Origin of the sequence: Cellulomonas sp. APG4 (assembly GCF_009996735.1) — a bacterium.
Taxonomy (GTDB): domain Bacteria; phylum Actinomycetota; class Actinomycetes; order Actinomycetales; family Cellulomonadaceae; genus Actinotalea.
Map to the genome: position 1 here is coordinate 236,774 of NZ_JAACYI010000001.1, position 215,590 is coordinate 452,363.

At 73.6% G+C, this 215,590-nt stretch carries 198 protein-coding genes, 4 tRNA genes, 1 pseudogene and 2 riboswitches (1 of these 205 only partly in view); of the genes and pseudogenes, 60 read left to right on the top strand and 143 right to left on the bottom strand.

The features are described 5' to 3' along the window. Positions 1 to 381 carry the 3' portion of a hypothetical protein gene (locus GXB85_RS01075; protein WP_161915771.1) on the top strand. Its footprint begins 237 nt before the window's first position, so 381 of the gene's 618 nt are visible here — the last part of the coding sequence; its start codon lies off the left edge, out of view; it ends in the stop codon at positions 379 to 381. Between the two features lie 73 nt (positions 382 to 454). Here GXB85_RS01075 and GXB85_RS01080 read toward each other — a convergent pair whose 3' ends face one another. Beyond that, positions 455 to 1,051, bottom strand: coding sequence for a MarC family protein (locus GXB85_RS01080; RefSeq protein ID WP_202627442.1), 597 nt, complete (start codon positions 1,049 to 1,051; stop codon positions 455 to 457). An 11-nt stretch (positions 1,052 to 1,062) separates the two neighbouring features. Beyond that, a complete protein-coding gene (locus tag GXB85_RS01085) occupies positions 1,063 to 1,914 on the bottom strand; it encodes a PHP domain-containing protein (RefSeq protein WP_161915773.1) in 852 nt (283 codons plus the stop codon). Positions 1,915 to 1,979: 65 nt separating this feature from the next. Here GXB85_RS01085 and GXB85_RS01090 point away from each other — a divergent pair, with 65 nt between their 5' ends. Next, on the top strand, positions 1,980 to 3,545 hold the full coding sequence (locus GXB85_RS01090; RefSeq protein ID WP_202627405.1) for an aminopeptidase P family protein: 1,566 nt from the start codon (positions 1,980 to 1,982) through the stop codon (positions 3,543 to 3,545). 9 nt (positions 3,546 to 3,554) lie between these two features. Here the strand turns inward: GXB85_RS01090 and GXB85_RS01095 are convergent, their stop codons facing one another. Beyond that, entirely contained in the window at positions 3,555 to 4,202 is a 648-nt protein-coding gene (locus GXB85_RS01095; protein WP_161915775.1) for a general stress protein, read from the bottom strand. Between the two features lie 142 nt (positions 4,203 to 4,344). Here GXB85_RS01095 and GXB85_RS01100 point away from each other — a divergent pair, with 142 nt between their 5' ends. Continuing rightward, positions 4,345 to 5,634, top strand: coding sequence for a magnesium transporter MgtE N-terminal domain-containing protein (locus GXB85_RS01100; RefSeq protein ID WP_161915776.1), 1,290 nt, complete (start codon positions 4,345 to 4,347; stop codon positions 5,632 to 5,634). Continuing rightward, positions 5,627 to 6,130, top strand: coding sequence for a DUF1003 domain-containing protein (locus GXB85_RS01105; RefSeq protein ID WP_161915777.1), 504 nt, complete (start codon positions 5,627 to 5,629; stop codon positions 6,128 to 6,130). Before GXB85_RS01100 ends, GXB85_RS01105 begins: the two co-directional genes overlap by 8 nt. A 36-nt stretch (positions 6,131 to 6,166) precedes the next feature. On the opposite strand, the gene GXB85_RS01110 is transcribed toward GXB85_RS01105, so the two are convergent. After that, positions 6,167 to 6,961, bottom strand: coding sequence for a maleylpyruvate isomerase family mycothiol-dependent enzyme (locus GXB85_RS01110; RefSeq protein WP_161915778.1), 795 nt, complete (start codon positions 6,959 to 6,961; stop codon positions 6,167 to 6,169). Positions 6,962 to 7,027: 66 nt separating this feature from the next. Between GXB85_RS01110 and GXB85_RS01115 the strand changes: the two genes are divergently transcribed. From GXB85_RS01115 to galK, 4 genes are all read left to right on the top strand, one after another. Further along, positions 7,028 to 8,170 (top strand): Mrp/NBP35 family ATP-binding protein, encoded by a 1,143-nt coding sequence (locus tag GXB85_RS01115; protein ID WP_161915779.1) that lies wholly within the window; start codon positions 7,028 to 7,030, stop codon positions 8,168 to 8,170. A 93-nt stretch (positions 8,171 to 8,263) separates the two neighbouring features. Then, positions 8,264 to 9,106 (top strand): DeoR/GlpR family DNA-binding transcription regulator, encoded by an 843-nt coding sequence (locus tag GXB85_RS01120; RefSeq protein ID WP_202627407.1) that lies wholly within the window; start codon positions 8,264 to 8,266, stop codon positions 9,104 to 9,106. Then, positions 9,103 to 10,323: a galactose-1-phosphate uridylyltransferase gene (galT, locus tag GXB85_RS01125; RefSeq protein WP_161915780.1), complete on the top strand. Its 1,221-nt coding sequence runs from the start codon at positions 9,103 to 9,105 to the stop codon at positions 10,321 to 10,323. The genes GXB85_RS01120 and galT overlap by 4 nt, the downstream gene beginning before the upstream one ends. Beyond that, positions 10,320 to 11,549 carry a galactokinase gene (galK, locus tag GXB85_RS01130; RefSeq protein ID WP_161915781.1) on the top strand — a complete coding sequence of 410 codons (1,230 nt, stop codon included), beginning with the start codon at positions 10,320 to 10,322 and terminating at the stop codon, positions 11,547 to 11,549. Before galT ends, galK begins: the two co-directional genes overlap by 4 nt. 138 nt (positions 11,550 to 11,687) lie before the next feature. Here galK and GXB85_RS01135 read toward each other — a convergent pair whose 3' ends face one another. Together GXB85_RS01135 and GXB85_RS01140 are read right to left on the bottom strand one after the other, a co-directional pair. Continuing rightward, complete coding sequence (locus GXB85_RS01135; protein ID WP_161915782.1) at positions 11,688 to 13,418, bottom strand: sodium:solute symporter family protein; 1,731 nt, start codon at positions 13,416 to 13,418, stop codon at positions 11,688 to 11,690. After that, positions 13,415 to 13,756, bottom strand: a complete 342-nt coding sequence (locus tag GXB85_RS01140) for a DUF4212 domain-containing protein (protein WP_161915783.1) — start codon at positions 13,754 to 13,756, stop codon at positions 13,415 to 13,417. Before GXB85_RS01140 ends, GXB85_RS01135 begins: the two co-directional genes overlap by 4 nt. Positions 13,757 to 13,882: 126 nt before the next feature. Here GXB85_RS01140 and GXB85_RS01145 point away from each other — a divergent pair, with 126 nt between their 5' ends. After that, positions 13,883 to 14,311: a hypothetical protein gene (locus tag GXB85_RS01145; protein ID WP_202627408.1), complete on the top strand. Its 429-nt coding sequence runs from the start codon at positions 13,883 to 13,885 to the stop codon at positions 14,309 to 14,311. Positions 14,312 to 14,344: 33 nt separating this feature from the next. Here the strand turns inward: GXB85_RS01145 and GXB85_RS01150 are convergent, their stop codons facing one another. The 4 genes from GXB85_RS01150 to glyA all read right to left on the bottom strand — a co-directional run bounded on the left by GXB85_RS01150 (position 14,345) and on the right by glyA (position 19,321). After that, the gene (locus GXB85_RS01150; RefSeq protein ID WP_161915979.1) at positions 14,345 to 16,054 is read right to left on the bottom strand and encodes a bifunctional 3'-5' exonuclease/DNA polymerase; all 1,710 of its coding nucleotides are present in this window, start codon (positions 16,052 to 16,054) and stop codon (positions 14,345 to 14,347) included. Between the two features lie 79 nt (positions 16,055 to 16,133). Beyond that, positions 16,134 to 16,937 (bottom strand): exodeoxyribonuclease III, encoded by an 804-nt coding sequence (locus GXB85_RS01155; protein ID WP_161915784.1) that lies wholly within the window; start codon positions 16,935 to 16,937, stop codon positions 16,134 to 16,136. 111 nt (positions 16,938 to 17,048) lie between these two features. Further along, a complete protein-coding gene (locus GXB85_RS01160) occupies positions 17,049 to 17,918 on the bottom strand; it encodes a bifunctional methylenetetrahydrofolate dehydrogenase/methenyltetrahydrofolate cyclohydrolase (RefSeq protein WP_237727898.1) in 870 nt (289 codons plus the stop codon). Between the two features lie 125 nt (positions 17,919 to 18,043). Continuing rightward, the gene (gene glyA, locus GXB85_RS01165) at positions 18,044 to 19,321 is read right to left on the bottom strand and encodes a serine hydroxymethyltransferase (protein WP_161915785.1); all 1,278 of its coding nucleotides are present in this window, start codon (positions 19,319 to 19,321) and stop codon (positions 18,044 to 18,046) included. A gap of 71 nt (positions 19,322 to 19,392) precedes the next feature. Next, positions 19,393 to 19,479, bottom strand: a riboswitch (ZMP/ZTP riboswitch). Between the two features lie 80 nt (positions 19,480 to 19,559). Between glyA and aztD the strand changes: the two genes are divergently transcribed. After that, positions 19,560 to 20,840 carry a zinc metallochaperone AztD gene (aztD, locus tag GXB85_RS01170; protein WP_161915786.1) on the top strand — a complete coding sequence of 427 codons (1,281 nt, stop codon included), beginning with the start codon at positions 19,560 to 19,562 and terminating at the stop codon, positions 20,838 to 20,840. 157 nt (positions 20,841 to 20,997) lie between these two features. Further along, on the top strand, positions 20,998 to 21,396 hold the full coding sequence (locus tag GXB85_RS01175; RefSeq protein ID WP_161915787.1) for a hypothetical protein: 399 nt from the start codon (positions 20,998 to 21,000) through the stop codon (positions 21,394 to 21,396). 64 nt (positions 21,397 to 21,460) lie between these two features. Here the strand turns inward: GXB85_RS01175 and GXB85_RS01180 are convergent, their stop codons facing one another. Next, a complete protein-coding gene (locus GXB85_RS01180) occupies positions 21,461 to 21,991 on the bottom strand; it encodes a GNAT family N-acetyltransferase (protein WP_161915788.1) in 531 nt (176 codons plus the stop codon). 175 nt (positions 21,992 to 22,166) lie between these two features. Between GXB85_RS01180 and purU the strand changes: the two genes are divergently transcribed. Further along, positions 22,167 to 23,042 (top strand): formyltetrahydrofolate deformylase, encoded by an 876-nt coding sequence (purU, locus tag GXB85_RS01185; protein WP_161915789.1) that lies wholly within the window; start codon positions 22,167 to 22,169, stop codon positions 23,040 to 23,042. A gap of 48 nt (positions 23,043 to 23,090) precedes the next feature. On the opposite strand, the gene GXB85_RS01190 is transcribed toward purU, so the two are convergent. From GXB85_RS01190 to pulA, 5 genes are all read right to left on the bottom strand, one after another. Next, the gene (locus GXB85_RS01190; RefSeq protein ID WP_161915790.1) at positions 23,091 to 24,293 is read right to left on the bottom strand and encodes a sugar ABC transporter permease; all 1,203 of its coding nucleotides are present in this window, start codon (positions 24,291 to 24,293) and stop codon (positions 23,091 to 23,093) included. Next, a complete protein-coding gene (locus GXB85_RS01195; protein WP_161915791.1) occupies positions 24,290 to 25,051 on the bottom strand; it encodes an ATP-binding cassette domain-containing protein in 762 nt (253 codons plus the stop codon). Before GXB85_RS01195 ends, GXB85_RS01190 begins: the two co-directional genes overlap by 4 nt. After that, the gene (locus GXB85_RS01200; RefSeq protein ID WP_161915792.1) at positions 25,048 to 26,109 is read right to left on the bottom strand and encodes a substrate-binding domain-containing protein; all 1,062 of its coding nucleotides are present in this window, start codon (positions 26,107 to 26,109) and stop codon (positions 25,048 to 25,050) included. The genes GXB85_RS01195 and GXB85_RS01200 overlap by 4 nt, the downstream gene beginning before the upstream one ends. Then, positions 26,106 to 27,308 (bottom strand): ROK family transcriptional regulator, encoded by a 1,203-nt coding sequence (locus GXB85_RS01205; RefSeq protein ID WP_161915793.1) that lies wholly within the window; start codon positions 27,306 to 27,308, stop codon positions 26,106 to 26,108. Before GXB85_RS01205 ends, GXB85_RS01200 begins: the two co-directional genes overlap by 4 nt. A gap of 81 nt (positions 27,309 to 27,389) precedes the next feature. Further along, positions 27,390 to 33,293 carry a pullulanase-type alpha-1,6-glucosidase gene (gene pulA, locus GXB85_RS01210; protein ID WP_161915794.1) on the bottom strand — a complete coding sequence of 1,968 codons (5,904 nt, stop codon included), beginning with the start codon at positions 33,291 to 33,293 and terminating at the stop codon, positions 27,390 to 27,392. 209 nt (positions 33,294 to 33,502) lie between these two features. On the opposite strand from pulA, the gene GXB85_RS01215 reads away from it, so the two are divergent. Both GXB85_RS01215 and GXB85_RS01220 read left to right on the top strand, forming a co-directional pair. After that, complete coding sequence (locus GXB85_RS01215; RefSeq protein WP_161915795.1) at positions 33,503 to 34,567, top strand: GGDEF domain-containing protein; 1,065 nt, start codon at positions 33,503 to 33,505, stop codon at positions 34,565 to 34,567. 142 nt (positions 34,568 to 34,709) lie between these two features. Then, positions 34,710 to 35,936, top strand: a pseudogene (locus GXB85_RS01220) (endo-1,4-beta-xylanase); the annotation flags it as partial. A 125-nt stretch (positions 35,937 to 36,061) separates the two neighbouring features. On the opposite strand, the gene GXB85_RS01225 reads toward GXB85_RS01220, so the two are convergent. Next, the gene (locus tag GXB85_RS01225) at positions 36,062 to 36,328 is read right to left on the bottom strand and encodes a DUF167 domain-containing protein (RefSeq protein ID WP_161915797.1); all 267 of its coding nucleotides are present in this window, start codon (positions 36,326 to 36,328) and stop codon (positions 36,062 to 36,064) included. Positions 36,329 to 36,604: 276 nt separating this feature from the next. Between GXB85_RS01225 and GXB85_RS01230 the strand changes: the two genes are divergently transcribed. Further along, a complete protein-coding gene (locus GXB85_RS01230) occupies positions 36,605 to 36,958 on the top strand; it encodes a nuclear transport factor 2 family protein (RefSeq protein WP_161915798.1) in 354 nt (117 codons plus the stop codon). Positions 36,959 to 37,021: 63 nt separating this feature from the next. Here GXB85_RS01230 and GXB85_RS01235 read toward each other — a convergent pair whose 3' ends face one another. Further along, complete coding sequence (locus GXB85_RS01235) at positions 37,022 to 38,005, bottom strand: malate dehydrogenase (RefSeq protein WP_161915799.1); 984 nt, start codon at positions 38,003 to 38,005, stop codon at positions 37,022 to 37,024. Between the two features lie 23 nt (positions 38,006 to 38,028). Next, a complete protein-coding gene (locus tag GXB85_RS01240) occupies positions 38,029 to 39,246 on the bottom strand; it encodes an NADP-dependent isocitrate dehydrogenase (protein WP_161915982.1) in 1,218 nt (405 codons plus the stop codon). Positions 39,247 to 39,585: 339 nt separating this feature from the next. Between GXB85_RS01240 and GXB85_RS01245 the strand changes: the two genes are divergently transcribed. After that, on the top strand, positions 39,586 to 40,503 hold the full coding sequence (locus GXB85_RS01245) for an MIP/aquaporin family protein (RefSeq protein ID WP_161915800.1): 918 nt from the start codon (positions 39,586 to 39,588) through the stop codon (positions 40,501 to 40,503). A gap of 22 nt (positions 40,504 to 40,525) precedes the next feature. Here the strand turns inward: GXB85_RS01245 and GXB85_RS01250 are convergent, their stop codons facing one another. Continuing rightward, on the bottom strand, positions 40,526 to 40,834 hold the full coding sequence (locus tag GXB85_RS01250) for a hypothetical protein (protein ID WP_161915801.1): 309 nt from the start codon (positions 40,832 to 40,834) through the stop codon (positions 40,526 to 40,528). Between the two features lie 23 nt (positions 40,835 to 40,857). Here GXB85_RS01250 and GXB85_RS01255 point away from each other — a divergent pair, with 23 nt between their 5' ends. Continuing rightward, positions 40,858 to 42,171 (top strand): NAD(P)/FAD-dependent oxidoreductase, encoded by a 1,314-nt coding sequence (locus GXB85_RS01255; protein WP_161915802.1) that lies wholly within the window; start codon positions 40,858 to 40,860, stop codon positions 42,169 to 42,171. A gap of 58 nt (positions 42,172 to 42,229) precedes the next feature. Here the strand turns inward: GXB85_RS01255 and purH are convergent, their stop codons facing one another. Continuing rightward, the gene (gene purH, locus GXB85_RS01260; RefSeq protein ID WP_161915803.1) at positions 42,230 to 43,873 is read right to left on the bottom strand and encodes a bifunctional phosphoribosylaminoimidazolecarboxamide formyltransferase/IMP cyclohydrolase; all 1,644 of its coding nucleotides are present in this window, start codon (positions 43,871 to 43,873) and stop codon (positions 42,230 to 42,232) included. A gap of 34 nt (positions 43,874 to 43,907) precedes the next feature. Beyond that, positions 43,908 to 43,993, bottom strand: a riboswitch (ZMP/ZTP riboswitch). Positions 43,994 to 43,997: 4 nt separating this feature from the next. Continuing rightward, the gene (purN, locus tag GXB85_RS01265; RefSeq protein WP_161915804.1) at positions 43,998 to 44,603 is read right to left on the bottom strand and encodes a phosphoribosylglycinamide formyltransferase; all 606 of its coding nucleotides are present in this window, start codon (positions 44,601 to 44,603) and stop codon (positions 43,998 to 44,000) included. A 255-nt stretch (positions 44,604 to 44,858) separates the two neighbouring features. On the opposite strand from purN, the gene GXB85_RS01270 reads away from it, so the two are divergent. Then, complete coding sequence (locus GXB85_RS01270) at positions 44,859 to 45,497, top strand: hypothetical protein (protein ID WP_161915805.1); 639 nt, start codon at positions 44,859 to 44,861, stop codon at positions 45,495 to 45,497. Positions 45,498 to 45,521: 24 nt separating this feature from the next. Here the strand turns inward: GXB85_RS01270 and GXB85_RS01275 are convergent, their stop codons facing one another. From GXB85_RS01275 to GXB85_RS01290, 4 genes are all read right to left on the bottom strand, one after another. Beyond that, entirely contained in the window at positions 45,522 to 46,952 is a 1,431-nt protein-coding gene (locus GXB85_RS01275) for a DUF6350 family protein (protein ID WP_161915806.1), read from the bottom strand. A 76-nt stretch (positions 46,953 to 47,028) separates the two neighbouring features. Beyond that, positions 47,029 to 47,919: a succinate--CoA ligase subunit alpha gene (gene sucD / locus GXB85_RS01280; protein ID WP_161915807.1), complete on the bottom strand. Its 891-nt coding sequence runs from the start codon at positions 47,917 to 47,919 to the stop codon at positions 47,029 to 47,031. A gap of 33 nt (positions 47,920 to 47,952) precedes the next feature. Continuing rightward, on the bottom strand, positions 47,953 to 49,125 hold the full coding sequence (gene sucC, locus GXB85_RS01285) for an ADP-forming succinate--CoA ligase subunit beta (RefSeq protein ID WP_161915808.1): 1,173 nt from the start codon (positions 49,123 to 49,125) through the stop codon (positions 47,953 to 47,955). 155 nt (positions 49,126 to 49,280) lie between these two features. Beyond that, positions 49,281 to 49,874 (bottom strand): TetR family transcriptional regulator, encoded by a 594-nt coding sequence (locus GXB85_RS01290; protein WP_237727853.1) that lies wholly within the window; start codon positions 49,872 to 49,874, stop codon positions 49,281 to 49,283. A 77-nt stretch (positions 49,875 to 49,951) separates the two neighbouring features. On the opposite strand from GXB85_RS01290, the gene GXB85_RS01295 reads away from it, so the two are divergent. Then, on the top strand, positions 49,952 to 50,860 hold the full coding sequence (locus GXB85_RS01295) for an oxidoreductase (protein ID WP_161915810.1): 909 nt from the start codon (positions 49,952 to 49,954) through the stop codon (positions 50,858 to 50,860). A gap of 34 nt (positions 50,861 to 50,894) precedes the next feature. Here the strand turns inward: GXB85_RS01295 and GXB85_RS01300 are convergent, their stop codons facing one another. The 5 genes from GXB85_RS01300 to GXB85_RS01320 form a co-directional block, all read right to left on the bottom strand. Continuing rightward, positions 50,895 to 52,508, bottom strand: a complete 1,614-nt coding sequence (locus tag GXB85_RS01300) for an OmpA family protein (RefSeq protein WP_161915811.1) — start codon at positions 52,506 to 52,508, stop codon at positions 50,895 to 50,897. A 316-nt stretch (positions 52,509 to 52,824) separates the two neighbouring features. Next, positions 52,825 to 55,353, bottom strand: a complete 2,529-nt coding sequence (gene pcrA, locus GXB85_RS01305; protein ID WP_161915812.1) for a DNA helicase PcrA — start codon at positions 55,351 to 55,353, stop codon at positions 52,825 to 52,827. Positions 55,354 to 55,439: 86 nt separating this feature from the next. Next, complete coding sequence (locus GXB85_RS01310; RefSeq protein WP_161915813.1) at positions 55,440 to 57,017, bottom strand: methyl-accepting chemotaxis protein; 1,578 nt, start codon at positions 57,015 to 57,017, stop codon at positions 55,440 to 55,442. A 125-nt stretch (positions 57,018 to 57,142) separates the two neighbouring features. Further along, positions 57,143 to 57,757, bottom strand: a complete 615-nt coding sequence (locus GXB85_RS01315) for a response regulator transcription factor (protein WP_161915983.1) — start codon at positions 57,755 to 57,757, stop codon at positions 57,143 to 57,145. Positions 57,758 to 57,798: 41 nt separating this feature from the next. Continuing rightward, on the bottom strand, positions 57,799 to 59,112 hold the full coding sequence (locus GXB85_RS01320) for an ATP-binding protein (protein WP_161915814.1): 1,314 nt from the start codon (positions 59,110 to 59,112) through the stop codon (positions 57,799 to 57,801). Between the two features lie 170 nt (positions 59,113 to 59,282). Between GXB85_RS01320 and GXB85_RS01325 the strand changes: the two genes are divergently transcribed. After that, on the top strand, positions 59,283 to 60,770 hold the full coding sequence (locus GXB85_RS01325) for a PspC domain-containing protein (RefSeq protein WP_161915815.1): 1,488 nt from the start codon (positions 59,283 to 59,285) through the stop codon (positions 60,768 to 60,770). After that, positions 60,767 to 61,219, top strand: a complete 453-nt coding sequence (locus GXB85_RS01330) for a hypothetical protein (RefSeq protein ID WP_161915816.1) — start codon at positions 60,767 to 60,769, stop codon at positions 61,217 to 61,219. Before GXB85_RS01325 ends, GXB85_RS01330 begins: the two co-directional genes overlap by 4 nt. Positions 61,220 to 61,335: 116 nt before the next feature. Here the strand turns inward: GXB85_RS01330 and GXB85_RS01335 are convergent, their stop codons facing one another. Beyond that, positions 61,336 to 61,794, bottom strand: a complete 459-nt coding sequence (locus GXB85_RS01335; RefSeq protein WP_161915817.1) for an aromatic ring-opening dioxygenase LigA — start codon at positions 61,792 to 61,794, stop codon at positions 61,336 to 61,338. Between the two features lie 186 nt (positions 61,795 to 61,980). Continuing rightward, positions 61,981 to 63,123 carry a glycosyltransferase gene (locus tag GXB85_RS18715; protein WP_161915818.1) on the bottom strand — a complete coding sequence of 381 codons (1,143 nt, stop codon included), beginning with the start codon at positions 63,121 to 63,123 and terminating at the stop codon, positions 61,981 to 61,983. Between the two features lie 105 nt (positions 63,124 to 63,228). Here GXB85_RS18715 and GXB85_RS01345 point away from each other — a divergent pair, with 105 nt between their 5' ends. Next, positions 63,229 to 64,728 carry a GGDEF domain-containing protein gene (locus GXB85_RS01345; protein ID WP_161915819.1) on the top strand — a complete coding sequence of 500 codons (1,500 nt, stop codon included), beginning with the start codon at positions 63,229 to 63,231 and terminating at the stop codon, positions 64,726 to 64,728. 15 nt (positions 64,729 to 64,743) lie between these two features. Here the strand turns inward: GXB85_RS01345 and guaA are convergent, their stop codons facing one another. From guaA to GXB85_RS01360, 3 genes are read right to left on the bottom strand one after another with little or no spacing between them, the layout of a single operon-like run. After that, positions 64,744 to 66,351 (bottom strand): glutamine-hydrolyzing GMP synthase, encoded by a 1,608-nt coding sequence (gene guaA, locus GXB85_RS01350; protein ID WP_161915820.1) that lies wholly within the window; start codon positions 66,349 to 66,351, stop codon positions 64,744 to 64,746. Between the two features lie 10 nt (positions 66,352 to 66,361). Continuing rightward, positions 66,362 to 66,865, bottom strand: a complete 504-nt coding sequence (locus tag GXB85_RS01355) for a hypothetical protein (RefSeq protein WP_161915821.1) — start codon at positions 66,863 to 66,865, stop codon at positions 66,362 to 66,364. Further along, entirely contained in the window at positions 66,862 to 67,233 is a 372-nt protein-coding gene (locus GXB85_RS01360; RefSeq protein ID WP_161915822.1) for a DUF3817 domain-containing protein, read from the bottom strand. Before GXB85_RS01360 ends, GXB85_RS01355 begins: the two co-directional genes overlap by 4 nt. Positions 67,234 to 67,347: 114 nt before the next feature. On the opposite strand from GXB85_RS01360, the gene GXB85_RS01365 reads away from it, so the two are divergent. Continuing rightward, positions 67,348 to 69,219 carry an ABC transporter ATP-binding protein gene (locus GXB85_RS01365; protein ID WP_161915823.1) on the top strand — a complete coding sequence of 624 codons (1,872 nt, stop codon included), beginning with the start codon at positions 67,348 to 67,350 and terminating at the stop codon, positions 69,217 to 69,219. Next, positions 69,200 to 70,933, top strand: a complete 1,734-nt coding sequence (locus GXB85_RS01370) for an ABC transporter ATP-binding protein (RefSeq protein WP_161915824.1) — start codon at positions 69,200 to 69,202, stop codon at positions 70,931 to 70,933. The genes GXB85_RS01365 and GXB85_RS01370 overlap by 20 nt, the downstream gene beginning before the upstream one ends. Positions 70,934 to 70,956: 23 nt before the next feature. Here GXB85_RS01370 and GXB85_RS01375 read toward each other — a convergent pair whose 3' ends face one another. Further along, positions 70,957 to 71,574, bottom strand: a complete 618-nt coding sequence (locus GXB85_RS01375) for a GNAT family N-acetyltransferase (RefSeq protein ID WP_161915825.1) — start codon at positions 71,572 to 71,574, stop codon at positions 70,957 to 70,959. Positions 71,575 to 71,645: 71 nt separating this feature from the next. On the opposite strand from GXB85_RS01375, the gene arfB reads away from it, so the two are divergent. Then, a complete protein-coding gene (arfB, locus tag GXB85_RS01380; protein ID WP_161915826.1) occupies positions 71,646 to 72,080 on the top strand; it encodes an alternative ribosome rescue aminoacyl-tRNA hydrolase ArfB in 435 nt (144 codons plus the stop codon). Here the strand turns inward: arfB and GXB85_RS01385 are convergent. Continuing rightward, complete coding sequence (locus GXB85_RS01385; protein ID WP_370523931.1) at positions 72,037 to 72,861, bottom strand: SURF1 family protein; 825 nt, start codon at positions 72,859 to 72,861, stop codon at positions 72,037 to 72,039. The two genes, arfB and GXB85_RS01385, sit on opposite strands and share 44 nt — an antisense overlap. 203 nt (positions 72,862 to 73,064) lie before the next feature. On the opposite strand from GXB85_RS01385, the gene GXB85_RS01390 reads away from it, so the two are divergent. The 5 genes from GXB85_RS01390 (at position 73,065) to GXB85_RS01410 (ending at position 82,524) form a co-directional block, all read left to right on the top strand. Further along, positions 73,065 to 75,557, top strand: a complete 2,493-nt coding sequence (locus GXB85_RS01390) for a phosphoketolase (protein WP_161915827.1) — start codon at positions 73,065 to 73,067, stop codon at positions 75,555 to 75,557. A 63-nt stretch (positions 75,558 to 75,620) separates the two neighbouring features. Then, on the top strand, positions 75,621 to 77,708 hold the full coding sequence (gene pta / locus GXB85_RS01395) for a phosphate acetyltransferase (protein WP_161915828.1): 2,088 nt from the start codon (positions 75,621 to 75,623) through the stop codon (positions 77,706 to 77,708). Further along, a complete protein-coding gene (locus tag GXB85_RS01400) occupies positions 77,705 to 78,952 on the top strand; it encodes an acetate/propionate family kinase (protein WP_161915829.1) in 1,248 nt (415 codons plus the stop codon). The genes pta and GXB85_RS01400 overlap by 4 nt, the downstream gene beginning before the upstream one ends. 80 nt (positions 78,953 to 79,032) lie before the next feature. Continuing rightward, positions 79,033 to 80,760, top strand: a complete 1,728-nt coding sequence (locus GXB85_RS18720; RefSeq protein ID WP_161915830.1) for a tetratricopeptide repeat-containing diguanylate cyclase — start codon at positions 79,033 to 79,035, stop codon at positions 80,758 to 80,760. Positions 80,761 to 80,874: 114 nt separating this feature from the next. Next, positions 80,875 to 82,524: a tetratricopeptide repeat-containing diguanylate cyclase gene (locus GXB85_RS01410; protein ID WP_161915831.1), complete on the top strand. Its 1,650-nt coding sequence runs from the start codon at positions 80,875 to 80,877 to the stop codon at positions 82,522 to 82,524. A 19-nt stretch (positions 82,525 to 82,543) separates the two neighbouring features. Here GXB85_RS01410 and GXB85_RS01415 read toward each other — a convergent pair whose 3' ends face one another. From GXB85_RS01415 to GXB85_RS01465, 11 genes are all read right to left on the bottom strand, one after another. Continuing rightward, positions 82,544 to 84,163: a succinic semialdehyde dehydrogenase gene (locus GXB85_RS01415; RefSeq protein WP_161915832.1), complete on the bottom strand. Its 1,620-nt coding sequence runs from the start codon at positions 84,161 to 84,163 to the stop codon at positions 82,544 to 82,546. A gap of 32 nt (positions 84,164 to 84,195) precedes the next feature. Next, complete coding sequence (ptsP, locus tag GXB85_RS01420; RefSeq protein ID WP_161915833.1) at positions 84,196 to 85,887, bottom strand: phosphoenolpyruvate--protein phosphotransferase; 1,692 nt, start codon at positions 85,885 to 85,887, stop codon at positions 84,196 to 84,198. Beyond that, positions 85,887 to 86,159 (bottom strand): HPr family phosphocarrier protein, encoded by a 273-nt coding sequence (locus GXB85_RS01425; protein ID WP_161915834.1) that lies wholly within the window; start codon positions 86,157 to 86,159, stop codon positions 85,887 to 85,889. Before GXB85_RS01425 ends, ptsP begins: the two co-directional genes overlap by 1 nt. Positions 86,160 to 86,279: 120 nt before the next feature. Further along, the gene (locus GXB85_RS01430) at positions 86,280 to 87,320 is read right to left on the bottom strand and encodes a zinc-dependent dehydrogenase (RefSeq protein ID WP_161915835.1); all 1,041 of its coding nucleotides are present in this window, start codon (positions 87,318 to 87,320) and stop codon (positions 86,280 to 86,282) included. Next, on the bottom strand, positions 87,317 to 87,796 hold the full coding sequence (locus tag GXB85_RS01435; RefSeq protein ID WP_161915836.1) for a PTS sugar transporter subunit IIA: 480 nt from the start codon (positions 87,794 to 87,796) through the stop codon (positions 87,317 to 87,319). The genes GXB85_RS01430 and GXB85_RS01435 overlap by 4 nt, the downstream gene beginning before the upstream one ends. Beyond that, positions 87,789 to 88,097, bottom strand: coding sequence for a PTS lactose transporter subunit IIB (locus tag GXB85_RS01440; RefSeq protein ID WP_161915837.1), 309 nt, complete (start codon positions 88,095 to 88,097; stop codon positions 87,789 to 87,791). Before GXB85_RS01440 ends, GXB85_RS01435 begins: the two co-directional genes overlap by 8 nt. 128 nt (positions 88,098 to 88,225) lie before the next feature. After that, positions 88,226 to 89,467: a PTS mannitol transporter subunit IICB gene (gene mtlA / locus GXB85_RS01445; RefSeq protein ID WP_161915838.1), complete on the bottom strand. Its 1,242-nt coding sequence runs from the start codon at positions 89,465 to 89,467 to the stop codon at positions 88,226 to 88,228. Between the two features lie 85 nt (positions 89,468 to 89,552). Next, positions 89,553 to 90,557 carry a 1-phosphofructokinase family hexose kinase gene (locus tag GXB85_RS01450; protein WP_161915839.1) on the bottom strand — a complete coding sequence of 335 codons (1,005 nt, stop codon included), beginning with the start codon at positions 90,555 to 90,557 and terminating at the stop codon, positions 89,553 to 89,555. Then, entirely contained in the window at positions 90,554 to 91,315 is a 762-nt protein-coding gene (locus GXB85_RS01455) for a DeoR/GlpR family DNA-binding transcription regulator (protein WP_161915840.1), read from the bottom strand. Before GXB85_RS01455 ends, GXB85_RS01450 begins: the two co-directional genes overlap by 4 nt. A gap of 226 nt (positions 91,316 to 91,541) precedes the next feature. Next, the gene (locus tag GXB85_RS01460; protein ID WP_161915841.1) at positions 91,542 to 92,666 is read right to left on the bottom strand and encodes a GuaB3 family IMP dehydrogenase-related protein; all 1,125 of its coding nucleotides are present in this window, start codon (positions 92,664 to 92,666) and stop codon (positions 91,542 to 91,544) included. A gap of 98 nt (positions 92,667 to 92,764) precedes the next feature. After that, the gene (locus GXB85_RS01465; protein ID WP_161915842.1) at positions 92,765 to 93,313 is read right to left on the bottom strand and encodes a type 1 glutamine amidotransferase domain-containing protein; all 549 of its coding nucleotides are present in this window, start codon (positions 93,311 to 93,313) and stop codon (positions 92,765 to 92,767) included. A 178-nt stretch (positions 93,314 to 93,491) separates the two neighbouring features. Between GXB85_RS01465 and GXB85_RS01470 the strand changes: the two genes are divergently transcribed. Continuing rightward, positions 93,492 to 94,292 carry an exonuclease domain-containing protein gene (locus GXB85_RS01470; RefSeq protein WP_370523932.1) on the top strand — a complete coding sequence of 267 codons (801 nt, stop codon included), beginning with the start codon at positions 93,492 to 93,494 and terminating at the stop codon, positions 94,290 to 94,292. Positions 94,293 to 94,296: 4 nt separating this feature from the next. On the opposite strand, the gene GXB85_RS01475 is transcribed toward GXB85_RS01470, so the two are convergent. The 4 genes from GXB85_RS01475 to GXB85_RS01490 form a co-directional block, all read right to left on the bottom strand. Next, a complete protein-coding gene (locus tag GXB85_RS01475; protein ID WP_370523933.1) occupies positions 94,297 to 95,160 on the bottom strand; it encodes an inositol monophosphatase in 864 nt (287 codons plus the stop codon). Continuing rightward, positions 95,157 to 96,680: an IMP dehydrogenase gene (gene guaB, locus GXB85_RS01480; RefSeq protein WP_161915844.1), complete on the bottom strand. Its 1,524-nt coding sequence runs from the start codon at positions 96,678 to 96,680 to the stop codon at positions 95,157 to 95,159. Before guaB ends, GXB85_RS01475 begins: the two co-directional genes overlap by 4 nt. Before the next feature lie 55 nt (positions 96,681 to 96,735). Next, the gene (locus tag GXB85_RS01485) at positions 96,736 to 97,380 is read right to left on the bottom strand and encodes a LuxR C-terminal-related transcriptional regulator (protein ID WP_161915845.1); all 645 of its coding nucleotides are present in this window, start codon (positions 97,378 to 97,380) and stop codon (positions 96,736 to 96,738) included. A gap of 173 nt (positions 97,381 to 97,553) precedes the next feature. Further along, positions 97,554 to 98,651, bottom strand: a complete 1,098-nt coding sequence (locus GXB85_RS01490) for a MerR family transcriptional regulator (RefSeq protein WP_237727854.1) — start codon at positions 98,649 to 98,651, stop codon at positions 97,554 to 97,556. A gap of 249 nt (positions 98,652 to 98,900) precedes the next feature. Here GXB85_RS01490 and GXB85_RS01495 point away from each other — a divergent pair, with 249 nt between their 5' ends. Together GXB85_RS01495 and GXB85_RS01500 are read left to right on the top strand one after the other, a co-directional pair. Beyond that, positions 98,901 to 99,191, top strand: a complete 291-nt coding sequence (locus tag GXB85_RS01495) for a WhiB family transcriptional regulator (protein WP_161915846.1) — start codon at positions 98,901 to 98,903, stop codon at positions 99,189 to 99,191. 84 nt (positions 99,192 to 99,275) lie between these two features. Next, a complete protein-coding gene (locus GXB85_RS01500) occupies positions 99,276 to 100,049 on the top strand; it encodes a potassium channel family protein (RefSeq protein WP_161915847.1) in 774 nt (257 codons plus the stop codon). Positions 100,050 to 100,052: 3 nt separating this feature from the next. Here GXB85_RS01500 and groES read toward each other — a convergent pair whose 3' ends face one another. Beyond that, positions 100,053 to 100,349 (bottom strand): co-chaperone GroES, encoded by a 297-nt coding sequence (gene groES / locus GXB85_RS01505; RefSeq protein WP_161915848.1) that lies wholly within the window; start codon positions 100,347 to 100,349, stop codon positions 100,053 to 100,055. A gap of 277 nt (positions 100,350 to 100,626) precedes the next feature. Between groES and GXB85_RS01510 the strand changes: the two genes are divergently transcribed. From GXB85_RS01510 to GXB85_RS01525, 4 genes are all read left to right on the top strand, one after another. Further along, positions 100,627 to 101,814, top strand: a complete 1,188-nt coding sequence (locus GXB85_RS01510; protein ID WP_161915849.1) for an SAM-dependent methyltransferase — start codon at positions 100,627 to 100,629, stop codon at positions 101,812 to 101,814. After that, positions 101,814 to 102,950: a glutamate--cysteine ligase gene (locus GXB85_RS01515; RefSeq protein ID WP_161915850.1), complete on the top strand. Its 1,137-nt coding sequence runs from the start codon at positions 101,814 to 101,816 to the stop codon at positions 102,948 to 102,950. The genes GXB85_RS01510 and GXB85_RS01515 overlap by 1 nt, the downstream gene beginning before the upstream one ends. 296 nt (positions 102,951 to 103,246) lie before the next feature. Then, on the top strand, positions 103,247 to 103,636 hold the full coding sequence (locus GXB85_RS01520) for a PadR family transcriptional regulator (protein WP_370523934.1): 390 nt from the start codon (positions 103,247 to 103,249) through the stop codon (positions 103,634 to 103,636). Continuing rightward, on the top strand, positions 103,633 to 104,163 hold the full coding sequence (locus GXB85_RS01525; protein WP_161915851.1) for a hypothetical protein: 531 nt from the start codon (positions 103,633 to 103,635) through the stop codon (positions 104,161 to 104,163). The genes GXB85_RS01520 and GXB85_RS01525 overlap by 4 nt, the downstream gene beginning before the upstream one ends. 4 nt (positions 104,164 to 104,167) lie before the next feature. Here GXB85_RS01525 and tsaD read toward each other — a convergent pair whose 3' ends face one another. From tsaD to GXB85_RS01560, 7 genes are all read right to left on the bottom strand, one after another. Next, positions 104,168 to 105,226, bottom strand: coding sequence for a tRNA (adenosine(37)-N6)-threonylcarbamoyltransferase complex transferase subunit TsaD (gene tsaD / locus GXB85_RS01530; protein ID WP_161915852.1), 1,059 nt, complete (start codon positions 105,224 to 105,226; stop codon positions 104,168 to 104,170). A gap of 9 nt (positions 105,227 to 105,235) precedes the next feature. Continuing rightward, positions 105,236 to 105,742, bottom strand: coding sequence for a ribosomal protein S18-alanine N-acetyltransferase (rimI, locus tag GXB85_RS01535; RefSeq protein WP_370523935.1), 507 nt, complete (start codon positions 105,740 to 105,742; stop codon positions 105,236 to 105,238). Continuing rightward, positions 105,739 to 106,428, bottom strand: a complete 690-nt coding sequence (gene tsaB, locus GXB85_RS01540; RefSeq protein WP_161915853.1) for a tRNA (adenosine(37)-N6)-threonylcarbamoyltransferase complex dimerization subunit type 1 TsaB — start codon at positions 106,426 to 106,428, stop codon at positions 105,739 to 105,741. Before tsaB ends, rimI begins: the two co-directional genes overlap by 4 nt. A 4-nt stretch (positions 106,429 to 106,432) precedes the next feature. Further along, on the bottom strand, positions 106,433 to 106,957 hold the full coding sequence (gene tsaE / locus GXB85_RS01545) for a tRNA (adenosine(37)-N6)-threonylcarbamoyltransferase complex ATPase subunit type 1 TsaE (RefSeq protein ID WP_161915854.1): 525 nt from the start codon (positions 106,955 to 106,957) through the stop codon (positions 106,433 to 106,435). Then, a complete protein-coding gene (alr, locus tag GXB85_RS01550; protein WP_161915855.1) occupies positions 106,954 to 108,108 on the bottom strand; it encodes an alanine racemase in 1,155 nt (384 codons plus the stop codon). Before alr ends, tsaE begins: the two co-directional genes overlap by 4 nt. 61 nt (positions 108,109 to 108,169) lie before the next feature. Next, the gene (locus tag GXB85_RS01555) at positions 108,170 to 108,841 is read right to left on the bottom strand and encodes a nucleoside/nucleotide kinase family protein (RefSeq protein ID WP_161915856.1); all 672 of its coding nucleotides are present in this window, start codon (positions 108,839 to 108,841) and stop codon (positions 108,170 to 108,172) included. Then, positions 108,838 to 110,442 carry a bifunctional ADP-dependent NAD(P)H-hydrate dehydratase/NAD(P)H-hydrate epimerase gene (locus GXB85_RS01560; protein ID WP_161915857.1) on the bottom strand — a complete coding sequence of 535 codons (1,605 nt, stop codon included), beginning with the start codon at positions 110,440 to 110,442 and terminating at the stop codon, positions 108,838 to 108,840. Before GXB85_RS01560 ends, GXB85_RS01555 begins: the two co-directional genes overlap by 4 nt. 105 nt (positions 110,443 to 110,547) lie before the next feature. On the opposite strand from GXB85_RS01560, the gene GXB85_RS01565 reads away from it, so the two are divergent. Then, the gene (locus GXB85_RS01565) at positions 110,548 to 111,540 is read left to right on the top strand and encodes an LLM class F420-dependent oxidoreductase (protein WP_161915858.1); all 993 of its coding nucleotides are present in this window, start codon (positions 110,548 to 110,550) and stop codon (positions 111,538 to 111,540) included. Positions 111,541 to 111,568: 28 nt separating this feature from the next. Here the strand turns inward: GXB85_RS01565 and GXB85_RS01570 are convergent, their stop codons facing one another. The 3 genes from GXB85_RS01570 to glmS are packed head-to-tail and all read right to left on the bottom strand — an operon-like array spanning position 111,569 to position 114,940. Continuing rightward, a complete protein-coding gene (locus GXB85_RS01570) occupies positions 111,569 to 112,618 on the bottom strand; it encodes a YeiH family protein (protein WP_161915859.1) in 1,050 nt (349 codons plus the stop codon). A 57-nt stretch (positions 112,619 to 112,675) separates the two neighbouring features. Then, positions 112,676 to 113,035: a holo-ACP synthase gene (locus GXB85_RS01575; RefSeq protein WP_161915860.1), complete on the bottom strand. Its 360-nt coding sequence runs from the start codon at positions 113,033 to 113,035 to the stop codon at positions 112,676 to 112,678. 39 nt (positions 113,036 to 113,074) lie between these two features. Next, on the bottom strand, positions 113,075 to 114,940 hold the full coding sequence (gene glmS / locus GXB85_RS01580) for a glutamine--fructose-6-phosphate transaminase (isomerizing) (protein ID WP_161915861.1): 1,866 nt from the start codon (positions 114,938 to 114,940) through the stop codon (positions 113,075 to 113,077). 65 nt (positions 114,941 to 115,005) lie between these two features. Between glmS and coaA the strand changes: the two genes are divergently transcribed. After that, positions 115,006 to 115,959, top strand: coding sequence for a type I pantothenate kinase (gene coaA / locus GXB85_RS01585; protein WP_161915862.1), 954 nt, complete (start codon positions 115,006 to 115,008; stop codon positions 115,957 to 115,959). Positions 115,960 to 115,968: 9 nt separating this feature from the next. Here coaA and GXB85_RS01590 read toward each other — a convergent pair whose 3' ends face one another. The 6 genes from GXB85_RS01590 to GXB85_RS01615 all read right to left on the bottom strand — a co-directional run bounded on the left by GXB85_RS01590 (position 115,969) and on the right by GXB85_RS01615 (position 121,918). Further along, positions 115,969 to 116,715: a DedA family protein gene (locus GXB85_RS01590; RefSeq protein ID WP_370523936.1), complete on the bottom strand. Its 747-nt coding sequence runs from the start codon at positions 116,713 to 116,715 to the stop codon at positions 115,969 to 115,971. A 230-nt stretch (positions 116,716 to 116,945) separates the two neighbouring features. Then, positions 116,946 to 117,578, bottom strand: a complete 633-nt coding sequence (locus GXB85_RS01595) for a peptide deformylase (RefSeq protein WP_161915863.1) — start codon at positions 117,576 to 117,578, stop codon at positions 116,946 to 116,948. Next, positions 117,575 to 118,924 (bottom strand): phosphoglucosamine mutase, encoded by a 1,350-nt coding sequence (gene glmM / locus GXB85_RS01600; RefSeq protein ID WP_161915864.1) that lies wholly within the window; start codon positions 118,922 to 118,924, stop codon positions 117,575 to 117,577. The genes GXB85_RS01595 and glmM overlap by 4 nt, the downstream gene beginning before the upstream one ends. Before the next feature lie 135 nt (positions 118,925 to 119,059). Next, positions 119,060 to 119,542, bottom strand: a complete 483-nt coding sequence (gene rpsI, locus GXB85_RS01605; protein ID WP_161915865.1) for a 30S ribosomal protein S9 — start codon at positions 119,540 to 119,542, stop codon at positions 119,060 to 119,062. A 34-nt stretch (positions 119,543 to 119,576) separates the two neighbouring features. Next, positions 119,577 to 120,029, bottom strand: a complete 453-nt coding sequence (gene rplM, locus GXB85_RS01610) for a 50S ribosomal protein L13 (protein ID WP_161915866.1) — start codon at positions 120,027 to 120,029, stop codon at positions 119,577 to 119,579. A gap of 200 nt (positions 120,030 to 120,229) precedes the next feature. Then, positions 120,230 to 121,918, bottom strand: coding sequence for an ABC-F family ATP-binding cassette domain-containing protein (locus tag GXB85_RS01615; RefSeq protein ID WP_161915867.1), 1,689 nt, complete (start codon positions 121,916 to 121,918; stop codon positions 120,230 to 120,232). Between the two features lie 93 nt (positions 121,919 to 122,011). Between GXB85_RS01615 and GXB85_RS01620 the strand changes: the two genes are divergently transcribed. Beyond that, on the top strand, positions 122,012 to 122,434 hold the full coding sequence (locus tag GXB85_RS01620) for a DUF5709 domain-containing protein (RefSeq protein WP_161915868.1): 423 nt from the start codon (positions 122,012 to 122,014) through the stop codon (positions 122,432 to 122,434). 3 nt (positions 122,435 to 122,437) lie between these two features. Here GXB85_RS01620 and truA read toward each other — a convergent pair whose 3' ends face one another. Next, entirely contained in the window at positions 122,438 to 123,346 is a 909-nt protein-coding gene (truA, locus tag GXB85_RS01625) for a tRNA pseudouridine(38-40) synthase TruA (protein ID WP_370523937.1), read from the bottom strand. A gap of 70 nt (positions 123,347 to 123,416) precedes the next feature. Here truA and GXB85_RS01630 point away from each other — a divergent pair, with 70 nt between their 5' ends. Next, on the top strand, positions 123,417 to 124,196 hold the full coding sequence (locus GXB85_RS01630) for an ROK family protein (RefSeq protein ID WP_370523938.1): 780 nt from the start codon (positions 123,417 to 123,419) through the stop codon (positions 124,194 to 124,196). Here GXB85_RS01630 and GXB85_RS01635 read toward each other — a convergent pair. The 39 genes from GXB85_RS01635 to rplJ all read right to left on the bottom strand — a co-directional run bounded on the left by GXB85_RS01635 (position 124,137) and on the right by rplJ (position 155,193). Further along, positions 124,137 to 124,913 (bottom strand): alpha/beta fold hydrolase, encoded by a 777-nt coding sequence (locus GXB85_RS01635; RefSeq protein WP_370523939.1) that lies wholly within the window; start codon positions 124,911 to 124,913, stop codon positions 124,137 to 124,139. The genes GXB85_RS01630 and GXB85_RS01635 overlap by 60 nt on opposite strands. 74 nt (positions 124,914 to 124,987) lie before the next feature. After that, positions 124,988 to 125,527, bottom strand: a complete 540-nt coding sequence (gene rplQ / locus GXB85_RS01640; protein ID WP_161915871.1) for a 50S ribosomal protein L17 — start codon at positions 125,525 to 125,527, stop codon at positions 124,988 to 124,990. Positions 125,528 to 125,595: 68 nt separating this feature from the next. After that, complete coding sequence (locus GXB85_RS01645) at positions 125,596 to 126,600, bottom strand: DNA-directed RNA polymerase subunit alpha (RefSeq protein WP_161915872.1); 1,005 nt, start codon at positions 126,598 to 126,600, stop codon at positions 125,596 to 125,598. A gap of 140 nt (positions 126,601 to 126,740) precedes the next feature. Beyond that, on the bottom strand, positions 126,741 to 127,145 hold the full coding sequence (rpsK, locus tag GXB85_RS01650; RefSeq protein WP_161915873.1) for a 30S ribosomal protein S11: 405 nt from the start codon (positions 127,143 to 127,145) through the stop codon (positions 126,741 to 126,743). A gap of 78 nt (positions 127,146 to 127,223) precedes the next feature. Beyond that, the gene (gene rpsM, locus GXB85_RS01655; RefSeq protein WP_161915874.1) at positions 127,224 to 127,604 is read right to left on the bottom strand and encodes a 30S ribosomal protein S13; all 381 of its coding nucleotides are present in this window, start codon (positions 127,602 to 127,604) and stop codon (positions 127,224 to 127,226) included. 179 nt (positions 127,605 to 127,783) lie between these two features. Next, positions 127,784 to 127,897 carry a 50S ribosomal protein L36 gene (gene rpmJ, locus GXB85_RS01660; protein WP_003956441.1) on the bottom strand — a complete coding sequence of 38 codons (114 nt, stop codon included), beginning with the start codon at positions 127,895 to 127,897 and terminating at the stop codon, positions 127,784 to 127,786. Between the two features lie 84 nt (positions 127,898 to 127,981). Next, entirely contained in the window at positions 127,982 to 128,203 is a 222-nt protein-coding gene (gene infA / locus GXB85_RS01665; RefSeq protein ID WP_012867920.1) for a translation initiation factor IF-1, read from the bottom strand. A gap of 201 nt (positions 128,204 to 128,404) precedes the next feature. After that, positions 128,405 to 129,232, bottom strand: a complete 828-nt coding sequence (gene map / locus GXB85_RS01670) for a type I methionyl aminopeptidase (protein WP_161915875.1) — start codon at positions 129,230 to 129,232, stop codon at positions 128,405 to 128,407. 13 nt (positions 129,233 to 129,245) lie between these two features. Next, positions 129,246 to 129,830: an adenylate kinase gene (locus tag GXB85_RS01675; protein WP_161915876.1), complete on the bottom strand. Its 585-nt coding sequence runs from the start codon at positions 129,828 to 129,830 to the stop codon at positions 129,246 to 129,248. After that, positions 129,827 to 131,122, bottom strand: a complete 1,296-nt coding sequence (gene secY / locus GXB85_RS01680) for a preprotein translocase subunit SecY (protein WP_161915877.1) — start codon at positions 131,120 to 131,122, stop codon at positions 129,827 to 129,829. The genes GXB85_RS01675 and secY overlap by 4 nt, the downstream gene beginning before the upstream one ends. Positions 131,123 to 131,283: 161 nt before the next feature. After that, positions 131,284 to 132,012, bottom strand: a complete 729-nt coding sequence (gene rplO, locus GXB85_RS01685; RefSeq protein WP_161915878.1) for a 50S ribosomal protein L15 — start codon at positions 132,010 to 132,012, stop codon at positions 131,284 to 131,286. A gap of 2 nt (positions 132,013 to 132,014) precedes the next feature. After that, positions 132,015 to 132,197: a 50S ribosomal protein L30 gene (gene rpmD, locus GXB85_RS01690; protein ID WP_161915879.1), complete on the bottom strand. Its 183-nt coding sequence runs from the start codon at positions 132,195 to 132,197 to the stop codon at positions 132,015 to 132,017. Next, a complete protein-coding gene (rpsE, locus tag GXB85_RS01695) occupies positions 132,197 to 132,832 on the bottom strand; it encodes a 30S ribosomal protein S5 (RefSeq protein WP_161915880.1) in 636 nt (211 codons plus the stop codon). The genes rpmD and rpsE overlap by 1 nt, the downstream gene beginning before the upstream one ends. 43 nt (positions 132,833 to 132,875) lie before the next feature. Then, positions 132,876 to 133,247, bottom strand: a complete 372-nt coding sequence (rplR, locus tag GXB85_RS01700; protein ID WP_161915881.1) for a 50S ribosomal protein L18 — start codon at positions 133,245 to 133,247, stop codon at positions 132,876 to 132,878. Continuing rightward, positions 133,247 to 133,783, bottom strand: a complete 537-nt coding sequence (gene rplF / locus GXB85_RS01705) for a 50S ribosomal protein L6 (protein ID WP_161915882.1) — start codon at positions 133,781 to 133,783, stop codon at positions 133,247 to 133,249. Before rplF ends, rplR begins: the two co-directional genes overlap by 1 nt. A gap of 24 nt (positions 133,784 to 133,807) precedes the next feature. Further along, positions 133,808 to 134,206, bottom strand: coding sequence for a 30S ribosomal protein S8 (gene rpsH / locus GXB85_RS01710; RefSeq protein ID WP_161915883.1), 399 nt, complete (start codon positions 134,204 to 134,206; stop codon positions 133,808 to 133,810). 67 nt (positions 134,207 to 134,273) lie between these two features. Continuing rightward, positions 134,274 to 134,459 (bottom strand): type Z 30S ribosomal protein S14, encoded by a 186-nt coding sequence (locus GXB85_RS01715; protein WP_161915884.1) that lies wholly within the window; start codon positions 134,457 to 134,459, stop codon positions 134,274 to 134,276. A 1-nt stretch (position 134,460) separates the two neighbouring features. Further along, positions 134,461 to 135,024, bottom strand: coding sequence for a 50S ribosomal protein L5 (gene rplE, locus GXB85_RS01720; RefSeq protein ID WP_161915885.1), 564 nt, complete (start codon positions 135,022 to 135,024; stop codon positions 134,461 to 134,463). Next, entirely contained in the window at positions 135,024 to 135,365 is a 342-nt protein-coding gene (gene rplX / locus GXB85_RS01725) for a 50S ribosomal protein L24 (protein ID WP_161915886.1), read from the bottom strand. Before rplX ends, rplE begins: the two co-directional genes overlap by 1 nt. 1 nt (position 135,366) lies before the next feature. Continuing rightward, positions 135,367 to 135,735, bottom strand: coding sequence for a 50S ribosomal protein L14 (gene rplN, locus GXB85_RS01730; protein ID WP_149204214.1), 369 nt, complete (start codon positions 135,733 to 135,735; stop codon positions 135,367 to 135,369). 111 nt (positions 135,736 to 135,846) lie between these two features. Continuing rightward, positions 135,847 to 136,146, bottom strand: coding sequence for a 30S ribosomal protein S17 (gene rpsQ / locus GXB85_RS01735; RefSeq protein WP_161915887.1), 300 nt, complete (start codon positions 136,144 to 136,146; stop codon positions 135,847 to 135,849). Positions 136,147 to 136,160: 14 nt separating this feature from the next. Then, positions 136,161 to 136,403 (bottom strand): 50S ribosomal protein L29, encoded by a 243-nt coding sequence (gene rpmC, locus GXB85_RS01740; protein WP_043605515.1) that lies wholly within the window; start codon positions 136,401 to 136,403, stop codon positions 136,161 to 136,163. Further along, a complete protein-coding gene (gene rplP / locus GXB85_RS01745) occupies positions 136,403 to 136,822 on the bottom strand; it encodes a 50S ribosomal protein L16 (protein ID WP_161915888.1) in 420 nt (139 codons plus the stop codon). Before rplP ends, rpmC begins: the two co-directional genes overlap by 1 nt. Positions 136,823 to 136,824: 2 nt before the next feature. Further along, on the bottom strand, positions 136,825 to 137,637 hold the full coding sequence (gene rpsC, locus GXB85_RS01750) for a 30S ribosomal protein S3 (RefSeq protein ID WP_161915889.1): 813 nt from the start codon (positions 137,635 to 137,637) through the stop codon (positions 136,825 to 136,827). Then, the gene (rplV, locus tag GXB85_RS01755) at positions 137,637 to 138,035 is read right to left on the bottom strand and encodes a 50S ribosomal protein L22 (protein WP_161915890.1); all 399 of its coding nucleotides are present in this window, start codon (positions 138,033 to 138,035) and stop codon (positions 137,637 to 137,639) included. The genes rpsC and rplV overlap by 1 nt, the downstream gene beginning before the upstream one ends. A gap of 66 nt (positions 138,036 to 138,101) precedes the next feature. Next, positions 138,102 to 138,383, bottom strand: coding sequence for a 30S ribosomal protein S19 (rpsS, locus tag GXB85_RS01760; RefSeq protein ID WP_161915891.1), 282 nt, complete (start codon positions 138,381 to 138,383; stop codon positions 138,102 to 138,104). Positions 138,384 to 138,398: 15 nt separating this feature from the next. After that, complete coding sequence (gene rplB / locus GXB85_RS01765; protein WP_161915892.1) at positions 138,399 to 139,235, bottom strand: 50S ribosomal protein L2; 837 nt, start codon at positions 139,233 to 139,235, stop codon at positions 138,399 to 138,401. 34 nt (positions 139,236 to 139,269) lie between these two features. Then, positions 139,270 to 139,572, bottom strand: coding sequence for a 50S ribosomal protein L23 (gene rplW / locus GXB85_RS01770; RefSeq protein ID WP_161915893.1), 303 nt, complete (start codon positions 139,570 to 139,572; stop codon positions 139,270 to 139,272). Beyond that, positions 139,569 to 140,267, bottom strand: a complete 699-nt coding sequence (gene rplD, locus GXB85_RS01775; RefSeq protein ID WP_161915894.1) for a 50S ribosomal protein L4 — start codon at positions 140,265 to 140,267, stop codon at positions 139,569 to 139,571. Before rplD ends, rplW begins: the two co-directional genes overlap by 4 nt. Positions 140,268 to 140,269: 2 nt before the next feature. Then, positions 140,270 to 140,932 (bottom strand): 50S ribosomal protein L3, encoded by a 663-nt coding sequence (gene rplC, locus GXB85_RS01780; RefSeq protein ID WP_161915895.1) that lies wholly within the window; start codon positions 140,930 to 140,932, stop codon positions 140,270 to 140,272. A 19-nt stretch (positions 140,933 to 140,951) separates the two neighbouring features. Further along, entirely contained in the window at positions 140,952 to 141,260 is a 309-nt protein-coding gene (rpsJ, locus tag GXB85_RS01785; protein ID WP_035056184.1) for a 30S ribosomal protein S10, read from the bottom strand. Positions 141,261 to 141,653: 393 nt separating this feature from the next. Continuing rightward, positions 141,654 to 142,844 carry an elongation factor Tu gene (gene tuf, locus GXB85_RS01790; protein ID WP_161915896.1) on the bottom strand — a complete coding sequence of 397 codons (1,191 nt, stop codon included), beginning with the start codon at positions 142,842 to 142,844 and terminating at the stop codon, positions 141,654 to 141,656. A 119-nt stretch (positions 142,845 to 142,963) separates the two neighbouring features. After that, positions 142,964 to 145,066, bottom strand: a complete 2,103-nt coding sequence (fusA, locus tag GXB85_RS01795) for an elongation factor G (RefSeq protein ID WP_161915897.1) — start codon at positions 145,064 to 145,066, stop codon at positions 142,964 to 142,966. A 53-nt stretch (positions 145,067 to 145,119) separates the two neighbouring features. Then, positions 145,120 to 145,590 (bottom strand): 30S ribosomal protein S7, encoded by a 471-nt coding sequence (gene rpsG / locus GXB85_RS01800; protein WP_161915898.1) that lies wholly within the window; start codon positions 145,588 to 145,590, stop codon positions 145,120 to 145,122. Continuing rightward, positions 145,590 to 145,964: a 30S ribosomal protein S12 gene (gene rpsL / locus GXB85_RS01805; protein ID WP_161915899.1), complete on the bottom strand. Its 375-nt coding sequence runs from the start codon at positions 145,962 to 145,964 to the stop codon at positions 145,590 to 145,592. Before rpsL ends, rpsG begins: the two co-directional genes overlap by 1 nt. Positions 145,965 to 146,390: 426 nt before the next feature. Further along, on the bottom strand, positions 146,391 to 150,266 hold the full coding sequence (locus GXB85_RS01810) for a DNA-directed RNA polymerase subunit beta' (RefSeq protein ID WP_161915900.1): 3,876 nt from the start codon (positions 150,264 to 150,266) through the stop codon (positions 146,391 to 146,393). Positions 150,267 to 150,361: 95 nt separating this feature from the next. Further along, positions 150,362 to 153,868, bottom strand: coding sequence for a DNA-directed RNA polymerase subunit beta (gene rpoB, locus GXB85_RS01815; RefSeq protein WP_161915901.1), 3,507 nt, complete (start codon positions 153,866 to 153,868; stop codon positions 150,362 to 150,364). A gap of 318 nt (positions 153,869 to 154,186) precedes the next feature. Then, positions 154,187 to 154,579 carry a 50S ribosomal protein L7/L12 gene (rplL, locus tag GXB85_RS01820; protein ID WP_161915902.1) on the bottom strand — a complete coding sequence of 131 codons (393 nt, stop codon included), beginning with the start codon at positions 154,577 to 154,579 and terminating at the stop codon, positions 154,187 to 154,189. An 83-nt stretch (positions 154,580 to 154,662) separates the two neighbouring features. Further along, complete coding sequence (gene rplJ, locus GXB85_RS01825) at positions 154,663 to 155,193, bottom strand: 50S ribosomal protein L10 (RefSeq protein ID WP_161915903.1); 531 nt, start codon at positions 155,191 to 155,193, stop codon at positions 154,663 to 154,665. Positions 155,194 to 155,533: 340 nt separating this feature from the next. Here rplJ and GXB85_RS01830 point away from each other — a divergent pair, with 340 nt between their 5' ends. Further along, positions 155,534 to 156,367: a S8 family serine peptidase gene (locus tag GXB85_RS01830; RefSeq protein WP_161915904.1), complete on the top strand. Its 834-nt coding sequence runs from the start codon at positions 155,534 to 155,536 to the stop codon at positions 156,365 to 156,367. A 21-nt stretch (positions 156,368 to 156,388) separates the two neighbouring features. Here GXB85_RS01830 and GXB85_RS01835 read toward each other — a convergent pair whose 3' ends face one another. The 9 genes from GXB85_RS01835 to GXB85_RS01875 all read right to left on the bottom strand — a co-directional run bounded on the left by GXB85_RS01835 (position 156,389) and on the right by GXB85_RS01875 (position 165,060). Next, positions 156,389 to 159,022: a CHAT domain-containing protein gene (locus GXB85_RS01835; protein ID WP_161915905.1), complete on the bottom strand. Its 2,634-nt coding sequence runs from the start codon at positions 159,020 to 159,022 to the stop codon at positions 156,389 to 156,391. 41 nt (positions 159,023 to 159,063) lie between these two features. Then, positions 159,064 to 160,812, bottom strand: a complete 1,749-nt coding sequence (locus GXB85_RS01840; protein WP_161915906.1) for a S8/S53 family peptidase — start codon at positions 160,810 to 160,812, stop codon at positions 159,064 to 159,066. 39 nt (positions 160,813 to 160,851) lie between these two features. Further along, positions 160,852 to 161,400, bottom strand: coding sequence for a hypothetical protein (locus GXB85_RS01845; RefSeq protein WP_161915907.1), 549 nt, complete (start codon positions 161,398 to 161,400; stop codon positions 160,852 to 160,854). Beyond that, complete coding sequence (locus tag GXB85_RS01850; RefSeq protein ID WP_370523940.1) at positions 161,397 to 162,026, bottom strand: RNA polymerase sigma factor; 630 nt, start codon at positions 162,024 to 162,026, stop codon at positions 161,397 to 161,399. The genes GXB85_RS01845 and GXB85_RS01850 overlap by 4 nt, the downstream gene beginning before the upstream one ends. 260 nt (positions 162,027 to 162,286) lie before the next feature. Continuing rightward, positions 162,287 to 163,009: a 50S ribosomal protein L1 gene (rplA, locus tag GXB85_RS01855; RefSeq protein ID WP_161915908.1), complete on the bottom strand. Its 723-nt coding sequence runs from the start codon at positions 163,007 to 163,009 to the stop codon at positions 162,287 to 162,289. A 211-nt stretch (positions 163,010 to 163,220) separates the two neighbouring features. Then, positions 163,221 to 163,652, bottom strand: a complete 432-nt coding sequence (gene rplK, locus GXB85_RS01860; protein WP_161915909.1) for a 50S ribosomal protein L11 — start codon at positions 163,650 to 163,652, stop codon at positions 163,221 to 163,223. Positions 163,653 to 163,746: 94 nt separating this feature from the next. Beyond that, complete coding sequence (gene nusG / locus GXB85_RS01865) at positions 163,747 to 164,535, bottom strand: transcription termination/antitermination protein NusG (RefSeq protein ID WP_161915910.1); 789 nt, start codon at positions 164,533 to 164,535, stop codon at positions 163,747 to 163,749. 64 nt (positions 164,536 to 164,599) lie between these two features. Beyond that, positions 164,600 to 164,875 (bottom strand): preprotein translocase subunit SecE, encoded by a 276-nt coding sequence (gene secE, locus GXB85_RS01870; RefSeq protein WP_161915911.1) that lies wholly within the window; start codon positions 164,873 to 164,875, stop codon positions 164,600 to 164,602. A gap of 112 nt (positions 164,876 to 164,987) precedes the next feature. Then, positions 164,988 to 165,060: transfer RNA gene (locus GXB85_RS01875), tRNA-Trp, on the bottom strand. Between the two features lie 194 nt (positions 165,061 to 165,254). Between GXB85_RS01875 and GXB85_RS01880 the strand changes: the two genes are divergently transcribed. The 5 genes from GXB85_RS01880 to GXB85_RS01900 all read left to right on the top strand — a co-directional run bounded on the left by GXB85_RS01880 (position 165,255) and on the right by GXB85_RS01900 (position 170,243). After that, a complete protein-coding gene (locus GXB85_RS01880; protein WP_161915912.1) occupies positions 165,255 to 166,493 on the top strand; it encodes a pyridoxal phosphate-dependent aminotransferase in 1,239 nt (412 codons plus the stop codon). Positions 166,494 to 166,578: 85 nt separating this feature from the next. Then, positions 166,579 to 167,463 (top strand): ABC transporter ATP-binding protein, encoded by an 885-nt coding sequence (locus GXB85_RS01885; RefSeq protein ID WP_161915913.1) that lies wholly within the window; start codon positions 166,579 to 166,581, stop codon positions 167,461 to 167,463. Continuing rightward, positions 167,460 to 168,326: an ABC transporter permease gene (locus GXB85_RS01890; RefSeq protein WP_161915914.1), complete on the top strand. Its 867-nt coding sequence runs from the start codon at positions 167,460 to 167,462 to the stop codon at positions 168,324 to 168,326. The genes GXB85_RS01885 and GXB85_RS01890 overlap by 4 nt, the downstream gene beginning before the upstream one ends. Continuing rightward, positions 168,313 to 169,614, top strand: coding sequence for a sensor histidine kinase (locus GXB85_RS01895; protein WP_161915915.1), 1,302 nt, complete (start codon positions 168,313 to 168,315; stop codon positions 169,612 to 169,614). The genes GXB85_RS01890 and GXB85_RS01895 overlap by 14 nt, the downstream gene beginning before the upstream one ends. Further along, positions 169,611 to 170,243, top strand: a complete 633-nt coding sequence (locus GXB85_RS01900) for a response regulator transcription factor (protein ID WP_161915916.1) — start codon at positions 169,611 to 169,613, stop codon at positions 170,241 to 170,243. Before GXB85_RS01895 ends, GXB85_RS01900 begins: the two co-directional genes overlap by 4 nt. A 12-nt stretch (positions 170,244 to 170,255) precedes the next feature. Here GXB85_RS01900 and GXB85_RS01905 read toward each other — a convergent pair whose 3' ends face one another. Beyond that, positions 170,256 to 171,482 (bottom strand): phosphotransferase, encoded by a 1,227-nt coding sequence (locus GXB85_RS01905; protein ID WP_161915917.1) that lies wholly within the window; start codon positions 171,480 to 171,482, stop codon positions 170,256 to 170,258. Between the two features lie 72 nt (positions 171,483 to 171,554). Between GXB85_RS01905 and GXB85_RS01910 the strand changes: the two genes are divergently transcribed. The 3 genes from GXB85_RS01910 to GXB85_RS01920 are packed head-to-tail and all read left to right on the top strand — an operon-like array spanning position 171,555 to position 174,004. Then, positions 171,555 to 172,580: an adenosine deaminase gene (locus GXB85_RS01910; protein WP_161915918.1), complete on the top strand. Its 1,026-nt coding sequence runs from the start codon at positions 171,555 to 171,557 to the stop codon at positions 172,578 to 172,580. A gap of 57 nt (positions 172,581 to 172,637) precedes the next feature. Then, entirely contained in the window at positions 172,638 to 173,636 is a 999-nt protein-coding gene (locus tag GXB85_RS01915) for a hypothetical protein (RefSeq protein ID WP_161915919.1), read from the top strand. Then, positions 173,633 to 174,004 (top strand): GntR family transcriptional regulator, encoded by a 372-nt coding sequence (locus tag GXB85_RS01920; protein ID WP_161915920.1) that lies wholly within the window; start codon positions 173,633 to 173,635, stop codon positions 174,002 to 174,004. Before GXB85_RS01915 ends, GXB85_RS01920 begins: the two co-directional genes overlap by 4 nt. A gap of 22 nt (positions 174,005 to 174,026) precedes the next feature. Here GXB85_RS01920 and GXB85_RS01925 read toward each other — a convergent pair whose 3' ends face one another. Genes GXB85_RS01925 through GXB85_RS01935 form a run of 3 tightly spaced genes read right to left on the bottom strand, consistent with a single transcriptional unit; the run spans position 174,027 to position 177,856 of the window. Further along, complete coding sequence (locus GXB85_RS01925) at positions 174,027 to 175,166, bottom strand: UDP-N-acetylmuramate dehydrogenase (protein ID WP_161915921.1); 1,140 nt, start codon at positions 175,164 to 175,166, stop codon at positions 174,027 to 174,029. Between the two features lie 9 nt (positions 175,167 to 175,175). Then, on the bottom strand, positions 175,176 to 176,402 hold the full coding sequence (locus GXB85_RS01930; protein ID WP_161915922.1) for an MFS transporter: 1,227 nt from the start codon (positions 176,400 to 176,402) through the stop codon (positions 175,176 to 175,178). Further along, a complete protein-coding gene (locus GXB85_RS01935) occupies positions 176,399 to 177,856 on the bottom strand; it encodes an MFS transporter (protein WP_202627414.1) in 1,458 nt (485 codons plus the stop codon). The genes GXB85_RS01930 and GXB85_RS01935 overlap by 4 nt, the downstream gene beginning before the upstream one ends. A gap of 233 nt (positions 177,857 to 178,089) precedes the next feature. Between GXB85_RS01935 and GXB85_RS01940 the strand changes: the two genes are divergently transcribed. Beyond that, a complete protein-coding gene (locus tag GXB85_RS01940) occupies positions 178,090 to 179,163 on the top strand; it encodes a LacI family DNA-binding transcriptional regulator (RefSeq protein ID WP_161915923.1) in 1,074 nt (357 codons plus the stop codon). A 28-nt stretch (positions 179,164 to 179,191) separates the two neighbouring features. Here GXB85_RS01940 and GXB85_RS01945 read toward each other — a convergent pair whose 3' ends face one another. From GXB85_RS01945 to GXB85_RS01970, 6 genes are all read right to left on the bottom strand, one after another. Continuing rightward, a complete protein-coding gene (locus GXB85_RS01945) occupies positions 179,192 to 179,614 on the bottom strand; it encodes a MaoC family dehydratase (RefSeq protein ID WP_161915924.1) in 423 nt (140 codons plus the stop codon). Next, positions 179,611 to 180,063 carry a MaoC family dehydratase N-terminal domain-containing protein gene (locus GXB85_RS01950; protein WP_161915925.1) on the bottom strand — a complete coding sequence of 151 codons (453 nt, stop codon included), beginning with the start codon at positions 180,061 to 180,063 and terminating at the stop codon, positions 179,611 to 179,613. Before GXB85_RS01950 ends, GXB85_RS01945 begins: the two co-directional genes overlap by 4 nt. A 38-nt stretch (positions 180,064 to 180,101) precedes the next feature. Continuing rightward, the gene (gene rpmG / locus GXB85_RS01955; RefSeq protein ID WP_161915926.1) at positions 180,102 to 180,272 is read right to left on the bottom strand and encodes a 50S ribosomal protein L33; all 171 of its coding nucleotides are present in this window, start codon (positions 180,270 to 180,272) and stop codon (positions 180,102 to 180,104) included. Positions 180,273 to 180,355: 83 nt separating this feature from the next. Beyond that, positions 180,356 to 180,432, bottom strand: a tRNA-Met gene (locus GXB85_RS01960). 59 nt (positions 180,433 to 180,491) lie between these two features. Further along, a tRNA-Thr gene (locus tag GXB85_RS01965) sits at positions 180,492 to 180,564 on the bottom strand. A gap of 129 nt (positions 180,565 to 180,693) precedes the next feature. Beyond that, positions 180,694 to 180,778, bottom strand: a tRNA-Tyr gene (locus GXB85_RS01970). 122 nt (positions 180,779 to 180,900) lie between these two features. Between GXB85_RS01970 and GXB85_RS01975 the strand changes: the two genes are divergently transcribed. Further along, positions 180,901 to 181,392, top strand: a complete 492-nt coding sequence (locus GXB85_RS01975) for a YajQ family cyclic di-GMP-binding protein (RefSeq protein ID WP_161915927.1) — start codon at positions 180,901 to 180,903, stop codon at positions 181,390 to 181,392. A gap of 16 nt (positions 181,393 to 181,408) precedes the next feature. Here the strand turns inward: GXB85_RS01975 and htpX are convergent, their stop codons facing one another. Together htpX and GXB85_RS01985 are read right to left on the bottom strand one after the other, a co-directional pair. Beyond that, on the bottom strand, positions 181,409 to 182,323 hold the full coding sequence (gene htpX / locus GXB85_RS01980) for a zinc metalloprotease HtpX (RefSeq protein ID WP_161915928.1): 915 nt from the start codon (positions 182,321 to 182,323) through the stop codon (positions 181,409 to 181,411). A gap of 58 nt (positions 182,324 to 182,381) precedes the next feature. After that, positions 182,382 to 183,740 (bottom strand): FAD-dependent oxidoreductase, encoded by a 1,359-nt coding sequence (locus GXB85_RS01985; protein WP_161915929.1) that lies wholly within the window; start codon positions 183,738 to 183,740, stop codon positions 182,382 to 182,384. A gap of 111 nt (positions 183,741 to 183,851) precedes the next feature. Here GXB85_RS01985 and rarD point away from each other — a divergent pair, with 111 nt between their 5' ends. Continuing rightward, positions 183,852 to 184,895 carry an EamA family transporter RarD gene (rarD, locus tag GXB85_RS01990; RefSeq protein WP_370523941.1) on the top strand — a complete coding sequence of 348 codons (1,044 nt, stop codon included), beginning with the start codon at positions 183,852 to 183,854 and terminating at the stop codon, positions 184,893 to 184,895. Here rarD and GXB85_RS01995 read toward each other — a convergent pair. From GXB85_RS01995 to GXB85_RS02010, 4 genes are all read right to left on the bottom strand, one after another. Continuing rightward, complete coding sequence (locus GXB85_RS01995) at positions 184,847 to 186,355, bottom strand: RDD family protein (protein WP_161915930.1); 1,509 nt, start codon at positions 186,353 to 186,355, stop codon at positions 184,847 to 184,849. The genes rarD and GXB85_RS01995 overlap by 49 nt on opposite strands. Positions 186,356 to 186,480: 125 nt before the next feature. Continuing rightward, positions 186,481 to 187,749 carry a type VII secretion-associated serine protease mycosin gene (mycP, locus tag GXB85_RS02000; protein ID WP_161915931.1) on the bottom strand — a complete coding sequence of 423 codons (1,269 nt, stop codon included), beginning with the start codon at positions 187,747 to 187,749 and terminating at the stop codon, positions 186,481 to 186,483. Beyond that, entirely contained in the window at positions 187,746 to 189,113 is a 1,368-nt protein-coding gene (gene eccB, locus GXB85_RS02005) for a type VII secretion protein EccB (protein ID WP_161915932.1), read from the bottom strand. The genes mycP and eccB overlap by 4 nt, the downstream gene beginning before the upstream one ends. A 4-nt stretch (positions 189,114 to 189,117) precedes the next feature. Further along, positions 189,118 to 190,461, bottom strand: a complete 1,344-nt coding sequence (locus GXB85_RS02010) for an EsaB/YukD family protein (protein WP_161915933.1) — start codon at positions 190,459 to 190,461, stop codon at positions 189,118 to 189,120. Positions 190,462 to 190,738: 277 nt separating this feature from the next. On the opposite strand from GXB85_RS02010, the gene GXB85_RS02015 reads away from it, so the two are divergent. The 6 genes from GXB85_RS02015 (at position 190,739) to GXB85_RS02040 (ending at position 196,005) form a co-directional block, all read left to right on the top strand. Beyond that, complete coding sequence (locus GXB85_RS02015; RefSeq protein ID WP_161915934.1) at positions 190,739 to 191,050, top strand: WXG100 family type VII secretion target; 312 nt, start codon at positions 190,739 to 190,741, stop codon at positions 191,048 to 191,050. Between the two features lie 23 nt (positions 191,051 to 191,073). Then, on the top strand, positions 191,074 to 191,358 hold the full coding sequence (locus GXB85_RS02020; RefSeq protein ID WP_161915935.1) for a WXG100 family type VII secretion target: 285 nt from the start codon (positions 191,074 to 191,076) through the stop codon (positions 191,356 to 191,358). 64 nt (positions 191,359 to 191,422) lie between these two features. Next, complete coding sequence (locus GXB85_RS02025) at positions 191,423 to 191,902, top strand: hypothetical protein (RefSeq protein WP_161915936.1); 480 nt, start codon at positions 191,423 to 191,425, stop codon at positions 191,900 to 191,902. 74 nt (positions 191,903 to 191,976) lie between these two features. Further along, positions 191,977 to 193,218, top strand: coding sequence for a S8/S53 family peptidase (locus GXB85_RS02030; protein ID WP_161915937.1), 1,242 nt, complete (start codon positions 191,977 to 191,979; stop codon positions 193,216 to 193,218). A 1-nt stretch (position 193,219) separates the two neighbouring features. Continuing rightward, positions 193,220 to 194,704 (top strand): hypothetical protein, encoded by a 1,485-nt coding sequence (locus GXB85_RS02035; RefSeq protein WP_161915938.1) that lies wholly within the window; start codon positions 193,220 to 193,222, stop codon positions 194,702 to 194,704. 71 nt (positions 194,705 to 194,775) lie between these two features. Then, complete coding sequence (locus tag GXB85_RS02040) at positions 194,776 to 196,005, top strand: S8/S53 family peptidase (protein WP_161915939.1); 1,230 nt, start codon at positions 194,776 to 194,778, stop codon at positions 196,003 to 196,005. A gap of 59 nt (positions 196,006 to 196,064) precedes the next feature. On the opposite strand, the gene GXB85_RS02045 is transcribed toward GXB85_RS02040, so the two are convergent. Continuing rightward, on the bottom strand, positions 196,065 to 197,366 hold the full coding sequence (locus tag GXB85_RS02045; protein ID WP_161915940.1) for an RDD family protein: 1,302 nt from the start codon (positions 197,364 to 197,366) through the stop codon (positions 196,065 to 196,067). 68 nt (positions 197,367 to 197,434) lie between these two features. Further along, positions 197,435 to 198,841, bottom strand: coding sequence for a hypothetical protein (locus GXB85_RS02050; RefSeq protein WP_161915941.1), 1,407 nt, complete (start codon positions 198,839 to 198,841; stop codon positions 197,435 to 197,437). 80 nt (positions 198,842 to 198,921) lie between these two features. Between GXB85_RS02050 and eccCa the strand changes: the two genes are divergently transcribed. After that, positions 198,922 to 202,899 (top strand): type VII secretion protein EccCa, encoded by a 3,978-nt coding sequence (gene eccCa, locus GXB85_RS02055; protein WP_161915942.1) that lies wholly within the window; start codon positions 198,922 to 198,924, stop codon positions 202,897 to 202,899. Between the two features lie 14 nt (positions 202,900 to 202,913). On the opposite strand, the gene GXB85_RS02060 is transcribed toward eccCa, so the two are convergent. The 6 genes from GXB85_RS02060 to GXB85_RS02085 form a co-directional block, all read right to left on the bottom strand. Beyond that, positions 202,914 to 205,247, bottom strand: a complete 2,334-nt coding sequence (locus tag GXB85_RS02060; protein ID WP_161915943.1) for a transglutaminase domain-containing protein — start codon at positions 205,245 to 205,247, stop codon at positions 202,914 to 202,916. Next, positions 205,244 to 206,434 carry a DUF58 domain-containing protein gene (locus GXB85_RS02065; RefSeq protein ID WP_370523942.1) on the bottom strand — a complete coding sequence of 397 codons (1,191 nt, stop codon included), beginning with the start codon at positions 206,432 to 206,434 and terminating at the stop codon, positions 205,244 to 205,246. Before GXB85_RS02065 ends, GXB85_RS02060 begins: the two co-directional genes overlap by 4 nt. A gap of 8 nt (positions 206,435 to 206,442) precedes the next feature. Then, positions 206,443 to 207,402, bottom strand: a complete 960-nt coding sequence (locus GXB85_RS02070) for an AAA family ATPase (protein WP_370523944.1) — start codon at positions 207,400 to 207,402, stop codon at positions 206,443 to 206,445. 64 nt (positions 207,403 to 207,466) lie between these two features. Beyond that, positions 207,467 to 213,340, bottom strand: coding sequence for a tandem-95 repeat protein (locus tag GXB85_RS02075; RefSeq protein ID WP_161915945.1), 5,874 nt, complete (start codon positions 213,338 to 213,340; stop codon positions 207,467 to 207,469). Further along, on the bottom strand, positions 213,337 to 214,947 hold the full coding sequence (locus GXB85_RS02080; protein WP_161915946.1) for a serine/threonine-protein kinase: 1,611 nt from the start codon (positions 214,945 to 214,947) through the stop codon (positions 213,337 to 213,339). Before GXB85_RS02080 ends, GXB85_RS02075 begins: the two co-directional genes overlap by 4 nt. Beyond that, positions 214,944 to 215,590, bottom strand: a 647-nt coding sequence (locus GXB85_RS02085; RefSeq protein WP_237727855.1) for an FHA domain-containing protein, incomplete at its 5' end; no start/stop codon positions are given. The genes GXB85_RS02085 and GXB85_RS02080, both read right to left, overlap by 4 nt.

The window sequence follows — 215,590 nt, forward strand, 5'->3', positions numbered from 1 at the left end:
CCGCTCGATGCCGCAGGCGGCGCCGCCGGCACGATCACCCGCGCCGGTCAGGGCCTGCAGGACGGCGTCGCGCAGCTGGCCGACGTGGTCGCGCTGACGGTCGCGGCGTGGCCCGTGCTCGCGGTGCTCGCGGTGTGGCTCGTGGTCCGCGTGCGCTTCGCGCGTCGCGCGGGCGTCGCGAGCGCGCTCGTCGCCGCGGGCACGGCCGAGGAGCTCTTCGCGCTGCGCGCCCTCGCCCGCGCACCGCTGCCGGTGCTGCTGCGGGTGACCGACGACCCCGCGGGCGCATGGCGACGCCGTGATCCCGACGTGGTGCCCGCGCTCGCCGCCCTCGAGCTCCGGCGGGTCGGGGTCGACGCGCGTCCGGCACGGACCGTCTGACGAGCGTCGCCGACCCATGGTGCGGTGCGCATCTCGCGGCGCGTCCGTCGCTCGGTGCGCGCGTCGCGGCGCCTCAGCCGCCCTCGACGAACGCGCGTACGGCATCCGCCACGAGCTGCACCGCGATCGCGGCGAGCAGCAGACCCGCGATCCGCGACACCAGGATGGTCCCGGACTCCTTGAGCACGCGGTGGATGACGTTGGCGAAGCGCATCGACAGGAACAGGCACACGTGCACCGCGAGCACGCCGACGGCGATCGACACCCAGTGCGCGGGCTCCTCGGCGCGCTGCACGAAGACCATCGTCGCGACGATCGCGCCGGGCCCCGCGAGCAGCGGCGTGCCGAGCGGCACGAGCGCGACGTTGACGCCACGCGAGCCGCCCATGTCAGGCTCCTCCATCTTGCCCGTGAGCAGCTCCATCGCGACGAGCAGCAGGAGCAGACCACCCGAGGCCTGGAGCGCGGGCAGCGAGACGTGCATGTAGGCGAGCAGCTGCTGACCGAACAGCGCGAACGTCACGATCACGCCGAACGCCACCAGGATCGCCTGCCGCGCCGCTCGCGCGCGCTGACGCCCGGTCATCGCGCCCGTGAGGCCGAGGAAGATCGGGACCGTCCCCGGCGGGTCCATGATCACGAAGAGGGTCACGAAGACCTCCGCGAGCATCCGCCCGTCGATCACGCCCTCCACGGCCGCACCACCTCGATCGCTCCCGCGTCCTCGATGGCCGCGAGCGCCTCGCGGCTGGTCGTGCCCTCACCCAGCAGGTTGGGCTTGCCCTCGCCGTGGTAGTCGCTCGCGCCCGTCACGAGGAGCCCCAGCTCGGCGGCGAGCGCACCGAGCCGCGCGCGCTGCTCGGCGTCGTGGTCGCGGTGGTCCACCTCGATCCCCGCGAGGCCCGCGGCCGCGAGCTCGCGCACCACGTCGTCGGGCAGGATCCGACCGCGCGTGAGCGCGCCCGGGTGCGCGAGCACGGGCACGCCGCCAGCCGCGCGGACCAGCCCGACGGCGCGCAGGACGTCGGGTGCGTGGTGGGGCACGTAGTAGGGGGACCGCGCCGACAGGATGCTGGTGAACGCCGCGGAGCGATCGGCCACCACGCCCTTCGCGACGAGCGCATCGGCCACGTGCGGTCGCCCCACGGTGGTGCCCGGCTCGGTCTGCGCGAGCACGTCGTCCCAGGTGAGCGGGTGGTCGGCAGCGATCAGATCCACCATGTGGCGCGCGCGGGAGAGGCGCGCCTCCCGGATCGCGTCGGTCTCGGCGCGCAGCGCGGGCTCGTGCGGGTCGTGCAGGTAGGAGAGCAGGTGGACGCTCATCGGCCCCCAGCGGCACGACAGCTCGAGGCCCCGCACCAGCGCGACGCCCGTCGTGGGGACGGCCGCCGTCGCCTCGTCCCAGCCACGGGTCGTGTCGTGGTCGGTGAGCGCGACGACGTCGAGCCCCGCCCGTGCCGCCGCGGCCATGAGCTCCGCGGGTGCGTCGGTCCCGTCCGACGCGTGGCTGTGGGTGTGGAGGTCGATGCGCACGTGCACAGGGTAGGGCTGCACGACCTGGGACCTCGCACGCCGGCAGGGGTGCGACGATGGACGCCATGAGCGAGCAGAGCACCGGGGCGAACGCGCCCACGCCGCCCACCGCGACCGCCCCCGACGCACCCGGCACGACGCCGTCCGCGCAGGCCCTGACCGAGCGCGGCTCGAACCGCTCGCAACGACCGTCGTCGGCCGCGTTCCGGCGGTTCATCTCGGAGGGCTGGGCCGAGCGCACGAGTACCGCCCCCGGTGCCGGTCCGGCGGCGCCCTACACCGCCGTGCGGCGCGCGCGCCTGTCGGCACTGTTCCCGGGCGAGCGCCTCGTGGTGCCCGCGGGCCCGCTCGTGACCCGGTCCAACGACACCGACTACCGGTTCCGCCCGCACTCGGCGTTCGCGCACCTCACGGGCCTCGGCACGGACCAGGAGCCCGACGCCGTGCTGGTGCTGCACCCCGCAGACGACGGCCATGACGCCGTGCTCTACTTCCGGCCCCTCGCCGGCCGCGACAGCGAGGAGTTCTTCGCCGACGCGCGCTACGGCGAGTTCTGGGTGGGTGCGCGGCCGTCGCTCGACGACCTCGCCGCCGTCACCGGCATCCCGACGGCGCCCCTCGACGGCCTCGCGGACGCGCTCGCGAAGGACGTGGGCCCGGACGGCGTGCGTGTGCGCGTGGTGCCCGCGGCCGACGACGACGTCGCGGACCTCGTGGACCGGGCGCGCGCCGCCTCAGGACGCTCCGAGGACGAGCTCGCCGACGACGACGCCGAGCTCGCCGAGGCGCTGAGCGAGCTGCGGCTCGTCAAGGACGAGCACGAGGTCGCCCAGATGCGTGCCGCCGTCGCCGCCACGATCACCGGCTTCGAGCGGGTCGTGACGAACCTGGGCCGGGCCGTGGCCCACCCGCGCGGCGAGCGCGTGATCGAGGCGAGCTTCGACGGCGTCGCGCGCGAGGAGGGCAACACGGTGGGCTACGAGACCATCGCGGCCTCGGGCGACCACGCGACGACGCTCCACTGGATCCGCAACGACGGCGTGGTGCGGCGCGGCGACCTCGTGCTGATCGACGCCGGGGTCGAGGTCGAGACCCTGTACACGGCTGACATCACCCGCACGCTCCCGGTCGACGGGACCTTCACCGAGGTCCAGCGCCGTGTCTACACCGCGGTGCTCGAGGCCGCCGACGCCGCGTTCGCCGTGGTGCGCCCCGGGACCCGCTTCCGCGACGTGCACGCGGCCGCGATGGAGGTGGTCGCGGCACGTCTCGAGGAGTGGGGCCTGCTGCCGTGCAGCGCGGCCGAGTCGCTCGCCCCGGAGGGGCAGTTCCACCGGCGCTGGATGGTGCACGGCACGAGCCACCACCTGGGCCTCGACGTGCACGACTGCGCCCAGGCGCGCCGCGAGCTGTACCTCGACGCCGAGCTCGAGCCCGGCATGGTCTTCACGATCGAGCCCGGCCTGTACTTCAAGGCCGACGACCTGACGGTCCCCGAGGAGTACCGGGGCATCGGCGTGCGCATCGAGGACGACGTGCTCGTCACGGCCGACGGCTACGAGAACCTCTCGGCCGCGCTCCCGCGCCGTCCGGACGACGTCGAGGCGTGGATGCGCGGCCTGCGCGGCTGACCTCGCGCGTCAGGGCGCGGGAGGGGTGGGACCGTCGGGCCCGCCCGCGTCCGGGCGCGTGCCGGAGGACGGGTCCGTGCCCGACGACGGCCCCTGGGTGGGCTGGGTGGGAGCGGCGGGCTGGGTGGGAGCGGCGGGCTGGGCGGGCGTCTGCGCCCCGCGCCCGAGTCCCGGCGCGCCCGGCTCGAGCAGGAGGTTGCGCGCGGCGTGGGCGTGCTCGCTCGCGCACAGCACCGCGTAGGACGACGCGACGATCTGGCTCGACGAGGTGAAGTCGCGCTTGCCGCCCGTGAGCGCGTACGAGATCACCGAGAAGAGGATCCCGAACGCCGCACCGATCGCGATCGCCGGGAAGATCGGCAGCAGCGCGCCGTCGGCGTCCGCGAACAGCGAGAGCAGCAGCCCCACGAACAGACCGAACCACGCACCGGTCGCGAGGCCCGCAAGGGCGACGCGCGAGTAGGTGAGTCGCCCCGTGACGCGCTCGACCATGCGCAGGTCGGCACCCACGATCGTGACGTGCTGCACCGGGAACGCCTTGTCCGAGAGGTGGTCGACCGCCTTCTGCGCCTCGAGGTACGTCTCGTAGGCCGCGATCTGCTCACCCCGCGGCAGGGTGGGCACGGCGGGGACGCGGGTCGAGCGGTTCATCGTCATGTGTCCGATTCTTGCCCACACGGGCCGTGAGGGCCACGGGGGTGCCGGCGCGGATGCCCGCGTGGGCCGGCGGGCACCACCTTCTCGTCGCGACCGGGCCCGCCACCCCGCCGCCGACGCGTCCCGCCACTACGCTGACGGCGTGAGCAGCCCCGGGACCCGCGTCTTCGCCGCGCGCCTGGCCGGGACCGCGGTCTTCGACCCGATCGGGGACCAGGTCGGCCGTGTGCGCGACGTCGTCGTGCTGCTGCGCGTCAAGGCCGCGCCGCGCGCCGTCGGGCTCGTGGTCGAGGTGCCCGGGCGGCGGCGCGTGTTCCTGCCGCTCACGCGCGTCACGAGCATCGACGCGGGCCAGGTCATCTCGACGGGCCTGGTCAACATGCGGCGCTTCGAGCAGCGGGCCTCCGAGACCCTCGTGGTGGGCGAGCTGCTGGACCGTCGCGTCGACCTGGTGGACGGCTCGGGCGGTGCCACGATCGTCGACGTCGCGATCGAGCAGCAGCGCACGCGCGACTGGCTGCTCACCCAGCTCTACGTACGCCGTCAAGCGGGCAAGGGGCTCGGCCTGCGCCGGCGCGGCGAGACGCTGCTCGTCGAGGTGGACCAGGTGCGCAGCCTCGCGGCGGGGGCGGACCTGCAGGGCGCCGAGCTGCTGCTGGCGTCCTACGACGACCTCAAGCCGGCCGACCTGGCCGACGTGCTGCACGACCTGGGCACCATCCGCCGCCTCGAGGTCGCGGCCGCCCTCAACAACGACCGCTTGGCCGACGTGCTCGAGGAGCTGCCCGAGGACGACCAGGTGGCGATCCTCTCGGGCCTGAGCGTCAACCGGGCGGCCGACGTGCTCGAGGCCATGCAGCCCGACGACGCCGCAGATCTGCTGAGCGAGCTGCCCGTCGAGCAGGCGAGCGAGCTCCTCGAGCTCATGGAGCCCGAGGAGGCGCGCGACGTGCGCCGCCTGCTCGCGTACGAGGACGACACCGCCGGCGGTCTCATGACCACCGAGCCGGTGGTGCTCGGGCCCGAGACGCCGATCGCCGCCGCGCTCGCGCACGTGCGCCGCCAGGACCTGACGCCCGCGCTCGCGTCGATGGTGTTCGTCTGCCGGCCACCGCTCGAGACCCCGACGGGGCGGTTCCTCGGCGTGGTCCACCTCCAGCGCCTGCTGCGCGAGCCCCCGCACGAGCCGATCGGCGGGCTCATCGACGCCGAGATCGAGCGCGTCACCCCTGACGCCCCGCTCGGGATGGTCACGCGGCTGCTCGCGACGTACAACCTGCTGGCTCTGCCGGTGGTCGACGAGGAGCGCCGTCTGCTCGGCGCGGTGAGCGTCGACGACGTGCTCGACCACCTGCTCCCGGACGACTGGCGCGAGGCCGACACCGAGGAGACCGACCGGGCGATGACCGAGCAGGAGGTGCCGCGTGGCTGACCGCCTCGACCAGCCGCGCGAGTCCCGCCGGTCGCTGCCGCGCCCGCACTTCGGGCCGGACACGTTCGGCAAGCTGTCGGAGTCGATCGCGCGGTTCCTGGGCACCCCACGGTTCCTCGTGTACCTCACGGTGTTCTGCGCCGCCTGGCTCGCGTGGAACAGCTGGGGGCCCGAGCACCTGAGGTTCGACAGCGCCGAGTACTACTTCACCGCGCTCACGCTCATGCTGTCGCTCCAGGCCAGCTACTCCGCGCCGCTGATCCTGCTCGCCCAGAACAGGCAGACGGACCGGGACCGCGTGGCCGCCGAGCAGGACAGGCAGCGGGCCGAGCGCTCGCTCGCGGACACCGAGTTCCTCGCGCGCGAGATCGCGGCGCTGCGCATCGCGCTGAGCGAGGTCGCGACGCGCGACTTCGTGCGCTCCGAGCTGCGCAACCTGCTCGAGGAGATGCAGGCGGCCGACGACGACACCCCGACGCGCGACGACCGCGCCTGACGCCTCTCTCCGCTGCCGACCCACGTCGGCGACGTGCTACTGAGTCGCCTCGGCCAGCAGGCTCCGGAGACGCTCGAGCACGGCGCCGTCCCCCTCGACGGTGAGGGCCGTCGAGCCCCCGCGACCCCACAGCCACAGGTCGAGGTCCCACGCGTGACCGGTGACCACGAGGTCGTCGGTCCCGCCGTCGTCCTCGACGAGCACGGCCGCCGCATCGAGGTCGTACGCGGTGCCCGAGGCAGGGCTCGTGCCGGTGAAGCGGCCCAGGCCCAGCACCCAGGACGCGCCCGCGTTCTCCGCGACGAGGCGCACGGTCACGCCGTCGGGGGTGAACGCACCCCAGGCCGGGACCCCGTCGACCATGACCCGCAGCACCTCGTCGACGCCGTCGGCCGCGAGGTCGACCGCAGGCGGGGTCACCTCGTGGCCCGCCGTCAGCTGGGCGTCCACGCGGTGCACCAGGGCCTCGTGCGCCTGCCTGCGCGCGACCCAGCCCACCGAGCCGCCGTCCTCGTGCCACGACCAGCAGGGCTCGCCCGGCTCGCGGCGGCTCAGCGCCGCGAGCAGCGCGGTGCCCGCGGTCGCGGCGAACGTCGCGAGGTCGGCCTCGTCGGGACGCGCGACCGCGGGCGGCTCGCCACCCTCGGGTCCGCGCGCGGCCACCTCGGCCCAGGACTGCTGCACCTCGCCCAGGTGCCAGAGCAGGTCGGCAGCGGTCCACCCGTCGCACGTGGGCACCGGCGTGGTGGGATCGACACCCGCGAGGGCCTCGAGGAAGCGCTCGGACTCCTCGCGCAGGGCTGCCAGGTAGACCTCGTGCCGGAGCGTCATGGGCCGAGCCTACGCATCGGAGGGGGTGGGTCGAGAGGCCCGCGCGGGGCGACCTACGATGGCTGCATGTCCTCCCCCACCGTCGAGTCCGTGACCGCCGCCCTCGCGGGCGTGATCGACCCGGAGATCCGCCGCCCCATCACCGAGCTCAAGATGGTGCGCTCGGTCGACGTGACGCCCGGGGCCGACGGCGCGCAGGTGGTCGTGGGCGTCGACCTGACGACGGCGGGCTGCCCGCTCAAGGACACGATCACCAAGGACGTCACGTCCACCGTGCAGGCACTCGACGGCGTGGCCTCGGTGCGCGTCGAGCTGGGCGTCATGAGCGACGAGCAGCGCACCGAGCTGCGCACCCAGCTGCGCGGCGGTGCGGCCGAGCCGGTGATCCCGTTCGCCCAGCCCGACAACCTCACGCGCGTGTACGCGATCGCCTCGGGCAAGGGCGGCGTCGGCAAGTCGTCGGTCACGGCGAACCTCGCGGTGGCCATGGCGGCCGAGGGCCTCAAGGTGGGGGTGGTCGACGCCGACGTCTACGGCTTCTCGATCCCGCGCATGCTGGGCGTGACTCACCAGCCCACCAAGGTCGACGACATGATCCTGCCGCCCGTCGCGCACGGCGTGAAGGTGATCTCGATCGGCATGTTCGTGCCCGCCGGGCGCCCGGTCGTGTGGCGCGGACCGATGCTCCACCGCGCGCTCCAGCAGTTCCTCGCCGACGTCTTCTGGGGCGACCTCGACGTGCTGCTGCTCGACCTTCCGCCCGGGACGGGCGACATCGCGATCTCGGTCGCGCAGCTGCTGCCCTCGAGCGAGCTCGTGGTGGTGACGACCCCGCAGGTCGCGGCGGCCGAGGTGGCCGAGCGCGCGGGTTCGATCGCGCTCCAGACGCGTCAGCAGCTGGTCGGCGTGGTCGAGAACATGTCGTGGCTCGAGCAGCCCGACGGCAGCCGGCTCGAGATCTTCGGCAGCGGCGGCGGCCAGCAGGTCGCCGACAACCTCGCGACCGCCTCGGGCGCACCGGTGCCCCTGCTGGGTCAGGTCCCGCTCGACGTCGCGCTGCGCGAGGCGGGCGACGGCGGGACCCCCGTGACGCTCGCACGCCCGGACTCCCCCGCCGCTGTCGCCCTGCTCGAGGTCGCGCGCTCGCTCGCGCACCGGTCGCGCGGGCTCGCCGGCAGGCGCCTCAACCTCTCGCCCGTCTCGGGCTGACGGCGGGGCGCCCGCGGCGCCCCATTCGATCCATCTCCCGCACCGCACACCCATGTGCGCTCGTGTTCGATCGTGGTGGATCACGGTCGGTTCATGGGGGATACTGTGCGAGTGCTCGCACAGCAACGCCAGGAGCTGATCCTGGCCCAGGTCCGGAGCCGTGGCGCCGTGCGCGTCGCGGACCTCGTCACGAGCCTCGACGTCTCCGACATGACGGTGCGCCGCGACATCGCCGAGCTCGCACGTCGCGGCCTGGTGGAGCGCGTGCACGGGGGCGCCGTCGACGCACGCCACGCCGCGCACGAGCCGGGCTTCGCCGCCAAGTCGTCCCTCGCGGAGGCCGAGAAGCGCGCGATCGCGCGCACCGCGCTCGATCTCGTCGAACCCGGCAGTGCGATCGCGCTCTCGGCCGGCACCACGACCCACCTGCTCGCGGCCCTCGTCGCCGCCGACCCGGCGCTGCGACCCCTCACCGTGGTGACCAACTCGCTGCCGGCCGCCGCCGCGCTGCACGACCCGGGCGACCACGCCCTGTCCGTCGTGCTCACGGGCGGCACGCGCACCCCGTCGGACGCCCTCGTGGGACCGGTCGCGACCCGCGGCCTCGAGGCCCTCCGGGTCGACGTCGCGTTCCTCGGCGTCCACGGGTTCGACGTCGACGCCGGGCTCACCACGCCGAACCTGCTCGAGGCCGAGACCGACCGGGCCCTGGTCGCGTGCGCGAGCCGCACCGTCGTCGTCGCCGACCACACCAAGTGGGGCCGGGTGGGACTCAGCCGCATCGTCCCGCTCGCCGAGGTCGACGTGCTGGTCACCGACGGCGCGTTGCCGGCCGAGGCGGTCGAGCGCCTCGGCGCGGTCGACACCCTGGACCTCGTGCTGACCCGCCCCGGCACCGCCGACCGCACCCCGCAGCCCACCCGAGGAGACCTGTGAACGCCCTCCCGCAGGCGCATGCGCGCCGCACCGCGACCCGGCTCGCCGACGGTCGCGAGCTCATCTACTTCGACGACTCCGAGCCGTACGTCTCGGGCGGCGCGACCCGCAGGCTCGAGGACCCCCGGCCCCTCGCCGACCGCTTCGCACCCCTGCCCGGGCCCGACGGCACGACGACCCCCGTCACGGGCCCCGAGATGCGTCGCGACCCGCTGACCGGCGAGTGGATCCCGATGGCCTCGCACCGCATGCACCGGACCCACCTCCCGGCCGCGGACGCGTGCCCGCTGTGCCCGGCCCGTCCCGAGACCACCGGCACCCGCTACTCCGACGGCGAGGTCCCCGCGACCGACTACGACGTCGTGGTGTTCGAGAACCGGTTCCCCGCCCTGATGGCGGTGCCCGGGGTCACCGACGAGCCGTGGCAGGTGGACGACGAGCCGTTGCACGTCGCTCGTCCCGCGGCAGGCCGGTGCGAGGTGGTGTGCTTCAGCTCCGACCACACGAGCTCGTTCGCCGACCTGACACCCCACCGGGTCCGCACGATCGTCGAGGCGTGGGCCGACCGCACCACGCGGCTCTCGGCCCTGCCGGGTGTCGAGCAGGTGTTCTGCTTCGAGAACCGCGGACGCGAGATCGGCGTGACCCTCCCCCACCCGCACGGCCAGATCTACGCCTTCCCGTTCGTGACGCCGCGCACGCAGGCGATGCTGCGCGAGGCGCGCGACTACGGCGAGCGCACCGGTCGGCACCTGCTGAGCGACGTCGTCGCCGCCGAGCGACGGGCCGGCACCCGCGTGGTGCTCGACTCCGAGCACTGGGTCGCCTACGTCCCGGCCGCCGCGCGCTGGCCGGTCGAGGTGCACCTCGCACCCAAGCGGGACGTGCTCGACCTGCCCGCGCTCACGGGACCCGAGCGCGACGACCTGGCGCGGACCTACCTCGAGCTGCTGCGCCGCCTGGACCGGTTCTTCGTCGAGCCCGAGGGCACCGAGGACGCGGGCACACCCATCCCGCTGCCCTACATCGCGGGCTGGCACCAGGCCGTGGTGGGCGAGGGGCGCGAGCTGGGCCGCCTGCACCTGCAGGTGTTCTCGGTGCTGCGGGCCCCCGGGCGGCTCAAGTACCTCGCGGGCGTCGAGTCCGGCATGGCCGCCTGGATCAGCGACACCACGCCCGAGCGCATCGCCGCACGCCTCCAGGAGGTGGCGCCGTGACGGACCCGCAGGCCGCGCTCGCCGCGCACGACGGCCTGGACGTGCTGACGGCGTGGGCGCCCGAGGAGGGGGCCGCGCGCGTCGTCGCGGCGTTCCGCTCGACGTTCGACGGCGAGCCCGACGGCGTGTGGTCGGCTCCGGGGCGCGTCAACGTCATCGGGGAGCACACGGACTACAACGGCGGGCTCTGCCTGCCGATGGCGCTCCCGCACCGCACCTACGTGGCCGTGCGCGCCCGGGCCGACGACGAGGTGCGGCTCACGTCGGCGCAGGAGCCGGCCGGCGGGACGTGGCACGGACAGCTCGCGGACGTGGGCCCGGGACGCGTCGAGGGCTGGGCCGGGTACGCCGTCGGCGTCGCGTGGGCGCTGCGCGAGGCCGGCCACGACGTGCGGGGTTTCGACGCCGTGGTCGACGCGTGCGTGCCCTACGGGGCGGGCCTGTCGTCGTCGGCGTCGCTCGAGTGCGCCTTCGCCGTGGCCCTCGACGAGCTGTTCGCCCTCGGCCTCGGCGGCGACGACCCGGGTCGCGCGAGGCTCGCGGCCGCGTGCGAGCGGGCCGAGAACGACATCGCCGGGGCCCCGACGGGTGGGATGGACCAGGCCGCGTCGTTGCGCTGCACCGCGGGGCACGCCCTGCTGCTCGACGCGCGCGACGGCAGCGTGCGCCAGATCCCGTTCGACCTCGCGGCCCACGGGCTGGCCCTGCTCGTGGTCGACACGCGCGCCGAGCACCAGCTCGTGGACGGGCAGTACGGCGCGCGCCGCGCGACGTGCGAGGCCGCGTGCCGCACGCTGGGCCTCACGACGCTGCGCGAGGTACGTGACCTGGGCGCAGCCCTCGACGCCCTGCCCGACGACGTGTCGCGGCGCCGCGTGCGTCACGTCGTGACCGAGATCGCGAGGGTCGAGGAGGTCGTGGCGCTGCTCGACGCGGGTCACGTGGCACAGGTGGGACCCGTGCTCTCGGCCGCGCACGCGTCGCTGCGCGACGACTACGAGGTGAGCTGCGCCGAGCTCGACGTCGCCGTCGAGGCCGCGCTCGAGGCCGGCGCGCTGGGCGCGCGGATGGTCGGCGGCGGCTTCGGCGGCTCCGCGGTCGCGCTCGTGCGCGTCGACGACGTCGGCGACGTCGCCCGCGCCGTCACCTCGGCGTTCGACGCGAAGGGCTGGCGCCGCCCGGGCGTGCTCGTCGCGACACCCGCCGCCCCCGCCGCACGCACCTGACGTCCGTCGCGGCGGTCACACCGTCGCGCGGCTGCCCGCACGCGCCACCGGCGGGGTGGGGAGCTCGAACCTCCACCACCCCGCCGGGGTCGTCGTGCGTCGTGCCGGGCGCCCGGGGTCACCTGGCACGAGGTCGTGCTACCGGGCCTCGTGCTCCCCGTGGTGCGTCTCGCCGTGGAGCTCCTCCTCGGCGAGCTCGCCCGACGCGTGCGCCGCGACCAGCTCGGTCTTGCCGGGGTAGCGCACGTCCTCGACCAGCTGCTGCATCACCGGCGTCGGCTTCTCCGTGAACTGCGAGACGACGATCGTGACGGCGAAGTTGATCAGCATGCCGATCGTGCCGAACCCGGTCTCCTGGATGCCGAAGATCCCGTCGCTGTTGCCGTAGATGTCGATCGTCCACAGCTGGTAGGCGAGGGTCGTGGCGAGGCCGGCCGCCATGCCCGCGGTCGCGCCCTTGGCCGTGCACTTCTTCCAGAAGATCCCGAGGACGAGGATCGGGAAGAAGCTCGCGGCCGCGAGCCCGAAGGCCAGCGCGACCACCTGCGCCACGAACCCTGGCGGGTTGATGCCGAGGTAGCCGGCGACGACGATCGCACCCGCCATCGCGATACGACCGACGAGCAGCTGACGCTTCTCGTCCGCCCGCGGGTTGATCTTCTTGTAGTAGACGTCGTTGGCCACCGACGAGCTGATGACCAGCAGCAGACCCGACGCCGTCGAGAGGGCGGCTGCAAGACCGCCCGCCGCGACCAGGCCGACGATCGGCGCCGGGAGGCCCGCGATCTCCGGCGTGGCGAGCACCACGATGTCGTTGTTGATCGCGAGCTCGGTCACGTCGGCCGCGCCCATGTTGATCACGCCGTCGCCGTTGGTGTCGGTGTGCGTGATCAGGCCGACGCTGCTCCACGACTCGAACCAGCTCGGTGCGTCAGCGACGGGGGTGCCGTTGAGCTGCTCGATCACGTTGAACTTGCTGAACGCACCGATCGCCGGGGCCGTGGTGTAGAGCAGCGAGATGAAGAACAGCGCCCACAGCGCCGAGTAGCGCGCGGCACGCACCGACCTGGCGGTGTAGAACCGCACGATCACGTGGGGAAGACCGGCGGTGCCGAACATGAGCGCCCCGGTGATGAGGATCATGTTGAGCATGTTCGTCTGGGTGAACGCCTCGGTGTACGCGGCGATGCCCAGGTCCTCCTGCAGCCCGTTGAGCTCCTCGAGGATCTGGCCGAACCCGATCTGCGGCACCGGGATCCCCGTGAGCTGCACCGAGATCGCGACCGCCGGGATCAGGTAGGCGATGATCAGCACGGTGTACTGGGCCACCTGGGTCCAGGTGATGCCCTTCATGCCGCCGAGCACGGCGTAGAAGAAGACGATCACCATGCCGATGATCACGCCGACCGTCGTGTCGACGCCCAAAAAGCGCTGGAAGACGACGCCGACGCCGGACATCTGGCCCGCGACGTACACGAACGACACGACGATCGCGCAGACGACGGCGACCATGCGTGCCGACTCCGAGTACCGGTCACCCACGAAGTCCGGGACCGTGTACTTGCCGAACTTGCGCAGGTACGGCGCGAGGAGCAGGGCGAGCAGCACGTAGCCGCCGGTCCATCCCATCAGGTAGACCGACCCCGCGTAGCCGTTCTGCGAGAACGCCACGATGCCGGCCATCGAGATGAACGACGCAGCGCTCATCCAGTCGGCCGCGACGGCCGCGCCGTTGGCCGGCGCTGGGATGCCACCACCCGCCACGTAGAAGCCCGACGTCGTGCTCACGCGGCTGCGGTAGGCGATGTAGATGTAGAGCGAGAAGGTGATCGCGACGAAGACGAGGGTCCACAGCTGGAGGTCACTCATGAGTGGTGCACCTCCTGCTCGTACTCGGTGATCCCGAACTCCTTGTCGAGCCTGTCCATCCGCCACACGTAGACCGCGATGAGGAGGACGAAGACGACGATCGAGCCCTGCTGGGCGAACCAGAAGCCCAGGGGCACGCTGAAGATGCTGAAGTTGTTCAGTGCGTCGACGAAGATGATCCCTGCACCGAAGGACACGAGGGCCCAGATGGTCAGGAGGACGGCCATCAGCCGGAGGTTGCGTCGCCAGTACGCACGCCGTTGAGTCGGATCCACAAGCCCACCTCTGGATCGTTTTCGGCCGATCGCCCCGTTGCGCCCGGCCCGTTGGTGGCTCATGCAAGCAGCCAGCCAGGATGTGGTCAAGGTCTCATCTCGCGGACATACCGGCCCACCACGCGGCCGGACGGCGATCGTTTGCACCCCTGGCGGACCCGCCCGGACCGGGGTCTACAGTGGCCCACCATGACCCCTCCTCCCGCACGCGGTGGGCGCGTCCGGCGGCGGCGGATGCCCGGTCAGGGCCGCCTCCTGGGTGCCGCCGCCCTGGTCGTCGTCGGCGCTCTCCTGCCCTGGGTGTACTCCCCGGCGGGCCCCGTCACGGGCATGCGGGGGCCCGGGCTGTGGACGTTCTACGCGGCGATGCTCGCGCTGGCCGGAGGGCTGACCCCGCCGCGGTGGCGCGTGCTCGCAGCGGTGCAGGGCGCCGTCGTCGGGCTCGTCGCGATCGGCCTGCCGGTGTGGCAGGTCGTCCACCTGCTCCAGCTCGTCGGGACCCAGGGCTGGGCGCCCGGTCCCGGCCTGGTCATGACGTTCGCGGGCGGGGTGCTCAGCCTCGTGGCGGGCTGGCAGCTGTGGAACTTGCGTGGCGGTGAGGCACCCGCCACGACCTGACGCCCGGAGGTCCACCCGATCGAGTGACGCGGCTCAGGCGGCCTCGTCGTACGACTCGACCACCGCGACGTCCAGGGGGAACTCGACCGGCGAGCTGCCGAACAGGAGCCGACCGGCCTCGGTGGCCGCCTCGACCACGGCCTCGGCCACCCGCGACGCGATCCCGGTGGGCGTGTGCACGAGCACCTCGTCGTGGAGGAAGAAGACGAGGCGTGGCTCGCCGGGCAGGGCGCGCAGCCGTCGCCGCAGCGCGGCCATCCAGCACAACGCCCACTCCGCGGCCGTGCCCTGGACCACGAAGTTGCGGGTGAATCGCCCGTGGTCCTGCGCGCGGCGCCGCGCGAGCCGCACCTGCTCGGCGTCCGCCCCCTCGGCCCGCGCGGCGTGGCGCAGCGCCGCGGTCACCTCGTCCGCGGGCGAGGTGCGCCCCAGCCACGTCGCCACGACCTCGCCACGCTCGCCGGCACGCGCGGCCCGCTCGACGACGTCCATGGCGGCCGGGAACGCCTGGCGCAGACGCGGGAGGAGGGCCCCACCCGCACCCGTGGTGGCGCCATAGATGGCACCGAGCATCGCGTACTTGGCCTCCGTGCGGGTCGCGACGACGCCCGCGTCGACCAGCCCCTGGTAGAGGTCTGCGCTGCGGCCCGCCGCGGCCATCGCGGCGTCACCCGACATGGCGGCGAGCACCCGCGGCTCGAGCTGGGCCGCGTCGGCCACCACGAGCCTGTGACCGGGCTCCGCGCGCACCGCGGCCCGCACCGCCGCGGGAAGCTGGAGCGCGCCTCCCCCGCTGCTCGCCCACCGGCCCGTGACCACTCTGCCGGGCACGTACTCGGGCCGGAAGCGACCCTCGCGCACCCAGGCCTGCGCCCAGTGCCAGCCGTTGGCCGAGTACAGGCGGGCGAGCTTCTTGTACGCGAGCAGGGGTGCGCTCACGGGGTGGCCGGCCGCGCGGATCTCGGCCGTGCGGGTGCTCGTGACGGGGACGCCCGCGGCGCGCAGCGCGCGCAGCAGCTCGGGCTGGGAGTCCGGGTTGAGGTCCGGCCGGTCGAGGACGGTACGCACCTGCGCCGCGAGCTCCTCGAGGCGGGCCGGGCGGCGACCACCCGAGGGTCGTGGCCCCAGCGCCTCGGTCAGCAGGCGGTCGTGCTCCTCGACGTCCCACGGCAAGCCGTCGTGGTGCATCTCCGCGGCGATCAGGGCGCCGGCGGACTCGGCCGCGAGCAGCAGCCTGAGGCGCCCGGGCTCCGCGGACCCGTCGACAGCGGCGAGCTGGCGGCGCAGCTCGCTGAGCGCGTCGCCGGCCGCCCCCGGGGCGTCCCCCGCCCACGCGCCACCGTGCGGATCCGGGTCGATCCCGAGGTCGAGCGGCACGACGCCCTGCGTGACCGCGGGCGTGCCGGGCGACTCGTCCCACGGTCCGCGTGGGGCGCGCGCCAGCTCCGACGTCGCGCTGAGCACGCTCGCACGCAGGATCCGGTGGCACAGCCGCAGGTCGTGGCAGCGCTCGACCCGGACACCGGCGGCGATCAGGTCCGGCGCCCAGCGGGACGTGTCCGCCCAGACCCAGCGCGGAGGACGACCTTCCTCCGCGCCCGTCCGCTCACGGCGACCGACCTCGGCTGCGAGCTCCGCGCGCGTCACCACCCGTCGCATCCGTTGCGCTCCGTCCGGACCCGTCTCCACGAGCACGACGGCGCGCTCGTCGTCGTGCTCCGGTGCGCCGATGCCGGCCTCCATGACGAGCACGAGCGCCTCGCCGTCGTCCCGCGCGGGGAGCCCCTCCGTCACGGGCGTGCTCGACACCGGGCCCGGACGCTCAGGCGCCGGGGAGCTCGTAGTCCACGACGAGCGGAGCGTGGTCGCTCCAGCGGGTGTCGTAGCTCGGCGCCCGGTCGACCTCGGCCTTCACCGCGCGCTCGGCGAGGGCCTCGGTCGCGATCTGGTAGTCGATGCGCCAGCCGGCGTCGTTGTCGAAGGACTTCCCGCGCCACGACCACCAGGTGTAGGGACCCGGGCCGTCGCCACCGAGCCGGCGGCCCAGGTCCACCCAGCCCGCCTCGAACCACCGGTCGAGGTAGGCACGCTCCTCCGGGAGGAACCCCGCGGCCTTGAGGTTGCCCTTCCAGTTCTTGAGGTCCACGTTCCGGTGGGCGATGTTCACGTCACCCGCGACCACCGCGAGCCGCCCGTCGGCACGCAGCTCGGCGAGGCGTGCCGTCACGAGGTCGAGGAAGGCGTACTTCTCGTCCATCGACGGGGTGCCGACCGTTCCCGAGTGGATGTACGTGGAGACCACGGTGAGCTCGCCGCCGCCGGGCAGCTCGAGGTCCGCCTCGACCCAGCGGCCGCTGTTCGTGACCACGTCGTGGTCCAGGCCGATGCGGACCGCGCGCATGGGCAGCCGCGATGCGATCGCGACGCCCGCGCGCCCCTTCGTCATGCACTCGTGGTGCGCGAGGTCCCACTCGCCGACCGGCAGGAACTCCCCGAGCATCTCGTCGGGTGCGCGCACCTCCTGGAGCAGCAGCACGTCCGGGCGGCGCGCCGTGAGCCACTCCCCCATGCCGCGGCGGAAGGCCGCCCTGATCCCGTTGACGTTGGCGGTCGCGATGGTGAGCACCGGACGATTCAACAGCACCCCTCCGACACGCCGGGGCACCGCCCGCGAGGCGCGAGACCTACGTCACGGCCGGGCCCACCTCGTGCGGTGCGCCCGGCCGGTCGTCGGCACTCAGGCGAGGGCGCGCTCGGCGGCCTCGACCACGTTCGCCAGCAGCATCGCCCGGGTCATGGGGCCCACGCCGCCGGGGTTGGGCGAGACCCACCCCGCCACGGCGCGCACGCCCGGGTCCACGTCCCCCACGAGCCGCGAGCGGCCCGTGGCCTCGTCGACCGCACGCGAGACGCCCACGTCGAGCACGACGGCACCGGGCTTGACGTCCTCGGCGCGCACGATCCCGGGCACACCGGCCGCCGCGACCACGACGTCGGCCGTGCGCAGGTGCGCGACGAGGTCACGGGTCCCGGTGTGCGTCAGGGTCACGGTCGCGTTGTGCTCGCGCCGCGTGAGCAGCAGCCCGATCGAGCGACCGACCGTCGTGCCACGGCCCAGGACGACGACGTGCGCCCCGTTGACGCCGATGCCGTACCGGGCGAGCAGCTCGAGGATCCCGCGCGGCGTGCACGGCAGCGGCGAGGTCACGGGCTCGTTCACGCGAAGCACGAGCCGACCGAGGTTGGTCGGGTGCAGGCCGTCGGCGTCCTTCGCGGGGTCGATGCGCTCGAGCACGGCGTTGACGTCGACCCCCCGCGGCAGGGGGAGCTGGACGATGTAGCCCGTGCAGGCCGGGTCGGCGTTGAGCCGGTCGATCGCGGCCACGACGTCGGCCTCGCTCGCGTCGGCCGGCAGGTCCTCGCGGATCGAGGCGATCCCCACCTCGGCGCAGTCGCGGTGCTTGCCCGCGACGTACGCGTGCGACCCGGGGTCGTCACCCACGAGCACCGTCCCGAGGCCGGGTGCCACACCCCGTGCCTTGAGCGCGGCGACGCGCTCGGCGAGCTCGGCCTTGATCGCGGCGGCCGTGGCCTTGCCGTCGAGCAGGCGCGCCTCGCCCGACGGGCTCGCGGTCTCGGCCGCGCCGACGGCACCCTCGGGGAGCGCCTCGTCCGTCGCGACCCGCACGTCGCCGTCGGCCAGGCCCGCGCCCTCGTTGCCCGTGGCGCCGCTCACGCGTCCAGGCCCGGGTAGAGCGGGAACGCGTCGGTGAGGACCTTGACGCGCGCGCGCAGCGCGGCGACGTCGGCACCCCGACCGTCGACCAGGGCGGTCGCGATGACGTCGGCGACCTCGCGGAACTCGGTCTCGCCGAAACCGCGGGTCGCGAGCGCGGGGGTGCCGATGCGCAGGCCCGAGGTGACACGCGGCGGGCGCGGGTCGAAGGGCACGGCGTTGCGGTTCACGGTGATGCCGGCCTCGTGCAGCAGGTCCTCGGCCTGCTGGCCGTCGAGCTCGGACCGGCGCAGGTCGACCAGTGCCAGGTGCACGTCGGTGCCGCCCGTGAGCACCGAGGCCCCGGCGGCCGCGACGTCGGGGGCGGAGAGCCGCTCGGCCAGGATGCGCGCACCGTCGAGCGTGCGCTGCTGACGCTCGCGGAAGCCTTCGCTCGCGGCGATGCGGAACGCGACCGCCTTGGCGGCGACCACGTGCATGAGGGGCCCACCCTGCTGGCCCGGGAAGACGGCCGAGTCGATCTTCTTCGCGTGCTCCTCGCGGGTCAGGATGAAGCCCGAGCGAGGGCCGCCGATCGTCTTGTGCACGGTGGACGAGACGACGTCGGCGTGGGGCACGGGGCTGGGGTGCAGGCCCGCGGCGACCAGACCGGCGAAGTGCGCCATGTCGACCCAGAGGGCGGCGCCCACCTCGTCGGCGATCGCGCGGAACGCGGCGAAGTCCAGCTGCCGCGGGTAGGCCGACCACCCCGCGATGATCACGCGCGGCCGGGCCTCGAGGGCCTTCGCGCGCACCACGTCCATGTCGACCAGGTAGGTCTCGGGGTCCACCCCGTAGGCCGCGACGTCGTAGAGCTTGCCCGAGAAGTTGAGCTTCATGCCGTGCGTCAGGTGACCGCCGTGCGCGAGCTCGAGGCCGAGGATCGTGTCCCCGGGGCTCGCGAGCGCGTGCAGGACGGCGGCGTTGGCCTGGGCACCCGAGTGCGGCTGGACGTTGGCGTGCTCGGCGCCGAACAGCTCGCGGGCCCGCCCGCGGGCGAGCTCCTCGGCGATGTCGACCTGCTCGCAGCCGCCGTAGTACCGCTTGCCCGGGTAGCCCTCGGCGTACTTGTTGGTCAGCACGGAGCCCTGGGCCTCGAGGACCGAGCGCGGCACGAAGTTCTCGCTCGCGATCATCTCGAGCGTCTCGCGCTGGCGCGTCAGCTCGCCGTCGAGGACGGCCGCGATCTCGGGGTCGACCTCGGCCAGGGACTGGTTCATGACGTCGGAGCTCATGGCTTCTCCTCGCATCAGCAGTGCGTGCGCTCACCCCGGGGTCTGTCCGGGCACACACACGTGTGTGGTGACCGAAGGGCCCAGGCGTACGACCCGAAGTCTGCTGCTGCGTCGCTCCCTGGTGGTGCCCCACCTGTTCGCCAGTCGCGACCGGGCCAGCGTAGCAACCCGCCGCCGACCACCGCGCGCCGCTCCTTCGAGGTAGATAACGGGAATGATTATCGTTTATGGTCCTGCCATGACCCAAAGACTCCGCACCCGACCACCCCTGCCCCTGCTCGCCGCGCTCGCCGTGCCGGTGCTCGCCCTCGCCGCGTGCTCAACACCCGCCGAGACCGAGGAGGCCGGCGGCGCCGCGACCGTCGACGAGCACGAGGACGACGGCGGCCACGGCGAGGAGGCCGCCGAGCGCACACCGCGTCTCGCGGCCGCCTACGACGGCGGCCTGCTGGTGCTCGACGGCCTGACCCTCGAGCTCGTGGCCGACCTCGAGCTGCCCGGCTTCAACCGGCTCAACCCCGCGGGCGACGGCCGGCACGTGCTCGTCTCGACGACCGCGGGCGACGAGCCCGGCTTCCAGGTGCTCGACCTGGGCACGTGGGCCGAGGCGCACGGCGACCACTCGCACTACTTCACCGCCGAGCCCGAGCTCACCGACGTCGTGTTCCCCGCGGCCACCCCGGGCCACGCGATCCCGCACGGCGGCGTCACGACGCTCTTCGACGACGCGACGGGTGAGATCACGTTCGTCGACCCGACCGAGCTGGGTGACGGGATGCCCGAGGTCGAGACCGCGAGCACGCCCGAGGCGCACCACGGCTTCGCGTTCCGGCTCGACGACGGCGGCCTCGTCACCACCGTGGGCGACGACGATTCGCGCACCGGCATCGTCGTGACGGACGCCGCGGGCACCGAGGTCGCCCGCAGCGAGGACTGCCCGGGCGTGCACGGCGAGGCCGTCGCCGCCGACGAGGTGGTCATCGCGGGCTGCGAGGACGGCGTGCTGATCTACGCCGAGGGCGAGATCACCAAGGTCGCGAGCCCCGACGCCTACGGACGCATCGGCAACCAGTTCACGACGCACGACTCCCCGGTCGCGCTCGGCGACTACAAGCACGACCCCGACGGCGGCCTCGGCCTGCACGAGATCTCGCTGATCGACACCGCCGCCACGACCCTCGAGGTCGTCCACCTGCCCGAGGGCGTCGAGTACACCTACCGCGACCTCGGACGCGGGCCGGAGGGTGAGGCCCTCGTCCTCGGGACCGACGGCGCGCTGCACGTGCTCGACGAGGTGACCGGTGAGGTCGTCGCGAGCCACCCGGTGATCGACGCGTGGGAGGTGCCCGCGGAGTGGCAGACCGCGCACCCGACCCTCAAGGTGCTCGGCGAGACGGCGTACGTGACCGACCCGGCCAACCAGCGCATCCACGCCGTCGACATCCCGACCGGCGAGGTCTACCTGACGGGCGAGCTCCCGGCCGTGCCGAACGAGATCGCCGTCGTCAGCGGCGGATGAGACGCCGGTGGGCGCGCCACTCGGCCGGCGCGCCCACCGGACCAGCCCGCTGCGGCGACCGGGTGACGTCCTCTCGAAGACCCCCCGGAGCCCTGGCGCGAGCGCTAGCGTGCCGTCGAGCGCGGCATCGGGGTCGCGCCGGACACAGGGGGATCTCATGCTGCACGCACGACGACGGCTCACGGCCGCGACGCTCGGCGCCGTCCTTGCTCTCGGGCTCACCACGCTCGCCACGCCGGCGTCGGCGGCCTCGGCCGCAGCGACCGCCTTCAGCAACTGCATGGCGCCCTACACGGCCGGGATGCAGAAGGCCTACAAGGCACCCGGGATCAAGAGCCGGGACAACATCGCCCAGGCCATCCACGAGACCGGCTTCACCCGGTGCTACTACGCGCTGTCACAGCGGACCGACATCACCGCGAACCAGGAGATCAGCGCGCTGCAGAACTACCGCACGCACCACGCGCTCGCGAGCAAGTACATCATCAGGGCCGGGGTCGACTACTACAACGAGATCATGCGGAAGTTCGCCCTCAAGGGGCTCACCCTCCGGTGAACGGTCGCTGAGCGCGACGAGGGGCTCCGCACCCGACGGTGCGGAGCCCCTCGTCGCGTCAGCTTCAGCCGGCGGCGGGTTCGCCGTCGCCGAGGATCTTGCGCAGGTAGGCATACGTGAGGTCGCCCACCGTCTCGTCGTGCTCGTGCTCGTACCCGTGCTTGGAGTACATCGCGATGTTCTGCACCGAGTCGCGGCCCGTGAACACCCAGACCTCGGAGGTGTCCTGGCGCAGGTGGGGCGGCACGGCGAGCAGCAGCTGGGTGCCGACGCCCCGGCCCTGCAGGTCGGGGGCGACCGCGAGCCGCCCGAGGGTCGCCTTGCCGGGCTCGAGCGCGACCCGGATCGAGCCCACCAGACGGTGGCCGAGCCACGCGCCGAGCGTCACGACGTCCGGGTCGGCGAGGTCGGCACGCAGCTCGTCGAGCGTCTGCGTGAGCGGAGGGATGTTCGGGTCGCCGTACGCCTGGGCCTCGCTCACGAAGGCCGCGCGGCGCACGGTCAGCAGCTCGCCCGCGGCCTCGTCGCCGACGAGGTCGATCCGCACCTGCGGCGCGTCGTCGGGCACCTGGACGTCCTGGGGGGCCTCGCTCATAGCGGCATCGTCCTCATGACGGCATCGTCGCATCACCCGCACGGGTGAGGCGACCGACGCCCACGGTCTTCACCCGTGCCGCGCACCACGCCGGACGGGTCGTCCCACACCTCGGACGCCCCACCGGGCGGACCGGCACCACGCCGCACGGGCCTCGCGAGTACCCTCGGACCCCGTGACCACGCCGTTCGCGACCGCCGAGACCGCCCCGACCCACTGGGTGCTGAGCCTGTCCTGCCCCGACCGTCCGGGGATCGTCGCGGCCGTGGCCGGCCTGCTGGCGGCCCACGGCGGCAACATCACCGAGTCCCAGCAGTTCGGGGACCCGCAGAGCGGCCTGTTCTTCATGCGCGTGCAGGTCGAGGCCTCGGTGCCGGCCGACGAGCTCCGCGCCGCGCTCGCGGGGCTCGCCGACGACTTCTCGATGACCTGGGACCTCGACGTCGCGGGACGCCCGGTGCGCACGCTCGTCATGGTCTCGAAGGCTGCGCACTGCCTGCACGACCTGCTCTTCCGCCGGCAGTCCGAGGGCCTGCCGCTCGACATCGTCGGTGTCGTCTCCAACCACACGGACCTGGCCGGGGTCGCCGAGTTCTACGGCATCCCGTTCCACCACGTGCCCGTCACGGCCGCGACCAAGCCCGAGGCCGAGGCCCGCCTGCTCGCCCTCGTGGACGAGCTGGACGTCGAGCTCGTGGTGCTCGCGCGCTACATGCAGATCCTCTCGGACGACCTGTGCCGTGCGCTGCCCGGTCGCATCATCAACATCCACCACTCGTTCCTCCCGAGCTTCAAGGGCGCACGCCCCTACGCGCAGGCCCACGACCGCGGGGTCAAGCTCATCGGCGCGACCGCGCACTACGTCACGGGCGACCTGGACGAGGGGCCGATCATCGAGCAGGACGTCGAGCGCGTGGACCACTCCAAGACGGTCGAGGACCTGGTGGCGCTGGGTCAGGACGTCGAGCGGCGGGCCCTGGCGCGCGCCGTCCGCTGGCACGCCGAGCACCGCGTGCTCCTGGACGGGCACCGCACCATCGTCTTCCGCTGACGGCCCACCGCCCCGCGGTCCCGCCGGCGGGTCGCTCGCTCGGCAGCCTCAGCGCACGGGCGTCGCGGACCGGCGTCCGACGGCGTCGACGGCGATCGCGAGCACCAGGACGACGCCGGTGACCACGTACCGGGCCGAGGTGCCGACGTCGAGCAGGATCAGCCCGCTCGAGATCGACTGGATGACGAGCGCGCCGAGCACGGCCGACCACGCCGTGCCGCGCCCGCCGAAGAGGCTGGTCCCACCGATCACCGCGGCGGCGATCGCCGTGAGCATGAGCTCCGACCCGCCGCTGCCCTGGTTGGCCGCGGCCAGGCGCGCCGTCGCGAGCACGCCGCCGAGCGCCGCGAGGCCCGACCCCGCGACGAAGCAGGACAGCCGGAGGATCCCGACGGGCAGGCCCGCGCGCCGCGCCGAGTACGCGCTGCTCCCGACGGCGTGCACCCCGCGGCCCCAGCGCGTGCGGCGCAGCAGCAGGTGCGCGACGGTCACGAGCACCAGCAGGAGGACGAACGTCGCCGCCACGCCGCGGTCGAGGCTGAGGTACCAGACGGGCGCGGCGAGCAGCACGCCCAGGCCGAGCGAGCGCAGCAGCACGGTCGAGAGGGCGGCCGCGGGGAGCTCGGCGGCGAGCCGCCGCCTGCGCTCGACGAGCCGGCCCCCCACGTGCACCGCGACCACCACGACGACGACCAGGTAGGCCACGAGCGGGTCGAGGAAGGTCTGCTGCGCGAACCGCACGAGCCAGGACTCGTAGGCGAGGTTGACCGTGCCCGTCGAGCCGAGCACCTGGATCTGCAGCCCCAACGCCACGAGGAGTCCCGCGAGCGTCACGACGAAGCTCGGGAGTCCGAGCCGCGCGCTGAGCGCGCCGTGCACCAGGCCGATCGCGCAGCCGACGAGCACCGCGACCAGCACCGCGACCCACAGCGGCCAGCCCTGCTGGACGAACGTGACCGCGAGCACCGCCGAGGCCAGGCCGTTGACCGCGCCGACCGACAGGTCGATCTCGCCCGCGACCAGCACGAGCACCACACCGAGGGTCGTCACGCCGAGCGCGACCAGCTGCATCGACAGGTTCACGAGGTTGTCGGGCGACAGGAAGGTCGGGTTGATCGCCTGGAACACGAGCCACAGCACGAGCAGGCCACCGATCACGGGCCGCGAGCCCAGCTCGCCGCGGCGCCACGAGCCGAGGGCCGGCCCGCCGTGCCGCCACGAGCCCACCGGGGCCTCGGTCGCCGCGCTCATCGGCCGCTCCGACGCGTGGGCGTGGGCCCGGCCGAGGCGCCCGTGATGGCCGCGATGATCTCCTCGTAGCTGACCCTGTCGGCGTCGAACTGGCCCGCGAGGCGGCCTCGGCGCAGCACCACCACCCGGTCCGCGACCGCCTGGACGTCGGCCATGTTGTGGCTCACGAGCACCACGCCGTGCCCCCGGTCGCGGATGCGCTCGATCAGGGAGAGCACCTCAGCGGTCTGCGTGATCCCCAGCGACGCGGTCGGCTCGTCGAGCACGAGCGCGCGCGGCTCGCCGAGCAGGGCGCGCGCGATCGCGACCGCCTGCCGCTGCCCGCCCGAGAGCTGCGTGAGCGGGACCCGCACCGACGGCACGCGTGCCGCGAGCTGGGCGAGCAGGCGCTGCGCCTCGGCCTCCATCGCGACCTCGTCGAGCACGAGCCCGCGCTGGGGCTCACGGCCCAGGAAGATGTTCTCGACGACGTCGAGGTCCTGGCACAGCGCGAGGTCCTGGTAGACCGTCGCGATGCCGAGCTGGCGCGCCACCCCCGGCGAGGTGAGCGCGACCTCGACGCCGTCGACGACGACCTCACCCGCGTCGGGCACGAGGTCCCCCGCCATGACGCGCACGAGCGTCGTCTTGCCCGCGCCGTTCTCGCCGACGACGGCGACCACCTCGCGCGGGTGGACGTCGAGGTCGACGTCCACGAGCGCGCGCACCGCGCCGAAGGCCTGGGTGATGCCGCGCAGCGACAGCACGGGCTCGCTCATGCGCCCACCTCCAGGCCGAGCGTCGCGCAGGCGTCCCGGTACACGGGCGGGCAGACGTCCTCGACCGAGAACACGCCACGCTCGACGAGGCCGACGACGTCCTCCCGTGTGACGGCCTCGGGCTCGAGCAGCACGGTGCGCACGCCGTCGCGCATCCCGGGGGCCGGCGCCTCGCGCCCCTCGGCGAGGTCCACGGCGACGCCCGCGGCCGTGCGCGCCTGCTCGGCGATCTGCTTGTGCACGGTCATGGTCTGGTCGCCGGTCACGATGCGCTGGATCGCCGCGAGCTCGGCGTCGTGCCCGGTCACGGGCGGCACGGGCAGCCGGCCCGCCGCCCGCAGCGCCGAGATCGCGCCGCCCGCGGTGCCGTCGTTCGCGGCGTACACGCCGACCACCCGGTCGCCGTACTCGGTGAGCTGGGCCTCGACCCACTCCTGCGCCTTGTCGGGCGACCAGTCGGGCGTGTCGTACTGGGCGAGCACGGTGAGGCCCGCGTCCTGCAGAACCTCGAGCACCCCTGCCTTGAGGCCCGCGGCGTTCGGGTCCGCCGCGGCGCCGTGGACCGCGAGCACGCCGCTGCCCTCGGGCACGTCGCCGAGCGCGGCGACGAGCGCCTCGCCCTGGAGCCGCCCCACCTCGGTACCGTCGTAGGCGACGTAGTAGTCGACGGGTGCGTCCTCGACGAACCTGTCGTAGGCCACCACCTGGACCCCGCGCTCGTCGGCCGAGACCACGATCGAGCGCGCCGCGGCCGCATCGACCGCATCGAGGACCAGCACGTCGACCCCTTGGACCAGCACCGCCTCGGCCTGCTCCTGCTGACGGGCCGCGACACCGCCCGCGTTGGCGTAGAGCACCTGACACGCCGGGCACGCCTGTGCGACGGCGTCGACGAACACCGGACGGTCGACGCCCTCGTAGCGGCTCGTCTTCGACTCGGGCAGCAGGAACGCGATCACGGGGCCCTCACCCGTGGGTCGCGGGAGCTCGCCCGCGCACGCCGCGAGCGCCAGCACGGCGAGACCCGCCGCGCACCCCAGGGCCGCGCGTCGGATCACCGAGTGACCTCGAGCCCCGCTCCCAGCCCCGCCGGGCTCCCCACCCGGTACGCGTCCAGGGCGAGCGCGACCGCTCCCCTGACCTCGGCCTGGCTGCCGAGCACAGCGGGGACCACCTCGACCGGCCCGGCGGCGGTGGGCAGCACGTGCTCGGGCAGGGTCGCGCGCACGGGACCGAGCAGCGCGTCGCCCGCGGCCGCGAGCTCGCCGCCCACCACGATCACGTCCGGGGCCGCGACGGCGACCACCGCGGCGAGCCCGCGGGCGAGCGCCTCACCGGCCTCCGCGACGGCCGCTCGGCACTCGACGTCACCCTGCTGGGCACGGAAGAGCACGTCGCGCACCGCGAGGTGACCGTGCGTGCGCCGCAGGCGGTCGACGACGGCGCCCGTGCCCGCGACGGTCTCGAGGCAGCCACGGTTGCCGCACCGGCACAGCGGGCCACCCTCGACCACACGGATGTGACCGATCTCGCCTGCCGCGCCGCCCCGGCCGTGCACGACCCCACCGTCGACGACGAGCCCGAGGCCGATGCCGCGGGCCACGGTCACGTACGCGACGTGGCGGTGCCCCTGTCCCGCACCCAGGCGCGCCTCGGCGAGCGCCCCGAGGTTCGCGTCGTTGTCGACGTGGACCTCGACGCCCAGCCGGTCGGCGAGCACGGCAGGCACGTCGACGCCGTCCCAGCCGCGCAGCAGGCCGAAGCCCGAGACCCCACCGGTGCGCTGGTCCACCGGGGCCGGCAGGCCGACGCCCACCCCGAGCAGCTCCGAGCGCGACGTGTCGAGCGCGTCGAGCATCTCCTCGAGGAGCAAGGCGGTGCGGTCGAGGCCGACGTCGGGCCGGTGGTCGGGCGCGAGCGGCAGTCGCTGGTCGGCGACCACGCGGTGCGTGACGTCGGCGAGCGCGACCCGGAGCGTGCGGTCGCCGAAGTGCACGCCCGCGACCAGACCGAGGTTGCGCGCGAGGCTCACCTGCTGCGCACGGCGCCCGCTGCGCGACGTCGGCGTGGTCGTCACGACGCCCGCGGCGCTGAGCTCCTTGACGATGTTCGAGACCGAGGCGGCCGAGAGCCCGGTGACCGCGGCGAGCTCGACCTGGGTGAGCGAGCCGCGCTGCTGGACCGCGCGCACGATGCGCTCGCGGTTCGCCTCCCGCAGGGACGTCTGCGACCCCGGGGTCAGCCGTTCTCTGGCCATCCCCCGAGGGTAGCGGCCCGACGGCGCCGGGACACGCGTCCCGGCGCCGTCGTCACCGCTCACGTGCACGGACCCCTCGGCTCAACGGCCCAGCCAGCCCCACAGGTGGTGCCACCACCCGAGCCACCAGCCCCACCAGCCGCCCCACCAGCCACCGCCGCCGCCGTGGCCGCCACCCGCCTGGTCGTCGACGAGCACCGCGGCCGTGCGCGCCGGCACCGTCACCGTGCCCGTCCCCTCGTCCCAGGTCGTGGACCGCACCACGTCGTCGGCGCCCTCACGCTGCACCTCGGACAGCTCGAACGCCCGGCCCGCGAGCTCGTCGAGCGTCAGCACGACCTCCTCGTCCGAGGCGTTGACCACGGCGAGCAGCCCGTCGAGCTCGCGGTCCACGTCGGGGCCCACGGTGTCGTCGACGTGCATCGCGACCACGCCCGGCACGGCGTCGGGCCCGCTGCCCGGGAACGTGACCTTCTCGCGGATCAGCTCGGCGTCTCCGAGCCGGAAGAGCTCGGTGGACGAGCGCAGCTCGAGCAGCTCGCGCGCCGCCGTCTGCGCGGTCGCGATGTGCTCGGGCGCCGGCACCAGGGCAGGGTCCGCGAGCAGCGGCTGGTGGAACGGCCACTTGGCCTCGTTGTCCCCGGCCGGCGGCAGCCCGCGCGCGAACCCGTTCTGCTGCCCCGACCAGTCGAGCAGGTTGAACCAGTCGCCCGAGTTGTAGCTGTTCCGGTCGAGGGACTTGCTGCGCAGCATGTCCGAGCCCGCGTGCCAGAACACCGGCGTCTGCGCGAACGCCGTCGTGGCGAGCGAGACCGTGTTCATCCGCACGCGCTCGTCCATCGGGGTGTCCTGCGGCAGCTTGAGCGTCAGCACGTCGAAGAGCGTCTCGTTGTCGTGCTTGTCGACGTACGTGACGATCTCCTCCGGGGAGTCGGCGTAGCCCGCGGGCTGGCCGTTGTAGTCGATCTCGTCACCCCGGCGCACCTCGCCGTCGGCGGTCAGGAGCTCGTAGTCGCGCAGGTTGCCGGCCATGCCCAAGCGCACCAGGTCGGTCTGGTGCCGCAGCCGCGCGAGCTGCTCGGCCTCGTCGCCGTTGACCGGGGCCCCGTTCGGGTCCGTGAAGGCACCCGAGCCGAAGCCCTGCAGGCGCGGGTCCTCGTCGAACGGCCCCCCGCCACGCACGGCGTCGCGGAGGCGGTCGCTGAAGGTGCCGATCCCGGTGCCGCCCAGGTTCCCCTGACGCGCCTGGGTGAACAGCCTGTCGTCGGCGACCTCGCCGAAGTTCCAGCCCTCGCCGTAGAGGTAGACCTTCGAGCCGTCGACGCCGTCCTTCCTCGGCGTCAGGGCGTCGAGCGCGTCGCGCACCGCCTGCATGTTCTCGACGCTGTGGTGGCCCATGAGGTCGAACCGGAAGCCGTCGATCTTGTAGTCGCGCGCCCAGGTGACCACGGAGTCGACCATGAGCTTGCCGGCCATGGCGTGCTCGGTCGCGACGTTCTGGCAGCACGTCGAGGTCTCGACCTGCCCGACGGCGTTCAGGCGGTGGTAGTAGCCGGGCACCACACGGTCGAGCACGCTCCTCGGGTCCTGCCCGCTCGCCGCGGTGTGGTTGAACACCTGGTCGAGCACCACCTGGAGCCCGTCGTCGTGCAGCGCACCCACCATGGTCCGGAACTCGGCGACGCGTGCGCCGCCGTGCGCGTCGACCGCGTACGAGCCCTCGGGTGCGGTCCAGTGCAGCGGGTCGTAGCCCCAGTTGAAGCCGTCCTGGTCGCGGATCGGGTCGAGGCACGCCTGCTGCTCGGGCGAGTCCGGCGCGAACGAGCCGAGGTCGCACGGCGGCTCGGCCTGGGCGGACCTGTCCTCCTCGATCGTGGCGATGTCGAACGTCGGCAGCAGGTGCACCGTCGTCAGGCCGGCCTCGGCCAGCCCGCGCAGGTGCTCGCGTCCCGCCGTGCCGTCCTGGGCGAACGCGAGGTACGTCCCGCGCAGCTCGACCGGCACGGTCTCGTCGGAGATCGAGAAGTCGCGCACGTGCAGCTCGTAGATCGTCTGGTCGACGGGCTCGACCACGGGCTGCTTCGACCGCTCCCAGACGCGCGGCCGGAAGGCCTTGTCGTCGAGGTCCACGAGAACCGAGTGCGTCGAGTTGAGCGTCAGTGCGACCGACGACGGGTCCGTCACCCGGTTGACCTCGACGGCGTCCGTGGTCGGCGCGTAGACCGTGACCTCGTAGAGGTACGCGGCACCGCGCCAGTCCGTCGTGCGCGGCTTGCCCTTGCCCTTGCCGTGCTTCGTCGTGCCCGACGGCGGCGTGGCGGTCCAGGTCCCGTCGTCGTGGCGCGTCGCCTCGACGCGCACCGGCTCGGCGTCCGTCGAGGTGCCCGCGGGCCACAGGAGCAGGTCCACGTCCTGGGCCGTCGGTGCCCACAGCGCGAGGGAGACCCCCGGGACCCCGCCGTGCCCTCGCCTGCCGGTCCACGTCGCCCCGAGCGCGCGGTCCGTGGCCTCCTCGGCGAAGAGGTCGTCGATCACGCCCGGCACCTGGACGCCCGTGATCGCCGAGGCCCCGCCCGCCGCGTCGTACTGACCCACCATGAGCTCACCCGTGAGCCACGCCTCGACGTCGGCGCGCTCGGCGTCGAGCTCGAGCGCCAGGTACCCCTCGAGCGCCGGGAACCGCGCGAGCTGTGCGTCGCTCAGCCCGTCGCCCAGGGTGAGGGGCACCTCCTCGCCGCCGACGACGGCGTTCTCGCTCACCTCGAGCGAGGCGTCCGGCGCGTGGTGCAGGCGCCACGTGAGGTCCGCCGGGTCCACGCCGTCGGGCACGAGGGACGGCGGCCACGCGAGGGTCGACGCGTCGACCCAGTGCGCCTGCCACTGACCGACACCCGCGAGCGGCGGGTCGGCGACCTCGATGGTGAGCACGTGGGTCGCGAGGTCGTAGGCGAAGGTCACGGGCTTGCCGCCCGGCACGCTGAACGGGATGTTCGCGCCGTCGCGCACGCCGTCGACCCCGTAGTTCTCGGCCCAGCTCAGCCCGTGGGCGACCTTGACCTCGTAGGAGCCGGCCGGGACGGCCGAGGTGGTCCAGGTCGCGACGCCGTCGCCGTCGCCGTCGAGCAGCACGGCCGCGAGGCAGGCCGGGTCCCAGTCGCCCGCGCAACCCACCTCGCTCTGGAAGCTGCCCGGCAGGGTCAGCAGCGGACCCTGCGCGCTCGAGGTGAACGCGTGGCTCGCGCGGTCGTAGACGAACGTGACGTCGGTCGGCGCCGTGAGCGAGAACGCCACGTTCGCCCCGCCGGGCACGCCGCCCGCGCCGTAGTTCTCGTCCCACGTGCCGCCGATCGCGACCTTGTACTCCCACTCCCCCGCCGGGACGTCGGCGACGGTGCCCGCGTAGAGGCCTCCGCCCTGGTGGGCCAGCACGATCTCGGTGCAGTCGGGCGCCCAGTCCCCCGCGCAGCCCACCTCGGAGTTGAACGAGCCGGGCACGCTGACCAGCACCTCCTCGGGCTCGGGGCCCGGGTCCACGGGCTCGGCGCCGTCGACCGCGAGGCCGACCGAGGCGTAGGTCGACGCGGCCGCGCGCGCGCCGTCGGCGGTGGTCGTGACGGCGCGGTACTCGACGAGCGTGCCCGGCGCGAGGTCGCTCGTGTCGTGGAAGACGCGCGGCGAGGTGTCCTCGGCCGTGCCGAGGGCGGTCCACGCGTCGTCCCCGATGACGCGCCACGCGAACGAGGTCTCCGCCCACAGGTCGTCGACCACGTCGGCGGTCACCGGCTGGAGCGCCTGCGCCTTCGCGCCGGGCGCCGGTGCCGTGAGCGTGAGCTCGGGGGCACCCGCGGCGACCTGGGCGTCGGCCACGAGGACGACGGCCGAGAGCGGCGGCACGGTGAGCTCGACGACGCCGTCGGCCCCGGCCGTGACGGCCGCGTGGTCGCCGTGCAGCGAGGTGAAGGACGCGCCAGGGGTGAGCGTGTCGACCGTCACGGTTGCGGCCGACGTCGCGTTGTTGAGCGCGACCAGGTGCTCGACCTTCTCGTCGCGGTGCACGCGCGAGAACGCGTAGACCGAGTCGGCACCGTCGACGGGACGCTCGACCTGGGCGCCCGTGTCGAGCGCCGGGTGGGCGTCGCGCAGCCCCGCGAGCGCCGCGATGTGCGCGTACAGGGGTGCGTCCGTCGCGTACCTGTCGGTGCTGCCCGCGGTCTCGCCCGTGAGCAGCGGCTGGTCGACGTACTCGGCGACCTCGGACGCGAAGAGCGACTGCCGGGCGTCCTTGTCGCCGCCCGTGCCCGCGAAGCCCTGCTCGTCGCCGTAGTAGACGACCGGCTGGCCGCGCGTGAGGTACATGAGCGAGTGCGCGAGCTGCGAGCGCTCGAGCCCGTCGCCGCGCGGGGCGACGAAGTGACCGATGCGGCCCATGTCGTGGTTGCCGAGGAACGTCGGCAGGGCGGACGCGCTCGTCGTCGGGGTCGTGTAGTGGTCGTCGGCCGCGAACAGGTCGCGCAGCGCGTCGGGCGAGAAGCCCTGCGCGAACGACGACGCCTTGGCCTGGAAGAGGAAGTCGAGCACCGAGCTCATGTCGGTGTCGCGGACGTAGGGCGCGAGCTTGGTCGCGTCGGCGTCGAACACCTCGCCGAACATGAAGAACTCGTCCTTGCCCTGTGCGTGGGCGTAGTCGAGCACCTCGGTGGCCCACTGCTCCCAGAACTCGATGTTGACGTGCTTGGCCGTGTCGATGCGGAAGCCGTCGATGCCGAGGTCCACCCAGTCCTGGTAGACGTCGACGAACCCGTCGACGACGGTCGGGTGCTCGGTCATCAGGTCGTCGAGACCGACGAAGTCGCCGTAGGTGACGGACTCCCCCGTCCACGTGCTGTCGCCGCGGTTGTGGTAGAGCGTCACGTCGTTGAGCCAGGCGGGCACCTTGACGTCGGCGTCCTCGGGCGCGACCACGGGCGTGTAGGGGAACGAGGTCGCGGGGTCGAGCTCGGGGAAGTCGCCGGTCCCGGCGTACTCGGCCGGGTCGAACGGGTCACCCGCGGCCGTCCGGTACGGCTCGTCCGACTGCTCGACGTAGGAGTACTCACCCTCGGCGTAGTCGATCACGTCGGCCGTGTGGTTGGTGATGATGTCGAAGTAGACCTTGATGCCGCGCGCGTGCGCCTGGTCGATCAGCTCCTCGAGCTCGGCGTTGGTGCCCAGGTGCGGGTCGATCTGCGTGAAGTCGGTGATCCAGTAGCCGTGGTAGCCGGCCGAGGCGTCCGCACCCGTGCCCTGGACGGGCCGGTTCTTGAACGACGGCGTGAGCCAGATCGCCGTGGTCCCGAGCCCCTCGACGTAGTCGAGCCGCTCGATCAGGCCCGCGAGGTCGCCGCCGTGGTAGAAGCCCTTGTCCGCCGGGTCGAAGCCGTGGGCCAGCCGGTCGCCCGGGATCCCGGCGGTGTCGTTGTCCGGGTCGCCGTTGGCGAACCGGTCGGTCATCACGAAGTAGAAGCTCTCGTCCGAGCCCGGCTGCCGCGCGGGCGCGGCCACCAGGGCGGCGTCGTCGTCGCTGTACGCCCCGCCCAGGTGCACCGGCACGACCGCGGTGCGGTGGGTCGCGTCGTCGTAGGTGAACCGCAGCGTCGTGGGGCCGGCCAGGTGCAGGGGCGCGTTGTCCACGCCGCCCTCGGCCCCGTAGGACTCGTCCCACGCGTCGTCGAGCGCGACCTTGTACTCCCACGTCCCGGCGGGAACCTCGAGCTCGGCGCTGAAGAGGCCCTCCCCGAGCGGGGTGAGCTCGGTCGTGGCGCAGTCGGGCTGCCAGTCACCGGGGCAACCGAGCTCGGACTGCAGGTCCCCGACCAGCGCGACGCTCGTCGCGGCCGCCTGGGCAGGTGCCGCGGCCGGCGGCAGGACGGTCAGCGCGCCGCCCAGGGCGACGGCCAGTCCGGTCAGCAGGGCGGTGGCCGCACGCGGCCGGGTCGACGACGGCATCGGGACTCCCTTGTCCACAGACTTCACCCGGGTGAAAGCGGGTTCGGCGCCGACTGTAACGAGGTGCAGCAACTTTCAGCAAGCCCCGACGTGATGCAGGTCACGCACGGGACGGACGGTGCCGCACCCGTGGGCGCGCTTGCGCGACGCGCCGGGTGCTTCCCGTCACGTCCGCTCACCGGCACCCCGCACCGGCCGATGAGAGGACCATGGAGCCCTGGGTGCACGCCGACGGCGAGGCGCGCGTCGCCGCGCGCACCGCAGCGGGTCTGGTGCTCGCGGGCGCGCTCGCCCTGGCGAGCGGCCAGGCCGCGCTCGCGATGGGCTCCGGCGCCCAGGCCGCGACGCTGGGCATCGCCCTCGGGCTCGCGACCCTGGCCGGGGTGCTCTGGTTCACCCACGACAGGCTCCCCCACGGCGTGCTCGTCGCCACCGCTCTCGCCATGGTCGCGACCGTGCTCGGCACGGACCTGCTGACGCAGGACGCCGGCGGAGGCGCACAGGTCGCCCTGCTGCTCCCGACAGTCTACGCCGCGGCGTTCCTGCGCCCGTGGGCCGCGTGGCTCACGACCGGCGCGGCCGTGGTGGCCGAGCTCGCGCTCACCCTCACGCTGCTCCCCACGGACCAGGCCGTCACGGACTCGAGCCTCGTCGTGGTCGCCCTCGTCGCGGTCACGGCCGTGCTGTCCACCGCCGGACGGCGGCAGCGTGCGCTCGTCGGCCGGCTGCGGACGCTCGCCTCCCTCGACAGCGTGACCGGGGTCGCGACGCGGCGCGTCTTCGAGGAGCGGCTGGCGGCCGCGCTCATGCCCGGGGCGCCCCGCGTCGGCGACGCGCACCCCGCCGTTCGCGGGCGTCCGGGCGTCGGCATCCTGGTCATGGACGTCGACAGGTTCAAGGCGGTCAACGACGCGCACGGGCACCCCGGCGGGGACGCCGCGCTCGTCCACGTGGCCCGCCTGCTGCGCTCCGGCGTCCGCTCGAGCGACACGGTCGCGCGCCTGGGCGGTGACGAGCTCGCCGTGCTGATGCCGGTCGCGCGGATCGAGGACCTCGAGGCCCGCGCGGAGGCCCTGCGCAGCGCCGTCGCGGCCACCCCCCTGCACTGGGAGGGCGACGAGGTCGCGCTCACGGTGTCGGTGGGCGTCGCGCACGCCGACGCCTGCACGATCGACCTCGGCCGCACCGGCCCGGGCCACCTCTACGCCGCCGCCGACGCCGCGCTCTACCGCGCCAAGCGTGAGGGACGCGACCGGGTCGTCGTCGCCGGCTGAGCGCGACCGCCCACGACTTGTCGACGGGTCGCGGCGTCAAAAGTTGCGCGATTGAGCGCCTGGCTCCTTCAACGTTGAAGCGATCGAATCGTTCCGGACTCTGGGCCGCACGGCTGGCGACGACGCCGGCCGCGAACCGAGGAGGAACGATGACTCGACCTACACGACCATCGCGAACCGTGAGTTCAACATGATCACGGCCGAGAACGAGATGAAGATGGACGCGATGCAGCCGCAGCGCGGCCAGTTCAACTGGTCGAGCGGCGACCGGATCGTCAACGGGGCCCGGCAGAACGGCAAGCAGGTGCGCGGTCACGCCCTCGCATGGCACTCGCAGCAGCCGGGCTGGATGCAGAACATGTCCGGCTCGCAGCTGCGGCAGGCGATGCTCGACCACGTCACCCAGGTCGCGACCTACTACCGCGGCAAGATCCACTCGTGGGACGTGGTCAACGAGGCGTTCGCCGACGGCAGCTCGGGTGCCCGGCGTGACTCGAACCTGCAGCGCACCGGGAACGACTGGATCGAGGCGGCGTTCCGCGCCGCACGCGCCGCCGACCCGAACGCCAAGCTCTGCTACAACGACTACAACACCGACAACTGGCAGCACGCGAAGACCCAGGCCGTGTACCGCATGGTCCAGGACTTCAAGGCGCGCGGCGTGCCCATCGACTGCGTCGGCTTCCAGGCGCACTTCAACAGCGGCAACCCGGTGCCGAGCAACTACCACGAGACCCTGCAGAACTTCGCCGACCTGGGCGTCGACGTGCAGATCACCGAGCTGGACATCGAGGGCTCGGGCTCCTCGCAGGCCCAGCAGTTCGACGGCGTGACGCAGGCGTGCCTCGCGGTCGAGCGCTGCACCGGGATCACGGTGTGGGGCGTGCGCGACACCGACTCGTTGCGCGCGAGCGGGACCCCGCTGCTGTTCGACGGCAACGGCAACAAGAAGCAGGCCTACACCGCCGTGCTCAACCGCCTCAACGGCGGCGGCACACCGGCCGACCCGGGCGATCCCACGGACCCGGGCGACCCAGGTGACCCGGGTGACCCGGGTGACCCGGGTGACCCGGGATCGGCGACCTGCACGGCGACGTACTCCGAGGGTCAGAAGTGGAACGACCGCTTCAACGGCACGGTGACCATCCGGGCGAACTCCGCCATGAGCGGCTGGTCGTCGACCGTCCAGCTGACGAACCCGCAGCTCATCACCGCGGTGTGGGGTTCGGGCACCCCGTCCTGGCCCGCCCAGCGGACCATGGTGGTGAGCGGCGGCGGCCTCGCGGCCGGACAGACCACGACGTTCGGGTTCACCGTCCAGCACGGTGGCACCTGGACGTGGCCGGCGGTCAGCTGCACGGCGTCGTGACGCCGCGTCCTAGCACGGCGTCCTAGCACCGCGCCCGCGGGCCGAGCGCCCGCAGAGGGCGCCACGGACGACGGCGGCGTCGCACCTCACACGTGCGGCGCCGTCGTCGCGCGGGCACGCCGGGCTCAGGAGCCCCGCAGCTCGCGTACGCGCACGGCGGCCACGTCGTCGGGCAGGTCCACCTCGACCACCTTGTCGCGGCTCGTCGCCCCCGCCACCAGCTCGACGTGCCGACGGCGCACCCCGAACGCGTCGGCGACGGCGCGCAGCGCGGCCTCGGTCGCGGCGCCGTCCACGGCGCGTGCGGCGACCGCGACGACGAGCCGCTCGCCGTACGCCCCGCCGACCGCCGTCCGCGAGGCACCTGGTCGCACCCGGATCGCCACACGCATGTGCCGAGCATCCCAGTCCACGCCACCACTCGTGCGCCACGTCCGGCCCCGCCACGCCCGGGCCCGCCCCGCCCGGCTGATCCGTCCCACCCGCCCCGTCCCCCATCCGGCCCCGCCCCGTCGCGCGGCTCGCCGTCGTCCGCTCCGCCGGCAACGGGGAAGGTTCGTCGCGGGTGGCGGCACGGAACCTCCCCGTTCGTGGCCGACAGGGCTGCGCGGGGCCGCATGCGCTCGGCACCGCTTGCCGGTGGGACGGGCGACGGCGATCGTGGACGCATGGGTGAGGTCACTGAGCTGGAGCGGGCGGGTTGGCAGGCGCTGAGCACGGACGGCGCGGCCGCGCACGCGTTCTACGACGGCCTGCTGGACGACGACGTCACGATGCTCCTGCCGGGCGGGCTGGTCCTCACCGACCGCTCGGAGGCACTCCGGGCGATGAGCGGTGCGCCGTGGGACGAGCACGCGCTCGCCGACCTGCGTGAGGTGCACCCGACGCCGGACACCGCGCTCGTCACGTACGCGGTCACGGCGCGCCGCGGGGACAGCCCGTACGCGGCGCTCGTCAGCAGCCTGTACGTCCGGCGCACCGACGGATGGCGGCTGACCTTCCACCAGCAGACCCCCCGCTGAGGAGCACTCCGGGAACGACGACGGCGCCGCACCGGGGAGGTGCGGCGCCGTCGGGCGTGCGGGTCAGACCAGGCCGAGGCCCCGGACCGCGTCGCGCTCCTCGACGAGCTCGGCGACCGAGGCGTCAATGCGCTGCTGGGAGAACTCGTTGACCTCCAGGCCCTGGACGATCTCCCACGCCCCGCCACGCGAGCGGACCGGGAAGGAGGAGATGAGCCCCTCGGGCACGCCGTACGAGCCGTCCGACACGATCGCGGCCGACGTCCACGCGTCACCCTCGGTGCCGAGCACCCAGTCCCGCACGTGGTCGACGGCGGCATTCGCGGCCGAGGCCGCCGACGACGCCCCCCGGGCCTCGATGATCGCCGCGCCGCGCTTGGCGACGGTCGGGATGAACGTGTCCGCGAGCCATGCCTCGTCGACCAGCTCGGTCGCGGGACGCCCGCCCACGGTCGCGTGGAAGACGTCGGGGTACTGGGTGGCCGAGTGGTTGCCCCAGATCGTCAGGCCCGCGATGTCCTTGACGCTCGCACCCGTCTTCTGCGCGAGCTGGGACAGCGCGCGGTTGTGGTCCAGGCGGGTCATGGCCGTGAACCGCTCGGTCGGGACGTCGGGCGCGTGCGACGCCGCGATCAGCGCGTTGGTGTTGGCCGGGTTCCCGACGACGAGCACGCGCACGTCGTCGGCCGCGACCGCGTTGATCGCCTCGCCCTGCGGCTTGAAGATGCCGCCGTTGGCCTCGAGCAGGTCGCCCCGCTCCATGCCCTTGGTGCGCGGGCGGGCGCCCACGAGCAGCGCGACGTTCGCACCCTCGAAGCCCACGCGCGCGTCGTCGGTGATGTCGATCGACTCGAGCAGCGGGAAGGCGCAGTCGTCGAGCTCCATCGCGGTGCCCTCGGCCGCCTTGACCCCCTGCGGGATCTCGAGCAGGCGCAGGCGCACCGGGGTGTCGGCGCCCAGCATCTGACCCGACGCGATGCGGAACAGCAGCGCGTAGCCGATCTGCCCGGCGGCGCCCGTGACGGTGACGGTGACGGGAGTGGTCATGTCGGTCTCCTTCTCGGTGGCGCTCAGGCGAGCCGCGCGGCGAGGTTCTCGTCGAGGGCCGCGAGGAACTCCTCGGTGGTCAGCCAGGGCTGGTCCTTGCCGATGAGCAGGGCGAGGTCCTTGGTCATCTTGCCGCTCTCGACGGTCGTCACGACGACGTCCTCGAGGGTCTGCGCGAACTGCGTGACCTCGGGGGTGTTGTCGAGCTTGCCGCGGTGCGCGAGGCCCCGCGTCCAGGCGAAGATGGAGGCGATCGGGTTGGTCGAGGTGGGCTTGCCCTGCTGGTGCTGGCGGTAGTGGCGCGTGACCGTGCCGTGCGCGGCCTCGGCCTCGACGGTCTTGCCGTCCGGCGTCATGAGCACCGACGTCATGAGGCCGAGCGAGCCGAAGCCCTGCGCGACGGTGTCCGACTGCACGTCGCCGTCGTAGTTCTTGCAGGCCCAGACGTAGCCGCCCTCCCACTTCATCGCGGCCGCGACCATGTCGTCGATCAGGCGGTGCTCGTAGGTGAGGCCGGCCTCGTCGAACTGGGCCTTGAACTCGCTCTCGAAGACCTCGGCGAAGATGTCCTTGAAGGCGCCGTCGTACGCCTTGAGGATCGTGTTCTTGGTCGACAGGTACACGGGGTAGCCGCGCTGCAGGCCGTACGCGAACGACGCGCGCGCGAAGTCGCGGATCGACTCGTTGAAGTTGTACATGCCCATCGCGACGCCGCCGCCCTCGGGGTACGTCACGACCTCCTGGTGGATGGGCTCCGAGCCGTCCGCCGGGGTGTAGGTGATCGTCAGGGTGCCGGCGCCGGGCACCTTGAAGTTGGTCGCCTTGTACTGGTCGCCGTGGGCGTGGCGGCCGATGATGATCGGCTTGTTCCAGCCCGGGACCAGGCGCGGGATGTTGCTGATGATGATCGGCTCACGGAAGACGACGCCGCCGAGGATGTTGCGGATGGTGCCGTTGGGCGACACCCACATCTTCTTGAGGCCGAACTCCTCGACGCGCGCCTCGTCCGGCGTGATGGTCGCGCACTTGACGCCCACCCCGTGCTCGCGGATCGCGTGCGCCGCGTCGATCGTGACCTGGTCGTCGGTCGCGTCGCGGTTCTCGATCGACAGGTCGTAGTAGCGCAGGTCGACGTCGAGGTAGGGGTGGATCAGGCGGTCCTTGATGAACTGCCAGATGATCCGGGTCATCTCGTCGCCGTCGAGCTCGACGACCGGACCCACGACCTTGATCTTCGCCATGCGGGACTCCTGTTGCTTGTCGGACTTCTGGTCGGACTGCGTGCGGACGGCGTGCCTGCCGTGCGGCGGGAACGCGTCGTGCCACGCGCCCGGCGGGCCGCGGTCGACGACGACGTCGGCCCTGGGCCAGGTGCCGGCGCGAGACGGGCGCTCGGGCCCGTGCTGCGCGGCCAGATTACTCGACATCGAGAGACCTGGCCGAACCCTGCCGCCTGCCCATCCTCGCACCGGGGGCCCGCGTGCACCCGGTCACGCGTCCGTCACCCGATCCCCGGCGGACGCCCGCGCCCCGGTGGGAGGATGCGACCGCCGACGCCGCACCCACCGAGAGGGACCTCGATGCCTCCCACCGCCTCCCCCGAGCCTCACGACGACGACGCGACCCTCGCGGCCACCGGATCCGACGACGAGGTCGCGCGCACCGACGACCCGGAGCGCGACGACGTCACGGCCGCCACGACGGACGCCGCCGCGGCCGCGCACGACGAGGGCTCCGGCCTGGTCGTGCGCGTCGGCGCCGAGGCCGCCGCGAGCTTCGTCCTCGTCCTCGCGGTCCTCGGTGTCGCGCTCTACAGCGGGATCTCGGGCGTGGGCTCGCTCGGCGCCGCCCTCGCGGGCGGCCTGGCCCTGACGGCCGTCGTCGCGACCTTCGGCCCCGTCTCGGGTGGGCACGCGATCCCCGCGGTGACCCTCGCCGCCGCGATCGCAGGCCGCCTGCGCTGGGCCGACGTCGTGCCCTACTGGCTCGCCCAGCTCATCGGGGCCGTGACCGCGGCAGCAGTCGTGTTCCTCACCGTCCCGCCCGAGCTGCCGGGACTGCTCCAGCACGCCGACGCGCGCGCGTTCCTCGCGACCGTCGCCAACCAGTGGGGGCAGGAGTCTACGCTCTGGGCGGCGAGCGGCGAGGCGACCGCGTTCGACCTGCGCTCCGCGCTGCTCGTCGAGATCGTCGGTGCCGCCGTGCTCGCGGGCGTCGCGCTCACGGCCGGCCTGCGGTCCCGCGGCACCGGCCCGCTCGCCGCCGGTGCCGCGTTCGCCGTGCTGACGATGCTCGCCGCACCGGTCACCGGAGCCTCGCTCAACCCCGCACGGTCGACCGCGGCCGCGATCTTCGCGGACGGCGCGGCGCTCGAGCAGCTCTGGCTCTTCTGGGTCGCCCCCCTCGTGGGCGCCGCCGTCGCGGGGCTGCTGCACCGGGCGTTCGCACCGCACGAGGACGTGCTCGAGGAGGTCGTGCTGGTCGACCCCTACCGCTGAGCCGGCGCCGCGGGGCGAGCGGTCAACGCACGCCCGGCGCGAGGGCGAGCGCCCCGACGCCGATGGCGAGGCCCAGCAGGATCAGCACGTCGACCCAGGTCGCCCGCACCGCGATGCCCTCGGGCCGGCGGCCGCGCCCGATCAGCCGCGCCACCGCAGCACCCACCAGGACGGCCACGAGCACGCCCGCGGCGGCGCCGGCGTCGACGGTGACCGCGACGACCACGGCCGTGACGAGGCCGAGCACCACGACCCACAGGGCCGGGGCCGTGTGGCGCTCGGGCTCCGGGGCGCCGACCGGCGGCGCTGGGGTCGGCGGGGCGGACGTCACGCCCGGAGACTACCGTGAGGGCCATGCCCGACGACTCGCCGGTGGACCCGGCCGGTTCCCGCGCGTCCGACGTCGCCCCGCCGTCCGCACCCGGCTCGGTGGTCGTCGTCGGCGGGGGCCTCGCGGCCGGGCGCACGGTCGCCGCGCTGCGCACGCACGGCTTCGAGGGCACGATCACGGTGGTCGCGGCGGAGCACCACGCCCCGTACGACCGGCCGCCGCTGTCCAAGGAGCTGCTGAGCCGTCCCGAACCGGCCTGGCTGCTCGACGAGCTGGGCGGCGACCTGGCCGAGGCGCACGGAGCAGACGTGCACCTCGGCCGGCCCGCGACGGGCCTCACCCTCACGGACGACGCCGTGACCATCCGCACCGCCGCCGGGGACGTCACCGCCGACGCCGCGGTGCTCGCGACCGGGGCGCACGCCGTGCTGCCCGCGTCCCTGCGCGGCGCGCTCACCCTGCACACCGCCGACGACGCCGCCGTGCTGCGCGAGCGTCTGCGCCCTGGCGCCCGGCTCGTCGTCGTCGGCGCGGGGTGGATCGGCGCCGAGGTCGCAGGGGTCGCGTCTGCGGCCGACGTCGAGGTGACGGTCGTCGAGGCCGGCGCGGCACCGTTGAGCGGAGCCGTGGGCGCCCAGGTGGGCCACCTGCTGCGGCCCTGGTACGCGGCGGCGGGGGTCGCGCTCCGCACCGGGACCGGGGTGCGCGCCGTCCGCCCCGGCCCTACGGGTGCGGTGGTCGAGCTCGACGACGGCGGGACGCTCGGGGCCGACGTCGTGCTCGCGGCCGTCGGCGCGCGCCCCACGACGTCCTGGATCGGGGACACGCTGCCGCGCACCGCGTCGGACGCGCTCGCCGTCGACGGCTGGTACCGCGTGCTGGGCCCCGACGGGGCGCAGCCACGCGTGCTCGCGGTGGGCGACGTCGCGACGCGGCGCTCGGTCCGCCACGGCTGGGTGCCGGGGGGCCACTGGGACGCCGCGCTCCGCGGTCCCGACACCGCGGCCCAGGGACTCGTGACCGGTTTCGCCGGTGAGCCCGCGGACCCTGCCCCGTACGTGTTCTCGACCCAGCTCGGCCACGAGCTCGGCATGTACGGGCAGCCCGGTCCGACCGACGAGGTCGTGCTGCGTGGCGACCCGCGAGGCGCTTTCACGGCCCTGTGGTGCGCGCCCGGGACCGACCGCCTGACCGCGGTGCTGGCCGTCGACCGGCCCGCCGACGTCGCGGCCGCCCGGCGCCTGCTCGCGGCGCGCGAGCTGCCGGTGGTCGACCGTGCGGCGGCCGCCGATCCCCGGGTGCGGCTGCGCGACGCCGTCGGGCCCGCCAGCAGCTGAGCACGCACCCGACGCGGAAGGCTGCGCCACGAGCGCCTCCGCGTCGGGCCGCGCCCCGTCAGTGGGCGAAGTGACGCGTCCCCGTGAGGTACATGGTGACCCCGGCCGCACGTGCCGCCGCCACGACCTCGTCGTCGCGCACCGATCCACCCGGCTGCACGACGGCGCGCACGCCCGCGTCGAGCAGCACCTGGAGCCCGTCGGCGAACGGGAAGAACGCGTCGGACGCCGCGACCGCGCCACGCGCGCGCCCGCCCTGCGCGTCGGCGCGCTCCACGGCGAGACGGCACGAGTCGACGCGGTTGACCTGGCCCATGCCGACGCCCACCGACGCGCCGTCGTGCGCGAGCAGGATCGCGTTGCTCTTGACCGCGCGCACCGCCCGCCACGCGAACGCGAGGTCGGCGAGGGTGCGCTCGTCGGCGGGCTCGCCCGAGACCAGGCGCCATGCCTCGGGTGCGTCACCGCCGCCGTCGACCACCGCGTCGACGCGGTCGACCGCCTGCATCAGCAGGCCGCCGGAGATGGGGCGCGTCTCGACGACGGCGCCCGGGGCCCCGTCGACCACGAGCAGCCGGACGTTCTTCTTCGCGGTGAGGACCTCGAGCGCGTCGTCGTCGAAGCCCGGGGCCACGACCACCTCGGTGAAGACCGGGGCGATCTGCTCGGCCGCCGCGCGCGTGAGCACGCGGTTGGCGGCGATGACGCCACCGAACGCGGACACCGGGTCGCACGCGTGCGCCCGTGCGTGGGCCTCGGCCACGTCCGCGCCCACCGCGATGCCGCACGGGTTCGCGTGCTTGATGATCGCGACCGCGGGCTCGGCGTGGTCGTGCGCCGCACGCCACGCGGCGTCGGCGTCGACGTAGTTGTTGTAGCTCATCGCCTTGCCGTGCAGCTGTCGCGCCTGGGCGAGGCCCGGCTCGCCGTGGCCGGCCGTGTAGAGCGCGGCCCGCTGGTGGGGGTTCTCCCCGTAGCGCAGCACCTCGGCCCGCTCCCAGGTGGCGCCCACCCACGCCGGGAACCCGGTCGCCGTCGTCGTCCCGTCCGGGCCCTCGGCCGCGTCGGTGGACGTGAGGACGTTGCCCATCCACGACGCGACGGCCACGTCGTAGGTCGCGGTGTGCACGAACGCCTGGGCCGCGAGCGCCTTGCGCGCCGCGTAGGTGAAGCCGCCCGCCTGCACGGCCGCGACGACGTCGTCGTACCGGGCAGGGTCGACGACGACCGCGACGCTCGGGTGGTTCTTCGCGGCGGCGCGCACCATGGAGGGCCCGCCGATGTCGATCTGCTCGACGCACGCGTCGGGGCCGGCACCCGAGGCGACCGTGGCCGTGAACGGGTACAGGTTGACCACGACGAGCTCGAAGGGGGCGATCCCGAGCTCGTCGAGCTGCGCCAGGTGCTCGTCCTTGCGCGAGTCCGCGAGGATCCCGGCGTGCACCCGCGGGTGCAGCGTCTTGACCCGGCCCTCGAGGCACTCGGGGAAGCCCGTGAGCTCCTCGACCGCGGTCACCGGCACTCCCGCGGAGGCGATGGTCGCGGCGGTCGAACCGGTCGACACGAGCTCGACGCCCGCGGCGTGCAGGGCGGTCGCGAGCTCGACGAGCCCGGTCTTGTCGTAGACGCTCAGCAGCGCGCGACGCACGGGACGGCGCTCGTCGTCGGCGAGGGTGCGGGTGGGCGGGGTGGGCGCGGCCATCGGTGCTCCATGGGTCGGCGTGCGTGTGTGCTGACCCAGGCACCCAGGCGGGCGGTGCACTGCAGGGACCCTCAGCCGCTCCCCGGTGGTTGTCCACCCTCGCCAGTCACGACCGCAGGCGAGTCTACGCCGCCGGACCGCCCACGACGACGGTGCGGCCCTCGACCCGCATGCCCTCGCGTGCGATGCGGCCGACCCACTCGACGAGCTGGGCGCGCTCGGCCACCTTGATGCGCTCGAGCAGCACCTCCGGGGTGTCCCCCGGCTCCACCGGCACCGCGACCTGCGCGACGATCGGGCCCGTGTCGGTGCCCTCGTCGATGAGGTGCAACGTGCTTCCCGTGAGCTTGACGCCGTGCTCGAGCGCGCCACGCACGGCCGCCCCGCCCAGGCCCGGGAACGACGGGAGCAGCGCCGGGTGCGTGTTGAGCGTGCGGCCGCCGAACCTGCGCAGGAACGGCTCCCCGAGCAGACGCATGAAGCCCGCGAGGACCACGAGCTGCGGGTCGAACACCTCCACCGCGCGACCCACCGCCTCGTCCCACGCGGTGCGGTCGGGGAAGTCGGCAGGGTCCACGACCGCCGTCGGGACCCCCGCGGCCCGCGCGCGCTCGAGCCCGCCCGCGTCGCCGCGGCTGCTCACCACGCCGACGACGCGCGCCCCGTACGCGGGGTCGTCGTGCGCGGCCAGCAGCGCGCCGAGGTTGGTCCCGCCCCCCGACACGAGCACGACGACGCGCGTCGCACCGCTGGGGCGGTCACGGCTGGGGAACGGCGGGGGTGCATCGGCCCCGCACGCAACCTAGCCAATCCCGCCACCGCCGTGCCTCGCCGCCCCCCCCCCCCGGCGACATCGTGAGCCCGCCGCCCAGCTCGTGGGACCTGGCTGACGAGCCCGGCACCGGGCTGCCGGGCTCGCGGAGGGGATGGGACACTGTGGTGCCGGCGGGCCCGCCGGGACCGCAGCCGCCACAGCAGGAGCCACGTGAGCAACCCCTACGCCCCGCCCCCGCCCGGGCGCACCGGGACGCAGGAGCGTCCCGGCTCCGGGCGCGACGGTGGCCGGACGTCGTCGGCCCCGCACGGAGCCGGCACGGGTGCCCCGCACGGCGAACCGGCACCCGACGGCGCGGAGCGCCCGGACGGCCGGCGCCACCCGGCACCGGTCGAGGGCGGGCCCGGACCACGCGGCCCCGGGCCCCAGCCCCGGCCGCCCGTGGACCCCGAGGCCGCGCGCGCGGCCAGCCGACGCGTGCTGCACTTCGGGCTGCTCATGCTCGCGACCCTGCTGACCAGCACCCTGCCCCTGCCGTGGCAGGTCGCGACGCTGGTGTTCGCGGTGCTGGCCTTCGTGGTGGGGGTGCGCGCCCTCGTCCAGGTGTGGCGCAGCGGCCTGCGCGGAGCCCTCGTGAGCGTCCTCGCCGTGGGGCTGGCGTTCGCCGCCCTGCTCGCGGCGTCCACTGCCGGCCTGATCGCGCTGTGGCCCGTGCAGATGGAGCGTCAGGAGTGCCTCCAGGACGCCCTGACGATCTCGGCGACCGAGAAGTGCGAGAGCGACTACCGCGACGCGCTCGACGCTCTGCTCGAGCGTGCCCGCGGCGGCCTGGCCCCGGCCGGCGGCTGACCGCCACCCGGTGCGACGGGCCCGCTAAGCGTCCGCGGGTTCCCGGGACGCCGTGCTCGGCGGGGCCGTCAGGTCGACGTCGGCCCGGCCGCGCAGCCTCGCCCATGCGCCCTGCGCCGTGCGTGCGACGGCCACCCGGACCGCGGCGCTGCGCGGGAGCGCGGCGAGCAGCATGCCGAGCCAGCTCAGCGCCACGACGTGCAGCCCGACGGCGAGCGGGGAGGCGCCCACCACCGCGAGGCGCCCCGGACCCGCGGCACCCGAGGCCGCGAGCGTGGCGACGGCGCTCAGCACTCCCGCGGCGAGGCCGCCCCACACACAGGTCAGGAGTACGTGGCGGCCGCGACCCGCGCGCGTGCGCGCCTCGAGCCACATCCCGGCCAGGGCGCCCGCGAGCACCACGGTCACGGGCACCCAGCGCAGCAGGTCGGGGTGGTCGAGGTCGGTGGGCAGCGCGCTCAGCATCGGGAGCGCGGGCAGCGGACCGCTCGCCACCTCGGTCGGCGAGAAGGTCGTACCGGCGCCGACGGCGAACCCCGGACCCGTGAGCCAGGCCAGCACCCACAGCACGAGGTTGGGTGCGAGCGCGAGCTGCGCGACGGCCATGAGGAACCCGCCGAAGAGGTCGACGCCCAGGCCCTCGATCACGTCGCCGGCCGCGGCGCGGTGCGCGACCACCCACCCGGCCGTCACGACCGACGCGAGGGCCACGAGCAGCGCGAGGACGAGGGTGCCCGCGACCGCACCCGTACGCACGTGCGGGTCGATCCGCTCCCACCACGGTCGCGTCATGTCGCGGATGCGGCGGAGGCGGACCGTGCCGAGCCCGAGGCCGACCCCGCCGACGAGCGCACCCCCCACCACGAGCCTCAGGAGCGTGAGGGCGCCGCCCGCCGACGCCTCGACCTGACCCAGGAGGACCGCCGAGACGACCACGAGCAGCACGTGGCCCACCGTCCCCGCCGCCCACGCCGAGGGGGTCGGGTGCGCGGAGCGCCGCGCGGAGGCGTACGCCGCGAACAGCGCGAGGGCCGTGACGCCGAGCGGCACGATCGTCAGGGTGGCGCCACCGACCGTGACCGGTGCGCCGTGCCCCATGAGCCAGAACGAGGCGCCCACCGCGACCGCGCGCACCCAGCCGACCTCGGCGTTCGAGGGGTCCGCGGACGTCGCGACGTAGGCGGCGAGGGCCGGGACCGCGACCGCGAGCAGCGACAGCAACGCCCCTTGCAGACCGGCGAGCAGCCCGGAGAACCAGTGCGGGGCCCCGTCGCCCGTGAGCGAGCGCAGCGCGCTGCTGCCGGCGTCGCGCAGCCGCGCGACGGGCCGCGCCGACGACGACGGCGCCCGGACACCCGGCGAGCGCGAGCCTGCGGGGATGCGCGGTGCGGGCACCTCCGGCGTGCGCCGGGGCGCGGTGGGGCGCGCACGCGGACGGACGGGAGGACGGCTCACCCGTTCATCGTCCCTGGTCGCGGCGCCCACGCCGGGAGTCCGGCGCGGGCGTGTCGCCCGCGCCGGACACGGGTGCTCAGGCCGACAGGATCCGGCGCATGAGCTCGGCGGTCTCGCTCGGCGTCTTGCCGACCTTGACGCCGGCGGCCTCGAGGGCCTCCTTCTTCGCCTGCGCCGTGCCGGAGAAGCCCGAGACGATCGCGCCGGCGTGGCCCATCGTCTTGCCCTCGGGCGCGGTGAAGCCGGCGACGTAGCCGACCACGGGCTTGGTGACGTTGTCCTTGATGAACGCCGCCGCCCGCTCCTCGGCGTCGCCGCCGATCTCGCCGATCATGACGATGGCCTCGGTCTCCGGGTCGGCCTCGAACGCGGCGAGCGCGTCGATGTGGGTGGTCCCGATGATCGGGTCCCCGCCGATGCCGATCGCGGTCGAGAACCCGAAGTCCCGCAGCTCGTACATCATCTGGTAGGTCAGCGTCCCGGACTTCGAGACGAGGCCCACCTTGCCGGGCCCGGTGATGTCGGCCGGGATGATGCCCACGTTGGACTTCCCGGGGCTGATGATCCCGGGGCAGTTCGGGCCGATCAGGCGGACGCCCTTGGCCTGCGCCGCGGTGAAGAACTCGGCGGTGTCGGCCACCGGCACGCCCTCGGTGATGATGACCGTGACGGGCATGCCCGCGTCCACGGCCTCGAGCACCGCGGCCTTGGTGAAGGCCGGCGGCACGAAGATCACCGAGACGTCGGCGCCCGTCGCCGCCATCGCCTCGGCCACCGTGCCGAACACCGGGATGTCGACGGTGCCCTCGCCCGCGGGGAAGGTCACCGAGGTGCCGGCCTTGCGCGGGTTCACACCTCCGACCACCTGGGTGCCCGAGGCGAGCATGCGCGTGGTGTGCTTCTGGCCCTCGGAGCCGGTCATGCCCTGGACGATGACCTTGGACGACTCGGTCAGGAAGATTGCCATCGGTGTTCTCTCGTCTCTCGTGTCGTCGTCGGGTCAGGAGGCCGCGTGGGCGAGGGCCGCGGCCTTGTCCGCGCCGCCGTCCATCGTCTCGGCGAGGGTCACGAGCGGGTGGTTCGCCTCGGCGAGGATCCGCCGGCCCTCGACGACGTTGTTGCCGTCGAGGCGCACCACGAGCGGCTTGGTCGCGTGGTCGCCCAGGATCTCGAGGGCGTGGACGATCCCGTCGGCGACGGCGTCGCACGCCGTGATGCCGCCGAAGACGTTCACGAAGACCGCCTTGACCTGCGGGTCGGACAGGATGATGTCCAGGCCGGCGGCCATGACCTGGGCCGAGGCGCCGCCGCCGATGTCGAGGAAGTTCGCGGGCTTGACCCCGCCGTGCGCCTCGCCGGCGTAGGCGACGACGTCGAGCGTGCTCATCACCAGCCCGGCGCCGTTGCCGATGATGCCGACCTCACCGTCGAGCTTGACGTAGTTGAGGTCGGACTCCTTGGCGCGGGCCTCGAGCGGGTCGGCTGCGTCGGCGTCCTCGAGCTCGGCGTGCTCGGGGTGGCGGAAGTCCGCGTTCGCGTCGAGCGTGACCTTGCCGTCGAGGGCGATCACGTCGCCGTCCTCGGTGCGGACGAGCGGGTTGACCTCGACGAGGGTGGCGTCCTCCTCCGCGTAGACGGTCCAGAGCTTCTGGATGACGTCCGCGACCTTGGGTGCGACGTCGTCGGCGAAGCCTGCCGCGGCCACGATCTCCTGCGCCTTCGCGGCGTCGATCCCGACCTGCGGGTCCACGGCGACCTTGGCCAGCGCCTCGGGTCGCTCGACCGCGAGCTGCTCGATCTCGACGCCGCCCTCGACACTGGCCATCGCGAGGTAGCGACGCTCGGCCCGGTCGAGCAGCACCGAGAAGTAGTACTCCTCGGCGATCTTCGCGCCCTGGGCCACCATGAGGGTCTTCACGACGTGGCCCTTGATGTCGAGGCCGAGGATCTCCTCGGCGCGCTGCGCCGCCTCGTCGGGCGAGTGCGCGAGCTTCACGCCCCCGGCCTTGCCGCGGCCGCCGGTCTTGACCTGGGCCTTCACGACCACGGTGCCGCCGCCGAGCTGCTCGGCCGCTGCGCGGGCCTCCTCGGGTGTGCGGGCCACGACGCCGCCCAGGACGGGCACCCCGTGCTTCTCGAAGACATCCCGTGCCTGGTACTCGAACAGGTCCACCCTGAGCTCGCTCTCGTCGTCGCCTCGTCGCTGCCGTCGCACCGGCCCCGACGCCGTCGTCGGGCTGCGCTGCTCGCTCGATGGTAGCCGCGCCGTGAAGGTATCTTCACATCGAGAGACCTAGGACCGGAGCGCGCACGCCGGATCGACCTCGGTCACCTCGAGGACGACCGCCCCCACGGGTGGCTCAGGTCCGCGAACGCCCGCGCGATCTCGTCGCGCGGCTGCGACGCACCGTCGGCCGCGGCCCACCGCCGCAGGGCCAGGTCGAAGGCCGCGACACCGGCGACGGACGCCACACGGGCGGCGTCCTCGGCCGAGCCGCGGGTGGCGAGCGCTCGGCCCCACGCCTCGCGCCACTCGTCCTGCCGCGCGAGGTAGCGCGCGCGCAGGTCCGGTGTGCCGAGCACCAGAGCCGCGAGCCTGCGCGACTTGACCGGGTGCTCCTCGGCCGCGCGGGACACCACGACGGCGCACGACTCCTCGAGAGCGGCGCGTGACGCCTCACCCGCCGGGCGCGCCTCGATCTCCCCGGCGACCTCGAGGCCCAGGTCGCGGAGGAACTCGACGACGACGTCCTCCTTGGAGGCGAAGTACCGGAAGAACGTGCGACGCGAGACGCCCGCGGCGGTCGCGATCTCGTCCACGGTGACGGCCTCGTAGCCGCGCGCCGCGAGCAGGTGCAGGGCCGCCTCCGCGAGCTCGTCGCGGACCACCTCGCGCTTGCGCGCCGCGAGCCTGCCGTGCATGGGGGCCACGCTACCCGCACACGAAGGCATCAGAAGACACGCTTGACACTGCGTGCCATTCGCGACACCGTGTGCGCATGGCATGGAGCAACGCAGACATCCCCGACCAGACCGGACGCAGGGCCGTCGTGACCGGGGCGACCTCGGGTCTCGGGTACGAGACCGCCCGCGTGCTGGCGGCACACGGCGCCGACGTCGTGGTGACCTCACGCGGCGCGGCTCGGGCCGAGGCCGCCGCGGCCGAGCTCACCCGGATCACCGGCGCGAAGGTCGACGGGCTGAGCCTCGACCTCGGCGACCTGGACAGCGTGGGCCACGCCGCCGACGCGGTCCTCGCGGGCGGCCCGCTGGACCTCCTGATCAACAACGCCGGCATCATGGCCACGCCGCGACGGCTCAGCCCGCAGGGCTTCGAGTCCCAGCTCGCGGTGAACCACCTCGGGCACGTGGCCCTCACGGCCCGACTGCTGGCACACCTCCGTCCGGGCGGACGCGTCGTGACCGTCTCCTCGGGGCTGCACCGCGTCGCCCGCACCGACTTCGACGACCCGGCGAGCGAACGTCGCTACTCACCGTTCCGCGCCTACGGCCGCTCGAAGCTCGCGAACCTCCTCTTCGCGTTCGAGCTCGACCGCCGACTCCGGGCAGCCGGGGCCACGGTCGCCTCGCTCGCGGCGCACCCCGGCCACGCCGAGTCGGGCCTGCGCGACCACATGGGCCCGGTCTCACGCGCCGTGGGCCACGTGATGGGCGCCCTGATCGGGCACTCGACCGCCGACGGCGCCCTGCCGCAGCTCCGCGCGGCCACCGACCCCGCGGCCACCGGAGGTGAGTTCTACGGACCCGGTGGTCGCGCGGGCATGCGGGGCGCCCCCGTGATCGTGGGGTCGTCGACCGCGGCCCGCGACGCGACGCTGGCCGCACAGGTCTGGGACCGCACGCTCGAGCTCGCCGGGGTCCAGCTCGAGCTCACGCCTCGACACTGACCCCAGAGCACCGAGGCGGGGCGACGCACACAGGTCAGCCGTCGACGACAGGGACGTCGGTGAGACGGAACGGGACCCCGACGTCGACGCCGCCCATGGCCTCGAGGTGCCGTCGCGCGACCTCGACCGTGATCGTGTCCGTGCCCGGGTTCGGCCACATCACCGTCACGACGCGCGTGGCGCCCGGCTCGATCCCGTTGATGACCCGGTCGGCCATCGGCTCACGGAGCTCCTTCTCTGCGTCACGCACGTAGTCGAGCGGGTACAGCCGCGTCGAGCCCACCGGCACGGTCACGTTCGTCGCGGCGAACTGGAGCGATGCGTCGAACGCCCCGCGGGTGTCCCACGCCCCGGAGGCGAACGAGCCGACCGCCAGGTCCTCGGGGCCCGTGTTCGTCACCTCGAGCTCGCCGACGACATACGGCCCGAGACGCCGGACCTCGTCGAGCCGGACGTCGAAGCTCCTGTCGCCGTCCTCGACCGAGACGCCCGTCGGACCGGGCGCGCTCGGACCCTCGGGGGCCGCGAGCGGCGCGTCGTCCGAGGCGGCCGGGACAGGTCCGGACTGCCTCTCGTCAGGCCGGAGCACCAGCTCGACGCGACGGTTCGCGGCCCGCGCCTGCGGGGTGGTCCCCGCGGCGACGGGCTCGCTCTCGCCCACCCCGGTGACGGTCACGTCGAAGCCGCTCAGGTCCACCAGTGCGGCCAGGCGGTCGGCCACGTTCCGGGCGCGCCGCTGCGACAGGTCCAGGTTGTAGGCCTCGTCCGCGACGTCGTCGGTGTGGCCGACGACGGTCAGGACGCCGGCCTCGTGGGCGGAGACCTGCGCCCCGACCGCGGCGAGCGCCGTCTCCGCGTCCGGTCCGAGCTGGTCGGAGTCGGTCGCGAAGAGCACGTCGGACGCGATCGCGACGGTGAGCGCCTCGTCGGACCGGCGCGCGGTGACCTGCCCTCCCACGAGCTCGGTGAAGCTCTCCAGCGGGATCGTCGGGGCGTGCGCGACCGGGTCCTCGACGATCTCCGCGGGCGGGACGGTGAGGCGGCCGGCATCGGCCGCGGCGACCACGGGCACGTCGGCGACCAGACCACCCTGCGGCAGGAGGACGTCGACGGCATCGCCCGACGGGACGGCGAACGTCGCGTGCACGATCGCGACCCCGTCGCCCGCGGCCTCTCGATCCGCCTCCGTGGCCGGACCGCCAGGAGTGCCGTTGCGCGTGCTGACGGTGATGCCGTCGGCAGTGCGCGCGACGGGGAGCACGGCCTCGGCGGCACGGTCGACGAGACGCACGCCGTTGGGGCCCGGGCTGGAGGGGCTCTCGTAGACCTCCCACAGCGAGAAGAGCAGGAGCGTGGGGTCGTCGGTGGTGGCCGCGACCCGGAGCACCGCGACGTCGTCGTGGACCGCGAGCGGCCCGACCTCGAGGTCGACGTCCTGGCCGTCCAGGACGGTGCTGACCTCGACCGGCTCGGCCCGGGACGGCGCCTCGTCCGGGGTACGCGGGGAGGCTGACGGGCTCGGGGCGGACGGCTCGGCCGCCGGCGAGCACCCGGCGGCGACCGACGCGACCAGCACGACCAGGGCCGGCGTCCAGCGCCGCGCCGTCCGCGCCCCTCCGCGCGCTGCCCCACCCGCCGTCGTCACCATGCGTGGGTCCTCCTGGGGTCGTCGACCACCGGGTGGGGCCGTGAGCTCGTCGTCCGGGCCCGGGCGGGCCGCTGCGACCCTACCCGGGAGCGGCGGCCAGCAACGTTCTCGGGCACCGGTCCGTCCTCGGCCGTGAGAGGTTGCGGACGACACGAGGGAGCTCGGCATGGACCGGCAGGTCGAGGTGGCCAGGCTCGCACCGGTCTCCCTCGGCGCCGACGGGACCGTGGAGACCCGGACGGTGGTCGGTGGACCGTTCAGGGTGAGACTCGGCTCCCTCTGGTGAGCCGCCTCCGGTGGGGCCCTGGGCGCCAGCTCAGAGCTTGGTGACCGGTGAGTAGCGCAGCAGCAGCCGCTTGACGCCGTCGCCACCGAAGTCGATCTTCGCGACGGCGTTCGTCCCGGCGCCCTCGACCGCGACCACCGTGCCCAGGCCGTAGCTGTCGTGCGTCACCTTGTCGCCGATCGCGAGGCTCGGCGTCTCACCGCGGGCTGCGCCCTTGCCGAAGCTCGGCGACGACGGGGGCGACGGGGGCACCCGCCGGGTCGAGACCTTGCCGCTGCCGTGGACGGTGCCGCCGTCGTCGTCCCCTCGACGACCGGAGCGCCCACCCCATGCCGACGCGCCGCCGCCCCAGCCGCTCCCGCCCGCGCGCAGCGCAGCCATGCTCGACTCACGCCGGCGCCAGTCGACGAGCTCCTCCGGCACGTCGTCGAGGAACCGGCTCGCCGGGAACTCGTTCGGGACGCCCCATGCGCTGCGCACCGCCGCGCGCGAGATGTAGAGCCGCTGCCGGGCGCGGGTGAGACCCACGTAGGCCAGGCGGCGTTCCTCGGCGAGCTGGTCCGGGTCCGCGAGCGAGCGCATGTGCGGGAAGGTGCCGTCCTCCCAGCCCGTGACGAACACGACCGGGAACTCGAGCCCCTTGGCCGTGTGCAGCGTCATGAGCGTGACCACGCCCTGGTCGGTGCGCTCCCCCTCCCCTGCTGCGGCAGGGTCCTCGTCGGGGATCTGGTCGGCGTCCGCGACGAGCGACACACGCTCGAGGAAGTCTGCGAGGTCCCCGTCAGGGTCCGCCTGCTCGAACTCGGTCGCAACGGCGTGCAGCTCGGCCAGGTTCTCGACGCGGGTCGCGTCCTGCGGGTCCTCGCTCGCGCGCAGCTCCGCGAGGTAGCCCGAACGGTCGAGCACGGCACCGAGCACCTCGGCCGGGCCCGCACCCGAGGCCGCGAGCTCACGCAGGCCTGCCATGAGCTCGGCGAACGCCCGCAGGTTCGTGAGAGCACGGGTCCCGAGCCCAGGGGCCTCGTCCGCACGCTCGAGCGCCGCGCCGAACGAGATGCGCTGGTGCTCGGCGAAGCCCGCGAGCATCGCCTCCGACCTGTCGCCGAGGCCGCGCTTGGGCACGTTGAGGACGCGACGCAGGTTCACGTCGTCGTCCGGGTTGGCGATCGCGCGCAGGTACGCGACGGCGTCCTTGATCTCGCGGCGCTCGTAGAAGCGCGTGCCGCCCACCACCTTGTACGGCAGCCCGACGCGGATCAGCACCTCCTCGAGGGCGCGCGACTGCGCGTTGGTCCGGTAGAACACCGCGACGTCACCCGGCCGCACCGCGTCGGAGTCGCCCAGGCGGTCGATCTCCTCGGCGACGAACCGCGCCTCCTCGTGCTCGTTGTCCGCGACGTAGCCGACGATCTGCGGTCCCGTGCCCGAGTCCGTCCACAGACGCTTCGGCTTGCGCCCCGGGTTGCGCGAGATCACGGCGTTCGCGGCCGAGAGGATGGTCTGCGTCGAGCGGTAGTTCTGCTCGAGGAGGATGGTCCGTGCCTGCGGGTAGTCCGCCTCGAACTCGAGGATGTTGCGGATGGTCGCCCCGCGGAACGCGTAGATCGACTGGTCCGCGTCGCCCACCACGGTGAGCTCCGCGGGCGGGACGTCCGCGGCCCCCTCGCGACCGGCCTCGCCGTGCCAGCCAGCGAGCTCGCGCACGAGCACGTACTGCGCGTGGTTGGTGTCCTGGTACTCGTCGACGAGGATCTGCCGGAACCGTCGACGGTAGTGCTCGGCGACCGCCGGGAATCCCTGGAGCAGGTGCACCGTGGACATGATCAGGTCGTCGAAGTCGAGCGCGTGGGCCTGGCGCAGCCGAGCCTGGTAGCGGCTGTAGACCGCGGCGAGGGTCTCGTCGAACTCGTTGGCCGCCCCCGACGCGGCACCCGAGGTCGACGCGTACGTCTCCGGGTCGACCAGCTCGTCCTTGAGGTTCGAGATCTTCGCCGCGAGCGCCTTCGCCGGGAACTTCTTGGGGTCGAGGTCGAGCTCGCGGGTCACGAGCGTCAGCAGCCGCTGGGAGTCCGCGGCGTCGTAGATCGAGAACGACGAGCGCAGGCCGAGGGACGCGTGCTCGCGCCGGAGGATGCGCACGCACGCCGAGTGGAACGTCGAGACCCACATCGCCCGGGCGGGCGGCCCCACGAGCGCCTCGACCCGCTCGCGCATCTCTGCCGCCGCCTTGTTGGTGAAGGTGATCGCGAGCACCTCGGACGGGCGCACGAGGTGCGTGGCGAGCTGATGGGCGATGCGGTGCGTCAGGACGCGCGTCTTGCCCGAGCCGGCACCCGCGACGATCAGCAACGGCGAGCCGTGGTGGAGCACGGCCTCGCGCTGCTGGGTGTTCAGGCCCTCGAGCAGCGCGGCCGCGCGGGCGTCCTGCCGCCGCGCACCCTCGTCCCCCTCACGGGCGGCGTCGGCGGACGCCTCGCGCGGCGGCACGACGCCGGGCAGGCGTGCGCCGGGGGCGCGCTCGAGGCCGGGCAGGGGGAGGTCGGAGAAGAGCGTGTCCATGTCCCCCTCAGCCTAGGCGCGACCGCCCACACGCGACGCACGCCGCCGGCCGTCCGAGGCGGCCGACGGCGTGCGGGGCGTACTGCTCAGGAGTCGGCGCCCACCGAGGCGCGCAGGCGCCGCGAGGTCTCGGCGAGGTCGAGCGCGGCCGAGCGGATGTGCTCGATCTCGGCCGTGGTGCGCTTCGAGGACGCGTCGACCTCGTCGAGGCTCGCCGCGATCTCGCGTCCGCCCTCGGCCGCCTGCGCGACGCTCGCCGCCATGGCCGAGGTGGTCGCCGTCTGCTCCTCGACCGCGCCCGCGATGGTCGCCTGGTAGTCGTTGACCTGCTCGATGATCTGGCTGATCTGCCCGATCTCCTCGGCCGCGCTCGCGACCGCCGCCTGGATGGACTCGACCCGCGCCGCGATGTCGCCCGTGGCGCGCGCGGTCTCCTGCGCGAGCTCCTTGACCTCGCCGGCGACGACGGCGAAGCCGCGGCCCGCCTCACCCGCACGCGCGGCCTCGATGGTCGCGTTGAGCGCGAGCAGGTTGGTCTGCTCCGCGATCGTCGTGATGACCTTGACCACGCTGCCGATCTCGGCCGACGACTCGCCGAGGGCCGCGACGGTGCGGTTGGTGCTCGCGGCGGCCTCGACGGCCTGGTTCGCGATCTTCGCGACCGCGTGCGCGTTCTGGGCGATCTCGCCGATCGACGCACCCATCTGGTGGGTCCCCGACGCGACGGTGTCGATCCCCGTGCTCACCTCCTGCGCCGTCCCGGTGACACCAGCGGTACGGCGCGCGGTCTCCTCGGCCTCCGCCGCGATCCCCTCGCTCGTCGCGACCAGCCGACGGCTCGCCTCGTCGAGGTGCTCGATCGCGGCCGTGACGCCCGTGGTGACCGTCGCGGAGCGCTCGAGGGTCCCGTTGAGCGCGACGGCGAGCCGCTCGAGCTCGGTGCGGCCCGAGCCCTCGGGCAGACGGGTCGCGACGTCGCCACTCGCGAGCAGGTCGGTCGCCTCGTTGATGGGCCGCACGATGCCGCGCGCCACGAGCGCGCTCACGCCGCCCACGACCACGAGGATGACCAGACCGGTCACGAGCAGCCGACCACCCTCGGCCAGGGCCGCGGCCCGCACGTCGTCGACGTACACGCCCGAGCCGATGATCCAGCCCCACGGCTCGTAGCCCGCGACGTAGGACACCTTGGGCTGGGGCTCCTCGAGGCCCGGCTTGGGCCACTGGTAGTTCACGAAGCCCGCGCCGTCGGCCTCGACGACCTCGACCATCTCGACGAACAGGCGCTTGCCGTCCGGGTCCTCGTTGGCGCTCAGGTCGGTGCCGTCGAGCTCGGGCTTGAACGGGTGCATGACCATCGTCGGGTTCGTGTCGTTGATCCAGAAGTACTCCTCGCCGGAGTACCTCAGCTGCTTGACCGCGGCGACGGCGGCCGCCTGCGCCTCCTCCTCGGTGAGCTCACCCGCGGCGGCGAGGTCGCCGTAGTGCGTCAGCACGCCCAGGGCGGTCTCGACGACCGTGCGCGTCGCCGACTGGCGCTCGGCCATGATCCGCTGCTCGACCTGGGCCGACGCGAGCACGACGAGCGTGAGCAGTCCGACGGCCAGGAGCGCGACGATGGCGCCCAGGCGGACCGTGATGGACGAGGACGTCAGGCGCCGCATGGCAACCTCCATTGGTCGGGACGCTGGGGGGGCGTTCTGGTGGGACCATCGGCCCGGGCGCGTGCCCGATGAGGAGATGTATGCGGCGCCGGCGGGTGAAAAGACGTGAGCCCTGGCGAATCGGCTCAGAGCAGACGGCGGGCCGCCGCCCAGCGCGTGAGCTCGTGCCGCGAGGAGAGCTGGAGCTTGCGCAGCACGGCGGACACGTGGGTCTCGACCGTCTTGATCGAGATGAACAGCTCCGACGCGACCTCGCGGTAGCTGTACCCGCGCGCGATCAGCCGCATCACCTCGCGCTCGCGCGCCGAGAGGCGGTCCAGCTCGTCGTCGGCGATCGCGACGTCCCCCGCGGCCGCGCCGAACGCGTCGAGCACGAACCCGGCGAGGCGCGGCGAGAACACCGCGTCGCCACCCGCGACCCGGCGGACGGCGTCGGACAGGTCCGGGCCCGTGATGGCCTTGGTCACGTAGCCGCGCGCGCCCGCCCGGATGACGGCGACCACGTCCTCCGCCGCGTCGGACACCGACAGCGCGAGGAAGCGCGTGCCCTGCAGCAGGTCGGCGCAGGCCGAGATCACCTCGGCCCCGCCACCGCCCATGCCGCCGGGCAGGTGGACGTCGAGCACGACGACGGGCGGCTGCAGGGCGCGCACGAGGGTCACGGCCGCGTCGACGTCGTCGGCCTCACCCACCACCCGTACCCCGTCGTCGAGGGACGCCCGCACCCCCGCGCGGAACATCAGGTGGTCGTCCACCAGGACGACGTCGATCGGGCTCTCGCTCACCTCGGGGCCTCCTCCTCCACGTCCGTGCCGACGTGCTCGCCGGCGGTTCCTGCGGCTGCCTCCGCGCCGCTCGCGACCGGGAGGCACAGGTGCACCTCGGTGCCGCGGTCCGGCCTGCTCGTCACGCTCGCCGTCCCGCCCCGGCGGCGCACGCGGCCGAGGATGGACTCGCGCACGCCGAACCTGTCGTCAGGGACGGCGTCGAGGTCGAAGCCCTCGCCACGGTCGCGCACGAAGACCTCGGCCGTGCCGTCGCCCACCTCCAGGTAGAGCGACACGGGCGGCCTGCCGTGGCGCACCGCGTTCAGCAGAGCCTCCCGGGTGGCCTGCAGCAGCGCCGACGTGGCGGCGTCGGGCACGGTGTCGCCCACGACGACGGTCTCGACCGGCACCGCGTGCGCGTCCTCGACCTCGGCGACCACCTCGCGCAGCTCGGCCGCGAGCGAGGTCCCCGGCGTGGGTCGGTCGTCGTAGAGCCAGGCCCTCAGCTCGCGCTCCTGCGCGCGGGCGAGCCGGGCCACCTCGTCGGGCTGGTCCGCCCGGGCACGCACCAGCGCGAGCGTCTGCAGCACCGAGTCGTGCAGGTGGGCCGCGATGTCCGCGCGCTCCGACTCGCGCGCGCGGGCCGCACGCTCGTCGCCCAGCTCGTTGACCAGACGGAGCCACCAGGGCGCGAGCACGAGGGCCGCGCCCACCAGGACGGCGAGCGCCGCGGACGCCGAGCGCACCAGCGACTCGAGCGGCGCGTCCTGCCCCAGCAGCAGCAGCAGACCCACCCCCACGAGCGCGATGCCGCCCGCGAGCCGCAGCACGCTCACGGGGGTACGGCCACCGGCGTGGGAGAGGAAGCGGCCGCGCTGCACGCTGTCGAGCTGGCTCCACGCGAGCGCGGCGCCCACCACCAGGATCAGCGTCGGGATCACCCACGTGTAGTCGACCTGGACGCCCGCGCGCACGGCGACGAGCAGCGCGGCGCCCCCCAGCAGCACCAGCCCGAGGCCGATGTCGGTCAGCGGGATCCGGCGCCCGGGATCGGTGAGCCGCGGCGCGAGGCGGCTCAGCGCGGCCGGGCGCTCGGCCGCCGCGGCCTGCATCGGGTCCCCGGCCGGGACCGTGACCCAGAACCAGACGTAGAGCAGTGCGCCGGCGCCCGCGAACGGCAGCAGCAGCACGAGCACCGCCCGGACGACGACGACCGACACCCCCAGGTGCAGGGCGAGGCCGGCGCACACGCCGCCCACCCAGCGACCGCGCGAGGGCCTGCGCAACGGCAGCCGGACCGCGCGCGGCGGGCTCTGGTCGGTGCTCACGGCAGCATCGTCACACGTCACGGCGCCCACGTGGCACCGTCGGGGGTCGAGCCAGGGTCGCGACCCGGGGGTCCCCCGGGCCGGCGTCAGGGACCGCACCCCTCGGATCAGGGTGCGATCAGGGGAGCACCCGATACCCCGGGGACCACCGCCGCGAGCACGATCGAGCCATGAGCACGAGCACACCGCCTCCCGGCGGCCCCACCGACCCCGCCGGCCCCACCACGGCCGGCCCCCAGGCCCCCCGCTCCACAGGAGTGGACGGGTTCTTCGACGGCGTGCGCCGCACAGGCCTCGTGCGCTCGGACGAGCGCTGGATCGGCGGTGTCGCGGGAGGACTCGCGCAGCGCCTGAACATCGACCCGCTCGTGACGCGCGGCCTCCTCGCGGTCTCGGTGCTGCTCGGCGGCCTCGGCCTCGTCCTCTACGGGATCGGCTGGGCCCTCCTGCCCGAGCAGCGCGACGGTCGCATCCACCTCCAGCAGCTGTTCCGTGGTGACTTCGACATCGCCGTCCTGGGCGCGTTCCTCGTGACCGCCGCAGGTCTGTCGACCCCCGGACGTCTCGCCCCCGGCGGCTGGTGGTGGGGCGGGGACGGCGGAGGCTGGTCGACGCTGCTGTGGATCGCCGCGATCGCCGTCGTCGTGGTCGTGGCCGTCACCGCGAGCCGCGACCGCGGCGGCGCGGGCCCCACGACGGCCCTGCCGCCCACAGCTCCCCCGCCCCCGCCCGGGGGCGCCACGCCCGTCACGCCGGCCGACGCCGACCCGAACCGAGGACCTCAGATGACCCAGCCCGCACCCCCGCCCCCCGGGCCCGCCGCGGGGACCTCCGCGGCCGCCGCGACCGGTCCCACGGCCCGCACGTCCGTGGGAGGCGGGCCGACGACGGCGCTCCCGCCGCGGCCGGGCGCGTACACCTCGTACGGCCCGCCGGCCCCGGGCCAGCCCGGCGGCTACGGCCCGCCTCCCCCACGGGGCCCCGTACCCCCGCCCGTGGCGCTCCCGCGACGCCGGCCGAGCGGACCCGGGGCGACCACCACCGGCGTCGTCACGGCGCTCACCCTGCTCGCGCTGGCGGTGCTCATGTACCTCGAGCGCGAGGGCAGCTTCGACGGCCCGGTGCTGCTCACGGCCGGTGCCGTCGGCATCGTGCTCGCAGGCCTCGCCGTCGTCGTGTCGGGTCTGCGTGGTCGCACCAGCGGTGCGCTGGGGTGGCTCGCCGTCGTCGGTGTGCTGATCGTCGGGCCCGGCCTGGCGATCGCCGACCACGAGTGGGGCTGGTACGGCTCGAGCACCGGTGTGGGCGACCTCGACCACACCCCGACCACGGTCGCCCAGGCCGAGCGCGGCTACTCGATCGGCGCGGGCGAGGCCCGTGTCGACCTGACCGAGATCCCGCTCGACGACACCCCGGTCGAGGTCCCCATCAGCGTCGGGGCGGGTGACGTCACCGTCCTCGTCCCCGAGGGCAGCGACTACGCCGCCGACGTGCGCATCTTCGCGGGTGAGATCCGCTGGCTCGACGACTCGTTCTCGCGCGCGGGTGCGGGCGACACGCTCGAGCTCGAGTCGCCCGCGGTCGAGCGCGGCGCCGAGCCCGAGATCGTGCTCGACATCAGTGTGGGCGCCGGCACCGTGACGGTGGAGGAGCGATGAGCGCCCAGCCCGAGCGCGGGCACGAGCCCGACGCCACCACGAGCCCGACGGACGCCTCCGCGCCCCCGGACCAGACCAGGACGGAGACCACCATGGACGCACGCACGAGCGCGTCGGACGCCGACGACGCCCCCACCGCACGCCTCGACGAGCCATCGGCCGGGGCACGGCCCGACGCCGAGCAGCACCCGGACGTCCCGGTCGACGCCTCCGCCACCGCGTCCGGGGTTCCCGCCGGTGCGGCGGGCGACGCCCCGGAGCCCGACGAGCGGGGCGTACGCGTCGGGACCGTCGTCTGGGGTCTGGTGATCGCCGCGATCGGGGTCGGGCTGATCGCCACGGTCGCCGGCGCGAGGTTCGACGTCGAGCTCGCGGTCATCGCCCTCGTGGCTGCCGCAGGTGTCGCGCTGCTCGTGGGCTCGGTCGCCAAGAGCCTGCGTCGGCGCTGACGCACCGGGGCCGGCAGGAGGGGCCGACCCCACACGACGACGGCCGTACCAGCGGGTGCTGGTACGGCCGTCGGGTGCGTCGCCGCGGTGGGGTGGGCGGTGCGGCGACGCGGCTCTCACGCCGTGGCGGGGACCGCCGAGGGGGTCGCGCCGATCACGGCGTCCGCCGGGACGAGCTTGCGCAGGGCCCAGCCGATGAGGATGAACAGCACGCCCATGCCGGCGGCGAAGGCGGCGATGCCGAAGGCGATCACGGAGGTGAACAGCGAGGCGCGCAGGAACGAGGCGTTCATGACCGTGGCGCGGGCCGGGTCCTCGCGGTCGAGCTCGGCGTAGGTCTTGCCGCCCGAGCCGTCGAGGGCGTGGTGGTTGATGATGTCGGCCTGGACGTAGGCGTCCAGCGGGCCGTTGACGACGTTGCCCTGGAAGGCCATGGCGTCGTCGGGGATGGTGATGTTCTCGGCCACGAGCTGGCTGCGCACGACGAGCCAGGTGGCGCCGCCGCCGAGGACGAGGACGAGGCCCGCGATGATGGCGACGAGGCCGACGACCCGGACCGACTTGGTGGAGGACATGGGGGTTCTTCCTTCCCAGGATCTTGCTCTTCCGGGATCGGTAGCGCCTCACCCGGTGAGCCCGTCGTCGAGCTCATGACACGAGACTGGCAGGGAGAATCCGGGGGCACCTGGGCCGATGGTCCGTGGGCCGTTGGTCCCCCGGGCGGAGGCCGCCACATGCACGACAGGACGCGTCGACGCAGGTCAGAGCAGTTTCTGGAAGCCGAGGTCGCGTGCTCGTCGGTACTCGGCCTCCGCGGCCGCGAGCGCGTGGTCCCAGTCGAAGACCGGACGGTCACCGCGCGCACGGGCAGCGAGGCCGGCGAGGAGCCCGGGCTCGGTGGCGAGCCGCACGAGCCAGCGCGCCATGCACGCGTCGTCGTCCACGAGCACGCCGTCGACCCCGTGCGTCACGAATCCCTCGATCCCCGTGCCCCGGCGCGCGAGCACCACGAGCCCCGCCGCGCGCGCCTCGAGCGCCGCGATCCCGAAGGCCTCGAGCGTCGCCGGCGCCACGAACACGTCGGCGTCGGTGTACGCGGCGCGAACCGCGTCCCGCGCGACCCGGCCGCGCAGGTGCACGACGTCCGCGAGACCGCGTCGCCGGACACGGCGCTCGAGGCCGGCCCGCAGGGGTCCGTCACCGAGGACGTCGAGGCGCAGGGCGCCCGGCTCGAGCTGGGTCATCGCGTCCTCGACCACGTCCACCAGGGCGCGCCCACGCTTGCGGGGCGCGAGCCGCATGGTCGCGACGCAACGCAGGGGCGCGTCGGCGGGGCGCTCGACCCGGCTCGCGGGCGGCGGTGCCCACCGCTCGAGGTCCATCCCGTTGGGCACGACCGCGACGTCACGGCCGAACACCTGCGCGACCCTGTCCGCTGCGGGCCGCGAGACGGCGCTCAGCGCGACGGGCGCCGCGCGCCACCGCGTGCGCGCGACCCCCTGGCGCAGCACGGGTGCGATCCCGTCGAGCATGCAGTGCCACGTGATCGCGGTGGGCGCCCCCGCCTCGACGGCCACCCGCGCACCGTCGAACGCGAACGGCGAGACGACGCCGGCGTGCACGTGCACGGCGTCGGGGGCGAGCTCGCGCAGCAGGCTGCGCATCCGGGGCGGCGCGGCCGGGTTGATCGGCAGGTCGAACGGCACGTGCGTGCCCAGGCGGTGGACGCGCACGCCGTCGTCGTCGTCGATCTCTCCCCTGCGCTGCCCCGCGGCGCCCGGGGTGGCCGTCAGCACGTGGACCTCGTGCCCCGCGGCGACCTGGGCCCGCGCGAGGTCGCGCACCTGGGACTCGATCCCCCCGGTGCGGGGCGCGTAGCAGTCGGAGACGTGGACGATCCGCACGCGACCAGGCTAGCCCGCGCGCGCCGGCCCACTGTGAGCGGGCTCGCACCAGGTCACCCGGTGCCGATCGTGCAGAAGCAGCCCTGACCGGCCGATGACCTGGACATGGGTCCCTGGTCTGCCGCGCGCGTGCACGTCACGTCCGCGCTGACCGCGGTCGTGCTGGTCGCCGCCTTCTGGGCCGCCCCGCGTCCCTGGACCGGTGCTGTGATCGCACTCGCCAGCGCACTCGCGGTCGTGGCCCTCGTCGCCGTGCTGCGCGGCCGTCCCGTGCCCGACCCCGCACCCTGGTGGCTCGTCACGCTCGCCCTCGGCGCGCTCACCGTGCACAACGTCGAGTCGCTGCGACACGTCGCCCTGCTCGGGCACCCGCGCGGCTCGGGCCCTGTGTTCGACCTGAGCCTTCCCCTGGGGTACGCGGCCCTGCTGGTCGCCGCCATGGTGGTGGTCTTCCGGTACGCGCGCCGCGACGCGGGCGGCGTGATCGAGGCCGTCCTCGTCGCCGTGGGCGCCGCGAGCCTCATGTGGGCGCTGCTGCTCGAGCCCGCCCTCACCCGCGCGGACGCGCCTGCGGGACGTCGCGTCTACGTGCTCGTGGTCGTGCTCCTGATCACGGGCATCGCGGGGGCCGTGGTGCGCGCGGCCCTGGTCTCGCGCGAGGCCCGCGGGACCCTCGGCTACCTGCTCGTGGCCGTGGCGTCGATCCTCGTCGGCAACGCGGGTGCGGTCCTGACGGCAGACCCGCAGACCCAGGTCGCCGCGCGGTGGGTGGGCGCGGTCTGGGTGCTCGGCTACCTCGGCCTCGCAGCCGCGGCCCTGCACCCGTCCCTGGTGCACCTGGCCACACCCGGGCGGCCGCTCGTCTCACGCCTGACCGACCGACGGCTCGTGTTCCTCGGTGCCACGCTCGCGCTCAACCCGGCTCTCGCCGCGCTGCAGCACATGCGCGGGTACGAGATCGACGCGTCGCTGCTGCTGGTCGCCTCGGTGCTCGTGGTGCCGCTCGCCCTCGCCCGGGTCGCGGGCCTGGTGCGGCTCCAGACGGCGACCGAGGCCGAGCTCGCGCGCCTCGCGACGCGCGACGAGCTCACCGGGCTCCCCAACCGTCGTGCGATCGACCTGCACCTCGAGGAGTCGGTCGACCGCGTGCGGGCCGGCCTCTCTGCGGGGGTCCTCGTGCTCTTCCTCGACCTCGACGACTTCAAGGCCGTCAACGACGCGCACGGCCACGGGACGGGGGACGAGCTCCTCGTGACGGTGGCGCGGCGGCTGCGGGCCGCGGTGCGTGAGCACGACGTCGTCGGCCGGTTCGGGGGCGACGAGTTCGTGGTGGTGGCCGAGGGCGACCCCGACGACCTGCGCGCGAGCGCCGTCGCACGGGTCGTGGAGGCGCTCGACGCCCCCGTGCGCCTCGGGCCCGTCACGGCCTCCGCCCGAGCGAGCATCGGCACGGTGGCCGCGCGGTCGGGCGAGCCGGTCACGGCCGCCCAGCTCCTCTCGGCGGCCGACGCGAGCATGTACGACCGCAAGCGCGAGGTCCGGGCGCGACGCGGCGAGGACGCCCCGTCGAGGGCCTCGGTCGACGGGGTGCCGGCGGAGCCGTGACTCAGGCGCGCGGGCTCACTCCCACTCGATGGTGCCCGGAGGCTTGCTGGTCACGTCGAGCACCACGCGGTTGACCTCGGGCACCTCGTTCGTGATGCGGGTCGAGATCGTCGCGAGCACCTCGTAGGGCACGCGCGTCCAGTCCGCCGTCATCGCGTCCTCGGAGCTCACCGGGCGCAGCACCACGGGGTGGCCGTAGGTGCGCCCGTCGCCCTGGACGCCCACCGAGCGCACGTCGGCGAGCAGCACGACCGGGCACTGCCAGATCGTCCGGTCGAGACCCGCGCTGGTGAGCTCGGCGCGCGCGATCGCGTCGGCCGCGCGCAGCACGTCGAGGCGCTCGGCCGTGACCTCGCCGATGATGCGGATGCCCAGGCCCGGCCCGGGGAACGGCTGGCGCCACACGATCGCGTCGGGCAGGCCGAGCTCGAGGCCCACGGCGCGCACCTCGTCCTTGAACAGGGTGCGCAACGGCTCGACCAACTCGAACTGCAGGTCGTCGGGCAGGCCGCCCACGTTGTGGTGCGACTTGATGTTGGCGGCGCCCTCGCCACCACCCGACTCGACGACGTCCGGGTAGAGGGTGCCCTGGACGAGGAACCGCACCTCCTCGCCGTGCGCGCCGCTCTCGGCGACGACCTCGCGCGCCGCCGCCTCGAACGTGCGGATGAACTCGCGACCGATGATCTTGCGCTTGGTCTCGGGGTCGGTGACGCCCGCGAGCGCCGTGAGGAACTGCTCGCGCGCGTCGACGACCTTGAGCTGGACGCCCGTCGCCGCCACGAAGTCCGTCTCGACCTGCTCGGCCTCGCCCGCACGTAGCAGCCCGTGGTCCACGAACACGCACGTGAGCTGGTCGCCGACGGCGCGCTGCACCAGCGCGGCCGCGACCGCGGAGTCCACGCCGCCCGAGAGGCCGCAGATCACCCGCGCGTCGCCCACCTGCGCGCGGATGCGGTCGACCTGCTCGGCGACGATGTTGCCGGCCGACCACGTGGGGCGCAGGCCTGCACCGCGGTAGAGGAAGTTCTCGAGCACGTGCTGCCCCAGCGGCGAGTGCTTGACCTCGGGGTGCCACTGGACGCCGTAGAGGCGACGGCCACGGTCCTCGAACGCCGCGACGGGCGCACCCGTGGACGAGGCGAGCACGTCGAAGCCCTCGGGCGCCGCGTGCACGGCGTCGCCGTGGCTCATCCAGACCGACTGCTCCGTGGGTGACCCGGCGAGCAGCACGCCCGTGTCCGCGACGTCCACGTGCGTGCCGCCGTACTCGCGCGTCCCGGTGCGTGCGACCGTTCCGCCCAGCTGCTGGGCCATCGCCTGGAAGCCGTAGCAGATCCCGAGCACGGGCACCCCCGCCTCGAACAGCCGACGGTCGACGGCGGGGGCACCCTCCTCGTACACGCTGGCGGGCCCTCCGGACAGGATCACGGCCGCGGGGCGCCGGGCGAGGATGTCCTCGACCGAGGCCGTGTGCGGCACGAGCTCGGAGTACACGTTCGCCTCGCGCACGCGGCGCGCGATGAGCTGGGCGTACTGGGCGCCCAGGTCGACGACGACGACCGGGCCGTCGGGGTGCGCCGGGGTCTCGGCCGGCTCGGGGCGTGCGTGGGAGTCGCTCACCCTGCGGAGTCTAGTGAGGGGCGACCGACGGCCCGGGCGCCGTCCGCGCCGCGGAGCGGGACCGGCAGAGCGCACCGGCACCGAGTGCCGCGCCGGCGCCCACCAGCACGGCGACCACCTGGGTGCCGAGGACCGGAAGGACCGCCCCGAGCCACTCCGCCGCCGGCGCGGTGAACGACCCGCGCCCGAAGGAGCCCAGCGGTCCCCACGCCAGCGTGCCGACCACCGCCACGACGGCGAGCACCAGCACCGTGGGCAGCCCGACGAGGAGCCACTGGGCGGGCCCGCTGCCCGCGCCCGGGGCGAGCCGCAGCTCGTGCACGACCACGGCGGTCGCCGCTCCCGCGCCGGCGGCCACGATGCCCACGAGGGACGAGACCAGGGCGTTGACGCCGTAGGCGCCCGCATGGACCGCGAGCGCGAGGAACGGCACGGCCAGGGCGTCGACGACGGTCACGACGCCCAGCCCGGCGAGCGTCGCGACCAGCACGTCGCGGCCGCGCAGCGGACTCACCTGGTCACCACGGTGGCCGTGGGCCGGCCCGTCGCGACCCGCGCGGAACCGTCCGCGTGCACACGGCGCTCGACGACGAACGAGAGCACCGGCACCACGCCGGCGAGCACGAGTGCCGTCAGCCGGCCGAACGACCAGCGCATGGTCGACCAGAGGTCCACGACCGTCACGAGGTAGACGACGTAGATCCAGCCGTGGGCGAACGGCACCCACTCGATCCAGCGCATCACGTCGTCCGGTGCACCGACCACGTACTTCAGCAGCATCTCGACCACGAGCACGAGCAGCATCACGCCCGTGACCCACGCCATCACGCGGTAGCGCCCGAGGGCACCCGTCGCCTTCGCCACCCAGTCCTTGCCGGCCATCTCGCTCCTCGTCTCGTCCTGCCGCCCATCCTCCCCCACGCGCGTGCGCGGACCGCGCGGGCCGCGAGAAAAGGCGTCGTCGGGTGTCACAGGTCGGACCTAGCCTTGACCCTCGTGCGCCGACTGCCCTATGCCGATCCCGGCACCCCTCCGCTGACCTCCGCGCCGGCCTACCTCTGGTGGGTCGCCCGCGGCCAGGCCGGCCTTCTGCTGGCCAACGCCGTGACGGGCATCGGCTCGGCCGTCGCGATGGCCGCCCTCCCCTACGTGCTCGGCCGCCTGGTCGACGGCGGGCTCGACGACGGCCTCTCGCGCGAGCTCTGGCTCGGCAGCCTCGCGCTGCTGGCCGTGGGCGTCGTCCTGGTGGTCTGCAACGTCGTCGGCCACCGCCTCGAGGTGCAGAACTGGATCGGGGCCTCGTTCCGCACGTCGCAGCTCGTCGGCCACCACGTGAGCCGCACGGGCGACGCGGTGACGGCCGAGCTCCCGACGGGCGAGGTCGTCGCGACGGTCGCCTCGGACTCCCTGCGCGTGGGCGAGGTCTACTTCATCACCGCACGCTTCGTGGGCGGGTTGGTCGCGTACGTCGTCGTCGCCTTCCTTCTGCTCGACAGCTCGGTCACGCTCGGGGTCGCGGTGCTCGTGGGCCTGCCCGCGGTCGCAGCCGTGCTCGCCCTCATCGTGCGGCCGCTGCAGCGCCGTCAGCGGGCCCAGCGCGAGGCCTCGGGACGCCTGACGACCCTCGGTGCGGACACGGTCTCGGGCCTGCGCATCCTGCGCGGGATCGGCGGCGAGGACGCGTTCGCGACGCGGTACCGCGCGCAGTCCCAGCAGGTGCGCGCCCAGGGCGTGCGCGTCGCGCAGACCCAGTCGCTCCTCGACGCGATGCAGGCGCTCCTCCCGGGCCTCTTCCTCGCGGCGGTCGTGTGGTTCGGCGCGAGGCTCGCGCTCGACGGCGAGATCACGCCCGGTCAGCTCGTGACCTTCTACGGCTACGCCGCGTTCCTGACCGAACCGCTCCAGGCGGCCACGCAGTTCGTGCAGAGCATGTCGCGCGCGCTCATCGGCGTCCGCAAGATCCTGCGCGTGCTGCGCGTCCCCGTGACGGGGGCGGACCCGGAGCTCCTCCTGGACGCCGCTCCCCCCACGGGCGGGGGCGACCTCGTCGACACGCGCAGCGGCCTCGTGGTTGCCGCCGGAAGCGTCGTCGCGCTCGTGAGCGCGGAGCCGGACGAGACGGCCCGCCTCGCCACGCGGCTGGGCCTGCTCGGCGCCGAGAACCTCGAGCACGCCGACGACATCCGTCTGGGTGGGGTGCCGCTCTCGACGCTCGGCCTGGCCCAGGTGCGCCGCCGCGTGGTGGTCGCCGAGTCGACGCCCCAGCTGTTCACGGGCGTGCTGCGCGACGAGCTCGACGTGCGGGGTTCGGCGGTCGCCGACGCCCTCGCGCGAGCGCTCGAGACCGCCGACGCGGCCGACGTGCTCGACTCGCTCCCCGGCGGGCTCGACGGCGAGGTCGCCGAGAAGGGGCGCTCCCTCTCGGGTGGTCAGCGGCAGCGGGTCGCGCTCGCACGTGCGCTGCTCACCGAGCCCGAGGTGCTCGTGCTCGTCGAGCCCACGTCGGCCGTCGACGCGCACACCGAGGCGCGGATCGCCGAGCGCCTCGTGCGTCTGCGCAAGGGCCGGACGACGGTCGTGGTCACCGCGAGCCCGCTCGTGCTGGACCGCGTGGACGAGGTCGTCCTCGTCCACGACGGCAGGGTGGTCGCCCGGGGGACGCACCGCGGCCTTCTCGACGGCGCCACCACCGAGGCGCTCGCGTACCGCGCCGTCGTGAGCCGCGCCGCGGCGGACGACGTCCCTGCCGCGCGCGCCCCGCTCGGGTCCGGCCACGCGGTCGACGAGGGTCCCGGCAGCACCGATCGCGCCGACACCACCGAGAGCACGATCGACGAGGAGGCCAGCCGTGCGACTGCCCGTCGCTGACAGCACCGCGCTGCGCGCGCACACCGGACTCCTGCTGAGGCGGCACCGGTCCGCCCTCGGGCGCGTGCTCGTGCTGCACACCCTCGCGGCCGCCGCGGGCCTCGCCGGCCCGTGGCTGCTCGGCCGGATGGTCGACGCCGTCGCGGACGGCACCACGGCGGGGTTCGTCGACCGCGCCGTCGGCGTGCTCGTGCTCGCGGTCCTGACGCAGACCGTGCTGATCCGCTACGCGCAGCGCGGCGCGATGGTGCTCGGCGAGACCGTGTTCGCCGAGCTCCGCGAGGCCTTCCTCGCGACCGTCACCCGGCTCCCCCTGTCGGTCGTCGAGCGTGCCGGCACGGGCGACCTCGTCGCACGCACGACGAACGACATCGACCGCGTCGCGCACACGGTGCGCTTCGGCGTGCCGCGGGTGCTCGTCACGACGGCGACGATCACCCTGACGCTCGTCGCGGCGTTCGTGATCAGCTGGCAGGTCGCGCTCGGTCTGCTCGTGGGCGTCCCGCTGCTGCTCGCGACCACGCGGTGGTACCTGCGCCGGGCCGCTGCGGGCTACCTGCGCGAGTCGGCCGCGTACGCGCGCCTCAACGGCACGATCACCGAGTCGGTCGAGGGCTCGCGCACGGTCGACGCGCTCGGCCTGGGCCCGCGCCGTCGGGAGCGCGTCGACGCCGACCTGCGCGAGGCCTTCGCCGCCGAGCGGTACACGCTGTGGCTGCGCTCGGTGCTCTTCCCCGGCGTCGACCTGTCGTTCGTGCTCCCCGTGATCGGCACCGTCGTGTGGGGCGCTTACCTCGTCTCGACCGGCACCGCGACCGTCGGCGCGGTGACGACGATCGCGCTGTACGCGCTGCAGGTGATGCACCCCATCGGCGAGCTCATCTTCTGGCTCGACGAGATCCAGGTGGGCGCGACGTCGCTCGCGCGGATCATCGGCGTGGACGCCGTGCAGCCGGACCGCGAGACGCGTGCCGATGCGCGCCCGCGCGACGAGCACGTCGTCGCGCAGGGGGTGCGCTACGCGTACCGCGAGGGCCACGACGTGCTGCACGGCGTGGACCTCGACCTCCGCGTCGGAGAGCGCCTCGCGGTGGTCGGGCCCTCGGGGGCCGGCAAGTCGACCCTCGGCCGCATGCTCGCAGGGATCCACCCGCCCACCGGCGGGACGGTCGCCGTGGGGGACGTGCCGCTGGTCGACCTGCCGCTCGAGGACCTGCGCGGCCACGTCGCGCTCGTGACCCAGGAGCACCACGTCTTCGTGGGCACGCTCGAGCAGAACCTGCGGCTCGCCAAGCCCGGAGCGGACGACGACGAGCTGCGCCGCGCCCTGCGCGCGGTCGACGCCGAGTGGGTCGAGGAGCTGCCCGAGGGGCTCGCTACCACGGTCGGCTCGGGCGGGTGGGCCCTCTCACCGGCCCAGGCGCAGCAGGTCGCGCTCGCCCGGCTCGTGCTGCTCGACCCGCACACGCTCGTGCTCGACGAGGCGACCTCGCTGCTCGACCCGCGGGCCGCCCGGCACCTCGAGCGCTCGCTCTCGGCCGTGCTCGAGGGGCGCACGGTGGTCGCGATCGCGCACCGTCTGCACACCGCGCACGACGCCGACCGCGTCGCGGTGGTCGACGCCGGGCGCATCACCGAGATCGGTCCGCACGACGAGCTCGTGGCCGCCGGCGGCGACTACGCCGACCTGTGGCGCTCCTGGCAGCGCGATTGACCGCGGCCGCGCGAGGTCCGGCGTCAGACCGGGTGGTCGGTGCTGAGGCCGAGGAGCACGACGTCGTCGCCGTGGGGCAGCTCGTGGAAGCCGAGGCGCTCGTAGAACGCCCGCGCGCCGGTGTTCGACGGGGACATGCCCAGATGCACCTTCGCGACGCCCTGGCGCCGCAACGCCGCGAGGAACGCGCGGATGAGCGCCCGGCCGTGGCCCGCGCCCTGGTGCGACGGCAGCAGGTCGATGTGCAGGTGGGCGGGGTAGTCCGCGAGCTCGGGGTGGATGTTCCGCTCCGGGTGGTGCAGCAGGTCCACGAGCCGCTCCTCGGCGGTCGTCGGCGCGGCGACCGCCGGGTACCGGGCGGCCACCTGCGGCAGCCACCGGCTGCGGTGCTCGGCGGCCCACCTCGCGGTGTCCGCCGTGCCGAGCACGTAGCCCACCACCCGGTCGCCGTCGTCGACGACGAACGCAAGCTCGGGCTCGAGGTCGAGGTAGGGCCCCGCGAAGATGTCCGGCATCAGGTCGTCGCTCGAGTAGTGCCCGCGTGCGTCCCCGCCGGCCGCGGCCGTGCGGACGCACACGTCGTAGACGTCGTCACGGTCGCTCGGCCGGTAGGCACGGATGTGGGGTCGTCGGCTCGTCATCCCGTCACTCTCCCGCGACGGGGCCCCGACGCCCAGGGGGCGCGCGCAGGCACAGGTGGGATCCTGGTGCGATGAGCGAGCTGCGTCTGCCCGACGGCGCGGTGGTCGACCCGGCGGAGCTGCGCTGGCGGTTCTCGCGCGCGGGCGGATCCGGCGGGCAGGGGGTCAACACGACCGACTCACGCGTCGAGCTGTCGTGGGACGTCGCGCGCAGCCGCTCGCTGCCCGAGGACGTGCGCTCCGTGCTGGTCGAGCACCTCGCCGGGCGGCTCACCGACGGCGTGGTCACGGTGCGCGCGAGCGAGCACCGGTCGCAGCTGCGCAACCGCGAGGCGGCGCTCGCACGGCTCACGACCCTGCTCGACGGGGCCCTGCGGCCGCCGCCTCCGCCGCGCCGGCCCACCCGCGCCAGCCGTGCGTCCCGCGCGCGACGCGCCGCGGCCGAGCTTCAGCGCCGCGAGGTCAAGGGGCTGCGGCGGCGGCCCTCGAGCCGTCCGCAGGACTGAGACCCTCGCCGTCGGGCCCGTCGTCGTCCTCGATCTCGTCGCGGGCGGCGTCGCGCACCATCCGGCCCCACAGCAGCACGGCGAAACCGCCGAAGATCCACCACTGCAGCGCGTAGGCGAGGTTCTGCACGTTGAGGCCGCCCTCGCCCAGCGTCGGTGGGTCGAGCGGCTCGAGCCCGGGCTGCGCTGGCGCGAGGAGCACGAGGTACCCGGCGTGCGTGCGGCCGCCCCAGCGGTTGACGAGCTGCGCGGGGCTCACGGCCTCGACCACGTCCAGGCCCGCCTCGCGGGGCAGCGCCACGGCGCCCGCGGCCTCACCCGCCGCGAGGTAGCCGGTGACCTCGACGACCCCGTCGGGCGCCGGTGCGGCGGCCGCCGCGGCCTCGGCGTCGGGCGCCCATCCGCGCACCACCGCGATGCTCGCCCCGGCCCGCTCGACCTCGAGCGGGCTCACCACGAGGTAGCCCGTCGTGCCGTCGTGCGCCCGCCCCGGCACCAGGACGGCGTCGTCGCCGAAGCGCCCCGACGTGACGACCTTGCGACCCACGTCCTCACCCGCGAACGGGTCGCCCGGGCGCAGCACCTCCGCGAGCGGCTCGGCCGGCGCCTCGAGCACCTCGGCCGCGCGTCGCTCGGCGTCGAGGTCGCCGCGGATCTCCGCCCGGTCGAGCTGCCAGACCCCCAGCCGCACGCAGACAGCGGCGGCGCCGAGGAGCAGCGCGAGCACGAGCAGCATCCGCGGGCTGGTCGCGGTGCGCAGGTAGTCGGGGCGGCGCTCCACGACGGTCACGCTACCCGGCCCGCGGAGCACTCCGAGCGGGTGCTGCGCCGACCGCCCAGGTGTGGTGGCATGGGTCCGTGGGCCGACCGGACGGCCGGACCACGGCCCGTGGGGTCAAACGTCCCATGTCTTGGCGGGCCGATAGGGAACCCTAAGGGCTGCGGCGGGGCGGGCCCGCCGCACGACGCTGCGCAGGAGGAACGATGACCTCGGTCCTGGACGGTGCCACCGGGTGGGCGACGCGCGACGTCGCACCCCTCGACGACGCGACCCTCGAGCGGATCGACGCGTGGTGGCGCGCCGCGAACTACCTCTCGGTGGGGCAGATCTACCTGCTCGACAACCCGCTGCTGACGGAGCCGCTCACCCGCGACCACGTCAAGCCGCGCCTGCTCGGCCACTGGGGCACCACGCCGGGGCTGAACTTCCTCTACGCCCACCTCAACCGGGTGATCCAGGAGCGGGACCAGCACACCCTCTACATCACGGGTCCCGGCCACGGCGGCCCGGGCCTGGTGGCGAACACCTACCTCGAGGGCACCTACTCCGAGGTCTACACCGACGTCAGCACCGACCTCGACGGCATGCGGCACCTGTTCCGCCAGTTCTCCTTCCCGGGCGGCATCCCGAGCCACGTCGCCCCCGAGACCCCCGGGTCCATCCACGAGGGCGGCGAGCTGGGCTACGCGCTCTCGCACGCCTACGGCGCCGCGTTCGACAACCCCGACCTGCTCGTGGCCGCCGTCGTGGGCGACGGCGAGGCGGAGACCGGCCCACTCGCGACGAGCTGGCACTCGAACAAGTTCGTCGACCCCCTGCGCGACGGCGTCGTGCTGCCGATCCTGCACCTCAACGGGTACAAGATCGCCAACCCCACCGTGCTCGCGCGCATCCCCGAGGACGAGCTGCTCGAGCTGATGCGTGGCTACGGGCACACCCCCTACGTGGTCTCGGGCGGGTTCGACGGCGAGCCGGCCACCGAGGTCCACCGCCGCATGGCGCACGTGCTGGACGAGTGCCTCAACCAGATCGCCGAGATCAAGGCCGCGGCCCGCGCCGGTGAGCTCACCGAGCGGCCGCGCTGGCCGATGATCGTGCTGCGCACCCCCAAGGGCTGGACCTGCCCGCCCGTGATCGACGGCAAGCAGGTCGAGGACTCGTGGCGCTCGCACCAGGTGCCGCTCGCGAGCGCCCGGGACACCGACGAGCACCTGCAGGTGCTCGAGGGCTGGCTGCGCTCGTACCGGCCCGAGGAGCTGTTCGACGCGACCGGGCGCCTGGTCCCCGAGGTCGCCGCGCTCGCACCCGAGGGCGACCTGCGGATGAGCGCCGTGCCCCAGGCCAACGGCGGTCTGCTGCTGCGCGACCTGCGCCTGCCCGACTTCCGCGACTTCGCGGTCGAGGTCACCTCGCCCGGCGGCTCGATCGCCGAGGCGACGCGCGTGCTGGGTCAGTGGCTCGCCGCCGTGGTCGAGGCGAACCCCGACACGTTCCGGATCTTCGGCCCGGACGAGACGGCCTCGAACCGCCTCGGCTCGGTGTTCGAGGTCACCGACAAGCAGTGGGGCGCACAGCTGCTGCCCGAGGACGAGAACCTCGCCCGCGCCGGGCGCGTGATGGAGGTGCTGTCGGAGCACCAGTGCCAGGGCTGGCTCGAGGGCTACCTGCTCACGGGACGCCACGGGGTGTTCAGCTGCTACGAGGCGTTCATCCACATCATCGACTCGATGTTCAACCAGCACGCCAAGTGGCTCAAGGTCACGCAGGAGATCCCGTGGCGCAGGCCGATCGCGTCGCTCAACTACCTGCTCACCTCGCACGTGTGGCGCCAGGACCACAACGGGTTCTCGCACCAGGACCCGGGCTTCATCGACCACGTGGTCAACAAGAAGGCCGAGATCGTGCGGGTGTACCTGCCGCCGGACGCGAACACCCTGCTCGCGACGTACGACCACGTGCTGCGCTCGCGGGACTACGTCAACGTCGTCGTCGCCGGGAAGCAGCCCGCCCCCACGTTCCTGTCGATGGACGACGCGGTCGCGCACTGCGCACGCGGGCTCGGCATCTGGGAGTGGGCGGGCACCGAGGCCCGAGGTGAGGACCCGGACGTGGTGCTCGGGTGCGCGGGCGACGTGCCGACCCTCGAGGTGCTCGCGGCCGCGGACCTGCTGCGCCGTCACCTGCCCGACCTCAACGTGCGCGTGGTCAACGTGGTGGACCTCATGCGCCTGCAGGACCACACCGAGCACCCGCACGGGCTCTCGGACCGCGAGTTCGACACGATCTTCACCACGGACAAGCCGATCATCTTCGCCTACCACGGCTACCCGTGGCTGATCCACCGCCTCACCTACCGGCGCGCGGGCCACGGCAACCTGCACGTGCGCGGGTACAAGGAGGAGGGCACCACGACGACGCCGTTCGACATGGTCATGCTCAACGACCTCGACCGCTACCACCTGGTCATCGACGTGATCGACCGGGTGCCGAGCCTGGGCACGCGGGCGGCCGAGCTGCGTCAGGAGATGGTCGACGCGCGGCTGCGGGCCCGGGACTGGACCCGCGCGCACGGTGAGGACATCCCCGAGGTGCGTGACTGGGTGTGGCCCGACGCGGGCGAGACCGGCACCGAGCGGGGCGGCCCCCAGCGCGACGCCGTCTCCGCGACCGCCGCGACCGCAGGAGACAACGAGTAGGCGAGGCGCTGCGCCCGAGCGCGACCTCGCAGCCCAGCCCCCCGCACCGAAGAGAGCACCACCGTGGCCCGCAGCATCTACATCACCTCGCCCGAGGGCGACACCGGCAAGTCGACGGTGGCGCTCGGGGTGCTGGACCTCCTGGTCCGCAGCGTCACGCGCGTCGGCGTCTTCCGACCTGTCGCGCGCTCGACGGACCAGCGCGACTACGTGCTCGAGCTGCTGCTCGCGCACGACGGCGTCGACCTCACCTACGAGGACTGCGTCGGGGTCACGTACGAGGCGGTGCACGAGAACCCCGAGGAGGCGCTCTCGCGCATCGTGTCGCGCTACCACGAGGTCGAGCGGCAGTGCGACGCCGTCGTCGTGGTCGGCACCGACTACACGGACGTCGCGGGCCCCACGGAGCTGTCGTACAACGCCCGCATCGCGGCGAACCTCGGGGCGCCCGTGCTGCTCGTGGTGCGGGGGGCGGACCGGCGGCCGGACGAGATCCGGCAGATCGTCGACGTCTCGCTCGGGGAGCTGCGTCAGCACCACGCCGAGCCCGTGGCCGTGGTCGCGAACCGCTGCCGGCCCGAGGAGCTCGTGACGGTCCGCAAGGCGCTCGGGGCGGAGCTGCCCGTCTGGACCCTGCCCGAGGACCAGCTCCTCAACGCGCCGACGGTCGGCGCGCTCATGGAGGCCGTGGGCGGCAAGCTCGCGGCGGGCGACGCCGAGCTGCTCCAGCGCGAGGCGCTCGACCTGCTGGTGGGTGCCATGTCGATCGAGCACCTGCTCGACAAGCTCACCGACGGCGCGGTGATCATCACGCCCGGAGACCGGTCGGACGTGCTGCTCGGTCTGCTCATGGCGCACGCGGCCGACGGCTTCCCGTCGCTCGCGGGCATCATCCTCAACGGCGGCTTCTACCCGCCGCCGCCCGTCGCACGCCTGGTCAACGGGCTGGGCCAGCGCCTGCCGATCATCCGCACGGACCTGGGCACGTTCCGGTCGGCGAGCGCGGCCGCCGCCACGCGCGGCCGGCTGACCGCCGACTCGCAGCGCAAGGTCGACACCGCGCTGGCGCTGTTCGAGAAGCACGTCGACGGCGAGCGCCTGCTCGAGCTGCTCGACGTGGCGCGCCCCGCGGTCGTGACGCCGCTGATGTTCGAGTACACGTTGCTCGACCGCGCGCGCGGCGACCGCAAGCACATCGTGCTGCCCGAGGGGACCGACGACCGCATCCTGCGCGCCGCCAGCACGCTGCTGCAGCGCGAGGTCGCGGACCTGACGATCCTCGGCAACGAGGCGTCGATCCGCGCGCGGGCGACCGAGCTGGGCCTGGACATCGCCGCGGCCGAGGTGATCGACCCGAAGGACGGCGAGCTGCACGACAGGTTCGCGCACGAGTACGCCGAGCTGCGCAAGCACAAGGGCATGACCGTGGACCGCGCGCGGGAGATCGTCGGCTCGGTGAGCTACTTCGGCACGATGATGGTCCAGCTCGGCCTCGCCGACGGCATGGTCTCGGGGGCGGTGCACACGACCGCGCACACCATCAAGCCGGCGTTCGAGATCATCAAGACGACGCCGGGCGTGTCGATCGTGTCGAGCGTGTTCCTCATGTGCCTCGAGGACCGCGTGCTCGTCTACGGCGACGCGGCGGTCAACCCCGACCCGACGGCCGAGCAGCTCGCGGACATCGCGATCTCGTCGGCCCAGACCGCGGCGCAGTTCGGCATCGAGCCACGCATCGCGATGCTCTCGTACTCGACCGGCGAGTCCGGGACCGGGCCCGACGTCGAGAAGGTGCGCACCGCGACCGCGCTGGTGCGCGAGCGTCGCCCCGACCTCGACGTCGAGGGCCCCATCCAGTACGACGCCGCCGTCGACGCCTCGGTCGCCAAGACGAAGATGCCCGACTCGACCGTGGCCGGTCGCGCGACCGTCTTCATCTTCCCGGACCTCAACACGGGCAACAACACCTACAAGGCCGTGCAGCGCTCAGCCGGCGCCGTGGCGATCGGCCCCGTGCTCCAGGGGCTGCGCAAGCCCGTCAACGACCTCTCGCGTGGCGCCCTGGTCCAGGACATCGTCAACACCGTCGCGATCACCGCGATCCAGGCCCAGGGCCTGGCCCATCCCACCCCCACGGAAGGTCCCGCATGAACCCCGTCACCGGCGTCGGCGAGCGCCCCAGCGAGCACAGCGCCTTCGGGGCCCACGGCAGCGTCCTGGTGATCAACTCGGGCTCGTCGTCGGTCAAGTACCAGCTGGTCAACCCCGTCGGCGGGGAGGCGATCGCATCAGGCCTCGTGGAGCGGATCGGCGAGGACGACGGGATCGTGAGCCACACGTTCGCGGGGAATACGACGCGCCGCACGGGTGCGGTGAGCGACCACGGCGCGGCCCTGCGCCTCGTGCTCGGCCTGTTCGACGAGGTGGGACCCGACCTCGAGGAGGCCCACGTGGTCGCCGTCGGGCACCGCGTGGTGCACGGGGGCGCCGTGTTCTCCGAGCCCGCCCTGGTGGACGAGGCCGTCGAGCACGCGATCGAGGAGATCTCACCGCTCGCACCGCTGCACAACCCCGCGAACCTGCGGGGCATCCAGGTGGCCCGGGAGCTGCTGCCGGACGTGCCGCACGTGGCCGTGTTCGACACCGCGTTCTTCTCGACCCTGCCCACGGCCGCCTCGACCTACGCGCTGGACCGCGTCGTCGCCGCCGAGCACGGGGTCCGCCGGTACGGCTTCCACGGGACGTCGCACCAGTACGTCTCGGGCAAGGTGGCACGCGTGCTGGGCCGGCGCCTGGGCGACCTCAACCAGATCGTGCTCCACCTCGGCAACGGCGCGTCGGCCTCGGCCGTGCGCGGTGGCGTGGCCGTCGAGACCTCGATGGGCCTCACCCCGCTCGAGGGGCTGGTCATGGGCACCCGCACGGGTGACATCGACCCGGCCGTGATCTTCCACCTGCACCGCAACGCGGGCATGTCCGTCGACGAGATCGACGAGCTCCTCAACCGCAGGTCGGGCCTCAAGGGGCTGTCGGGCGAGAACGACCTGCGCGAGATCCACCGCCTCGTGGCCGAGGGCGACGACGACGCGCGCGGGGCGCTCGACGTGTACGTGCACCGCCTGCGCAAGTACATCGGCGCCTACTACGCGGTGCTCGGGCGCGTCGACGTCGTGACGTTCACGGCGGGGGTCGGCGAGAACGACGACATCGTGCGGGCCCTCGCGTGCGAGGGGCTGCAGAACCTCGGCATCGCGATCGACCCCGCGCGCAACGAGGGACGCAAGAAGCAGCCCACGATCATCTCGCCGGACTGGGCGCCGACCCTCGTCATGGTGGTCCCGACCAACGAGGAGCTCGCCATCGCGCGGCAGGCCGTCGCGCTCGTCGAGGGCTGAGCGAGCAAGATCACCCGTCCGCGCGTCGATCCGGCGCGTGGACCCCTCAGGACCGGTCGAGACGTGCCGATGGTGCGGACGTGGGTCAGCCGACACTCGACACCGTCGCACCGCCCGACGACGCCGTCCCGAGGACGGACGACGACGTCGTGGCGCCCCTCGCCACGTCCGCCGACGCCCCCTCGACGGAGGCGGGCCTCGCCGAGCTCGTCGACGCCGTCGACCGCCTGGTCAACGCCGCGCCCGCGCGTGCGCTCGAGGCCGGGGTGCGCGCCCTGGAGGTCGCGGACGCGGCCGGTGACGTCGCGGCGCGCCTGCGGGTGCGGTACTTCATGGGGTGGTCCCACCACCTGCTCTCGCAGGACCACGCCGCCCTCGAGGCGATGGAGGAGGCGATCGAGCTCGCGCGCGCCACGGGAGACCGCGCCTGGGAGGGGCGCGTCCTCAGCGGGCTCGGCGCCGTGCACAGCGGGTTCGGCGACAACGCGACCGGGATCGAGTACGTCGAGGAGTCCCTCGAGGTGCGGCGCGAGATCGGTGACCAGCGCGGCGTGGCCGCCTCGCTGCACAACCTCGGGGTCACGTTCCAGGAGATGGGGCTGTTCCCCGAGCGGGCGCGCGAGGTGCTGCACGAGGCCCAGGCCATGTTCGCCGGCCTCGACGACCACCAAGGACGCTGCGCGAGCCTGCTCCACCTCGCGGCGCTCGACCTGTCGACGCACGACGAGCTCGCGGGCACGGACCCGCCCGGGGCCGAGGCGGCCGCGATCATGGCGCTCTCGACGGCCCGGACAGCCGCGGAGCTCGTGGGTCACCCCGAGCTCGCGGACAACCACCGCCTGCAGGCCGATGCGCTGCTGACGCTCGCACGTGCACTCATCGCCGCGGGTGAGCTCGCGGAGGCCGCCGAGGCGATCGAGGCCGCGGCCGGTCCGGGTGAGGTCGTCGACAGCACCCAGTTCCGGCTCGAGATCGCCCACACCCGCGGACGCCTCCGCCGGGCGCAGGGCGACCTCGCGGGCGCCGTCGTCGAGCTCGAGCGCGGGCTGGACCTGGGCGAGGCCATGCTGCGCGACTACGAGCGCGTGGGCCTGCTCGCGGCGCTCGTCACGGTGCACGAGGAGCAGGGCGACCACGTGCGGGCCCTCGCCGCCCACCGCCGCCTGCACGAGGCGACGCTGCGTCAGCGCGACGAGCTCGCCGAGCGCCGCGCCCGGACGATCAACGCGAGGCTCGACGTCGAGCGCGCCCGCGTCGAGACCGAGATCGAGCGCCTGCGCTCGGAACAGCTCGAGCGCGCCAACCGCGAGCTCGAGCACCACGCCTCGCACGACCCGCTCACGGGTCTGGTCAACCGGCGCGGCTTCGACGCCGCGCTCGCCGAGCTGACGCACGACCCGGAGGGACGGCTGACGTGCATCGTCGGCGACCTCGATGCGTTCAAGGCGGTCAACGACACCTACAGCCACCTCGTGGGCGACGAGGTGCTGCGCCGGGTCGCGCGGATCGTCACCGCGACCGTGCGCTCGACGGACCTCGTGGCGCGCATCGGTGGCGAGGAGCTCGCCGTGCTGGTGCCGGGTGGCGACACGGCGGCCGCAGCGGCGCTCGCCGAGCGTGTCCGTGCCGCCATCGCCTCGTACGACTGGTCGACCGTCGCCCCCGACCTCGCGATCACGATCAGCCTGGGTGTCGCGACACGCACGGGCGGCGAGTCGCCGTACGAGCTGCACGCCCGCGCCGACGAGCTGCTGTACGCCGCGAAGCACGCCGGACGCAACCGTGCCATGTGCTGCTCGGGCACCTGACATGGACGGGCGTCGTCCACATCACCCGCGCGCGGCCTTCCGCCGCGCGGTCCCGCAGGGCAGGCTGTACCGCGGGAAGCGGACCAGGGGGCGGCACGGACGGATGAGCGCACGGTGAACGGGGTCCGACGCGAGGTCGACGAGCTCGCCGCGCTCGTCACGGAGGTCGAGCGCACCTCGAACTCGGAGCCGTCGCGCTGCCGTGAGGTCGCGGAGCGCGCGCTCGAGCTCGCCCGCCACCTCGGAGACGAGGCCGCCGAGATGCAGGCCTCGTACCACCTGGGGTTCGCCCTGCACCTGCTCTCCGAGGACCACGCCGCCCTCGACGCGATGGAACGCGCGCTCGAGCTCGCCGTCACCCTCGGCGACCGCGGCTGGGAGGCCCGCGTGCTGGGCGGCCTGGGGGCGGTGCACAGCGGCTTCGGCGACCACGCGACCGCGATCGAGCTGCTCGAGGAGTCGCTCGTGCTGCGTCGCGAGCTGGGTGACAGGTTCGGCATCGCGGCCGCCCTCAACAACCTCGGCGTGACGTACGAGGAGATGGGCCTGATGCCCGATCGCGCACGCGACCTGCTGCACGAGGCGCACGCGATCTTCGTCGAGCTCGGCAGCGAGCACGGGCAGTGCGCGAGCCTGTCCCACCTGGGCGCGCTCGACGTCGCGCTGAGCGAGGAGCTCCTCGCGACCGACCCCGGGGCCGCAGCCGAGGTGGCGGTGCGAGCCCTCGAGACCGAGCAGCGCGCCGTCGAGCACGCACGACGCCTCGGCGACAACCTCCGGCTGCTCGGCGAGACGCTCATCAAGCTCGCCCGCGCACGCCTCGCGACGGGCGACGCGGACGGGGCGCAGGAGGTCATCGACGAGGCACGCGGCCTCACGAGCCTGGTCGACACCACGCACTTCCGGCTGGGCCTGACCGCGACCCAGGGCCGGGTGCACCGCCTGCGCGGGGACCTCGAGGCGGCCGCGCGCTCGCTCGAGACCGGTCTTGCCGCCGCGGCTGCCGACCTGCGCCCGTTCGAGCGCATCGACCTCCTCAACGAGCTCGTCGCGCTGCACGAGCAGCGGGGCGCGTACGCCGAGGCGCTGCAGGCGCACCGGCGGCTGTTCTCCTCGACCCTCGAGCTGCGCGACGAGGTCGCCGAGACCCGGGCGCGTGCGGTCAACGCCCGCCTCGACCTCGAGCGCGCCCGCGCGGCCACCGAGGTCGAGCGACTGCGGGCCGAGCGGCTCGAGATCGACAACAAGCGGCTCGCGTACGAGGCGACGCACGACGCCCTGACGGGCCTGCTCAACCGTCGCGGCTTCGACGCCGCCCTCGCCGTACGGCTCGCGGACGAGCGGGCGTACGTCGCGTGCCTCATCGGCGACCTGGACCACTTCAAGGAGCTCAACGACACGTACTCGCACATGGTCGGCGACGAGGTGCTGCGTCGGGTCGCGCGGATCGTGGCCGGCGCGGTGCGCGGGACGGACGTGGTGGCGCGCATCGGCGGCGAGGAGATCGCCGTGCTCCTCGACGAGGACCGTGGCCCCGAGAACGTCGTGGCGATCTGCGACCGGATCCGTCGTGGGGTCCGCGACCACGACTGGGCCACGATCGCCGAGGACATGCACGTCACGATCAGCATCGGCGCCGCGACGCGCCTCCCGGGAGAGACCGCGGAGGAGCTGCACGGCCGCGCCGACGCCCACATGTACGCCGCCAAGGCCGCGGGCCGCGACCGCATCTCGCTCGACACCGACATCCAGTGGGCGCTCTGAGCCCGGTGCCCGGCTCGCGTCAGGACATGCCGAGCCTGCGCATCGCGCGCAGCCCACGCGTGAACAGCGCGGTCCACCGCTCGGCGGGCATCGCGTAGAGCCGCCCGAGCCCGAGCCCGTGGTGCGCACCGCGCTGCACCGCGACCGTCTGCGTCCACGTCGTCGCCCACAGACCCTCCGGGCCGTGCCGGCGCCCCGACCCCGAGCCCTTGACGCCGCCGAGCGGTGCGGCGGTGCTCCCCCACGCGGCCGCATAGCCCTCGTTGACGTTGACCATGCCGACCTCGAGGCGCTGCGCGAGCCGGCGCCCGTGCGTCGTGTCGCGCGTCCAGATGCTCGCGGCCAGGCCCACGTCCCCTGCGTTGACCAGCCGCACCACCTCGTCCTCGTGGCGCACGGTCGCGACCGAGACCACGGGGCCGAAGGTCTCCTCACGGCTCGCGAGCGCGTCCTCGGGCACGTCCGTGAGCACGGTCGGCTCGTAGAACAGCGGCCCGACGTCGGTGCGGTGCACCCCGCCGGCGAGCACGGTCGCCCCGCGCGAGATCGCGTCCTCGACGTGCGTGCGCACGCGCTCGAGCTGGGCGTGCGAGGTCAGCGAGCCGATGTCGACCGCGTAGTCGAGCCCGGCACCCAGGCGCAGCGCACGCACCCGCGGCACGAACGCCGCGAGGAACGCGTCGGCGACGTCCTCGTGCAGCAGCAGCCGCTCGACCGAGACGCACAGCTGACCCGAGTTCGAGAAGCACGCCCGCACGGCGCCCTCGGCCGCGACCTGCGGGTCGGCGTCCGGCGCGACGTAGAGGACGTTCTTGCCGCCCAGCTCGAGCGTCGTCCCGACGAGCCGCTCCCCCGCACGTGCCGCCACGGTCCGTCCCGTAGGCGTCGAGCCCGTCAGCACGACGTGGTCGACGGCGTCCACCAGAGCCTCGCCGAGGGCTCGCCCGTCCCCGTGGACGACCGCGAGCAGGCCCGGCGGCAGCCCCGCCTCCTCGAGCAGCGCGGCACCCCACAGAGTGGTCAGCGGCGTCTGCGCATCAGGTTTGATCACCACGCCGTTCCCGGCGACGAGGGCGGCGAGCGCGTCACCGATCGTGAGGTTGAACGGGTAGTTGAAGGGCCCGACGACGCCCACGACGCCCACGGGGTGGCGCACCACACGCGTCGAGGTCAGCCCGGGGATGAGCCCCTGGACCCGGCGCGGGGCCAGCAGCGCCCCGGCGCGCCGCGCGTAGTGGCGTGCGACGAGCGCGACGTCGGCGACCTCCTCGTAGGCGTGGACGCGCGCCTTGCCGTTCTCGAGCTGGACGAGGTTGAGCACCTCTGACGCCCGGTCGAGCAGCAGGTCGTGCAGGCGCAGCAGCACCGCAGCACGCTCGGCCACGGGACGGTGGGCCCAGCCGCGCTGGACGGCACGCGCGCGCTCGACGGCCTCCACCACGTCCTGCGGCGTCGACGTCGGCACGTCGGCCAGCGGGGCGCCGGTCAAGGGCGTGCGCGTGGTGACCCGCGGCGCCCCGGGGCGCGCCGCGACGCGCGCGAGCAGGGGCGCGACGTCGTCGGGCTCGAGGGCCCAGGTGGCCGTCGGGTCCTGGTCGGGGTCGACGACGTCGGCGCGGAAGGGCTGCGGCTCGGCCATGCGGGCAGGGTACGCCGCCCCACCCACGCCGGTCAGCCGAGCGCGAGCACCTCCCGGACCTGGGCGTCGACGAGCCCGAGGCACGCTCGCCGGGCGTCGACGGCGGTGCGCGCGGACCGCGCGGCCGCGGCAATCTCGCGGCAGCGCTCGAGGCTGTGCCGGCTGAGCGCGAAGCGCACCCCCGGCACGGCGGCCGGGGACATCGACAGGCTCGTGACCCCCAGTCCCGTCAGCACCAGGGCCATCGCCGGGTCGGCCGCCGACTCCCCGCACACACCCACGGGCTTGCCCACGTCGAGGCCGGCCTCGGCCGTCGCGGCCACCAGGTCGAGCACCGCGGGCTGCCAGGGGTCGAGCAGGTCGACGAGCTCCCCCAGCAGACGGTCGGTCGCCATCGTGTACTGCGCGAGGTCGTTCGTGCCGAGCGAGACGAAGTCCACGACGGCGAGCAGGTCGCGCGCGCGAAGAGCGGCAGCCGGCACCTCGACCATCACGCCGACGGTGCGCACGCCCTCGGCACGCGCGAGGGTCGCGAACTGCTCGGCCTCCTCGACCGAGGCGATCATCGGGGCCATGACCCACGGGTCGCCGCCCGTGCGCTCGGCCGCACGCGCGATCGCGCGCAGCTGGGTCCGCAGCAGCTCCTCGTCGGTGCGCACGAGCCGGAAGCCGCGCACGCCCAGCGCGGGGTTCTCCTCGCCCGAGCGGGTCACGAACGCGAGCGGCTTGTCGGCGCCGGCGTCGAGCGTCCGCACCACCACCTTGCGCCCGCCGAGCGCACCCAGGGCGCGGGCGTAGACCTCGGCCTGCTCGTCCTCGGTGGGGGCGGACGTGCGGCCCAGGTAGAGCACCTCGGTGCGGAACAGGCCCACGCCCTCGACCGCCGCGTCGGTGAGCCGCTCGGCGTCCTCCGCGGTGCCGATGTTGGCGAGCAGGGCGACCGCGTGACCGTCGGCCGTCGTACCCGGGTCGGTCCGTCCCGCGAGGGTCGCGAGCGCCTCGCGGCGCGTCTCGACGCGTCCCCGCAGCTCGTCGTCGGGGTCTACGACCACGGTCCCCGCAGCGGCGTCGACCGCCACCTCGGTGCCGTCCTCGAGCGCCGACGCCCCGACGACCCGCACCACGCACGGGATGCCGAGCTGACCCGCGATGATCGCCGTGTGGCCCGTGGGCCCGCCCTGCTCGATCACGATGCCGAGCACCTTGTCGAGCTCGAGGGCGGCCGTGTCCGCGGGTGAGAGGTCGTCCGCGACCACGACGGAGGGGCGTGCGAGCGCCGGCACGCCGGGCTCGGGCAGGCCCAGCAGCCGCGCGACCACGCGGTCACGCACGCTGCGCAGGTCGGTCACCCGCTCGGCGAGGTACCCACCCGCGGCGGTGAACAGGTCGGCGAACTCCGCGACCGAGCGGTCGACCGCCGGCACGGCGGCCTGCCCGCCCTCGATCCGCGAGCGCACCTGGCCCACCAGCTCGGGGTCGGCCGCCATCATCGCGGTCGCGCCCAGCACGTCGGCGATCGTGCCGCCGGCCTCCTCGGCGCGCTTCTCGAGCGTCCGTGCGACCTGGGCGAACGCCTCCGTGACCTCGGCGACCGCGGCAGCGACGTCGTCGGGCGGTGGCGCCTCGGTGTGCAGCGCGGGCGCCGGGTGGGCACGGGCCACGGGCCCGACGACGGCGCCGCGTCCGACGCCCGAGCCGTGCAGCGTGGTCTGCGAGGTGGCCATCACGCCTCCGCGTCGAGGTCGGTCTCGAGCAGCTCGACGAGCTCGGCGAGCACGTCGTCGGCGCCCTCGCCCTCGGCGCTCAGCGTGACCTCCTCGCCGTTCTTCACCCCGAGGGCCATGACCCGCAGGATGCTCGCCGCGTCGACGGGGGGCGCGTCGCCCTTGGCGATGCGGACGCCGAGGCCAGAGGCGCCGACGGCCTGCGTGAAGAGCTTGGCGGGACGGGCGTGCAGACCGACCTTCGACGCCACGACGGCGCTGCGCTGAGCCATGTCCACTCCTTCGTGCGGTGTGCGGGTGCGGGCTGGTCCCGCGGGATGGGTTGCGGGGTCCCGGCGTGCGCCGGGGCCGGGGCACCGGGGCGCGGTGGGGGCGCCCCGGTGCCCGGGGGTTCAGGGCTCGATCGTGACCTTGATGGCCTCGCCGCGCTGGACGATGCCGATGCCCTCGAGCACCTGGTCGAGCGGCAGCAGGTGGGTGATGAGGTCCTTGACCGGGACCTTGCCGTCGGCGATGAGTTGGAGCGCACGCTTGTTGTGCTCGGGGCTCGATCCGTTGGCGCCCACGATCGTGAGCTCGCTGTAGTGCACGAGGTTCGAGTCGAGCGTGATCGTCGGGTTGTCCTTGGGCAGGCCGCCGAAGAAGCTGATCCGCCCGCCGCGCGCGAGCATCTGGAGCGCCTGCTCCTGCGCCGCACCCGAGGCCGCGGCGGTGATCGCGACGTCCACGCCGCGCCCGTCGGTGAGCTCACGGATCCGCTCGACGGCGTCCTCGTCGGCGCTGCAGATCGCGGCGTCGGGGCTGACCAGCTCGGCCGCCATGTCGAGGCGCTCGCGGCTCAGCTCGACGAGGAACACGCGCGCCGCACCGTACGAGCGCGCGAGGCGCTCGTGCAGGCAGCCGATCGGGCCCGAGCCCACCACCACGACGTCGTCGCCCGGGTTGATCCGCACAAGCTCCTGCGCGTTGAGCGCGCAGGCCAGCGGCTCGGCCACGCTCGCCTCGGCGAAGCTCAGGCCCTCGGGGATGCGGTTGAGGCCGTCGACCTTGAGCACGTTCTCGGGCACCACCATGTACTCGGCGAAGCCGCCGTCGAAGTGGTAGCCCATCGACACCTGGTTCGGGCAGATGTTCATCTGCCCCTTGGCGCAGAACGCGCACTCGCCGCACGGGATCGCGGCGATCACCTGCACGCGGTCGCCCTCGGCCCAGCCCTCGACGCCCGCGCCGACCTGGACCACCTCGCCGGCGATCTCGTGGCCCATGACGCGCGGCGGGTGGATGTGGTGGTGGCCGAACTTCGAGATCTTGACGTCGGTGCCGCAGGTCGAGCAGGCCCGGACCCGGATCTTGACCTCCGTGGCCCCGGCCGTGGGCTCGGGGGCGTCCTCGAGGCGGACGTCGCCGGGGGCGTGGAAGCGTGCGACTCTCATGGTTCTCCTTCTCGGGTGGGCTCCGGTGTCTCCGGCGCCGGGGTGAGCAGGGCGAGCACGGCGTCGGCGGTCTCGGCCGATCGCAGAGCCTCGGCCCGCTCGGGGTCCAGCAGCACCTGGGCGAGCTCCGCGAGGATCGCGACGTGACCGTCGCCCTTCGCCGCGATGCCGATCGCCACGTGCACGGTCGCGCCGTCCCAGTCCACCCCGTCCGGGAAGCGCAGGAAGCTCAGGGCGTCCCGCACGACGGCGGCCTTGCCGGCGAGGGTCGCGTGCGGGATCGCCACGCCCTCACCGATGTACGTCGAGACCGACTCCTCGCGCTCGAGCATCGCCGGGACGTAGGCGGGCTCGACGGCGCCGCTGTCCACGAGGGCCTGCCCGCACCGGCGGATCGCCTCGTCGCGGTCGGCGGCGGTCTCGGCCAGGCGGATCGCGTCCGGCGCGAGGAGTGCGGCCGGGTCGACGTCAGACATCGATCGTCTGACCCTTCTGGATCGCGCTGACGACCTTGGTCACGGCCGGGTCGCCCAGGAACAGGTTGAACGGGACCACCGGGGTGCTCCCGGCCACGCCCCGAGCCCGCTCGGCGAGCCCTGCGTGGGTGAGCACGACGTCGGCGTCCGCCGGGATCTCCTGGACCGAGGTGTGCTCGACCGTGACGCCGTTCTTCGCGAGCTGCTTGCGCACGGTCGAGGCGAGCATGACGCTGCTGCCCATCCCGGCGTCGCACGCGACGACGAGCTTCTTGACCGCACTGCCGTCGATGGTGCCCATGGTTCCTCCTGTGGTCGGGGTGCGGGGCCACGTGCCGTGGCCCCGCACCGGGTCGTGCTCCCGTGTCGTGCGACCCGCGGGTCATGCGTACCCGTAGGTCACGCGTGCCCCTGGGTCATGCGTACAGCTCAGGCCGGGCTCGCGTCACCCGTCACGGCCTCGTTGTGCGCGGTCGCCTCGTTGCGGGCGGTCGCGGTGGTCGTGGTGCCCGCCTTGGACGCCGCCTTGCGCTCGGCGACCTCGGCACGTGCCTCGGCCAGCGCGTCGTCGCCCTCCTCGTCCTCCTGCGGCTCCTTGCGGCCGAGGCCGAGGAGCAGGGCGGCGACCACGAAGCTCACGATCGCGGCGACGGCGATGCCGAGCAGCACCGCCAGGTGACCACCGCGCGGCGTCATCGCCATGTAGGCGAAGATCGACCCCGGTGCTGGCGACGCGACGAGTCCCGACCCGGTGATGATGTTCGTCAGGATGCCCGACGCACCGCCGAGGATCGCGGCCGCGATGAGCTGCGGCTTCATGAGGATGTACGGGAAGTAGATCTCGTGGATGCCGCCGAAGAAGTGGATGACGATCGCGGCCGGGGTCGAGGGCCGCAGCATGCGCGGGCCGAAGAACATGAAGGCCAGCAGGATGCCCAGGCCGGGGCCGGGGTTGGTCTCGAGCATGAACAGGATCGACTTGCCCGCCTCGGTCGACTCGGCCGCGCCGAGCGGGGTGAGGACGCCGTGGTTGATCGCGTTGTTGAGGAAGAGCACCTTGCCGGGCTCGATGATCAGCGAGGCGAGGGGCAGCAGGCTGTTGTCGACGAGGAAGCCGACGGCGCTCTCGGCCCAGCCCATGATCGTGTCGACCACCGGACCGATCGCGAGCAGGCCCGCGATCGCCATGCCCGCCCCCACGATGCCCGCCGTGAAGTTGTCGACGAGCATCTCGAAGCCGGCCTTGGTGCGGTGCTGCACGGCCTCGTCGATCTTCTTGATGATCCAGGCGGCGAGCGGGCCCATCGCCATCGCGCCGAGGAACATGGGCGAGCCGGTGCCGACGATCACGCCGACGGTCGCGATCGCACCGACCACGCCGCCGCGGTTGCCGTGCACCATGCGGCCGCCCGTGAAGCCGATGAGCAGCGGGAGCAGGTAGGTGATCATCGGGCCCACGAGGCCGGTCCACGGCTCGCCGTCCGCGTTCTCGCCCCAGCCACCGATCTGGCCGACCGGGGTCCAGCCCTTCTCGATGAAGAGGGCCGTGATCAGGCCCCACGCGATGAACGCGCCGATGTTGGGCATGACCATGCCGGCCAGGTAGCCGCCGAACCGTTGGACGGTGGCCTTGGCCCCCGTCCCGGTGACCGTGGGTGTGTACTCGCTCATCTCTGGAACTCCTTCGTGCCAGTTGGGGATGCTGTCCGTGCTCGGTGCTGCGGGGCGCCCCGGGGAGCGCGAGGGTCGTGCCCGTTCACCCCGTGCCGACGAGCGGCTCGGCGAGACGGAGATCGAGGGAGTCGGCCGGGAGCAGGCGCGCGGCGCCCGGGTCCACGTCGGCCGGGCAGGGCATCTGGCTCCCCGGGAGCTGCACGGCCGCCGCGCCCCACGAGAGCGCACGCAGGAGCGCCCCGTCGGGGTCGGCGACGTCGTCGCCGGGGCGGCCCGCGCCGCGCGTCCCGGAGAGCTCGTCGTGGGCCAGGAAGCCCGCGAGGAACGCGTCGCCGGCGCCCACGGTGCTGCGCGGCTCCGCGGCGACGGACTCGCCCACGCGCACCTCGCCGTCGGCGGTCACGAGCATCGCGCCCGCCCCACCGAGGCTCACGAGCACCGTGCGCGCACCCGCGGCCTGGAGCTCGCGGGCGGCCTCGGCGACCTCGGCGCGCGACGTCAGCGGACGACCCACGGCCTCGGCGAGCTCCTCGGCGTTCGGCTTGACCAGGTCCGGTCCCGCGGCCACGGCGAGCGCGAACGCCGGTCCGCTCGTGTCGACCGCGACCCGCAGGCCCGCGTCGCTCGCGCGGCGCGTCATCCGGGCGTACGCGTCGACGGGGGCCCCGGGGGGCAGGCTCCCGCACAGCACGAGCCAGCCGCCCGGGACGGCGTCCTCCATCGCGCGGGTGAGCACCACGTCGAGCTCGTCGGGCGTCAGCTCGGCGCCAGGCTCGTTGATCTTGGTGACGGTGCCGTCGGCCTCGGCGACCGTGATGTTCGAGCGGGTGCGGCCCGAGACGGGGACCACGGTGGCACCCACGCGCTCGGCCTCGAGCAGCTCGACGATCTCGGCACCCTCGGGGCCCGCGACGGGCAGCACGGCCCGGCTCGGCACGCCGTTGGCGAGCAGCGCGCGGCTCACGTTGACGCCCTTGCCACCCGGGTGCAGGTGCGTGGCCGTGGCTCGCTGCACGGCACCGCGCACCAGGCGGTCCACCTCGACCGTGCGGTCGAGGCTCGGGTTGAGCGTGACGGTGAGGATCATGCGCGCACCACCCTGGGTCCGGCGGCCTCGACCTCGTCCGCGAGGTCCGGGTCGAGGTCGAGGTCGGTGATCACGGTGTCGACCGCGCTGAGCGGCGCCACCTGGGCGAAGTCGGCCCGGCCGAACTTCGTGTGGTCGGTGAGCACCACGGTGCGGCGGGCCGCGGCGACCAGGGCGCGCTTGACGCCCGCTTCAGCGAGGTCCGGCGTGGTGAGCCCGCGCTCGGCCGTGATGCCGTTGGTGCCGAGGAACGCGACGTCGGCGAACACGTCCTGCATCGACCGCTCGGCCCACGGGCCCACGGCGGCGAGCGTGCGGCCGCGCACCGTGCCACCCAGGAGGTGCAGCGTGATGTTGCTGCGCGTGGCGAGCACCATCGCGACCGGCAGGCCGTGCGTCACGACGGTCAGCTCACGGTCGGTGGGCAGCATCTCCGCGAGGCGGATGGTCGTGGTGCCGGCGTCGAGGATGATCGCGCCGCCCTCGGGCACCTCGTCGAGCGCGGCCTTGGCGATGCGCTCCTTCTGCCCGGCCATGCGACCCTCGCGGTCCGAGACCGCGGGCTCGATGCCCAGCCGCTCGACGGGGATGGCACCGCCGTGCACCCGGCGCAGTAGCGCACGGCGCTCGAGGGCCGTGAGGTCGCGGCGCACGGTCTCGGGCGTGACGTCGAGGGCCTCGGCGAGCTCCTTGACCTCGACGCGGCCGTCACGGCGCGCGCGACCCAGGATCTCCTGCTGCCGCTCCGTCGCGTACATGGCTCCCTCGCCGCCCTGGACGCCGTCGTCGGCGCCCGACCAGATGTTGCAATGCCTTTGTCTATTTCCGTTTGTGTCCGCTTGTCAAGGGTGAGGGACAGAACCGGATCCGACCCGGGACCAAAGCCCCCACCCGGACGACGGCGCTGCGACGGGCGAGCCCGTCCGGGAGCGGGCACGACGAAGGCCCCGGCGAGCAGGGCTCACCGGGGCCTTGTCGTGCGGGTCAGTGGGGCTGGTAGGGCGAGACGACGACCTCGACCCGCTGGAACTCCTTGAGGTCCGAGTAGCCCGTGGTCGCGAGCGCCCGGCGCAGCGCACCCACCAGGTTGAGCGTGCCGTCGGCCTGCCGGCCCGGGCCGAAGAGGATCTCCTCGAGCGTGCCCGCGGTGCCCACCTCGACGCGCTCGCCGCGCGGCAGCTGCGGGTGGTGCGCCTCGGGGCCCCAGTGCCAGCCGCGGCCGGGCGCCTCGGCCGAGCGCGCGAGCGCCGCGCCGAGCATCACGGCGTCGGCGCCGCAGGCCACGGCCTTCACCAGGTCGCCCGAGCGGCCCACGCCACCGTCGGCGATCACGTGCACGTACCTGCCGCCGGACTCGTCGAGGTAGTCACGACGCGCCGCGGCGACGTCGGCCACCGCCGTGGCCATGGGCGCGTGGATGCCGAGCGAGACGCGCGTGGTGTGCGCCGCTCCCCCGCCGAAGCCGACGAGCACGCCCGCGGCACCCGTGCGCATGAGGTGCAGGGCCGCGGTGTACGTCGACGCGCCGCCCACGATCACCGGCACGTCGAGCTCGTAGATGAAGCGCTTGAGGTTGAGCGGCTCGGCGCGGCCCGAGACGTGCTCGGCCGACACGGTGGTGCCGCGGATGACGAACAGGTCGACCCCCGCGTCGACGACGTTCTTCCAGTACTGCTGGGTGCGCTGCGGCGAGAGCGCACCCGCCACGGTCACGCCCGACGCCCGCACCTCCTGCAGCCGCTGGGTGATGAGCTCGGGGATGATCGGCGCGGCGTAGATCTGCTGCATCCGACCGGTCGCCTCGTCGGGCGCCAGCGCCGCGATCTCCTCGAGCAGCGAGGTCGGGTTCTCGTAGCGCGTCCACAGCCCCTCGAGGTCCAGCACACCGAGCCCACCGTGACGACCGAGCGCCACCGCGGTCTCGGGGCTCATCACCGAGTCCATCGGGGCAGCCACCACGGGCAGCTCGAAGTGGTACGCGTCGATCTGCCAGCCGACCGAGACCTCCTCCGGGTCACGCGTGCGGCGCGAGGGCACCACGGCGACGTCGTCGAAGGAGAAGGCCCGGCGACCGCGCTTGCCGCGGCCGATCTCGATCTCGTTGCTCACGCGCCCAGGCTACCGGCGCGCGCCGCGCCTGCCGTCCGTCCGCGCCGCCGACGGCGGGACGGGCACGGACGGCGGGCGCCGGGCGGACGGAAGCGCGTTCAGCCGAACAGCTCGACGATCGCCGAGGTGAACGCCTTCAGGTCGTCCGGGTTGCGCGAGGTCACGAGCGGGAACCCCTCGTGGTCCACGACCACCTCACGGTCCTCCCACGAGCCGCCGGCGTTGCGGATGTCCGTCGCGAGGCTCGGGTACGACGTGAGCTGCTTGCCGCGCACCGCGTCCGCCTCGACGAGCGCCCACGGTCCGTGACAGATCGCCGCGACCGGCTTGCCCGCCGCGACCACGTCGCGGACGAGCGCGACCGCCTGCTCCTCGAGGCGCAGGGAGTCGGCGTTGACGGTGCCGCCCGGCACCACGAGCAGGTCCAGGTCGCTCACGGAGATCTCGCCGTAGGCGCGGTCGACCGGGTAGCTGCCGCCCGGGTCGAGGTCGTTGTTGACCGTCGAGACCTCACCGCGCTCGGGCGCCACGAGCAGCGGGGTCCCGCCGTGCTCCTCGACGACGCGCCACGGCTCGGTCAGCTCGGGCTCCTCGATCCCCTTGCTGCTGGTCAGGAAGGCGACGGTGCGTCCGGTGAGGTGACTCATCCTGCTCCTTCCTCCGGTGGTCCCTCGAGCCTGCGCCACACCGCGCGGGTGCGCATCCCGGCGTGGTGGGCCCTGCCGTGTGGGTACCCGCTGGCAGGCTGGGAAGCACACGGGGGGCGTACCCGAGAGCAGGCCGAGAGCAGGCCGGGAGCACACCGGGAGCGCGGAGGTGACGCAGGTGACGAGGCCCAGGGCCGGAGCGGCCGGACGACAGCGGTCGCCCTGGGCAGCCCTGCTCCGTCGGGCGCGCAGGTGGTGGCGTCGGGACCGTGCCGCATGGCACGGAGGACCCGTCGTCGCGTTCGACACCGAGACCACGGGGGTCGACGTCCGCCACGACCGCATCGTCTCGGCGGCGGTCGTGCGGCGCGACGCCCGCGGCACCGTGGTCCGCACCTGGCTGGTCGACCCCGGTCGGTCGATCCCGGCGCTCGCGACGGCCGTGCACGGGATCACCACCGAGCACGCCCGGACGCACGGTCGTGACGCCCGTGCGGCCCTCGACGAGCTCGCGACGGCCCTCGCCGAGGCTCTCGTCCACGGCGAGCCCGTGGTCGCGTTCAACGCCGCGTTCGACCTCTCGCTCCTCGAGGCCGAGCTGCACCGTCACGGGCTGCCGACGCTCGAGGCACGTGCGCCCGGCAGCAGCCACCTGGTCCTCGACCCGTGGGTGCTCGACCGCTCGTTCGACCGGCACCGGCCGGGCACGCGCAGGCTCGCGGACCTGTGCGCCCACTACGGGGTGCCGACGCACGGCCTGCACACCGCCGAGGGCGACGCCCTCGCGGCCCTCGGGCTGCTCGACGCCGTCGTCGGCCGCTTCCCGACCGTCGCGCGGCGCCCGCTCGGCTCGCTGCACCGGCTGCAGGCGGCGACCCACCGTCGCAGGGCCCGCGCCTACCGGCGACGCCACGATCTCGCGCCGCCCGGCACCGACGAGGCGTGGCCGGTCGCCCGGCCCCTGCTGGAGGGGGTCTGACGCGTCAGGCCGTCGCGTCGCGGTCGACGACGTCTCGCGCGAGGGCGTCGGGCTCGAGAACGGCACGCACACGGGTGTCCACCTCGGCCGTGCGGCTCACCAGGAGCCCCGTCCCGGCCGTCCCGGGCAGGTAGTCGGAGCCGTCGAGCCGTCGGCTCACACCACCCGACTCGCGGACGAGCACCGCTCCCGCCGCGTGGTCCCACGGCTGGGTGCGCCACCACAGGCACACGTCCCGGCGTCCGGCCGCGAGGTCGGCGTACGCCTTCCCCGCCCACAGCCGCTCGCTCGTCGTGATGCGTGGGCCCAGCGCGGGCGCACGCGCGTCGAGGTGCGCGCGCACCGCAGGCGGCAGGTAGGAGGTCGCGACCCCGCCGACCAGCGGCTCGTGCGCCGCGGCCGGCTGCAGCCGGCGGCCCGAGACCCAGGCCCCCGCACCACGCTCGGCGACGTAGGTCTCCCCCGGCTCCGGCAGGCAGATCCAGCCCGCGACCGCGCTCCCGTGCTCGACGAGCGCGACCATGACGGCGTAGTCGGGCTCGCCCTCGACGAAGGCGCGCGTCCCGTCGATCGGGTCCACCACCCACGTGCGCGGGGCGTCGAGGGCGTCGAGGACGCGCGCGTCGAGCGACGCCGCCTCCTCGCCCACCACGGGCACACCGGGGGCGAGCTCCGCGAGCCCTGCCGCGAGGGCCCGTTCGGCCTCGGTGTCGACCACCGTCACGAGGTCGCCGGGCCCCTTCTCGCTCACGTCGCCGGCTGCGAGCGCCCGGAACCGCGGTGCGACGACCTGGTGCGCGACGCGTTCGACCAGTGCCGTGACGTCGTCGACCGCGGGCGCCGGGGGCAGCTGCACCGGCGCGCTCACCGCCCGCTGTAGTTGGGTGCCTCGGAGACCATCTGCACGTCGTGCGGGTGGGACTCCTTGAGGCCCGCCGAGGTGATCCGCACGAACCGGCCCCGCTCCTGGAGCTGCGGAACGGTGCGAGCGCCCACGTAGAACATCGACTGGTGCAGGCCGCCGACCAGCTGGTGCGCGACGGCGCCGAGCGGACCGCGGTACGGCACCTGGCCCTCGATGCCCTCGGTGATGATCTCGTCGTCGCCAAGGTCGCCCTGGAAGTAGCGGTCCTTGGAGTACGACCGCCGGTCGCCCCGCGACTGCATCGCGCCCAGCGAGGCCATGCCGCGGTAGCGCTTGAACTGCTTGCCGTTGACGAACACCAGGTCCCCCGGGCTCTCGTCGCAGCCGGCGAGCAGGCCGCCCAGCATCACGGTGTCGGCGCCCGCGACCAACGCCTTCGCGATGTCACCCGAGTACTGCAGGCCGCCGTCCCCGATGACGGGCACGCCCGCGGGACGGCACGCCTTGGCGGCCTCGTGGATCGCGGTGACCTGCGGCACGCCCACCCCGGCGACCACGCGCGTGGTGCAGATCGAGCCCGGTCCCACACCCACCTTGACGGCGTCGACACCGGCGTCGACGAGGGCCTGGGCGCCCTCGCGCGTCGCGATGTTCCCGCCGATCACCTGGACGTGCCGCATCGCGGGGTCGCCCTTGATCCGGCGCACCATGTCGAGCATGAGGCGTGCGTGGCCGTTCGCGGTGTCGACCACCAGCACGTCGACGCCCGCGTCGACCAGCGCACCCACGCGGTCCCACGCGTCGCCGAAGAAGCCCACCGCGGCTCCCACGAGCAGGCGTCCCTCCCCGTCCTTGGTGGCCGACGGGTACTGCTCGCTCTTGACGAAGTCCTTGACCGTGATGAGGCCCTGGAGCACGCCGCGCTCGTCGACCAGCGGGAGCTTCTCGACCTTGTGCTTGGCGAGCAGCGCCGCCGCGTCCTCGCGCGCGATGCCCACCGGCCCCGTCACGAGGGGCTGCGGGGTCATGACCTCGTGCACGCGCAGCGTCGGGTAGTCCGCGGGGGCGACGAACCGCAGGTCGCGGTTGGTGACGATCCCGAGCAGGCGTCGCTCGCCGTCCACGACCGGCAGGCCCGACACCCGGTAGCGGCCGCACTGCTCGTCGAGCTCGGCGAGGGTCGCGTCCGGGCTGATCGTCACCGGGTCCGACACCATGCCGCTCTCGGACCGCTTGACGAGGTCCACCTGGTGGGCCTGGTCCTCGATCGAGAGGTTGCGGTGCAGCACGCCGACACCGCCCTGGCGCGCCATCGCCACCGCCATGCGCGCCTCGGTCACGGTGTCCATCGCCGCGGACACGAGCGGGATCGCGACCGAGATCTCGCGCGTGAGTCGCGAGGTCGTGTCGACCTCGCTCGGGACCACGTCGGTCTCTCCCGGAAGGAGCAGGACGTCGTCGTAGGTCAGGCCGATGAGGCCGAACGGGTCCGTCGCAGGGGCACTGGGCTCGAGCTCGCTCACCCCGCGATAGTACGCAGGGCCCGACGGCGAGCGTGCCTCGCGTCCGCCGGTCGGGTCAGGTGATCAGGCCGCGGCGCAGCCCGATCGCGACGGCCTGCGCGCGGTCGGCCGCCCCGAGCTTGCGGAACAGCCGCCGGGCGTGGGTCTTGACGGTGTCCTCCGACAGGAACAGCTCGGCGCCGATCTGGGCGTTGGAACGCCCGTGGCTCATCCCGGCCAGCACCTCGAGCTCACGCTTGGTGAGCTCGACCGTGGGCTGGTCGGGGCGCGGTGGCACGGCGACGGGTGTGCGCGGGCGCTCCCCGGCGGGTGAGCCGTTCTGCTGGGGCACTCCCGTGGCGACGAGCGCGTGGGCCGCGACGGCCGCGAGCTCGCTGCGGTCGACGTCGGGCGCGAGGTACCCGCGGGCGCCGAGCGCCACGGCACGGTCGAGCGTGATCTCGTCACCGGGCACGGCGAGCATGATCACCACGGGGTTGACGCCGAGCATGCGCATGCGGCGGATGGCCTCGATCGGCCCCGCCCCGGGCAGGTGAGCGTCGAGCAGCACGATCCCGGGGGCCGAGCGCCGGGCGAGGGCCACGAGCTCCTCGGCCGTGGCCGCGCCGCGCGCCGGCAGCAGCGCCGGCACACCGTGCGCGGCCGCGACGATGCGCTCGCGCACCGACGAGGTGCCATGGCACACGACGACGCCGGTCATCGGTCTCCTTCGGTCCGGGGCGGACCGAAGCCCGCGCCTGCACGCGCTCCCTGCCGTGCACGTTCCTCATCGGCCACCTGGGCCCCGGACGTTAGCGCTGCGGTCGGGTGAGAACCTGCGGACGGTCCGCCACCGGCGTCGATCACGGCGCGGAGCGCACCCCGCACGCCGCCTCAGCCGACGACGGCCACGATCTCGTGGAGCGCGCCCGTGAGCGTGCGCACGCGGTGGACGTTCGCCGGGAGCTCCACCTGCCCGACGCCCTCGCGGTGCAGGAACACCGGGATCTCAGGAGCGGTGTCGACCACGGCCTGGACGGTCTGCCCCGCCTCGAGATCAGCGGCGCCGCCGTCGGCCGCGACGTGCACGAGGACCGCCGCAGGCCGCACGCGGTCCACGGCCGTCGCGACCGCACGCGTGCGCGGCCCGGAGAGGACCTTGGCCCGCACGCCGTTCTCCTGCATCGCGGTCGCGAGGACGTGCACGAGGAGGTCGGACGAGCGCCCGGTCGGCACCGCGAGCACGACGGGGCGCTGATCGGCCTGACCGGCCTCGCCGCGCTCCGCGCCACCGCCCCGTGCAGCGGACACCGCGGCACGGCTGCGCAGCTCCGAGAACGCCGCGGCGACGAGGGCCGGCGCCGCGTGCTCACCGGGTGACTCGAGAGCGGCGCGCTTGTCGAGCGCCTCGAGCGCGGGCTGGACCAGGTCCGTCCACCAGGCCAGCACGTCACGGGGATGGACGCGAGCGAGCATCCACCGCACGGCGGCGTTGTCGAACTGCGCCGCGGCCGCGACCAGCGCGGGCGGGTCCGCCGCCATCGGCACGGCGTCCGCGAACGCGTCGATGACCTCGGCACCTGCCGCGGGAGCGCCGAGCACGTCGGCGCTCGGCTCGGCGGCGCTCAGTGCGCTCCGCGCCGCCTCGGCCGGTGCGACGCCCTCGAGCGTGAGCCTGCGCATCACGAGCAGGCGCGACACGTCCGCCGCCGAGTAGCGACGGTGGGAGCCCGCCAGGTGCTCCGACGGGCCGAGTCCGTACCGCCGGTCCCACGTGCGCAGCGTCGCCGGCGCGACCCCGAGCCGGCGTGCGACGGCCGCGACGGTCAGCGAGGGGCCCGCGGTCTGCGTCGCCGTGGGCTCCGGTTCGTGCGCCTGGCTCGTCATCTCCGTGCCGTCCTGGTCCGCGGGGGTGCCGCGCTCGTCGGGCGCAGCGCGCTCCGGGGCTGCCGGACGTCGTCCGCGCGCCCGGGGGTGTGGGGGCGTGGCCATGAAGCGATTGTGCCCAGGCCTTGGCGCGCTCCGCCAGCGCGCCACACCATGCTCAGCGCCCCTGCGTCGTGATCGTTGCACAATCCGGACAACTCTGGCGCGCCCCTGCACCGTTCGATCCCGCATCTCGAAGAAGTTTGAAGAAGGGGCTTGACCAACTTCTGGCGCGCTTCTAGGTTGGTCGCATTGCACCGGCCACCGGCCACCGCCGGATCCCGCCGGATCCGCCAGCTCGACCAAGGAGGACCCATGACGGAGATCTCGCGCCTGCCCGGACCGGTGATGGACCTGTGGGAGTGGCAGTACGAGGGCAAGTGCCGCGAGGCCGACCCCACGCTCTTCTTCCACCCCGAGGGCGAGCGCGGCTCGGCCCGCCGTCGCCGCGCCGAGGCCGCCAAGGCCGTGTGCGCCACCTGCCCGGTCCTCCAGCAGTGCCGTGAGCACTCCCTCGCCGTCCGTGAGCCCTACGGGGTCTGGGGCGGCATGTCCGAGGAGGAGCGCGCCGCCACCCTCGCCCAGCGCCTGCGCAAGGCGAGCTGACCCGGCCCACCCACGCACCGCACGAGGCCCCCGCCCGAGGGCGGGGGCCTCGTCGCGTCCCTGGCCCACGAGGGGGACGACCTGATGAGCCGACTCGACCGGTGGCAGCAGCGGACGGAGCTCCCGCTCGTCGGCGCCGCCCTCGCCTTCCTCGTCGCCTATGCCGTACCCATCGCGGCTCCCGACGCCCCGGACGCCGTGCAGCGCACGGCGCAGGCCGTCGTCGGCGTGACCTGGGCCGCCTTCTGGGTCGACTACGCCGTCCGGCTGGCGCTGGCCCCCGACCGCCGGGCCTTCGCCAGGCGGAACCTGGTGGATCTCGCGGTGCTCGTCCTGCCGCTCCTGCGGCCGCTCCGGCTGCTGCGCGTCCTCGCCGTCCTGTCCGTCCTCAACCGGGCGGGCGTCCACGGCCTTCGCGGTCGGGTGGTGCTCTACGTGACCGTCGGTACCGCCCTCCTGCTCACGGCCGCCGCCCTCGCCGTCACCGACGCCGAGCGCGCCGCCGTCGGCAGCCCCATCCAGAACTTGGGCGACGGCTTCTGGTGGGCCGTGACGACGATGACGACGGTCGGGTACGGCGACACCTACCCCGTCACCACGACCGGCAGAGCCGTCGCCGTCGCGCTCATGCTCGCGGGCATCGCCCTCCTGGGCACGGTCACCGCGACCCTGGCGTCCTGGCTCGTGGACAGGGTCGCCGAGGAGGGCGAGGCGGAGCAGACCGCGACCCGCGCCCAGGTGGCCGAGCTCGCCCGGGAGGTCGCCGAGCTGCGCAAGGCCCTCGCGCACGAGCCCGCCCCCGTGCACGACGACGCCCCGCCCTCCGGTGCGGAGGAGCGGGGCGTCGGTCGGCGCTGAGGTTCAGCCCTGGACGACCGCCAGGATGTCGCGCGCCGAGAGGATGAGGTACTCCTCGCCGGCGTACTTGACCTCGGTGCCGCCGTACTTGCTGTAGATGACCTTGTCACCCACGGCGACGTCGATCGGGACGCGGTTGCCCTTGTCGTCGACGCGGCCGGGACCCACCGCGAGGACCTCGCCCTCCTGGGGCTTCTCCTTCGCGGTGTCCGGGATGACCAGACCGGAGGCCGTCGTCTGCTCCGCCTCGAGCGTGCGGACGACGACCCGGTCCTCGAGCGGCTTGATGGAGACCGACACAGCGGACCTCCCCTTCGCAGTCGTGGGAACGGACGATGAGCGGCCACGGGCCCGGACCGCCCGTCGTCGCGGGTGCCGGTCGATCCTGCCGTGCGGCCGTGCTGGCACCCTCCGGGGAGGAGTGCCAGGACTGAATCTAGGCCGCGGTTAGCACTCGGTCAACATGAGTGCCAACGCGTCCGCGCCAGGCGCGCACACCGGGAGCAGCAGCGCCGCCACCGCCCGGGCGCGACCGGTCGCCTCGTCGTGGCGGCCGCGCGCGTGGAAGGATCACGGGGTGGACCCGGAAGCCCTGACCCAGCTCTTGAGCCCTCAGGGGTGGGCCCTGCTCAACGCCCTCCCGCCCTACGACGAGCGCATGGCGATGACGCTGTCGGAGCGTCTCCACCGCGAGGGGGTGGACCCGGTGCTCGTGGCCGCGGCTCTCACGCAGTCGCGGCTCCGCGCTCGAGGACGCGAGAAGTCCGACGACTTCGCCGACGGCATGCTGTTCACCCAGGCAGGGCTCGAGCAGGCCACGCGGCTCACGGTCGGCGCCCGCCACGCTCGGCGGTACGCCCAGGCGGGCTGCACCCGCGTGGCCGACCTCACGTGCGGGATCGGCGGTGACGCCATGGCGATGTCGGCTCTCGGTCTGCGCGTGCTCGCGACCGACGTCGACGAGCTCACGGCCGCGGTCGCGACCGTCAACCTGCGCCACTTCCCGGAGAGCGAGGTGCGGCACGGCGACGGGCTCGCTCTCGACCTCGCCGCCGAGGGCGTCGACGGGGTCTTCGCGGACCCGGCACGCCGCACCGCCTCGGGACGGCGGCGCCACGACCCGGCCGCGTACGCACCCCCGCTCGACGACGTGCTCGGGCTGCGATCGTCCGTGCCGGCCCTGGGCGTCAAGGTGGGCCCCGCGATCCCGCACACCGCCGTGCCCGCGGACGCCGAGGCGCAGTGGGTGAGCGTCGACGGCTCGGTCGTCGAGGCCGGTCTGTGGTTCGGACCGCTCGCACCCGAGGGACCGGGCCGCAGCGCCCTGGTGCTGAGGGGCTCGGCGGCGACCGCGGTACGCGCACCCGACGGCGAGGTCCCCGCACCCGAGGTGGGCCCCGTCGGGGCGTACCTGCACGAGCCCGACGGCGCCGTGATCCGCGCGGGTCTCGTGGGCCTAGTCGCGCAGGAGGTGCGCGGACGCCTGCTGGACCGCACGATTGCGTACGTGACCGCGGACACCCTGGTCGACACCGACCTCGCCACCACCTATCGCGTGCTCGACGTGCTGCCCTTCGGGCTCAAGCGACTGCGCACCGCGTTGCGTGAGCGCGAGGTCGGGCGTCTCACGATCAAGAAGCGCGGCACCGCCGTCGCGCCCGAGCAGCTGCGCAAGCAGCTCGACCTGCGCGGTGACCAGGAGGCGACGATCGTGCTCACCCGCATCTCCGGCGCCCAGCACGTGATCGTCGCGGAGCCGGTCTGATGCAGATCCCGTTCGCGGCGTCCGAGCGGTCCACGATCGGCATCGAGTGGGAGCTCGCGCTGGTCGACGCGGACAGCGGCGACCTGCGCCAGGTCGCCCAGACGGTCCTCGACGCGGTCGCGCCGGCCGACGGCGGCGAGCACCCGAGCATCAAGCAGGAGCTGCTGCTCAACACGGTCGAGATCGTCACGGGCGTGTGCCGCAGCGTGGGCGAGGCGGCGGCCGACCTCGAGCGCAGCATCGCCGAGCTGCGGGCCGTCACCGACCCGCTGCGGGTCGAGCTCATGTGCGCCGGGACCCACCCGTTCGCGCGGTGGACCCACCAGAAGGTCACCGACAAGCAGCGGTACGCGACGCTCATCGACCGCACCCAGTGGTGGGGACGGCAGATGCTGATCTACGGCGTGCACGTGCACGTGGGGATCGAGGACCGCGCGAAGGTGCTGCCCATCCTCCAGGCGGTGCTCACCTACTTCCCGCACCTGCAGTCGCTCTCGGCCTCGTCGCCGTTCTGGGGCGGCAAGGACACGGGGTACGCGTCCAACCGCGCACTCATGTTCCAGCAGCTGCCGACCGCGGGGCTGCCGTTCCAGTTCGACAGCTGGTCGCAGCTCGAGGCGTACACGGCGGACATGATCCACACCGGCGTGATCGACCAGTTCGACGAGATCCGGTGGGACCTGCGGCCGTCCCCGCGGCTGGGCACCCTCGAGATGCGCATCTGCGACGGCGCGTCGAACCTCGCCGAGGTGTCGGCCTTCGCGGCACTGATCCACTGCCTGGTCGAGCACTTCTCGACGATGCTCGACGAGGGCAAGGAGCTACCGCGCCTGCAGCCGTGGTTCGCGCAGGAGAACAAGTGGCGCTCGGCCCGCTACGGCATGGACGCGATCGTCATCCTCGACGCGGCCGGCAACGAGGAGCTCGTGACGGACTCGACCGAGAAGCTGCTGGCCGAGCTCGAGCCCACGGCCGAGCGCCTCGGCTGCGCGGCCGAGCTCGACGGCGTGCGCACGATCCTGCGCAAGGGCGCCTCCTACCAGCGGCAGCGCGCCGTGGCCCGCCGCAACGGCGGCGAGCTCGACGCCGTCGTCGCCTCCCTCGTCGCCGAGATGCGCGCGGGGAAGCCCCTCTGACCCCTCCGGTCGCCGTCGACCCACGCTGCCCGGGAGCATTCCCGACCCGAGTGGAGCGTTCCCGACCCGTGTGGAGCGTTCCCGACCCGAGTGGAGCGTTCCCGACCCGTGTGGAGCGTTCCCGACCCGAGTGGAGCGTTCCCGACCCGTGTGGAGCGATCGCGGGGGCTCCACCGGCGTGTCGCACCCGGGAACGCTCCACATCCACCGGCGGGTGGATGAACGAGAACCCGGAGCACCCGACCTGGCATCACCCGGTACTTGCCATAGCCAAGTAGTGGGCCTAGCCTGATCGCGTGACCGACGACCCGCGCGACCCGCAGCTGCTCAAGGGCGTGCTCCCCATGCTCGTCCTCGCGCTGCTGACCGAGCGCGAGTCGTACGGGTACGAGCTCGTGACGCGGCTGGAGTCGGCCGGGCTGGTCGACATCTCGGCGGGCAGCGTCTACCCCGTCCTCACGCGCCTCGAGCGCGAGGGGCAGATCACGTCCCGCCTCGTCGCCTCCACCACCGGCCCGGCGCGCAAGTACTACCTACCGACGACGGCGGGCGGCGCGCGCCTCGACCGGTCCCGCCGCGCCTGGTCCGAGCTCGCCGCGACCGTCGCCGGCGTGCTCGACCGCCTACCCACGGGTCCCGCCGCGGCGCCCGACACGTCGTCCACCACCACCCAGGAGCAGTCATGACCCGCACCCCCGTCGACGACGCACCCACGGCCGCCCCGGCCCTGGCGGACCGGCTGCGCCGCGAGTGGTACCTCGCGCGCCTCGACTGGGCGATGCAGGACTACCCGCGCCGCGAGTTCCGCCGCATCCGCGCGGACCTTCGTGCGGAGCTCGCCCCCGCCGCGGCCGAGGTCGGCATGCGGCAGGCCCTCGCCGATCTCGGTCACCCGCGCACGCTCGCCGAGCGCTACACGGCGGAGCTCGGCCGCAAGCTCCCCCGGTGGACCGCGGGAACGGTGGTCGCGGGCGTCGCCGTCGGCGTCGTCGCCTATCTCACGTTCGCCTACGCGTTCGGCAGCCTCGACACCCTCGAGGCCCTCGGCGGCGGCTCGGTGACGCTCCACCCGCTCGGCGGCGAGGTCGTGCTCACCCACACCGACGACGAGATCTCGGTGCAGAGCAGCGGCTCGTGGGGGTGGCTCACGCTCTACGCGGGAGTCGCCGTGGTGTCCTTCGCGCTCGGCTCACGCCTGTGGCGCGCGTTCTGAGCCGTCAGAGCACCACCTGGGTGAGCGGCATGGACGAGTCGACCGCGAGGTCGAGGGGGGACGCCGGCACACCACGCCGCACAGCGGCGGCGCCAAGGGCGGCGATCATCGCGCCGTTGTCCGTGCAGTAGCGGATCGGCGGGATGCGCACGTCGATCCCGGCCTCGGCGCACCGCTGCGTCGCCATCTCGCGCAGCTGGGAGTTCGCGCTGAACCCGCCACCGATCACGAGCGTGCCGACGTCGTGCCTCCGGCACGCCGCGATGGTCTTCGCCGTCAGCACGTCGGCGACGGCGTCCGCGAACGAGGCCGCGACGTCCTCGAGGGGGATCTCCTCGCCCGCGTCCTGACGCGCCTCGACCCAGCGGGCCACCGCCGTCTTGAGCCCGGAGAACGAGAAGTCGTAGGCGTGCTTCTCCTGGTCCTTGGGCGCCGTGAGGCCGCGCGGGAACCGGATGGCACGCGGGTCGCCGGCACGCGCGAGCCGGTCGATGTGCGGACCCCCGGGGTACGGCAGGCCGAGCAGCCGCCCCACCTTGTCGAACGCCTCACCGGCCGCGTCGTCGAGGGTCGACCCGAGCTCGGTCACGCCGTGCACGGCGTCGTCGACCAGCAGCAGCGACGAGTGCCCGCCCGAGACGACGAGCGCCATGACCCGCTCGGGGAAGAGCCCGTGCACCACCTCGTCGACCACGGCGTGGCCGATCACGTGGTTGACGCCGAGCAGCGGCACGTCGAGCGCGAGCGCGAGAGCCTTGGCGGCCGAGGTCCCGACCGTGAGCGGGCCGACGAGGCCCGGGCCGGCCGTCACCGCGACGGTCCCGACCTGCCCCAGGTCGACGTCGGCCTCGGCGAGCGCCCGCTGGACGGTGGGCACCATCGCCTCGAGGTGGGCGCGCGAGGCGATCTCGGGGATGATCCCGCCGAACCTCGCGTGCTCGTCGACCGACGAGGCGACGGCGTCGACCAGCAGCTCGGTGCGGTCGTCGTGGACGCGAGCGAGTGCCACCCCCGTCTCGTCGCACGAGGTCTCGATGCCCAGGACCAGGGCGGCGTCACGCATGGGCCCAGCCTAGGGCGTCGGCGGGGTCCGGCCGTCGAGCTCCAGGCGCATGGTGAAGGCGTCGACGTCCTCGGGCTGGTAGTAGCGTCGCCGCCGGCCGAGCACCTCGAACCCGGCCTCGCGGTAGAGCGCGATGGCCGGCTCGTTGTCGACGCGCACCTCGAGCAGCACCGCGCTCGCCCCGTCGGCGCGGGCACGGTCGACGAGCGCCGCGAGCAGCACACGGCCGTACCCACGGCGCTGCGCCGCGCCCGCGACGGCGAGCGTCATCACCTGCGTGACCTCCCCGTCGAACCACGAGCCCGCGTACGCGACGACGTCCGACGAGGGCACGAGACCCGCCGGGGCCCGCGCGTCCGGCTCCGCGTCGATCCCGACGTACCAGCGTCCTGGGCCGCCGATCTCCTCGCGCACCATCGCGGCCGACCACGCCGAGGGGCCGAACAGCTCGCGCTCGAGCGCCGCGAGCCTGGTCGCGTCGCCGGGCCCGAGCTCGCGCACGCGCGGTGCGCTCACCCCGTGACGCGCTTGCGCGCGGCCGACGGCGCGACGTCGGGGCGCCGCAGGTACAGGGGCTCGGTGGGGGTCGCCTCGCCACGCTCGGTGCGCGCCCGGGCGAGCGCCGCGAGCACACCCAGGTCCACGTGCGCCGGCTCGCGGGGCTCGACACCGAGGACGTCCGCGTAGAGGGGCGCTCCCGGGCCTACGACGACGGCGCCGTCCGCGAGCCCCGCCTGCACGAGGGCGTCCGGACGGTCGACCAGGGGTCCGGCGACGACGGTGATCGCGTCACGCGTGGCGCCGTCGACCCGCCGGTAGCGCGCGGCGTAGAGCTCACGGCGGCGCGCGTCGGAGAGGACGAGGACCTCTCTCGCGTCGGGGTGCGCGGCCAGCGCCGCCGCGCCGAGCGCGTCGAGGCTCGGCACCCCGTGCACGGGCACCGCGAGCGCGAGCGCGAGCGTGCGCGCCGTCACCAGGCCGGCCCGCAGGCCGGTGAACGGGGCCGGGCCGGTGCCGACCACCACGGCCTCGAGGTCGCTGCGCGCCACCGCGGCCTCGCCGAGCACCTCGACCACCAGCGGGGCGAGGAGCTCGGCGTGGCGACGCTCGGGCGAGCGTCGTTCCGCGAGCACCCTCGGGCCCCGAGGGTCCACGACGGCGACGGCGATCTCTCCGGACGTGTCGATGCTCAGGACGGGCACGCGGTCATCCTCCCAGCACCGGGGCGAGCGCGCTGGCGAGGTCCAGGCCGGCCCACCGCGCGCCGACGGCCCGCACCGTGACGTCGCGCGGACCGGCGTCGGCCTCGAGCGGGTCCACGTCGCCGCCCTGCGCACCGTGCGGACGCGCGATCGTGACCTCGAGCCTGTCCTCCGACAGCACCTCGGCGAGCCCCTCTCCCCACTCGACCACGGTCACCGAGTCCTCGAGGGACTCGTCGAGGTCCAGGGCGTCGAGCTCCTCGAGCGAGCCCAGCCGGTACGCGTCGACGTGCACGAGCGCGGGTCCGCCCACCAGCGACGGGTGCACGCGCGCGATGATGAAGGTGGGCGACGCGACCTGGCCGCGCACGCCGAGCCCCTCCCCCAGCCCCTGGGTGAGCGTGGTCTTCCCGGCGCCCAGCGGACCCGTGAGCACCACGAGGTCTCCCGCGCACAGCACGCCCGCGAGCGCCCGTCCCAGGGCGCGGGCCGCCTCGGCATCCGCGACCTGCACGACGACGTCGTTCACCGCTCACCTCCCACGTACGTGCGGGGCACGCGCGCCCCGAGCCGCGTCACGATCTCGTACGAGATCGTCCCCGCCGCGTCCGCCCAGTCCTGCGCGGTGGGGCTGCCGTCGGCGCCCGAGCCGAACAGCACGACGGCGTCGCCCGCGACCTCGCGCGCACCCGGGCCGAGGTCCACGACGAACTGGTCCATGCAGACGCGTCCGGCGATGCCGAGCCTGCGCCCGGCCACCTGCACGGGCGCGCCCGTGCGTCCCTCGGAGCCCGACGCGTGCCGCGGGATGCCGTCGGCGTAGCCCACCGGCACCAGGCCCAGCACGGTGCGGGTCGGCGTCGTGTAGGCGTGCGCGTACGAGACGCCGTGACCCGCGGGCACCTCCTTGGTCAGCGCGAGGTCGGCCTCGAGGCGCATCGCGGGCGTCAGGCCGAAGTCCGCGGGGCCGCCCACCTGCGGCACGGGTGAGAGCCCGTAGACGGCGATGCCCGGGCGCACCAGGTCGTAGCGCATCGCCGCGTCGGTGAGCGTCGCGGCCGAGTTGGCCAGGTGGCGCACCTCGAGGCGCGCCCCGAGCCGCTCGGCGAGGCGGACGGCGTCGTCGAACACCTCGGCCTGGCGCCGCACGGTCGGGTGGTCGGGCGCGTCGGCCCACGCGAGGTGCGACCACAGACCGACCACGCGGCACGCGCCCTCGGCCTCGGCCGCGAGCGCGTCGCGCAGCAGCGGCTCGAGGCCCTCCGGCACCACCCCGTTGCGCCCGAGCCCCGTGTCGACCTTGACGTGCACGCGCGCCGTGCGGCCGCTCGCGCGCGCACCCTCGAGCACACCGCGCAGCGCCCAGTCGGCGGCGACGGAGACGTCCACGTCGGCGTCGACGAGGGCCGCGAACGGGGTCGAGGGCGTGTGCAGCCAGCTGAGCACCCGGGCGTCGACCCCGGCCGCCCGCAGCGCGAGGGCCTCGTCGGCCTGGGCGACGCCGAGCCAGCGGGCGCCACCCGCGAGCGCGGCGTGCGCCACCGGCACCAGGCCGTGCCCGTAGCCGTCGGCCTTGACGACCGCCATCACGTCCGCACCGCCCGCGTGGTCGAGCAGGGCTGCGGTGTTGGCGCGGATCGCCGCCAGGTCGACGACGGCACGCGCGGGGTAGCTGCTCACGGGGTCGAGTCTCCCAAACCGGCGGGGCGCCGGGGCACCCGACCCGCGGTCGTGGCCCGCGTCACGCCCGGACGACGAGGTCGGCGCGGGCCCGGCCCCGCGCGACCAGGCGCGCGTTCGCCTCGTCGGAGCGCAGCACCCAGGCGCGGGCCGCGGCCGGGGTGCGCCCGAAGGCGACGTGCCGCGCCACGAGCCGCTCGACCCGTGTGTCGTCGTCGGCGGCCACGTACCAGCACTCGTCGAGCAGCGGCCGCACGCGCGCCCACGCCCCGTCGTCGTGGAGCAGGTAGTTCCCCTCGAGCACGACGAGCGGTACGTCGGGCTCGACCACGACGGCGTCCGGGACGGGCTCCTCGGCCTCGCGGTCGAAGGCCGGCGCGCGCACGGTCGCGCCGCGGGGCTCCCGCAGGCGGCCCAGCAGCGCGAGGAGGCCCTCGGCGTCGAAGGTCTCTGGCGCACCCTTGCGGTCGGCGAGGCCGCACCGCTCGAGCTCGGCGCCCGGGAGGTGGAAGCCGTCCATCGGCACCGTGACGGCCCGACCGCCGAGCGCGGCCACCAGCGCGGCGGCGAACGTCGACTTGCCTGCGCCGGGCGGTCCGGCGACGCCGAGCAGCCGACGGGGCCCGCCCGCGAGCGCACGCGCCCGGGCGAGGACGTCGTCGGGCACGGTCACCGTCGGGGCGCCGACGGGGAGGGACCGGTCGCGCGGGCCCTGCGCGTCGGCAGGGCTCATCCGAGCAGCTCCGCGAGCACACCGGGCAGCGCAAGGGCGACGTCGCCCGCCGTGACCGGGCGGTCCGTGGCCGCCGCACGCCCGTGGACGAGTGCCGCGGCCGCCGCGCACCGTGCGACCAGGACGGCGCGCTCGTGCGCGTCCGTCGTCCCGTCGTCGGACCATCCCGCCTGCGCCGCCGTGCCCGCGAGCACCGCCCCGAGCACCCCCGCGAGCACGTCGCCCGCCCCCGCGGTCGCGAGCCAGGGCGACGCGTCGGCCTGGCTCAGCACCTCGGCGCCGACGACGAGCGTCACCGCCCCCTTGAGCAGGACGGTCGCGCCGGTCCGGCGGTGCGCCTCGGTCGCCCAGCGCAGCGGCTCGGCCTCGACCTGCTCGCGCGCCACGTCGAGGCCCGCGCGCGTGAGCAGTGCCGCGAGCTCACCGGCGTGCGGCGTGAGCACCACCTCGGGGCCCACCCGTTCGGGGAGCAGGGCGAGCGCACCCGCGTCGACCACCACGGGTGTGGCGGTCGCCCGCGCCGCGGCGAGCACGTGCGCAACCCTCTCGCGCTGCGTGTCGTCGTCCTCGGCGACACCGGGGCCCACCACCCACGCCTGCACGTGCACGTCCGTGTCCTGGCCGGCGACCACCTCGGGGTGGGCCGCGACGACCGCGCCTGCGACCGTCTGCGGCCCGACGTAGCGCACCATGCCGCAGCCCGCACGCTGCGCCCCCGCGACGGCGAGCACCGCGGCCCCCGGGTAGGCCGCCGAACCCGCGACCACGCCGACGACGCCGCGGGCGTACTTGTGCGACGTCGCACCGGGTCGTGGCCACAGGGTGGCGACGTCGGGGCCGGCGAGCCGGCGCACCGCCGGCGCGACGTCGAGGTCGGCCAGCACCTCGGTCAGGCCGAGGTCCACCACCTCGACGCGGCCGGTCCGGTGCGCCGCGGGCGGCAGCAGGAGCGCCGACTTCCGCACGCCGAACGTCACCGTGCGGTCGGCCGTCAGCACGGGGCCGGCGACCGTGCCGTCGTCCACACCGACCCCGCTCGGCAGGTCCACGGCCAGCACGGCGGGCCTGAGCCCGCGCGCGGGGCGGCCGCGCGCGCCCGCGTCGTCGGCTGTCCGGCAGAGGTCCTCGAGCAGCGCGACGATCTCCGCCGCGGGTCCTCGCAGACCGCCGCGCCCTCCGATCCCCAGCAGCCCGTCGAGCACCACGTCCGCCGCGAAGGCCTCCGCGACCGCGTGGCCCAGCCACACCGGCTCCCCCGGCGCGCCGTCGTCGACCGTGAGCACCCGGCCCCCCGCCGCGCGCAGGGCCGCCAGGCCACCGTGGTGCACCGCGGCCGACGTCAGCACCGCCGTGGGGCGCACGCCGCGCCGCGCGAGGAGGGCGAGGGCGTGCAGCGCGTCCCCCCCGTTGCTGCCCGGGCCCACCAGCCCCACCACGGCGCCTCCGACGACGCGGCCCCGCACGGTGCGCACCTCCTCGGCAGCGGCGCGGGCGAGCGCGGTCGCCGCGGTGTGCATGAGGCCGCCCGTGAACCCGCGCTCGCGGGCGAGCAGCGGCTCCTCGGCGGCGCGGACGGCGGCGGCGTCGTAGCTCTCGATCACGGGACCATCCTGCCGCGGCGGGGCACGCGGGGCCCGTCACGGCACGTCGCAGCCCGTCACGTCCCGCGCGGGCCGACCCGCGCACGACGCACTAGGTTGGCGGCCATGCGCTTCGGACTCTTCATCCCGCAGGGCTGGCGGATGGACCTCGCCGGCATCGACCCCTCGCAGCACTGGGCGACCATGCGTTCGCTCGCGGAGCACGCCGACACCGGCGACGCGTGGGAGTCGGTGTGGGTCTACGACCACTTCCACACCGTGCCCGAGCCCACCGACGACGCGACCCACGAGGCGTGGACCCTCATGGCCGCCTTCGCCGCCTCGACCTCGCGCGTCCGGCTCGGCCAGATGTGCACGTGCATGGCGTACCGCAACCCGGCCTACCTCGCGAAGGTCGCCGCGACCACGGACCTCATCAGCGGCGGCCGGGTCGAGATGGGCATCGGGGCGGGCTGGTACGAGCACGAGTGGCTCGCGTACGGCTACGGCTTCCCGAGCGCCGGTGACCGCCTGCGGGCGCTCGACGAGGGTGTGCAGATCATGAAGCAGGCCTGGGAGACCGGCGAGGCGACGCTCGACGGCCGGTTCTACCAGGTCGACGGCGCGCGCGTGCACCCCCGGCCGCTGCAGCCGGGCGGCATCCCGTTCTGGATCGCCGGCGGCGGCGAGAAGAAGACCCTGCGCATCGCAGCGCAGTACGCCCGGTACACGAACTTCGACGGCAGCCCCGAGGGCTTCGCGCACAAGTCCTCGGTGCTCGAGGGGCACTGCCGTGACCTCGGGCGCGACTTCGGCGAGATCACACGCTCGGCCAACTACAACGTGGTGATCGGGAGCACGCAGGCGGACGTCGACGCGAAGCTCGCGTGGATCGCCGAGCACTACCGCGGGGTCGTGAGCCCGGCCAAGGCCGAGGAGACGGCGCGGCAGTTCCGCGAGGGCCCGCTGGTCGGCACGCCCGAGCAGGTGGTCGAGAAGCTGCGCCACCTCGAGGGTCTCGGCATGACCTACGCGATCACGTACTTCGTCGACGCCGCGTACGACCGCTCGAGCATCGAGCTCTTCGAGCGTGAGGTGATCCCCGCGCTCAAGGGCTGAGCGCAGCCCCTCCCGGTCCGCCGCCGGATCAGAGCAGACCGGTGGCGGCCTGGAGGGCGAGGCTGCTGCCCGCGACGGCCAGGGCCAGGAGACCGCCGAGCGCGAGCGGACGCCAGCCCGCGCGACGCAGGCCCTCGACCGGGGTGAGCAGCCCCACGCCCGCCATCGCGACGGCGGTGAGCAGACGCGCGAGCCAGGCGATCGGCGACTGCCAGGACCCGGGCACCACACCCGTGCTGTTCACCGCGGTCGCGACGAGGAAGAGCACGAGGAACGGCGGCACGAGCCGCCACCAGCGCACCTCTCGCGTCCCCTCGTCGTCCACGGCCCGCATCCTGCGCCGCTCCCCGACGGCGAGCCCGATCGCGATCGGCACGATCGCGAGCGTCCGGGTGAGCTTGACCACCACGGCCACGCCCAGCGCCGTCGCTCCGTAGGCCGTGCCGGCGGCCACGACCGACGAGGTGTCGTTGATGGCCGTGCCCGCCCACAGCCCGAAGGCCTCCTGCGAGAGACCGAGCCACGAGCCGATCACGGGGAAGAGCAGCGCCCCGAGGGCGTTGAACACGAAGATCGTCGTCAGGGCGGTCGCGACGGCTATCTCGGACGCACCGATCACCGCACTCGTCGTCGCGATCGCCGACGCCCCGCAGATGCCCGTGCCGACGCCGACGAGGGTGCGCACCTGGTGGTCGAGGCCGAGCGCCCGGCCCAGGACCGCACCGCCGACGAGCGCCACCGCGAGGGTTCCGACGAGCACCGGGAAGGACTCCCGCCCCGTGGCGGCGACCTGCGCGAGAGACAGCCCGAGCCCGAGCAGGACGACGGCGGCCTGGAGCACCACCTTGGACGCGACGCGCGCTCCCGGGACGACGTGCGTCACGCCACCGCCCCGGCGCACCAGCACCTCGCGCAGCACCACACCCAGCACCAGCGCGAGCACCGGGCCGCCGAGCGTCGGCCACGGCACCGCGACCAGCGTCGCGGCGCCACCGACGGCGCCCGCGGTGGCCAGGCCCGGGCCAGGCCGCTCGGCAGGCGCGCGCCGTGCCACCGACCGTGCGTCCTCGTCAGCCATTGTCCGGCGGTGCCTCACGCACGGGTCACGAGATCGCCCGCGACCGTCCGACCGGCGTCACCGGACGTCCCGCTCGGCCACCGCCACGGCCGAGGCGATACCGGCGTCGTGCGACAGGGACAGGTGGAACCGGTCGATGCCGAGCGCGCTCGCGCGCGCCGCGACGGTCCCCCGGATCTCGACCTCGGGTGGCCCACCGACGACCCGGCGGACGGTCGCGTCGTGCCACTCGAGGTCGCCGGGGGCACCGAGGGCCTTGGCGATCGCCTCCTTGGCGGCGAACCGCGCGGCGAGGGACGTCGGGGGCACGTCACGCTCCTGGGGGGTGAAGAGCTTCTCCACCAGGCGCGGGGCGCGTTCGAGTGTCGCCAGGAACCGGGCCACGTCGACGACGTCGATCCCCACCCCGACGATCACGCCGGACACTCCCCGATCAGGCTCCCGCGGCGCACCGGGTCACTCGACCGTGACGGACTTGGCCAGGTTGCGCGGCTGGTCGACGTCGAGCCCCTTGGCCGTCGCGAGCTCCATCGCGAAGATCTGCAGCGGGACCACCGAGACCAGCGGGGCCAGCAGCACGGGCGTCTGCGGCACGTAGAACACCTCGTCGGCGAACGGCAGCACGTCGCTGTCGCCCTCCTCCGCGATGACGAGCGTGCGCGCACCGCGGGCCCGGATCTCCTGGATGTTCGAGATGACCTTGCTGTGCAGCGAGTCACGGCCGCGCGGGGACGGCACGATGATGAAGACCGCCTGCCCCTCCTCGATCAGGGCGATCGGGCCGTGCTTGAGCTCACCCGCGGCGAAGCCCTCCGCGTGGATGTACGCGAGCTCCTTGAGCTTGAGGGCGCCCTCCATCGCGACGGGGTAGCCCACGTGCCGGCCCAGGAACAGCACCGAGGCGACATCCGCCATCGACCGTGCGACCTCGCGCACGTGACCCGCGCCGTCGATCACGGCCTGGATCTTCTCGGGCAGCTCGCGCAGCGCGTCGAGCATCTCGGCGATCTCGTCCGGGAACTTCGTGCCGCGCAGCTGCGCGAGGTACAGGCCGAGCAGGTAGGCCGCCGTGATCTGCGCGAGGAACGCCTTGGTCGAGGCGACCGCGACCTCGGGGCCGGCGTGCGTGTAGAGCACCGCGTCGGACTCGCGCGGGATGGTCGAGCCATGGGTGTTGACGATCGCGAGGACGGTCGCGCCCTGCTCACGCGCGTGCCGGACGGCCATGAGCGTGTCCATGGTCTCGCCCGACTGCGACACGGCCACGACGAGCGTCTTGGAGTTGACGATCGGGTCCCGGTAGCGGAACTCGTGGGCGAGCTCGACCTCGACGGGGATGCGGCACCAGTGCTCGATCGCGTACTTGGCGACCTGGCCCGCGTAGGCGGCGGTGCCGCACGCGATGACGATGATCTTGTCGACCTGACGCAGCACGGCCTCGTCGACGCGCAGGTCGTCGAGCACCAGCCGGCCCGTGGTGTCCGTGCGCCCCAGCAGGGTGTCCGCGACCGCGTGCGGCTGGTCGTGGATCTCCTTGTCCATGAACGAGCCGAAGCCGCCCTTCTCGGCGGCCGCGGCGTCCCAGTCCACGGTGAACCGACGGGCCTCGACCGGGTTCCCGTCGAAGTCGGTCACCGAGACCGTGGTGGGGGTGATCGTGACCACCTGGTCCTGCCCGAGCTCGAGCGCCTCGCGCGTGTGGGCGATGAACGCCGCGACGTCCGAGCCCAGGTAGTTCTCGCCGTCACCGAGACCGACGACGAGGGGAGAGTCGTGCCGGGCACCCACGACGACGTCGGGCGCGTCGACGTGCACCGCGAGCAGGGTGAACGTCCCATGGAGGCGACGCGCGACCGAGCGCAGGGCCTCGGTCAGGTCGGGCGTCGTCGCGTAGGCGGCCGCGACCAGGTGGGCGACGACCTCGGTGTCCGTCTCCGAGGTCAGCGTGACACCCGCGGCCTCGAGCTCGGCTCGCAGCTCGGCGAAGTTCTCGATGATGCCGTTGTGGATGACGGCGAGCGCGCCGTCCTCCGAGAGGTGCGGGTGGGCGTTGACGTCGGTGGGCGCCCCGTGGGTCGCCCACCGCGTGTGCCCGATCGCCGCGGTGGCGGCGGGGAGCGGGGTGGCCTCGAGCTCGGCCGCGAGGTTCGCGAGCTTGCCCGCCTTCTTCGCCGTCGCGAGGGCCCGTCCCTCCTGGGGCACCAGCGCGACGCCGGCGGAGTCGTACCCGCGGTACTCGAGGCGCTTGAGTCCCCCCATGACGACCTCGAGCGGACGACCGTTGGCCTGCTGGGCACCGACGTACCCGACGATTCCACACATGGCGGCGAGTCTAGTTGCTCGGGCGGGCGGCCACGGGCCCGGGCCTCGTCGGGCAGAATGCTCGCGTGCCCTCCGCCGACCTCGTGCCGTCGACGCCGTACGTCGACCTCGACCGCGAGGCATGGAGCCGGCTCTCGGCCTCGACCCCTCTCCCCCTGACGGATGCGGACGTCGAGCACCTGCGCGGGCTCGGCGACCCGGTGGACCTGGCCGAGGTCGACGCCGTGTACCGACCGCTGTCGCGGCTGCTCAACCTCTACGTGACCGCGACCGGCGCGCTCCACGAGGCGTCGTCGACCTTCCTCGGCGAGGCCGCCGCCCGCACGCCGTACGTGATCGGCATCGCCGGCTCTGTCGCCGTCGGCAAGTCGACGACCGCTCGCGTGCTCCGCGAGCTGCTCGCCCGCTGGCCGGAGACGCCCCGGGTCGAGCTGGTCACGACCGACGGGTTCCTGCTGCCGAACGCAGAGCTCGCCCGGCGCGGGCTCATGGAGCGCAAGGGCTTCCCGGAGTCCTACGACCGGCGCGCGCTCCTGCGCTTCCTGGCCGCCGTCAAGGCCGGCCGTCCCGAGGTGCGCGCACCCGTCTACTCGCACCTCTCCTACGACATCGTGCCGGGTGAGCACGTCGTCGTGCGACGGCCGGACGTGCTGGTGGTCGAGGGTCTCAACGTCCTCCAGCCGGCGCGCCCCACCGCCGTGGGCGGCTCGAGCCTCGCCGTCAGCGACTTCTTCGACTTCTCGATCTACGTCGACGCGCGCACGGACGACGTGCGCCAGTGGTACGTCGACCGCTTCCTGTCCCTGCGGCACTCGGCGTTCGCCGACCCGGGCTCGTACTTCCACCGGTACGCGTCGCTCGACGACGACGAGGCCATCACCACGGCCGAGCGCATCTGGGACACGATCAACGCGCCCAACCTCGAGCAGAACATCCTGCCCACGCGGGGCCGCGCCACGCTCGTGCTGCGCAAGGGCCGTGACCACGCGGTCGAGCGCGTGCGCCTGCGCAAGCTCTGAGAGCCGGTCTCAGCGCGGCGGTGCGCCGGCCTCGGCGGGGGCCGGGTCGACGTCGGTGACGACACCCGGGGCGAGCAGCGGCACGCCGTCGTCGGGCCCCTCGGTCAGGCCTCCGGCCGGGGCGTCCGGGACCACTCCTCGTCGCCCCCGGCGGCCCCGCAGCACCCGCTTGACCACCGGGTCGATCAGCGTCCCGAGCAGCAGACCACCCGCGACACCCACGACGACCGCGAGCAGCGGGTGCTCCTTGAGCCACACCCCCGCACCGATGCCCAGGAGCACCGAGTACACGGACCAGGTGACGGCCGCGATCGCCGCGAGCACGGTGAACCGCGTGCGGCTGAAGCCGACGGCGCCTGCCGTCATGTTCACCGCGACACGACCGATCGGCACGTACCGCGCAGCGATGATGAAGGCGGCTCCCCTGTCGGCGAGCGCGCGCTCGGCCCAGCCGAGCGCGGCCTGCGCTCGACGGCCCTGCATGAAGCGCAGGCTGCGCACCGGGATCCGCTGCCCGATCGAGTAGGCGATCTGGTCGCCCGTGAACGCGCCCGCGGCGGCGACCGCACCGAGCACCCAGAAGTTGGGCTCCCCGCTCGAGACCGAGAGCGCGGCGAGCGCGATGATGACGCTCTCGCTCGGGATCGGCGGGAAGAACCCGTCGATCGTCGCGAACGCGTACAGCGCCACGAACACCCAGGGTGAGCCCGCGAGCGCGATCACCCACGAGGTGAGCGCCGTCAGCAGCTCCTCCACCAGATCTCCTGCTCGTCGGCGCCGCGGTGACGGCGATCGGCTGCGGCCGGTCGGCCGAGAACCACGCTAGGGGACCGCGGTGGCCGGGCGACATGGGGATTTCCCCCCATCCGTACCCTGGGACCACCCCGACCGGGTTCGAGCTCGATCCTCGCGCACCGCCGGGCACGCGACGTCCGTCGGACGGATGAACATCTCGTGACGCACGTCCACCCATGGGAGGGGGTGCCCTACGGGAGCGGGAACCCGAGGGTGCGTGCCGCGCGCTCGGCCGTGACGTCGGCCCAGCGCTGGGCATTGGTCGGCCCCACGAGGGAGCGCATGTGGGCGCGGTCGACGTAGAGGGTCCCGCGCAGGTGGTCGGTCTCGTGCTGGACGATCCGCGCCGGCCAGCCCACGAGCTCCTCGTCGAGCGCGGCGCCCGTCTCGTCCTGGCCCGTGAGCCGCACCCGCCGCCAGCGCGGGGTCACGGCCTGCCACCCCTCGACGCTGAGGCAGCCCTCGTAGAAACCCACCCGCTCGTCACCCACCGGCTCGTAGTGGGGGTTCACGAGCACGCGGAACGGGACGGGGGTGCGCTCGCGCGCGGTCGCGTACTCGTCGTCCGCGGGCCAGGTGTCCTCGACCACGGCGAGCGCGAGGCCCAGGCCCACCTGGGGAGCGGCGAGCCCCACGCCGGGCGCGGCGAGCATCGTCTCCCGCATGGTGCGGAGCAGCTCCGCGAGGAGCGCGTCGTCGAGCTCCCCGTCGTAGGGCGTCGCGGGTGCGCGCAGCACCGGGTCGCCGGCCTGGACGATCGGCAACGGACGCGGGCCGGCCAGGAGCTGCTCGACCCGGGCCCGGACCTCGGCGGGACCCGTCACAGCGCGAGGTGGGTCTTGACCACCCCGGCGAGGCGGTCGGCGACCTGCTCCGCGCGGTCCTGCTGCGCGGCCTCGACCATGACGCGGACGACGGGCTCGGTGCCCGAAGGACGCAGCAGCACCCGCCCCTCGCGGCCCAGCTCGGCCTCGGCGTCGGCGACAGCGCTCAGCACGGCGTCGTCGCTGGTGGCGCGCGTGCGGTCGACCCCCGACACGTTGACGAGCACCTGCGGGAGCCTGCGCACGGCCCCGGCGAGGTCGGCCAGGCTGCGCGAGGTCTGCGCGACGCGCGCCGCGAGCTGGAGCGCGGTCAGCGTGCCGTCCCCGGTCGTCGCGTGCTCGGCCAGGATCAGGTGCCCGGACTGCTCACCACCCAGGCTGTAGCCGTGCGCGCGCATCTCCTCGAGCACGTAGCGGTCCCCGACCCCCGTCTGCACGGTGCGCACACCCGCGTCGGCCATCGCCAGCTGGAGGCCGAGGTTGCTCATCACCGTGGTGACGAGGGTGTCCTGGGCCAGCTCACCGCGCTCCTTGAGCGCGACCGCGAGGATCCCCATGATCTGGTCGCCGTCGACGAGCGCGCCGGCCGCGTCGACCGCGAGGCACCTGTCGGCGTCGCCGTCGAGCGCGACGCCGAGGTGCGCGCCGGCCGCGACGACGGCGGCCTGGAGCTGCTCGGGGTGGGTCGACCCGCACTTCTCGTTGATGTTGCGACCGTCGGGCGACGCGTTGATGACCACGACGTCCGCCCCCGCGGCGCGCAGGGCGGCCGGTGCGACCTCGCTGGCCGCGCCATTGGCGCAGTCGATCGCGATGCGCAGCCCGTCGAGCTGCGCGGGGAGCGTCCCCACGAGGTGCTCGACGTACGTCGAGCCCGCCATGCCGACGTCCTGGGTGATGCGGCCGACGGCGGCGCCCGTGGGACGGTCCCAGGGCTCACGCATGCGGGCCTCGATCGCGTCCTCGACGTCGTCGGGGAGCTTGTGGCCGCCACGCGTGAAGAACTTGATGCCGTTGTCCGGCATCGGGTTGTGCGACGCCGAGAGCATGACGCCCAGATCCACCTCGAGCGCGCCCGTCAGGTGCGCGACACCGGGGGTGGGCAGCACACCGACGTTCACGACGTCGACACCGGCGCTCGCGAGGCCTGCGGCGACCGCGGCCGAGAGGAACTCGCCCGACGCCCGCGGGTCGCGACCGATCACCGCGCGCGGACGGTGTCCCTCGAACGCGCCTGACGCGCCGAGCACGTGGGCCGCCGCGACGGCGACGTCCAGCGCGAGCTCGGCCGTGACGTCACGGTTGGCGACGCCGCGCACTCCGTCGGTTCCGAAAAGCCGACCCATGGGTCCTCCTCGTCTCGCCCCCGTGCGGGACGTCGGCTGGCGCCGCACGCTCCGAGGAGGCCTGCCTGCTCCGGACGGCCGAACGGCCCCGATGGTGACCATCGGGGCCGTCGGTCGAGATCGACGCTGCGTGGATCAGCGCTTGGAGTACTGGGGCGCCTTGCGGGCCTTCTTGAGACCGGCCTTCTTGCGCTCGACGACGCGCGCGTCACGCGTGAGGAAGCCCGCCTTCTTGAGCGCCGGGCGGTTGCTCTCCGCGTCGATCGCGTTCAGCGCACGGGCGATGCCGAGGCGCAGCGCACCGGCCTGGCCGGACACCCCGCCGCCGTCGATGCGCGCGATCACGTCGAAGCGGCCCTCGACGTCGACGAGCTTCAGCGGGCTGTTCACCAGCTGCTGGTGGACCTTGTTCGGGAAGTACTCCTCGAGCGTGCGCCCGTTGATCTTCCACTGGCCCGAACCGGGGACGAGGCGCACACGCGCCACGGCCTCCTTGCGCCGGCCGAGCGCCTGCCCGGGGGCGGTGAGGCTCTGGCCCCGGCCCGTGGGGGCCACGGTCTCGGAGGTGTAGCTCGAGGGGGTCTCCTCGACCTCGGTGTCTGCGGTGGTGTCGGCCACTGGTGGTGTCCTCGCGTCCTGGGTGGGTGGTGCCTCAGGCCTTGGCCTGGGCGACCTGGGTGATCTCGAAGGGCTGGGGCTTCTGCGCCGCGTGCGGGTGCTCCGGTCCGGCGTAGACCTTGAGCTTGCCGATCTGGTTGCGGCCGAGCGAGGTCTTGGGGAGCATGCCGCGCACGGCCTTCTCCACCGCACGCTCGGGCTTCTTCGCGAGCAGCTCCGAGTAGGGCACCGCGCGCAGACCGCCCGGGTAGCCCGAGTGGCGGTAGGCGAGCTTCTGCTCGCGCTTGTTGCCGGTCAGCGCCACCTTGTCCGCGTTGACGACGATGACGAAGTCACCGTTGTCCACGTGGGGCGCGAAGGTCGCCTTGTGCTTGCCGCGCAGCAGCGTCGCGACCTGGGAGGCGAGGCGGCCGAGGACGACGTCGGTCGCGTCGATGACGTGCCAGGTCCGCTCGACGTCGCCGGGCTTCGGGGTGTACGTGCGCACGGGTCGTAGCCTTCGTTTCGGTGGTGCTGAATGAGTGGCACCGGGCCGACCGCGCCGCGCGTTCGCACGCACCGCTCAGGTGGGACCCGATGGGGTCGTGACATCCATGCGCATACCGCGAGGGCACGCCTAGGACGCACAACGACACGCCAGAGTACCCGCCGCCTCGCCGGGGGGTCAAAACGTGCTCGGGCGCCCGGTCAGCGGGCCCGCCGCACGCGCGCGACGTCCCACACCGCCTCGGGCGTCTCGACCACCTCGCCGTCGGCGCCGAACACCAGGAACCTGTCGAAGCCCCGCGCGAACCACCTGTCGTGCGTCACTGCGACGACCGTGCCCTCGAAGGCCTCGAGGCCGCGCTCGAGGGCCTCCGCGGAGTGCAGGTCGAGGTTGTCGGTCGGCTCGTCCAGCAGCAGCAGGGTCGCGCCGCCGAGCTCGAGCAGCAGGATCTCGAACCGTGCCTGCTGGCCACCCGAGAGCGTCCCGTACGTCTGCTCGGCCGCCGCCACGAGCTCGTAGCGGTCGAGCGCCTTGCTCGCCTGCTCCCGCCCCATTCCCGCCCTGGCCCCCTCTCCCCGGTGCAGGATCTCGAGCAGAGTACGGTCTGCGAGCTCGGGGTGGACGTCGTCCTGTGCGAACCACCCGGGACGCACGCGAGAGCCGAGCGTGACGCGACCGGTGTGCCGCACGGGCTCCGCGCCACGCGTGCCGGCGCCGACCGGACCCTGGGCCGGGTCGGGGTCGCTCCCGCCGGCCGCGAGCAGCCGGAGGAAGTGGGACTTGCCCGACCCGTTCGAGCCGAGCACCGCGACCCGCTCACCGAACCAGACCTCGAGGTCGAAGGGCCGCATCAGATCGGTGAGCTCGAGGCCCTCCGCCACGACGGCACGCTTGGCCGTGCGCCCACCCACGAGCCTGACGCGGACGTCCTGCTCGCGCGCCATCACCGGCGGCGGACCGGCCTCCTCGAACTTGCGCAGGCGGGTCTGGGCCGCCTGGTAGCGCGAGGCGAGCCCGTCGTTGAACGCCGCCTTCGTCCGCAGGGTGTGCACGAGGTCGCGGAGCTTGGACCGCTCCTCCTCCCAGCGCCGCGTCAGCTCGGCGGACCGCGCGACCCGGTCGGCGCGCGCCCGGCCGAAGGTCGCGAACCCCGCGCCGTGCACCCACAGCGTGGAGCCCGCCGGCGTGGGCTCCAGGCTCGCGACCTGGGTCGCGGAGCGCGCCAGGAGCTCACGGTCGTGGCTCACGAAGAGGACGGTCTTGGGCGAGGCCGCGAGCTGCTCCTCGAGCCAGCGCTTCGTCGGCACGTCCAGGTAGTTGTCCGGCTCGTCGAGCAGGAGCACCTCGTCGGGACCGCGGAGCAGGGCCTCGAGCACGAGACGCTTCTGCTCACCGCCGGACAGGCTGCGCACCTCGCGGTGCTGGGCACGCTCGAAGGGCGTCGAGAGGACGGCGTCGGTCGCCTTGTCCCAGCCCACCTCGGACTCGTAGCCCCCGACGTCGGCCCAGTCCGCGAGCGCCTGGGCGTAGCGCATCTGGGTCGGCTCGTCGTCGACCTCCATCATCGCGAGCTCGGCGGCCGTCAGCTCGGTCGCGGCGGAGGCGACCGCCGGCGGCGCCAGGGCCGCGAGGAGATCGCGCACCGAGCGGTCGTCGTCGATCCTTCCGACCATCTGGCGCATCACGCCGAGACCGCCGCTGCGCACGACTCCACCGGAATGTGGCTGCTCGTCGCCCGCGACGATGCGCAGCAGCGTCGTCTTGCCGGCACCGTTGGGACCGACCAGCGCCACCTTCGCCCCGTCGGCCACCCGCAGGTCCACGTCGGAGAGCAGCGGACGCCCGTCGGGCAGCACGTAGCCGACGCCGGAGATGTCGAGGTGGCCCATGGGTCCAGTCTCCCCGTGCGCGCCCCTGTGCGGCGAACGGATTGCGGGCTCCTGCGGATGCGCACGCCACCGTCGGGTGCCACCGTGGACGGCATGAGCACCGACGACGGCGACACCCCGGCCACGAGCCCGGCCCCCGAGCAGGTGGCCGAGGGCGACACCAACCAGCTCGACGCCCAGGAGACCCTGGTCGACCGCGGGACCGAGGACGTGCTCGACGAGGGCTACGTGCCGCCCGACCGCCCGCCGAACCCCCACCGGCTCGAGACCGAGGTCGAGCAGCTCGAGGGCGAGAACCTCGACGAGCGGCTCGCGCAGGAGGAGCCGGAGGTCTGGGAGGCCGAGGGACCGGCGGCTGGCGCGCGCGAGCCCGACCGCGCGGGGCGCCTCGCCGCCGACTCGACCGAGGCCAGCGGCGACACCGCGACGAGCCTCATGGCCGTCGACGAGGGCATCTCGGGCGGTGCCGCGAGCGCCGAGGAGGCCGCCGTGCACGTGCTCGACGAGGACCGCTGAGCGTCAGCGCGTGACGACCTCGTGCGCCTCGCGGCGCGCACGAGTCACCCGGGCGCGCTCGGCGAGCCGGCCGTCCTCGGGGTAGGTGACCTCCTCGAGGGTCAGCCCGTGCGCGGGTGCCGTCGGAGCCGCGGCCTCGCGCCTGCGCAGCTCGAGCAGCCCCGCGACCCAGGAGCTCTCGCGACGGCCCTCGCCGACGGCGAGCAACGCGCCCATCAGCGCGCGGACCATCGAGTGGCAGAACGCGTCGGCCGCCACGGTCGCGACCACCAGGCCGACGTCCGGCCCTTCGGACGGCCGCTCGACGTCGAGCCGCTCGAGCGTCCGGATGGTGGTGGCGCCGGGCCGAGGACGGCAGAAGGCCGCGAAGTCGTGGCGCCCGACGAGCCGGCGCGCCGCGGAGGCCATGGCGGCCACGTCGAGCGGGCGGCGGTGCTGGACGACGGACGCCCGGCGAAGGGGGTCGACGCACTCGGGTCGGTCGGCGAGCCGGTAGTCGTAGCGCCTGGCGAGGGCCGAGAACCGTGCGTCGAACCCCGCAGGCGCGGGGGCCGCCCGGTGCACGACGACGTCCGGCGGCAGCACCCCCGTGAGCCGACGGACGAGGGCGGGGCCGGGCTCGAGCTCGAGGCGCCCCCGGACCGCGGCCCACGTGTCCGGGCCGACGTCGACGTGGGCGACCTGGCCGCGGGCGTGCACCCCCGCGTCGGTGCGTCCCGCGACCGTGAGCCGGGGCGGCGGTGTCCGCAGCACGGTGCCGAGTGCGGTCTCGAGCGTCCCCTGGACCGTCCGCAGCCCGGGCTGAGTCGCCCAGCCCGCGAAGTGGGTGCCGTCGTAGGCAAGGTCGAGCCGGATGCGCAGCGACGCGTCGTCCGGCGGCACGGACGGAGCGGAGGGGGCGGGGCCGGTCACCGGGCCACGGTACCGACCCCGCGTCGCACGCCGCTGGCGGGTGGTGTGCGCCCGCGCCTATCGTCGGGCCGTGAACGGTGGCGTCGACGAGGGTCGCACCCTCGCGGTCGACTGCGGCGGTGGCGGCATCAAGGCCTCGGTGCTCGACGCGGCGGGCACCCTCCACGTGCCGCCCGTGCGCGTCCCCACGCCCTACCCGCTCCCACCCGAGCGACTCGTCGCCACCGTCGTGGAGCTCGCAGGCGGTCTTCCCGCGGCAGACCGCGCCACGGTGGGCATGCCCGGCATGATCCGCCACGGGGTGGTCATCGCTACCCCGCACTACGTGACCCGTAGCGGACCCCGGAGCCGCGTCGACCCCGACCTCGTGGCCGTGTGGGCGGGACGCGACATGGCGGCCGCGTTCGGTGAAGCGCTCGGTATGCCGACGCTCGTGCTCAACGACGCCGAGGTCCACGGCGCGGGGGTCGTCGCGGGCTCCGGGCTCGAGCTGGTCCTCACCCTCGGCACCGGCCTCGGCTCCGCGCTGTTCGACGGAGGAGTGCTCGCCCCCCACCTCGAGCTCTCGCACGCCCCGGTGCGCTGGGGCGTCACCTACGACGCCTACCTCGGCGAGCACGAACGTCGCAGGCTGGGCGACGCCGCGTGGTCACGGCGCGTGCGACGTGCCGTCGAGGGGCTACGCCCCGTCGTCCACTGGGACAGGCTGTACATCGGTGGCGGCAACGCCCGCCGCATCCGTCCGACCACGGTCGAGGCCCTGGGGGACGACGTCGTCGTCGTGCCCAACTCAGCCGGGATCGTGGGCGGCGTCCGCGCGTGGCAGCTCCCCCGGGGCGGGGCCGACTGAACCGGTCGACAGCTCGTCGAGCGCCTCGAGCACCACGCGGGTGAACGCCACCGGCCTGACGAGGTTGACCAGGTGGGTGGCACCGGGCACAAGGACGCGGCGCGCCTCGGGGCGCGCGCGAAGGTAGGCGCCCTCCCCCGCCCGGAAGTGGTCCCAGCGCCCGCTGACGAGCCACACCGGGCACCGCAGCCGGGCGAGGTCGCCGAGGACGTCCAGGCGTGGGACCTCACCCAGGAGGTCGACCATGACGTCCAGCGCGAACCCGCCCTCGGCCAGCGCGGCTGCCCCGTCGGGGGGCAACGCACGGTCGACGAGCGCCTGGTTGAGCCACGCACCCCTGTCCGGCAGCCGGGCGATGAGGCGCGCAGCCGTCCGCCACGCGGTCGTCACGGCCTGGTCGGGACGTGTGCTGCAGCCCGCCGCGACGAGACCCGCGACGCGCTGCGGGGTGCGCGCCGCGGCCGCGATGCCCAGGTAACCCCCCAGGCTGAGGCCGACGACCAGGGCGGGCGTACCGAGCCGTTCGAGCTCCGCCTCGATCGTCGCGAGCGCGGTGTCGACGGCGAACCGCTCGCCACGGCGGCGACCGTGGCCCGGGAGGTCGATCGCGTGTGCCCGGTGACCGGCTCGCCGGAGCGCGTCGAGCTGCGGCGACCACATGGTCCGCGACGCGCGCGCCCCGTGGAGCAGCAGCACGGGCGGGCTCTCGGGTAGCACTCGACCACGCTACCGAGGCCGGGGACGACGCAGGGCCCGGACCGCGCGGTCCGGGCCCTGCGTGCGACGCGTTGTCAGGCCTTGGCGTCGTCCGTCGACGTCTCGGCGTCGCCGGTCGCCTCGGGCTCGACGACGGTCGACTCCTCGGCGGTCGGCTCGGCGGCCGTCGTCTCGGCGGCTGCCTCGGCCTCCGTCGGCTTCACCGCGCGCTTGGTGGCCTTCTCGGCCTCGCGCACCGTCGCCTGCTTCGGGCTGACCGGCTCGAGGACGAGCTCGATGACCGCCATGGGGGCGTTGTCACCCTTGCGGTTGCCGACCTTGGTGATGCGCGTGTAGCCACCCTGACGCTCGGCCATCGCGGGAGCGATCTCGGTGAAGAGCTCGTGCACGACGCTCTTGTCACGGACGACGGTCAGCACGCGACGGCGCGAGTGCAGGTCACCGCGCTTGGCGAACGTGATCATCCGCTCCGCGAGCGGCCGCAGGCGCTTCGCCTTGGTCTCGGTCGTGGTGATCCGGCGGTGCTCGAACAGGCTCGTCGCCAGGTTGGCGAGGATGCGCCGCTCGTGCGCCGGGCCACCTCCGAGCCGCGGACCCTTGGTGGGCGTGGGCATGGTCTGTTCTCCTCAGTTCTCGAAGATCCTGGGACCGTCCGGGCCTCGCCCGGCGGTCCTCCACGGCATCAGGACAGCTCGTCCTCGGTGTACTCGGCCTCGTCGTAGTAGGCCGCCGACGACGGGTCGAAGTCGATCGGGCTGTCCTTGAGGGACAGACCGAGGCCGGCGAGCTTCTCCTTGACCTCGGTGATGGACTTCGCACCGAAGTTGCGGATGTCGAGCAGGTCGGCCTCGCTGCGCGCCACGAGCTCACCCACGGTGTGGATGCCCTCGCGCTTGAGGCAGTTGTACGAGCGGATCGTGAGCTGGAGCTCCTCGACCGGGAGCGCGAGGTCTGCGGCGAGCGCGGCGTCGGTCGGCGACGGGCCGATCTCGATGCCCTCCGCCTCGACGTTCAGCTCGCGGGCGAGGCCGAACAGCTCGACGAGGGTCTTGCCCGCCGAGGCGAGCGCGTCGCGCGGGCTGATCGCCGCCTTGGTCTCGACGTCGACGACGAGCTTGTCGAAGTCCGTCCGCTGCTCGACACGCGTGGCCTCGACCTTGTAGGTCACCTTGAGGACCGGGGAGTAGATCGAGTCCACGGGGACGCGACCGATCTCGGTCTCGTACGACTTGTTCTGCTGGGCGGAGACGTAACCGCGGCCGCGCTCGACCGTGAGCTCGATCTCGAGCTTGCCCTTGCCGTTGAGCGTGGCGATGTGCAGGTCGGGGTTGTGCACCTCGACACCCGCGGGCGGCGTGATGTCGGCGGCCGTGACCGTCCCGGGGCCCTGCTTGCGCAGGTACATCACCACGGGCTCGTCGTTCTCGGACGAGACCACGAGCTCCTTGATGTTCAGGATGATCTCGGTGACGTCCTCCTTGGCACCCGTCACCGTGCTGAACTCGTGGAGCACGCCGTCGATGCGGATGCTCGTCACGGCGGCGCCGGGGATCGACGAGAGCAGGGTGCGGCGCAGGGAGTTGCCGAGGGTGTAGCCGAAGCCGGGCTCGAGCGGCTCGATGACGAACCGCGAGCGGTGCTCGGAGATGACCTCTTCGGTCAGGGTGGGGCGCTGTGCGATCAGCACGGTGGGTGTCCTCTCAGTGTGCGTCCGCCATATGACGCATCACGGGTCCCGTGGGTCTCTGTCCACCCGCGGGGGTCCTGCAGGCGGCCCGCGAAGGGCCTGCCGCGCCGGGGCACCCGGAGGTGCCCCGGCACGGGTGGTCAGACGCGCCGACGCTTCGGCGGCCGGCAGCCGTTGTGCGCCTGGGGCGTGACGTCCTGGATCGAGCCGACCTCGAGGCCGGTCGCCTGGAGCGAGCGGATCGCCGTCTCGCGACCCGAACCCGGGCCCTTGACGAAGACGTCGACCTTCTTCATGCCGTGCTCCTGCGCACGGCGGGCGGCGGCCTCGGCAGCGAGCTGGGCGGCGAACGGGGTCGACTTGCGCGAACCCTTGAAGCCGACCTGGCCCGAGGAGGCCCAGGCGATCACGGCCCCGGACGGGTCGGTGATCGAGACGATCGTGTTGTTGAACGTGCTCTTGATGTGGGCCTGGCCCACGGCGACGTTCTTCTTCTCCTTGCGACGCGGCTTGCGTGCCGCCGAGGTGCGGGTCTTGGGAGGCATGGGAGTCCTTTGTCTGGTCTGAGGTCGTCGGACCGCCGCGGTCGGGAGCGTGCCCGTGCACCCGCGGCGGACTGCTGGCTACTTGCGCCCGGCCTTCTTCTTGCCGGCCACGGTGCGCTTCGGGCCCTTGCGGGTACGCGCGTTGGTCTTGGTGCGCTGCCCGCGCACGGGAAGACCGCGGCGGTGGCGAATGCCCTCGTAGCTGCCGATCTCGACCTTGCGACGGATGTCCGCGGCGACCTCGCGGCGCAGGTCACCCTCGAGCTTGTAGCTGCCCTCGAGGTGGTCACGCAGCGCCACGAGCTCGGCGTCGCCGAGGTCCTTGACGCGCAGGTCCGGGCTGATCCCGGTGGCGGCCAGCGTCTGCTGGGCGCGGGTACGGCCGACGCCGTAGATGTAGGTGAGCGCAACCTCGAGCCGCTTGTCGCGGGGGAGGTCGACGCCGACGAGACGTGCCATGTGCCAGTGCTCCTGTACTGCGTCGGAGGTCTTCCGCACGGCCTCCCCGCTGTCCGCGGGCCCCGGCCTCCGACCGGGGGTTGCGTCACGAGGACGCTGACCGTGCGCTGGTCCGGCCCCGCGACGCGGGTCCGGGTGTCACTGCTCGACCTGCCAGGGCTGGGCCCCGGCGCCGGGGCTCAGCCCTGGCGCTGCTTGTGGCGCAGGTTGTCGCAGATGACCATCACGCGACCGTGCCGGCGGATCACCTTGCACTTGTCGCAGATCTTCTTGACGCTGGGCTTGACCTTCATGCTCGTTCCTCCGCCGCCGCACGCGCGCACGAGTGCGACGGGCGGCAGTGTCGATTCGGGATGATCAGCTGATCACCGGCGGACTTACTTGTAGCGGTAGACGATCCGACCGCGGGACAGGTCGTACGGGCTCAGCTCGACCACGACCCGGTCCTCGGGGAGGATCCGGATGTAGTGCTGTCGCATCTTGCCCGAGATGTGAGCCAGAACCTTGTGACCGTTGGCCAGCTCCACGCGGAACATCGCGTTCGGCAGGGCCTCGACCACGCTGCCCTCGATCTCGATGACACCGTCCTTCTTCGCCATGTCCTCCGCTAACTGTGTGACTACCTGTGGGGTGGAGCACCTCGCCCGGCGCGTCGCAGCCGTCGGCCACGCGTGTCTTGCGAGGATCGGGTCGCGCGCCGTGGTCCGGCCACCGAGCCTCTCGAGGCATCGGATGTGGATGGCAGGGCACACGCACCCGACGGATCATCCTACGGCATAGCGCCGAGGACGAGAAACGCGTCAGTCGACGTCCCAGGGCGCGACCGTCACGCCGTGACGAGCGAGGCGTTCGGCACCACCATCGGCAGCGGTCAGCACCCACAGACCGTCGGGGCCGATCGCGACCGTGTGCTCCCAGTGCGCTGCGCGCGAGCCGTCGACGGTCACGACGGTCCAGTCGTCCTCGAGCACCTGGGTCATCCGCGAGCCACGCGTGAGCATCGGCTCGATCGCGATGCACAGCCCGGGCCGAAGCCGTGGACCGCGCTCCCGGGTTCGGTAGTTGAGCACCTCCGGCGGCTGGTGCATCGCGGTACCGATGCCGTGGCCCACGTACTCCTGGACGATGCCGTACGTCGTCGGGGCCTCAGCCACCACGCCCTCGACGGCCTCGCCCACCACACCGAGCCTCTCCCCCGTCGCGAGCGCCGCGATCGCGGCCCACATCGCGTCCTCGGTGGTCTCGCTCAGTGCGACGTCGGCCGGGTCCGCCTCGGGCAGCACCGCCGTGAAGGCCGCGTCACCGTGCCAGCCGTCCACGATCGCCCCGCAGTCGACCGACACGACGTCGCCCGGCTCGAGCACGCGCGATCCCGGGATGCCGTGGACGATCTCGTCGTTGACCGACACGCACAGCGTCGCGGGGTACCCGTGGTAGCCGAGGAAGGAGGGCGTCGCGCCCGCCTCGGCGATGACCGCGGCCGCGACCGCGTCGAGATCCGCCGTCGTCGCACCCGGACGCAACGCCTCGAGGACTGCGGCGTGCGCCTCGGCGACCACGAGGCCCGCGCGCCTCATCGCGCGCACCTGCGCGCCGGTCTTGATCTCGATCCGCTCGCGTCCGAACACCGCCGTGCCGACCTCAGACCTGCGCGTCGAGGGACTCGAGGGCGGCGAGCAGACGCGCAGTGACGTCGTCGAGCTCGCCGATGCCGTCGACCTGGACGAGGAGCCCACGCTCCGCGTAGGCGGCGGTCAGCGGCGCCGTCTGCTCGGCGTAGATGTCGAGACGTCGCGCGATCGCCTCGTCGGTGTCGTCGGCCCGTCCCTCGACCTGCGCCCGCTTCTGGAGCCGTGCGAGCAGCTCCTCACGGTGCGCCGTGAGCTCGATCACGGCGTCGAGGCTCGCACCGGTGTCGGCGAGGATGCCGTCCAGCTCGACCACCTGGGCGGCGTTGCGGGGGTACCCGTCGAGGATGAACCCGGAGGCCGCGTCCGCCTGCGCGAGCCGGTCGCGCACCATGTCGTTGGTCACCTCGTCGGGGACGAGATCCCCCTTGGCCGTGATCTCCTGGACCAGCCGCCCCAACGGGGTCCCGGCCGAGATGTTGGCCCGGAAGATGTCACCGGTCGAGATGGCTGGGACGCCGAGCCGCTCGGCGAGCCGCGCGGCCTGGGTGCCCTTGCCCGCTCCCTGCGGGCCCATGATCACCAGACGTGCGCTCACCGGAGGAACCCTTCGTAGTGCCGCTGCTGGAGCTGCGACTCGATCTGCTTGACGGTCTCGAGGCCGACGCCGACGACGATGAGGATCGACGCGCCGCCGAACGGGATGTTGGTGCCGACGCCGAGCACGATGAAGGCGATCAGCGGGATCAGCGCCACGAACGCCAGGTAGAGGGAGCCCGCCGCGAGCACCCGCGTCAGGACGTAGTCGAGGTACTCCGCCGTCGGGCGCCCCGCGCGGATGCCGGGGATGAACCCACCGTACTTCTTCATGTTGTCCGCGACCTCGTCCGGGTTGAACGTGATCGCCGTGTAGAAGTACGCGAAGAAGATGATCAGGACGAGGTACAGGCCGATGTTGAGCGGCGCCCCAGGGTCGGCGACGTTCTCGCTCACCCAGACCACCCAGTCGGCGGTCTGGTCCCCGAACTGCGCGATCAGCCCCGGGATCGCGAGCAGCGAGGACGCGAAGATCACCGGGATGATCCCCGCCATGTTGATCTTGATCGGGATGTAGGTGCTCGAGCCGCCGTACATCTTGCGCCCCACCATGCGCTTCGCGTACTGGACCGGGATGCGGCGCTGGGACTGCTCGACGAAGACCACGAGGCCGATGACGAGCACGATGATCACCATGACGATGGCGAACTTGGTGATGCCGTCGTCCGAGCCGGCGATCGACCACATCGCGGCCGGGAAGGTCGCGGCGATCGAGGTGAAGATGAGCAGCGACATGCCGTTGCCGATGCCCCGCTCGGTGATGAGCTCGCCCAGCCACATGATCAGCGTCGTGCCCGCGGTCATCGTGATGACCATCAGCACGATCGTCATGATCCCGTCGTTGGGGATGATCGGGACCGTGCAGCCCGGGAAGAGGAGGTCGTTGCGCGCCACGGTGATGACGGTCGTCGACTGGAGGATCGCCAGGCCGATCGTCATGTAGCGCGTGTACTGCGTGAGCTGGGTCTGCCCCTGCTGGCCCTCCTTGTGGAGGGCCTCGAACCGTGGGATCACGACGCGCAACAGCTGCGTGATGATGCTCGCGGTGATGTAGGGCATGATCCCGAGCGCGAAGATCGACAGCTGCAGCAGCGCACCGCCGCTGAAGAGGTTGACGAGCCCGAGCAGCGTGTTGTCCTGCGACTGTGCCACGCACTGCTGCACGTTGGTGTAGTCGACGCCCGGCGTCGGGATGAACGACCCGACACGGAAGATCGCCATGATCGAGATCGTGAACAGCAGCTTGCGCCGCAGGTCGGGCGTCCGGAACGCCCGCACGAATGCGCTGAGCACTAGTCCTCCTGCTCCGCCCGAGGGCGGGGTGTCGTCATGCCGCCGACCGGCGGGCAGGGTGTTCCCCGCCCGGTCCCGCGCACGGCCCCTGGCACCCTAGCCGAGACCGCGGACCGGACGGCGCAGGGGCCGGGGATGTCTCCCCGGCCCCTGCCGGCCGCTCAGTCCTGGATCGTGCCGCCGGCCGCGAGGATCTTCTCGCGCGCCGAGGCCGACACCTTCTGCACGGCGACCGTGAGCTTCACGCCCACGTCGCCGTTGCCGAGCACCTTCACCGGCGAGCCCTTGCGGACCGCGCCCTTGGAGACGAGGTCCTCGACCGTCACGTCGCCACCCTGCGGGTAGAGCGCCGCGAGGGTGTCGAGGTTCACGACCTGGTACTCGGTGCGGAACGGGTTCTTGAAGCCACGCAGCTTCGGCAGCCGCATGTGCATCGGCATCTGGCCGCCCTCGAACCGCTCAGGCACCTGGTAGCGGGCCTTGGTGCCCTTGGTGCCGCGACCGGCCGTCTTGCCCTTCGACGCCTCACCACGACCCACGCGGGTCTTGGCGGTGTGCGCGCCCGGGGCCGGACGCAGGTGGTGCAGCTTGAGGGTGCCACCGGCGCCCTCGGCCTTCGCCGCTGCGCGGGCCGCCGCCGCGGCCGAGGTGGCCTTGGCGGACGCCGGCTTCTCCGCGGCCGACGAGCTCGCCTTCGAGGCGGGCTTCTTCTCGGCAGCGGCCTTGGTCGTCGCGGGCTTCTCCGCCGCGGCCTTGGCGGCGGGCTTCTTGGCGGCAGCCGTCTTGGTCGCGGGCTTCTTCTCCGCGGCCGTGGCCTTGGCGCCCGACGTCGCGGGTGCCTTCTTCTCGGTCGAGGCCGCAGCCTCGTCCTTCTTCTTGGACTCTGCCATGGTCAGTCCACCTCCTCCACGGCGACGAGGTGCGCCACCGTCACGACCATGCCGCGGATCTCCGGACGGTCCTCCTTGACGACGACGTCGCCGATGCGCTTGAGGCCGAGGGTCCGCAGCGTGTCGCGCTGGTTCTGCTTGCCGCCGATGGCGGACTTGGTCTGGGTCACCTTGAGCCGGGCCATCAGGCACCTGCCTTCTCGGCCAGACCCTGCGCGCGGGCGCGCAGCATCGGGGCCGGGGCGACGTGCTCGACCGAGAGCCCACGGCGCGCGGCCACGGCCTCCGGCTCCTCGAGCCCGCGCAGCGCGGCCACCGTGGCGTGCACGATGTTGATCGCGTTGCTCGAGCCCATCGACTTCGACAGCACGTCGTGGATGCCGGCGCACTCGAGGACGGCGCGCACCGGACCGCCGGCGATCACACCGGTACCCGGCGACGCGGGACGAAGGAACACGACGCCGGCCGCGGCCTCGCCCGTGATCGGGTGCGGGATGGTGCCCTGGATGCGGGGGACGCGGAAGAAGCTCTTCTTGGCCTCCTCGACACCCTTCGCGATCGCGGCGGGCACCTCCTTGGCCTTCCCGTAGCCGACGCCCACGGTGCCGTCGCCGTCGCCGACCACGACGAGCGCGGTGAAGCTGAAGCGGCGGCCACCCTTGACGACCTTCGAGACGCGGTTGATGGTCACCACGCGCTCGACGAAGGCGCTCTTCTCGGCGGCGTCGCCACGGCGTCCGCCGTCGCGGCGGCCACCGTCACGACGGTCTCCGCCGGCACCGCCCTGGGCGCCGGTGTTGCTGCGCTGAGGTGCAGCCATCAGTGGTTCCTCTGCTTCCGTACGGTCATGGTTCGGGTCGCGGTCACAGGTTCAGCCCGCCCTCGCGAGCGCCCTCGGCGACCGCAGCCACCCGACCGTGGTACTTGTTGCCGCCACGGTCGAAGACCACGGCCTCGACACCGGCGGCCTTGGCGCGCTCCGCCACGAGCTCGCCCACCCGGCGGGCCTTGGCGGTCTTGTCGCCCTCCATCCCACGCAGGTCGGCCTCGAGGGTCGACGCGGAGGCCAGGGTGCGACCCAGGGCGTCGTCGACGACCTGGGCGACCATGTGGCGGCTCGAGCGGCTGACGACGAGGCGCGGGCGCGCCGCGCTGCCGACGACCTTCTTGCGCAGGCGGAGGTGGCGGCGGGCACGCGCGACGGCCTTGCCCTTGCCGCGGATCGTGAGTGCCATCACTTACCAGCCTTTCCGGCCTTGCGGCGGACGACCTCGCCCGCGTAACGCACGCCCTTGCCCTTGTACGGCTCGGGCTTGCGGATCTTGCGGATGTTCGCGGCGACCTCGCCGACCTGCTGCTTGTCGATGCCGCTGACCGAGAACTTCGTCGGCGACTCGACGGCGAAGCTGATGCCCTCGGGGGCCGACACGACGACCGGGTGGCTGAAGCCGAGCGCGAACTCGAGGTCCGAGCCCTTGGCCGTCACGCGGTAACCGGTACCGACGATCTCGAGCTTCTTGGTGTAGCCCTCCGTCACGCCCGTGACCAGGTTGGCCAGGAGGGTGCGGGTGAGCCCGTGCAGCGAACGCGACGCGCGCTCGTCGTCCGGACGGTTCACCACCAGGGTGCCGTCCTCCTGCGCCACCGTGATGGGGCTGGGAACGGTGTGCGTCAGGGTCCCCTTGGGGCCCTTCACGGTCACGATCGCGTCAGCGATCGTCACGTCCACGCCGGTCGGGACCGGGACGGGGACCTTGCCGATTCGAGACATGGCGCTCTCCTCTCGGTCTCGGGGTTACCAGACGTAGGCGAGGACTTCCCCACCCACGCCCTTCGTGGCGGCCTGCTTGTCGGTGAGGAGGCCGGAGGACGTGGACAGGATCGCCACGCCCAGGCCGCCCAGCACGCGGGGCAGGTTGGTCGACTTCGCGTACACGCGCAGGCCCGGCTTGGACACGCGGCGGACGCCCGCGAGCGAGCGCTCACGGTTCGGGCCGAACTTGAGCTGGATCGTCAGGTTCTTGCCCACGGTCGCGTCCTCGACACCCCAGCCGGCGATGTAGCCCTCGGCCTGGAGGATCTCCGCGATGTTCGCCTTCAGCTTGCTGTAGGGCATCGTCACGGAGTCGTGGTACGCGGAGTTCGCGTTACGCAGACGCGTCAGCATGTCTGCGATCGGATCGGTCATCGTCATCGGGCTTGTGCCCTTCCTCGCCGGGGTATCCCCGCGCCGCAGCGCAAGGGGACCTGCGACGTAGTGGTTACCAGCTGCTCTTGGTGACGCCGGGGAGCTCGCCGCGGTGCGCCATCTCGCGCAGGCAGATGCGGCAGAGGCCGAACTTGCGGTACACGGAGTGCGGACGACCGCACCGCTGGCACCGGGTATAGGCGCGGACAGCGAACTTGGGCTTCCGCGCCGCCTTCTGGATCAGGGCAGTCTTCGCCATGTCAGTTCTCCTTGAACGGGAAGCCCAGACGGCGGAGCAGCGAACGGCCCTCGTCGTCGGTGGTCGCGGTCGTCACGATCGTGATGTCCATGCCACGCTGCCGGTCCGTCTTGTCCGGGTCGATCTCGTGGAACATCACCTGCTCGGTCAGGCCGAAGGTGTAGTTGCCGTGGCCGTCGAACTGCTTCGGCGACAGGCCGCGGAAGTCGCGGATGCGCGGCAGGGCGAGGTTGACGAGCCGGTCGGTGAACTCCCACATGCGGTCACCCCGCAGCGTGACGTGGGCGCCGATGGGCATGCCCTCGCGGAGCTTGAACTGCGCGATGGACTTGCGCGCCTTGGTCACCTGCGGCTTCTGCCCGGTGATCAGCGTGAGGTCGCGGATCGCACCCTCGATCAGCTTCGAGTCACGCGCGGCCTCCCCGACACCCATGTTCACCACGATCTTGGTGAGCCGGGCGACCTGGTTGACGTTCGCGTGGCCGAACTCCTCGCGGAGCGCGGGGATGATCTCCTCGGCGTAGCGGGTCTTGAGCCGCGGTGCGGCGACGGTGGTCTCGCTCATCAGATGTCCTTACCGGAGCGCTTGGCCACGCGGACCCGGACGGTACGCGTCCGCCCGTCACGCTCGATCTCCTCGGTGCGGTACCCGACCCGGGTGCCCTTCTTGGTCTCCGGGTCGACCAGCATCACGTTGCTGACGTGGATCGGGGCCTCGACGGTCTCGATGCCACCGGTGCGGCTGCCGCGGTTCGTCTGGCCGGCCTTGACGTGCTTGGTCACACGCTGCACGCCCTCGACGACCACACGGTCCGCATCCTTGACGACCTCGAGCACGCGACCCTGCTTACCCTTGTCGCGGCCCGCGATGACGACCACGAGGTCGCCCTTCTTGATCTTGGCCATGTCAGAGCACCTCCGGTGCCAGCGAGATGATCTTCATGAACTTCTTGTCGCGCAGCTCGCGGCCCACCGGGCCGAAGATGCGCGTACCACGCGGCTCGCCGTCGCCCTTGAGGATCACGGCGGCGTTCTCGTCGAACTTGATGTACGAGCCGTCGGGCCGGCGGCGCTCCTTGGTGGTGCGCACGACCACGGCCTTGACGACGTCGCCCTTCTTGACGTTGCCGCCCGGGATCGCGTCCTTCACGGTGGCGACGATGACGTCGCCGATACCGGCGTAGCGACGGCCGGAACCGCCGAGAACACGGATGCAGAGGATCTGCTTCGCTCCCGTGTTGTCGGCGACCTTGAGTCGCGACTCCTGCTGGATCATCTACCTACTCCTGTCGTCTGGCCGGTTCTCGACGTGTGCTGGCCGAGCCTTGCCGGAACGGATGTCTGTGGTCGGGCTGCGGACCGCGGCCGAGGCCGCGCGCCGGTCCGGTTACTTCGCCTTCTCCAGGATCTCCACCACGCGCCACCGCTTGGTGGCCGAGAGCGGGCGGGTCTCCATGATCAGAACCAGGTCGCCCGCACCGGCCGCGTTGGCCTCGTCGTGCGCCTTGACCTTGCTCGTGCGTCGCATGACCTTGCCGTAGAGCGGGTGCTTGACCCGGTCCTCGACCTCGACCACGACGGTCTTGTCCATCTTGTCGCTCACGACGTAGCCGCGCCGCGTCTTGCGGTACGGGCGGTGGCTCTCCGTGGCGGCCTGCGCGTCGGCGCCGGTGCTTGCTGTGCTCATCGTTTGCCTCTCGCTCACTCAGCGCTGGGGCTGGGTGCGGTACGGATGCCGAGCTCGCGCTCACGCAGGATCGTGTAGATCCGGGCGATGTCGCGGCGCACGGCCTTCAGACGCCCGTGGCTCTCGAGCTGACCCGTGGCGGACTGGAAGCGGAGGTTGAACAGCTCCTCCTTGGCCTTCTTCAGCTCGGCGACGAGGGTCTCGTCGTCCATGCCGTCGAGCTCGGCCGGAGCCAGCTCCTTCGACCCAATGGCCATCAGTTGCCACCACCCTCGCGTGCCACGAAGCGGCACTTCATCGGAAGCTTGTGCATCGCACGACGCATCGCCTCACGGGCGAGCGGCTCCGGCACACCCGCGAGCTCGAAGAGCACGCGGCCGGGCTTGACGTTGGCGACCCACCACTCGGGGGACCCCTTGCCCGAGCCCATGCGGGTCTCGGCCGGCTTCTTCGTCAGAGGCCGGTCGGGGTAGATGTTGATCCAGACCTTGCCACCACGCTTGATGTGACGGGTCATGGCGATACGAGCAGCCTCGATCTGCCGGTTGGTGACGTAGGCGGGCTCGAGGGCCTGGATGCCGAAGTCGCCGAACGCGATCGTCGTGCCACCCTTCGCCGCGCCCGAGCGCGACGGGTGGTGCTGCTTGCGGTGCTTGAGCCTGCGCGGGATCAGCATGCTCAGGCCTCCGTTCCGGACTCGGTCGCGGCCGGGGCCGGGGCCTCGGCGGCGGGCTGCTGCTCGGCGGCGGCAGGAGCGTCGGTGCGCTCGCGACGAGCGCCGCCACGGGGACGGTCACCACGCGGGCCGCGACCGCGCGGAGCCGCGCTGGCCTGCTCGCGCGCGAACTCCTTCTCGGTCATGTCGCCCTTGTAGATCCAGACCTTGACGCCGATCTGGCCGAACGTGGTGCGTGCCTCGAACGTGCCGAAGTCGATGTTGGCGCGGAGCGTGTGCAGCGGCACTCGTCCCTCGCGGTAGAACTCCGACCGGCTCATCTCGGCGCCGCCGAGGCGTCCCGAGCACTGCACCCGGATGCCCTTCGCGCCGGCGCGCTGGGCCGACTGCATGCCCTTGCGCATCGCGCGACGGAACGAGACACGGCTCGCCAGCTGCTCGGCAATGCCCTGCGCCACCAGCTGCGCCTCGATCTCGGCGTTCTTGACCTCGAGGATGTTGAGCTGCACCTGCTTGCCCGTGAGCTTCTCGAGCTCACCGCGGATGCGGTCGGCCTCGGCGCCGCGGCGGCCGATGACGATGCCGGGGCGCGCGGTGTGGATGTCGACCCGCACGCGGTCACGCGTGCGCTCGATCTCGACCTTCGCGATGCCGGCACGCTCGAGACCCGTCGACATGAGCTTGCGGATCTGCACGTCCTCGCGGACGTAGTCACGGTAGCGCTGCCCGGGCTTGGTGCTGTCGGCGAACCAGCGCGACCGGTGGTCGGTGGTGATCCCGAGGCGGTACCCGTGCGGGTTGACCTTCTGTCCCACTATCGGGTCCTTCCCTTCGTGCTCGAGGCGGAGGCGGCGCCGGCCCGCTGCGGGGCGGGCGCGACGACCACGGTGATGTGGCTCGTGCGCTTGAGGATCCGCGAGGCGCGACCCTGCGCGCGCGGGCGGAACCGCTTGAGCGTCGGACCCTCGTCCACGTACGCGGCCGAGACCACGAGCGACGAGGCGTCGAAGGCCTCGTTCGCGCGGTCCGCCTTGACGCGGGCGTTGGCGATCGCGCTCTCGACGACCTTGCGGACGGTCTCCCCCGCGGCCTGCGGCGCGAACTTCAGCGTCGCGACGGCCTCGTCGGCCTGCTTGCCACGGATGAGGTCCACGACGCGCCGGGCCTTCTGGGGCGTGACGCGGACGAACCGCGCCTGCGCCTTGGCTTCCATTGCTGTCCTGCCTTCTTCTGTCGTCATCGGACTACCTACGACCTGCCGCTGCTGGACCCCGACGGGTCAGCGGCGACGGCCCTTGCGGTCGTCCTTCTCGTGGCCGCGGAACGTCCGCGTCGGGGCGAACTCGCCGAGCTTGTGGCCGACCATCGACTCGGTCACGAAGACCGGGACGTGCTTGCGACCGTCGTGGACGGCGAAGGTGTGGCCGAGGAAGTCGGGCGTGATCATCGACCGGCGGGACCAGGTCTTGATGACCGCCTTGGTGCCCTTCTCGTTCTGGACGTCCACCTTCTTCTGCAGGTGGCCGTCCACGAAGGGGCCCTTCTTGAGGCTGCGTGGCATCGGTCAGGCTCCTTCTCAGCGCTTCTTGCCGGTGCGGCGACGACGGACGATGAGCTTGTCGCTCGGCTTGTTCGGACGGCGTGTCCGGCCCTCGGGCTGACCCCACGGGCTGACCGGGTGGCGGCCACCCGAGGTCTTGCCCTCGCCACCACCGTGCGGGTGGTCGATCGGGTTCATCGCGACACCGCGGACCGAGGGGCGCTTGCCCTTCCAGCGCATCCGACCGGCCTTGCCCCAGTTGATGTTCGACTGTTCGGCGTTGCCGACCTCGCCGACCGTCGCGCGGCAGCGCAGGTCGACGTTGCGGATCTCACCCGACGGCATGCGCAGCTGCGCGTACGGACCGTCCTTCGCGACGAGCTGCACCGAGGCACCCGCCGACCGCGCGATCTTGGCACCGCCACCAGGGCGGAGCTCGATCGCGTGGATGACCGTACCCGTGGGGATGTTCCGCAGCGGGAGGTTGTTGCCGGGCTTGATGTCGGCCGAGGCGCCGTTCTCGACGACGTCACCCTGCGCGAGCTTGTTGGGCGCGATGATGTAGCGCTTCTCGCCGTCCGCGTAGTGCAGCAGGGCGATGCGCGCCGTGCGGTTCGGGTCGTACTCGATGTGAGCGACCTTGGCCGGCACGCCGTCCTTGTCGTGGCGACGGAAGTCGATCACGCGGTAGGCACGCTTGTGGCCGCCACCCTGGTGGCGCATCGTGACGCGGCCCGTGCTGTTGCGGCCACCGGTCTTGTGGAGCGGCCGGACGAGCGACTTCTCGGGCTCGGAACGCGTGATCTCGACGAAGTCGGCGACGCTCGAGCCACGACGGCCGGGCGTCGTCGGCTTGTACTTACGGATTCCCATGGAGGTCAGTCCCTTGTGTCTCGTCGGTCCGGCGTCAGCCGACCGGTCCGCCGAAGATGTCGATGGTGCCCTCACGCAGCGTGACGATCGCGCGCTTGGTGTCCTTGCGCTTGCCGAGGCCGAACCGCGTGCGCCGGCTCTTGCCCTTGCGGTTCGCGGTGTTCACCGCCTCGACCTTGACGCCGAAGACCTGCTCCACGGCGATCTTGATCTCGGTCTTGTTCGCGCGGGGGTCCACCAGGAAGGTGTACTTGCCCTCGTCGAGCAGGCCGTAGCTCTTCTCGGAGACCACGGGCGAGATGAGGATGTCGCGCGGGTCCTTGTTCAGGCTGGTCACTTGGTCTCCTCCGCCTCGAGAGCCGAGGCCTCCGACGAGGTGGCGACGGCCTTGGCCCCACGGCCGGTGGGCCGGGCGAGGAACGCCTCGAGCGCACCGCGCGTGAAGACCACGTCGTCCGAGATCATCACGTCGTAGGTGTTGAGCTGGTCGGCGAGCAGCAGGTGGACCTGCTCCACGTTGCGCAGCGACTTCCACGTGAGCTCGTCGCCGCGCTCGAGAACCACGAGCACGTGGCGACGCGGTGACAGCGCACGCAGCGTCGCGACCGCGGTGCTCGTCGACGGCACACCGTCGACGCCGAAGCCGTCGATCACGTGCACGCGACCTGCGCGGGCCCGGTCCGAGAGCGCACCGCGCAGGGCGGCGGCCTTCATCTTCTTGGGCGTCCGCTGGCTGTAGTCACGCGGCTGAGGGCCGTGGACCGTGCCACCACCGGCGAACTGCGGGGCGCGCGTCGAGCCCTGACGAGCCCGGCCGGTGCCCTTCTGCTTGTAAGGCTTCTTGCCACCGCCGCGGACGTCGCCGCGGGTCTTGGTGGCGTGCGTGCCCTGACGGGCCGCCGCGAGCTGGGCCACCACGACCTGGTGGATCAGCGGGACGTTGGTCTGGACGTCGAACACGTCGGCGGGAAGCTCGGCGGTGCCGGACTTCTTGCCGGTCGCGTCCACGACGTCGACGGTCAGCGCAGTCATGCTCACGCCCCCTTCGCGGCAGAGCGCACCAGCACGACGCCGCCCTTGGGGCCGGGGACGGCGCCCTTGACGAGCAGCAGACCCCTCTCGGCGTCGACCGCGTGCACGGTGAGGTTCTGGGTGGTCTGACGGACGTGGCCCATGCGGCCGGCCATCCGCAGGCCCTTGAAGACACGCGACGGCGTCGAGGCGCCGCCGATCGAGCCGGGCTTGCGGTGGTTGCGGTGCGCACCGTGGGAGGCGCCGACGCCGGAGAAGCCGTGGCGCTTCATGACGCCAGCGGTGCCCTTGCCCTTGGTGGTGCCCACGACGTCGACCGTCTGTCCGGCCGTGAAGGCCTCCGCGGTGATCTCCTGGCCGAGGGCGTACTCGCCCGAGTCCGGCGTACGGATCTCGGCGACGTGGCGACGCGGGGTCACGCCGGCCTTCTCGAAGTGGCCCTTGAGCGGCTGGGTGACCTTGCGCGGGTCGATCTGCCCGTAGGCGAGCTGGACCGCGGCGTAGCCGTCGACGTCTGCCGTGCGGACCTGGGTCACCACGTTGGTGCCGACCTGCACGACGGTGACGGGCACGAGGCGCCCTGCGTCGTCCCACACCTGGGTCATGCCGAGCTTGGTGCCCAGCACGGCCGAGACGGGCCTTGCGTTCTGGGGAAGCGTGGTCATCGTGATCTCCTGACCGGCCTCAGAGCTTGATCTCGATGTTCACGTCCGCCGGCAGGTCGAGCCGCATGAGCGAGTCGACGGCCTTGGGCGTGGGATCGATGATGTCGATGAGGCGCTTGTGCGTGCGCATCTCGAAGTGCTCGCGGCTGTCCTTGTACTTGTGAGGCGACCTGATGACGCAGAAGACGTTCTTCTCCGTCGGCAGCGGCACCGGGCCCACGACCGTTGCACCAGCGCGCGTCACCGTGTCGACGATCCTGCGCGCCGAGCTGTCGATGACCTCGTGGTCGTAGGACTTGAGCCGGATGCGGATCTTCTGTCCCGCCATGGCGTCGTCTGACTCTCTCTCTCGAACCGCTGTGTGTCCGACCCCCGCACTCGGGCGTGTCGCGTCTTGCGCCATGCCTTCGCGCTGCGCACCGTTCGGTGCGAGGTCGTTGGGTGCTGTGTGAGCCGGACCTGCCCGTCCGAGGACGGGCGACCAGACCCTCAACGTCTGTCGTTACGTGGCTGCCGCTCTCACGCCGGTCCCGCGGGCGGCGGCGGCCGAAGGCCGCGAACCACCTGCACACGGACGCAACGGCGCCGGGCAACCTGAACAGTGTGCCAGACGCCACGAGCGATTACCAATCGCCGCCGTGGCCGGCCGATCTGTCCCAGGGGTCCCGCCGGAGCGGGACATGGCGAGGGCCCGGGCGCGATGCCCGGGCCCTCGCACAGGTCACTTCAGGATCTTCGTCACGCGGCCCGAGCCGACGGTCCGGCCACCCTCACGGATGGCGAAGCCGAGGCCCTCCTCCATCGCGATCGGCTGGATCAGGTTGACCGTCATCTCGGTGTTGTCCCCGGGCATGACCATCTCGGTGCCCTCGGGCAGCGTGATGACGCCGGTGACGTCCGTGGTACGGAAGTAGAACTGCGGACGGTAGTTCGAGTAGAACGGGTTGTGCCGCCCACCCTCGTCCTTGTTGAGGATGTAGACCTGGGCCTCGAAGTCGGTGTGCGGGGTGATCGAACCCGGCTTCACGACGACCTGGCCACGCTCGACGTCCTCACGCTTGATGCCACGGAGCAGGAGGCCGCAGTTCTCGCCGGCCCACGCCTCGTCCATCTGCTTGTGGAACATCTCGATGCCGGTGACCGTGGTCTTCTGCGGCTCACGGATGCCGACGATCTCGACCTCCGAGTTGATCTGCAGCTTGCCGCGGTCCACGGCGCCGGTGACGACGGTGCCACGACCGGTGATCGTGAAGACGTCCTCGATCGGCATGAGGAACGGCTTGTCCATGTCACGGACCGGCTCGGGAATGTTCTCGTCGACGGCCTCCATGAGCGCCTCGACCGACTTGACCCACTCGGGGTCGCCCTCGAGGGCCTTGAGGCCGGAGACGCGCACCACGGGGGCGTCGTCGCCGTCGAAGCCCTGCGACGACAGCAGCTCGCGGACCTCCATCTCGACGAGCTCGAGGATCTCCTCGTCGTCGACCATGTCGGCCTTGTTGAGCGCGACCAGCAGGTACGGCACGCCGACCTGGCGGGCGAGCAGCACGTGCTCACGCGTCTGGGCCATCGGGCCGTCGGTCGCGGCGACCACGAGGATCGCGCCGTCCATCTGCGCGGCACCCGTGATCATGTTCTTGATGTAGTCGGCGTGACCGGGCGCGTCGACGTGCGCGTAGTGGCGCTTCTCCGTCTGGTACTCGACGTGCGCGATGTTGATCGTGATACCGCGCTGCTTCTCCTCCGGCGCCTTGTCGATCTCGTCGAACGGCGTGAAGGGGTTCAGGTCGGGGTACTTGTCGTGCAGCACCTTCGAGATGGCAGCGGTCAGCGTCGTCTTGCCGTGGTCGACGTGACCGATGGTCCCGATGTTGACGTGCGGCTTGGTCCGCTCGAACTTGGCCTTCGCCACTGGGGTCCTCCTCGGACTTGGGTAGTTGTGCCGAACGATGCAGGTGCCGGCTGACTCCTGCGGGGCGTGCGGGTCGCTACAGGTTGTGTGTGGAACTTACTGACGGACGACCTGTGGGACTACTCGCCCCGGGTCTTCTTGATGATCTCCTCGGCGACGTTCCGAGGAACCTCGGCATAGCTGTCGAACTGCATCGAGTACACCGCGCGACCCTGGGTCTTCGACCGCAGGTCGCCGACGTACCCGAACATCTCGGAGAGCGGCACCTGGGCGCGCACCACCTTGACGCCGGTCGCGTCCTCCATCGACTGGATCATCCCGCGACGCGAGTTGATGTCACCGATGACGTCGCCCATGTACTCCTCGGGCGTACGGACCTCCACGGCCATGACCGGCTCGAGGAGCACGGGGTCCGCCTTGCGGACCGCCTCCTTGAGGATCATCGAGCCCGCGATCTTGAACGCCATCTCCGAGGAGTCGACGTCGTGCGCGGCGCCATCGAGCAGCGTCGCCTTGATGCCGACCAGCGGGAAGCCGGCGAGCACGCCGAGCTCCATCGCCGACTGGATGCCCGCGTCGACGCTCGGGATGTACTCGCGCGGCACACGACCACCGGTCACGGCGTTGACGAACTCGTAGAGCTCGCCCTCGGCCGCGTCGAGGGGCTCGAAGGTCATCTGCACCTTGGCGTACTGACCCGAACCACCGGTCTGCTTCTTGTGCGTGTAGTCGATCTTCTCGACCGTGCGTCGGATCGTCTCGCGGTACGCGACCTGGGGCTTGCCGACGTTCGCCTCGACCTTGAACTCGCGCCGCATGCGGTCGACGAGGATGTCGAGGTGGAGCTCGCCCATGCCGCCGATGACGGTCTGCCCCGTCTCCTCGTCGAGGCGCACCCGGAACGTCGGGTCCTCCTCGGCGAGCTTCTGGATGGCCGTCGAGAGCTTCTCCTGGTCGCCCTTGGTCTTGGGCTCGATCGCCACGTCGATGACGGGCTCGGGGAAGGTCATCGACTCGAGCACGATCTGGTTCTGCGGGTCGCACAGGGTGTCACCGGTCGTGACGTCCTTGAGCCCGATGAACGCGTAGATGTGCCCCGCCGTGGCCTCCTCGACCGGGTTCTCCTTGTTGGAGTGCATCTGGAAGAGCTTCCCGATGCGCTCCTTCTTGCCCTTCGTCGAGTTGATGACCTGGGCACCCGAGGGAACCTTGCCCGAGTAGACGCGGACGTAGGTCAGCTTCCCGAAGAACGGGTGCGTGGCGACCTTGAACGCGAGCGCGGAGAAAGGCTCGTCCGCGGACGGCGACCGCGTGATGACGGTCTCCTCGTCGCCCACCGGGTGGCCCTCGACCGACGGGACGTCGAGCGGGGTCGGCAGGTAGTCGACGACGGCGTCCAGCATGGGCTGCACGCCCTTGTTCTTGAAGGCCGAACCGCAGAAGACGGGGTACGCCTCGCTCGCGACCGTGAGCTTGCGGATGCCCGCCTTGAGCTCGTCGATCGTGAGCTCCTCGCCGCCGAGGTACTTCTCGAGGAGCTCCTCGTCGGCCTCGGCCACAGCCTCGACGAGCTGGCTCCGGTACTCCTCGGCCCGCTCGCGCATGTCGGCCGGGATCTCCTCGGTGGTCCACGCCTCCCCGAGCGGGGTCTCCCCGCGCCAGGTCTTCGCGTTCATCTCGAGGAGGTCGACGACACCGACGAAGTCGCTCTCGGCACCGATCGGAAGCTGCATGACCAGCGGCTTGGCCTTGAGGCGCTCGACGATGGTCTTGACGGTGAAGTAGAAGTCCGCACCCAGCTTGTCCATCTTGTTGACGAAGCAGATGCGCGGCACGTTGTACTTGTCCGCCTGACGCCACACGGTCTCGGACTGGGGCTCGACACCCTCCTTGCCGTCGAAGACGGCGACCGCGCCGTCGAGCACGCGGAGCGAGCGCTCGACCTCGACCGTGAAGTCGACGTGGCCGGGGGTGTCGATGATGTTGATCTGGTTGTTCTTCCAGTAGCAGGTCGTCGCGGCGGACGTGATCGTGATGCCGCGCTCCTGCTCCTGCTCCATCCAGTCCATGGTCGAGGCGCCGTCGTGCGTCTCGCCCATCTTGTAGTTGACCCCCGTGTAGAAGAGGATCCGCTCGGTCGTGGTCGTCTTGCCGGCGTCGATGTGCGCCATGATGCCGATGTTGCGGACCTTCGTGAGGTCGGTCAGCACGTCGAGTGCCACGGTGTGAAGCCCTTCTTAGGTCTGCGGTCGGAATCGGCGTCGGAGCGCCGGGATCACCAGCGGTAGTGCGCGAACGCCCGGTTCGACTCGGCCATCTTGTGCATGTCCTCGCGGCGCTTGACCGCGGCACCCAGGCCGTTGCTGGCGTCAAGGATCTCGTTCATGAGCCGCTCGGTCATGGTCTTCTCGCGACGGGCGCGCGAGAAGTCGACGAGCCAGCGCAGGGCCAGGGTCGTGGCACGCACAGGGCGAACCTCGATCGGCACCTGGTACGTCGCACCGCCGACGCGGCGGGACTTGACCTCGAGCGCGGGGCGCACGTTGTCGAGTGCGCGCTTGAGGATGACGACCGGGTCGGTTCCCGTCTTCTCACGCGCGCCCTCGAGCGCGCCGTAGACGATCGACTCGGCGGTGGTCTTCTTGCCGTCGAGCAGCACCTTGTTGATCAGCTGCGTGACGACGGGCGACCCGTAGACAGGGTCGGCGATGAGCGGCCGCTTCGGGGCCGGGCCCTTACGAGGCATCAGCTCTTCTCCTTCTTCGCGCCGTAACGGCTGCGGGCCTGCTTGCGGCCCTTGACGCCCTGCGTGTCCAGCGCACCACGGACGATCTTGTAGCGCACGCCGGGCAGGTCCTTCACACGCCCACCGCGCACGAGCACGATCGAGTGCTCCTGCAGGTTGTGGCCGACGCCGGGGATGTACGCGGTGACCTCGATCTGGCTCGAGAGCTTCACGCGCGCGACCTTGCGCAGCGCGGAGTTCGGCTTCTTCGGGGTGGTGGTGTAGACGCGGGTGCACACACCGCGCCGCTGCGGGCTGCCCTTGAGGGCGGGCGTCTTCGAGGCCGACGTCTTGGACGTCCGCCCCTTGCGCACGAGCTGCTGGATCGTGGGCACTACATCTCCGTGTCTTCTCGGTACTGCACTCTGGTCGACCGGGTGGTCAGAAGGGCCGACGTCGCCGACCCTGAGGCCTTTCGTCCCGCGGCGCCGACTCCGACCCCCGCGTCCGGGCGTGTCGACCACCCTGAGCGCGGCACCGACCGCCAGCAACATCATCTGGACGGAGGGCCGTGCGCGGTGAGTCGTCACCCGGCCCCGCTGCGACGGCCCCGGGAAGGAGGCGTCGTTCGCGGTGCACGCACGAGGGCCCGACGGCGCGGGCACAGGGTCTTACGTTACCCGGCGCCCCCGCGAGCGTCAAAGCGACGCCAGGAGGGTCACCGGTCCGCATCGGCTCGCTCGGGAGCGGCTCGATCCTGCGACGCCGATGGGGCCCGTCCAGCGGACGGGCCCCATCGTGCGGTCGTGCGAGGACGGATGTCAGCGAAGGTCGCCGAAGTCGATGTCCTCGAGCGGGATCGCCTCGCCGGAGCCCATGCCGAGCGGCGGGAAGTCGATCTCGTCGTAGCCGAAACTCGGGTAGAGCTCGGCCTTGGCCTCCTCGGTGGGCTCGACCGCGACGTTGCGGTACCGGGGAAGTCCAGTACCTGCCGGGATGAGCTTTCCGATGATGACGTTCTCCTTGAGGCCCAGCAGCGGGTCGCTGCGCCCGCTCATCGCGGCCTCGGTGAGGACGCGCGTCGTCTCCTGGAAGGAGGCCGCCGAGAGCCACGAGTCGGTCGCGAGCGACGCCTTCGTGATGCCCATGAGCTCAGGACGCCCCGACGCGGGCTGCTTGCCCTCCGCAACCGCACGGCGGTTCGCGTCCTCGAAGCGCCCGCGCTCGGCGAGCTCGCCCGGCAGCAGGTCGGTGTCACCCGAGTCGAGCACGGTCACGCGCCGCAGCATCTGCCGCACGATGACCTCGATGTGCTTGTCGTGGATGTCGACGCCCTGCGACCGGTAGGTCTCCTGGACCTCGTCCACCAGGTGCTTCTGCGTGGCACGCGGGCCGAGGATGCGGAGCACCTTCTTCGGGTCGATCGCGCCCTGGACGAGCTGCTGCCCGACCTCGACGTGGTCGCCGTCCTCCACCAGCAGCCGCGACCGCTTGGTGAGCGGGTACGCGATCTCCTCCGAGCCGTCGTCCGGCGTGAGGAGGATCCGGCGCGTGCGGTCGGTCTCGTCGATCGTGACCCGGCCCGAGTACTCCGCGATCGTGCCCTCGCCCTTCGGGGTGCGGGCCTCGAAGAGCTCCTGCACACGCGGCAGACCCTGGGTGATGTCGTCGGCCGAGGCCACGCCACCCGTGTGGAACGTCCGCATGGTCAGCTGCGTACCGGGCTCACCGATGGACTGCGCCGAGATGATGCCGATGGCCTCACCGATGTCGACGAGCTTGCCCGTCGCCAGCGAACGGCCGTAGCACAGGGCACACGTGCCCACGCGCGACTCGCAGGTCAGGACCGAGCGGACCTTGACCTCGGCGACGCCCGCGTCGAGGAACCGGCTGATCATCACGTCGCCCACGTCCTCGCCGGCCGAGCCGACGACGGTGCCGTCCGTGCCGACGACGTCGGTCGCGAGCGTGCGGGCGTAGATGCTGGTCTCGACCTTCTCGTGCCGCACGACCGTGCCGTCGGGCAGGGTCGTCGCGATCGGCAGGGTGAGGCCGCGCTCCGTGCCGCAGTCCTCCTCGCGGATGATGACGTCCTGCGAGACGTCCACGAGGCGTCGCGTGAGGTAGCCCGAGTCAGCGGTACGCAGCGCCGTGTCCGCCAGGCCCTTGCGGGCACCGTGCGAGGCGATGAAGTACTCGAGGACGGACAGCCCCTCACGGTAGTTGGACTTGATCGGGCGCGGGATGATCTCGCCCTTCGGGTTCGCCACGAGGCCACGCATACCGGCGATCTGCCGGACCTGCATCCAGTTGCCTCGGGCGCCCGAGCCCACCATGCGGTTGAGCGTGTTGCGTGCCGGGAAGTTCTTCTGCATCGCCTTGGCGACCTCGTCGGTCGCCTGCGTCCAGATCTCCACGAGCTCCTGACGACGCTCGTCGTCGGTGATCAGGCCCTTGTCGTACTGGCCCTGGATCTTCGCGGCCCGCGCCTCGTACTGGTCGAGGATCTCCTGCTTGACCGAGGGGATCGGCACGTCGGAGATCGCGATCGTGACGCCTGACCGGGTGGCCCAGTGGTAGCCGGCGTCCTTGAGCGCGTCGAGGCTCGCTGCGACGTCGACCTTGGGGTACCGCTCGGCGAGGTCGTTGACGATGTTCGAGAGCGCCTTCTTGTCGACCACCGTGTTGACGTACGGGTAGTCGGGCGGCAGCAGCTCGTTGAACAGGGCACGGCCCAGCGTCGTGCGGGCGACCACCGGCTGACCGGGCTCCCAGTCCTCGGGCAGGTCGAGACCCTCGGCCGTGATCAGGTCCGTGAACCGGAGGTCGATCTTCGCGTTGAGGTCGAGCGTCCCCTGGTCGAAGGCCATGATCGCCTCGGCGACCGAGGTGAACGCACGTCCGTCGCCCTCGGCGTCGTCGCGCTCCGCCGTCAGGTGGAACAGGCCGATGATCATGTCCTGCGAGGGCATGGTCACCGGACGACCGTCCGACGGCTTGAGGATGTTGTTGCTCGAGAGCATGAGGATGCGGGCCTCGGCCTGCGCCTCGGTGCTCAGGGGCAGGTGAACGGCCATCTGGTCACCGTCGAAGTCGGCGTTGAACGCGCCGCACACGAGCGGGTGCAGGTGGATGGCCTTGCCCTCGACGAGCTTCGGCTCGAACGCCTGGATGCCCAGACGGTGCAGGGTCGGTGCGCGGTTCAGCAGCACCGGGTGCTCGGTGATGACCTCCTCGAGCACGTCCCAGACCTGCGGGCGGGCGCGCTCGACCATGCGCTTGGCGCTCTTGATGTTCTGCGCGTGGTTGAGGTCCACGAGCCGCTTCATGACGAACGGCTTGAAGAGCTCGAGAGCCATCTGCTTGGGCAGACCGCACTGGTGCAGCTTCAGCTCGGGCCCGACGACGATCACCGAGCGGCCCGAGTAGTCGACGCGCTTGCCGAGGAGGTTCTGGCGGAAGCGCCCCTGCTTGCCCTTGAGCATGTCCGAGATCGACTTGAGCGGGCGGTTGCCCGGTCCCGTCACCGGACGTCCGCGGCGGCCGTTGTCGAACAGCGCGTCGACCGCCTCCTGGAGCATCCGCTTCTCGTTGTTGACGATGATCTCGGGTGCGCCCAGGTCCAGCAGACGCTTGAGGCGGTTGTTGCGGTTGATCACGCGGCGGTACAGGTCGTTCAGGTCCGACGTCGCGAAACGGCCACCGTCGAGCTGCACCATGGGGCGCAGGTCCGGCGGGATGACCGGGACGGCGTCCAGGACCATGCCCTGCGGCGTGTTGGTCGTGGTCAGGAACGCGTTGACGACCTTGAGCCGCTTGAGCGCACGCGTCTTGCGCTGGCCCTTGCCGTTCTTGATCGTCTCGCGGAGCGACTCGGCCTCCGCCTCCAGGTCGAAGTCCTGGAGACGCTTCTGGATGGCCGCGGCGCCCATCGCGCCCTTGAAGTAGTTGCCGTAGCGGTCCTGGAGCTGACGGTAGAGCAGCTCGTCGCCCTCGAGGTCCGCGACCTTGAGGTTCTTGAAGCGGTCCCAGACCTGCTCGAGGCGGTCGAGCTCGGCGTCCGCGCGCTTGCGCAGCTGAGCCATCTCCCGCTCGGCGGAGTCGCGCACCTTGCGGCGCGCGTCGGCCTTGGCGCCCTCGGCCTCGAGCTCGGCGAGATCGGCCTCGAGCTTGGCGGCACGCTTGTCGATCTCGACGTCGCGCCGGTTCGTGATCTCCTTCTTCTCGAGGTCGATCTCGTTCTGGAGGTTCGGCAGGTCCTCCTGACGCCCCTCCTCGTCGACCTCGGTGATCATGTAGGCCGCGAAGTAGATGACCTTCTCGAGGTCCTTGGGCGCCAGGTCGAGCAGGTAGCCGAGACGCGACGGCACACCCTTGAAGAACCAGATGTGCGTGACGGGCGCCGCGAGCTCGATGTGGCCCATGCGCTCACGGCGCACCTTCGAGCGCGTCACCTCGACGCCGCAGCGCTCGCAGATGATGCCCTTGAAGCGCACGCGCTTGTACTTGCCGCAGTAGCACTCCCAGTCCCGGGTCGGACCGAAGATCTTCTCGCAGAAGAGACCGTCCTTCTCGGGCTTGAGCGTGCGGTAGTTGATGGTCTCGGGCTTCTTGACCTCGCCGTGCGACCAGGTGCGGATGTCCTCCGCGGTCGCCAGGCCGATGCGCAGCTCGTCGAAGACGTTGACGTCGAGCAAGGTGTCCTACTTCCTTCGTCAGTCCGTGTTCACCGTGTGTGGCCGGTGAGAGCCGGGAGCCGGGGCCCGCCGCACGCGGCGGGCCCTCGGCGAGATCAGATCTCTTCGATGCTGGAGGCGTTGGGGCGCCGGGACAGGTCGATGCCCAGCTCCTCCGCGGCGCGGTACACCTCGTCGTCGTTCTCCTTCATGTCGATGGTGACGCCGTCCGACGACAGCACCTCGACGTTCAGGCAGAGCGACTGCATCTCCTTCAGCAGGACCTTGAACGACTCGGGGATGCCCGAGTCCGGGATGTTCTCGCCCTTGACGATCGCCTCGTAGACCTTGACGCGCCCGGGGACGTCGTCGGACTTGATCGTCAGGAGCTCCTGGAGCGTGTACGCCGCGCCGTACGCCTCGAGGGCCCACACCTCCATCTCGCCGAACCGCTGACCGCCGAACTGGGCCTTACCGCCCAGCGGCTGCTGCGTGATCATCGAGTAGGGGCCGGTCGACCGCGCGTGGATCTTGTCGTCGACCAGGTGGTGGAGCTTCAGGATGTACATGTAGCCGACCGAGATCGGGTCCGGGAACGGCTCACCCGACCGCCCGTCGAAGAGCCGCGCCTTGCCGTTCGGGCCGACCATGCGGTCGCCGTCGCGGTTGGGGTGCGTCGCGTCGAGCAGTCCCGTGAGTACCTCCTCCGGCACGCCGTCGAAGACCGGCGTGGCCACGGGTGTCCCGGGCTCGCTGCTCTTGGCGGCGGCCGGCACCTGCCCGAGCCACTCCGGCGTGCCGTCGACGAGCTCGAGGTCCCATCCCTGCTTGGCGATCCACCCGAGGTGGACCTCGAGGACCTGGCCCACGTTCATGCGGCCGGGCACACCGAGCGGGTTGAGCACGATGTCGACCGGCGTGCCGTCGGGGAGGAACGGCATGTCCTCGACGGGGAGGATCTTCGAGATGACGCCCTTGTTGCCGTGACGCCCGGCGAGCTTGTCGCCGTCGGTGATCTTGCGTCGCTGCGCGATGTACACGCGGACGAGCTCGTTCACACCGGCCGGCAGCTCGTCGCCGTCCTCACGGTTGAACGTGCGCACCTCGATGACCGTGCCCGACTCGCCGTGCGGGACCTTGAGCGAGGTGTCGCGCACCTCGCGCGCCTTCTCGCCGAAGATCGCGCGGAGCAGACGCTCCTCCGGGGTGAGCTCGGTCTCGCCCTTCGGCGTGACCTTGCCGACGAGGATGTCGCCCGCGTTGACCTCTGCGCCGATGCGGATGATGCCGCGCTCGTCGAGGTCCGCGAGGACCTCCTCGGAGACGTTCGGGATGTCCCGCGTGATCTCCTCGGGCCCGAGCTTGGTGTCCCGGGCGTCGACCTCGTGCTCCTCGATGTGAATGGAGGAGAGGACGTCGTCCTGCACGAGCCGCTGGCTCAGGATGATGGCGTCCTCGTAGTTGTAGCCCTCCCACGACATGAACGCCACGAGAAGGTTGCGGCCGAGCGCGAGCTCGCCCTCGTCGGTCGCCGGGCCGTCCGCGAGGACGGAACCCACCTCGACGCGCGCACCCTCGTCGACCAGCACACGCTGGTTGTAGGACGTGCCCTGGTTCGAGCGGCGGAACTTCGCCACGCGGTAGGTGCTCGTCGTGGCGTCGTCGTTGGCGACGGTGATCAGGTCGGCCGAGACCTCGGTGACGACGCCCGGCTTGGACGCGACGATCACGTCACCCGCGTCGATCGCGGCGCGGCGCTCCATGCCCGTGCCGACGAGCGGGGCCTCCGAGCGCACGAGCGGCACGGCCTGGCGCTGCATGTTCGCGCCCATGAGCGCGCGGTTGGCGTCGTCGTGCTCGAGGAACGGGATCATCGCGGTCGCGACGGAGACCATCTGCCGCGGCGAGACGTCCATGTAGTCGACCATGTCCGGCGGGACGATCTCGACCTCGCCACCCTTGACGCGCACGAGCACCCGGTCCTCCGAGAAGGCGCCGTCGTCCTCGAGCGGGGCGTTGGCCTGGGCGATGACGTAGCGGTCCTCGTCGTCGGCCGTGAGGTAGTGGACCTCGTCGGTGACCTTGCCGCCCTTGACCTTGCGGTACGGGGTCTCGACGAACCCGAAGGCGTTGATGCGCCCGTAGGTCGCGAGCGAGCCGATGAGGCCGATGTTCGGGCCCTCAGGGGTCTCGATCGGGCACATGCGGCCGTAGTGCGACGGGTGGACGTCACGGACCTCCATGCCCGCGCGGTCGCGCGAGAGACCACCCGGACCGAGGGCCGACAGACGCCGCTTGTGCGTCAGGCCCGCGAGCGGGTTGTTCTGGTCCATGAACTGCGACAGCTGCGAGGTGCCGAAGAACTCCTTGATCGACGCCACGACTGGGCGGATGTTGATCAGGGTCTGCGGCGTGATCGCCTCGACGTCCTGCGTCGTCATGCGCTCGCGCACGACGCGCTCCATGCGCGACAGGCCGGTGCGCACCTGGTTCTGGATGAGCTCGCCCACCGCGCGGATGCGGCGGTTGCCGAAGTGGTCGATGTCGTCGACCTCGACGCGCACGTCGACGGTCTCGCCGGCACGCGCGCCCGTGAGCGTCGCGACGTCGGCGTGGAGGGCGGCGAGGTACTTGATCGTCGCGACGACGTCGGCGACGGTGAGCACCGAGTCGCTGAGGGGCGCGTCGATCCCGAGCTTCTTGTTGACCTTGTAGCGACCGACCTTCGCCAGGTCGTAGCGCTTGGGGTTGAAGTAGAAGTTCTCGAGGAGAGCGCGTCCGGCCTCGACCGTGGGCGGCTCGCCCGGGCGGATCTTGCGGTAGATGTCGAGGAGGGCCTCCTCCTCGGTGTTCACGTGGTCCTTCTCGAGCGTCTCGAGGACGGCCGGGAACTGCGCGAACTCCTCGCGGATCTGCGACTCGGTGAGGCCGAGGGCCTTGAGCAGCACGGTCACGGACTGCTTGCGCTTGCGGTCGACACGGACGCCGACGGCGTCACGCTTGTCGATCTCGAACTCGAGCCAGGCACCGCGGCTGGGGATGATCTTCGCCGTGAAGACGTCCTTGTCCGACGTCTTGTCGGGCGTGCGCTCGAAGTACACACCGGGCGAACGGACGAGCTGCGAGACGACCACGCGCTCGGTGCCGTTGATGATGAAGGTGCCGCGCTCGGTCATGAGCGGGAACTCGCCCATGAAGACCGTCTGGCTCTTGATCTCACCCGTGGTGTAGTTCACGAACTCCGCGGTGACGAACAGCGGGGCCGCGTAGGTGAAGTCCTTCTCCTTGCACTCCTCCGCCGTGTACTTGGGCGGCTCGAAGCGGTGGTCGCGGAAGGAGAGCGACATGGAGCCGCCGAAGTCCTCGATCGGCGAGATCTCCTCGAAGATCTCCTCGAGCCCCGAGGTCTCGGGCACGTCCTGACGGCCGGCCTCGAGGGCCTTGGCCACCCGCTCCTTCCATGCGTCGTTGCCGAGGAGCCAGTCGAAGTTCTCGGTCTGCAGACCCAGAAGGTCCGGTACCTCGAGCGGCTCGTGGATCTTGGCGAAGGAGACGCGTCGCGATGCGGTGCGGTTCGCGACGGCGTCGTTGGTCGGAGCAGAAGGGGTGCGCGAGGCAGCCAAGAGGGGTCCTTCCCTGCGGATCGAGTGCACGCGCGCGGGTCGAGGCCTTACCCTCCATACCAGCCCATGGCGGCCGATCGGGCACCGGGCAGAGCTCGGGACCGAGGGGCGGGTTGAGGGTTGCAGGCACAAGCCAGCGCAAAGCGCTAGCGTAGCCGGTCGATCCAGGCGGGTCAACCCGGGTCATGGGACGACTGTGTCCCGGTGTCGTGACGTGCCGAGCCACCACGCCCGGGCACGTCGAAGGCCCGCACCCCCTGGGCACGGGCCTTCGACGTGCTGACCGGCCGGGGCCGGTCGCTCGCTAGGAGCGAGAGGTCACTTGAGGGTGACGGTCGCGCCGGCGCCCTCGAGGGCAGCCTTCGCCTTCTCGGCGGTCTCCTTGTTCGCGCCCTCGAGCACGGGCTTGGGAGCACCGTCGACGAGGTCCTTGGCCTCCTTGAGGCCGAGGCTCGTGAGGGCACGCACCTCCTTGATGACCTGGATCTTCTTGTCGCCGGCCGACTCGAGGATGACGTCGAACTCGTCCTTCTCCTCCTCGGCCTCGGCGGCGGCGGCGCCACCGCCGGCGGCCGGGGCCGCGGCAGCGGCGACCGGAGCGGCAGCGGTGACCTCGAAGGTCTCCTCGAAGGCCTTCACGAACTCGGAGAGCTCGATGAGGGTGAGCTCCTTGAAAGCGTCGATCAGCTCGTCGGTGGTGAGCTTCGCCATGGTGGCGTTCCTTCCTGGTTGCCCTGCCCGGCGCACGGCCGGGAGCAGGTGGGGTGGTGTGTCGAGGGACGGCGACCCTGGGGTCAGGCCGCCTGGTCCTCGGTCGCCCGCTTCTCGCGCAGGGCATCGATGGTGCGCACGGCCTGGGCCGTGGGCGCCGTGAACATGTACGCCGCCTGGTAGAGCGACGCCTTGAACGCGCCGGCCAGCTTGGCCAGCAGCACCTCGCGGGACTCGAGGTCCGCGAGCTTGGTGATCCCGGCCGCGTCGAGCGGACGTCCGTCGAGGACACCGCCCTTGATGACGAGCTGGGGGTTGGCCTTGGCGAAGTCACGCAGGCCCTTGGCCGCCTCGACCGGGTCACCGGTCACGAAGGCGACGGCCGAGGGGCCCTTGAGGTGGTCGTCGAGTCCCTCGACGCCGGCCTGCCTGGCCGCGATCGCGGTCAGCGTGTTCTTCACCACGGCGTAGGTTGCGTTGCCGCTGAGCGCGCGCCGCAGCTCCTTGAGCTGAGCGACGGAGAGCCCGCGGTACTCGGTCAGCACGACGGCGTCCGAGCTGCGGAACTTCTCCGTGAGCTCGGCGACCGCGGCTGCCTTGTCCGGCCTCGCCATGGCATTCCTTCCGGTGGTGGTGCCGCAGCGCGTCGGCCGACCCCGGACATGAGAAGAGCCCCGCGCAGGCGCGGGGCTCGGGGTCTCGACGGATGGTCTCCGTCGTCATGTCGAGTCACTCACCTGCGCCGGCCCCCGCTCACGTGCGGGACTTCGGTCCACCCCCGCGCGCCTGCTGCTCGCGAGCGAGCCTGGCGACGTGCGGGAGCCGACGACCTGCGGTCTTGGGCCCAGCCAGCGTACGCGACGCGGCGCCGGACGCACAAACCGCCGTCGTGCACGTCACAACCCGGGGTGTCGCGCCCTCCTTCCCGGTGAGGACCTGCAGGGAGGAGCACGCATGAGCACCGAGGCTGCCGTCCCCGCCCACGTCGACGGCGGCGGAGGGGTGACCGACTGCGCACGGTGGGCCCGCACGCACGTGCCCCACGGCGTGGGGCTCCCCGTCGCGAGGTTCGGCGAGGGGCACCCCGACGCCGGGTGGCGCGTGCGGGTGGCCCTCCTGCACGGCCCCGTCGACACGGAGCACCCCGACCTCGCCGGGGCCCGCACGACGACGTGGCCGGGCGTGCGGGGCCTCCACCCCGGCACGCCCGACCCGTTGAGCACCGCCTACGCCGCGCTGCTCGTCGGCCAGGGTCGGGCGCAGGTCCGTGGCCTCGTCCCCGCCGCGCACCTGCTCGTGGCACCCGTGCTCGCCGCCGGCAGGCAGCACGCCGACGAGCTCGTGGCCCGCGCGGTGCGCTGGGCCGTCGCCGAGGGAGCTCACGTGGTGGCGCTGCCGATCGCCCGACGCCGCCTCGGGCGACGCCTGTCGGTCACCCTGCGCCGGGCGACCGCGGCAGGTGTGACCGTGCTCGCCCCCGCGGGTGACCGTGGGCCGCACGACGTCGCCTTCCCCGCCTCCGTCACGGGCGTCGTGGCGGTGGCCGCGCACGACGGCGAGCACCTGCTCCCGGGCGCGAGCGAGCTCGCCGACGTCGCCGCACCGGGTCAGGACGTTCCAGGTGCCGGCCCCGCGGGCACGACCCCGCTCAGCGGGTCCGCCCCCGCGACGGTGCTCGCGGCCGGCGCGGCCGCCGCGGCACGCTCGGCCCTCGCCCTCGAGCTGTTCGGGTCCCTGCACGGCGATCCGCCGCTCCCGCAGGGGTGGACGACCCACGGGGCCGGCTGAGCCGCGCGGGGTCGCGAGGTCTCAGTCGAGCCCGTCGACGAAGCAGGAGACGGGCACCGGCGGCACCACCTGGGCGGTTGCGTGGGCGAGCGCGCTCGCGGGGGCGAGACCATCGGCGAGGCCCGCATGCAGGGCCGGCATGAGGGCGGCCGCGGTGTCGTCCCGCAACGGCGCCAGGGCCGCGACCACGGCGCGCGCGCCCAGCCGCAGGAGCACGCTCGCGAGCCCGAGCACCTCACCCCCGGGCCGTTCGGAGGACCTCCCCACCTCGCACGCCGACAGGACGACGACCGAGCGGGGCAGCCGGAGACCCTCGAGCTCGTGGGCGAACAACGGGCCGTCCGCGAGACGGAGGGACGAGAACAGGGGGTTGTCGACCTCGTGCCGGCCGTGTGCGGCCAGGTGCACCACCGATGCCGTCGCGAGCGCCGCGCGCGCCGCCCCGCTCGTCGCGGCGTCACCCGTGCGGATCTCGACGCGGTGGGGCGGCCGCCAGCACTCCGCCACCGCGCGGGCCTCGGCCGCGGACGCAGCGAGGCCAGGGCCGGTCAGCACACGCACGTCGTCACGCCGCTCCACGGGCGGTCGGACGCGGTCCGGGTGGCCCTCGCGCGTCGCGAGCCGCGACGCGACGCTCGTGGCTCGGCCCGCACGCGACGGGAGGGCGCCCCAGGGGACCGTGAGCAGGAGGCCGCCGGCCACCACGTGGAGCGGCCCGCGCACGTCACCGAGGACCCGTCGCAGCACGATGTCGTCGAGCGCCGCGAGACCCCGACGCAACGAGCGCTCCGCGACGTCCGCGAGCGCCGCGGGCAGCGATCGCGCGAGCACGTCGAGGTCCGCCCGGACGCGGCGGAGCACGGGACGCAGCTCGTCGAGGTCGGCCACCCGCGCGAGGCGGCTCCCCGCAGCGTCGAGGACGACGGCGTGCACCGCGCCCTGATGCACGACGAGGTCGAGGACGGTCACCTCGGTGGCGGCGTCGCGGAGCGTCCGGCGCACCTCCGCGGCCCGGGGTGGGCGCGGGGGCGCGACCCCCTCGCCCACCTGCCACGCGCGCTCCCTGATCCGGCGCTGGAGCCCGCTCATGAGCCTGCGCACCTCGGCGAGCTCCTCGGCGGCCGGGCCACGTGCCTCGGGTGGCAGCGCACGACGGCGCTCCGCGGCCTGCCGCAGCTCGCTGAGCAGCTCGGCGAGACGCTCGTCACGTGGCGGCTGAACCCTCGCCGCCCCGGCGAACGTGGCCCGCCCGCGCTCCACGGCGTCGAGCACGGCGTCGGCACGACCGCGCGCGAGGGCCACCCCGACCTCGAGCTCGACCAGCCGGCTGCCGTGCACCGCAGCCGCGGCAACCGCCTCGACCGAGCCGAGCCGACGGCGGTGCTCCGCGAGCACCTCCTGCCCGCCCCGCACCTCGCTCCGCAGCCGGTCGGTACGGCCCTCGGCGAGCGCGAGACGCGCCCGGACCAGGCGTGTCTGCACCGTGAGGGCGAGCGGCTGGTCGCCCGTGAGACGGCCCGCGGCGGCGAGGAGGACACGCGCCTCCTGCGTCCTGCCGGCCGCCGCGAAGGCCTCGGCGGCGGTGACGCGGGCCGCTCGTGCGAGGCCCGCGTCGAGGCTCTCGTCGGCGAGCTCGCGGGCGCGCTCCGCCAGACGCACGAGCGCCGACGTACCGCGGGGGCGGGGGCGTCCCCCTGCCTGCGCGGTCGTCGCGCCAGGCGTCCCGACCTCGTCGCGCAGCACCGCCAGCTCCGCCTGGCACACCGCGAGCTCGGCGCGCTGGGCCCAGGGCCGGTTCCCCCGCCGCAGGAGCCGCCGGTGCGCAGCACGAGCCCAGCGACGGGCCTCGTGCGGACGCCGGGCCAGCAGCGCGCAGTCGGCCCGCGCGAGCTCGGCCTGGGCGAGGTCGAACGCGAGACGCTGCGCGGCCAGCAGCGACGCGGCCTCCCCCAGGATCTGGTCGGCCTCCGTCACCAGTCCCGCCTCGACCAGCACCTGGGCGCGGTCGAGCAGCGCGATCGCCGGCGAGACGTCGTGGTCGAGGTCAGCGGCGTCGGCCATCGCAGCGAGCGCCGCGGGGAGGTCTCCCGCGAGGAACTCGAGGTAGCCGAGGTTGTGGCGCGCCTTGAACAGCCGCGTGCGGTCGCCGAGGCGCTCGGCGCGCTCGGCGACCGCAGTGAGGTCGGCGCGCGCCTGCGCGAGCCGTCCCTCGCCGAGCAGGAGGGAGCCGCGGTTGAGCAGGACGCGGCACGCGTCGAGCGGCTCGGCGTGCTCGATCCCGGCCACCGCGTTGTCCAGCGCCTCGAGTGCGCCGGGGATGTCACCGCCGCGCAGGCGGACGAGGCCGCGCTGCCCGGCGATGGCGACCTCGAGCGCTGGGGCCGTCGCGACCCGGGCCCACCCGAGGGCCTCGTCGAGCAGCTCCTCGGCGCGCCCGGCGTCGGCCCGGAGCTCGAACTCGCTCACGACGAGGCCCAGCAGGCTCCGGCTCCGGACGTAGGCGACGTCCCGTGCCGGGGCCGCGGCCCCGGGTGCGGGCCCGAGGCGCCGTAGCGCCGACCGGAACGCCGCCGAGGCGCGCGCGGGGCGCCCGGCGGAGTTGTGCTCGAGGCCGCGGTCGAGCGCGGCACGTGCCGCGTCGAGCTGCTGAGCCATGGTCACCCCTTCGCCGGGTGCGGCGGAGGGGTGACCCCGGGTCAGGACGTCGGCTCGAGCCCCGTCGTCTCGGTGATGGCCGTCCAGGTCTCCTCGCACCGCGAGTGCACCGTAGCGCCCGCGACGCCGCGGGGTCCGATGCGCTCACGCTCGCGCAGCAGGACAGCCGCGATCTCCCCGGCAAGCACCGGCGCCGCGAACGACGTGCCGCTCCAGACACCGAACCCGCCCGAGAAGTCGTCGGGGTCGACGGTGCCTCGGCGCTCGCCCGGGTCGGTCCCCACCAGCGACGTGGACGGCGTGCGCGACCCGGCGAGCGTCACGGGGAACGTGCTGACGAGCGAGGCACCCGCACGTCGACAGGTGACCCACGGTCCGTCGTTGCTGAACAGCGCCGTGGTGCCGTCGGGGTTGAGCGCGCCGACGGTCAGCACGGGCGGGTCGTCCTTGCTGAGGGTCGACGGCGGGATCGGCGTGGGCGGTGTCACGGCCCGGTCGAGCCGTGGCGCGAAGGCTGCCGGGTACAGCGGACGCGGGTCGCCGTCGTTGCCCGCCGAGACCACGACGGCCACGCCCGTCCGCCGCAGGGTGTCGAGGAGGTGACGGAACGGCGTGTCGAACGCCGCGTCCTGCGGGCGCTCGTGCCGGTAGCCAATCGAGAGGCTGAGCACGTCGACGGGGTAGCAGTCGGCGTGCCCCGCGAGGCCCCGCAGGTGGAACACCAGGAGCCTGCGCAGCGAGCGGAGCAGGTCCCACTCCGCGATGAAGCCCTCGCCGCCGTACAGCCGGCAGGCGAGGACCACGGCGTCCGGGCAGAGCTGGTGCACGAGGCCCGAGATGAACGTGCCGTGGCCGGCTACCGGGTCGAGACCGCCGGTGAGCGGCGCGATCGCCATCCCGCCGTCCTCGCAGTCCTGGAGCGGGTTCGTCGGGCGCGGGTACGTCCCGATCGGTTCCCCGAGCACCTGGGGGTCGCGGACCACGACGTCGTCGGTGAGCCACGGGTGGCGACCGGTTCCGGTGTCGAGCACGGCGACGACGGGGCGTTCGATCCCGTCGGCGGTGCGGTCGACCGTGCGTCCGTCCTTGTGCCGGCGGCGCGGCGCGGGCCCGACCCAGGTGACCGGCGACCGACCGCCCGAACCGGCGCGTCCGTACTCGGCAAGTCCCGGCGCCGGGTGCGGGTCGGTGTAGGGGTGCGGGTCCGTGTAGGGGTGCGGGTCCGTGTACGGGTGGGGGTCCGTGTACGGGTGCGGGTCCGTGTAGGGGTGGGGGTCGGTGTACGGCGCCGCGACCAGCACATGGTCGAGGCTCAGGACGATGCCCTCCCCCGCCACGGCGGTCAGGCCCTCGCCGACCTCCTCGAGGAGGTCCCACGCGTCGGGAGGACCGGCGGGCCGCCCCGGCGCTGGCTCCACCCGCAGGCCGAAGCCGAAGGCCGGCTCGGCGGTCGCGAGTGCCTCGGCGTCGAGCCCGGCCCTGCGGAGCAGACGGGCGTCCGCGAGGTCCCCGGCCTCGAGCCGCACGGCCCAGTTGTGCTCCGCGGCCGCTCGCTCGAGCTCGGCGATCACCGAGCCCACCGCGGCCTTGTCGTCGGCCGGCACACCCTGGACCAGGATGCGGTCCGCGATGTACGCCGTCTGCTGTGGCGCGGGGAGGCCCCCTCGGCGGACCGCCGTCGCGGGGTCGAGCGTCCGCACTCGCCACCGCAGCGGTGCGAGCGGCGGCTGGTCACCTCCGTCGCCCTGCTCACCCTTGCGGTCGCCGCCATGGCTCGCGTCCTGGCTCATCGCTCTCCTTCCGTGGCCGTGCGTCGGTGGTGACGTGGGTCAGAGCTCGATGACAGGTGTGCAGACCGTCGGGCCGGTGCCGTCGGAACGACGCAGCGCGAGGCAGGCCGCGCCCCGGGGTACGTCGAGAAGGACGAAGGCACCGTCCTCGTCCGAGTCCGTCGCGACGTGACCGCCCGGTCGGTACAGCTCGACCCGGTAGCTGTCGGCCGGCGCGACCCAGCCGTCGATGCACAGGCCTCCGGACGCGCTCTGGGACAGGTTCACCATCACCGTCACGGGCTCGCTCGCGAACGTGATCGTGGAGACCCGCACCATCTCGCGCTCCGCGTCGTGGCTCCGTGCGACGAGCTCGGGCGTCAGCACCTGCTCGAGCTCGAGCACGTCGGCGCGCAGGCGCTCGAGGGTGAGCGCGAACAGGGCGCGGTCCGCCAGGCCCTCCGGGACCGGGTCGACGGTCGTGAGCACGCGTGCGAGGTCGGCGAGCACCTCCTCGTCGCGCGCGTCGAGCAGCTCACCCGCCGCTCCGTCGGTGTCGCTCGGCTCCGCGGCGTCGTGGCCCGTGCGGTCGTCGTCGGCGTCGGTCATGACCAGCCCCACCTCTCGTCGGCGTCGAGCGCGCTGCGCAGCTTCGCCAGGCACCGGCCGCGGGTGACCCCGACCGATGTCACCCCCATGCCCGTGACCTCGGCGATCGCCTTGTAGTCGGGGCGGTCCGCGAAGGCGACGAAGCGAAGGATCTGGCGGCACCGCTCGGGCAGACCGCTGAACGCGTCCCACAGGAGCCGGTCACGCTCGGCGACCACGACCGCCTCGTCGGGCTGCGGGTCCGCGTCGGGCACCTGCCGGGCCGGTTCGTCGTCGTCGCCCAGGGCGGCCGTACGGCGCGCCTCGTCGCGGCCCTTCCCGCTCGCCTGCCAGGCCGCCCGGCGCGCGCTCACCACGAGCCACTTGAGCACGGCGTGCGGGTCGCGGATGGTCTCGGCGCTGCGCACGAAGGCGAGCCAGACGCCCTGGACCACGTCGTCCGCGGTGTCGCGGTCGACGCCCTGCGACCGCACGACGTTCCAGAGCAGCGGGGTGAGCTCGCGCACCACGTCGGCAAGGGGATCCGTGAGCCCCATGCGGTACGCCTCGAGGGCGAGGGCAGCACGGTCACCCAGGGTCATCCGGGTGACGTCGCCGTCGGTCGAACCCTCAGGTGCGCGGTTCACCGACGCGAGGCCTCCCGTGTGCGAGCGTGCGCCCGAGCCTAGGGCTCCGCGCGGGTGGGCCACAACAGTCACGCGCCTGCCTCCCGACCTCGGCCCCCGGTCGGGGCCTCTCACCGTTCAGGAGGCCCCTGGACGCGCTCCGTGACATGCCGACGACGACGAGCTCGGCGCGGTGGTCAGGAGACCTGCCCGGGTGCGGACGCGACGAGGGCCCGGCAGCACGTGCTGCCGGGCCCTCGAGGTGCGTGCCGGAGACGACGTCAGGCGACGTCGGCCTCCTCCTCGGTGAGGTTGCGCGTCTTGTTCTGGTCGAGCGCGATGCTCGGGCCCATCGTGGTGGTCACGACGGCCTTGGTGATGTAGCGCCCCTTGGACGACGAGGGCTTGAGACGCAGCACCTCCTCGAGCGCGGCCGCGTAGTTCTCGACGAGCTGCACGTCGGAGAACGAGACCTTGCCGATGATGAAGTGCAGGTTCGCGTGCTTGTCGACACGGAACTCGATCTTGCCGCCCTTGATGTCCGAGACAGCCTTGGCGACGTCCATGGTCACCGTGCCCGTCTTCGGGTTCGGCATCAGACCGCGCGGGCCCAGGACCTTGCCGAGGCGGCCGACCTTGCCCATGAGGTCCGGGGTCGCCACCGCGGAGTCGAAGTCCGTGTACCCGGCCGCGACCTTCTCGATCAGTTCGTCGCCGCCGACCTCGTCGGCACCCGCCGCACGCGCCTGCTCGGCACGCTCACCGGTCGCGAAGACGATCACGCGGGCCGTCTTGCCGGTGCCGTGCGGGAGGTTGACCGTGCCACGGACCATCTGGTCCGCCTTGCGCGGGTCGACGCCGAGGCGGAAGGCCACCTCGACCGTCGCGTCGTACTTCGTGGACGAGGTCGCCTGCGCGAGGCGGATCGCCTCGAGCGGGGCGTAGACCTTGGTCCGGTCGATCTTCTCGGCGGCCTCGCGGTACGCCTTGCTGCGCTGTGCCATCTGCTTCTCTCCTTGCAGTCGTGGTGCGGGCCAGCGCCTGGCCCTTCCACTGGGGTGGGGTGGTGCGGGGCTCACCGCCCGGCAGGACTCGCTGCGCTCGTCCTACCGGCGGCTCACTCCTCAGCCCTGGACGGTACATCTCCTGTCCAGGGCCTGCGGGGCTCACCGCCCGGCAGGACTCGCTGCGCTCGTCCTACCGGCGGCTCACTCCTCAGCCCTGGACGGTGATACCCATCGAGCGGGCCGTGCCGGCGACGATCTTCATCGCCGCGTCGATGTCGTTGGCGTTCAGGTCCTCGAGCTTCGTCTGCGCGATCTCGCGCACCTGGTCCTGCGTCAGGGACGCGACCTTGGTGGTGTGCGGCGTGGGCGAGCCCTTGGCGACGCCCGCGGCCTTCTTGATGAGCTCGGCGGCCGGCGGCGTCTTCGTGATGAACGTGAACGAGCGGTCCTCGTAGACCGTGATCTCGACCGGGATGACGTTGCCGCGCTGCGACTCGGTCGCGGCGTTGTACGCCTTGCAGAACTCCATGATGTTGACGCCGTGCTGACCGAGCGCGGGGCCGATCGGCGGCGCCGGGGTCGCGGCACCAGCGTTGATCTGGAGCTTGATGAGGCCGGCGACCTTCTTCTTGGGGGGCATGATGCCTTCCGTTCGTGTCGTGGGCCGACGCCGTGGGCGATGACCCGGTTGCAGTGCTGCCACGGCCGCCGCGGCGGCCGTCCTCGCGGGTTCGTCAGATCTTGGCGACCTGGTTGAACGACAGCTCGACCGGGGTCTCCCGGCCGAAGATCGAGACGAGCACCTTGAGCTTCTGCGCCTCGGCGTTGATCTCGGAGATCGTCGCCGGCAGCGTGTCGAAGGGCCCGTCGGTCACGGTGACCGACTCGCCGACGGTGAAGTCGACGGCGATCTGCGGCGCGGCCGCCTTGGTCGTCGCCTTCTCCGCCGCCGGGGCGAGGGTCGGCGCGAGCATCGAGAAGACCTCGTCGAGCGTGAGGGGCACAGGCTGGTGGGTGTGGCCCACGAAGCCCGTGACGCCCGGCGTGTGGCGGACCGCGCCCCACGACTCGTCCGTCAGGTCCATCCGCACCAGGACGTATCCCGGGACACGCACGCGCCGCACGACCTTGCGCTGCGCGTTCTTGATCTCGGTGACCTCCTCCATCGGCACCTCGACCTGGAAGATGTAGTCCTCCATGTTGAGGCTCTGCGTCCGGTTCTCGAGGTTGGCCTTCACGCGGTTCTCGTAGCCCGCGTAGGAGTGGATGACGTACCAGTCGCCAGGCTGCCGGCGGAGCTCCGCCTTGAAGGCGTCGACCGGGTCGACGTCCTCGTCCTCGTCGTCGACGGGCTGCTCGGTCGCCGGGGCCGACGTCGCGTCGCCCTCGGGCGCGACGTCCTCCCCGGCGGGGTCCGCGCCTGCGGGCGCGACCTCGTCGGCACCGCCGCTCTGCGTGGCCTCGTCGGCGTCGATGACGTCCGTCGGCTCCTGCTCGGTCGGCTCCAGGGAGTCCTGCGACACGGGGTGAACCTGCTTTCTGATGACTGTGCGGACTGCGGTGCGGGCGAGGGACGCGTGTCGGGGCTCAGCCCCCGAACACCCAGCCCACGAGCGTGCCGATGCCCAGGTCGAGCACGGTGACGAAGGCCATGACCACCGCGACGAAGACGAGCACGACCGTGGTGTAGGTCATGAGCTCGGAGCGGGTGGGCCGCACGACCTTCTTGAGCTCCGCGACGACCTGGCGGACGAAGAGCGCGATGCGCGCGAAGACGCCGCGACGCGCATCGTCGTCCCGGCCCGGTCGCGCGCTGCCGGCGCCCTCGGCGCCGGAGGCCGCAGCCCGTGCGGATTCGCTCACAAGTTCGTCCCTACGTCTCGTCCGTGCCGGCCGCCCTCGCGGCCTCGGTCAGGCGTCCGCGCCCGGAGAGGCCGCGAGCCGCCCCCGGGTCCAGGACCCGGGTCGGTGCACGCAGGGCAGGCGAGACTCGAACTCGCAACCGCCGGTTTTGGAGACCGGTGCGCTACCAATTGCGCCACTGCCCTTCACCGGGGCCGACGTCCACTTCCGGTACCGCTCCACGCGAACCCGGTCAGGTGCGGGCGCGGGCACGGCACATCATGGCGGACGTCAACCACCAGCGGTCGAGTGTACGTGGTCACGGGCGCCGGGTCGAACAGGGCGTCCGCGGGACGGTTCCGCCCCGACCCGGCGGCCCGCCCTCTGCCAGTATGAACGGGTGACCGAGACGCCCTCCTCCGCAGCCGCCCGTCCCGCGCGCCGCCGGGTCTCCGCCCGCGTGGGTTCCATCGCCGAGTCCGCGACGCTCGCCGTCGACGCGCGCGCCAAGGCCCTCAAGGCCGCCGGCCGCCCCGTCATCGGCTTCGGCGCGGGCGAGCCCGACTTCCCCACGCCGGGCTACGTGGTCGAGGCCGCCGTCGCCGCGTGCCGCGAGCCGGCCAACCACCGGTACACCCCCGCCGCGGGCCTGCCCGCGCTGCGCGAGGCGATCGCCGCCAAGACGCTGCGCGACTCGGGGTACGAGGTCGCGCCGGGCCAGGTGCTCGTGACCAACGGTGGCAAGCAGGCCGTGTACCAGGCGTTCGCGACGATCGTGGACCCGGGCGACGAGGTCCTCCTGCCGGCTCCGTACTGGACCACCTACCCCGAGGCGATCCGGCTCGCGGGCGGCACGCCTGTCGAGGTGTTCGCCGGCGCCGAGCAGGGCTACCTCGTGACCGTCGACCAGCTCGAGGCCGCACGGACGGACCGCACCAAGGTGCTGCTCTTCTGCTCGCCGTCGAACCCCACGGGCGCGGTGTACTCGGCCGCGCAGACCGAGGAGATCGGACGTTGGGCGCTCGAGCACGGCATCTGGGTGATCACCGACGAGATCTACGAGCACCTGCTCTACGACGACGCCGAGTTCACGCCGGTCGTGCGTGCGGTGCCCGAGCTCGCGGACACGACGATCGTGCTCAACGGTGTGGCCAAGACCTACGCGATGACCGGGTGGCGCGTGGGCTGGATGATCTCGCCGGCCGACGTCACCAAGGCGGCGACGAACCTGCAGTCCCACCTCACCTCGAACGTCGCGAACGTCTCCCAGCGCGCCGCGATCGCGGCCCTCACGGGCGACCTCTCGGCCGTCCACGAGATGCGTACCGCGTTCGACCGACGACGTCGGCGCATGGTCGAGATGCTGTCAGCGATCCCGGGGGTGCACGTCCCCACACCCACCGGTGCGTTCTACGCCTACCCGAGCGTGGAGGGGCTCCTCGGCCGCTCGATCCGTGGGCGCACCCCGACGACGTCGGCCGAGCTCGCCGCGCTGATCCTCGACGAGGTCGAGGTCGCCGTCGTGCCGGGTGAGGCCTTCGGTCCCAGCGGGTTCCTGCGACTCTCCTACGCCCTGGGCGACGACGACCTCGTCGAGGGCGTGCGCCGCATCCAGGACCTGCTCGGCGAGGCCGAGTAGCGCTCGGGGGTCCACCGTCCGGTGGACGCCTGAACCCTCCGGGAGGTCCTCGCGCCCGGACGGCGATCCGCGGGAGGCTCTGGTCATGAGCACACTCGCGGTCCGGGTGACGGGCCTGCACAAGCACTACGGTCCCAAGCGCGCCGTCGACGGCCTCGACCTCGAGGTCGAACAGGGCGAGATCTTCGCGGTCCTCGGCCCCAACGGGGCGGGGAAGACGACCACCGTGGAGATCCTCGAGGGGTTCCGGCGGCGCGACGCCGGCGAGGTGAGCGTGCTCGGCGAGGACCCGCAGCGGGCCGGTCGCGCATGGCGGAGCCGGATCGGCGTGGTCCTCCAGGACGTCGACGACCACGCGGAGCTCAGCGTGCACGAGCTCGTGCACCACTTCGCGCGGTACTACCCGGGGGCCCGCGACGCGGACGAGGTCATCGCCGCCGTCGGCCTGACCGAGAAGGCCCGCACCCGCACCCGCCAGCTCTCGGGCGGGCAGCGACGCCGGCTCGACGTCGCGCTCGGCATCGTGGGGCGCCCCGAGCTCCTCTTCCTCGACGAGCCGACCACGGGGTTCGACCCCGAGGCGAGACGCTCGTTCTGGGACCTCGTGGCCGGGCTGCGCGACGAGGGCACCACGATCCTCCTGACCACGCACTACCTCGACGAGGCCGAGCACCTGGCCGACCGCTGCGCGGTGGTGCGCGACGGTCGCGTCGTGGCCATGGACGCGCCGGCGCGGCTCGGGGGCCGCGCCTCGCGGCACGCGCTCGTGCGCTGGCAGACCCCGGAAGGCCCCCGCGAGGAGGTCACCGAGGCGCCGACCGCTCTCGTCGCCCGCCTCGCCGCCGCACTGGCGCCCGACGGCGGCGAGGTCCCCGGGCTCGAGGTCCGCCGACCCACGCTCGAGGACGTGTACCTCTCCCTGATCGGCGAGCAGGGCGCCGACATCGACCTCGAGGAGGTCTCCCGATGAGCACCGCCACCCGCCCGGCCGCCGCGACCACCCGGCGACCCGCCACAGCCACCCTGCCGTCCGCGCTGCGGCTGGGGCTCGCGCGCACCTCCCTCGAGATCCGCGAGTTCTTCCGCGAGCGCGACGCCGTCGTGTTCGTGTTCGCCTACCCGATCATCATGCTCGCGATCTTCGCGACGGTGTTCGGCCAGGACGGGGCTCGGGTCGGCCCGGGTGAGGGCGTGCCGTTCGCGCAGTACTTCCTGCCCGGCATGGTCGCCACCGGCGTGCTCCTGTCGAGCTTCCAGAACCTCGCGATCTCGATCTCCGTCGAGCGAGACGAGGGGCGCCTCAAGCGCCTGCGGGCGACCCCCATGCCGGCCTCGGCCTACTTCCTCGGCAAGGTCGGCTCGATGCTCGTGACCTGCGTGGTCCAGACCGCGCTCCTCCTCGCGGTGGGGGCGGTGCTGTTCGACGTGACCCTGCCCGACGACCCGGGACGCTGGTGGACGTTCGCGTGGGTCTTCGCGCTCGGCACGGGTTCGGGCGCCATCTGCGGCGTCGCGTTCTCCTCGATCCCCCGCAGCGGCCGCAGCGCCTCGGCCGTGGTGATCCCGGTCGCGATCGTCCTGCAGTTCATCTCGGGGGTGTTCTTCACGTTCGGCGACCTCCCGGCATGGATGCAGCAGGTGGCGTCGCTGTTCCCGCTCAAGTGGATGGCGCAGGGCATGCGCTCGGTGTTCCTGCCCGACGCCGCCGCGGCCCTCGAGCCGTCCGGGTCGTGGCAGCACGGGGCGACGGCCGCGGTGCTCGTGGCGTACCTCGTCGTCGGACTTGTCGTGGGTGTGCGCACGTTCCGCTGGCGGCGACGTGACGACGGCTGACGGCCCACCCCTCGACGGGCGTGCGGAGTTCCGCGCCCGCACCCTGCGGGGCTGGGACGTCGCGTTCTACCTGCTGACCGCGATCGGCGCCGTGGCGCTGCTCACGGACACCGGCCTACGCCACGGCCGCCTCGTCGTGGGCCTCGCGACGCTCGGTGCGCTCACGGCCGCGTACGTCGCCGTCGGGCGGCGCGCTGCCAGGACGGCGCGCGACGACCTGATCACCGCCTACCTCGCCCTCCTCGTGGTCGCCGTCGGCCTCGTCGTCTGGTCGAGCGCGACCGGCACGCTCGTGCTGTTCATCGCGTACAGCCAGGTCTGGTACTTCGCCCAGAGCCGGACTCGGGGGGTGCTGTGGTCGGTGGTGCTCTCGGCCGGCGTCGTCGTGGCGACCGTGGTCCGGGAGGGTCTGGGGTGGGCCGAGGCGCCCGCGGCGATGGCCCAGGTGTCGATCGCGCTCGCGTTCGCGGTGCTGCTCGGCCTGTGGGTCACCCAGGTCGCCGAGCAGGGCGAGCTGCGCGCCCAGCTGCTGGAGGAGCTCGAGGCCACGCAGGCCGAGCTGGGACGATCGCACCACGCCGCGGGGGTCGCGGCCGAGCGTGAGCGCCTGGCGCGCGAGATCCACGACACGCTCGCCCAGGGGTTCACCAGCGTGGTGATGCTCGCGCAGGCGACCGCCGCCGACGTGCGCAGGGGTGCGGCGGAGCGGGCCGAGGAGAGGCTCGCCCTCATCGAGCGCACCGCACGCGACAACCTCGCCGAGGCGCGGGCGCTGGTCGCGGCCTTCTCACCCGTGGAGCTGCAGTCCGGCGGTCTGACCGAGGCGCTCGGGCGTCTCGCCGGGCGGTTCGAGCGCGAGACGGGGGTCGAGGTCGACGTCGTCCTCGCGGCCGAGCTGCCCGGCCTGGACCGCGACGCCGAGGTGATCCTGCTCCGGGCCGCGCAGGAGGCGCTGTCGAACGTGCGGCGCCACGCGGCAGCGGCACACGTGCGCCTCGTCCTCGACGGTGGCGACCAGACACGGGGCCAGGGCACCGAGGGCGACGACGTCTCGACGTCACCCACGCACGCCGTCGCGCTCGAGGTGGTCGACGACGGTCGTGGCTTCGACCCGTCGACCACCGCGGGCCTGGGGCTTCAGGGCATGCGTGAACGCGTGACCTCCGGGGGCGGCGAGCTCGACGTCACGAGCTCCCCCGACGGCACCCGGGTGCGGGTCCTGGTGCCGACCAGGCCGTCCACCGCACCCCCGGACGGCGCCACCGCGCCGCCAGGAGGCGCCGCATGATCCGGCTGCTCGTGGTCGACGACCACCCCGTGGTGCGCGCAGGCATCGTCGGGCTGCTCGCCGACGCCGACGACCTCGACGTCGTGGGCGAGGCGGCCGACGGCGCGGCCGCGACAGCGCTCGCGCGCGAGCTGCGCCCGGACGTGGTGCTGATGGACCTGCGCATGCCCGGGACGGACGGGGTCGCGGCGACGGGCGAGGTACTGGCGGCCGTCCCGACGGCCCACGTGGTCGTGCTGACCACGTACGAGACCGACGCGGACATCCTGCGCGCCGTGGAGGCCGGGGCGACCGGGTACCTGCTCAAGGACACGACCCGTGAGGCCCTGCTCGACGGCGTGCGTGCCGCCGCACGCGGGGAGACCGTCCTGGCGCCGTCCGTCGCGCGACGACTCGTCTCGCAGGTGCGCGGGCCGCACGACCGGCTCACCGAACGCGAGCTCGAGGTGCTGGGCGCCGTCGCGCGCGGGCTGAGCAACGCGCAGGTGGGTGCCGAGCTGTTCATCACGGAGGCGACCGTCAAGACCCACCTGCTGCGGGTCTTCGCCAAGCTCGGCGTCGACGACCGCGCGCACGCGGTGATGGTCGCGGTGCGCCGAGGCCTGCTGCGGGCCGACCACGGCGGCTGAGCGCACGCGACCTCAGCTCCGCCCGAGGCGGGCGAGGGCACAGCGGCGCCACGCGTCGACGACGTCGATCCTGGCGGTGGCGCCGCCGCCAGGTCCGCGCCCCGGGGCACCCGCGACCAGGCTCAGCGCGACCGCCGCCGCACGGGCTGCGAGCGCCGCAGCGTCCACGACCTCGGCGAAGGCACGGGCCCACCGTCGGACGACCTCGGGGGCCCAGCGGTGCGCGACCGGGTCGAGGTTGGCCAGGACGCTCAGGTGCGCGAGCAGCCGGGCCAGGTCGTCGACGCGGTGACCCGGCCCGGCGGCGTCGACGTCGAGGACGCCGACCACGCGTCCGCCGTCGACGAGCAGGTTGGCGTCGTGCAGGTCGCCGTGCACGGGGACCACGGGGCCCGGGTCGGTGCCCGCGACGAGCGCCGTGACGTCATGCGCGAGTCGCACGAGCCGTGGGGCGTGCTCGGGGAGCATCGCCGCGGCCGCCACCGCATGAACCGTCGTGTCCTCGACCGCGATGCCGCGCGGTGGCAGGTCGAGCAGGCTCCGAGGAAGCGCGTCGAGGACGTCGAGGACCGCCGCCGGGGGCAGGGCACGCGTGCCCTGCCCCACGAGGGCGTCGGTGAGCCGCACGCCCGGTAGCTCGGCCAGGGCGAGTACGCCGTCGGGCAGCAGGCGCGCCGGTGCGACGGGTACGCCCCCGGAGGCCAGCAGCGCGTGACGGGCGAGGACGCCTGCGGCGATCTCGGGGCGCACCACCTTCAGGTAGGTGGTCGAACGGCCGGCGACGGAGACCTTGCCACCGGCCGGACGCCCGGTCACCCGGACCACCGCGCGCCGCAGCGGACGGTAGGTCACCAGCTCGAGACCGGGCTCGGCGACCGCCGCCATCCGCCCCGCCACGCCGACGTCGCACGCACGCACGAGACCGGGCAGCGCAGGGTCCGCCGGGTGCCGCCACGCCCGCACCTCGCGGTCGCCGAGCCGCACCCGCTCGGCCACCGCACCCTCGGCCACGGGGCAGGTCGTGGCCAGGACGTAGTCGTCCCACTCCCGACCGCGCGCGGACCACGTGACGACGTAGCCCGCCGTCGCACCGACGCCGGGGCGCAGGTGCGTCTCGTGCAGTCGGCACCGGGCGACGGCCGCCGTACCGGCGAGCGCAGCGGCAACCCTCCCCGCAGCGCCGTCACCGCCCAGGAGCTCGAGGTCGTCACGCGCGTGACGGGAGCACGGTGCCGCCATCGCACCAGTGTCACCCACGGCCGAGGGCGCCCGACGGGAGCGCGGTACGCGACGGGCTGGCAGACTCTCGGCGTGCGCGACCTGGCGAGCCTGCCCAAGGCCCACCTCCACCTGCACTTCACGGGCTCGATGCGGGTGCAGACCCTGGCGGAGATGGCCGAGGAGCGGGGTGTGCGTCTACCGGCGGCGCTGCTCGACGGCGATCCGCTCGACCTGCCCGCCGGGGACCGCGGCTGGTTCCGCTTCCAGCGGCTGTACGACGCGGCACGCGCGTGCGTGCGTTCGGAGGCCGCGATGCGGCGCATCGTCGCCGAGGCAGCCGAGGACGACGCGACCGAGGGCTCAGGCCGGCTCGAGATCCAGGTGGACCCCACCTCGTACGCGCCGTTCGTGGGTGGTCTCACGCCCGCGCTCGAGATCGTGCTCGACGAGGCCCGTGGGGCGAGCGCCCGCACGGGGGTCGAGGTCGCCGTCGTCGTCGCGTCGTCGCGCGTGCGTCATCCGCTCGAGGCCCGCACCCTCGCGCGCCTGGCCGCGCGGTACGCCGGCGATGGTGCCGGAGAGGTGGCCGGCTTCGGCCTGAGCAACGACGAGCGCCGCGGCCGCACCGAGGAGTGGGCGCACGCGTTCCGGATCGCACGGCGCGCCGGACTGGCGTCCGTGCCGCACGGCGGGGAGCTGCTCGGGGCGGACCACGTGCGCGTGGTGCTCGATCACCTCGCCCCCGACCGGCTGGGCCACGGCGTGCGCGCGGTCGAGGACCCCGACGTGCTCCGGACGGTGGTCGACCGCGGCGTCGCGCTCGAGCTCTGCCCCGCCTCGAACGTGTCGCTCGGCGTGTTCCGCGAGCACGCGCACGTGCCCCTCGCGCGGCTGCTCGACGCAGGGGCCACGGTCGCGCTGGGTGCCGACGACCCGCTGCTGTTCGGCAGCCGCCTCGGGGCCCAGTACCGCACCGCGCGCGAGGTCCACGGCCTCGACGACCACGCCCTCGCCGAGCTCGCGCGCGGCTCGGTGCGCGCCTCACGGGCAACACCCGGCACCCGGGCGCGGCTGCTCGCGGGCATCGACGCGTGGCTGGAGACGCCGGCCGGTTGACCCACGACCCTCGGGGCTGTCATTGTGTCAATGAACCGACACAATGAAGGAGTCGCGATGTCCGTGGGTCTGCTCGTCCCCGCGTGGTACGACGTGCTGTGGACCCTCGTCGTGCTTCCCGTCCTGGTGCTGCCCCTCGCGGCGGTCGTCTGGGTGGTCGTGCGGCTCGTGCGCGGCCCGGTCGCCCCCGCGCCCACCGCGGCGGCCCGCGCGGCACACCGGCACGCGACCGCGGTCAGCACGCTCGCCTGGGTCGCCCTGGCGATCACCCTGCTCGGCGGCGCGGCCGTCGTCGCACATACGCCGCTCAGCCTCGGTCAGGGACTCGCGTTCGGCCTGGTCCCCGCCGCCGCCGGCCTCTCGCTCGCCGCCGTGCAGGCGATCGGTGAGCTGACGTGGCCGCGCCCCACAGGGACCGTGCGCCGCGCCGGCCTCGTACCCCGGAGCGCCGCCGACGTCGCGCCGGCGGCGCTGCGCCGAGCGCTCTGGTCATGGGGCGCCCTGCTCGGCACCCTGCTGCTCGCCTGCGGCCTCACGGCCGCCGACGACGGCCGCAGCGTCGCGCGCTCGTTCGAGGACGGCAGCAGCGCGGCGGGACCGTTCCCGGGCTGGTTCTACGCGCTCCCGCTGCTCGTGGCGACCGCCGTCGTGCTGCTCTCGGCCGAGGGGACCCTGCGTCTCGTCACCCGCCGCGCCTCCGTGAGTGACGCGGAACCCACCTGGGACCTCGCCCTCCGCCGCCTCTCAGCGCACCGGCTGCTGCGGGGCGCCCAGCTCGTGCTCGGCCTGACGACGGCCGGCGTCACGCTCGTCGCGGGGACCGCCCTGCGCAACGTCGGGTCGAGCGCGGGCGCCCCGGGGAGCAGCAGCCCGGTGCACGTCGCGCTCGGGACGGGCCTCATGACACTCGCCGTCGGAGCGCTGCTCGCGACCCTCGTGCTCGCGGCACTGCCCGCGCCGGGCCCGGACGCCGCGGCCGGACCGCGCACCGCCCTGCCACCCGGTGCTCCCCCACCCCACGGCGCGCCCGACCGCGCGGTCGGCCCCGCGAGATGAGCCTGCAGGTCGAGGTCGACCTGTCGTCCGGGGTGCCGCCGTACGAGCAGATCCGCCTTCAGGTCGTGGCGCACGTGAGTGCCGGACGCCTGCACCCGGGCGACCGGCTGCCGACCATCCGCACGCTCGCGAGCGACCTGGGTGTGGCCGCCGGCACGGTGGCCCGCGCCTACCGCGAGCTCGAGCACGCCGGTGTGGTGACGACCCGTCGCCGGACGGGGACGGTGGTCGCCGTGGGCGCGACGGGAGCAGCCGACCCCCTGCGGGACGCCGCGGCCGCCCTCGTGGCGACGGCACGCGCGGCCGGCCTCGACGACGACGGCGTTCTGGACCTGGTGCGGGGGGCACTGCTGGGCGAACGCCGCTGAGTCCGGCCTCGCCGACCAGGCCCTACAGCCGCACGCCCACCAGCACGGGCTCGGGCTCGAGCTCGACACCGAAGGTCTCGCGCACGCCGTCCCGCACCGTGCGCGCCAGCGTGAGCAGGTCCGCCGTGGTGCCCTGGCCGCGGTTGGTGAGCGCGAGGCTGTGCTTGGTCGACAGCGAGACCGGCCCCGGAAGCCCGAAGCCCTTGCCGAAGCCCGCACGGTCGATCAGCCACGCCGCGCTCGTCTTCACCAGCGTCGGATCGACCTCGCCGAGGCTCGGACCGGTCGTCCGTTCGGGCCGGGCGGACCGCACGGGGTAGCGGGGGGCCTCGGCGGGCAGCGCGTCGGCGACGTCGGCCGGGAGCACCGGGTTGGTGAAGAACGAGCCGGCGCTCCACGTGTCCGGGTCGCGCTCGTCGAGCACCATGCCCTTGGCCGCGCGGAGCTCGAGCACCGCGGCACGCACGTCCGCGAGCGGTGCCCGCGCGCCGATCTCGACGTCGAGCCGGCGCGCGAGCTCGCCGTACCCGACCGGCGCGGACAGCGTCCCGAGCCGCAGCTGGAAGCCCACCTCGAGGACCACGTAGCGCGGGCTCGGGGCCCACCGCGAGGGCCTGCCGTCGGGGTCGCGGAGCGAGTGCTTGAGCACGGACGTCCGGTACCCGAACCCGAGCTCGCCGAGCGCGAGCACACGGTGACGCGACTCCGCGCGGTCCCAGACGCGGACCGTCGCGACGACACCCGACACCTCCTGGCCGTACGCGCCGACGTTCTGCACGGGCGTCGCACCCGTCGACCCCGGGATGCCCGCGAGCGCCTCCACGCCCACCCAGCCCTCGGCGACCGCCCGGTCGACGACGTCGCCCCACGGGGTACCTGCCGCGACCGTCACGCTCGCGCCGCCGCACGCGTCGGCCTCGTCGACGGCGATCGCGCGGCGCACGTCACGCACGACGACGCCCGGGAAGCCGTCGTCGGCGACGACGAGGTTGGAGCCGCCGCCCAGCACGAGCAACGGCTCGCCGGCCTCGTCCGCAGCGCGGACGACGGCCACGAGCTCGTCGGCCGTGCCGACCTCGACGTAGCGGCCCGCGGGGCCGCCCGTGCGCAGGGTCGTCAACGTGGCGAGGGCGGGAGCGGTCGGCTCGGTCGCGGTGGTCACCCGCCCAGGCTAGTTCGCATGCACCTCGTCGCGAGCCGTGCCGAGCGCGACCGTGCCCGCGAGGGGCCGCGCGGCCCCCGCGACGACGAGTCCCGCGACGACGGGCACGGTGATCGCGAGCAGGGCCTCGCGGTAGCCGACGTGCTCGGCGAGCAGGCCGAGCAGCGGAGGGCCGGCGAGGAAGGCGCTGTACCCGATGGTCGAGACGACGGCGACCCGCGCGGGCGCACGGCGTGGGTCGTCGGCCGCGGCACTCATGCCCACGGGGAAGCCCAGCGCGGCGCCGAGGCCCCACGCGACCACACCGACGAGCGCGACGGGCAGGTTCGGGCCGAGGCCGAAGACGAGCAGGCCGACCAGCGACAGCGCGCCGGCGGCCCGCAGCACGGGCACCCGGCCCCAGCGGTCGAGCAGCGCGGTGCCGAGCAGCCGCATGCCTGTCATCGCCGTGACGAACACGGCGAAGGAGACCGCGCCGAGGGCGTCGGAGGTGCGGAAGCCGTCGACGACCGCGAGACTCACCCAGTCGTTGGCCGCGCCCTCGGTCAGCGCAGCGGCGAGCACGACGAGCCCGATGAGCAGGGTGCGACGCTCGCCCCATGCACGGAACACGCTGGTCCGGGGCGCGCCGTCGTCGGGGTCCTCGACCGCGTGCGTGCCCTCGGGCAGGAACCGGCGTGTGAACCACAGCAGCGCGGTGATGCTCAGGGCCAGCACCACGCCCAGATGGGTCAGGACGGGCACCTCGAGGGCGGCCGCGACCGCACCCACGCCGGCACCGGCCATGGTGCCGAACGAGAAGCCCGCGTGGTACCTCGGCATGATCGACCGGTTGAGGACCTGCTCGACGGCGGCGCCCTCGAGGTTCATCGCGGCGTCCCACACCCCGGTGCCGACGCCGTAGGCGATGAGCCCCCCACCCACGAGCACCACCGAACCCGTCGCCACGCCGATCGAGGCGACGAGGAGGCCCACGACGTTGAGCGCGCCGGCGGTCTCGACCGTGCGCCGGGCGCCGAGGCGCTGCACCACGAGACCCGAGAGCGGGAGGGCGACCAGCGAACCCATGGCCGCGACCAGCAGCATCAGACCCATCTGGTTGGGGCTGAAGCCCAGCGCGTCACGCACCGCGGGCAGGCGCGCGGCCCACCCCGAGAAGTTGAAGCCGGCGAGCAGGAACACGACGAAGACGGCGACGGACGCCTGCTCGGCCGCGCGGTTGCGCACGGTGGTCATGCCACTCCGCTCGTCACGCGGGAACGCCCGCTCTCGGCACCCACAGGGGCGAGATCGCCGACGGTCTCGGGCACGGCGACCGGCGCGACAGCCGGCGCGGTGAGCTCGGCGACGTCGAGCAGCTCGTCGGCCGACGGCACGACGACGGCGGGGGTGTGCGCGCCGTCGCCGGCAGGAGCGTCGTCGGGCGCGGGCCCGACGACGGCGACCGCGGACGCACGTTCGCCCGTCGGGCGCACCTGACCGGCGAGCAGGGTCATGACGACCATGCCCACGCCGATCAGCAGCAGGGCGTGGCGCACACCCATCGCCTCGGCCGCGAGACCCAGGAGCGGCGGGGCGGCGATCGAGGACACCGACGCGAACGCCGAGACGACCGCGACGCGCCCGGCGGCGCGCAGCGGGTCCTCCGACACCGCGACCATGCCGATCGGCACCGCGAGCCCGGCGCCGAGACCCCAGCCGACGACGCCCAGCACCGCGAGCGGCAGCGACGGCGCGAGGCCGAACAGCAGCAGCCCCACGAGCGAGACCACGCCCGAGGTGCCGAGCACCGGCACCGGGCCGAACCTGTCGATGAGCCGCGTGCCGAGCACGCGCGACGCCGTCATCGAGGCGACGAAGACGCCGAAGCAGACGGCGGCCACGGCCTCCGTCTGCGCGAAGCCGTCGACCACGCCGATCGCGAGCCAGCTGTTGGCCGAGCCCTCCGAGAGCGCGGCCGTCATGACGACGACGCCGACGAGCAGCGTGCGGCGCTCGCGCCAGGCCCCGAGCGAGGTGCGCATCCGGGCGCCACGCCGCCGCGGCCCGGCGTCGTCGGTCCGCGCAGCGGCGACCGGCACGTCGACGGGCAGGACCGCGCCCGGGACGGCCCGGAACCGCCAGACGAGGGTGAGCAGGCTGATCGCCGTGAAGTGCACGAGGAGCGGCACGTCGGCCCAGGCGGCAAGCGCCCCGAGGCCCGAACCCGCCACGGAACCGATCGAGAACGCCGCGTGGAACTGGGGCACCACGGTGCGGCGCATGCGGCGCTCGATCACCGCGGTCTCGACGTTCATCGGGACGTTGCCGAGGGCGAAGGAGGCGCTCATGCCGGCGACGCCGAGCACCAGGACACCGACCGACCCGAGCGTCGGCCCGAGCCCGAGCAGCACGTTCGCGGCCGAGAACAGCACGGCAGCGGCGAGGAGCACGCGGCGGCTGCCGAAGCGCTCGACGAGCTGCCCCGCGACGAGCACCGTGAGCAGCGAGCCCACGGCACCCACGAGCAGCACCGTGCCGAGCGCACCCGTCGACAGGTCGAGGGCGTCCCGCACCGAGGGGAGGCGCGAGAGCCAGCTCGCCACGGTCACCCCCAGGAGCCCGTAGAGGCCGAGGAGCAGACGACGCGCGCGCAGCACCTCGGGGGCGGGGACGAACCCGGCGGCGCGCGCGGGGCGGATGGCAGGCATGACGACCGTTCTCAGGAGCAGGGCGGCCCGGCCGGAGGGACGGCGGGCCCGGGGGTGGGGCACGTCGTCGGGCCGGGTCGCTCGACGGCGACCGTGACACCCGCGCCGCGTCCGGGGCGCGCCGACGGGCTCGCGGGCCGGTCGGGCGCTTCGAAACGATTCGAGGGTGGTCCCACCAGTGTGCCGATAGGCTGACGCACCGTCAAACACGATTCTCCGAGCGGGCAGGTGACATGGGACACAGCGGGCAGAGCCGGCCCACCCTGGCCGACGTGGCCGGCGCGGCCGGGGTGTCCGTCTCGACCGCGTCGCTCGCATTCTCGGGCGCCGGGCCGATCGCCGAGGAGACCCGCGCCAAGGTCCACGCCGCGGCCGCGACCCTCGGGTACTCGGGCCCCAACCCCCTCGGCCGCTCGCTGCGCAGCGGACGCTCCGGGATCGTCGCCGTCGTGATCGGCGACCAGCTCCGACGCAGCTTCCGGGACCCGGTGTCCGTCCAGGTGCTCGACGGCCTCGTCAGCACGCTCGGCCAGATGGGCCTCGGCGTGCTGCTCGTCCCGGGCATGCCGTCACCCGACGGTTCCGTGACCGTGGACCCGCTGCTCGAGAGCGCGCCGATGGACGTGGCGATCCTGATCTGGGGGGCCCGCGAGAGCGACCCCGCGCTCAGCGCCCTGCAACGGCGCGGGGTGCCCGTGGTCATCGGCGAGGGACCGCAGCTGCCCGGGGTGCCCGTGGTGGGGATCGAGGACCGCCGCGGCTCGGCCGAGCTCGTCCGCTACCTCGTGTCGCTCGGTCACTCCCGCCTCGCGTGCGTCACGCTGCCCTTCGGCGGCGAGCGCCGCAACGCCGTCGTCGACGCGGCACGGATGCGAGAGCTCGACTGGACGCCCACGCGCAACCGCCTCGAAGGCTTCGCCGACGCCGGGGTGGAGCCCGTCGTGACCGTCGAGGCCGCGGCGTCCCTCGTCGAGGAGGGGAAGGCGGCCGGGCGCCTGCTGCTCGACGTCGACGAGCCCCCGACGGCCGTGGTCGCGCAGTCCGACCTCCTCGCGGCCGGCGTGCTGCTCGCCGCGCGCGAGCTCGGCCTCCGTGTGCCCGAGGACGTCTCGGTCGCGGGCTTCGACGGCCTCGACCTGCCGTGGCTCGCGCCCGACGTCCTCACCACGGTGGCCCAACCCCTCGCGGCCAAGGGCCAGGCCCTCGGCGAGGCCGTCGGTCGTCTGCTCGCGGGCGAGGAGCTCGAGCCGCGGATGCTCGCGGTTGAGCTGCGGCCAGGGACCACGACGGGCCCGCCCCGCGCCTGACACCCGGCAGGAGCCCGGCAGGATCGCCCTAGAGCCGGACGACCGCCTGGGCACGGCCGAGCACGCGCGCGCCCTCGTGCGTGACGGTCAGGTCGACCCGGACGGTGCGCGCCTCGGTGTCGATCACGCCCACCGTGGCGGTCAGCAGGAGCTCGGCGGAGCCCGGGTCCGGGACGGGCACGGGACGCGTGAAGCGGACCCCGTAGTCGACGACCGCGCCCGGGTCACCGGCCCAGGCAGTCACGACGTCGACCGCGAGACCCATGGTGAGCATGCCGTGCGCGATCACGCCCGGGAGGCCGACCTCCCTCGCGAACCGCTCGTTCCAGTGGATCGGGTTGAGGTCGCCGCTCGCACCGGCGTAGCGAACAAGATCCTGACGGGTCACCTGCACGGTGCGCGACGCGACCTCGGCGCCGACCTCGAGCGCCGCGAGGTCCGGGCGGCTCATGAGCTCGCCTCCCCGCGGACGGCGAGCGTCGAGACGACCGTCGCGACGGGCGCGCCGTCGGCGTCGGCGATCTCGCAGCGCGTCGTCACCATGGCGAGGCCCGCGCGCTCGACCACCTGGTCCACGTGCAGCTCGGTGACCAGCTCGTCACCGGCCACCACGGGCCGGTGGTGCGTGAAGCGCTCGTCGGCGTGGACCACGCGGCTGAAGTCGATCCCCGCCTCCGGGTCCTCGATCAGCTGTGCCTCGGCGCGCTGGGCGACCACCACCGCGAACGTGGGCGGAGCCACGACGTCGGCGTAGCCCAGCGCGCGCGCGGCCTCCGGGTCGCGGTGGGCCGGGTGCGTCGCCTGCACGGCGCGAGCGAAGTCGCGCACGTGCTCCCGCCCGACGGCGTAGGGCGCCGTGGCGGGATAGGTGCGTCCGGCGTACGAGGGGTTCAGGCCCATCGTTCGTCAGGGGCGCGCGTCGACCGTGGGGTCGACGGTCAGCGGGTCTCGCGGTGCAGCGTGTGGCGGCCGTCGCGCGGGCAGAACTTCTTCATCTCGAGACGATCCGGGTCGTTGCGCCGGTTCTTCTTCGTGATGTAGTTCCGCTCCTTGCACTCGACGCACGCGAGCGTGATCTTCGGACGGACGTCCTGACTCTTGCTGGCCACGGTTCCTGCCACCTCTCACGCCGCTGGCGGCGCATGTCCTCGTCGTGTGCACGCGACCGGGCCCGGCCGTCGCGCGTCGTCATTGGTAGCGAGGGCGGGACTCGAACCCGCGACACCACGATTATGAGTCGTGTGCTCTAACCACCTGAGCTACCCCGCCACAACTGATGCCCGGCGGTCGCGACGCGGACGTCACGACCGGTGTCCAGGCACCAACAGAGCCCCGAAAGGGAATCGAACCCTTGACCTTCTCCTTACCATGGAGACGCTCTGCCGACTGAGCTATCGGGGCAGCGCGAGCAAGGCTACACGCGCCACTGGCCGTCCGCGAAATCGTCCCGGGGCCGGTGGGCACTCCCGCACGATGCGCCCCGGACGACGGAGCGCCCCGCTCCGGCGGGGCCGGCGCGAGGCGCTCACGTGGTGGCAGGTGAGGGATTCGAACCCCCGTAGCATGACGCGGCTGATTTACAGTCAGCTCCCTTTGGCCGCTCGGGCAACCTGCCAGGGTCCCGACCGGGTGACCGCCGAGGGCGGCGCGACCCGGACCAGGTGCGGATGGAAGGATAGCAAGTCTGCGGGCCCTTCCCGCACACGCGCACGGATCCGCCCGACCCAGGAGGAGCACATGGCCTCGGAGTCCTCGTTCGACGTCGTCAGCAAGGTCGACCGCCAGGAGGTCGACAACGCCCTCAACCAGGCGGCGAAGGAGGTCGCCCAGCGGTACGACTTCAAGAACGTCGGCGCCTCGATCGCGTGGAGCGGCGAGTCGATCGTGATGACCGCGAACTCGGAGGAACGGGTCAAGGCGGTGCTCGACGTGTTCCAGACCAAGCTCATCCGCCGCGGGATCTCGCTCAAGGCGATCGACACGGGCGACCCCGTGGCCTCGGGCAAGGAGTACCGCCTGGTCGCGACGATCAAGGAGGGCCTGAGCAGCGAGGACGCCAAGAAGATCGGCAAGATCGTGCGCGACGAGGGCCCCAAGGGAGTCAAGACGCAGATCACCGGGGACGAGCTGCGCGTCTCGGCCAAGAGCCGCGACGACCTCCAGTCCGTCATCGCGCTGCTCAAGGGCGCCGACCTCGACGTCGCGCTCCAGTTCGTCAACTACCGCTGACGGACGTCGTCGGGCCTCAGAGGAACGGGCGGAAGCCGTCCGGGCCCCGCAGGTCGCCCGGGCGCTGCGCGGGGCCGCCGTGACCTGCCATGGCCTCGAGGCGCTTGATCCGCTCCGCCATCGGCGGGTGCGTCGCGAACAGCTTCGCCATGCCGCTGCCCTTGAACGGGTTGGCGATCATCAGGTGCGAGACGTCGACGAGGTCACGGTTCGCGGGCAACGGGGCGCGGGACGTGCCCTTCTCGAGCTTGGCGAGCGCGGACGCGAGCGCCATCGGGTCGCCCGTGAGCCGCGCACCGTCCTCGTCGGCGTCGTACTCGCGCGTGCGGCTGATCGCGAGCTGGATGAGCATCGCGGCGACCGGGGCGAGGAACGCCATCGCGAGCATCGCGAGCGGGTTGCCGCCGCGGTCCCGCCCACCCCCGAAGAACATGAGGAACTGCGCGACCGACGTGATCACGCCCGCCACCGCGGCGGCGATGGACGACGTCAGGATGTCCCGGTTGTAGACGTGCATCAGCTCGTGGCCGAGGACGCCGCGCAGCTCGCGCTCGTCGAGGATCCGCAGGATCCCCTCGGTGCAGCACACGGCGGCGTTCTTGGGGTTGCGCCCGGTCGCGAACGCGTTCGGGGCCGCCGTGGGCGAGATGTACAGCCGCGGCATGGGCTGGCGGGCCGCGGTCGAGAGCTCACGCACGATGCGGTACATCTCGGGTGCCTCGAGCTCGCTCACCGGGTAGGCGCGCATCGCCTTGATGGCGATCTTGTCCGAGTTCCAGTAGCTGTACGCGGTCATGAGCAGGCCCACGGCGGCGAACACGAAGATGTACGAGCCGCCGTCGATCAGTGCGCCCATGCCGAGCAGCACGGCCCAGAGCACACCGAAGAGCGCCGCCGTCTTGAGCCCGTTGAAGTGCCGCCGACCACTCACGTGTGTGCCTCCTTGACGAGTGTCATCCGGAGAACGCCGACGGGGCGCGGCGCGTTCCCTACCGTCGCTCTCCACGCATGACGGCCAGCATGTCCTCGCGCGGCACGACCTTGACACGCTCACGACCGTGCGGCTGGCCCAGGGTCTGCTCGTAGGCGTCGAGGAGCATCCAGCCGGTCCACTCGACGTGGTCCACACCGCGCTCGCGAAGGTACGCCGTGACGGCCTCGGGGTCGCGCTCGGGCGCCCGCTCGAGCTCCCCCGAGTCGGCGACCAGGTGGCGCACGGTCTCGGTCGCGTCCGACTTGGTGTGGCCGATGAGCCCCACCGGCCCGCGCTTGATCCAGCCCGTCGTGTAGACGCCCGGCAGGGGCGCGCCGTCCTCGCCGACCACGCGGCCCTCGCGGTTCGCGATCACGCCGGCGACCTCGTCGAACGGGATGCCCGGCAGCGGCGAGCCGAAGTACCCGACCGCGCGGTAGACGGCCTGGGCCGGCCAGTCGTGCATCTGCCCCGTGCCGGCCACCGAGCCGTCACCCGTGAGCACCGTGCGCTCGGTGCGCAAGCCCGTCACGCGCTCCTCGCCGAGCACCTCGACGGGGCGGTGCAAGAAGTGGAGGTGGATGCGACGGCTCGCGGTGAGCTCCTCGGGCTCCTTGAGGGTCCAGTCCGTGAGCGTCTTGACGACCTGCTTGGTCTGGTTCGAGGAGTGGATCGCGGCCATCGAGCCCTCGTCGAAGTCGAAGTCCTCGGGGTAGACGATCACGTCGACGTCCCGCACGTGGCCGAGCTCGCGCAGCTCGAGCGGGGAGAACTTGACCTGTGCGGGGCCGCGGCGCGCGAACACGTGCACGTCGGTCACCGGGCTCTCGAGCAGGCCCCGGTGCACGTTGTCCGGGATCTCGGTGGGCAGCAGGTCCTCGGGGTGCTTCGCGAGGATGCGGGCCACGTCGAGCGCGACGTTGCCCGCGCCGATCACCGCGATCTCCTTCGCCTCGAGCGGCCACGTGCGCGGCACGTCGGGGTGACCGTCGTACCAGGAGACGAAGTCGGCGGCACCGTACGAGCCCGGCAGGTCGATGCCCGGGATCGCGAGCGCGGCGTCCTTGATCGCACCAGTCGAGAAGATGATCGCGTCGTAGAAGCGGCGCAGCTCGGTCAGGTCGAGGTCCGTGCCGTAGTCGACGTTGCTCAGCAGCCGGATGTCACCGCGGTCGAGGATCTTGTGCAGCGCCACGATGATCTGCTTGATCCGCGGGTGGTCGGGCGCCACGCCGTAGCGCACGAGACCGAAGGGCGCGGGCAGGCGCTCGAACAGGTCGATCGAGACGTCGACGTCGGACTTGGACAGGATGTCCGCGGCGTAGATGCCGGCGGGACCGGCGCCGACGACGGCGACGCGCAGGGGGGCGCTCACAGGGAGGGGCACCTTCCGTCAGGGGGTGTGGCGCGCAGGCGCGCCGGATGACCGGGTCCCAGTGTAGGTCGGGTGAGGGCACCCTCACCGACGCAGGCGTAGGTTCACCTCGTGCACGAGCCCGACGCCGTCGAACCCGCCACCGAGGGGACGCTCCCCGTCCCGCCGCCCGCGCCCACGCCCGCGCCCCTGACCGCCGTCGTGCCGGGCCTGCCGCGACGAGGTCTCGCGGCAGGCTTCGGCGCCTACCTGCTCTGGGGGTTCCTGCCCCTCTACTTCCCGCTGCTCGAGCCCGCGGGGGCCGTCGAGATCATCGCCCACCGCGTGGTGTGGTCGCTGGTCTTCTGCGTGCTGCTGCTCGCCGTGACCCGCACGTGGCGCTCGGCCCTTACGGCGGTGCGCGACCGGCGCACCCTGCTGGGCCTCGCCCTCGCATCCGTGCTCGTCGCGGCCAACTGGCTCACGTTCGTGGTGGGCGTGCTCACGGGCCACACCGTCGACGCGGCGCTCGGCTACTACATCAACCCACTGGTCACCGTGGCGCTCGCGGTGCTCGTGCTGGGTGAGCGGATGCGACCCGCGCAGTGGGCGGCGCTCGGCGTGGGGACGGCGGCCGTCGTGGTCATCTCGGTGGGCGTCGGACGGCTGCCCTGGATCGCACTCGTGCTCGCGGCGACGTTCGGGCTCTACGGACTCGTGAAGAACCGGGTGGGCCGCCGCGTGCCCGCGCTCGCGAGCCTCGCCGTGGAGACGGCGACCCTGACCCCGTTCGCCCTCGCCTACCTCGGCTGGATCGGGGCGACCGGCGCGCTCACGTGGGGCCAGCACGGCGGCGGCCACGCCCTCGCGCTCGCGGCCTCGGGCGTCGTCACGGCCGTCCCGCTCCTGCTCTTCGGGTCGGCCGCCCGGCAGCTCCCGCTCAGCGTCGTCGGACTGCTCCAGTACGTCGCGCCCACGCTCCAGTTCGCGCTGGGCGTGGTGGTGTTCGGTGAGGACATGCCCGCCGCGCGGTGGTGGGGCTTCGGCCTCGTGTGGGTCGCGCTCGTCGTGCTGACCGTCGACGGTCTTCGCGCCGGCCGGGTCGCGCGGCTCGCCTCGCGCGTGCCTCAGCCCTCGTCGGGGGACGCGGGCGCAGGCTCGACCGTGAAGCCGTAGTCGCCGAACGCGACCGACGCCCCCACCGGCACACGCACCTGCTGGTTCGCGCCGCACAGGATCTGCTGGCCGTCGGCAAGGGTCACGACCGTGCCGTTCGTCGAGTTCCGGTCGCGCAGCCACACGCCCAGGCGGTCGACGCCCACCGCCAGGTGCGTCTTGGAGACGGATCGGCCCGGGTCAGCGACGCGGACCAGCTCGGTGACGTCCTCCCCCGCTCGGGGCGAGGGGTTGCGGCCCACCAGCACCGTGCCGGTCAGCGCGACCCGGCGACCGTCCGTCACGTGCAGCACGGCCGACGACGGCGCCTCGTCGGGCAGCTCGGGCACGCGGCCGCGTGCCGGACGCAGGCGGGTGCTCTCGACGTCGTCCGCGGTCCGGTCGCTCGGCGGCGGCGCAGGCGAGGAGGGTGCCGACGGACCTGGGACGGGCTGCTCCGTCAGGGGCTGCGCGGTGCGTGCCGGGACGGCCTGCGAGGGCTCGGGGCCGACGTGACGCTCGTCCGCGGCCGCGCCGGCGGGCCGGGACGGGCGCCCGGGGACCGAGGAGATCACGGGAGCCGTCATCTCGGAGACCTCCGAGGAGAGGGCGGGTCCGGACACCTGCACGACGGGAGGTGCGGCGACCGGCGCCGGAGGCTGCGGAGCCGGGGCGTGCGCCACCTGCGGAGCCCGGGTGACGGCTTCCTGCGGAGCCGGGACGGCGGCCACGGGCGCCGGGGGTCGCGGGGCAGGGGGCGGGGGCGCGGCCGCAGGCCCGGGAGTCGCTGGTGCCGGCGCTACCGGAGCCGGGGCCGTCGCGGCCGGAGGCAGTGCGGCCGGAGGCGGTGCGGTCGGAGGCGCCGGGGCCGGTGGGGGCGGCGTCCTGCGCGGCTCGGCGGCCTGCTCGCCCACGGGCGCCCCGGAGCCCGCCGACCGCAGCAGCGCGTCGATGCGCGCGCTCGCGTCGGGCGCGGCCGAGGTCATCGGGTCGCGGCCCACGGCGACGTCCAGCACCACGCTGCCCGCCGCCTTGTCGTGCCAGCCCTGGCGACGGCCGGAGTCGTCGAAGAGCGGGGACAGCCCCACGAGGACCGGGCCGACCAGCGGCACCACGCCACTGACCCCCGGCACGAGCAGACGCACGAACGCACGCCCGAGCCCGAGGGGGCGACCGGTGCGGGCGTCGAGCACGCGCAGGCTCACGAGCTTCTTGCCGAGCGTCCAGCCGCGCGTCCCCAGCAGCACCCACTGGACCACACCGACCACGAGGAGGACGACGCCTCCGACGACGGTCAGCACCGGGACCCCGGGGGCCGCCGCGGCGACGCGATCGGTCGCACCGGCGCCGACCTGCTCGAACAGCTGGACCGTGCCCGCGAGCGCGAAGCCACCACCCAGCAGGAGCGCCGCGACGCCGTCGATGACGGCGGCGAGCAGGCGGCGGCCCAGGCTCGCGGGGACGGCTCCGGGGATGGGCATGGCTCGGTCCTTCTCGTCGCGGGTGGGGGTGCCGGCGGGGTGGGGCACGACGTCGCGCCGTCACCCATGTGCTCTATCGGCACGTCCGGTGCAGGGTCTGAGCCCTCGCGGCCTGGTGCCGCGGATCAGCGCGTGCGGCGCCGACGTGCCGGGCGCAGCTGGGCCACGAGGACCGCCCCCACCACGGCACCCCCGGCGGCGAGGAGCCACCAGGACGCTCCCTCCTGCGCGGCACCGAGCACGTCCTCGCGTGACGACAGCCGCACAGGCTCGGCAGCCTCCTCGGCGGGCGCGGGAGGCCCGTGCAGCGGGCTCGCCGGGCCCGGTGCCGAGCCGTCGTCCACGAACGTCAGGGCGTCGGCCGGCCGGACCACGCCCCACCCCACGGCGTCGTCGCGCTCCCCGGCCTGCGGACGTGAGGCGGTCACCATGAGGCGGTGCGCCCACTGCTCGGGGGTCTCGGCCGGGAAGGCCTCGGCGACCAGGGCCGCGGATGCCGCGACGTAGGCCGTCGCGAAGCTCGCCGACGGCGTCTCGCCGCCCAGCACGCAGTCGCCCGACGAGTGGAACGTGGTCAGGACGTCGGTGCCCGGGGCGGCGACGTCCACGTGCGGTCCGTGGATCGACGCGTCGGTGGGCGCGTCGCCCGGCCCGACCGCGGCGACGCCCAGGACGCCGGGGTAGGCCGCCGGGTAGCGCGGCGAGTCGCTCGTGTCCTGCGCCGTGGTGCGGTTGCCGGCGCTCGCGACGACCAGGGCGCCGTGCAGGGCCGCCGCGTCGACGGCGGCGCGCAGCTCGGGGTCGTCGACCGGCGAGCTCAGTGAGACGTTGATGACGGTCGCGCCGCGCTCGGCGGCCCACCGGATCCCAGCCGCCATGCGTGCCGTGGAGGGCGCCGTCCCCTCGGACCGGCCCCTGTCGGTGTCCTCGACGTAGGCGCGCACCGCGAGCACGTCGGCCTCCGGCGCGACTCCCACCACGCCCGAGCCATCGACGGGGCGCGCCGCGATCTGGCCGGCGACCGCCGTGCCGTGGCCCGCGGTGTCGGTACGGCCCTGCGGGTCCCCGTCGACCGAGACCAGGTCCGTGCCGTCGACGACCACGCTCGTGAGGTGGGGGTTGCGGACGTCGACACCCGAGTCGACGACGGCGACCGTCACGCCCCTACCCGTCGCGTGACCCCAGGCACGCTCGAGGTCGAGACGGTCGAGCACGGCCGGCCGGGCGTCGATCAGCAGCGGGACCTCGGGGTCGCACTGCGCGCCCGCCGCCGTGAGAAGGCCCGCCGGGACCGCCGCCGGGTGCGAGGCCGCCACGACGGCCGGGGTCGGGCCCAGCGCCGCCGTCGAACCCGCGAGCGCGAGCACCAACGCTGCGGCGTGCGTGCGCCTCACGCGTCGGACCCGAGCGCCGCGGCCTCGCTGAGCTCGGGCCCCACGGGGAGCAGGGCCGCCCACGCCGGCGGGACGCGCGTGACGTCGTCGGCCGTGTAGCCGAGCCGGGCGAGCACCTCGTCGTCGGCCCCCGGGACCGCGAACGCCGTGCCGGCCTGGTCGACCACCTGCACGTACCCGGGCACGCCGTCGGACCCGGCGACGCGGATGAGCGCACCGGTCGCGGGCTGGACCGAGACGTCGGTGCCCTGCTGCGGGACCTCGACGTCGGGCGTGCCCACGAGCCTCACCCCGCCGTCGGCGCCCGTCCGCAGGAGTGCGCAGGCGGCGTCCTCCTGGGGCAGCGGGGCCGGGAGCGTGACCGGCCAGTCGCCCGGCGTCACGGCCTCCTCGGACGTCGCCATGCCGGCGATCTGGGCCGCCGTGACGTCGAGCACCTCGGCGCCCGAGCCGAGGCGGTACAGACGCTCGCTCACTGTCGTGAGCGGGGCGAGCTCGCCCGCCGCGTCGATCACGTAACGCTCGCCCGTACCGTCGGTGACCGCGACGACGGTGCCCACGGTCGCCCCGGGCGGAGCGCCCGAGCCCGCCGGCAGGGGGTCACCCGCCGCGCCGAGCTCGAGCGGTCCGAGCTCGGTCCCGGGTGCGAACAGGTTGAGCCAGCGCGCGCTGACGGGCCACGCGGGCACGGCCTCCAGGCCGAGCGCGCGCAGGACCGCGTCGCTGCCCGCACGCGGGAGGCGGTGGTGGCGCCCGCCGACCACGAGGAAGAGGTCGCCCGCGACGTCGACGAGGGCGGCACGGGGCTCGTCGTCGGCCGCGCCCACGGCGTCGTCGGCGGCGAGCTGCGCCGCGAGACGCCCCCCGACGCCGTCGTGCCACAGCTCGAGCCGCTCGCCCGCGCCCGACGCGGTGCACGCGAGCCAGCCGGTCGCGACGAGCCGCTCGGGCGGCGCGAGGTCGTCCGGGGCGCCGGGGATGCCGAGCGGTGCCCCGCGGGGACTGTCCGCGATGCGCGCGTCGTCGACCGACACCACCTGGAACTCGCCCGACGGGATCAGCAGGCGCGCGCTGGTGGTGTTGAGCACCGGGTGGAGCGTGCCCTCGACCGCGAGGTAGCGCGCACCGGTGTCGGTCACGACGAGCGAGTTGTGGTCCCAGCCCTGCGGCAGCGTGGGGCGCAGCAGGCCGAAGCCGAGGCTGCCGAGGACGAGCAGCACGGAGAGGGTCACCCCGCCGACGACGGCGCGCAGCGGCTTGCCGGGCTCGAGCTCGCGGCCGCCCGGGGCACCCGAGACGAACGCGGTGAGCAGACGGCGCCGGCTGAACGTCTGGGCCTCGACGAGGTCCTTCTTGGTCGCCACGCGCTCAGACCAGACCGGCGGCGGCGACGCCGAGGGGCAGGAGCAGCGCGAGGGCGACGACCTCGATCGTGTCGGCCGTGCGCGCGAGCGCGACGCGTCGGCGCGGGGCCACCAGGCTCAGGCCGATGACGGCTGCCGCGGCCACGCCGGCCACGAGGGCGAGCGCCGGTCGCCACCCCGGGTGGGCCGCGGCGGCGAGCACGCCCGTGAGCGTGAGGCCGAGGATGCCCGAGCCCATGACCACGGCGACGTCCTGCCGCGAGTAGACCTGTCGGACCCCGAGGAGCATCCCGAGGTAGGCCGCGGCGACGAGCAGGGTCCCGGGCACGCCGGTCGCCACCACGGCGGGCGTCGCGACGAGCGTGAGGACCGCGACGGCGCCACGCAGCGCGATCTGCAGGCGGTGCCCCCGAGCCGCCTGGACGCGGACCTCGTCGGGGTCCACCCGTGGCGGCTCGGCCACGATCTCCTGCTCGCTGCGGGGCGAGACCACGCGCAACGGGGTGCTGGCGAGGGCGAGCCACGGGATGGCGTTCCCCGCGGTGACCACGAGCGCGACGACGACCGCGAGCACCACGCCGGGCTCCGCACCCGAGACCGCGATCGCCCCGCCGGCCGCGGCGAGCGTCAGACCGAGGGCACCCGGGGCGACGCAGATCTCTCGCCCCGTCCGCAGGGCGGGGACTCCCAGGAGGGCGACGACGAGCGCCCCGAGGCCGGACCAGGCCGCCGGGAGGCCCCACGAGGGCGCCTCCGGGGCGGCCGTGAGGCCCGCGACCAGGCCCAGCGCGGACGCGGTCACGACGAGGGCGGCCGCACCCGTGTCGTGCGACCCCACGCGCGCGACCACTGCCGCAGCACCCAGCACGAGCAGGGCGCCCACCCCGGCGACCACCGGCGGGAACGCGGACGTGGGCTCGGCGCCGAGCAGGAGGATCGCGCCGGTCAGCAGGAACGCGACCGAGGCGAGCACCGCCGTGAGCGCCGAGTCGCGCGGGGTCCACGGCGCGTACTGCCCCTCGACCGTGTCCGCCACGGCCTCGACGACGTCGTCGTAGACACGCACCTGCTCGACGCCCGCGCCCGGCTCGAGCAGGAGGACCGCTCCGTCCGGTACGCCCTGCGCCTGGAGGCCGCGGTCGGTGTCCAGCACGCCGCCGTCGCTCCGGACGAGGCGGAACCCGCCGTCGACGGTCGAGGCGTCGAGGAGACCGAGCGTCCGGGCGAGGCTGGGGACGAGCTCGGCCACGGGGACGGACCCGGGGGCGCCGAGGTCGACCGACCGGTCACCCCCGCGCACCGTGACGCGCACGAGCGCGCCGAGCACGGTAGGTGTCGCTGCGGTCATCGACGGTCCTTCGGTCGGCGGGTGTCGGCGGTCAGCATAGTGACGGGCGCACGGCAGGGCGCACGGCCGTCGGCGGGGCGGGGCGGGTCACCCGGACGGGCGATCTTCGCCGCGCGTGCCGCGGTACACGCACGGTCTCGTCCACAGTTCGGTGCCCGGCCTGCGCCGTCCGTGCCGGATGATCTACGGTTTGGCCTGGCGCACGCTGCGCCGGCGACGGGCACCCTGCTCGGCGTCCAGGTGTGGCCCGCACGGGCCCGAGGAGGGGGAGGTGGCTATGGCGGGCGAGGTCGCAGCAGCCGATGGCGCGCTCAAGGCAGGTGCCCAGGCGGTCGCGCAGTCGCGGTCGGAGCTGCAGCAGCAGCTCAAGGTCCTCGAGGGACAGCTGTCCGGGATCGGCAGCGCCTGGCAGGGCCAGGGCGCCGTCGCGTTCACGACGCTCATGACCCGGTGGCGCGAGAACGCCAACCAGATCATCAACGCGCTCAACGAGTTCGAGGGCAACCTGAACAGCTCGCAGAGCACCTACACCGCGGCCGACGACGCGCAGTCCTCGGCGATGAACCGGCTCACGAGCCGTCTCGGCTGACCCGGACTGAGGAGCACACGAACATGAGCGACCTGAAGGTCAACTTCTCCGCGCTGTCCACCGCGTCCGCCGACATCACGGCCGGCGCGAACCAGATCGAGGCCCGCCTGGCCGAGATGGACCGTTCGCTGCAGCCGCTGCGTGCGAACTGGACCGGTGAGGCGGCCAGCTCCTACGAGGCCTCGAAGGCCAAGTGGACCGCCGCGATCACCGACATGAAGGCGCTGCTCGCCGACATCGGTCGCGCCGTCGGCTCGAGCAACGACGACTACCAGGCCACCGAGCGCGCGAACGCCGCTCGCTGGTGACGTGACGGTCGTCCCCCACCCGCGGGTGGGGGACGTTCCGCGACGTCATCAGCCAGGGGGAACGATGGAGGACACCACCGTGGGTCAGCAGGTCACGCTCACTCCCGAGGTCGTGCGGCAGCGGCTGCGCAACCTCGAGAACCTGCTCGACGAGCTCGACGCCGTGATCACCGCCGTGGGCGGTGTGCGCCGCAGGCAGGGGGCGGCCATGTGGTCCTCGGTCCCCGTGTGCCAGCAGTTCGCCGGGCGGCTGTCCGAGTCCGTCGGCAACCTGCACGGGTGGCTCGTCCACGACCGCACGGAGGTCGGCCGTCTACGTGACGCCCTCGAGGTCTCCTGGCGGACGCTCGGTGCCGCGGACCAGGAGATCGAGGACCGGCTGGTCGCGCTGGCCGACCGGGTCGCGACCGGCGCACCGGTGGGCCCTCTCTACTGCACCCCCTACGACGACCCGGAGACCGCCACGACCGTCCCAGGTGCACCGACGACGAGCGCACCCGCGGCCGGGCCTGCCCCCACGTCATCCGTGGGCGGCTCGTGGTGACGTCGCGGTGGCTCGTCACGCACGGTGCATCGACGTTCCCGACCCGCGGGCGGCGGTACCGAGCCGTCCGCACGGTGGCTGCCGCATGCCTTCTCGTCGCGGTCGCGGCCCCTGCGCAGGCGGAGGGAGAAGCCGACGACCTGTGGTACTACCGCGACACGGGTCTCGCCGATCTCCACGCGACCGCAAGCGGCGAGGGCATCACGATCGCGGTCATCGACTCCCCCATCAACCCCGGCGTCCCCGAGCTGGCGGACGCCGACCTCATCGTCCATGAGCCCTCCTTCTGCGACGCCGACGGCGACGGGAGACGCGAGGCCGCCACGGCGACCACCGAGCGCGCGACCCATGGCACCGGCATGACCTCGCTCATCGTCGGCAACGGCGTCGGCGCCGGTGGGCAGCCGGGTGTCCAGGGCGTCGCTCCGGGGGCCACGATCCGCTACTACGCCTGGGCCTCGGAGGACCTCGACGCGTGCAACGCGAGCGCAGGTCCGGGCTCGACGGGTGCGATCTCCCAGGCCGTCGCGGACGGGGCCGACATCATCAGCCTGTCCCTGGGCGGCCCTGACACCGGGCCCGACGAGCTCGCGGCGATCGCCGACGCCGTGCGTTCGGGTGCGATCGTCGTCGCCGGGGCCGAGAACGAGGCCGGACCGTTGAGCTCCTGGCCCGCGTCGGCGAACGGCGTCGTCACGGTCGCGGCCGTCACGGCACTGCAGGAGCTCGACGCCGGCTACGAGGTCTACGGACCGGGGATGGACGTCGTGGCGCCCGGTGTCGGCATCCGCACGCTGCAAGGGCCGGACTGGACCACCTACCGGGCCCGCAGCGGCAACTCGGCCGCGACGGCCTGGACCAGTGGCGCCCTCGCACTGGCCTGGTCCGCCCACCCCGACGCCACGGCGAACCAGATCGTCCAGTCGCTCCTGCGCAACACGGTGAACGGCGAGGGGCAGCTCGAGCGGGTCGACGACTACTGGGGCTACGGCATCGTCTCGGCACGGCGCATGGTCGAGGCCGATCCCACCACCTACCCCGACGTCAACCCGCTGATCGTCGACTCCCCCGACGCCCAGCCCCCGGCGAGCGAGCTCCTGCCTCCACCCGAGGCAGAGCCCGCACCGACGACCGAGCCGGACGAGAGCATGGCTTCGGACGACCCCACGGCCGAGACAGGGGTCGAGGTCAACCCCGGACTCCCTCTCATCCCGATCGTCGGCGCGGTCGCGGGCCTCGCCGTGCTCGCCGGCATCGCGGCCGCGGTGCTTGCCCGCAGGAAGTCGCCGAACCACACCCACGAGCAGGAGCGCTGACATGGGAGCAGCAGAGCAGGAGCTGGCCCGCACCCAGGAGGTCGAACCAGGAGCGTTCGCCCAGGGGGACCGGGACTTCACCCAGCTCGAGGAGACCGCGCGCGAGCTCGAGTCCGTGGCCGAGACGCTGCGGAACGTGGGCTCCGACACGGGCATGACGGGTGACGGCGCCGATGCCGCGTGGGACGAGTTCGCCGTGCTCGCGCGCGGGGTGACGGCGCGCGCCGACACGTTCATCCGCGTCGCTGGCGCGGCGCGCGACGCCCACGAGGCCCTGCGGGTCGCTCGACAGGAGTACCAGGCGCTACCACCGGGCGACATCGACGGCAGCACCAAGGCCCTTCTCATCGGCGGCGGGTCGATCCTCGGCCCTGCCGGGACCCTGACCGGGGCGGCCGCGTCGGAGTTCCTCGGGCGGCAGAAGGCCGCCGAGCGGGAGGAGCAGGCCCAGGCGGCGCTCCAGCGGCTGAAGAACAACATCGACCCGACCGGTGTGCCGGTCCCGGCGCCGGCACCGGGCGGCACGGCGCCCGGCCCCAAGGAAGAGATCCTGCGGGACGAGGACGAGGACGAGGACCAGGGCAGCTCCACGAGCACCCCGTGGACAGGCACACGCAACGGGCCGACGGCAGGGGACGGACGACCGGTCGGCACCACCGTCGGTGAGCCCATCGTCTACCCGGGCACCCCCGGTGGCGGTGGTGAAGGCGTCTCGTCGGGGCACCCCGGCGACACCACCGGGACCAGCACCAACCCCTCGACGCCTGGCGGGGGCCCCGGCGGCGGCCAGGCGTCCGGGAGCGGCTCGGCCGACGGTGACGTGAGCGGCACGACTCCAGGCGCCGGCACCGGTTCACCCACCGGAGGGACGCTGGGGGCCCCCGGAGGCGACCTCGGCGGCTCGACGGGAGGCGTCGGTGGGGCGCTCGCGGGGGGTGTGGCCGTCGGCGGTGCGGCTCTCGGCGCGGCGGGGCTGGGACGCGGCCTGGGCCTCTCGGGTGCTGCGTCGTCGGCGACGGGGGCGGGCATCGCCGGTCCCGGCTCGGGCGCCGGCGGGCGCATGGTCGGCGGTGGTGCGGGGGCGATCGCCCTCGGGGCCTCCGGCGGCACAGGGCTCGGCGCCGCGGGCGGCTCCGGCACTGGCACTGGCACTGGCGCCACGCTCGGCAGCCGGGCCTCGGCCCTCAGCGGATCGGCCGGCGCCTCGACGCTCGCCCAGGGCGGGTCGGGCGCCACAGGTGCGGGTGCAGGCAGTGGCGCACGGGGGGCGGCGATGGCCGGTGGGATGCCCATGAGCGGATCGGGCACGGGTCAGAGCAGCTCGCGCCGGCGGCGCTCAGGGGCCGGCCTGCTGGTCCCCGACCTCGGTCTCGACGACCCGGATGCTGCCGCACCGGTCGGGCGAGGTGGCCGCGCGGGCGACCGCACCTCGTCACCCGTCGACCAGGTCACGCCACCCGCCGAGCCGGAGGAAGACACCTGGTGAGGCCCCGGCGGTCGTCGCACGGTCGCCTCCGGCCTCCGCGCGACACACCCCGTCGCCGTGCCACCTTCGCGGTGGCCGCGGGCGCCCTGACCATCCTCGTCGCCGCGCCCGCGCAGGCCCAGACCGACGACGGCCTGTGGTACTACCGCGACACCGGCGTGGCCGAGGCCCACGCAACCACCACCGGTGAGGGCATCACGGTCGCCGTGATCGACTCCCCCATCAACCCCGACGTCCCGGATCTCTCTGACGCCGACCTCACCATCCACGAACCGTCCTTCTGCGACGACGACGGCGACGGCATCCCGGAGCCGGCGACCTCGACGATCACCGATGCCCAGCACGGCACGTCGATGGTCGCGTTGATCGCTGGTGATGGCGACGGCGTCGACGGGCAGCCGGGCGTGCAAGGCTTGGCCCCCGCCGCCCGCGTGCTGCACTACGCGTGGGAGAGCGGGGACATCGGCACCTGCGCGGGCCTCACCCCGTCCGGCACCGCGGCCGCCATCGACCAGGCAGTCGCCGACGGGGCACACATCCTCAACCTCGCGTACGGGTTCAACGGCGCGACCGCCGAGGACCTCGCGGCGCTGCGCGAGGCGATCCGTGCCGGTGTGATCGTGGTGACGCCCGCGGGGAAGGGCACGGGCCCTGTGTCCGAGTGGCCCGCCCTGGTCAACGGTGCCGTGACCGTCACGGGTGTCACGCGCTCGCAGGAGCTCGTGGCCGGTTTCGCGCTCCACGGCCCGGGACTCGACGTCGCCGCGCCCGCGGAGGACGTCCGCGTGCTCTCGGGTGAGGACTGGCGTACGTACAAGACCGTCAGCGGCACCTCGCTGGCGACAGCGTGGACGAGCGGTGCCCTTGCGCTGGCCTGGTCGGCGCACCCCGAGGCGACGGGCAACCAGATGATCCAGTCGCTGCTGCGCAACACCGTCTCCGGGGAGGGCGAGCTCAACCGGCTCGACGACTACTGGGGCTACGGCATCGTCTCGGTGCGACGCATGCTCGAGACCGACCCCACCACCTACCCCGACGTCAACCCCCTGATCGTCGACGCCCCCGACGCCCAGCCCCCGGCGAGCGCCCTGCTGCCGGCACCCGAACCGACCACCGAACCCACCCCGACGGCCGACCCGACCCCCGACCCCGGCCCGCCGACCACGGCCGAGCCCGTCGACGGCCCACCCCTGCTGCCGGTCGCGCTCGGCCTGGGCGTGCTCACCCTCACCGGCACGGTCGCCGCCGTGCTGCTCCGCCGGCGCGCGCACAGGGACACGGCACCCGGGCACGACCGCTAGAAGGGCGGCTGCCCGCAACCGCGACCCCGGCGATCTCCCGACGCCCTCCGGGCGTGCGCTCAGGCGTAGCGGGTGACCGTGAACGTCCGGTCGCCCAGGTGCACGGTCGCGCCGTCGGGCACCGTCAGCCGCTGCCCCGGATCCGCGTCGACCACCGCGCCCGCTGCCTCGACCCGGGTGCCGTTGGCCGACGCGAGGTCCTCGACCCAGAACCCCTCGGGGCCGACGCCGAAACGCGCGTGCGTGCGTGAGAGGGACCGCCCCGGGTCGTCGATCGCGATCGCGTGGTCGCACGGCTCGCCCTCGATGGGGACAGGCCGACGCCCCACCACACCCGGCCCCGAGACGCTCATCGCCTCACCCGTGTCGAGCGTCACGACGTAGAGCGCAGGGCCCGCGGGAACGGCCTCCGGCTCGCCGACCGGCGCGGGCACGGCCTCGGGCCCGTCGACGTGCGTCACGGGCTCCGCGACGGCCCCGGGCGTCGTCGGAGGCTCCACGACGGGCACAGGCGGTGCCACCGGCTGCGCGGCGGGTGTGCGTGCGGGAGGTCCGTCGACGGTCGCGACGGGCCCGTCGAGGGTCCCGAGGCGCACGGGCGTCGCGGGCGCGGCGGGCCGCTCGAGAGGCGGCGACGTCGCCGTACCGGGCGCCTGCACCATCCCGGGCACCGGGAGCACGTCGACGTCCGGCTCCGGGTCGAGGCGGAGCGCGCGCACGTCGACCACCACGCAGCCGGACGCGAGGTCGTGCCACGCACGCCGCCGTCCGGTGCCGTCCAGCCCGGCCGTCGCCACGAGGACGAGCGGCCCGATCACCGGGAGGACCGAGGACAGACCGACGAGCGCACCGCGGAGAACGGAGCGGCCGAGCCCGGGGGCGAACGGTGTGGCGAGCCGGGCCGTTCGCAGTCCGAGCGCGAGCTGCCCCGGCGTCGCCCCCGTCCGTGCCTCGGCGAGCACGAGCGCCACCGCGGCCTCGACCACGACGAGCGCCGTGACGACCACCGAACCCGTCAGGAGCAGCACCGCGACGCCCGGCAGGGCCACGATCAACAGGTCGAGCACCGTCGCGGCCACGCGCCGGCCCACCCGCGCGGGCGTCACGCCGTCGAACGCGGGGCCGAGCGGCTGGGGGACTCGCACGTCGGCGCCCTGACGCGGACGCGAGGCCACGGCCACGCCGCCGTCGGCGCCGTGCACGTGCTCACGCGTGGGACGTCGCGAGCCACCCCAGTGCCGCTGAGCCTCCTCGACCCCGGCATCGACCACCGTGAGGTCGATCACCGCGCCGCAGCGCGTGCAGAACGTGCTCCCGGGAGCGACCGGTGCGTGGCACGCCGGGCACGTCGAGCTGCTCATCCGTCCACGCTCCCGGCTCGTCGTCCCTGGCCGGGCAGCAGACTAGCGCCACCGCGCCGCCGCGGACCTCAGGACGTGAGGGTGCGCAGCGCCTCGACGGCCCCGGCCCCGAGCAGCGCGACGGGCAGGGCGAGCACGGTCGCGAGGCCCTCGAGCGCGTCGGCCGAGCGCGAGAACCCGACGGACCGCCACCCGCGGCCCAGGGGCAGGCTCAGCCAGACGACCAGCAGCCCGAGCACCGTCACGCCGGCTGCCACCAGCAGCAGGGTGCCGACGTCCGCACCGGCCGTCCCTGCCGCGGAGGCCAGCCCACCGGCGAGCGCGAGCTCGAGCACGAGGAGCACCGCGGCGCCGCGCTGCGTCCAGCGCACGGCCGCGGGCCGCACCGTGCGGGGCTGGAGCGCGAGCACCACGGCGACGAGCAGCACCGCCGCGACACCCGCCCAGCGCGCGAGCGCACTCTCCCCAGCGGACGCGAGCAGCACGGGCGCGCACACGACCGCGAGCGCCGCGAGCACCGTGGCACCCGCGTCCCGCCGCCGTTCGGCCGCGTCGACGGCCTTGGTGACCATGCGCAGGTTGACGCGCCCGAGCGGCACGGGCTCGGGCGCGCGCACGAGCGAGACCGTGCGCGCGACCGGGGTGATGTCGAGGAGCTGCTCGTCGGGCACGTCGACGCTCAGCGAGGGGAGCACGCGCAGCGCCAGCGGGACAGCACCGAGCAGCGCGCCGGCCGCGAGCACGCCGGGCAGCTCGGCGGCGAGCACGAGGGCGGTCACCGCCGCGGCCGCACCGAGCGCCACGAGCAGCACCACCGCGAGCTCCGCGGCCTCGTCGCGACGCCGTCGGGCGACGGCCCAGCGCACGGCCGCGGCCGCCGTGGCACCGCACAGCCCCGCGACCACCGCGAGGCGCCCCGACGCGGAGGCCGCGGGCTGGACCGTCGCCACGCCCGCCGCACCCGCGACCAGCACCGCGACGACCGTTGGCCAGGTCGAGCCGAACGCGCCGGGCCTGGCGGGGGCGGCCGCGAGGAGCAGCGCGGCCCCGAGGGCGACCGCGACGAGGAGGGGACGGACCGAGGGCTGCGGCGCGCGGTCGAGCACCTCGAGCCCGACGACGGCCGCGAGCACGACGGCGGCCGCACCCGCGACGGCGAGCCACCAGGGCGACGCCGTCGGGCGCGCGGCGGCCGGGTCCCGCCGCACCTCGACCCGGCGCTCCGTGGGGCGCACGGGCGCCGCACCGCGACGCGACGTGACGAGGTGCAGCACCGCTCCGTCGGGCAGCTGATCGCCCGTGACCGCGTACACGTCGACCACCCGAGCGGCGGAGTCGACGACGGCGAGCGCAGGGTCGTCGAGCGCGACACCCGCGGCGCGCAGCGCCTCGTAGACGGGGACGCCGTGCGGGACGGCGACGTCGACGGTGCGCTCGGCGAGGCGCAGACCCACCCGGGTCAGGGGTGCTGCCACCACACCGCCTCCTGTGTCACGCCTGGTCATGGCCGGTCGACGCCGTCCGGCGACCGCGCGCTCATACTAGGGTGCCGCCCATGACCGCAGCCGCTCCGCGTACCCGGCGGCTCGAGCCGCCGACCGTGCCCACCGGTCGCCTCACCCTCCAGCCGCCGCCCGAGCTCCAGCCCTCGGACGGGATCAGCGGGAGCCTGTCGATGATGCTGCCGATGCTCGGCAGCCTCGGCAGCATCGTGTTCATCGCGGTCGCCTCACCCGGACCACGCGGCTACATCGCGGGCGGCATGTTCCTCGTCGCGACGCTCGGGTTCGTCGTGGTGAGCATCTGGCGGCAGCGTTCCCAGCACCAGGCGACCGTGGTCGGCGCCCGCCGCGAGTACCTCGCCTACCTCGCCGAGCTGCGCACGACCGTGCGGCAGGCGGCCCGCGCGCAGCGGCGCCGCGCCGTGTGGGACAGCCCCGACCCCCGCGCGCTCGCCGTGGTCGCCGAGGAGCGCTCACGCGTGTGGGAGCGCCTGCCCGACGACGTCGACTTCCTGCGCGCCCGCGTGGGCGAGGCGGACCAGCCGCTGTGCCTCGAGCTCGAGCCGCCCGAGACCGCACCGCTCGCGCAGCTCGACCCCGTCGCGGCCTCCGCCGCGCACCGGTTCCTCGTGACCCACGAGGTGCAGCACGACGTGCCCTTCGCGGTCGACGTGCGTCAGGCGGCCCGGGTCGAGATCACCGGCACCGAGGAGCACGCCCGCGCCCTCGCACGCGCGCTCGTGCTCCAGCTCGCGACCTTCCACTCCCCCGAGCACCTGCGCGTCGTCGTGCTGGCGTCGCCCACCGCGCTGCCCGCGTGGGACTGGGCCAAGTGGCTGCCGCACGCCCACAGCCCCGCCGCACGCGACGCCGTCGGGCCCGCACGGATGATCGCGACCTCACTCTCCGAGGTCGAGGACCTGCTGCCCGAGGGCCTGAACGACAGGCCCCGGTTCGGCACGGGTACCGCACCGACGCCGCACGTGCTCGTGGTGGTCGACGGCGGCGAGGTGCCCGCCGGCAACGCCGTCGTCACCCGGGAGGGTGTGCTCGGCGTCACGACCCTCGACCTGCCCGAGCGCTGGACCGACCTGACCGACCCGCGCACCATGCGCCTGAACCTCGGGGCGCGGACCGTCCGCCCCGTCGCGGGCGACACCCGCCCGGGCGTCGAGCTGCTCCGGCTCGGCTCCCCGACGATCGTCGCGACCGCCGACCAGCTGTCGGTCGCCGACGCGGAGGCCGCCGCCCGGCGCCTCACGCCCCTGCACGTCGAGCAGGGGCCGCGCACCGGGGACGCCGAGGTCTCGGCCGAGCTCACCGACCTGCTGGGCGTGGGCGACGTGCGCGACTTCGACCCGGACGTGCACTGGCGCCCGCGCCTGCAGCGGGACCGCCTGCGCGTGCCGATCGGCCTCACGACCCAGGGCCAGCCGCTCGCGCTCGACATCAAGGAGTCCGCCCAGCAGGGCATGGGCCCGCACGGGCTGATCATCGGCGCGACCGGCTCGGGCAAGTCCGAGGTGCTGCGCACGCTCGTGCTCGCGCTCGCCATGACGCACTCCTCGGAGGACCTCAACTTCGTCCTCATCGACTTCAAGGGCGGCGCGACGTTCGCAGGCATGGCCGACATGCCCCACGTGTCCGCGATCATCACGAACCTGGGCGAGGAGCTCAGCCTCGTCGACCGCATGCAGGAGGCGCTGCAGGGCGAGATGACGCGGCGGCAGGAGCTGCTGCGCGCCGCGGGCAACTTCGCCAACGTCACCGACTACGAGAAGGCGCGCGCCGGCGGGCGCACCGACCTGCCGCCGCTGCCCGCGCTGCTGATCGTGGCCGACGAGTTCTCCGAGCTGCTGAGCGCCAAGCCCGAGTTCGTCGAGCTGTTCGTCGCGATCGGCCGGCTGGGCCGCTCGCTGCAGATGCACCTGCTGCTCTCGAGCCAGCGGCTCGAGGAGGGCCGCCTGCGCGGCCTCGAGTCCCACCTGTCCTACCGCATCGGCCTGCGCACGTTCTCGGCCGCGGAGTCCCGCACGGTGCTGGGTGTGCCCGACGCCCACACCCTCCCGCCCGTGCCCGGCATGGGCTACCTCAAGCCCGACACGACGTCGCTCGTGCAGTTCCGGGCGTCGTACGTCTCGGGGCCGCCGCCCGCGCGTCGGCGCAGCTCCACGGGTGACGCGACGCGGCGCGGCCACGCGCGGATCGAGCCGTTCACCGTGACCCCCGTGCTGGCCCCCGCGACCGTGGACGACGCACCCGTCACGCCCGACCCGGTGGTGGCCGAGGACGAGCGCGTGACGTTCGACATCGCGGTGCAGCGCATGAAGGGGCACGGCCTGCCCGCGCACAAGGTGTGGCTCGAGCCGCTCGTCGTGCCCGCGACCTTCGACCAGCTCATGCCCGACCTGACGGCCGACCCGCGGCTCGGCCTCGTCTCACCCACGTGGCGCGGGGCGGGCGACCTCGTGGTGCCTCTCGGCGTGGTCGACCGGCCGCTCGAGCAGCGCCGCGAGAACCTCACGCTCGAGCTGGGTGGAGCCGCCGGGCACGTCGCGATCGTCGGCGGCCCGCGCAGCGGCAAGTCGACGGCGGCACGGTCGCTCGTCGCGGCCCTGTCCCTCACCCGCACCCCGCAGGAGGTGCAGGTCTACGTGCTCGACTTCGGCGGCGGCACCTTCTCGCCGTTCCAGCGGGCCGCGCACGTCGCCGGAGTCGCGTCACGTGCCGAGCCCGACGTGGTGCGGCGGATCATCGCCGAGATCGACGGGATCGTCGACGCCCGCGAGCTCTACTTCCGCCAGCACGGCATCGACTCGATCGAGACCTACCGTCAGCGGCGCGCGGAGGGCCTGGTCGACGACGGCTACGGCGACGTGTTCCTCGTCGTGGACGGCTGGAGCACGATCCGCGCCGAGTTCGACGAGCTCGAGCCCGAGATCCAGGCGCTCGCGGGTCGCGGGCTCACGTTCGGCCTGCACCTGGTCGCGACCGCGAACCGCTGGATGGACTTCCGCACCCAGATCAAGGACGTGTTCGGCACCAAGCTCGAGCTGCGGCTGGGTGACCCGATGGACTCGGAGGTCGACCGCAAGGTCGCCGCCAACGTGCCCACAGGTCGCCCCGGTCGCGGCCTGACAGCCACCCGGCACCACGTCATGGTCGCGCTGCCGCGCGTCGACGCGAACCCCGACGAGGCGAGCCTCGGCGCCGGCGTCGACGACCTGGTCCGGCGCATCGGCGAGGCGTGGACCGGCCCCGCGGGGCCCAAGCTGCGCCTGCTGCCCGAGCGCATCGACCTCGAGCAGGTGCGCGCGATGGCCGGCCCCGCGAGCCGGGACCTGCTGCTGGGCATCGACGAGGCCGCCCTCGGCCCCGTGGGGATCGACCCGCGCGAGGACTCGCACCTGTACGCGTTCGGCGACTCGGGCTCGGGCAAGTCCGCGCTGCTGCGCGCCGTCGCGGCCGAGGTGCGCCGCCTGCACACCCCGCAGGAGGCCCAGGTGTTCGCGGTCGACCTGCGCCGCTCGCTGCTCGGCGAGATCCCCGAGGAGTACCTCGCGGGCTACCTCACCACCGCCGAGCAGGCGCAGCAGGAGATCTCGGCGCTCGCCGACTACCTGCGCGGCCGTCTGCCCGGGCCGGACGTGACGCCCGAGCAGCTGCGCACGCGGTCGTGGTGGTCAGGGGCCGAGGTCTACGTGCTCGTCGACGACTACGACCTGGTCGCGACGTCCACGGGCAACCCGCTCACGCCGCTGGTCCCGCTGCTCGCCCAGGCGCGGGACGTGGGCCTGCACCTGGTCCTCACGCGCCGCTCGGGCGGTGCGAGCCGCGCGATGTTCGAGCCCGTGCTCCAGGCGCTGCGCGACCTCGCGGCCCCCGGGCTCGTGCTCTCGGGCAGCCCCGACGAGGGCCCGCTGATCGGCTCCGCGCGACCCGTCCAGGGCGTCGCGGGGCGCGCGCAGCTCGTCACGCGCGAGCGCGGCCGCCGCGTGGTCCAGCTCGCGTTCGAGCCCGCGTCGCACTGACGGCCCGCCCCGGTTCAGCCGCGCGCCTCCCGCGCCGCACGCCGTCGGGCCCGCAGCGACGCGAGCGAGAACTGTGCGCGCACGCGTTGACGCCACGGCACCGACGCGCGCATCGCGCCCACGGCGGCGTCGACCTCGCGCCAGTAGGCCTCGACCTGCGCATCGGTCGGTTCACCCGGTCCGAAGATGAGCGCGTCCGCCCCGGCGGCGAGCCCCGCCACCGGGGCCCCCACCCGACCGGTGCGGCGCAGGCGCTCGTCACCAGGGGTGCGATCGGGTGACGCGAACGCGCGCGCCAGGTGCACGGCCGCCTCCCGGCGGGTCGCCGTCCCGGGCGGGGGGCGACGCAGGTCGCGCGCGTGGTCGAGCACCTCGTCCCAGCCCCCGGCGACCCGGCCCACGGTGGGACCCGAGGTGCGTCGACGCTCGCGCCGCCGCCGCTTGGCGGCGTTGACCAGCATGAACGGCAGCACCAGCAGGATCAGCGGGATGCCGACCACCGCGACGGCCCGGAGCACCTCGGCCCAGAACCAGGGCGCGTCGATCTGCTCCTCGGTGTCCTCGGTACGCGGCTGCTCGGTGTCGTCGTCCGGCGGGGTCACCGGGTCCTCGGGCGGCGGCGGTGGCTGCATCACCTGCGGCTGCGGCTCGGAGGTCTCCTCGGGCGTGTCGTCGTCGGGCGTCTTGCTCTCGGGCGGGGTCGGGTCGAACAGCACCCAGCCGTGCCCCGCGAACGCGATCTCGACGTACGCCTCGACGTCGGCACCCGTGAACGTGATCTCGGCGTCGCCCGCGCGGGCCCCGCCGTCCTCGCCGTCCTCGGGGTCGGGGGGTGCCAGGGCCAGCACGACGCGCGCGGGCAGGCCCATCTCACGCGCCATCAGGGCCATCGCCGACGCGTACTGCTCCCCGTCGCCGACCATGAGCTCGCCCGTCAGGAGGGTCGTCAGACGGTCCGCGCCGTGACCCGACAGGGACGGGTAGTCGTCGTTGGCCTCGATGCCGTGGCTGAACCAGCCGCGCTCGGCCAGGCCCTGCTCGAGGGTGCGCGCGATGAGCGCGGGGGTCGCTGCGGTGCCCGCGAGCTCACCCGCGAAGAGCGGCACGGCGTCGGGCACCCCGTCGGGCGCGGGCAGCGTGACCGCACCCGCCCGCGCGCCCCCGAGGGCGTCGTCGGAGGGCTGCTCGGGCACCACGGTGCGCACGGTCCAGCGCGTGCCCGCGGGCACACCCCCGGTGAGCACCGCGGTGCCCGTCGCGTCGTTGTAGCGCAGGTCCGCCGCGAGGTCGGTCGCGCGGGGACCTGCGAAGTCGAACCGTTCGGCGTAGCCGACCGTCGGCAGCCAGACCATCGGCAGGTCGTGCACCTCGAGCTCGACCGTGGTGGTCTCGCCGCGCACCGACGTCGCGATGGTCTCGCCCACGCGACGGAACGAGCCCGAGCCCTCGGCCGCCTCCGAGCCCGCGACGTTCCACACCACACCGTCGAACGCGTCGAGGGTCGCCAGTCGCACCACCGCGTCCTCGGGCAGGCCGCGCACCGTGACGAGCTCGGTCTCCTCCCAGTCCTTGACGAACTTGCGGAAGACCGACAGGGGCGACGGGTGGTCCCGCGGGTCGAACGGCGGGACGATCTCGTCGCGCAGCACGAACCGCGGCCGCTGCTCACCGAGCACCGGCCCGGCGATCCCGCCGGCGGCGGCCGTCACCGCGAGCAGCACCGTGAGGCTCACCAGACGGCGTCGGGCGAGGCTCCCCGCCCGCCACGACGCCCACACGAGCAGACCCAGCACCAGCGCGACACCTGCGGCCGCGGGCAGCACGGTCACCTTCGTCCCGAGCAGCACCGCGACCCCGAGCACGACGACGGGCACGAGCGCGGCCCAGGTCGCGCGCGGCGACCGCACGCGGACCGCCACCCCCACGCCGACGGCCGACCCCACGAGCGCGAGCAGGTAGGGCGCCACGAGGAGGTTGCCGCTGCTGCCCAGCGCGGGATCGAGCGTGAGGACCTGCTTCCACACGGTGAGGGTGCCGGTGAGCAGCAGCGCGAACGCCTCCGGTGTGGGCAGCACGCGCGCGAGTGCGAGCGTCGGCGCGGCGAGGGCCGTGCCGAGCAGCAGGTACGCGCTCAGGGTGACGGCGGCCGTGACGAGCACCCCCCACCCGCGCCTCGCGGCGACCCACGCGAGGCCGCCTCCCACCAGCAGGCCGCCGAGCGCGGGTGCCGTGATCGCCGCTGCCCCGTAGACGGGCACGAGGGGCAGCACGGCCAGGCCCACCGCACCGGTGAGCACCGCGGCGTCGAGCAGCGGACGGCGCCGCGCTTCACGCAGGTCGCTGGTCATCCGGCGACCACCCGCCGCAGCACGCGGGGCAGGTCGGCGAGCGTGCCGATGCGCGCGAGCGACAACGTGCCCTGCGTCCGCACCTCGATCTCGCCGCCCTCGGCGCACGCGAGCACCAGCGCGCGCACGCCCACGGGTACGTGCGTCGCGTGGGTGCGCAGCTCGGTCCAGCTCGCGACGGATCCCGTGACCAGGATCGCGACCGACGCGTCCGCGGCCTCGCGCGCGACCCACGGGCCGAGACGGTCGGTCGCGACGCCGTCGGACGAGGCCTCGAGGCCCGAGAAGTCGTCGAGGAGCCGCGGCGGGGTGTCGGTGCGCAGGTGACCCGTGCCCGCGAGGACGGTGAGCTCACGCTCGTCCCGCAGTGCCTGGACGCCGATCGACGCGGCTGCCGCGACCGCGAGCTCGAACTCGTCGGCCGAGGCGTAGTCGGCCGTCGCGCTCGACACCGCGAGCGCCGTGTGGGTGCGCCGGGTGTCCTCGAACTGGCGCACCATGAGCTCGCCGATGCGCGCGCTGGTGCGCCAGTGGATGTGCCGACGGTCGTCACCCGCGACGTAGTCGCGCAGCGCGTGGAAGCTCATGTCCGAGTCGGACTTCACGCGGGTGGCCTGGCCCTCGAGGTCGCGCAGCACGCCCGACGCCGCGCCCCAGAGGGACACGAGCCGCGGGTGCACGTACAGGTCCACGGGGTCCGTCCAGCGCACCCGGCGGCCCAGGAGTCCGAGGGGGTCGCCGCGCACCGAGCGCACCGGTCCGACGACGACGACGGCGCGGCGTGAGGTCGGGATCGCGAAGACGTCCTCGTGCACACCACCCGGGCCGAGGGACGGCAGGTGGAAGTCCGCGGCCCCGCGCCCGACGGGGAGCTCGATCTGCGCCGGCAGCAGGCGGCGCCCCGACGTGTTGCGCACCACGATGCGCCCGACGGCGCGGTCCCCCACGGTGACGCGGTTGTCCGACAGCTCGAGGTCGACGGCGTAGGTCGACCGGCCGAAGGTCAGCGCGAGTCCCACCGCGAACGCGCCGAGCAGCCCCACCGCGGGCACGGTGAGCTCGACCCAGCCGAGCCACCAGCCTGCGCCACCCAGCACGAGGGCAAGGGCGAGCGCCGCCCAGCCCAGGGGCGAGACGGGGTGGACCAGACGGGCGAGACGCCGTCCGGCTCGGCGCAGTGCACTCACGGGCGTCCTCAGACCCGCGTGGCCGGGGGTGCGGTCTCGTCGAGGATGCGGCGCAGCACCTGCTGGGGCGTGACGCCCGCGAACTCGGCCTCGGTGTCGAGCATGATGCGGTGCGCGAGCACGGGCTCGGCGAGCAGCTTCACGTCGTCGGGGATGACGTAGGTGCGTCCCTGGCTCGCCGCCCAGACCTTCGCGGTGCGCACGAGCGCGAGCGCGCCGCGCACGCTCACGCCGAGCGCGGTCTGCGCGTCGGCCCTGGTCTGCTCGGTGAGGCGCGCGATGTAGTCCAGCACCGCGGTGTCGATGTGCACCGACGCGCCGAGCTGCGCCATCTCGCCCACGGCCTCCGTGGTGATGCGCGGGGTGAGGTGCGCGGTGCGGTCCCGCTCGGCCGAGCCCGCGAGGATCTCGATCATCGCGTCGTGGTCCGGGTAGCCGATCGAGGTCTTGATGAGGAAGCGGTCGAGCTGGGCCTCGGGCAGGCGGTACGTGCCGGCCTGCTCGACGGGGTTCTGGGTCGCGATGACCATGAACGGCCGGCCCACCGGGTGCGACACCTTGTCGACCGTGACCTTCGACTCCTCCATCACCTCGAGCAGGGCGGACTGCGTCTTGGGCGAGGCACGGTTGATCTCGTCCGCGAGCACGACCGAGGCGAACACCGGGCCCGGGTGGAACTCGAAGTGGCGCGCGCCCTGGTCGTAGATCGTCACGCCCGTGACGTCCGACGGCAGCAGGTCGGGCGTGAACTGGATACGGCTGTGGGTGCCCTGGACGGTCGCCGCGATCGCCTTGGCGAGAGAGGTCTTGCCCGTCCCCGGGGCGTCCTCGAGCAGCAGGTGACCCTCGGCCAGCATGCAGGTCAGGGCGAGCCGCACCGCGTGGTCCTTGCCGAGCACGGCCTGACCCACGTTGTGCACCAGCGCGTCGAAGGTCTCGGCGTACCAGGCGCTCTGCTCGGGCGTGATCGTCACGGGTGGGTCTCCTCGGTCAGGGGTGGGGCGGTCCGGTGGGTTCGGGGGCGGCTCATCGTCACGGCGGGGTCTCGCCGCCGCCGGGCGGTGGGTCCTCGGGGACTGGCAGGACACCCTCGAAGACGTCGGTCCACGCCGTCGTGCCCCGGTCGTTGGACGCACGGACCCGGACCTGGACCACGCCTCCGTTCGTGGTGACGTCGTCAGCGATCGCGTGGCTCAGGCTCGTGCCTCCTGTCTGCCCGGTCGTCCAGTCGTCCCAGCGGATGTCGCGGCCACCCAGCAGGCGGTCGCGGTAGTAGCCCTCGCGCCACTGGTACTCGTAGGTCACGGTGAGGCCACCCGTCGCGGCGGCCGACCAGGTCGCCTGGAAGCTCTCCCGTCCGCTGAACGTCACCGAGCCGGGCGTCACGGGGCCGGGAGCCGTGGTGACCGTGGCGCTCGCGCTGTTGCTCTGCGCCCCGCAGCCGACCTCGTTGCACGCCCGGACGACGAAGCTGTAGCCGCCGGCCTCGAGCCCGGTGACCGTGCGCGAGCCGAGCGTCGCCCACGCGCCGCCGTTGACCGCCACCTCGAACCGGCGGTTCTGCCCGCCTGCCCAGTCGGGGTCACCGAAGCTCAGCTCGACAGCGCCGGCGTTCGGAGACGTCGCGCTCAGGCCGGTGACCTGGGACGGCACGGTGGCGTACGGGACGTCGAGCACTGCTGACCAGGCGCCCGCGCCCGCCTTGTTGAGCGCGCGCACCTGGAACGTGTAGCTGCCCGGCCGCGCGGGGTCCACCACGTGCCGGTTGCGACTGCTCGGGGCCTGCGGGTTGCCGCCATCGACGCGGATCTCGTAGCCGGAGATCGCGTCGCCGTTGTTCGCCGGGTCGGCCCACGTCACCTCGAGGGACCCCCCGCCGAAGATGCTCTGGTTGTAGCGCTGCGCGCTCAACGCAGGGGCGTCCGGCGGCGCGGCCGGGACCACCGAGGCGGACATCGCGCTCCAGTCGCCCGGGTCCGGAGCTCGGTTCACCGCGCGCACGCGCACCGAGTAGGCCGTGCCGTTCGCGAGACCCGAGAAGGTGTGGCTCGTCGACGCGGTCTGCGCCGAGGCCGAGCCACCCGGCGGGGCCGGGCTGATCTCGAGGTCGTAGCGCTCGATCGGCGAACCGTTGTTCTCGGGTGCGGTCCACGTGGCGGTGACCGAGCCGTTCCCCCACTCGAGCCTCGGTGCGCCCGGTGCCGCCGGGCGCACGTCGGGGCGGGCGGGCGCCGACGCCGGACTCGCGTCGGAGGTGCCGACGGCGTTGCGGGCCGTGACCGTGAACGTGTACTCGACGTCGTTGGTCAGCGCGTCCACGGTGCAGGTGGTGCTCGGGCACGAGGTGGTCGCCCCGCCCGGGGAGCGTGTGAGCGTGTAGCCCTCGATCTCGGCGCCGTTGTTCGCCGGCGCGTCCCACGCGAGGACGACGGCGCCGTCGCGCACCTCGCTCACGCGGGGCGCGGTGGGCGTGGACGGCCGTCCCCGGACCGTCACGATGACCCGTCCCTCGACCTCGCGGTCGGGGTCGCCCGTGACGTCGCGCACCCGGTAGCGCGTCACCATCTGCCCGATGAAGCCCTGGACCGGCCGCACCGTCACGCGGTCCCCGCTCACGCCCGCCTCGCCCGCGCCGGGGGTCTCGACCACGGCGTCGACCACCGTGAGCGGACGGTCCGGGAACGGGTTGTAGGCACCGGCGAGCACCGCGACGGTCGACGCGCCGCCCTCGACGCCGTCGGGCACCCGGTGGTCGAGCACGCGCGCGAGCTGCCGCGTGCTGGCGATGACCCGGAAGTCCACCTGTGCGGGGATCGCGCGGTCCGTCCCATAGCCGATCTCGAGGCCCACACCGCCCACGGTGCCCTTGCGCGCGGTCGCCGCCGCCGAGACGGTGAGCACCGAGCCGTCCAGGGTCACCGTGAACCCTGGCGGCGGCGCCGAGGTGAGCCGGTACGTGTAGCGCGTGGTGCCCTCGGCGGTCTCGACGGGTGCCGAGGTGAACGAGCGCAGGTCCACCTGGTTGCTCTCGTCGGGTGCGACGTCGAGCACCGACGGCGTGAAGGTCGGCGGGTAGTCCTCGGCCGCGAGCACCGTGATGGGCAGCGTCATGAAGGTCGAGCGCGAGCCCAGCCCTGCGCCGTCCGTCACCTCGAACGAGATCGACGCGGGTCCCGCGTAGCTGCGCTGGGCCACGTAGCGCAGGGTCTCGCCGTCCACCCAGAGCTGGCTCCCGTCGCTCTTGGTCGCGGTCACGGTCGTGGCGTCGACCACGCGCGCCTGCTTGCCGGGCGCCACCTGCACCTGCTCGGCGAGCGGGATGCGCAGCTCCTCACCCGCGATGACCCGCAGCTCGGGAGCCCGCGGCCGCGGGACCGGCGGGAAGTCGCCCAGCGCAGGGACCGTGATGAACGCGTAGCTACGCACGCCGTCGGCGTCGGGATGCGTGTTCGTGAGGCGGTAGGGCAGCGTCTGGGGCGTGTCGACGAGCGTCACGACCACGGTGCCCGACGCCGTCACCGTCGCGACGTCCTCGTCCTGCTCGAGCACCGAGACCTCGAGGTCGCTCAGCGGTCCGCTCGGGTTCTGGGCGAGCTCGAGCACGTCCACCTCGACCGAGGTCCGGTTGATCGTCTCCTCGGCGGGCACGACGACGTCCCGCGCGACCGGGGGCAGGAAGGGCGCGTCGTCGACCACCGTGACCGTGAGCAGGGCGCTGTCGCGCCCGCCGCGGTCGTTCAGCGCGGTGTAGCCGATGTGCAGCACACCCTCCTGCTCGGGGGTCTCGACCACGATGCGACGGTCCTGGACGCGCGCGACGACGCCGTCGGGCACCTCGAGCTCGGGCGCGAGGCTCAGCTCCGCCCCGCCGGTCGCGCGGTCGTTGGCGAGCACGCGCACCTCGATCGTCTGCCCGGGACGCACCGTGACGTCGTCGTTGCGGCTGAAGACCTCCGCGGCCGTGGGCGGGCGCTCCGCGATGCCGACGCGCACCGTGGCCGTCGCCCGCTGGCCCACCCAGTCCTCGACCGCGTAGGTGAACGTGTCGGTGCCCACCTCGCCCGGCAGCGCCTCGTACTCGAGCCAGTTCGCGCCCCGGTCGACGATGCGTCCCTTGGTGGGCGCCTGCGCCTGGCCGAGCAGCGTGACGCCGTCGCCGTCGGGGTCGATGCCCACGAGGGGCACCTCGATCCGCACGGTCTCGCCCGAGAACACGCGCGCCGTCAGCGCACGGGGCCGCGGCGGCGACTTGGCCTCGGGATCGGCGGCGTGCACGGTCACGGTGACGTTCGCGGCCGTGACGTTGCCCGCGCTGTCGCGCACCTCGAACGTCGCGCGCACGTCCATCGGGCTGTCGGGCGCCCGGAAGCGCAGCACCTCGCCCGAGACGAACATGAGTCCCTGGCCGCTCGACGGTGCCTCGACGAGCGTGGGCACGAGCGTGAGCTGGTCGCCGTCCGGGTCGTAGGCGCGCTCGAGGACGGGGATCGTCACGACCCCGCCCGTGCGCACCGACGCCTTCGCGTCCGGCACCACGGGGGGCTGCTGCGTGGCTGACGCCGGGATGGGCTGCACCAGCACGTCCCCCGTGGCCGAGGCCGTGCCGTTGGAGATCGTGTACCGCAGCACCACGGGCTCGGCGAGCACGCGTTCGGACAGGATCTGGAGCAGCTGGCGCTCGCGGATCGCGACCCTCAGGCCGGTGCCCTCGGGCACCTCGACCGACTGCACCACGAGCACGCCACCGGCCGGGTCCTCGTCGTTGGCGAGCGGGTCGATCGTGACCTCGCCGCCCGGCGGCAGCAGCGCGACGTCGAGCACGGCCGTGGGCGGCGGGACGGTCTCGGGCCGCGCGAGCACGTCGATGCGCGCGATCGCGACGACCTGCTGCGGCGAGGCCGTGAGCGTGAACGTGACGTAGTAGCTGCCGGGGTTGGGCGCGCTGAAGCTGAAGGTGCCCGAGGACAGGTCCGTCTCGATGGTCGCGCCGGGCACCTCGTCGACCCCCGCGAGGCGCACGGGTTCGCGCGAGACGCTGCGCACCGCGTCGAGCGGCCGCACGGTCACGGGTGAGTCGACGTAGGTCTGCGCGTGGACGGGGTCGACGACGGGCGGCAGCGACCCCGCCGGCCGCACGTCCACGTGCAGCGTGCCCTCGACCGTCTCGACGCCGTCGGAGACGAGCACGGTCACGGTCTGGCGCCCGAGGGTCGCGCCGTCGGAGGTGAACGTGACCTCGCCGTCCTGTCGCGTCCGGACCGTGCCGCCCGCCGCGGTGACCCCGCCCGCGAGCACGAGGTGGTCGCCGTCGGGGTCCTGGAAGTCGGGCAGCACGTGGTAGGTGGCCGAGGCGCCCTGCTCGACGAGCATCGCGCCCACGCGCACCTGCTCGGGCGCGGCGTTGTCGCCCGGGTCCCGGACCGTCAGGCGCACCGTCGCGGTCGACGGCGCCGAGCTCCCGCGCCCGTCGGAGATCGTGTAGGTGAGCTCAGCCGTGCCCGTGGCGTCGGCCGCGGTCGTCAGCTGCAGCGCGCGGCCGCCGTAGACGGGCGTGAGGGTGCCGAACTCGGCGGGCAGCGGGTCGTGCTCCGAGATCGCGAGGATCCCGCAGTCGGACGACGAGTCGTTGTCGATGACCGACAGGATCATCGTCCGCCCCGCGCGGACGCCGTAGTCGTCGTCGTTCGCCACGGGCGACGCGGACTCCGCGGAGCACTCGGCCTGGAGGTTCGTGGTCGCCTCGCGGCTCTCGGTCTCCTCGGCCGTGTTCTCGGTCTCCTCCTCGCGCTCGACGTCCTGCCAGTTCGGCTCGCGCACCTCCGGGTCCTGCCGCGGCAGCCACAACCGACCGCTCAGGGTGTCGTTGAGCACGACGACGTCGCGGTTGACGCGGAAGACCAGCTGTTCGCGCGTCCCCATCGTCGCGAGGTCGACGACCTGGGCGTCCTCGCCGTCGCACAGCTCGACGTAGCTGCCCGTCGCCGAGGCCCACGCACCGAGCGCGCACCCGGCGACCCGCACGGGCGCCGCGGCCGTGCCGCTCCCGCCCGTCGTGTGCTCCCGCACCGTGCCCCCGCCCAGGGGCACCTCGAGCAGCGCCGTCGTCGTCGCGACGAGCACGACGTCGGCCTGCGGCCCGGGCTGCTGGAGCGTGAGCTCGGTCCCGTAGGACCCCAGGTCCACCTCGCCCGACGGCGTCCGCACGGTGGTGCCGGCCAGCGTGACGAGGTCGTCCCCCACGGCGGTGACCTGGTCGAGCGGGCGCGAGCCGTCCCCGGCCAGCTCACCGGCCTCGGCCACGTGGGCACCCTCGTCGTCGACCACCGCGCGCCAGAGCGTGCCGTCGGCCTCGGCTCCCAGCACCGTGCCGCTCCGGGCCACGACGGCGAGGCCCCCCGGGCCCAGCTCGAGATCCGGCTCGTCCCCGTCGACGCTCAGCGTGCCGACCATGCGCGTGGTGCGTGCCCACACGTCGCCCTCGCCGGGCTCGACGACCGCGACCACGCCCTGCGCCATCGAGACCTCGGCCTCGAACGGCACCGTCGTCTGGCCCGCGAGGGTCACGCTCGCCGGGTCCACCACCGAGACCTTGCCCGGCTCGAGCATCAGCACGTCGCCCTCGTCCTGGAGCACGTCGAACTCGGCCTGCTCGGCCACGAGGCCCGCGTTGAGCTCCTCGATCTCGGGGTTGTACCGGCCGAGCTTGAGGGCGGAGGCGTTGGTGAGCCAGACCGCGCCGTCGTGCAGGTCCACCTGCGAGACGGGCGTGCCCGGGTAGACGATCGCGAGGGTCGCGGCCACGAGGGGCACGGTGACGGCGGCGCCCATGCGCGTGCCGCGCTGGAGCCTGCCCTGGGGACGGTCGGTGCGCGCCGGGGGCGGCGCGACCCTGCGCCCGGCGCTCACGACGTGCACCCCACGGCGGGCTCGGTCGACGCCCTGCGGTCCTCGCGCACGAGCGACACCTCGATGCACACGGGCGTCCCCGCCTCGGCGTCGGGGGTGAAGGTCACCGACGGCTCGTCGACGAGCTCGAGGGCGGGCTCACCGCCGGCCACGGTCACGCCCCACGCGTACCGGTCGCCGTCCTGCGGGTCGGGGTTCTGCCACGTGAACGTCACGGCGTCGCCCTCCCAGGCGCCCGTGAGGTCCGCGGGCGCGGGAACGGCGACGAGGGTCGGCGTCGTGACCGAGGCGGTAGGCGTCGGGTCGGACGTGGGCTCGGGGTCGCCGCCGAACGCGAGGACGGCCGCCGTGGCGCCGGCGCCCAGGACGAGCACGCCGGCCACGACCGCCGCGACGCGCGCGCCGCGACGCGGTCCTGGCTGCACCTCGGGCGGCGGTTGCCGGCCCACCTGGGCGTGCCAGCTGGCGGGGACGCCGTCGACCTCGCCACCCTCGTGGGCCGGCACCGGCCCGGGCGCAGCGACGACGGGGCCGGCCGTGGGACCGACCGCGGTCGGCACCGGCGCGTCGACGGCCGGGGCGTGGAGCGCCAGCGCCGCTGCCGAGACCTCGACCCCGCCGTGGTGCGACGTAGGGGCGGGCGGCGCTCCCTCCGGCGACACCGTCTGCACCGGGCGCAGACGGGTCGCCTGGTCGTCGCCCTGGTCGTCGGTGCGCGCGTCGACCGCCTCGACCACGTCCTCGGGCAGGTCGAGCGCGGTGAGCGGCAGCATGAGCTCGGCCTCGACCTGCTGGAGCGCACGCGCGAGCCCGAGGGCCGACGGGTGCCTGCGTGCCGGGTCCTTGTCCATCGCGCGCGCGAGGACCGCGTCGAGCTGCTCGGGCACGTCACCGCGACCCGTGGGGGCCAGCGGCGAGCGCTCGATGCGGGCGATCAGGTCGGCCGCCGAGTTCGCCCCGCCGGGCACCTCGAACGGCGAACGGCGCGCGAGCAGCGAGTACACCGTCGCGGCGAGCGAGTAGACGTCCGAGCGCTCGTCACCCCGCGGGTCCTCGGCGAGGAGCTCGGGCGGCGACCACGGGATCGACATCCCGGTCGCGGCACCCGAGGCCAGGGTCGTCGCGGCGATGCCGAAGTCGGTCAGCGCGGGCCAGCCGAAGTCGGTGATCAGCACGTTCGCCGGCTTGACGTCGCGGTGCAGGATCCCGGCGCGGTGCGCGGTCTCGACCGCGGACGCGAGCCGCACGCCGATGCGCAGCACCTCGGCGACCGACATGCGTTCGTTGCGGTACCGCTGGCCCAGCCCCGGCCGCGAGCAGTACTCCATCACCAGGTAGGGACGGCCGTCGGCGGCGACGTCGGCGTGGTGGATCGTCACGATCGACGGGTGGTGCGACAGGCGCGCCATCATGTCCGCCTCGGCGCGGAACCGCTCGCGCACCTCGTCCCCGAGGGACGCCGCGAGCAGCACCTTGACCGCGACCGAGCGTCGCGGCATCTGCTGCTCGTAGAGGAAGACGTCGGCGAACCCACCCATGCCGAGCAGCCGGACGAACTCGTGCCCGGGCAGCGTGGGTGGGGTCGACGGCTCGCGGCGCGTGCTCATGCCCCCCTCTCCACGACGAAGGTGACGCCCTCGCCCAGGTCGACGACCACGCCGGGCTCGACGACGGTCGGCTCACCCGGGTGCAGGCGCTGCGGCCCGGCACCCTGGCGCAGGAGGAGCACGCCGTTGGTCGAGCGGAGGTCGGTCACGACGACGTCCTCACCCTCCTGGCGCACCTCGGCGTGCGTGCGCGAGATGTCCTGGTTGGGGCTCGAGACCGTCACGAGACGCGGCAGCCGGCTGTTGGTGACCCGCGACACCTGGGGTGCGCGTCCGATGAGCACCGGCCGGTTGAGCGCGACGACGAGACCCGACGACATGAGGATCTTGGCGGGTGGGCCCTGCTCGGCGGCAGGCACGGCGAGCGGCCCCGGCACGGCGTCCCCCGCCCACTCGGGCAGCTGCCTGCGCAGCGCGACCACGTCCGAGCTGTGCACCGTCAGTCCGTCGTGGTCGTCGTCGTGCGCGGGCACGGGCGCGGGGACCTCGATCCCGGAGCGCGGTCCCGGGCCCGCCGTCGGCACCTCCTTGCGCGGCTCGCGGGCGACCGTCATCTCGGTCGGGTCGGCGGCGGCCGGGCGCTGCACCGGGGACCACGGCGAGGGCACCGGGGCCGACGGCGCGGGGGCGGGCAGCGGGGGTG

Excerpts from the sequence above, each read along its gene's own strand:
- sucD (WP_161915807.1), bottom strand. The coding sequence starts at position 47,919 with ATGGCAATCTTCCTGACCGAGTCGTCCAAGGTCATCGTCCAGGGCATG.
- GXB85_RS01325 (WP_161915815.1), top strand. The coding sequence starts at position 59,283 with ATGAGCACGAGCACACCGCCTCCCGGCGGCCCCACCGACCCCGCCGGC.
- rplN (WP_149204214.1), bottom strand. The coding sequence starts at position 135,735 with ATGATCCAGCAGGAGTCGCGACTCAAGGTCGCCGACAACACGGGAGCG.
- glmS (WP_161915861.1), bottom strand. The coding sequence starts at position 114,940 with ATGTGTGGAATCGTCGGGTACGTCGGTGCCCAGCAGGCCAACGGTCGT.
- GXB85_RS01465 (WP_161915842.1), bottom strand. The coding sequence starts at position 93,313 with ATGAGTCACCTCACCGGACGCACCGTCGCCTTCCTGACCAGCAGCAAG.
- GXB85_RS01570 (WP_161915859.1), bottom strand. The coding sequence starts at position 112,618 with ATGGCTGACGAGGACGCACGGTCGGTGGCACGGCGCGCGCCTGCCGAG.
- GXB85_RS01890 (WP_161915914.1), top strand. The coding sequence starts at position 167,460 with ATGAGCACCGCCACCCGCCCGGCCGCCGCGACCACCCGGCGACCCGCC.
- GXB85_RS01935 (WP_202627414.1), bottom strand. The coding sequence starts at position 177,856 with ATGCCTGCCATCCGCCCCGCGCGCGCCGCCGGGTTCGTCCCCGCCCCC.
- GXB85_RS01240 (WP_161915982.1), bottom strand. The coding sequence starts at position 39,246 with ATGGCGAAGATCAAGGTCGTGGGTCCGGTCGTCGAGCTCGACGGCGAC.
- GXB85_RS01500 (WP_161915847.1), top strand. The coding sequence starts at position 99,276 with ATGAGCCGACTCGACCGGTGGCAGCAGCGGACGGAGCTCCCGCTCGTC.
- GXB85_RS01195 (WP_161915791.1), bottom strand. The coding sequence starts at position 25,051 with ATGAGCGAGCCCGTGCTGTCGCTGCGCGGCATCACCCAGGCCTTCGGC.
- mtlA (WP_161915838.1), bottom strand. The coding sequence starts at position 89,467 with ATGAGCGAGTACACACCCACGGTCACCGGGACGGGGGCCAAGGCCACC.
- GXB85_RS01830 (WP_161915904.1), top strand. The coding sequence starts at position 155,534 with ATGAGCACCGAGGCTGCCGTCCCCGCCCACGTCGACGGCGGCGGAGGG.
- rplK (WP_161915909.1), bottom strand. The coding sequence starts at position 163,652 with ATGCCCCCCAAGAAGAAGGTCGCCGGCCTCATCAAGCTCCAGATCAAC.
- GXB85_RS01180 (WP_161915788.1), bottom strand. The coding sequence starts at position 21,991 with ATGAGCGAGGCCCCCCAGGACGTCCAGGTGCCCGACGACGCGCCGCAG.
- GXB85_RS01400 (WP_161915829.1), top strand. The coding sequence starts at position 77,705 with ATGAACCCCGTCACCGGCGTCGGCGAGCGCCCCAGCGAGCACAGCGCC.
- rpsQ (WP_161915887.1), bottom strand. The coding sequence starts at position 136,146 with ATGAGCACAGCAAGCACCGGCGCCGACGCGCAGGCCGCCACGGAGAGC.
- GXB85_RS01310 (WP_161915813.1), bottom strand. The coding sequence starts at position 57,017 with ATGCGGCGCCTGACGTCCTCGTCCATCACGGTCCGCCTGGGCGCCATC.
- GXB85_RS01615 (WP_161915867.1), bottom strand. The coding sequence starts at position 121,918 with ATGGGCCACCTCGACATCTCCGGCGTCGGCTACGTGCTGCCCGACGGG.
- GXB85_RS01450 (WP_161915839.1), bottom strand. The coding sequence starts at position 90,557 with ATGATCCTCACCGTCACGCTCAACCCGAGCCTCGACCGCACGGTCGAG.
- rplF (WP_161915882.1), bottom strand. The coding sequence starts at position 133,783 with ATGTCTCGAATCGGCAAGGTCCCCGTCCCGGTCCCGACCGGCGTGGAC.
- GXB85_RS01095 (WP_161915775.1), bottom strand. The coding sequence starts at position 4,202 with ATGACGATGAACCGCTCGACCCGCGTCCCCGCCGTGCCCACCCTGCCG.
- GXB85_RS01290 (WP_237727853.1), bottom strand. The coding sequence starts at position 49,874 with ATGCACGGCAGGCTCGCGGCGCGCAAGCGCGAGGTGGTCCGCGACGAG.
- GXB85_RS01995 (WP_161915930.1), bottom strand. The coding sequence starts at position 186,355 with ATGCCCATCCCCGGAGCCGTCCCCGCGAGCCTGGGCCGCCGCCTGCTC.
- rplQ (WP_161915871.1), bottom strand. The coding sequence starts at position 125,527 with ATGCCCACGCCCACCAAGGGTCCGCGGCTCGGAGGTGGCCCGGCGCAC.
- GXB85_RS02060 (WP_161915943.1), bottom strand. The coding sequence starts at position 205,247 with ATGACCAGCGACCTGCGTGAAGCGCGGCGCCGTCCGCTGCTCGACGCC.
- GXB85_RS01415 (WP_161915832.1), bottom strand. The coding sequence starts at position 84,163 with ATGGCCGAGCCGCAGCCCTTCCGCGCCGACGTCGTCGACCCCGACCAG.
- rplJ (WP_161915903.1), bottom strand. The coding sequence starts at position 155,193 with ATGGCGAGGCCGGACAAGGCAGCCGCGGTCGCCGAGCTCACGGAGAAG.
- GXB85_RS01235 (WP_161915799.1), bottom strand. The coding sequence starts at position 38,005 with ATGACCACTCCCGTCACCGTCACCGTCACGGGCGCCGCCGGGCAGATC.
- GXB85_RS01110 (WP_161915778.1), bottom strand. The coding sequence starts at position 6,961 with ATGACGCTCCGGCACGAGGTCTACCTGGCAGCCCTGCGCGAGGAGTCC.
- GXB85_RS02020 (WP_161915935.1), top strand. The coding sequence starts at position 191,074 with ATGAGCGACCTGAAGGTCAACTTCTCCGCGCTGTCCACCGCGTCCGCC.
- GXB85_RS01515 (WP_161915850.1), top strand. The coding sequence starts at position 101,814 with ATGCAGATCCCGTTCGCGGCGTCCGAGCGGTCCACGATCGGCATCGAG.
- rpsS (WP_161915891.1), bottom strand. The coding sequence starts at position 138,383 with ATGCCACGCAGCCTCAAGAAGGGCCCCTTCGTGGACGGCCACCTGCAG.
- GXB85_RS01230 (WP_161915798.1), top strand. The coding sequence starts at position 36,605 with ATGGGTGAGGTCACTGAGCTGGAGCGGGCGGGTTGGCAGGCGCTGAGC.
- GXB85_RS01940 (WP_161915923.1), top strand. The coding sequence starts at position 178,090 with ATGGGACACAGCGGGCAGAGCCGGCCCACCCTGGCCGACGTGGCCGGC.
- glmM (WP_161915864.1), bottom strand. The coding sequence starts at position 118,924 with ATGGGTCGGCTTTTCGGAACCGACGGAGTGCGCGGCGTCGCCAACCGT.
- rpsK (WP_161915873.1), bottom strand. The coding sequence starts at position 127,145 with ATGCCTCCCAAGACCCGCACCTCGGCGGCACGCAAGCCGCGTCGCAAG.
- rpsE (WP_161915880.1), bottom strand. The coding sequence starts at position 132,832 with ATGGCTGCACCTCAGCGCAGCAACACCGGCGCCCAGGGCGGTGCCGGC.
- rplE (WP_161915885.1), bottom strand. The coding sequence starts at position 135,024 with ATGAGCGAGACCACCGTCGCCGCACCGCGGCTCAAGACCCGCTACGCC.
- GXB85_RS01150 (WP_161915979.1), bottom strand. The coding sequence starts at position 16,054 with ATGGAGGCCGGCATCGGCGCACCGGAGCACGACGACGAGCGCGCCGTC.
- GXB85_RS01915 (WP_161915919.1), top strand. The coding sequence starts at position 172,638 with ATGTCCGTGGGTCTGCTCGTCCCCGCGTGGTACGACGTGCTGTGGACC.
- rplX (WP_161915886.1), bottom strand. The coding sequence starts at position 135,365 with ATGGCCAAGATCAAGAAGGGCGACCTCGTGGTCGTCATCGCGGGCCGC.
- GXB85_RS01335 (WP_161915817.1), bottom strand. The coding sequence starts at position 61,794 with ATGTCCTCCACCAAGTCGGTCCGGGTCGTCGGCCTCGTCGCCATCATC.
- rplC (WP_161915895.1), bottom strand. The coding sequence starts at position 140,932 with ATGACCACGCTTCCCCAGAACGCAAGGCCCGTCTCGGCCGTGCTGGGC.
- GXB85_RS01485 (WP_161915845.1), bottom strand. The coding sequence starts at position 97,380 with ATGACCGGCGTCGTCGTGTGCCATGGCACCTCGTCGGTGCGCGAGCGC.
- GXB85_RS01145 (WP_202627408.1), top strand. The coding sequence starts at position 13,883 with ATGACCCCTCCTCCCGCACGCGGTGGGCGCGTCCGGCGGCGGCGGATG.
- GXB85_RS01490 (WP_237727854.1), bottom strand. The coding sequence starts at position 98,651 with ATGGCCACGCCCCCACACCCCCGGGCGCGCGGACGACGTCCGGCAGCC.
- GXB85_RS01345 (WP_161915819.1), top strand. The coding sequence starts at position 63,229 with ATGGGTCCCTGGTCTGCCGCGCGCGTGCACGTCACGTCCGCGCTGACC.
- GXB85_RS01440 (WP_161915837.1), bottom strand. The coding sequence starts at position 88,097 with ATGGGCACCATCGACGGCAGTGCGGTCAAGAAGCTCGTCGTCGCGTGC.
- GXB85_RS01840 (WP_161915906.1), bottom strand. The coding sequence starts at position 160,812 with ATGAGCCAGGACGCGAGCCATGGCGGCGACCGCAAGGGTGAGCAGGGC.
- GXB85_RS01135 (WP_161915782.1), bottom strand. The coding sequence starts at position 13,418 with ATGAGTGACCTCCAGCTGTGGACCCTCGTCTTCGTCGCGATCACCTTC.
- rpmD (WP_161915879.1), bottom strand. The coding sequence starts at position 132,197 with ATGGCCCGGCTCAAGGTGACCCAGACCAAGTCCGCCATCGGCGGCAAG.
- GXB85_RS01080 (WP_202627442.1), bottom strand. The coding sequence starts at position 1,051 with ATGCTCGCGGAGGTCTTCGTGACCCTCTTCGTGATCATGGACCCGCCG.
- GXB85_RS02015 (WP_161915934.1), top strand. The coding sequence starts at position 190,739 with ATGGCGGGCGAGGTCGCAGCAGCCGATGGCGCGCTCAAGGCAGGTGCC.
- GXB85_RS01190 (WP_161915790.1), bottom strand. The coding sequence starts at position 24,293 with ATGAGCGCGGCGACCGAGGCCCCGGTGGGCTCGTGGCGGCACGGCGGG.
- rpsH (WP_161915883.1), bottom strand. The coding sequence starts at position 134,206 with ATGACGATGACCGATCCGATCGCAGACATGCTGACGCGTCTGCGTAAC.
- rplB (WP_161915892.1), bottom strand. The coding sequence starts at position 139,235 with ATGGGAATCCGTAAGTACAAGCCGACGACGCCCGGCCGTCGTGGCTCG.
- GXB85_RS01455 (WP_161915840.1), bottom strand. The coding sequence starts at position 91,315 with ATGTACGCGACGGAGCGGCAGCAGGAGATCCTGGGTCGCGCGCGCCGT.
- GXB85_RS01360 (WP_161915822.1), bottom strand. The coding sequence starts at position 67,233 with ATGGCCGGCAAGGACTGGGTGGCGAAGGCGACGGGTGCCCTCGGGCGC.
- GXB85_RS01300 (WP_161915811.1), bottom strand. The coding sequence starts at position 52,508 with ATGGTGACGACGGCGGGTGGGGCAGCGCGCGGAGGGGCGCGGACGGCG.
- GXB85_RS01435 (WP_161915836.1), bottom strand. The coding sequence starts at position 87,796 with ATGTCTGACGTCGACCCGGCCGCACTCCTCGCGCCGGACGCGATCCGC.
- rplD (WP_161915894.1), bottom strand. The coding sequence starts at position 140,267 with ATGACTGCGCTGACCGTCGACGTCGTGGACGCGACCGGCAAGAAGTCC.
- GXB85_RS01295 (WP_161915810.1), top strand. The coding sequence starts at position 49,952 with ATGGCATGGAGCAACGCAGACATCCCCGACCAGACCGGACGCAGGGCC.
- GXB85_RS01975 (WP_161915927.1), top strand. The coding sequence starts at position 180,901 with ATGGCCTCGGAGTCCTCGTTCGACGTCGTCAGCAAGGTCGACCGCCAG.
- GXB85_RS01920 (WP_161915920.1), top strand. The coding sequence starts at position 173,633 with ATGAGCCTGCAGGTCGAGGTCGACCTGTCGTCCGGGGTGCCGCCGTAC.
- rplA (WP_161915908.1), bottom strand. The coding sequence starts at position 163,009 with ATGGCACAGCGCAGCAAGGCGTACCGCGAGGCCGCCGAGAAGATCGAC.
- GXB85_RS01225 (WP_161915797.1), bottom strand. The coding sequence starts at position 36,328 with ATGCGTGTGGCGATCCGGGTGCGACCAGGTGCCTCGCGGACGGCGGTC.
- GXB85_RS02035 (WP_161915938.1), top strand. The coding sequence starts at position 193,220 with ATGGGAGCAGCAGAGCAGGAGCTGGCCCGCACCCAGGAGGTCGAACCA.
- GXB85_RS01090 (WP_202627405.1), top strand. The coding sequence starts at position 1,980 with ATGAGCGAGCAGAGCACCGGGGCGAACGCGCCCACGCCGCCCACCGCG.
- GXB85_RS01555 (WP_161915856.1), bottom strand. The coding sequence starts at position 108,841 with ATGAGCCCTGCCGACGCGCAGGGCCCGCGCGACCGGTCCCTCCCCGTC.
- aztD (WP_161915786.1), top strand. The coding sequence starts at position 19,560 with ATGACCCAAAGACTCCGCACCCGACCACCCCTGCCCCTGCTCGCCGCG.
- GXB85_RS01905 (WP_161915917.1), bottom strand. The coding sequence starts at position 171,482 with ATGGCGGCACCGTGCTCCCGTCACGCGCGTGACGACCTCGAGCTCCTG.
- GXB85_RS01330 (WP_161915816.1), top strand. The coding sequence starts at position 60,767 with ATGAGCGCCCAGCCCGAGCGCGGGCACGAGCCCGACGCCACCACGAGC.
- GXB85_RS01525 (WP_161915851.1), top strand. The coding sequence starts at position 103,633 with ATGACCCGCACCCCCGTCGACGACGCACCCACGGCCGCCCCGGCCCTG.
- GXB85_RS01375 (WP_161915825.1), bottom strand. The coding sequence starts at position 71,574 with ATGACGAGCCGACGACCCCACATCCGTGCCTACCGGCCGAGCGACCGT.
- GXB85_RS02010 (WP_161915933.1), bottom strand. The coding sequence starts at position 190,461 with ATGACCGCAGCGACACCTACCGTGCTCGGCGCGCTCGTGCGCGTCACG.
- tsaD (WP_161915852.1), bottom strand. The coding sequence starts at position 105,226 with ATGCGTGACGCCGCCCTGGTCCTGGGCATCGAGACCTCGTGCGACGAG.
- rpsM (WP_161915874.1), bottom strand. The coding sequence starts at position 127,604 with ATGGCACGTCTCGTCGGCGTCGACCTCCCCCGCGACAAGCGGCTCGAG.
- GXB85_RS01140 (WP_161915783.1), bottom strand. The coding sequence starts at position 13,756 with ATGAGCCACCAACGGGCCGGGCGCAACGGGGCGATCGGCCGAAAACGA.
- infA (WP_012867920.1), bottom strand. The coding sequence starts at position 128,203 with ATGGCGAAGAAGGACGGTGTCATCGAGATCGAGGGCAGCGTGGTCGAG.
- GXB85_RS01215 (WP_161915795.1), top strand. The coding sequence starts at position 33,503 with ATGGAGCCCTGGGTGCACGCCGACGGCGAGGCGCGCGTCGCCGCGCGC.
- rplO (WP_161915878.1), bottom strand. The coding sequence starts at position 132,012 with ATGGCAGAGTCCAAGAAGAAGGACGAGGCTGCGGCCTCGACCGAGAAG.
- rpmC (WP_043605515.1), bottom strand. The coding sequence starts at position 136,403 with ATGGCCATTGGGTCGAAGGAGCTGGCTCCGGCCGAGCTCGACGGCATG.
- GXB85_RS01715 (WP_161915884.1), bottom strand. The coding sequence starts at position 134,459 with ATGGCGAAGACTGCCCTGATCCAGAAGGCGGCGCGGAAGCCCAAGTTC.
- GXB85_RS01430 (WP_161915835.1), bottom strand. The coding sequence starts at position 87,320 with ATGAGAGTCGCACGCTTCCACGCCCCCGGCGACGTCCGCCTCGAGGAC.
- GXB85_RS01950 (WP_161915925.1), bottom strand. The coding sequence starts at position 180,063 with ATGGGCCTGAACCCCTCGTACGCCGGACGCACCTATCCCGCCACGGCG.
- ptsP (WP_161915833.1), bottom strand. The coding sequence starts at position 85,887 with ATGGCCACCTCGCAGACCACGCTGCACGGCTCGGGCGTCGGACGCGGC.
- rplR (WP_161915881.1), bottom strand. The coding sequence starts at position 133,247 with ATGGCACTCACGATCCGCGGCAAGGGCAAGGCCGTCGCGCGTGCCCGC.
- purH (WP_161915803.1), bottom strand. The coding sequence starts at position 43,873 with ATGGCCGCGCCCACCCCGCCCACCCGCACCCTCGCCGACGACGAGCGC.
- GXB85_RS01115 (WP_161915779.1), top strand. The coding sequence starts at position 7,028 with ATGTCCTCCCCCACCGTCGAGTCCGTGACCGCCGCCCTCGCGGGCGTG.
- GXB85_RS01495 (WP_161915846.1), top strand. The coding sequence starts at position 98,901 with ATGACGGAGATCTCGCGCCTGCCCGGACCGGTGATGGACCTGTGGGAG.
- GXB85_RS01245 (WP_161915800.1), top strand. The coding sequence starts at position 39,586 with ATGCCTCCCACCGCCTCCCCCGAGCCTCACGACGACGACGCGACCCTC.
- pcrA (WP_161915812.1), bottom strand. The coding sequence starts at position 55,353 with ATGGACACGCTCTTCTCCGACCTCCCCCTGCCCGGCCTCGAGCGCGCC.
- GXB85_RS01565 (WP_161915858.1), top strand. The coding sequence starts at position 110,548 with ATGCGCTTCGGACTCTTCATCCCGCAGGGCTGGCGGATGGACCTCGCC.
- GXB85_RS01945 (WP_161915924.1), bottom strand. The coding sequence starts at position 179,614 with ATGAGCCGCCCGGACCTCGCGGCGCTCGAGGTCGGCGCCGAGGTCGCG.
- rplL (WP_161915902.1), bottom strand. The coding sequence starts at position 154,579 with ATGGCGAAGCTCACCACCGACGAGCTGATCGACGCTTTCAAGGAGCTC.
- rpmJ (WP_003956441.1), bottom strand. The coding sequence starts at position 127,897 with ATGAAGGTCAAGCCCAGCGTCAAGAAGATCTGCGACAAGTGCAAGGTG.
- GXB85_RS01900 (WP_161915916.1), top strand. The coding sequence starts at position 169,611 with ATGATCCGGCTGCTCGTGGTCGACGACCACCCCGTGGTGCGCGCAGGC.
- pulA (WP_161915794.1), bottom strand. The coding sequence starts at position 33,293 with ATGCCGTCGTCGACCCGGCCGCGTGCGGCCACCGCCCTGCTGACCGGA.
- GXB85_RS01845 (WP_161915907.1), bottom strand. The coding sequence starts at position 161,400 with ATGACCGACGCCGACGACGACCGCACGGGCCACGACGCCGCGGAGCCG.
- eccCa (WP_161915942.1), top strand. The coding sequence starts at position 198,922 with ATGACCGCAGCCGCTCCGCGTACCCGGCGGCTCGAGCCGCCGACCGTG.
- GXB85_RS01930 (WP_161915922.1), bottom strand. The coding sequence starts at position 176,402 with ATGACCACCGTGCGCAACCGCGCGGCCGAGCAGGCGTCCGTCGCCGTC.
- GXB85_RS02080 (WP_161915946.1), bottom strand. The coding sequence starts at position 214,947 with ATGAGCACGCGCCGCGAGCCGTCGACCCCACCCACGCTGCCCGGGCAC.
- rpsG (WP_161915898.1), bottom strand. The coding sequence starts at position 145,590 with ATGCCTCGTAAGGGCCCGGCCCCGAAGCGGCCGCTCATCGCCGACCCT.
- GXB85_RS01255 (WP_161915802.1), top strand. The coding sequence starts at position 40,858 with ATGCCCGACGACTCGCCGGTGGACCCGGCCGGTTCCCGCGCGTCCGAC.
- GXB85_RS02045 (WP_161915940.1), bottom strand. The coding sequence starts at position 197,366 with ATGAGCAGCTCGACGTGCCCGGCGTGCCACGCACCGGTCGCTCCCGGG.
- arfB (WP_161915826.1), top strand. The coding sequence starts at position 71,646 with ATGAGCGAGCTGCGTCTGCCCGACGGCGCGGTGGTCGACCCGGCGGAG.
- GXB85_RS01315 (WP_161915983.1), bottom strand. The coding sequence starts at position 57,757 with ATGTTCCGCGCGGGGGTGCGGGCGTCCCTCGACGACGGGGTACGGGTG.
- GXB85_RS01885 (WP_161915913.1), top strand. The coding sequence starts at position 166,579 with ATGAGCACACTCGCGGTCCGGGTGACGGGCCTGCACAAGCACTACGGT.
- GXB85_RS01175 (WP_161915787.1), top strand. The coding sequence starts at position 20,998 with ATGCTGCACGCACGACGACGGCTCACGGCCGCGACGCTCGGCGCCGTC.
- rpsJ (WP_035056184.1), bottom strand. The coding sequence starts at position 141,260 with ATGGCGGGACAGAAGATCCGCATCCGGCTCAAGTCCTACGACCACGAG.
- GXB85_RS01620 (WP_161915868.1), top strand. The coding sequence starts at position 122,012 with ATGAGCACCGACGACGGCGACACCCCGGCCACGAGCCCGGCCCCCGAG.
- GXB85_RS02025 (WP_161915936.1), top strand. The coding sequence starts at position 191,423 with ATGGAGGACACCACCGTGGGTCAGCAGGTCACGCTCACTCCCGAGGTC.
- rplV (WP_161915890.1), bottom strand. The coding sequence starts at position 138,035 with ATGGAAGCCAAGGCGCAGGCGCGGTTCGTCCGCGTCACGCCCCAGAAG.
- GXB85_RS01390 (WP_161915827.1), top strand. The coding sequence starts at position 73,065 with ATGACCTCGGTCCTGGACGGTGCCACCGGGTGGGCGACGCGCGACGTC.
- rplP (WP_161915888.1), bottom strand. The coding sequence starts at position 136,822 with ATGCTGATCCCGCGCAGGCTCAAGCACCGCAAGCAGCACCACCCGTCG.
- GXB85_RS01205 (WP_161915793.1), bottom strand. The coding sequence starts at position 27,308 with ATGGCCAGAGAACGGCTGACCCCGGGGTCGCAGACGTCCCTGCGGGAG.
- GXB85_RS01120 (WP_202627407.1), top strand. The coding sequence starts at position 8,264 with ATGGGGGATACTGTGCGAGTGCTCGCACAGCAACGCCAGGAGCTGATC.
- GXB85_RS01835 (WP_161915905.1), bottom strand. The coding sequence starts at position 159,022 with ATGGCTCAGCAGCTCGACGCGGCACGTGCCGCGCTCGACCGCGGCCTC.
- GXB85_RS01425 (WP_161915834.1), bottom strand. The coding sequence starts at position 86,159 with ATGGCTCAGCGCAGCGCCGTCGTGGCGTCGAAGGTCGGTCTGCACGCC.
- glyA (WP_161915785.1), bottom strand. The coding sequence starts at position 19,321 with ATGAGCTCCGACGTCATGAACCAGTCCCTGGCCGAGGTCGACCCCGAG.